We start from the raw sequence: 226119 nt of genomic DNA on the forward strand, positions 1-226119 counted from the left end.
GTCCGACGTCCGGCTCCTCGCGGGCGTCACCGCGCTCGTCCGGACCGCGGTGGACCGCGCCGTCGACGCCGCCCGGTACCTGGAACCACCCAAGGCCGTGGAGCCGGCCACTCCCGTGGACGCCGCGCGCACCCAGGGCATGTTCTTCGATCACGCGCCCGAGCACGGCGACGACGTGACCCTGCAGAACGCCACCGTCTGGGGCTCGGAGCGCATGAACGCCGGTTGGTGGGGAAGGGGGAGCCGATGGACCGCGATCCGGCAGATCCTCGCCGTCAACCACGTCCTCGGCGGTAAGCCGGCGTTCGGCCCGCCCGTGTACTCCAAGGTCCCGTCCACCCCCGTGGACGGCTGGCAGCGGGACGAGTACACCGTTCCCGGGCATTCCCCGGACTGGACCTCCCTGCTCGACAAGCTGCCCGAACTGGCTTACCGGGCCGCCTCGGCGACCACCTCGCCCGAGCACCGCGCCGGCCTCGTGGTCCTGCTCGACACTCTCGGTCAGGGCCCGCTGGCGGACCCGGCGGGCACGGTCCGGCAGGTGGAACTCATCGAGCCGTACGTCGGCGGGACACCCGGGCAGGGGCGGCAGCACGACGCCGTGCACCGCCTCGGCCACGTGCTACGCAAGGGCGCCCGCACCGTCGTGGTCATCGCCGAGCGCGGCCGCAACGCCCGGAACGACGCGGCACGCTGGCTGGCCCTGGACCACGACCCCACCGGTGCCTTCGGCCCCGTCCCCGGCTTCACCCTGGACCACGAGCACGTCCACCGGCAGGGCATCGCCCTCGACCGGCTCACCCGGCTCACCGCCCTGGTACGGGAGCATGGCCCGGCACCCTGGCATCCCGAGGCCGCCGAGGCCTTCCACACGGCCACCGGGATCGGTCCCCTCCAGTCCGCCGCCCTCGTGTCGGCCGCCGTCGACGAGCCGGGCGCCGAGGCGCTCGCGCTGCTCGGAGCGAAGACCCGTGCCTTCGAGGCCGCCCAGGCCAGGGTGAACGCCCTGCCCCGCGCCGACCGCCAGGCCCTGCTCCACGCGCTGCTGCCCGCCGACCCGGCCGAGCTGTGGTCCACGGGCCCGGACGTCCGGGCCGCCGCCCACGTCTGGCAGGCCCGCCTCGCCTCCCTCGTCCGCGTCCCCGAGGAACTGGACCTCGATCTGTCGGGCACCACCTCCCGCGCCGTCGACCTGATCCTCAACTCGGACTCCCGGACATGGCTGGGCCAGGGCTCCCCCGTCGAGGACGGCACGGGCCGGGCCGGCCTGCGCCGGGTGAGTGCGTACGGCTCGCTCTCCTCCGCCCTGACCGCGCTGCGGACCCTCGCCTACACGCTGCCGTACGGACACCCTCTGCGGGCGCACCTCCCCGTCGGGCTCGCGGCCCTGCGCCGTACCCTCGCCGACCCGGACCTGGTGCTGGAGCTCGGGCTGGACTGGACCGAGGCGGGCGACTCCATCGGCTCCGTCGTCCGGGCCGCCCACCAGCTTCCCGAGTCCGGCGGTGCGGGGCCCGACGGCCTGGTCCGGGTCGGTGCGGCGCTGCTCCTCGCAGCCGGCCACGGCAGCCAGGAGAAGCTACTGATCCGCCCGGCCTTCCTGGAAGGCCCCGAGGACCCGGCGTTCGGCCTGGTCGAGGGCATCGTCGCGCCGTACCGGGTGGGTGAACTCCTCGCCCTGCGCGCCCTGCTGAGCAAGGAGACCGACGCCCTGGTCTCGGCGGGCGCCCCCGACGGCACCCCGCACCACCCGGCCCAGGACCCGACGCGCGCGGTGCCGGACCTGGTGGCCGAGGCCGCCGCGGCCCTCGGGCTGAGCGCCGACGCCGCCGGCGTGTACCTGATGCTGCTCGCCCTGCCCGACCCGACGGACCGCAACTGCGCCCGCTGGAGCGAGTGGAAGCCCGCACGGATCAAGAAGGCCCGGGCGGAGCTCGCCGCCACCGACCTCGTGGTGGAGGCCAAGCGCTCCCGTGCCGGCCGCACCCTGTTCCTCCCCTGCGGCTGGCTCGAACGCGGCACCCCAGGCCTGCCGCTGGAGACCTGGAAGGAACAGCTGTACCCCGTGGCAGGGTCCGCCCGGACCCTGCCGGGCATCCCCGTGCCCGAGCTGTTCGCCGCAGCCTGGGCACGGGTCAGGGGCGGCGACGCCCCCGCCTTCGAAGAACTGGACACCCGCGCACCCCGGAAGGGCCGCCGCCGATGACGAGCGACATCACGACCACAAACGGGAGCACCGCCACGGGCGGCGTCCCGGCACCGCGCCCCGTCGGCGCCTCCGGCCTGGAGAACCGCCAGGTCACCTTGCCCGAGGACCGGTACGCCACCGAGCTGGCCTTCCTCGCCGCCCACGACTCGGGGCTGCGTCCGCCCGGCTGGCTGCTCACCCCGCGCGCCGTCGTCACCTTCGTGATGGGCAGCGCGGGCGAGGCTCTCGGCCTGCCGAAGTCCGCGCGGGCCGGCGAGGGGGTGCCGCACCGCCTGGTGATCGAGCAGAAGTTCGTCGGCGAACGCGCTTTGGTCGAACGGTGCGTGGTCACCCTTGCCGGGGAGCGCGGACTGCTGCTGGTGGGCGAACCCGGCACCGCCAAGTCCATGCTCTCCGAGCTGCTGTCGGCGGCCGTCTGCGGGACCAGCGCGCTCACCGTCCAGGGCACCGCGGGCACCACCGAGGACCAGCTCAAGTACGGCTGGAACTACGCGCTGCTGCTTGCCCAGGGCCCCACCGAGCAGGCCCTGGTGCCCTCCCCGGTACTCACCGCCATGACCCGGGGCGCCGTCGCCCGTGTCGAGGAGGTGACCCGTTGCCTGCCCGAGGTCCAGGACGCGCTCGTGTCACTGCTCTCCGAACGGCGGATCTCCGTGCCCGAACTCGCGGGCGGCGAGGGTGCCCAGGTGCACGCGGCTCCCGGGTTCACCCTCATCGCCACCGCCAACCTGCGGGACAGGGGCGTCTCGGAGATGTCCGCGGCGCTGAAGCGGCGCTTCAACTTCGAGACCGTCGGCCCGATCGGGGACGTGGACGCCGAGACGGCGCTCGTCAGGCGCCAGTCGCGCGCGGCCGTCGAACGGTCGGGCGCCTCCTACCAGGTGGACGACGCCGTCCTCGAAGCCCTCGTCACCGCTTTTCGAGATTTGCGCGAGGGCCGTTCCGTGGAGGGCTGGGAGGTCGAGCGTCCCTCCACGGTGATGAGCACGGCGGAAGCGGTCTCCGTCGCGGGATCCCTGGGCCTGGCCACCGCCTACTTCCCCGGCGACCGGGACGTGCTCTCCCTCCTGCCCGGCCATCTGCTCGGCGTCGTGCGCAAGGACGACCCCGCCGACGCGGCACGGCTGCTGGGGTACTGGGACGGGCCCGTGCGCCGGCGTGCGGAGCAGGGGTCGGCCACCTGGCGTGCCCTGTGGGAGCTTCGCGCGGTGCTGGAGAGCTGACGGATGAGCCAGTCGACCACCCCGGACACGCGGACCACGACCGAGGCGCCGCCCACCGCCGCCTCGGTGCCCCGGGCCACCGCCGAGACGCCGACCCCCCCGAACACGCGGACCACCACCTCGGTGCCGACCACCCCGAACACGCAGCCCGGCACCGAGGTGTCGCACGCCGGTGCACCGCGGGGCCCGGCGGCCGGGCCCACCACCCCGGAGGCCGCGGTGGCAGCCCTCGCCGCGGCCGGGCCCGGGCTGCCCTTCCTGATCGGGGTGCGCCACCACGCGCCCTCGCTCGCGGCCGCCCTCCCCGCTCTCCTGGACGAGGCGGCCCCCGACATCCTCCTCGTCGAACTGCCCGCCGAGTTCCAGCCCTGGCTGGGCTGGCTCGCCCACGAGGAGACCGAGGCTCCGGTGGCGCTGGCCGCCGTGCCTGCCGACGTGGCGGGAGCGGCGGGCGAACGAGGGCCTGCCTTCTATCCGTTCGCGGACTTCTCTCCCGAACTGGTCGCCCTGCGCTGGGCGGCACGGAACGGGGTCCCGGCCGTGGCCTGCGATCTGCCGCTGGCCGACCGGGCCTGGGCGCGGGGCGGGCCGGGCACCCCCGCTCCCGCACCCTTCCCGGGCGCCGCTTCCGCACCTGTGCGGGGGGAGGGACTCGGGCTGTCCGACGCCCTCCGGTCACGGCTCACCGGCCGCGACGGCGACGACCTGTGGGACCGGCTGGTGGAGGCCCCCGCACCCGGATCGACACCCGAGTCACTCCGCCGTGCCGCCCTCCTCACCGGCTGGGCGCTGCGGTACGAGACCGAGGCGCGGGGTGGCGTGGACGGCACGGACCTGGTGCGCGAGGCCTGTATGCGCGGACATGTCGCCGAGGCCCTGGCGAACGGGCGGCGGCCCGCCGTGGTGGTGGGAGCCTTCCACACCCCGGCGCTGCTGCCGTCCGCTCCCGGGGCCGTCGGGGCACCTGCCCCGCGCAACCGGGACGCATCGGAGGTCCCGCGCGAGCCGGAAGCATTCGAGGTCTTGCGCGACCCGGACGCATCCGCCGCCCCGGCTGGCCCGGGCGCGGGAGGCCGCGTGACCGCCGCTGCCTCGACGGAGTCGTGCACGGTCTCCCTGATCCCGTACACGTACCCACTCCTGGACTCACGGTCCGGGTACCCGGCCGGCATCCGGGACCCGGAGTGGCAGCACATCGTCCTGGACGCGGCCGGGCACCCGGCCGCGCTCCACGAGGCACTGATCCGCACCGCGGTCCGTATCTGCGCGGCCCTGCGCGAACAGGGCCATCCTTACGGCCCGGCGGACGGCCGGGAGGTCGTCCGGGTCGCCGGGGACCTGGCGCGCCTGCGCGGGCTGCCCGCCCCCGGTCGCGGCGAACTCCTCGAGGCCGTGCAGACGGTGCTCGGGCGCGGTGAGACCTACGGCACGGGCCGCGCCGTCGCCCAGGCCCTCGAACGTGTACTCGTCGGAGCCCGCACCGGACGGCCCGCCCCCACCGCTCCGCGCAGCGGCCTGGGCCCGGCCACGGAGGCCGAGACCGCGGCGCTCTCGCTCCCCGGCCCGGGGGACGCGCACGAGAGGACACCGCGCGACCTCCGGCTCGATCCGGCCCGCTCCACACTCGACGGGCGGCGCGAACTGCTGCTGCGCAGGCTGACGGCGTGCGGCATCCCGTACGCGCAGGAACAAGGGGTGACGGGTGCTGCCGGCTCGGAAGGACTGACGACCCGCTGGCAGGTGCGGTGGACGCCGGCGACGGCCGCGATGCTCACCGCGGCCGGGGCCCGCGGTGTCACTCCGGCCCAGGCGGCCGAGGGGGTGCTGCGGCAGCGGCACGCGGCCGAGCGCGCGGAAGGCGGCCCCACGGCCGCCCAGGTCGTGCGGGGTCTCACCGAGGCCGCCGAGTGCGGACTCCCCGCCCTGGCCGACGAACGGCTCACCGAGCTGGCGGCCGTGCTCCCCTCCAGCGGCACCCTTCCCGAGATCCTCACCGGGCTCGACCTCCTGGAACGCATCGGCGCGGGCCACCTGCCCGGCCTGGCCGCCCCCGACGACCCGTCGGCTTCCGAGGCAACCGAAGGCCCGGACGCCACCGCCTCCCTCACCGCCACCGCTTCCGCCCGTGCCGCCCGCATCGCGCACGCAGCGGAAATCCTGACCTCGGCGGCGGTCCGTCAGGTCGACGGCCTGACCGGATCCGAGGAACCCGAGGACGCCCGCGCCCTGCTCGAACTGGCCCAGCGCGCCGACCGGCTGGGCGGCATCCGGCTCACCGACGCCCTCGTCCGGCTGGCCGCCGAGGGCACCCCGCTGATCGCCGCGGCCGCCGGGGCCGTCCGGGTGCTCACGGGCCACGAGGACGCCGAGGCCTTCGGGACGCGCGTCGCCTCCTGGGTGGACGGAGCTGTGGACGGGGCTTCCCGGGCCGCGCTCACCGCCCGCCTCACCGGCGTCCTGACGGCGGCGGGCCCGCTCCTGACCGTCGCAGCCGGCGCCCTGGACCCGCTGCTGCACCGTGTGGTCGAGCTGGACGACGCTGCGTTCCTGACCCGGCTGCCCGCCCTGCGCGGCGGGTTCGACACCCTCAGCCCGGCCGCCCGGGACCGGCTGCTGGACACCGTCGAGGAAAGGCTCGGCGAACGCGTGGACGGCCTCGACGCCGACGACCCCGCCGCGCTGGCGGCCCGCGCGGCCGCCGACCTCGCGGCCCGCGAGCTGCTGACCGGCCTCGGCCTGCCCGTACCGTCCCCCGCCCACGACGACCGGTTCCCGCCGCAGCCGGACAGCCTCACCGCACTCCCGCCGCCCGCCACCCCTACGTCCTTCACCGATACACCCCCCACCGGGGCGGGCACGCCCGCCGTCCCCGTGCCGGCGCAACCCCGCCTCACCGGAGCCGCCCCCGCGCGGACTCTCGCGCCCACCGACCGGTGGCGGCTCGTACTCGGCCGACGTCCCGATCGACTGCCGTCCGGTGCCGCCCGGCTGGCGACCGCTCTGGACGAGCTGTACGGCGAGGGACGTGGCGAGGGATCACGCGGAGGTATGCCCGGTCCCGGTCAGGGGGGCGGCCGGCGCGGCGGCCGCGAGGCATCGTTTCCCGGCGTCCGCGAGTGGTCCGAGGAACTGGCCGCGCTGTTCGGCCCGGGCATCCGCGAGGAGGTCCTCGCCGCCGCTGCCGCGACCGGCCGGCCGGACGTCCTCGCCGAGATCGACCCGGCGGCCGCCACGCCCTCCGTGGAACTCCTCCGTACGGTCCTGCGGTACGCCGGCGGCCTCCCGGAGGCGCGTCTGGCGGCGCTCCGGCCCCTGGTCCGCCGCCTGGTCGAGGAACTGACCCGGCAGCTCGCCACCCGGTTGCGGCCCGCCCTCACCGGCACCATGCTGGCCCGGCCCACCCGCCGCCCCGGCGGCCGGCTGGACCTGCCACGTACGCTGCGCGCCAATCTGGCCACCGCCCGCCGGACGGCGGACGGTACGGTCCAGGTGATCCCCGAGAAGCCGGTGTTCCGCAGCCGCGCCCGCCGGTCGGCCGACTGGCGCCTCATCCTGGTCACCGACGTCTCCGGATCCATGGAGGCGTCCACGATCTGGTCCGCACTGACCGCCTCCGTGCTGGCCGGGGTGCCGACCCTGAGTACCCACTTCCTCGCCTTCTCCACGGAGGTCGTCGACCTCACCGGCCATGTGCACGATCCCCTCTCCCTCCTGCTGGAGGTGAGCGTCGGCGGGGGCACCCACATCGCTGCCGGGCTGCGGCACGCGCGCAGCCTGATCACCGTGCCCACCCGCACCCTCGTCGTCGTCATCAGCGACTTCGAGGAGGGTGCTCCGCTAGGCGGACTGCTGGCCGAGGTGCGGGCCCTGGTGGCCACCGGTTGCCACGTCCTGGGGTGCGCGAGTCTCGACGACGCGGGCCGGCCCCGCTACTCGACGGGTGTCGCGGGCCAGGTCGTGGCCGCCGGTATGCCCGTGGCAGCACTCAGCCCACTCGAACTGGCCCGCTGGATAGGGGAGAAGACCGCATGACCGCCGCCCAGTTGCCGCCCGTCGCGCCGGAGATCACGGCCACCCTGGTGGAGAACCTCTCGCCCCGGCTGCGCAAGCGGCTGGACGCGGCGGTCACCAAGCTCGGAGCGCGCCCGGCGTACCGCGACGGGGATACCGTGACGATCGCGGTCGACGACGAGAGCGATCTGCGCCTGCACGCCCCGGGCGGCGTGGTCACGACGGCGGACGACATCATCTGTGGCTGCCTCCTCGCCCCGGCATGCGTCCACCGCGCGGCCGCCGCCTGCGCCGCCCCCACGGCGGACCCGGCACCCGAGCCCGCCGGGCCACCGGCCCCGGCGGCAGCCGAATCCGCACCGCACCCGGACGACACGGCCACAGACACCGGCACCCCCGCCGCACCCGCCGCCCCCTCACCCGACGTGGCGGGCCCGGCCCAACGCGCCGCGGCCGACGCCCTGTGGTCGGCTGCCGCCGCCGTGCTGGAGGCCGGCGTCGACGGGGCGGGCGCCGTCGCCCAGGCGGCACTCCTCCGCGCGGCGCACACCGCCCGGCTCGAGCACCTGCCGCGCGCCGCGGGCGCCGCTCTGTCTGTCGTCACGCTGCTGCGTGCGGCCCGCGCCGGGGACCCGTCCTACCGCACCGCCGAGCTCGTCACGGCCCTGGCCGAACTCCTGGGGACCGCGCACCGGGTGGGGACCGCGTCCGGGGCGGAGCTGGACATCGTCCGGGGCCGGGCACGCCGCCCCTACAGCCCCGACGGCTCGCTGCGCCTGTACGGCCTGTTCACCGAACCCGTGGTCACCGCCTCGGGGCACGGCGGCGTCCGCACCTGGGTCGCCGGACCCGACGGCCGGCTATGCACGGTCGGCGACGTGGCCCCCGGCGGAGTCGGCCGCGCCCTGGGCGTGGCCGACCGGGCCGTGCGGCTCGGGGAGAGCGCGCTCACCCACCGGGAGCTGGGCCGGGCCGGTTTGGCGGTCTCGGGGGCGACGGTCTCGCCGGACGGACGGCTGGGTGCCGGGAAGGGCGTCAAGGCCGTCACCGCCCGGGGCGCGGCGTGGACGGAACCGCCGCTCACCGCCCTGTGGGGGACGCCGCCGTCCCAGCAGGCCGTCCGGGCCCTGCGGTCCACCTCCCGCTACGCGGACCCGGAGGGCGGCGGCAGCGACCTGCTCTTCATCGACGTCGAACTTCGCGGCGCCGTAAGGGAGCCGGGCGGCACCTGTCTGCTCGCGTGGTGCGACGACGGTGTCCTTGTCCGGCTCACGGTCGCCGACGACGACCCCGCGCTGGCCCACCGGGACAACCTGATGCTGCTGGCCACCGCTGCGGGGACACGGCTGCGGATCATCGGCCGCCTGGTACCCGCGCTCCACCCCAGGCTTGCCCTCCTCGCCTGCTCGCACCCCACCGGTGAGGGCACGATCGACCTCGGCTTCGACCGTCTGCGCCGCGCCGACCTTCCCGTGCCGGACGCCCCCACGCGCCCTGCCCCGCCGGAGCCCGGCAGCGGCGCGCACTCGCCCCTGCACCTGCTGGAGCGCCGCGTCGAACAGGCTGTTCCGGCGGGCCGGGCCGCCCTCGGCATGCTCGGTGATGTCTCGGCCGAGGCCCGCCGCCTCCGCCGGGCGGGCCTTCCCACGGCCGCCGGCCTTCTCGCCTCCCTGTGCGCTTCGGCTGCCCGACGCGAACGCGACCCCTTCGGCCGCCTTCTCCCGGCCGACACCGACGGTTTCGCCGCCCACTGGCTCTCCGCCGCCCGCTACACGTCCGCCGTGTCCGAGTCCCTGTGCGCGGCAGCCTGGGAACCGACGCAGGTGGGCCCGGCAGCGGTACCGTCGAAGACTTGATCACTCTGCCGGCGATCCTGGAGTCTCTCGGTGCGGAGCATGGTCAACGGGCATTGCCGGGCGGTCTCGACGACCGGTGCACGTGTCGAGGTGCCCGTCGTCCCCCGGCTCCCGCACACGCAGAGCCGGTATCCGAGCTCCTGACGCCATTCCGTTCCGCCACGGCCCGTCGGACGGCGGCAGCGGGCACCATGAGGCGATGAAGCCGCTGCTGCTGATCGACATCGACGGCCCGCTGAATCCTTACATGGCGCTGTCCCGCCCCGGGGCGCCGGAGGGCTACCGGCGGCACACCATGCGGCCGACGGGGTGGACGGCGGGGCCGGGGCTGCCGGTCCTGCTCAGCCCCGAGCACGGCGACGAGCTGCTGGCCCTCGCCGACCGGTACGAGCTCGTCTGGGCGACCACGTGGAAGGACGAGGCCAACGAGTGGGTCGGCCCGCACCTCGGGCTGCCCCCGCTGCCGTACATCGACTGGCCCGCGATGCACGGCGCCACCGGGGACGGGACGTACTGGAAGACGCGGTACGTCGTCGAGTTCGCGGCCGGTAGGCCGTTCGCCTGGGTCGACGACGAGATCACGGACCTCGACACGGACTGGGTGGCGGGGCACCACCCGGGGCGGGCGCTGCTGCGTCCGGTCGACCCCCGGGTGGGGCTGGTGCGGGCGGACTTCGACGCACTCGCCGCGTGGGCCTGATGCCGGTTCAGCTCCAGGGCAGCGAGGAACGGTGCCGCCAGTACGCCTCCGGCTCCTCCACCAGGGCGTCGAGCCGGTCCAGCCGGTCCGCGTCCAGGTCGAGGAGGGGGGCGTGCAGATTGCCGGCGAGCTGGGTGACGGTGGCCGCTCCCGACAGGACGACGCCCGCCCACGGCCGGTGGAGCACGAAGGCCAGGGCGGCGGCGTCCGCGCCGAGTTCCGCCTCGGCGGCGATCTCCTGGACGACGGCGGGGGCTTCGGTCCCGGCGAGCCTGCCGTTGGCCATGGCCTCCTTGACGATGACGGTGAGCCCGGCGTCGTGCGCCTCGGCGAGCGCCGGTCCCGCCGAGGTCTCCAGCGCGTTGTACGTGGCCTGGACGGTACGGAAGAGGGGCTCGCCGTCCACCGTGACGGCAAGGGCGGCCCGGATGGCGTCGGCCTGGGCGGGGCCGCTGGTGGAGAAGCCGATGGTGGTGCCCTCCACGGCCAGCGCGGCCAGGCGTGCGTGGAGGTCCTTGTCGCTCAGTGCCGGGCTGTCGGCGGTCATCGAGTGGATCTGGTAGAGGTCGAGCCGTTCGCCGAGCAGTCCGGCTGTCTCGGCGCGCTGGCGTTCGAACGTGGCGAGGCTGTGGTCCTTGACCTCGTGTGCCTCGGCGTCGACGCGCCAGTCGGCGGTGTAGGTGTAGCCCCACTTGCTGCCGATGACCACGTCCGTCACCTCGGGCCGGGTGGTGAGCCAGTCGGCGAGGAACTCCTCGGAACGGCCGTAGGAGCGGGCCGCGTCGAAGTACCGGACGCCCTGTGCGTAGGCGGCGTCCAGGAGGTCGTGGGTGCGGGAGCGCAGCGCGTCCGCACTGCGGTCGGCGGGCAGGTCCCGGTCCCGGTGCAGATTGATATAACCGGGCCTGCCGACGGCTGCCAGGCCCAGCCCGATGTGGGCGGTCGGGGTGGTCGCTCGGTTCAGGCGGGCGAAGGGCATCGCGGACTCCTCCTGGTCGGTTTCATGTACCTGCCCGACCAACGTAGCCCGCGATGCCGCCGGATCAGCCGCGCGCGGTCGCCCAGGCGTGCTGCGTCGCCAGGTCGGCCTTCACCTCGGCGAGCTGGACGGCGACGGCCGACGGGGCCGTGCCGCCGCGGCCGTTGCGGGAGGCGAGCGCGCCGGGCACGTCGAGTACCGTGCGCACCTCGGGAGTGAGGTGCTCGGAGATCTTGGCGAACTGCTCGTCCGTCAGTTCGTCGAGCTCGATGCCCTGCTGCTCGCACACCTTGACGCACTCGCCCGCGACCTCGTGCGCGACCCGGAACGGGACACCCTGCTTGACCAGCCACTCGGCGATGTCCGTGGCGAGCGAGAATCCGGCCGGGGCCAGCTCCTCCATGCGCTCACGGTTGACGGTGAGGGTGGCCATCATGCCGGTGAAGGCGGGGAGCAGTACCTCCAGCTGGTCGCACGAGTCGAAGACGGGCTCCTTGTCCTCCTGAAGGTCGCGGTTGTACGCGAGCGGGAGGGCCTTGAGGGTTGCCATCAGGCCGGTCAGATTGCCGATGAGGCGGCCGGACTTGCCGCGGGCCAGCTCGGCGATGTCCGGGTTCTTCTTCTGCGGCATGATCGAGGACCCGGTGGAGAAGGCGTCGTGGAGGGTGACGAAGGAGAACTCCTTCGTGTTCCAGATGATGACCTCCTCCGCGATCCGGGAGAGGTTGATGCCGATCATCGCGGTGATGAAAGCGAACTCGGCGACGAAGTCCCGGGACGCGGTGCCGTCGATGGAGTTGGCGACGGATCCGTGCTCGAAGCCGAGGTCGGCGGCGACGGCCTCCGGGTCGAGCCCGAGGGACGATCCGGCCAGCGCGCCGGAGCCGTACGGGGACACCGCGGTGCGCTCGTCCCACTGCCGCAGCCGCTCGGCGTCCCGGATGAGGGGCTGCACATGGGCCAGGACGTGGTGCGCGAACAGGACGGGCTGGGCGTGCTGGAGGTGCGTACGGCCGGGCATGGCCACGCCGGCGTGGGCCACGGCCAGCCCGACGAGCGCGTCCTGGAGTTCGGCGATCAGCCCGCCGATGATCCGGGCGTGGTCGCGCAGGTACATCCGGAAGAGCGTGGCCACCTGGTCGTTGCGTGACCGGCCGGCGCGCAGCTTGCCGCCGAGGTCAGGACCGAGGCGCTCCAGGAGGCCGCGCTCCAGCGCCGTGTGGACGTCCTCGTCGGCGATGGTGCCGGTGAACGAGCCGTCGGCGACGGCGGCTTCGAGCGAGTCGAGGCCGCCGATCATGCGGTCGAGCTCGTCCTCGGTGAGCAGACCCGCCTTGTTGAGCACCCGCGCGTGGGCGCGGGAGCCGGCGATGTCGTACGGGGCGAGCCGCCAGTCGAAGTGGACGGAGGCGGACAGCTTGGCCAGCGCCTCGGCGGGTCCGTCGGCGAAACGGCCGCCCCAGAGGCGTACGTCGCTGTTGCCGGTGCCGTTGCTCACTTCGTGCTCCTCGGGAGTGCAAGGGTGGGATGTGCGGCCGCCTGCCCGCACGCGTGCGGAGGGAAGGCGGCGGGTGGCGCGGGGATCGGACGAGGTCGCACGTGGCCGCGATCTTCGGGAAGGGGCCGAGGATCTCGAGTGAGCCCTGTGCGGTGCAGCCATGGGTAGGCATAACTATGCAGTCCACCGTATGCTTTGTCAAAGCTGCTGGTGGGAGGTGCGTGCGATCCCTAGGCTGGGCTCATGCGGAAAGTGATCCCCCTGTCCCCCACGCTGTACCTCTCCCCCCAGGACCGGCTCCTGGTGGGCAAGCCCCTGGCCGCGGCACTGGACGCGGCCGATCCGCAGGCGTGGGTCGACCTCGACCGGCGGATACGGTCGGAGACCGCTGGGCGCAACGGGGTCCTGCCCCTGGTGTCCCTGCTCCGGGAGAGCCGTACAGGCGGACGCGGTTCGGTCGACTGGTCGAGCGCACCCCACTGGGACGAGGAGGCGGAGGACGTCACCTGGTCGCAGTTCCCGCCCCGTGAAGCGGAGACCGCGATCGCCCTCTGCCACTGCCGGTGGGAGGTCCGCGAGGCCGCGCTGGCGTTCACTCCCGGGCAGCCTGCTCTCCTGCCCCTGCTGCTGATCCGGTGCGCCGACCGTCACATACGGGTACGCGAGCGGGCCCGCCGGATGACGCGTGCGGCCCTGCAGGGGCCGGAGGCAGAGCCTGCGGACCTGGTGCCCCTGGCCCTGCGCCTGACCCTCTTCCCGCATGGCGACTGGGCCCTGGACCGGGTCCTGGACGCCACGGGGCCCCTGCCGGGACTGCCGGAACTGCTCTGCGCGAGCCATGCGCCGGAGGTCCGGATCTTCGGGGCCCGACGGGCCCTGGAGCGGGACCTGCTCACGCCCGCCGGACTGACGGAGCTCGTCCTCACGGCCCCGGACCGGGCCGTCCGCCACCGGTGCACCGGCGAGCTGCTCGCGCAGGTCACCGCAGGTGATCCGGAGCGGCTCCTGGACCCCTTGCTCGCCGCTTCCTCGGCCGTGACCCGGTCCTCCGCGGTGATGGCCCTGCACCGGGCGGGCCGCGGCCCGGAGGCCGAGCCGCGCCTGGTCGATCAGTCGGCCCGCGTGCGTTCCGCCGCCCGCCTGGTCCTGCGGCTGGAGGGCCGCGACCCGAGGGAGCTCTACCGCGAGAGGTGCGCCGATCCCGCCGCCTCCGGTCCCCCGCCGGGAGCCCTGCTCGGCCTGGCCGAGTCCGGAGCGCCCGGCGCGACGGCCCTCCTGCGGCCGTTGACGGCACATCCGGAGGGCCGGGTGCGCGCCGCGGCACTCGCCGCCCTGCGCATGCTGGACGCGGTCTCCCCCGACGAGCTGATGGCCGCCATGGACGACCCGCATCCGCCGACGGTGCGCACCGCCTACAAGGCGCTCGTCCCGTACGTCCTGCTCGTTCCGGAGGAGTGGCTGGCGGCCCTGGTCGCCCCCGGCCGCCCCCAGCACGTGCGGCGGTTCGCCCTCCGTCTGCTCTGCGCCCACAGCCTCGCTCTGCGCAAACGCGTACTGGCCGCGATGGAGGACGACGAGGACCCCGAGGTCGCCCACGAGGCGCAGCGTGCCCGCTACGAGCCGCCGCCCGCCGGTTCCGGTGGGTGAGAAACCCCTACGGGCCACGGCATTCGGCGACAGATACTTCACCTCATGGGAAAAACGTACGAACGTATCGACGGACGGCTGCGGACCTTCATCGAGGAGCAGCACATCTTCTTCACCGCCACTTCCCCGCTGGACGCGGACGGGACGGTGAACCTCTCGCCCAAGGGTGTCAGCGGTTCGTTCGCGGTAGTCGACGAACGGACCGTGGCCTACCTCGACTTCGCGGGGAGCACCGCCGAGACCGTCGCCCACCTGCGCGAGAACGGACGCATCACGCTGATGTGGTGCGCCTTCCAGGGACCGCCGAACATCGTCCGCGTGCACGGCCGCGGTGAACCGGTCTTCCGCGACGATCCACGGTTCCCTGCCCTGCTCGGCCACTTCCCCTCGGTCGACCCGACCGCTCACGGGCTGCGCGCCATCATCGTGGTGACGGCCGAACTGATCCGGGACAGCTGCGGATACGGGGTTCCCTTCATGGCGTACGACGAGGACCGCTCCCTGCACGCCGACCGCTTCCGGCGCGAGGACGACGCCAGTCTGAGCGCGTACTTCGGGAAGAAGGAGCACATCGCGACCAGCATCGACGGGCTGCCGGGTCTCCCCCTGCCGTTGCCCGCCCTGCCGGCGCCGCCCGCGGGGTGAGGCGCTGGGCCGTACGGAGCAGGCGCGGTGGGGCCGTGCCGCCGCGGACCGTACCGTCCGGAACATGCGCAGATCTTTGGTGGCCCTGTCGGTTCTGCTGGCGCTGGCGTCCCTCGCGGCCCGGCCGGCAGAACCGGCGCCCCTTCCTGAACGGCTGGCCGACACGGGCGGCGGCAGCCAGCTGATCACCGCCGAGGCCCCGGGCACGGACTCCACCACGGGCACGGTCACGTGGTGGGACCTGCGGTCGGGGACGTGGGTCCGCGCCGGTTCCGCACCCGCGCGCTTCGGCGCGAACGGACTGGCCGAGGGCGCCGCCCGTACGCAGGGCACGAACACCACGCCCACCGGCCTGTACGACCTGCCGTACGCCTTCGGCGTCGCTGCCGCCCCGGACGGGACCCGCTATCCGTACCGCCGGGTCAACGCGCACTCGTGGTGGTGCCAGGACAACGCGTCGCGCGCGTACAACCGCTGGGTGGAACCGCTGTCCGCGGACTGCCTGCCGGAGGAGGCCGAGCACCTGGTGACGTACGGGACGCAGTACGCGCGTGCGCTCGTGATCGGCTTCAACTACCACCGGCCGGTACGGGGCCGGGGTGCCGGGATCTTCCTCCACGTCAACGGCAAGGGTGCGACAGCCGGTTGCGTCTCCGTACCGGCCGCCGACATGGACCGGATCCTGGCCTGGGCGGACCCGGCCCGGCGGCCGCACATCGCGGTCGGGACCGAGTCCGGCCCGACCGCGATCACGCGCTACTGACGGGCAGCCGCTCAGCGCTCGTTCTGGGCGAGCCGCAGCAGGTGGTCCGCCAGCGCCTGGCCGCCGTTCGGGTCACGGCTGATCAGCATCAGCGTGTCGTCACCCGCGATCGTGCCGAGGATCGCCTGGAGTTCGGCCTGGTCGATGGCCGAGGCCAGGAACTGGGCGGCGCCCGGCGGCGTGCGCAGCACCACGAGGTTGGCCGAGGCCTCCGCCGAGATGAGCAGTTCGGAGGAGAGCCTGCGCATCCGCTCCTCCTTCGCGGACCCGCCGAGCGGTGCCTGCGGGGTACGGAAGCCGCCCTCGCTGGGCACCGCGTAGATCAGCTCGCCGCCCGTGTTGCGGATCTTCACCGCGCCGAGCTCGTCCAGGTCCCGGGAGAGCGTCGCCTGGGTGACGCTCAGCCCGTCGTCGGCCAGCAGCCGGGCCAGCTGGCTCTGTGAGCGCACCGGCTGCCGGTTCAGGATGTCCACGATCCGCCGGTGGCGGGCGGTGCGGGTCTGCGGCACCGACGGCCCGCCGTGCTCGGATTCCTGCGCATCGGTCATCGTCGTCGCCTCATTCTCCGGATCGTCCGTCCTCATGGGCCGCGTCGAGAGCTCCGGGCAGGATCCGCAGGAACGCGTCCACCTCGGCGTCGCCGATGATCAGCGGCGGCATGAGCCGTACGACATCGGGGGCGGGCGCGTTCACCAGGAGTCCGGCTTCCTGGGCCGCCTTCTGCACCTGCGGGGCGAGGGGCCCGGTGAGCACGATGCCCAGCAGCAGTCCGGAACCGCGGACGTGCGAGACCAACGGGTGACCCAGCCCCTCGACACCGTCCCTGATCTTCTCACCGAGCCGCTTCACGTCGTCCAGGGCACCGTCGGCGGCGAGGGTGTCCAGAACGGCGAGACCGGCGGCGCAGGCGACCGGGTTGCCGCCGAACGTCGTGCCGTGGTGGCCGGGCTTCAGCAGGTCGGCCGCCGCGCCGAACGCGACGGTCGCCCCGATCGGCAGTCCCCCGCCGAGGCCCTTGGCGAGCGTGACGAGGTCGGGCTCGACGCCCTGGTGGGCCTGGTACTCGAACCAGTGGCCGCAGCGGCCGATCCCGGTCTGCACCTCGTCGAGGACCAGCAGTGTGCCGGTGGCCCGGGTGATCTCCCGGGCGGCCTCCAGATAGCCCTTGGGCGGTACGACGACACCGATCTCGCCCTGGATGGGCTCGATGATCAGGAGGGCCGTGTCCGTCGTCACCGCCGCCCGGAGCGCCTCGACGTCGCCGTACGGCACGTGGGTGACGTCGCCGGGCAGCGGCACGAAGGGCTCGCGCTTCTTGGACTGGCCGGTCAGGGCGAGCGCGCCCATGGTCCGGCCGTGGAAGCCGCCGTCGGTCGCGACCATGTGGCTGCGCCCGGTGAGCCGGCCGATCTTGAAGGCCGCCTCGTTGGCTTCCGCGCCGGAGTTCGAGAAGTAGACCTTGCCCGTCCTGCCGGAGAGCTGCAGCAGGCGCTCCGCGAGCGCGATGGGCGGTTCGGCGATGAAGAGGTTGGAGACGTGGCCGAGCGAGGCGATCTGGGCGGAGACGGCCTCGACGACGGCCGGGTGCGCGTGGCCGAGCGCGTTCACGGCGATGCCGCCGACGAAGTCGAGGTACTCGGTGCCGTCGGCGTCCCACACGCGGGCGCCCGCGCCGCGGACCAGGGACAGCTGCGGTGTTCCGTAGTTGTCCATCAGCGCACCCTGCCAGCGCTGCGCGAACTGCTCGTTGCTCATGACTCCCCCTGCGCGTGCGACTGCGGCTCGGCGTGTACGTCGTTCTCCGGGACGGCCGTGGCGTCGGCCTGCGTGTCGGGCACCACCATCGTGCCGATTCCCTCGTCGGTGAAGATCTCCAGCAGGATCGAGTGCTGGACCCGGCCGTCGATGACGCGGGCGGTCTCGACGCCGTTGCGTACGGCGTGCAGGCAGCCCTGCATCTTCGGCACCATGCCGCTGGAGAGATCGGGCAGCAGCTTCTCCAGCTCGGTGGCGGTGAGCCGGCTGATCACGTCGTCGCTGTTGGGCCAGTCCTCGTAGAGGCCCTCGACGTCGGTGAGGACCATCAGCGTCTCGGCGCCCAGCGCGGCCGCGAGGGCCGCGGCGGCGGTGTCGGCGTTGACGTTGTAGACGTGGTTGTCCTCCGCGGAGCGCGCGATGGAGGAGATGACCGGGATCCGGCCGTCGTCCAGCAGCGCCTGGATGGCTCCGGTGTCGATGGCGGTGATCTCGCCGACCCTGCCGATGTCGACGGACTCGCCGTCGATCATCGGGCGGTGCTGGGTGGCGGTGATGGTGTGGGCGTCCTCGCCGGTCATACCGACGGCGAGCGGGCCGTGCTGGTTGAGGAGGCCGACGAGCTCGCGCTGGACCTGGCCGGCCAGCACCATGCGCACGACGTCCATGGCCTCGGGCGTGGTGACGCGGAGGCCGGCCTTGAACTCACTGACCAGACCCTGCTTGTCGAGCTGGGCGCTGATCTGCGGACCGCCGCCGTGCACGACGACGGGCTTGAGGCCGGCGTGCCGCAGGAAGACGACGTCCTGGGCGAACGCGGCCTTCAGCTCCTCGTCGATCATGGCGTTGCCGCCGAACTTGATGACGACGGTCTTGCCGTTGTGCCGGGTCAGCCAGGGCAGCGCCTCGATGAGGATCTGTGCCTTCGGCAGCGCCGTGTGCTTCCTCGCGGCACTCATGAGCTGTACGCGCTGTTCTCGTGGACGTACTCGGCGGTGAGGTCGTTGGCCCAGATGACGGCCGTCTCGGTGCCGGCGGCGAGGTCCGCGGTGATCTTGACTTCCCGGTAGCGCATGTCGACGAGGTCGCGGTCCTCGCCGACACAGCCGTTCTTGCAGACCCACACGTCGTTGATGGCGACGTTCAGCTGATCGGGGTCGAAGGCGGCCTTCGTGGTGCCGATGGCGGACAGGACACGGCCCCAGTTGGGGTCCTCCCCGTGGATGGCGCACTTGAGGAGGTTGTTACGGGCGATGCTGCGGCCCACCTCGACGGCGTCGTCCTCGCTGGCGGCGTTGATGACCTCGATGCGGATGTCCTTGGAAGCGCCCTCGGCGTCACCGATCAGCTGGCGCGCCAGGTCGGCGCACACGGTCTGGACGGCAGCAGCGAACTCGGCCTGTTCGGGGGAGATTCCGCTGGCGCCGGAGGCGAGCAGCAGCACGGTGTCGTTGGTCGACATGCAGCCGTCGGAGTCGACCCGGTCGAAGGTGGTCCGGGTCGCGTCGCGCAGCGCGGAGTCGAGACCCGCGGCGTCCACGTCGGCGTCGGTGGTCAGCACGACCAGCATGGTGGCGAGGCCGGGGGCGAGCATGCCGGCGCCCTTGGCCATTCCGCCGACGGTCCAGCCCGCGCCGCCCGCGACCGCGGTCTTGTGCACGGTGTCGGTCGTCTTGATGGCGATGGCGGCCTTCTCACCGCCGTGCTCGCTCAGGGCCGCTGCGGCCTTCTCGATGCCGGGCAGCAGCTTGTCCATGGGGAGCAGCAGGCCGATCAGTCCGGTCGACGCGACCGCGATCTCGCCCGCGCTGTGACCGGTGAGGACCTCGGCGGCCTTCTCGGCGGTCGCGTGGGTGTCCTGGAAGCCCTGGGGGCCCGTACAGGCGTTGGCACCGCCGGAGTTGAGGACGACGGCGGTCACTTCGCCGCCCTTGAGGACCTGCTCCGACCAGAGGACGGGTGCGGCCCTGACCCGGTTGGAGGTGAAGACGCCCGCGGCGGCGCGACCGGGCCCGTTGTTGACCACGAGGGCCAGGTCCGGACCGCCGCTCTCCTTGATTCCGGCGGCGATGCCCGCCGCCGTGAATCCCTTGGCTGCCGTGACGCTCACTGCATCTCCTCGTTCGCTTCTCCGCCCGCGCTGCGCGGCGGCACGGTCCTCGTCGTCTCCCGCAGCCCGGCGGCTGCGCGTGCGTCGCTCACGGTGCGACTCCGATGGTGGAAAGACCTGTGTCCTCGGGCAGCCCGAGTGCGATGTTCATGCTCTGCAGGGCTCCGGAGGCGGTGCCCTTGGCGAGGTTGTCGATGGCGCTGATCACGATGATGCGGCCGGCCGCCTCGTCGTGGGCGACCTGGATCTGGACGGCGTTGGATCCGTACACGGCCGCGGTGGCGGGCCACTGCCCTTCGGGCAGCAGGTCGACGAACGGCTCGTCCGCGAAGGCCTTCTCGTAGGCGGCGCGGAGGGATTCCGCGCTCACGCCCGGCTTCGCTTTCGCGCTGCACGTGGCGAGGATGCCGCGGGGCATGGGCGCGAGGGTCGGCGTGAAGGACACGGTGACCGGCTCACCGGCCGCGGCGCTGAGGTTCTGGATCATCTCGGGCGTGTGCCGGTGGACGCCGCCGACGCCGTACGGGGACATGTTGCCCATGACCTCGGAGCCCAGGAGGTGCGGCTTGGCGGCCTTCCCGGCCCCCGAGGTGCCGGAGGCGGCGACGATGACGGCCTCCGGTTCGGCGAGCTGGGCCGCGTACGCGGGGAAGAGGGCGAGGGAGACGGCGGTCGGGTAGCAGCCGGGCACCGCGATGCGCTTGGTCCCCTCCAGGGCGCTGCGGGCTCCGGGCAGCTCGGGCAGGCCGTACGGCCAGGTGCCCGCGTGCGGGGAGGCGTAGAATTTCTCCCAGTCGGCGGAGTCCTTCAGCCGGAAGTCGGCGCCCATGTCGACGACGAGCACCTCGTCACCCAGCTGCTCGGCGACGGCGGCCGACTGGCCGTGCGGCAGGGCCAGGAAGACGACCTCGTGCCCGGCGAGCACCTCGGCCGTGGTCGGCTGGAGCACCCGGTCGGCCAGGGGCCTCAGGTGCGGCTGCAGGGCGCCGAGCTTCTGTCCGGCGTTGGAGTGGCCGGTGAGGGCGCCGATCTCGACCTGTGGGTGGGTGAGGAGCAGGCGGAGCAGTTCTCCGCCGGCATATCCGCTCGCCCCTGCCACTGCCGCACGTACCACCATCGAAATGCCTCCTCGTCGATGGCATGACTATACGCAGTCCTGCACTTTTATGCAAAGATCTTTACTGCTCAAGCCTTGGCCCATTGTGACCGAGCGTTTCGGTCGGCCCCTGAGCGTCGTACTTGGCCCGGTTGAGAATGACGGTTGGCCGGGCCGTTCACGGGTGGCGCTCCGCCGACCTGATCGGCTGCAGGGTCATGGGTTTTCTCGTTACTCCGCAGCGCGGTCGATGAGTTTGTTGGTCCCGCCCGGTCCAAGCTCGTGACACCCAAGGAAAGGACAGTGCCATGTCGGAGCTTCTCGTCGACTTCATCACCTCCCTCGACGGCCACGCATCGGGAGAGGGATGGCCCGGGTTCTGGGGCCTCGAGGGCCCGGAGTACCTCGCATGGCTCGGCGAGCAGCCCAAGGTCACCTACCTCATGGGAGCGAACACCTACCGCCTCATGTCGGGCTTCGCCGCAGGCGACGTCCCGAATGGCCAAGACGACTTCAGGCCCGAAGAAGAGGCGTCCGTCGATGAGCTCACGCAAGCGTCCAAGGTGGTGTTCTCCTCCTCACTCGAGAAGCCACTGACGTGGGCCCACTCCACGCTCGTCCGCGACGACGCCGTCGAGGCGGTACGCGCCATGAAGTCGAGTGGCTCCGGGCTCCTCAGCACGATCGGCAGCCTCAGCCTGTGCCGGTCCCTGCTACGTGCCGGACTCGTCGACCGCTTCCGGGTCGTGATGTTTCCGGTGATCACCGGGGCCACGGGCGAGGAACGCATCTACGACGGCTATCCGGACGTTGCCCTCGAGATGATCGAGCACCGCACCTTCGACGGCCGCATCCAGCTGGTCGAGTACAAGCCCCGCGTGCTCGAACACCCGCCGCTCGGCGTCCCTGCGTGACGTCGCCCCGTCCGCCGGTCCCCGAGTGAGCCGTCACGCCCTGGTGGGAACCCAGCGACGCAGGGGGAACCCGGGCGATATCCGCGCCCGTATCGCCCCGGTTCCCGGCTTACCTGCCCAGCTTCGGGAACCGGGCCGGTGCACCCCGCACCCCACGTACCCTCTTCCCGTGCCAGCCTCACCCCCGCATCACGTCGCCGTCCTCGTGCTCGAAGGTGCGAAGCCTCTCGATGTCGGTATTCCCGCGCAGGTGTTCACGACCCGCGCGAGCATGCCGTACGAGGTGCGGATGTGCGGCGCGGCACCCGGTCTCGTGGCCGGCGGCGACGGTCTGTCGTACTACGTCGCCCACGGCCTCGAAGCACTTGCGTGGGCCGACATCGTCTTCGTTCCCGGCTACCGGCACCCCGACCGCGACGACCCGCCGCAGGCTGTCGTCGATGCGCTGATCGCCGCCCACGAGCGGGGCGCGCGGCTCGCCGCCATCTCCACGGGCGCCTTCGCGCTCGCTGCCACGGGCCTGCTCGACGGCAGGCGCGCCACGACGCACTGGCATTACACGCGGGCACTCGCGGCGAAGTGGCCTCTCGTATCGGTCGACGCGAACGTCCTGTTCGTCGACGAGGGCAGCGTGCTGACGTCGGCCGGCGCCGCCTCGGGCATCGACCTGTGCCTGCACATCCTGCGCGGCGATCTGGGGGTGTCGGCGTCGAACCACGCGGCGCGGCGCCTGGTGGCGGCCCCCTACCGCAGCGGCGGCCAGGCACAGTACGTGCCGCGCAGCGTGCCCGAGTCGCTCGGTGAGCGGTTCGCCGCCACCCGGGAGTGGGCGCTGCACCGGCTCGGCGAGCCCCTCTCCCTCGAAGCGCTCGCCCGGCATGCGGCGGTGTCGCCCCGCACGTTCTCGCGGCGCTTCGTCGAGGACACGGGGTACACGCCGATGCAGTGGGTCATGCGAGCCCGCATCGACGTGGCCCGTGAGCTGCTCGAGCGTTCGCAGCGGGGCATCGAGCAGATCGCCGCCGATGTCGGTCTCGGCACCGGTGCGAATCTGCGGCTGCACTTCCAGCGCATCCTCGACACCACGCCGAGCGAGTACCGGCGCACCTTCGCCCAGGGGCAGTAGCAGCGTCACCGCCACGTGGCGTGATCCTTGCGGACCGTGGCGATCACGCCGCTGTCACCGGCGGATACCGCGCGAGAACCTGGTGGGGAACCGAAGGGACACCACTCAATGACTCGCATCGCCATCAACGGATTCGGCCGCATCGGACGCAATGTGCTGCGCGCGCTGCTCGAACGCGACAGCGACCTGGAGATCGTCGCCGTCAACGACCTCACGGAGCCCGCCACCCTCGCGCGGCTGCTCGCCTACGATTCGACGGCGGGCCGGCTCGGCCGGCCGGTGACGGTCGACGGGGACACCCTCGTCGTCGACGGCCGTCGCATCACCGTGCTCGCCGAGCGCGAACCGGCGAAGCTGCCGTGGGCCGAGCTCGGCGTCGACATCGTGCTCGAGGCGACCGGCCGCTTCACGTCGGCCGAGGCCGCCCGCGCCCACATCGACGCGGGCGCGACAAGGGTACTGATCAGCGCGCCGGCGGACGGCGCCGATGTCACACTCGCGTTCGGGGTCAACACCGACGCGTACGACCCGGCCGCTCACACGATCGTCTCGAACGCCTCGTGCACGACCAACGCGCTCGCGCCGCTGGCCGCGGTGCTCGACGGTCTCGCCGGCATCGAGCACGCCTTCATGACGACGGTGCACGCCTACACGCAGGAGCAGAACCTGCAGGACGGTCCGCACCGCGACGCCCGCCGCGCCCGCGCGGCCGCTGTCAACATCGTGCCGACCACGACGGGTGCCGCCAAGGCGATCGGCCTGGTGCTGCCGAACCTCGACGGCAAGCTGTCGGGCGACTCGATCCGCGTACCGGTTCCGGTGGGTTCGATCGTCGAGCTCAACGCGACCGTCGCTCGCGACGTGACGCGCGAGGACGTGCTGGAGGCGTACCGCGCCGCCGCGCAGGGGCCGCTCGCGGGCGTACTCGAGTACTCGGAGGACGCGCTCGTGTCGTCCGACATCACGGGAAATCCGGCCTCGTCGATCTTCGACTCGGCCCTCACCCGTGTCGACGGCCGCCACGTCAAGGTCGTCGCCTGGTACGACAACGAGTGGGGCTTCTCGAACCGCGTGATCGATACGCTCGAACTCCTCGCGGGCAGCTGACCTGGAGACGCTCGACGAACTCGGACGCGGTGAGGCCGCCCGTCGCTTCCGGTCGGCCTCGAAGTGCACCGACGACCCGAAGCGACTGCCAGGCCGGCCCGGGCCATGTCACGCACCTCGTTCCGCCCCGGGACGGTGTACGAGGGCACCCCGTCGCCGTACGCCGCCCCGACCGCGTTCCGGGCCGTCAGCGGGGCCCGTCCTGGGCGGGGGCGCGGAGCAGCGGGCCCCCGCCGTGCGGAGACCTCACCGTCCGGCGGCCGTCACCGCCCCGGCACGCGTCAGGAACGCGCGTCGCCGGACTCCTCGGACCGCGCCGCGTTCTTCTCCTTGATGCGGACCGCTTCCTTGCGGACCTCGGCCTGGGTGGCGCGCTCCTTCTGCAGCCACTCGGGGCTCTCGTCCTTGAGCGCGTCGATCTGCTCGGTGGTGAGCGGCTCCGTGACTCCGCCCCGCGCGAGGCCGGCGATGGAGATGCCCAGCTTCGACGCGACCACGGGCCGGGGGTGCGGACCGTTGCGCCGCAGCTCCTGCAGCCACTCGGGCGGATCGGCCTGGAGCGCGTTCAGCTCGCCGCGCGAGACGACGCCCTCCTGGAACTCGGCGGGGGTGGCTTCGAGGTACACACCCAGCTTCTTCGCCGCGGTGGCGGGCTTCATTGTCTGGGTGGTCTGGTGCGACGTCATGGTGTCCAGGGTATCGAGCATGTGCGCCACCTCCGACCACGGCCGGTAACCTGGCGGGGTGACAGGCTCGGAAACCCCCTCTTCGTTCCGGCTCGCCTACGTCCCGGGCGTGACCCCGACCAAATGGGTGCGGATCTGGAACGAGCGGCTGCCCGGCGTCCCGCTGACCCTCGTGGGCGTACCCGCGGCCGAGGCGGCCGGTGTGCTGCGCGGCGGCGACGCCGACGCCGGTTTCGTACGCCTGCCGGTCGACCGTACGGATCTCAGCGCGATCCCCCTCTATACCGAGACGACCGTGGTCGTGGTCCCCAAGGATCATCTCGTGGCGGCCGTCGACGAGGTGTCGGCCGCGGATCTCGCCGACGAGATCGTGCTGCACCCCCTCGACGACACCCTGGAGTGGGACCGTCCGCCGGGCCGGCCCGCGCTCGAGCGCCCGGCGACGACGGAGGACGCCGTCGAACTGGTGGCGGCAGGGGTGGGGCTGCTCGTCGTCCCGCAGTCGCTGGCCCGTCTGCACCACCGCAAGGACCTCACCTACCGGCCGCTCTCGGACGTTCCCGAGTCGCGCATCGCCCTGTCGTGGCCGGAGGAGAAGACCACCGACCTGGTGGAGGAGTTCATCGGGATCGTCCGCGGGCGGACGGTGAACAGCACCCGGGGCCGCCCCCCGACACCCCCGCAGCCGAAGGCCGAGCGCCCGGAGAAGAAGGGCGGCGCACCGCGCAAACCCGCAGCCGGCAAGGCGACGGGCAAGAGCCCCCGGGGCGCGTCCGGCGGCGGCAAGCGCGGCAAGCCCGGACGCCGCCCGTAGCGGGCATCGGGAGGCGGGGCACCCCCTACCCGTAGTACTCCAGAGCTACGTGACAGGTGCGCTCCTGAGCGGGACGCGGACCACACGGGGCGGTCCATAGCTTCGGTACCGGATTCATCAGGCACATCCGGTACGGAAGGACCACCCATGGCGTCCCGCCCACGCAGCAGCCGTTTGCGTCGCGCGTTCCTCACCGCTCTCGTCACCGCGGCCGTGGCACTACCGGTGTCGGGGGCGGCCCGCCCCGCCGCTGTTCCGGCGCCCGTCCCGGCGGCGCTCGGCCCGCTGGACACCGCGGCCCCGGGCGCGCTGGCGGCGCGGTACGCGGCGAACCGGGGCGGAATCCGGGCGGCCGAACGCATGGCCGCCCGGAACGGGGACCGGCAACGCGCCGCATCGCTGCGGGACATGGCCGGGACCGCCCGGCAGTTCCTCGCGTTCGACGGGCGCGACGGCGGCCGCACCGCCGAGGTGTTCGGGGATCTGTCCCGGGCCGGCCGGATCGCCGTGCTCGTACCGGGCGCCGGCGTCGACCTCGACCACTACTGGCGCTTACGGCGCGATGCCCAGGCGCTCCTCGGGGAGCTCGGCAGCGGGTCGGCCGTCATCGCCTGGCTCGGGTACCGGACACCGGTCACGGTGAGCCCCGGGGCGCTGACATCGGGACGGGCCGTCGAAGCGGCACCGCAACTGACGTCCTTCGTACGGGAGCTGAGTGCGGCACAGCCCGCCGCCCGGGTCTCCGTGCTCTGCCACTCCTACGGTTCCGTCGTCTGCGCCCGGGCGGCGTCCGGGCTCGATGTCGCGGAGATCGTGCTGTACGGCAGCCCCGGCACCGGCGCCGACACCGCCGCCGCGCTGCGCACCCGGGCAACCGTCCGGGCAGGCCGGGGCGGTGACGACTGGATCGCGGACGTACCGCACCTGCGGGTGCGACTGCCGTTCGTGACGCTCGGGTTCGGTACCGACCCGGTCTCGCCGGAGTTCGGCGCCGAGGTCTTCGACGCGGGCGACGGCGGCCACAGCGACTATCTGAAGCCCGGATCCGTCTCGCTGCGCAGCATCGGCCGGATCGTCGCGGGGACGGTGGGCCGTCATGCGTGAGCTCGTGCGGCGGATCGAGTCCGCGACGCCACCGGACCGCGACCGTGCGCTCGACGCCCTGCGCGGCCTCGCCATCCTGGGCGTGGTGTGCGGCCACTGGCTGGTGACGGCTCTGGTCGCCGACAGCGGCACGGTGCACGGTGCGAGTCCGCTCCAGTACATGCCGCAGTTCACCCCGGTCTCCTGGGTGTTCCAGACGCTCGCGGTCTTCTTCCTGGTGGGCGGGCATGTGGGAGCGAAGGGCTACGCCTCCGCCCGGGCGAGGGGCGAGTCCTACGGGCGGTGGCTGCGGGCCCGGATGGGGCGGCTGTTCCGGCCGGTCGCCGTCGTCCTGGTGGTGTGGGCCGTGGCGGCGTGCGTGATGCTGGCCTCCGGGGTGGACCAGGACACCGTGCGCGCGCTGGGCAAGCTGGTGTGGTCGCCGCTGTGGTTCCTGCTGGTCTTCGCGGCACTGACGGCGGCGACCCCGCTCGTGGCGCGGCTGCATCCGCTGTGGCCGCTCGCCGTGGTCCTCCACGTCGACCTGATCCGCCTGGGCCTCGACGGCCCGGCCGCCCTCGGCCGGGTCAACGTGGCGGCGGGATGGCTGGTCCCGTACTGCCTGGGCGCCGCCTGGGCGCGGGGCGGGCTGCGCAGCCGCCGGACCGGTTGGGCGTTGCTGCTCGGGGGCGCTGCGGCCACCGCGGGGCTCGTCCTGTTCGCCGGCTATCCGGCGTCCATGGTCGGGGTGCCCGGCGGCGGGATGTCCAACCTCGATCCTCCGACGCTCGCGGTCGTCACCTTCGGCCTCGCCCAGTGCGGGGCGGCGCTGCTCCTGCTCGGACCGCTGCGCCGGGTCCTGGCGCGTCCCGCCGTCTGGGCGGCCGTGGCGCTGGTGAACCTGTCCGCGATGACGGTGTTCCTGTGGCACCAGACCGCGATGATCGTGGTGACGTCGACCGTTCTCTTCCTCGGTGGCCCGTTGCCCGGTCTGCACACCGTGCCCGACGGCCCGGTCTGGGTCCTGGCACGGCTGGCCTGGCTGCCGGTCTTCGCCCTGGTGCTGCTGGTGCTCCGGCACGCCTTCGGTGCGTACGAGCAGGGGCGGAGCGGCAGGTCGACGGTCGTACGGAAGTACTCCCCTGCCCGGCTCAAGGAGTCACGACGTGCTTAAGGTGAAGAACATGACGGGGTGGGCGGGGGCCGTTTCGGCCGGGCGGCGGCCGGCGGCTGCCCTGAGGAGGCTGCCGCGTACGCTGCGCGAGGACCTGTGGACCTCGCCCGTCGATCCGGTACCGCCACCGGGCCGACCGGACGCACCGATATGGCGGCCGGTGTTCGGCATGCTGCTGGCGACCGCAGCCTCGGCGATCACGCTGTTCCATGTGTACGACCTGATACCGCACGGCTCCGGCATCCCCGTGTACGCGGTTCTTCTCGCCGTGCTCCAGTCGGCGGCACTGATCACCGGTATGTCCCGGCCGCTGTACGCCTGGTGGGCGTCGCTGGGGCTCATGGTCGTCAGCGTGCGGCTCGCGGAGCCCGCGATGGCTCCCGACGAGCTGTTCCCGTGGACCATGCCCGAAATCGCCCTGCAGAGCGGCGCGTTGTTCCTGCTGGCGCTCCGGGTCCAGCCACGCCGGGCGGTCACCGCGCTCGTGGTCAGTCTCCTGACGGGGCTGGCCACCAGCGCATTCACCACGCAGGCCCACAACTACGCCCTCGACCGCGCCGCCCTCGTCGTCGTCGCGGCCGTAGTGATCGGCGCCGCGCTGCGCGCCCTGCGGGTGGCCCGCACCCAGTTGGTGGAGCAGTCGGAGCTGACGGAGGAGGAACGGGCCCGGCGCACACTCCTGGAGGAGCGCAACCGGATCGCGCGCGAACTGCACGACGTGGTCGCCCATCACATGTCGGTGATCTCCATCCAGGCCCAGGTCGCCCCGTACCTGGTGGAGAACCCGTCGGACGAGCTCAAGGAGAACCTCGCGGGCATCCGGGAGAGCGCCGTGGAGGCGCTCGCCGAACTGCGCCGCGTGCTCGGCGTACTGCGCTCGGAGGACGCTCTGGCGGACGGCGTACGGCACGCCCCGCAGCCCACCCTCGACATGCTGCACGAACTGATCGGGAAGGTACGGGGGGCCGGCATCACCGTCACCACGGAAACGGCGGGCACCCGGCGGCCGTTGCCGCCCGGCGTCGAGCTGTCGGCGTTCCGCATCGTGCAGGAGGCGCTCAGCAACGTGATGCGGCACGCCCCGGGGGCACGCGCCCGGGTCGAGGTCGGCTACCACACCACGGCCGTCACGGTCCGGGTCACCAACTCCGCCCCGGACTCCCCGCCCGCACGGTCCGCGGGCGTCGGGCACGGGCTGCTCGGAATGAACGAACGCACCGCCATGCTGGGCGGCGAACTCACCCACGGCCCCACCCCGGGCGGGGGCTACGAAGTCGTGGCGACACTTCCCCTGGAGGAACCCGCATGACCATCCGCGTGCTGATCGCCGACGACCAGATGATGGTCCGTCAGGGCTTCACGGTGCTGCTGAACGCCGAGCCCGGCATCGAGGTAGTCGGCCAGGCGGTGGATGGTCTCGACGCGGTGGAGAAGGTCGCCCAACTGGCCCCCGACGTCGTCCTGATGGACATACGGATGCCTCGTCTCGGCGGGATCGACGCCACCCGCCGCATCACCGAAGCGCCGGGCGCCACCGTCAAGGTCCTCGTCCTGACCACCTTCGACCTCGACGAGTACGTGTACGAGGCGCTGCGCGCGGGCGCCTCCGGATTCCTGTTGAAGGACGCGTCCGCTGCCGAACTCGCGCAGGCGGTACGGGTGGTGGCGGCCGGGGACGCGCTGCTCGCCCCGAACATCACCAAGCGTCTGATCGCCGAGTTCTCCCGGGTGAGTACCGCGCCGCGCGCCCCGGGCAGGGACCGCGTCGGTGATCTCACGGAACGTGAGACCGAGGTCCTGTTCCTCGTCGCGCAGGGGCTGTCCAACGCGGAGGTCGCCGGGCGGCTGGTCGTGGCGGAGCAGACCGTGAAGACCCATGTGAGCCGGATCCTGGTCAAACTGGGCCTGCGCGACCGGACGCAGGCCGCGGTGTTCGCGTACGAGTCGGGGCTGGTGCGCCCGGCCGGCTACTGACCGGACGCCTCCGCGACAGGGACGGAGGCGCGTCGTTCGCCCCGTTCTCCGGTCAGAGGGCTTGGGCCACGTCGTTCGCCCCGTCCCCGGTCAGAGGGACGTGTACACCGCGTCGATCAGCGCCATCTTGCGTGGGTCGTCGGCGATGTTCGCGCCCATGCGGTTCATGACGTAGCCGAGCGCGATGCCGGCCTCCGGGTCGGCGAGCCCGCAGGAACCGCCCGCCCCGTCGTGCCCGACGGCGCGCGGGTTGGGACCGTAGGAGGCGTTGTCGCCGCTCAGCCAGAGACCGAGACCCAGCTCGGTGTCGTGGGCGAAGCCTGCGCCGAGCACCAGGTCCCGGCAGCTGCCCTGCCCCTCACGGACCCTTTCCGAGGCCTTCTCGGAGAGGATCCGGCGGCCGTCGACGCTGCCCCGTCCGGCGAGGATGCCGTAGAGCGCGGCGACCGCGCGTGCTGTTCCGTGGCCGTTCGCGGCGGGGATCTCGGCGGCCCGCCACTCGGGGGTGTTGGCGGCGGCCGTGCCCGTACCGGGGTTGAGGAGGGAGGCGATGGCGACCGGCTCCATCCGGGCGAAGAGCGCGGCCTGTTCACGCGAGACGGTCTTCGGCTGCACGAGCTCGGCGACCCTGTGGGCGTCCTTCTCCGGGAGACCGATGGTGAAGTCGATGTCGAGCGGGCCGGTGATCTCCTGCCGCAGGAACTCCCCGGGCAGCAGGCCGGTGATCCGGCGGACGACCTCGCCGATGAGGAATCCGTACGAGATGGCGTGGTACCCGGAGCGGGTGCCCGGCTCCCACCACGGTTCGGTCGCGGCGAGGCGGGCGGTGGTCAGCTCCCAGTCGTACAGCTCGGCCAGGGTGTGCGGATCCCGCAGGCCCGCGACGCCCGACCGGTGCGAGAGCAGATGGCGTACGGGGACGGACTCCTTGCCGGCCGCGGCGAATTCGGGCCAGTACGTGGCCACGGGAGTGTCCAGGTCGAGGAGGCCGCGGTCCACGAGGATGTGGGCGCAGAGCGCGGTCGGGCCCTTCGTCGTGGACCACACGTTGACCACGGTGTCCCGCTCCCACGGACGGGTCCGGCCCTTGTCGGCCCAGCCGCCCCAGAGGTCCACCACAGGGGAACCGCCGACCATGACGGTGACGGCCGCACCCAGTTCGTCGCGCTCCTCGAAGTTCGCCTCGAACGCGTCGCGCACCGCCGCGAACCGGTCGTCGCAGTGGCCATGGAAGTGCGGCACGGATCACTCCTCGTCTCGGGAGCCCTCACCGTACCGACTGGTCGGACTGGCGGGAAGAAGCCGTGCTCCGGGTTCCTCCGACCGGAGGGAACCGTCAGCGCGGAAGCGCTTCGAGGCTTAGGCTCCAGCGGCCGGGCAGGCCGATGAGCGTGACGGTGGAGAGCGGCCTGACGTCGACGTTCCAGTACGTCGACGGCGGGGCCTTGAGCGCGTAGACGAGGGCGGCCCGGACGACGGCGGGTTCGGCGACGGCGACGATGGAGCCGTCGCACGCCGGACGGGTGTCGAGCCAGCCGCCTATCCGGGAGATGAAGGCGAGCAGCGGCTCGCCGCCGTGCGGGGCGGACCGGGGGTCGGCGAGCCAGGCGTCGACGGCGGCGGGCTCCCTGGCGGCCACGTCCGCGAAGGTCAGGCCGCGCCAACGGCCCATGTCGCAGTCGCGGAGCGCGGGCTGGGCCATGGGGGCGAAGCCGAGGGCGTCACCGGTGGCGCGGCTGCGCGGTGTGGGCGAGCAGTAGCGCAGCTCGGCCGCACCGAGCGGCACCAGGGCGTGCGCGGCGAGCTGCACCTCGTGCCAGCCCGTGTGGTCGAGCGGCCGGTCGTCGTCGAAACGCTCGGCGAGCAGGGCGGAGCTGCGCGCTGCTGCGACCAGGGAGACACGAACACTCATGGGCGCGATCGTGGAGCCGAACGCCGCGCCGGTCAAGAGGGCGGCGCGGCGGACACAAGCGCTTCCGGTCAGCCCACCTGGAGGCACATCCACTTTCCCGGTGCTTCGAGCGGCGCGAAGCCGACCTTCGCGTAGACCCCGTGGGCGTCGTCCGTGGCCAGGAGGAACCTGCGCACGCCCTCCGGCGCCAGTCGGTCCCGGATCTCGGTGACGAGCCGGGTACCGATTCCGTGGCCGCGGGCCGCCCGGTCGACGTAGACGTCGCAGATCCAGGCGAACGAGGCGTGGTCGGTCACCACGCGTGCGAAGGCGACCTGTTCACCCGAGGTGACGTCGTAGACGCCGAAGTTGAGGGATCCGGCCATCGCACGGTCCTGCTGCTCGCGACTGCGGCCCAGGGCCCAGTAGGCGTCCGTGGAGAGCCAGTGGTGAATGCGGGCGGGGTCCAGCCGGGAGGGGTCGCTGGAGATCTCGTAACGCTGCCCTGAGGCCGCGGCGGAGGAGTCCACGGCGGAGGGGGCGTCGCCCGAAGAGGCAGCGGTCGCAACAGTGGCGGAAGCGTCTGTGTCGGTCATGCGCGCAGGCTATCCGTCGGCCTCCGTCGGGCTTCGGCGGTCGAACAGCTCGTCGCAGGCGGTGCGCAGTCTCCGTACACCCTCGGCGATCTCCACGGGGCCGGCGACCGCGGCGAAGCTCAGCCGGATGTGACCGGCCGGGGGTTCGGCGCAGTGGTACGGGCGGCCGGGGGCGACGGCGACGCCCGCCCGCAGGGCGGCGGAGACCAGGGCGGGCTCCTCGGCCCCGGGCCCGGGGAGCCTGAGCCAGAGGCTGCCGCCACCCGACGGTACGTGCGGCAGCGCGAGTTCGGGCAGCCGGCTCCTGACCGCGACGGTGATCGCGGTGCGGCGGCTGCCGAGCTCGGCGGCCACCGCGCGCAGATGGCGTCCCCAGGCCGGTGAGCCGACGAGTTCGAGTGCGGCCTCCTGGAGCGGGCGGGGCACGAAGAAGCTGTCGACGACCTGGATGGCCCGCAGGCGCTCCAGGACGGGACCACGGGCCGCCAGCGCGCCGACGCGCAGGCTCGGCGAGGTGACCTTGGTGAGGGAGCGGACGTGGACGACGACACCGTCCTGGTCGTGCGCGACCAGAGGTTCGGGCAGCGGGCCGGCGTCCGCGTGGGCGAGGCGGCGGGCGAAGTCGTCCTCGACGACGAACGCGCCCGCCTCCCGGGCGATCCGTACGATCTGCGCACGCCGGTCCGGTCCGAGTACCGCGCCGGTCGGGTTCTGGAAGAGCGGCTGGCAGACGAAGAGGCGCGCCCCGGTGGCACGGAAGGCGGCGGCGAGCAGGTCGGGGCGTACGCCCTCGGTGTCCACCGGTACGGGCACCGGCCGCAGCCCGGTGGCACGGGCGGCGGCCAGCATGCCGGGGTAGGTGGGGGATTCGACGAGAACGGGGGCACCGGGCGGGGCGAGGGCCCGCAGTGCGGTGGCCAGCGCGCTCTGGCCGCCGGCGGTGATCAGGACGTCGGCGCCGGTGAGCGTGCCGCCGATCTCGCGGGCGAACCAGGCGCGGAGTTCGCTCAGGCCGTCGGTGGGCGGTCTCCCCCACGCTCCGGGGCGACGGCCGGCCCGGGCCAGCGCGTCGGACATGGCCCGCTCGGGCTGGAGCGAGGGGTGGAGGTAGCCGCCGTTGAACTCGATGACTCCGGGCCGCGGCGCTGCGAGCGTGACCAGCACTCCGGAGGCGTCGACGGTGCGCGGTACGACCTCCGGTCCGCTGTCGCCGCTGAGCGAGACCTCCTGCCACGACGTGTCGCCCGGTGCGGGGACGTCGGTACGGGCCTGGGCCCGGAAGGCGCCGGAGCCGGGCCGGGTGACGACCAGGCCTTCGGCGGCGAGCTGCGCGACGGCCCGGGAGACGGTCACGGGGCTCACCCGAAAGCGCTCGACGAGGGCTCGGCTCGGCGGGAGCTTTCCACCAGGAGAGTAGCGGTTGAGCTCCTCACGCAGGGAACTCACCAGCTCTGCCACACTGCTACGCTCATGCATGACAGCACAGGATAGCGCTATTGCGCCCATGACGATAGCGGTCGGCCGGCGAACCGGCCCCGGCGGCGTCCTGCGCGCCGGGCTCGGCGTCCTCGCCTTCTCGCTGACCTTTCCGTCCACGGTGTGGGGCCTGGAGAGCTTCGGCCCCTGGTCGCTGGTCGCGCTGCGCAGCGTGCTCGCCGCGCTGATCGCCGGCGGCTTCCTGCTCGCGGGCCGCGTTCCGTTGCCGGACCGCCGCCACTGGGGCGGCCTGGTGGTCGTCGCGGGCGGTGTCGTGGTCGGGTTCCCCCTGCTGACGACACTCGCCCTGCAGACCTCCACGACCTCGCACGCGGCCGTGGTCGTCGGGCTGCTCCCGCTGACGACCGCGCTCTTCGCGTCGCTGCGCACCGGCTCCCGTCCGCCCCGCGCCTTCTGGATCGCCGCGTGCGCGGGTGCCGCCGTGGTGATCGTCTTCACGGTCCAGCAGAGCGGCGGGGTCCTCTCCCGTGGCGATCTGTACCTGTTCGGCGCGCTGCTGGTCTGCGCGGCCGGGTACACCGAGGGCGGCAGGCTCGCGGGGGTCATGCCGGGCTGGCAGGTCGTCGGCTGGGCCCTGGTGCTCTGCCTGCCGCTCGCCGTTGCGGGCGCGGCCGTGGCGCTGCCCTTCGAACCGGTGCGGATCACCGCGCACGGGGTGGTCGGACTGGTCTGGGTCGCGGCGGGTTCCACCTTCCTCGGGCTGTACGTCTGGTACCGCGGCATGGCGGAGATCGGGGTCGCACGGGCGAGCCAGCTCCAGCTGGCGCAGCCGCTGCTCACCTTGGTCTGGTCGCTCCTCGCGCTCGGCGAGGAGGTGCCCGCAGCCGCTCCGGTGGCCGCGGTGGCCGTGCTGGTGTGCATCGCCGTCACGCAGCGCGCGGGCGGGCCCGCGGGCCCGCCCGGAGCCCGTGGAACGGTGCGTACGAGAGGCGGCGCCCGCGTCCGGTCATAGACTTGTCGACATGGATCGCCACCCCTGAGGAGGTCACTCCCGATGGAGGCACATGCGGGCGACCGGCTGCTGATGCACGGCAGGACCGTGGGACAGCACGACCGTGTCGCAGACATCATCGAGGTGCTCGGCGACGGGGGCAGTCCCCCGTTCCGCCTGCGCTTCAAGGACGGGCATGAGTCGATCATGTCCCCGGGCCCCGACAGCGTCGTCCAGCACACCGCCCCCGAGGACCGGGAGCGGTAACCGAGCCGCGCGCGTGCAGCCGGGAACCCTTGCGGGTCCCCGGCACACGCGTCCCCCTCAGCACGGCGTGCGGGCCCGCACCTGGTAGTGGTCGGCGACCACACGGGCCATGGCTCCGATCTTGTCTGCCTCCACCTGCCGCGCGGAGAAGAAGACGTGGCCCCCCACCTCGGGGTGGGTGGCCGCGAGGTCGAGGTGGCGGGAGAGTTCCGCCGGGTCCTGCCAGGCGGCGGGCTGGGCGGGATCACCGGCCTTGTAGAGCGCCTCCCCCACGTACAGATCGACTCCCGTGCCCCGGACCGTCTCGGCCCACCAGGGCAGCAGCTTCGCGTAGTCGGCGGCGGCGAAGCCGATGTTCCAGTAGATCTGCGGGCAGATGTAGTCGATCCAGCCCTCCTTCACCCACGCGCGTGTGTCGGCGTGCAGGTCGTCGTACGTCTGTACACCGGCCCTGGTGTCCGAGCCCAGCGGATCGGTCGCGGCGTTGCGCCACACCCCGAAGGGGCTGATCCCGAAGCGGACGGCGGGCTTGATCTCCTTGATCCGTTCGGCCGTCCCGCTGACGAGCCGGTCGGTGTTGTCCCGGCGCCAGGCGGCCTTGTCCGGGAAGTCCGCGCCGTACTCCTCGTACGCGGCGTCGTCGGCGAAGACCTGACCCGCCACCGGGTAGGGGTAGAAGTAGTCGTCCCAGTGGACCCCGTCGATGTCGTACCGGCTGACCGCGTCGAGCATCGCGTCCTGGACGAACGCCCTGACCTCGGGGAGCCCCGGGTTGTAGTAGAGCTTCCCGCCGTAGGGCAGTACCCAGTCCGGATGAAGTCTGGCCGGGTGGGTGGCGACGAGCCGCGAAGGGTCCGTGTGGTTCGCGACCCGGTACGGGTTGAACCATGCGTGCAGCTCCAGACCGCGGGCGTGGGCCTCGCGCACCGCGGTCCCCAGCGGGTCCCAGCCCGGGTCCTGGCCCTGCACCCCGGTCAGGCACTGCGCCCACGGCTCGAACGGCGAGGGCCACAGGGCGTCGGCGGTCGGCCGCACCTGCAGGAACACCGCGTTCAGCCGCAGCTCGACCGCCCGGTCCAGATGGGCGGCCAGTTCCGCCTGCTGGGCCGCGGCGGTCAGCCCGGGGGCGGAGGGCCAGTCCAGATTGGCCACCGTCGCGATCCACACACCCCGCAGCTCACCCGGAGCCGCCCTGCGGCGCCGCCGTGCTGCGCCCGGCCGGGGCCCGGCGACCGCGTCGCCCGCCGTCATCAGCGCGGCCACCATCCCGGCCGCGCCCATCGCAAAGGATCTCCGGCCCATATGCCGCATTCCTCACACCTCTCATGTGTCTGTCCCCTGTACCGTTCCGGTCCTGGCCGGTGACGCAGATCATGCCCACGCCGGGACCTCCCGACCCGCAGGTCACCACGGCCGGATCGCGGAGTAACGTCGTGGGGTCGAGGCGGGCACCGGAATCAGACGGGAACTGCCGCACGAGGATCAGCGAAAGGCACGAGGTGACGGACTCTATGGCCGACATTGCACGCGTCGGAGTGGTGGGCTGTGGCCAGATGGGCGCAGGCATCGCGGAGGTGTGCGCCCGCAGCGGCCTCGATGTCATGGTGGCCGAGACCACCGGCGAGGCCCTGGAAATAGGGCGCACCCGGCTGCACAACTCCCTCTCGAAGGCCGCCGAACGCGGCAAGATCACTGCGGAGGAGCGCGACGAGACACTCGGCCGCCTCAGCTTCACCACCGACCTCGGTGAGTTCGCGGACCGCGATCTCGTCATCGAGGCCGTCGTGGAGAACGAGCAGGTCAAGACCGAGATCTTCCAGGTGCTCGACCAGGTGGTGACCAGGCCGGACGCGATCCTCGCCTCGAACACCTCCTCCATCCCGCTGGTGAAGCTCGCCGTGGCGACGTCCCGGCCGGACCAGGTCATCGGCATCCACTTCTTCAACCCGGCCCCGGTGCAGAAGCTCGTCGAGCTGATCCCCGCTCTGACGACGTCGGACGAGACGATAAAGCGTGCCGAAGCCGTCGTGCAGAACGTGCTCGAGAAGCACGCGATCCGCGCCCAGGACCGTTCCGGTTTCGTCGTCAACGCGCTGCTGATCCCGTATCTGCTCTCGGCGATCCGGATGTTCGAGTCGGGCATCGCCAGCCGCGAGGACATCGACAACGGCATGGAGATGGGCTGCGCCCACCCGATGGGTCCGCTCAAGCTCGCCGACCTGATCGGTCTGGACACCGTGGCCTCGGTCGCCGACTCGATGTACGCCGAGTACAAGGAGCCCCTGTACGCCGCTCCCCCGCTGCTCCAGCGCATGGTCGACGCGGGCCGCCTCGGCCGCAAGACGGGGTCTGGGTTCTACCCGTACGACTGAATTCCCGCGGCGGCGTAACCACGCGTCAGGCGCCGCAGGTGTACGTGAAGGGGTCGGCCGGGACATCCCCGGCCGGCCCTTTCGCACGTCCGTATGCGCTCAGCCCAGCTGCATGTGATGGAGCATCAGCAGGCCGGCCGCCATGTTGGCCGCCGGGATCTCGCCGCGCGCGATCATGTCGGGCACGAGTTTGAGCGGTATCCACTCACGGCGCGACGACTCGAAGCCGTCCGCAGGGGGGCCGGTGTACGTCGCCTCCCGCGTCCAGAAGAGGTGGTGCCGGGCGTCGATGAGGCCGTTGGCCGGCTCCACCGTCATCAGCGGGAGCAATGCGCCCGGGCGCCAGCCGGTCTCCTCCTCCATCTCCCGGGCGGCCCCGGCCGCGATGTCCTCGCCGTCCTCGACGACACCCGCGGCGAGCTCCCAGCCCCAGCTGTCGGTGATGAACCGGTGCCGCCACAGCAGGAGTACCTCGTTCGCCTCGTTGACGACGGTCGCCGCGGCCACCGGCCGCAGCCGGATGAGGAAGTGCTCGAGATGACGGCCGTCAGGCAGAACGACATCTGCCAGATTGACCCGGAACCAGCGGTTCTCGTAAACAGTTTGTTCGCCTAAGTTCATCCACTGCACGGTTTTGCCACCTTCCGACTGGTCGATGGCAACATCGGAGCAGGGTCAGCCCCGCAAGGGAACGTGCGGCGGCACCTCGGGCGGAGCTCACAGAGGCACGCGCAGCGCCCCGTCGATGAGGCCGGCCGCCGCTTCGGCGTCCGCGGAGCCGCTCGCGGCCAGGTGTTCCCGCACCGAGCACAGCCGGTCACGCAGCCGCCGCGACTCCATGCCCCGGGCGCGTTCTGCCATTTCCGCGGCGGTGCGGGCCGCCTTGTCCGGCTCTCCCTGGAGCAGTTCGAGATGGGTGAGCATCGCCAGCCTGTGCACGGTGCCGCGGTCGTGCGCCGGGGAGCGTACGGCCGCTGCGGCGTGCTCCCTGGCGCCGGGGAGATCCCCGAGCTTGAGCAGCGCCTCCGCCACCTGGACGTTGACGAGTCCCGGCTGCACGTACCCCGTTTCGTCCGGTTCGTGGCCCGGGTGGATGCGGCCGTCCTGGGACTCGGCGCGGCGGATGCACTCCAGGGCGCTCCGGTGGTCGCCGAGCTGTGCGTAGGCCTTGGCCTGCATCGCGTACAGATCGGCTGCCAGGGCCGGGGTGATGTGGGAGCCCGCGGCCCGCAGTGCCGCCTCGGCGAACGCGACGGACCGGCGGTAGTCGGCCAGGAACAGCGACTGGTTGACCAGCAGCGCGATCACATAACCGCCGAGCCCCCGGTCTCCGCTGGCCTTGGCGAGTCGCAGCGCCTGGTGGAAGTAGCGCTGCGCGAGTCCATGGGCGTCCGAGTCGTAGGCGCAGATACCCGCGACGGCCACCAGCCCGCCCGTCGCACGGTGGAGTTGACGGCCCGTGGCGTCGCTGTACCCGCTGCGCAGCAGCGGTGCGGTCTCGGCGTTGAGGAAGCCGACGACACGGGCCCTGGTCGCGATGCCGCCCGCCTTCCGGTACATCTGTTCGTAGTGGGCGCGGGCCGCGCGGAGCATCGCTATGTCGGCCATGCTCACGCGGGACGGCCCGGGCCGGGACACGTCTGCGTCCTCGGGCGGGTTCTCCCACTCCCAGACGGGCATCACCGCTGTCGTACCCGTGACAGCGGGGGCGGTGACGAGGTTCGGGCGCTGCTGTTCGTCGGAACGCCACAGCGCGGTCGCGTGCTCGACGAAGCCCGGGAGGGTCGAGCCGTGCGCGACCGTGTGCACCCCTGAGGTCCCCATGCCGATGTCGTCGAGCGTGACGGGCCGGTCCAGCCGGCTGCCGAGGACCTCGCAGATCAGGTCCGGCACCTGACCGCGCGGGCGCTGGCCCTTGAGCCAGCGGGAGACCGCGGTGTGTTCGTACTTCAGGCACAGGCCGCGCGTGCGGCCTGCCTGGTTGACGTGGCCGGCGAGCCCTGCGCGGGACACACCCGCCTCGTCGATCAGGGATTCGAGCAGGACGTTGGGCTCCATTGCCCCCCCATGTGCGCGTCGCAATGACCCTAGTGGAGCACGATTCACACGGGGTGTGAACGGAATGCCCGAACCATCCTGCTGTGCGCTCTGCCGCGCCGGGGCACCGGTCGCTTGAATGAGTGCCTCGCAAGAGGCGGCCGGGTCGTCGGCTCCCCCTCGTAAAGTTCGACGACCCGCACCCGCGCCGTCCGTTCTGCCGACCTGCCCGACACTCCGTGGCAGGGCGGACGGCGCAGGATCGCACGACCTACTGCCCCGATGACAGGAGGGTGGCTGCGGGTCCGGCCGGACCGGGGTTCCCCCCGGCGCCGTTCCGGGGCCCGCGTGCGGTCCACGCGCCCGGCGAGACAGAGGAAGGGGCGTATCCGGTGGCCGGATACGCCCCTCCTTACTGTGCGCGAACCGGGCGCGAGCCACTGCGCGAGCCCTGCGCCGGCCCTCGTCCCGGCGAGGGCCGGGTGCGCCGGGTGCACCAGGTGCTACGCGCCGCGCAGCACCGCGCCCGTGCGCTCGGCGGCCAGAGCGACCGCGGTGTCGCGGGCCGCGGAGGCCTCGTCGACGGTGAGCGTGCGGTCGGTGGCGCGGAAGCGCAGCGCGTACGCCAGGGACTTCTTTCCCTCGCCGATCTGGTCGCCGGTGAAGACGTCGAACAGCCGCAGCGACTCGAGGAGGTCGCCGGCGCCTTCGCGCAGCGCCTTCTCGACCGCGTCGGCGGACACGTCCTGCCCGACGACGAGCGCGACGTCCTGGGTCGCCACCGGGAAGGTGGAGATCCGCGGCGCCTGGAGCGCACCGTCGACGGCCCGCTCCAGGACGTCGAGCTCGACCTCCATGGCGCAGGTCCGCTCCGGCAGGTGGAGCTCCTTGATGACGCGCGGGTGCAGTTCGCCCGCGTGTCCGAAGAGGGTCTCCTCGCCGTTCACCGTGACGTACAGCGCGGCGCACCGGCCGGGGTGCCACGGGGCGTGCTGATCGCCGCGGACGGTCAGCTCGACACCCGCCTCACGGGCGATCGTGCGCGCCGCCTCGACGGAGTCCGCCCAGTCGGCGGGACGGCCCTTGCCCCACCAGCCGGCCTGCTCGCGTGCGCCCGTGAGGACGACGGCGGCGCGGCGCGGCTGGCGCGGGAGCGCCGCGTCGAGACCGGCGATCTCCTCGTCGGTGGGACGGCGGTCGACGGGCAGCCGTACGGCCTTCGTCTCCTCGCCGGACGGCCGGAAGACCAGGCCCGTCTCGAAGAGCGCGAGGTCGTGGCTGCCGCGCCCGTCGTTGCGCCGCAGTGCCCCGAGCAGACCCGGCAGCAGCGTCGTGCGCAGCGCGGGCTCCTCGTCGGACAGCGGGTTGACGAGCGTGACCGTGCGGCGGCGGGCGTCGTCCTCGTCCAGGCCGAGCTGGTCGAGGGCGGCTTCGCCGATGAACGGGTAGCTGAGCGCCTCGACGTAACCGGCGCCCGCGAGTGCCCGGCCGATGCGCCGGTGCAGCCGCTGGCGGTCGGTGAGCCCTCGGCCGGAGGGCGGCGTCGGCAGCGTGGACGGCAGGTTCTCGTAGCCCTCGAGCCGGATGACCTCTTCGGCCAGGTCGTTCGGCGCGGCGAGGTCGGGGCGCCAGGACGGCACCGTGACGATCAGCTCGTCCTGACCGTAGACGTCGCAGCCGACCTCCTGGAGGCGGCGTACGACGATCTCGCGGCCGTAGGCGACACCGGCCACCCTGTCGGGGTGATCGGCCGGCATGGCGATGGTGTGGGGGGCGGACGGGGCGCTGATCTCGGTGACGCCCGACTCCGCGGTGCCTCCCGCGAGGAGGACCAGCAGGTCGACGGTGCGCTGCGCGGCAGCGGCGGCGGCCTGCGGGTCGACGCCGCGCTCGAAGCGCTTGGACGCCTCCGAGGCCAGCTTGTGACGGCGCGCGGTCCGGGCGATGGAGATCGCGTCGAAGTGCGCGGCCTCGATGACGACCTCGGTGGTGCCGGCCTCCTCGGCCTTCACGTCGGCGATCTCGGTGTCGGCACCGCCCATGACGCCCGCGAGGCCGATCGGCCCGCGGTCGTCGGTGATGACCAGGTCCTGGGCGTCCAGGACGCGCACGGTGCCGTCGAGCGTGGTGAGCTTCTCGCCCTGCTGGGCGCGGCGCACCCCGATCGCCCCTTCGATGCGGGTCCGGTCGTAGGCGTGCAGCGGCTGGCCGAGCTCGAGCATCACGTAGTTGGTGATGTCGACCGCGAGCGAGATCGGGCGCATCCCGGCCTTCTGCAGCCTGCGCTGCATCCAGATCGGGGAGCGGGCCTCGGGCTGCAGACCGACCACGGTGCGCGCGGTGAAGCGGGAGCAGCCGATGGGGTCGGCGACCTTCACCGGGTAGCCGTACGCGTTCGGCGCGGGCACGTCCAGCAGCGCCGGGTCGCGCAGCGGCAGGCCGTAGGCGATCGCGGTCTCGCGGGCGACGCCGCGCATCGACAGGCAGTAGCCCCGGTCGGGGGTGACGGCGATGTCGAGGACCTCGTCGATGAGCTCGAGGAGCTCGATCGCGTCGGTGCCGACCTCGTGCTCGGGGGGCAGCACGATGATGCCGTGCGTGCCGTCGTCGCCCATGCCGAGTTCGTCGGTGGAGCAGATCATGCCGTGCGAGGTCCTGCCGTACGTCTTGCGCGCGGCGATCGCGAAGTCGCCGGGCAGGACGGCACCCGGGAGGACCACGACGACCTTGTCGCCGACGGCGAAGTTGCGGGCGCCGCAGACGATCTCCTGCGGTTCGCCGGTGCCGTTGGCGGTGCCGACGTCGACGGTGCAGAAGCGGATGGGCTTCTTGAAGCCCTCCAGCTCCTCGATGGTCAGTACCTGACCGACGACGAGGGGGCCCTTGAGGCCCGCGCCGATCTGCTCGACGGTCTCTACCTCGAGGCCCACGGCGACGAGCTCGGCCTGGACGTCACGGCCGGTCTCGGTCGCCGGCAGGTCGACGTACTCCCGCAGCCAGGAAAGCGGGACGCGCATCAGATCTCCATCCCGAACGGCCGGGTGAACCGGACGTCACCCTCGACCATGTCTCGCATGTCTTCGACGTTGTGGCGGAACATCAGCATCCGCTCGATGCCGAACCCGAAGGCGAATCCGCTGTACTTCTGGGGGTCGACACCGCAGGCGACGAGCACCTTCGGGTTGACCATTCCGCAGCCGCCGAGCTCGATCCAGCCCTCGCTGCCACAGGTGCGGCAGGGGCGGTCCGGGTTGCCGACGGACTCGCCGCGGCAGACGTAGCAGACCATGTCCATCTCGGCGGACGGCTCGGTGAACGGGAAGAAGTTCGGCCGCAGCCGGGTCTTCATGTCCGGGCCGAAGAGCGCCTGGACCATGTGGTCGAGGGTGCCCTTGAGGTCGGCCATGGTAAGGCCCTCGTCGACGGCGAGCAGCTCGATCTGGTGGAAGACCGGGGTGTGCGTCGCGTCGAGCTCGTCGGTGCGGTAGACCCTGCCGGGGCAGACCACGTAGACGGGGGGCTTGCGGCTGAGCAGCGAGCGGGCCTGGACCGGCGAGGTGTGCGTACGCAGCACGACACCGGACTCGTCGCTCTTGGCGCCGTCGGCGCCCTGGACGAAGAAGGTGTCCTGCATCTGCCGGGCCGGGTGGTCGGGCACGAAGTTCAGGGCGTCGAAGTTGAACCACTCCGCCTCGACCTCGGGGCCTTCCGCGATCTCGTAGCCCATGGCGACGAAGACGTCGGCGACGCGCTCCATGATCGTCGTGAGGGGGTGGCGCGCACCGGCCGGGGTGCGGTCGTAGGGCAGTGTGACGTCCACGGCCTCCTCGACGAGCACACGGGCGTCACGCTCGGCCTCCAGCTCCGTCTGGCGGGCGGCGAGGGCCTTGGAGACGGCGCCGCGGGCCTGGCCCACGCGCTTGCCCGCCTCGGCCTTGGCCTGCGGCGGGAGGGCGCCGATCTCGCGGTTGGCGAGCGACAGGGGCGAGGTGCCACCGGTGTGCGCGGTCTTCGCCTGGGCGAGCGCGTCGAGGTCGCCTGCAGCGGCGAAGGCGGCGAACGCCTCGTCCCGCATGCGCTCGATCTCTTCCGGTTTCAGTGCCTCGACCTCGACTGGGTCGTACGACTTGTTCGGTGCCGACATCTCTTCCCGTGCTTCCGATTGGCTGGTGGCGACCTGGCTCGACGACTGAGGACGCAAAGGTGCCAAAAGTCGAGTCTACGGGCCGCCGGGAGGCTAAGAAGCCCGTGGGCGGCTCAGGCCAGGTAGGCCGGGGCGCTCACGGGCAGGATAAATCGGAACTCGGCGCCGCCGCCGGGTCCCCGGTCGACCGTGATCGTGCCGCCGTGCGCCTCGACGATGCCCTTGACGATGTAGAGGCCCAGGCCGGTCCCGCCGCGCTTGCTCCCCCGCCAGAAGCGGGTGAAGACGCGGCCCATCGACTCCTCGGGGATGCCGGGACCTTCGTCGCTCACGGTGACTGCCGTTCCGCTCTCGTCGCTCTTCCCCGGTGCGGGTGCAGGGGCGATCTCAATAGTGACGGTTCCTTCGCCGTGGCGCACCGCGTTTTCCAGGAGGTTGCCCAGGACCTGGTCGACCTTGTCGGGGTCGGCCCAGAGGTCGGGCAGCGGCTGCCGGGTGCGTACGAGGAAACGGTCCGGTGCCTGGCCGTTCGCGGTGAGGGCCTGGACGTGACGTTCGACGGCGGCGGAGATGTCCACGGGCTGGCGGCGCAGCTCCAGCCGGCCGGAGTCGATACGGGAGATGTCGAGCAGCTCCGCGATGAGCCGGTTGACGCGGTTGGCGTCGGCGTCGACGGTCTCCAGCATGAGCCGCTTCTGGTCGTCGGTGAATCGTTCCCACTTGGCCAGGAGCGTCGCGGTGAACCCCTTGACCGAGGTCAGCGGGGAGCGCAGTTCGTGGGCGACGGTGGCGATCAGCTCTGCGTGGCTGCGCTCGGTGCGGCGGCGGGCCTCGGTGCCGCGGAGCGAGACGACCAGCCGGCGGACCGGTCCGGTCGGGGCTTCGCGTACGTACCGTGCGGAGACCAGGACCTCACGGCCGCCGGGGAGCAGCAGGTTCCGCTCGGGCTGTCCGACCCTGGTGGCGAGGCCCCCGTACGGGTCGGTCAGGGCCCACCAGCGACGGCCCTTGAGGTCTTCGAGGGGCAGCGCGTGTTCGAGGGGACGGCCCAGGGCCGCGGCCCGCGGTGTGGCGGTGATCCGCGCCGCGGCCGAGTTGAAGCAGATGATCCGGCCGCTCTCGTCGGCGACGACGAGACCGTCGGGCAGGTCGTCCGGGTCGATGCCCGTTGCCGCGTCCCCGATGATGCCGCTCGTGTCGTCCCCGTCGGTGATGGCGCGCACGGCGGCCGTGTGTGTCTGACGCGGCCTGCTCATGCCGACAGCCATATTCCCGTACCCCACCTCTCGAACCGGTGCAGTGGGCCCCCGAGTTCGTCACCCTACTAGGCGCCGGACGGCGAGCGACACCCCGAGGCGGCGCACCGGCGGGTGTGGCTTGGATCGATCGGTGGTGCTCCGGTGCCGGTCGGGCTCAGCCGGTGTGCCGCGGGCGCTGGGCCCGTGCGGAGGCGTAGAGGCACACAGCGGCGGCAGTGGCGAGATTGAGGCTCTCCGCCCTGCCGTGGATCGGGACCCGGACGACGGCGTCGGCCAGCGCCCTGGTCTCCTCCGGCAGTCCCCACGCCTCGTTGCCGAACACCCAGGCGGTGGGCCCGCCCATGGTGCCCGCGTCGAGCTCGTCGTCGAGGTCGTCCGTGCCCGCTCCGTCGGCGGCCAGGATGCGCACGCCGGCGTCCCGCAGCCCTTGTACGGCCTGCTCGACGGGCACGCCGACGGCGACGGGCAGATGGAAGAGCGAGCCTGCGGAGGCACGGACCGACTTGGGGTTGTACAGGTCCACGGACGCGTCGGTGAGCACGACGGCGTCGGCGCCCGCGGCGTCGGCGCAGCGCAGCACGGTACCGGCGTTGCCGGGGTCCCGTACGTGGGCGAGTACGGCGACCAGGGTGGGCTTCGCCGCGAGGATCTCCTCGAAGGGCGAGTCCAGGAAGCGGCAGACACCGATCAGGCCCTGCGGGGTGACGGTCTGCGAGACGTCGGCCAGCACGTCGCTGTCCGCGAGATGCACCCGGGCGCCCGCCGCGTGTGCGGCGTCGATGATGTCGGCGTACCGGTCGGCGGCTTCGACGGTGGCGAAGAGCTCGGTCAGCGTGGGTTCACCGTCGCTGCCCCGGTGCGCCGCGGCCTCCCGCACGGCCTGCGGCCCCTCGGCGATGAACCTGCGCTCCTTGCCGCGGAAGTTGCGCCTGGCCAGCCGTCGTGCGGCGGCGACGCGCGGCGACCGCGCGGAGATCAGTTCGGGGGTGCCCATGGTCGGCGGCGAGCCTCTCTGCGTATCTCTGCTTCTCTGCGTACGTTTCTCTGCGTACGGATGACCACGTACGCACAGCGTCCTGCAACGCACCGGACCCGCAGACGGCTTGCGCCTGCGGGTCCGGCTGACACACCTGGAAGAGCTGCCTGGGTCAGGCGGCCTTCGGGGCGTTGACGTCGCTCGGAAGGGCCTTCTGAGCGACCTCGACGAGAGCGGCGAACGCGTTGGCGTCGTTGACCGCGAGCTCGGCCAGGATCTTGCGGTCCACCTCGATGTTGGCGGCGTTCAGACCCTGGATGAGGCGGTTGTACGTCATGCCGTTCTGGCGGGCAGCGGCGTTGATGCGCTGGATCCAGAGCCGACGGAAGTCGCCCTTGCGCTTCTTGCGGTCGTTGTAGTTGTAGACCAGGGAGTGGGTGACCTGCTCCTTGGCCTTGCGGTACAGGCGCGAACGCTGACCGCGGTAACCCTTGGCGGCCTCGAGGATCGCCCGGCGCTTCTTGTGGGCGTTTACTGCCCGCTTGACGCGTGCCACTTTTGACTCCTTACAGCGGGGCCGTGGTTGGACTCACACGGCCCGGAAACGAATTGGTCCCGGTCGGATCGAGGTCGCGCCTCCGGGTTCACCGGAGGCAGCGGCCTCACTTGCCGAGAAGCTTCTTGACCTTCTTGACGTCGGCCGGAGCCACGACGACCGTGCCGGTCAGCGAGCGGGTCTTCTTGGACGACTTGTGCTCGAGCAGGTGGCGCTTGCCGGCCTTCTCACGGAGCACCTTGCCGGAGCCGGTGATCTTGAAGCGCTTGCTGGCACCGCTGTGCGTCTTGTTCTTCGGCATCGCGCCGTTCTCTCCTCGTCAGTGGCGCCCCTCTCGGTGCGGAGCACCGGACTGCAGGGGCGTCAGATCTTTGGGTGGTTCCCGAGGGACCCGGGGGCGCCTGGATGGCAGCCCCCAGAGGTCACGCCTCGGAAGGTGTTTCTGCAGGTGTCTCGGCCGGAGCCTCGGCAGCTGCGGCCGGAGCCTCAGCGGCTTCACCCTCGGACTCGGCGTCGTGGGCGTAACCCTGACGCTCCGCCTTACGGGCGGCCTGAGCCTCGCGGGCCTCGGCCATGGCTTCGGTCTTCTTCTTGTGCGGGCCCAGAACCATGATCATGTTCCGGCCGTCCTGCTTCGGGTTGGACTCGATGAAGCCGAGGTCCTCGACATCCGAAGCGAGACGCTGGAGCAGTCGGAAACCCAGCTCGGGGCGGGACTGCTCACGACCACGGAACATGATCGTGATCTTGACCTTGTCCCCCTGCTTGAGGAACCGGACGACGTGACCCTTCTTGGTGTCATAGTCGTGCGGGTCGATCTTCGGCCGGAGCTTCATTTCCTTGATGACCGTGTGCGCCTGGTTCTTGCGCGCCTCACGGGCCTTCATGGCCGACTCGTACTTGAACTTTCCGTAGTCCATGAGCTTGCACACGGGGGGACGGGCTGTCGCCGCCACCTCGACCAGGTCGAGGTCGTACTCCTGTGCGAGCTCCAGGGCCTTGGCAAGCGGAACAATCCCGACCTGCTCGCCGCTGGGACCGACAAGTCGCACCTCGGGAACGCGAATCCGGTCGTTGATGCGGGGCTCGGCGCTGATGGATCCTCCTCGGTAGCGCCACGCGACCGCCTGGCGGACAGCCGCGTAGCGTCTGTTTCGTAAGACCAACCGAGCCGGGGAAAGCAAAAATGCCCCGGACAGTACACAGGCGGGGCTCCAGGGAATACCGGAACACCGCGCGGTGAACCGCGGGGCGCATCGAGCAGCCCCATCGTCCGTACGGAACGATGGTCGCTACCTGACCGGTGACCCGCCGTCCGTGAGGACGGTCAGGTGGGAGATCGGAGCCTCCACTTGTGGGCCGAGCACATAGGTGTCCGGCCGGTCGTTACACAAGGTTAGCAGCTTCACGGGGCGGCGGCGAACGCGCTGCCCCGTGGTGCCGCGCACGTGCTCCCGCAGACAGAGCCGTGCCGGCGTGGCCTTATCGTGTGGGGCATGAGTGACGCGACCCCCAGCACCGAGAACCCCGGCTTCGACGACATGGCCCGCGACATCGCGGAGGTCCCCGCGGTCGAGGTGATCGTGACCGTCGCCGTCAATCTGATGAGCGCGGCCGCCGTGAAGCTCGGTCTGACCGAGGAGGGCGAGCAGCACAAGGACCTGGACGAGGCCCGCAAGCTGGTCCAGGCACTGGCCGGTCTGCTCGACGCGAGCACCACCGAGATCAGCACCTTCCACGCCTCCCCGCTGCGCGACGGCCTGAAGTCGCTCCAGCTGGCCTTCCGCGAGGCCTCGCTCGTACCGGACGAGCCGGGCCAGGGCCCCGGCGAGAAGTACACGGGCCCCGTCTACGGCTGATCCCTCCGCACCGCACACCCGAGCCCGCTGCCTGCGACAGGCGGCGGGCTCCCGCGTGTGTCAGCGGGTGAAGAGTGGCTCGCCCGGTGCCTCGGCCCCGGCCGGCAGGAGTGCGAGGTCGATACCGCGCACCAGCCTGGCGCGCAGGACCTCGCTGGCCGACAGCGCGTCGGCGACCCGCCGGGCGGCTTCGGCCACCACCGCGTCCGGGCCGAGGACCAGGGCGAGGGTGCCGTCGGCCTGCCCCGGGCCGAGGTGGGCCCGGATCACCGCAGGCTCGGCGGCGACCACGTCCCGTACCGCGGCGACCACGGCCGGGTCGTCGAGCGGGTCCGTGCTGCTGCGGTTCTCGGCCAGCGCGAGCAGCGCCGGGCCGGTCAGTTCGAAGGCGACGGGCCCCGCGAGGTCCAGGACCACCGTGTCCGCGTTCTCATGGGCGGCCGCCTGCAGGGCCTGGTGCAGGGGTACGGCGACGGGGCGGGCCTGCGGGTCCCAGCGGGCCAGCGAGGCGGTGGAGGTGAAGGCGGGCAGGGCGCGCCGGTCACCGGCCTGCAGGGTCGGCACGGCCATGTCGCTGGACTTCTCGCGACGCAGCCCGTTCTCGTCCTCCTCGACCTCGCCGAGGACGGCGACGACCGGGACGAGCAGCCTGGCGCCGCGGAGCGCCGCCAGGACCGGGCCGACGGCTGTCCGGTCCTCCGCCCACACGGCGAGCGCCGCCGTCAGTTCGGGGTCGGCCGTGCCGTCGTCGTCGGAGAAACCGGGGTCCGGAATGTTCTTGAGCGCCACACGACGAGCGTAGTGGACCGGTTCTCTCATCCGGGCGACAGGTCGGGCACAGGCTGCTGCCAGCTGCGGTTCCTAGCGTCCGGAGCATGTCCCGCCACAGAATCCACAGGTCCGCGCTGTCCGCGTCCGTGACGGCCGTCGTGCTGCTGGCGGGTTCCGCCGCAGGGGGCGCGTACCTGGTGGGTCGCCCGCCGGATCGTGCGCCCGCCGCCGTGGCATCCGTATCGTCCGCATCGAGCCCGTCGGCCGCGGCGAGCACGGACGAGGAGCCCGAGGTGGATCTCGATGCGGAACTGGCAGACGCGCTGGAGCCCGTGACCGGCGGCGCCGACGTGTCGGTGGCGGTGCTGGACACGGCGGACGGGGCGCACGGGGTGTACGGGGACGGGGTGTACGACACCGCGAGCATCGTCAAGGTCGACATCCTGGCCGCCCTGCTGCTCCTCGCGCAGGACGAGGGGCGGGAGCTGAACGGCGCCGAGCACGCGTGGGCGGAGGCCATGATCCGGCGCAGCGACAACACGTCGGCCACCGAGCTCCTGAAGTCGGTCGGCGGCGCCGGGGGGCTGGACGCGGCGAACGTGCGGCTCGGGCTGTCCGGGACGACGGCCGCTCATGCGTGGGGGCTGACACAGACCACGGCCACCGACCAGGTGCGTCTGCTGGAGGCGGTGTTCGGTACGGATTCGGAGCTGTCGGAGAGCTCGCGCGCGTATCTGACGGAACTGATGGGCGAGGTCCAGGCGGACCAGCGGTGGGGGGTCTCGGCGGCGGGCAGCGGCGCGGCGCTGAAGAACGGCTGGATGCCCCGCACGACGACCGGGCTGTGGGACATCAACAGCATCGGGCGGGTGGAGAGCGGCGGGAGCACCTACCTGGTGGCCGTGCTGTCGCGCGGGCACGCGACGAAGGAGGCCGGTGTCGCCCTCGTCGAGTCGGTGGCGAAGGCCGTTGTCGGCGTGGCCGGAGGGGTCAGCGCCACCGGCTGATGCCGGCGACCGTGCTGCTTCCGCTCGGGTGGGCTCCCCTGCCGCGCCACAGGACCACGGCCAGGGCCAGCAGCACGGCGCCGACTGCCCCGGCGGACGGGGCCAGCCAGCCGGCCGGGCCGTCGTCCTCGGCCTTCGGGTCGGGGCCGGATCCGAAGTACTGCTTGCGGTATCCGGCCGGGGCCGACTTGGCAACCGGATGGTCGGGGCGGAGCTTCTCCCCGGCCTCGATCGCGGCGGCGGGGTCGACCAGGCCGTAGCCCCGGGCGTCGTCGCGGCCGCCTGCCGGGGAGTTGCGGGCGGTGTCCGCGAGCAGCGTCTTGAGCTGGGCGGGCGACAGGCCGGGGTGGGCGGCACGTACGAGGGCGACGGCGCCGGAGACGAACGCCGAGGCGGCCGAGGTGCCCCACTCGATGTAGTAGTGGCGGTCGGGGTTGGCGACGACGATGTCGACACCCGGTGCGCTGACGGTGGCGTACCAGCGGCTGGTGGAGAACGCGGCGTGGGTGCCGTACTTGTCGACGGCGGCGACAGCGATCACCCCGGGGTAGGCGGCGGGGTAGGAGACACCGTTGCCCTTCTCCCCGCTGTTCCCGGCCGAGGCGACGACGGAGACGCCCTTGCTCAGGGCGTACTGGACGGCCGCGTCCTCACCGGGCTCGGGGTGCGCGGACTTGCTGTCGTCGCCGAGGGAGAGGTTGATGACGTCGGCACCGTGGTCGGTGGCCCAGCGGATGCCGTCGGCGAGGGCGGTACCGCGCGACTGACGGGCCTTGGCGCGGGACGCGTCGTTGGACTCGAGGATGACCCGCACGGGCAGGATCCTCACCTCGGGCGCGACCCCGAGGACGCCGTCGCTCCGTCCGGGCCCGTTGCCGTGGCCTGCGATGATGCCGGCCATCGCGGTGCCGTGGACGGCCCAGGCCCGGTCGCCCTGTCCGGCGCCGAACCCGATGAGGTCCTTGCCCGGGAGCACTTGGCCCTGGAGGTCGGGGTGGCTGCCGTCGACTCCGGTGTCCAGGACGGCGACGGTGACGCCCTTGCCCTTCGTGGTCTGCCAGGCCCGGTCGGTGTGGAGGGCCTCCAATGCCCACTGCTGGTCCCGGAGGGCGTCGGCCTGCGCGGGGACTGCGGGCAGTACCGCGAACGCGGTGGCGAGGGCCACCACGGCGAACGCGCGGAGCCGGCGGGGGCGGGTCATTCCGGCTTCTCCGTGAGGTCGGTGACGGTCCTGCGCAGCGAGCGCTCCACCCGGTCGGCGATGCCCTTCGCCTCGTGGCCGAGCCCGGCCTGGGCGACTGCCGTCGTCGCGCCCGCCACCATGGCGACGGCTGCGGGCTGCGGCTCGGCGACCGTACGGCCGTCGGCGAAACCGGAGACGGCGAACACGACGACGGGCACCTCGGTCAGCACGCTGACGGTCCAGCTGGCACGCTGCCGGTCGCCGAACTCCGCTGCGGCGGTGCCCTTGGCGGGGTAGGTACGGGGCATCAGGTCGGCCCGCACGTCGAGGTGCTGGCCGGTGAACCGGGTGCTGAGCGCGCGCATCCCTTCGCTGTCCGCCTCGGTGAAGACCATGCCCACCGTGGTGACACTGCTGCGCGTCGCGTCGGTGTAGGTGGCCCGCACCATGCGTTCGCAGCCGACCGGGCGGAGCGTCTTGAGGAGCAGGGGATCCAGGCCCGCCGCGCAGCCGCTGTCGGTGGCGACGGCGACGCGGGTCCAGACACGGTCGGTGGCCCCCGGTCCCGCGCCGTCGCCCTTGAGGGTGCGGGGGAAGAGGGTGTCGACGGGGACGCTGTGCCAGGCGGAGCGGCCGACGGAGTACGCGGTACCGGCTCCGGGCTCGGCCGCGGAGTCCCCCGTGAGCCAGGTGCCGGTGACGGCGCCGCCGATCAGCCCGAGGCCGAGCACGACACAGGCGACGGCGGCGGCGGCCCTGGCCGGGTTCCGGGCCTTTATGGGCCGCAGGCGGGTGGTGGTTTCGACGGGCGTCTCGGCGTACGCGTAGTACGCGCCCGGCGGGGCGGGGGCCGCTCCGGGGCGCGGGGTGAGATCCACCGCGCCGACGGGCCTGCGCCTGGTCGCGGGCGGCGGCTGAGGAGGCGCAGCGGGAGGTGCCGGCGGCGGCTGAGGAGGCGCAGCGGGAGGTGCGGGCGGCACGATACGCAGCCGGGTGGTCGTCTCCACGGGCGGGGGCGCGTCGCCCGCGGGACGGGGCGCGGGGGCCTGCGGGCGCGGTGCGGGAGTCTGCGTGGGCTGCGCGCCCGTGCGCGGTACGGGGGGAGATGCGGGAGTCTGCGTGGGCTGTGCGCCCGTGCGCGGCGTGGGGGCTGCGGGTGGAGCCGGGGGCTGGGGCGTGGGCGGCGCCGGGGGCTGCGCGGGGACGGGCGGTGGGGTGGTCGGGCGGGGCGGCACAGGAGCGCGCTGCGCTTCGGTACTCATCCGGCCCCCTGGTTCACGTCCCCGTACCGCCTGCGGATCAACGTCCCGGACCGGCCGTCGGTCATCCGCGTGACCGTCACTCTACGGGGTGAAGAGCACCCCGTGGGCACAGGACGGAGGGGTGCGGGGGATCTGCACCGAACGTCCCCCTACCCAGTGGTACGACCGTCTGGCAAGCTGCGGCCATGACTGCCCGCGCCGCTGACCGGACCCGTTACAACCGGGCCACCGCCCATCTCGACGCCCCCGTGGCCGTGGTGGACCTGGAGGCTTTCGACGCCAACGCCGACGACCTCGTGCGCCGGGCGGGCGGGAAGCCCGTCCGGGTGGCGAGCAAGTCGGTGCGCTGCCGAGCCCTTCTGGAGCGGGTGCTCGCGCGTCCGGGATTCGCCGGGATCATGTCGTTCACCCTCGCGGAATCGCTGTGGCTGGCCAGGGCCGGCTTCGACGACGTACTGCTGGCCTATCCGTCGGCCGACCGGGCCGCGTACGCCGAGCTGGCCGCCGATCCCAAGCTGTCCGCTGCCGTGACCGTGATGGTGGACGACCACGCACAGCTGGAGCTGATCGACGCGGCACGGGCCGGCGGAACCGAGGAGATCCGGATCTGTCTGGAGCTGGACACCTCGCTGCAGATGCTCGGCGGCCGGGTCAGGATCGGCGCCCTGCGCTCACCCCTGCGCTCGCCCGCCCAACTGGCCGAGCTGGCCCGCTCGGTGGCCCGTAGGCCGGGCTTCCGGCTGGTGGGGCTGATGGCGTACGAGGGCCACATCGCGGGAGTCGGGGACTCGGTTGCCGGCAGGCCGCTGCGGTCGCGTGCGGTCCGCCTGATGCAGGCCACGGCCCGCAAGGAGCTGGCGGCGCGGCGGGCGGAGGTCGTGCGGGCCGTCCGGGCGGTGACGCCTGACCTGGAGTTCGTGAACGGGGGCGGCACCGGCAGTGTGCAGCACACCGCGGCCGAGTCGGCGGTGACCGAGATCGCTGCCGGTTCGGGGCTGTACCTGCCGCGGCTGTTCGACAACTACACCTCGTTCACGGGCCGTCCGGCCGCCCTGTTCGCACAGCCCGTGGTGCGGCGGCCGGGGGTGGGTGTGGTGACGGTGCTGGGTGGCGGTTATCCGGCGTCCGGGGCCGCGGGCCCGGACCGGCTGCCGGTCCCGTACCTGCCCGAAGGGCTGCGCTACGACCCGCAGGAGGGTCCGGGAGAGGTGCAGACGCCGTTGCTCGGCTCGCCCGCCGATGATCTGCTGATCGGGGACAAGGTGTGGTTCCGGCACGCCAAGGCCGGTGAGCTGTGCGAGCGCTTCGACGAACTGCAGCTGATCGAGGGCGACCGGATCACGGCGACCGTGCCGACGTACCGGGGCGAGGGCCGAACGTTCCTCTAGGGTCTTTCGCTCGGACGGGGCCGGAGCGGGGTCAGGGTCCGATCGAGCTGCCGACGCCTCCGTTGGTGGCGCTGTCGCCGAGCGGGCGGATGCCCCGGGTGATGGTGTCCATGAGCGAGACCGGCAGCTTGTCCTGGCCGGCGTCGAACGCGAAGCGGACGATGACCGGCGTCTCGCTGCCCACGGCCGAGGGGAAGACGAGCGACTGCACGAATCCGCCGGGGCCCCTTCCCGTGGTGACCTGCCGGCGCACCAGATATCCGGTCCGCCCGGCCACGCTCACGGACTTGGACGCGAGTTCCTTCTGCGACGTGATGCCGCCGTGGATCGGGTCCCCGACGAAGTTCTCCCCGTAGGCCTTGTCCGCGGCGGTCTTGATGTCCTCCTCGGCCAGAGCCTCGACGGAGGTGACGTCGGTGCCGCTCGCGGTGCGGACGGTGACCGTGCCGTGGTAGCAGTAACTGCCGGAATCGCCGGGGCAGGTGTAGGACTGGACCGTGCGCATCGTGGTCGCGTCGTCGAGCGTGCTCTCCGGCTTCTCCCAGCCGTCGGGGACCGGCAGGGTGATCCCGTTGAGCTGGTCGACGAGCAGCTTCGGGTCGTCCGCGGGGGCGTCGTCGGCCGACGGGGTGTCCGTGCTCGGGGTGCCGGTGGTGCCGGTCGCCGGTGCGGAGCCGCTGGGTCCGGGGCCCGCCTGCGTGCCTGTGCCGCCGTCCTCGCCCAGCACCAGGATTCCGGTGACGGCCGCGCCGGCGATCACGAGGACCGCCAGCGCGATCGCGACGACCCGGGTGGTCCGGCCGCCTCCTGGGGCGGGGGCCGGTGGGACCTGCGGTGCGAACTGCTGCTGGAACGCGACGGGCTGCGCGACGGCGGGCGGCCTGGTGTGCCCGGTCCAGGCCGTACCGTCCCACCAGCGCTCGATGCCGGGCGTACTCGCGTCCGGGTACCAGCCGGGAGGGGTCGCGTTGCTCATGCCCCCACTCTAGATTCCGGTGCGGGAAGCCCTAGAGAGGAGTCACGTACGCCCCTGAGATCCCGCCGTCGACGAGGAAGTCGGTGGCGTTGACGAACGAGGAGTCGTCGCTGGCCAGGAAGGCGACGGCCGCCGCGATCTCCGTCGCCTCGGCGAACCGGCCGACGGGAATGTGCACCAGCCTGCGGGCGGCCCGCTCCGGGTCATTGGCGAACAGCTCCTGGAGCAGTGGGGTGTTGACCGGCCCCGGGCACAGTGCGTTGACGCGGATCCCCTCCCGGGCGAACTGCACACCGAGTTCGCGGGACATCGCGAGCACTCCGCCCTTGGACGCGGTGTACGAGATCTGGGAGGTCGCCGCGCCCATCCGGGCCACGAAGGACGCGGTGTTGATGATCGAGCCGCGCCCCTGGCGCCGCATGTAGGGAAGGGCCGCCTTGCAGCAGAGGTAGACGGAGGTGAGGTTGACGTCCTGGACGCGCTTCCACGCCTCCAGCCCGGTGGTGAGGATGGAGTCGTCGTCGGGGGGCGAGATACCGGCGTTGTTGAAGGCGATGTCCACGGATCCGTAGGTGTCGTACGCGGCCTTGAACAGCGCCTCGACCTGCTCGGGGTCGGTCACGTCGACCTGTACGAAGGTGCCCCCGGCTTCCTTGGCGGCCGCTCTGCCCGCGGTTGCGTCGATGTCGCCGCAGACGACATCGGCCCCTTCGGACGCCAGCCTGCGGGCGGTGGCGAGACCGATTCCGCTGCCCGCTCCGGTGATGACGGCGGTGCGGCCGACGAGGCGGCGGCAGATGTTCCCGGTGTCGGTGGTCATGTGTGTTCAGGCCTCCGTGCCGATGAAGACGTTCTTGGTTTCGGTGAATGCCGCGAGGGCGTCGGGCCCCAGTTCACGGCCGAGTCCGGACTGCTTGTAGCCGCCGAACGGTGTCCAGTAGCGGACGGCGGAGTGGGAGTTGACGGACAGGTTCCCGGCCCGCACCGCCCGGGAGACCCGCAGGGCACGGCCCACGTCGCGGGTCCAGATGGACCCGGCCAGGCCGTACTCGGTGGCGTTCGCCAGCCGGACCGCGTCCGCCTCGTCCTCGAAGGGCAGCACGACGGCGACCGGCCCGAAGACCTCCTCGGTGGCGACGCGCGCGTCCGCGGGGACGTCGGTGAGGACGGTGGGCGGGAACCAGAACCCGGGCCCTTCGGGGGCGCTGCCCCGGATGCCGGCCGCGCCCTCGGGGACGTAGGAGCGGACCCGCTCCAGCTGGGTGCGGGAGATCAGCGGGCCCATCTGGGTCTTCTCGTCCGAGGGATCGCCCACGACCACCGCGGCGAGGGCAGGGGCGAGGAGTTCCAGGAAGCGTTCGTGGACGGAGCGTTGGACGAGGATGCGGCTGCGGGCGCAACAGTCCTGGCCGGCGTTGTCCAGGAAGGACAGGGGCGCGGTGGCTGCGGCGGTCTCGATGTCGGCGTCCGCGAAGACGATGTTGGGGCTCTTGCCGCCGAGTTCGAGGGTGAGCCGCTTCACGCGGTCGGCGCACGCGGCCATGATCTGCTTGCCGACGCCGGTCGAGCCCGTGAAGACGATCTTGGCCACTCCGGGGTGTTCCACCAGTGCCCTGCCGGCGACCTCACCCGCGCCGGGCAGCACCTGGAAGAGGTGCTCGGGCAGACCCGCTTCCCGGGCGAGCCCGGCCAGGTGCAGGGAGGTGAGCGGGGTCGTCTCCGCCGGTTTGAGGAGTACGGCGTTGCCGGCGGCGAGAGCCGGGGCGAGGCCCCAGGCGGCGATCGGCAGGGGGAAGTTCCAGGGGGCGATCACCCCGATGACACCGAGGGGTTCGAGGAAGGTGACGTCGATGCCGCCGGGCACGGGGATCTGACGCCCGGTGAGGCGCTCCACTCCCCCGGCCGCGTAGTCCAGCAGATCGCGGACGTTGCCGGCCTCCCAGCGGGCGTTGCCCAGGGTGTGGCCCGCCTCGGTGACCTCCAGGCGCGCGAGCCGTTCGCCGTGTTCGTCGACGAGGACGGCGAAGCGGCGCAGCAGCCGGGCGCGGTCGGCGGGGGCGAGTGCGGCCCAGACCTGCTGCGCCGCCGCGGCCCGCGTGACGGCGGCGTCGACCTCGGCGACGGTGGTGGCGGGAACGGTGGCGACGAGCCCTTCGGTCGCCGGGTTCAGTACTCGGTGCTCGGTGATCACAGGTGCCTCACAGACGTTCGAAGGAGCGGCGGAGCTCCCAGTCGGTCACCGCGGCGTCGAAGGCCTCGAGTTCGACACGCGCCATGTTGCGGTAGTGCGCGACGATCTCCTCTCCGAAGGCCTCCCGGGCCACGTCGCTGTCCTCCCAGAGGGCCGCCGCTTCGCGGAGTGTGGTGGGGACCTGGTCGTACCCGGCGGTGTAGGCGTTGCCCTCGCACGCCTCGGGGAGTTCGAGTGCGTGCTCGATGCCGTGGAGTCCGGCGGCCACGAGGCCTGCGACGGCCAGGTACGGGTTGACGTCTCCGCCGGGGAGCCGGTTCTCGAAGCGCATCGAGCGGCCGTGTCCGACGACGCGCAGGGCGCAGGTGCGGTTGTCGTGGCCCCAGGCGACGGCCGTCGGGGCGAAGGACCCGGGCTGGAAGCGTTTGTAGGAGTTGATGTTCGGCGCGTAGAGCAGGGAGAAGTCGCGCAGGGCGGCGAGCTGGCCGGCGAGGAAGTGCCGCATCACGGGGGACATCGTGCCGTCCTCGCCCGCCATGACGCTCTGGCCGTCTTCGTTCCGGAGCGAGAGGTGGATGTGGCAGGAGTTGCCTTCGCGCTCGTTGAACTTGGCCATGAAGGTGAGCGCGACGCCCTCCTGGGCGGCGATCTCCTTGGAGCCCGTCTTGTAGACGGCGTGCTGGTCGCAGGTGACCAGTGCCTCGTCGTAGCGGAAGACGATCTCGTGCTGGCCGGGGTTGCACTCGCCCTTGGCCGACTCGACGGTGAGGCCGGCGGCGGCCATCTCGTTGCGGATGCGGCGCAGCAAGGGCTCGATGCGGCCGGTTCCGAGGACGGAGTAGTCGATGTTGTACTGGTTGGCCGGGGTGAGATCGCGGTAGTTGCGGTCCCATGCCTGCTCGTAGGTGTCCTTGAAGACGATGAATTCGAGCTCGGTGCCGACATGGGCGGTCAGGCCGTGCGCGGCGAGCCGCTCGAGCTGGCGGCGGAGGATCTGGCGGGGGGCGGCGACGACGGGGGAACCGTCCTCCCAGGCGAGGTCGGCGAGGACCATGGCCGTGCCCTCGTGCCAGGGAACCCTGCGCAGGGTGGCCAGATCGGGGTGCATGGCGAAGTCGCCGTAGCCGTTGGCCCAGGAGGACATCGCGAATCCGTCGACGGTGTTCATGTCCGTGTCGACGGCGAGCAGGTAGTTGCAGCCCTCCGCGCCGTGTTCCAGCACCTCGTCCACGAAGAAGGTCGCCGCGAACCGTTTGCCCTGCAGCCGGCCCTGCATGTCGGGGAAGGCAAGGACGACGGTGTCGATCTCGCCGCTCGCGACGAGCAGACGCAGCTCCTCGGGCCGGAGCGGGGGTGTTCGGTCTGCCACGGGGTACTCCTCGTTCGGTCAGCCGGAAGGCTTAAGGTATGGGACAGAACCATTGAGGGGAAGGGGATCGGGACGTGGCGCAGGAGACCGGGGAGACCGGGCCCTTCGACCGGCTGCTGCCCGTACTGAGGCCGGTCCGCGCGGGCAACGGCTTCGAGGAGGCGCTGGAGCAGGTCCTCCAGGTGGTCCGGCTCGGCCTGGTGCCCAGCGGCGGGCGGCTGCCCGCCGAGCGGGATCTGGCAGAGCTGCTGGGGATCAGCCGCGTCACACTGCGCGAGGTCCTGAAGGTGCTCCAGGAGCAGGGGCTGGTCGAGGCCAGGAGGGGCAGGTACGGCGGCACGTTCGTGCTCCCCCGCGCCGGCGGGGCCGGCGGTGGCGAGCTGCGCCGCCGGGTGGAGGGGGTCGACATCCAGGACGTTTTGCGCTTCCGCGAGGTGCTGGACGCCGGGGCGGCCGGGCTGTGCGCGGCCCACGGCCTCGACGACGAGGGCGTGGACCGGCTGCGCAAGGCACTGATCGCGACACACGAAGCACCCCTGCCCGACTACCGCAGGCTCGACACCCTGTTCCACCTGACGCTGGCCGAGCTCTCCGGCTCCCTGTCGCTCACCGCCCAGTACGCCGCCGTGCGGGCGACCCTGAACAATCTGCTGGACTGCATACCCCTGTTGGTGCGGAACCTCGAACATTCGCAGCACCAGCACACGGCGCTCGTCGACGCGGTGCTCGACGGGGACGAGGAGGCCGCGCGTGCGGTGATGCGCGAGCACTGCGCCGGAACGGCGGCGCTGCTCCGGGGTTTCCTGGCTTGAACCCGATCTTCCGGATCGCGTCTCTTGCGTACCGCCCCGGTACGCACAAAGGTATGACGCACCACCATTGCACCGGGCCTGGTCCGCGGACCGCCCGCCGGAAGGACCGCACCATGCACGAACCGCTCATCGGCGTCACCACCTACCTGGAGCCGGCGGCGCGCTGGGGTGTCTGGGAGCTCCCCGCAGCGGTGCTCCCCTCGGCGTATCCCCGACTGGTCCAGCGATCCGGCGGCCTCGCGGCCCTGCTGCCGCCGGACGCCCCGGAGCGCGCGTCGGACGTCGTGGCCAGGCTGGACGGGCTGGTGATCGCGGGCGGCGCCGACATCGACCCCGTGCTGTACGGCGCGGAGCGCGACTTCAGGACCGGGCCGCCCGCGCACGAGCGCGACGCCTGGGAGCTCGCGCTGCTCCGTGCGGCAATGGAGGCAGGCACCCCGGTGCTCGGTATCTGCCGCGGCATGCAGCTGCTCAACGTGGCACTGGGCGGCACACTGAGCCAGCATCTGGACGGGCACACCGGCCCGTTCGGCAAGGCGGGGGTGCTCGGCGAGCACGCGGTGTCGCCGGTGCCGGGGACGCTGTACGCCTCGCTCGTGCCCGAGGAGGCGTCCGTACCCACGTACCACCACCAGGCCGTGGACCGGCTCGCTCCTGGTCTCGTGGTGTCCGCGCACGCGGCGGACGGCACCGTCGAGGCGGTCGAACTGCCGGGCCCGCAGTGGGTGCTCGGGGTCCAGTGGCACCCCGAGATGGGCGAGGACCTCCGGATCATGCGGGCCCTGGTCGCGGCGGCCCTGGAACGGACGAGCCCGTCCGTCGTCTGAGGGCAGGGACGGAAGCGGTCCGGGTCGGGTCGGGTCGGTCCGGGTCGGTCGGTCGGTCCGGGGAAGCGGACAGGATCCTCGGGCCTACGCCTCGTCGGCGGTCAGTGAGAGCAGGTCGCGGGCGGGGCCCGTGGGGCGGTGGCCCGCGGGCCAGACCGCCCGCAGCTGACGTCTGAGCCGGACACCCGCCACGGGGACCTTGACCAGGCGCCGGGCGGACAGCTCCTCACCGAGGGCCAGTTCGCTCAGCACGCAGGGACCGGCCCCACTCTCCGCCGCCCCCTTGACCGCCGTGGTCGAGGAGAGTTCCAGCAGCGGCCGCGCGAGTCCGCCGTGCACGGCGAGTGCGGCGTCCAGGACCTGCCGGGTGCCCGAGCCGTGCTCCCGCAGGATGAGCGGGGTCGCCGCGAGCTCCTGCGGGGTCAGCTGACTGCGGCGGCGGGCCCACGGGTGGGTGGGCGCGACCACGACGACGAGGCGGTCGTGCGCGATGACCGTGCCGTCGAGCCCTTCCGGCACCGAAAGGCCCTCGACGAAACCGAGATCGGCCTCACCCGCGAGCAGCCGCAGGGCAACCACGGCCGAGTTGCCCGCGGTGAGGGACACGGCGGTTCCGGGGCGTGCGGCGCGCAGCGCGATCAGCCAGCCCGGCAGCAGGTATTCCGCGATGGTCATGCTCGCCGCGACCCGCAGCCGGGAGTCGCGCCGGTCCCGCAGCGCCTGCGCACCCGCGTCGAACGCCTCGGCGGCCTCGACGACCCTGCGCGCCCAGTCGGTGACGAGGGCGCCCGCGTCGGTCAGCCGGGAGCCCCGTGGTGAACGGTCCAGCAGCGCGACGCCGAGCTGCCGTTCCATCGACCGGATGCGGCTGGAGGCGGCGGGCTGGGTGATGCCGACGTCCCGCGCGGCCCGGCCCAGGCTGCCGTGCCGGGCGACGGCGAGCAGCAGCACCATCGCACCGAGGTCGGGGACCCGGTGGGACAGGGGGCCGTGTTCGTCAGCGGGGCCGGACGGCGGGGCGCTGGACATCGGTATGGACATAAGCCCAGCTTATGACGTCATAGGTCCGGGCTCCCTGGTGGGCGGGAACCCGCCCACCGAGAATCGTGGCATGGCCATCTTTCCGCAGATCCAGTCCCGGGTTCTCGCCCCCGCTCCCGCCCCTCTCCGGCTCCCGTCCCTGCGGTACATCGGCCCCAACTGGTACGCCACGGTCATGGGCACCGCGATCGTCGCCACGGCAGGGGCGGGGCTGCCCGTGCACGTGCCGGGGCTGCGCGGTGCCTGCCTCGCGGTCTGGGCCGTGTCCGCGACGCTGCTCGTCGTGGTCCTCGCGGCCCGCGCCGGGCACTGGATGCTGCACCGGGACCAGGCCCGTGCCCACGTCCTGGACCCTGCCGTGGCCCCGTTCTACGGCTGCCTCTCCATGGCGCTGCTCGCGGTCGGCGCGGGCACCCTGCTGGTGGGCCGGGACGTCATCGGGCATTCAGCCGCGGTCGCCGTTGACGCGGTGCTGTTCACGCTGGGCACGGTGGCCGGTCTCGCCGCGGCGGTCGCGATCCCGTACCTCATGGTCGTGCGGCACCGCCCGGAACCCGGCACCGCGTCGCCGGTCTGGCTGCTCCCCCTCGTGGCGCCGATGGTCTCCGCCGCTGTCGGTCCGCTGCTCGTGCCGGAACTGCCCGCGGGCCAGTGGCGCGAGGCGCTGCTGCTCGCCTGCTACGCGATGTTCGGGCTGTCGCTGCTGGCGACGCTGGTGATCGTTCCGCTGGTCTTCGGCCGGCTGGTGCACCAGGGCCCGCTGCCGCTCGCGCTGACACCGACCCTCTTCCTGGTGCTCGGCCCGCTGGGCCAGTCGACGACCGCGGTCAATCAACTGGCCGATGTGGCGCCGGGTGCGATCGGGGCGCCGTACGCCTCGGCGTTCGGCGCGTTCGCCGTGCTGTACGGGGTACCGGTGATGGGGTTCGCGCTGCTGTGGCTGGCGCTGTCCGTGGCGATGGTGGTGCGGGCCGCGCGGCACGGCATGGGGTTCACGATGACGTGGTGGGGTTTCACGTTCCCGGTCGGCACGTGTGTCACGGGCGCGGCGGGACTGGCCCGGCACACCGGGCTCACCGCCTTCGTCTGGCTGGCCGTCGCGCTCTACGTGCTGCTGGTGGCCGCCTGGGCGGTGGCGGGTGTGCGGACGCTGCGGGGACTGCTCAGCGGAGTGCTGCTCGCAGCGCCGCAGCCGCTTCGGTCAGCGACGGCCCGTACCACGTGAGGTGACGGCCGTCGACGAGCGCGGCGGGCAGTCCGGGGAAGGCCTCGGGGCCGTCGGTGGCGGTGAAGCGGTACGGCTCGTCGGGCAGGACGACCAGCTCGGCGCCTGCCGCGTTCAGTTCGCCCACGGGGATGCGGGGATAGCGCTCCGGGTGGTCCGCGTAGACGTTGCGTACGCCGAACCGTGCCAGCAGGTCGCCGGCGAACGTGTCGCGGCCCAGCACCATCCAGGGCCTGCGCCAGACCGGAATGACCGCGGGGCGCGGGGTGGCGGGAGGCGGCAGTGCGGCCCAGGCGGCCTCGGCCTCGTCCAGCCAGCGTGGCCGGCCCAGGCCGCATCCGGCGACCAGGACCCGTTCCAGTTCTGTGAAGGCCTGGCCGAGGGTGCGGACCTCGGTGACCAGGACGTTCAGCCCGGCCTCCCGCAGGGCGGCCAGGTCGGGTTCCCGGTTCTCCTCCTCGTTGGCGACGACGAGGTCGGGGCGCAACGCCACCACGGCCGTCACATCGGGATTCTTGGTACCGCCGATCCGGGCGGCGGAGAGCTCCGGCGGGTGGGTGCACCAGTCGGTGGCACCGACCAGCAGGCCGGGGGCGGTGACGGCCACCGCCTCGGTCAGGGAGGGGACCAGGGACACGACACGCACGGCGGAACCCCTTCCAGTGACGCAGCGGCTCAGCGACGCGAGTCGTACGTCGCGTCGATGTGCTCGGCGACCGCGACGACGAGCAGCCGGGTGCCGGGTACCGTCGCGCGCCACCGGTGCCGGACCCCGCCGGAGAGGAAGAGGGTGTCGCCGCGGCCCAGCCGGTAGGCCTGGCCCTCCGCCTCGACCTCGGCGGCACCCTCCACGACGTACATCACCTCGTCGTTGCGGTGCTGGAACTCGCGTCCCAGGTCGTGCTCGCCCACGAATTCCAGGACGCTGAGCTGGTGGCGGCCGCGCACCAGTCTGCGTACGCCGTCGTCGTCACCCGCCCGCACGACGTCCACGGAGCGCGCCGAGTCCGCCGCTGCCCGCAGCCGCTCGGTCGTGGTCTCCAGTGCTTCGGCCACCCGGTCCAGGGAACGGGCGCTGGGTCTGGCACGCTCGTTCTCGATCTGGCTGAGGAACGGCACGGACAGGCCGCTGCGCCCGGCCACCGCGGCCAGTGTGAGACCCAGGGTCCTGCGCCGTCGGCGAACCGCGGCACCCACTCGAAGGGCTTCCTTGTCGTCCATGTCCGGCTCCCTCCCCGGATCGCCATCCTCCCGGTTGCCAGCACCCTACGCATGTCGTTTGCGGGATGGAGCCGAAGTGAATGGCCGGGAAACGTTCCGGGAGGGCTCCGACCAGCACGAAGGGGGCGGCCCCGGCGCACTGCCGGGGCCGCCCCCTTCAGGGTGTTGACTGCTGACGCGGACCGATTTCAGCTGCCGACGGGGGCCAGCTGGTCCACCACGTCCGGGTTGGCGTCCATCCAGTGGCGGGCGGATTCCTTCTCCTTGCCCGCCCCGCCCTTCTGGATCTCCACCTCGAGCGAGGCCAGCTGCGCCTCACTGAGCTTGAAGTCCTTCAGCCAGCCGGTGAACTCCGGGAAGTCCTTGGCGAAGTCCTTCTTGGCGACCGTGTGGATCTGCTCGCCCTCGCCCCAGGCACCCTTGGGGTCCTGGAGCTTCTTCAGGTCGTGCTTGCCGTAGGCCCAGTGCGGCGACCACAGGGTCACCACGACCGGCTCCTTCTTCTTGATCGACCGGTTCAGCTCGGCCAGCATCGAGGAGGTGCTGGAGGAGACGACCTCGTACTCGCCCTCCAGGCCGTACTCCTTGAGCACCTTCTTGTTCAGCGTGCCCATCATCCCGGCACTCGACTCGATGCCGATGATCTTGCCGTTGAACTTCTTGCCCTGGCCCTTGAGGTCCTCGAGCGAATCGATGCCCTCGACGTACGAGGGAACGCTCAGCTCCAGCGAGGTCGGCCCGTACCAGGAACCGAGATCGGTGAGGTTGTCCTTGTAGCGATCCCAGTAGTCCTTGTGCGTGGTCGGCAGCCAGGAGTCGAACTGGACGTCCAGCTGTCCCTGCGCGAGGCCGGTGTACAGCGGGCCCGGGTCGAGCTGCTTCACGGTGGTCCTGTAACCGCGGTCCTCCAGCATGTTCTGCCAGAGGTAGGTGGAGGCGATGGCCTCGTCCCACGGGAAGTACCCCATGTTGACGGTCTTGCCCGCGTCCTTGCCCTGCTTCGCACCGCCCGCACCGCCGGGCACCGGCGCCAGCTCGTCGAGGAGGCCGGGGTTCTTCTTCAGCCAGCTGCGTACGCCGTCCTGCTCCTTGCCCTGGCCGGCTCCCTGGATCTCGTTCTCCAGGCTCGTGAGCTGCTTCTCGGTGAGCTTGAACTTCTTCAGCCAGTCGGCGACGGCCGGCGCCTTCTCGGCGAAGCCCTTGTGGGCGACGGTGTGGATCTCTTCGCCCTTGCCCCAGGCCCCCTTGGGGTCCTTGAGCTTCTTCAGGTCGTGCTTGCCGTAGGCCCAGTGCGGCGACCACAGGGTCACCACGACCGGCTCCTTCTTCTTGATGGAGGCGTTCAGCTCGGCCAGCATCGAGGAGGTGCTGGAGGAGACGACCTCGTACTCGCCCTCCAGGCCGTACTCCTTGAGCACCTTCTTGTTCAGCGTGCCCATCATCCCGGCACTCGACTCGATGCCGATGATCTTGCCGTTGAACTTCTTGCCCTGGCCCTTGAGGTCCTCGAGCGAATCGATGCCCTTGACGTACGAGGGAACGCTCAGCTCCAGCGAGGTCGGCCCGTACCAGGAACCGAGATCGTCCAGCTGGTCGCTGTACTTGTCCCAGTAGTCCTTGTGCGTGGTCGGCAGCCAGGAGTCCGTCTGGAAGTCGACGTCGCCGCGGGCGACGCCGGAGTAGAGCGGGCCGGCGTCGAGCTGGGTGATGCCCGTGGTGTAGCCGCGCTGCTCCAGGAGCTCCTTCCAGAGGAAGGTGGAGGCGATGCCCTCGTCCCAGGGGATGTAGCCCAGGTTGATCTTCTGGCCCTTGCCGACGTTTCCGCTGTCGGCCGTGGCGGTCCCGGAGTCGTTCGAGCCCGAGCCGGCGATGTTCAGACCGCCCGCGACGAGCGCGAGCACGACGACACCGGTCATCGCGACAGCGGTTCCCGGCTTGTAGTGCGTGAACTTCAGACGACGCGCACCGGCGGCGACCTTGGCAGCCGCTCGGCGGCCGAGCGGCGAGACCCGCTCGTTGAGCGCTCCGGTCATCCGGTCGAGGTACATGGCGAGGATGACGACGGCGATCCCGCTCTCGGCGGCGAGGCCGACCTGGAGCTGGGTGATCGCGGCGTACACCTTCTCGCCGAGGCCGCCGGCGCCGGCCATGCCGCCGATGACGACCATCGACAGGGCCAGCATGATGACCTGGTTGATTCCGGCCATGATCGTCGGAAGCGCGAGCGGGAGCTGCACCCGGGTCAGGGTGTCCTTGGGCGTGGTGCCGAACGCCGCGGCCGCCTCGACCAGCTCGCTGTCGACCTGGCGGATGCCGAGCTCGGTCATCCGGACGCCCGGGGGCATCGCGAAGACGATGGTGGCGATGACACCCGGGGTGACGCCGACGCCGAAGAACATGACGCCGGGGATCAGGTAGACGAAGGCCGGCATCGTCTGCATGACGTCGAGCACCGGCCGCAGCGCGGCGCTGACCCGGTTGTTGCGCGCGGCCCAGATACCCATCGGCACCGCGATCACGATGGTGATGACGGCTGCCACCACGACCAGCGAGAGCGTCGCCATCGCCTCGTCCCACAGGGCGAGGGAGTCGATCAGCGCGAAGCCCGCGAAGGTGAGCACGGCGGGGACGATGCCGCGCAGCCAGAAGGCGATCACGGCGAAGATCGCGGCCATGAGCAGCGGCTCGCCGCCGCCGAGGACCGCGTTGACACCGTCGTACATGCCGCCGAGGACGGTCTTGATGGCGTCGAAGATCCAGGTGAGGTTCGACTGGAGCCAGTCGACGGCGTTCTCGACCCACTCGCCGAAGGAGACCCTAGGCACCGGCGTTCACCTTCTTGATGTCACGCTGGGCCGGCAGCACGTTCTCGACCTTCGGTTCCTCGCCGAGCGCGGCGAGCAGACGGTTGCGCGGCACGACGCCGATGACGCCGCCTTCCGCGTCGGTGACGGCGACGGCGACCCCGCTGGTGGAACAGGGCGTGAAGAGCTCCGCGATGGGCGTCTCGGCGGACACCGTCGCGGGGGCCTCGGCCATCAGGTCCTCGTCGGAGCGGCCCGCTTCGGGCTGCTCCATGATCGAACCGGCGGTGAGCACGCGGGAGCGGTCGACGTCCTGGATGAAGGAGGCCACGTAGTCGTTGGCCGGCCGGACGAGGATGTCCTCGGCGGTGCCCTGCTGGACGATCTCGCCGTCCCGCATCACGGCGATGCGGTCACCGAGGCGCATGGCCTCGTTGAGGTCGTGGGTGATGAAGACGATGGTCTTCTTCAGGCGCTTCTGCAGTTCGAGCAGCTGGTCCTGCATGTCGCGGCGGATCAGCGGGTCGAGCGCGCTGAAGGACTCGTCCATCAGCAGGAGATCGGCGTCGGTGGCAAGCGCGCGGGCCAGGCCGACACGCTGCTGCATGCCGCCGGACAGCTCGTCGGGCCAGGACTTCTCCCAGCCGGCGAGGCCGGTCATCTCCAGGGCGTCGGCGGCGCGCTTCTCGCGCTCGGCACGCGGTACCCCCTGGACCTCCAGCCCGTACGCGGCGTTCTCGAGCACGCTCCTGTGGGGGAAGAGCGCAAAGTGCTGGAAGACCATGCTGATCTTGGAGGAGCGGACGCCGCGCAGCTCACGCGGGCTCAGGGCGGTGAGGTCCTGCCCGTCGAACAGCACACGTCCGGCGGTGGGCTCCAGGAGGCCGTTGAGCATCCGCAGCAAGGTGGACTTCCCGGATCCGGAGAGCCCCATGACGACGAAGATCTGACCCGGTTCCACGGTGAACGAGGCGTCGATCACCGCTGCGGTCGTTCCGTCGGCGCGCAACTCGTCGCGGTGGGTTCCGCTCTCGAGCTTCTGCACGGCTTGATCGGGTCGTCTGCCGAACACCTTGTACAGGTGCTCCGCTTGCAGCCTTGACACATACACCTCACGCGTTGAACCAAAAACGGTCTGCCACCCCCTCCGGCAGACCGTGGAGCAGTGCGGATTCGGTCCGCACAGCACGCGCATCAGTGGAGAAATGGGCGTGGTCCGCTCCGGTGCCGCGCCTGCCCTCACTTACGCAACCCAAACACGTGTGTGACCCGGCTCACTTCCCGGGGGCGGTGCCGGCGGGACGGCAGGCGTCGGCGGCGGGCGGTGTCGGTGCGGTGCGGCATCATCGGGGTGTGACGCGACGCCTGATGCTCCTCGACACCGCTTCCCTCTACTTCCGCGCCTACTTCGGCGTCCCGGACTCGGTGCGCGCACCGGACGGCACTCCGGTCAACGCCGTGCGCGGGCTCCTCGACTTCATCGCCCGGCTGGTCCAGGACCACCGGCCCGACGACCTGGTCGCCTGCATGGACGCGGACTGGCGGCCGCACTGGCGGGTCGAGCTGATCCCGACCTACAAGGCGCACCGGGTGGCGTCCGAGACACCCGCCGGGGTCCCGGACGAGGAGGAGACCCCCGACACCCTCTCCCCGCAGGTCCCGATCATCGAGGACGTCCTGGACGCCCTCGGCATCGCCAGGGTGGGCGTCGCTCCGTACGAGGCGGACGACGTGATCGGCACGCTCGCCGGCCGGGCCACCGGCCCGGTGGACATCGTGACCGGCGACCGCGACCTGTACCAGCTGGTCGACGACGCCCGCGGGGTGCGGGTGCTGTACCCGCTGAAGGGTGTGGGCACGCTCCAGATGACCGACGAGGCGTGGCTGCGCGAGAAGTACGGTGTCGACGGCGCCGGCTATGTCGATCTCGCTCTGCTGCGCGGAGATCCGAGCGACGGCCTGCCGGGAGTCCCCGGCATCGGCGAGAAGACGGCGGCGAAACTGCTGGACGCCTTCGGTGATCTGGCCGGGATCATGGCCGCGGTCGATGATCCGGCCTCGAAGCTGACCCCGTCGCAGCGCAAGCGCCTCGACGAGGCGCGGGACTACGTGGCGGTCGCACCGAAGGTGGTCCGTGTCGCCGGCGACGTACCGCTGCCCGAATTCGACGCCGCACTCCCGGACGAGCCGCGGGACCCCGCGGCCCTCGAGGCCCTCGCGGCCCAGTGGGGTCTGGGCGGCGCACTGCAGCGTCTGCTCGTCACACTCCAGGCGTGAAAGACACTCCGGGCGTGAAAGTGCTAACTTAGGCAAACCTAAGTACGCAAAGAGGTTCATCACCCCGGAGCAGGGAGTCCCTTGTGGCAGAGCGACAGGCACGCCAGGCACCGACGGCGCAGGGGGCGCAGGTCGTGCGCACCGAGCAGATCACCCCGCACATGGTGCGGGTGGTCCTCGGCGGCGACGGTCTGGCAGGTTTCGAGCTCGCAGGGTTCGCCGACCACTACGTCAAGCTGTGCTTCGCGCCCGAGGGCGCGGACTACGCACACCCCTTCAACATGGCCAGGATCCGCGAGGAGTACCCGCGCGAGCAGTGGCCCACCACCCGTACGTACACCGTGCGTTCCTGGGACCCGGCCGCCCGTGAGCTCGCCATCGACTTCGTGGTGCACGGCGATGCGGGGCTCGCGGGGCCGTGGGCGAGCCGGGCTCGGCCCGGCGACCAGGTGACCTTCCTGGGCCCCGGAGGCGGGTACGGGCCGCAGGCCTCGGCCGACTGGCACCTGCTCGTCGGTGACGAGAGCGCGCTGCCGGCGATCGCCGTGGCCCTGGAGCAGATGCCGGCGGGCGCGCTGGTGCACGCCTTCGTCGAGGTCCCGGACGCCGCGGAGGAGCAGAAGATCGTCACGCCCGACGGAGTGGTGGTCACCTGGCTGCACCGGGGCGACCGTCCGGTCGGAGAGGCTCTCACCGCCGCGGTGACAGGTCTTGAGTTCCCCGAGGGCGAGGTACAGGCCTTCGTCCACGGCGAGGCAGGCTTCGTGAAGGAGATCCGCCGTCACCTTCGGCTGGAGCGCGGGATCCCGCTCAACCAGCTGTCGATCTCCGGTTACTGGCGCCTCGGCCAGAACGACGACGCCTGGCGCGCGGTCAAGCGCGAGTGGAACGAGCAGGTCGAGCGCGAGCAGGAGAACGCCGCGTAGCGAACCCGGCGCACCCCTGCGGCCCGGTCCCCGTCATCGACGGCGGCCGGGCCGTGCGAGGATTCCGGCCCACCGACCAATCCGCACGGCCGCCGGCTTCGAATCACCCAGGAAACCGATGCGCGCCCTGGGAGGAACATCCGCGTGAAAGAGGCCGTATACATCAGCGGGGCACCCGCGCCGGGGCCCGATCTGCAGGCGCTGCTCGTCCTGGTCGCCCGTGGGGACCAGGACGCCTTCACCGAGGTGTACGACATGGTCAGCGGGTCGGTACTCGGCCTGGTCCGCAGTGTCCTGCGCGATCCCGCCCAGTCCGAGGAAGTCGCCCAGGAGGTGCTGGTCGAGGTGTGGCGCACCGCCGCCCGCTTCCAGCCGTCCCGGGGCAGCGCCATGAACTGGGTGCTCACCCTCGCCCACCATCGCGCCGTCGACCGGGTCCGTTCGGCCGAGGCGAGCGCGGCGCGGGAGCACAAGGCGGCGCTGCTGGACCGCACGCCCGACTTCGACGAGGTCTCCGAACAGGTCGAGACCCGGCTCGAGAGGGAGCAGGTCCGGCGCTGTCTGCGGACGCTCTCCGAACTCCAGCGGCAGTCCGTGACACTGGCGTACTACCGGGGGCTGACCTATCGCGAGGTCGGTGAGCTGCTCTCCGTACCACTGGGAACCATCAAGACACGGTTGCGCGACGGGCTGATCCGGCTGCGCGACTGCCTGGGGGTGAACGCATGAGCACCGCCGAGCTGCACACACTGACCGGGGCCTACGCCCTGCACGCTCTGCCGGAGGACGAACGCCTCGCGTTCGAGCGGCACCTGGACGCCTGCGAGGCGTGCGCCCAGGAGGTACGGGAGCTGTCCGCCACCGCGGCCCGGCTCGGGCTCGCGGCGTCCACCACCCCGCCGCCCGCGTTGCGCGACCGGGTGCTGCGGGAGATCACGACGGTACGGCAGGAGCCGCCGGCCCAGGGCCGGAGCGGCCGCACCGGCGCTTCCCCGGGCCGGGCAGGACGCTGGTCGAACTACGCGCTCGCCGCGTGTGTCGCCGCTGCTGCCGCGTTCGGCGGGGTCGCCGTGTGGCAGAACCAGGTCGCGCAGGACGCCCGCCAGGAGGCGGACCGCACGCAGCAGCAGAACGAGCAGCTGGCCCGGGTGCTGGCGGCGCCGGATGCCCGGATGGACTCGGGAGCCCTGGCGGGCGGCGCCCGCGGCGCGGTCGTCGTCTCGCAGAGCGAGAACAAGGCGGTCTTCCTGGCCTCCGGCCTTGCCCGGCCGCCCGGCGGCAAGGTCTACCAGCTGTGGTTCGACGACGAAGGGACCATGCGGTCCGCGGGCCTGATGGACCCGTCGGCGTCGAACGACGCCGTGCTGCTGGACGGGCCCGTCGACCGGGCGTCCGGCATGGGCGTCACGGTCGAGCCGACGGGCGGATCCGATCAGCCGACCTCACCGCCACTGGCCCTGATGGATTTCCCGGGCGCCTGAGTCGGGGCGGGGAGCCTCCGGGCGCGTTCCCCGCCCAGGGGCTGTTCAGCGCTTCCCCGGCGGCCACGGGAGGAATCCGCTCGTACGGGCCCGGTAGGCGTCGTAGCCGGGCCGTCCCGCCATGTGCCGCTCCAACAACGCCTTGCCGCTGCCGTTGATCAGCAGGAAGCTCATCACCACGGGCGACACGAGGGTCGCCGCCGCGACCGCGGGGTCGGAACACACCACGAGGAACAGTCCCCACCAGACGCAGAAGTCGCCGAAGTAGTTCGGGTGCCGGGTCCAGGACCACAGCCCCCGGTCCATGATCCGGCCCTTGTACGCCGGATCGCCCTTGAACCGGGCCAGTTGCGCGTCCCCCACCGCCTCGAAGCCGAGCCCCACCGCCCACAGCGCGGCACCGGCCCAGGCCCACCCGTCCAGCGGCCCCGGCAGGTAGTAACCGGCCTGTACCGGCGCGGAGATGAGCCAGACCAACGCCCCCTGCAACAGGTACACCTTGCGCAGGGCGTACAGCTCGGGGCTCCCCGGCGCCTTGGCCAGCATGGCCTCGTACCGCGGATCCTCCCCGTGGCCCCGGCCCCGCCGTCCGATGTGCACGGCGAGCCGCAGCCCCCAGACGACGGTGAGCGCGGTCACCAGGAGCCGGCGGGCGTGGTCCCCGTCCTGTGCCGACATGGCGTACGAGACGACGGCGACGGCCGCGAAGCTGACGCCCCACGCCACGTCGACGATCCGGTGCAGGCGCCTGCGCAGGGCGATCAGGAACGTCACGAGCATGACGGCGAGCGCGGCACCCGCCGCCGCGGCCAGGTTCTGCGCGAACGCCGCCCAGGCGAAGCCGCTCACCGGCAGGACCCCGGGCGGGGCCCCGCGACGACCGGTTCGGCCGGGGCGTGACCGTCCTGTCCGGCCGCGGCGCCGAGGCCCGGGTACCGGTTCTGGCGGGTGGCGGGCATGCCCGCGAAGCGGGTGAGGGTGTTCACGCGGTGTCCTCTCGGGTCAGGAGAATCTGCTGCACGTCGAGATAGCCGGACCGGAATCCGGCCTCGGAGTAGGCGAGGTAGAAGGTCCACATCCGCCGGAAGGTCGCGTCGAAGCCGAGGGCGTCGACCTGGGCGGCGCGTTCCTCGAAGCGCTCACGCCACAGCCTGAGGGTCTCGGCGTAGTGCAGGCCGTAGGTGCTGCGCTGCCTCGTCCGCAGGGTGGTGTGTGCGCCGGTGACGCGCTCGATCGACTCGGTGGAGGGGAGGAGCCCGCCGGGAAAGATGTACTTCTGGATCCAGGTGTAGGTGCTGCTGCTTGCGAGCATCCGGTCGTCCGGCATGGTGATCGCCTGGAGCGCGATACGCCCGCCGGGGGCGAGGCAGCGGTCCAGTGTGCGGAAGTACACCGGCCAGAACTCCTCGCCGACGGCCTCGATCATCTCGACGCTCACGACCGCGTCGTACTCGCCGGTGACGTCGCGGTAGTCGCAGAGCCGCACGTCCACGCGGTCCTCGTGGCCGGCCTCGCGGATCCTGTCCCGGGCCAGTTCCTGCTGTTCCCGGGAGAGCGTCAGAGTGGTGACGCGGGCGCCGCGCTCGGCGGCCCGGAGGGCGAGTTCGCCCCAGCCGGTGCCGATCTCCAGCAGCTCGGTGCCCCGCCTCACGCCGGCCGTGTCGAGCAGCCGGTCGATCTTGCGGTGCTGTCCGGCGGCCAGCAGGTCGTACTCGGCCGGGAATCCGCGGAAGACGGCCGAGGAGTACGTCATCGTGTCGTCGAGGAAGAGGGCGAAGAGGTCGTTCGACAGGTCGTAGTGGTGGCTGATGTTGTCGCGTGAACCCTCGGGGGTGTTGGTCTGCGCGGCGGGCTGCCGCAGCGCCCACAGTCTCCGCAGCTTCTGCAACGGCGCGGGGACGACGTCGGCCGCGTTGCCGGCGAGGACCGTCAGGACGCCGACGAGTTCCGGCGAGTCCCATTCGCCGGCCATGTACGACTCGCCGAAGCCGATCAGCCCGCTCGCGCCGATCCGCCGGAAGAACGCGTCGGGCCGCCGGATCTCCATGAGCGGCCCGCCCAGCCCGATGCTGTCGCGGCCGGCGAGCCGGGCACGCAGCGGGAGGCGTGAGAGGGCGTGCCGGACGAGCCGTTCGGCGACGGCGGTCCTGGCTCCGGACGCCCGCGGCTGGGCCGCGACATCGGGCCATCTGTCCGGGTCGATGCCCGTGAGGGGGGTCCTGGCGCCTCTGGCCTGGGTCGGAACGGTGCCACGGCGGGCGGGGGTCACGGGCGGGGCGGTGGGAGTGGGAGGGGTGGGGGTGGGTGAGGTGGGAGTGGGAGAGGTGGGCACCTTCACTGCATGCCTTCCTGGGCGCGGTGGCGGGGACGTGGCTGAACCGGCAGTCGGCGCAGGAACAGCCGGATGCCGTGCAGCCGGATGGCGGCGGATACGACAACGGTGGAGAAGGGGTGGCGCAGGAACAGCCGGAGCAGTTGGGCGGGCGTGCCGGGACGCCGCGTTCCTCGTACGGTCGCTGTGAACGGACGTGCGTCCACGCGCTCCAGATGGATCGTCAGGTTCAGCTCGGCGCCGGGCTCGGGCAGCCGCATGCGGTAGTCGCCGTCCACGGGGAAGAACGGCGACACGTAGAACTCCTTGCCGGTCACCGCCCGGCCCGTGGCGTCCGGGCGCAGCAGGTAGCCGTGGCGTTCCCCGTAGGTGTTGTGCACCTCGGCGACCACGCAGAGCGGCGTGCCGTCGGGGCGGTGGCACCAGTAGACGGTCAGCGGGTTGAAGACATGGCCGAACACCCGGGCCTGGGTGAGCATCGTGACGGTGCCGTCGCCGAGGTCGGTGCCCCGGGCGGCGAGGAACCGCTCCAGCCCGGCCCGGATCGTGGGGGCCGTGCCGCCGAAGTGGTCGCGCGCGTCGAAGCGGGCCAACGGGCGCAGGGCGGCCGGGAGCCGCGGCGGCCTGTCCGGGTCGATGAGCCACAGATAGCTGCGGTGCCGCAGGCCGTACCGGCGGGGCGCGGTGCGTACATGGGTGATCGCGCACGGATAGAGGGCGGTCACCAGGTCACCCCCAGGGCGGCGGCCGCCTCGGCTCCGGAACGGCAGCCGTCCTCGTGGAACCCCCAGCCGTGGTACGCCCCGGCGTAGGCGGTGACGGGTCCTGAAAGGGCCGGCAGCCTGGCCTGGGCGGCGACCGATTCCGGGGTGAAGACGGGGTGTTCGTAGACCATGCGGGCCCGGACGAGGTCCGGGTCGACCCGCTCCGCGCCGTTCAGCGTGACGACGAACCGCTCGGGAGCGTCCAGCCGCTGGAGCCGGTTCATGTCGTAGCTGACGGTGACCCGGTCCGCGTCGGCCGCGCAGGAGGGCATCAGGTAGTTCCAGGAGGCCGCGGCGCCCCGGCTGCGCGGAAGGAGCGTGGTGTCGGTGTGCAGCAGCGTGGGGTTGTGGGAGTAGCGGAACGCGCCGAGGGTCCGCTGCTCCTCGTCGGTGGGATCGGCCAGCAGCCGCAGGGCCTGGTCCGGATGGGTGGCGACGACCACCGCGTCGAACTCCTCGGTGGTGCCGTCCTCCGTGACGATCTCCACGCCGTCGCTGTGCCGCCGGATGACCCTGACCGGGGCGGCCGTCCGCAGGGTGTGCACCTGCTTGGTGATGCGGTCGACGTATTCGCCCGATCCGCCGGTGACGGTGCGCCAGACCGGCGAGTCGCCGATCGAGAGCATCCCGTGGTGCTCCAGGAACCTGAAGAGGTACCGGGCCGGGTAGCGCAGGGCGGTCACCGGGTCGCAGGACCAGACCGCGGAGACCATGGGTGTCAGGAAGTGCGCGCAGAAGTAGGGGGAGAAGCGGCCGCGTGCGGCGAACTCGCCCAGTGTCATGGCCCCGGTGCCGTCCGGTATCGCGAGCAGCGCCCTTGCCGCCCGGTGGAACCGCGGCACCTCGGTGAGCATCCTCAGGTAGCGGCCCCGGAGCACGGCCCCGGGCCGGGCGAACAGTCCGGCGGCACCCCGGGCACCCGCGTACTCCAGGCCGCACCCCTCGCAGCGCACGGACATGCTCATCTCCGACTCCTTTGTGGACACACCCAGTTCGTCGAAGAGCCTGAGCAGGTTCGGGTACGTCCGCCTGTTGTGCACGATGAACCCCGAGTCGACGCGGTGTGTCCGCCCGTCCGACGAGGTCAGGTCGTGGGTGTGCGCATGCCCGCCGACGCGGTGGTCCGCCTCGACGAGCGTCACGTCGTGCTCCCTCCCCAGGACGTGCGCGGCGGTCAGCCCCGCCGCTCCACTGCCCACCACGGCTGTGCGCCGCCGCTCCCCTGCCATTCGGGTTCCTTCCCGTGCTGCGTACCTGGCCGGGGCCTGCTGGAGCACCCCTCAGAGGTCATTCGGTGCAGGTGGGCCCGCGGATTGGCCGCTGCGTGACATTCCTTCGACCGGGTGAACGACCAATCCGCGGGCCCACCGGTGCCGAACTCCTGGTGTGAGCACAGACCGAGACGTTTCGCAGGAGCACGGGGCCTCCGGGTCCCGGGGATCCCGCTGGGCACGCGCCGCGTTCACCGCGCTCAGCGGTCTCATCGCCGGGTTCTCGGCCCTGTGCGTGGCCGAATTCGTCGCGGCTGCCGTACGTCCCGAGGCGGGGCCGGTCACGGCGGTGGGCGGAGCGGTCATCGACCGCACTCCCCCGGCCGTCAAGGACTTCGCCGTACGGAACTTCGGCACCGGCGACAAGCTGGTGCTGCAGGTCGGGATCCTCGTTCTCCTGGCGCTCTTCGCCATGGCGGTCGGAATCCTCGCGCTGCGGCACCGGCGCAGCGGCGCTGCGGCCGTACTGGTCTTCGGTGTGGTCGGCGCAGTCGCGGCGGCCGGGCGGCCGGAGGGCCGCCCGGGCGACGCGCTGCCGTCGGTCGTGGGCGCCGTGGTGGCCGCGGGGGTCCTGTACCTCCTGGCCGGACGGCTCGCGCCGGCAGCCGGACCGTCTCCCGCGGCTGGGGAGACGGACGGCGGGACGCAGGGTGCCTTCGACCGCCGCGGATTCGTGATCGCGGCGACCGCTGCGGCGGCGGCCTCGGCCGGTGCCGGGCTCCTGGGCCGTCGGCTCCAGGCATCCGAACTGGCCGGGGTCTCCGCCTCACGCGGCAGGATCGCACTCCCGGCACCTGCCTCACCGGCTCCCGCGGTACCCGGGGGCGCCGATCTGGGAATCCGGGGGCTGAGTTCCTTCGTGACGCCGAACAAGGATTTCTACCGGGTGGACACCGCCCTGGTGGTCCCGCGCGTCGACGCGGACCGGTGGCGGCTGCGGATCCGCGGTAAGGGGGTGGCGCGACCCGTCACCCTCGGCTTCCAGGACCTCCTGCGGCGCGAGCTCGTCGAGCGGGACATCACGCTGACCTGCGTGTCCAACCAGGTGGGCGGGCCTTACGTGGGCACGGCCCGGTGGATCGGCGTGCGACTGGCCGACCTGCTGGGCGAGGCCGGGGTGAAGCCCCCGTCGAAGGGCGGGCCCGCGGACCAGATCGTGGCGCGTTCCGTCGACGGGATGACGATCGGCACTCCGGTCGAGGCGGTCATGGACGGCCGTGACGCACTGCTCGCGGTCGGGATGAACGGCGAACCCCTGCCGTTCGACCACGGCTTCCCCGTCCGGATGGTCGTTCCCGGTCTGTACGGCTACGTCTCGGCCTGCAAGTGGATCCGGGACATCGAACTCACGACGTTCGACGCGTACGACGCGTACTGGGTCGAGCGCGACTGGTCGCGCGAGGCTCCGGTCAAGACGCAGTCACGCATCGACACGCCCCGCCCCTTCGCCTCCCCGCGCGCGGGCACCGTGCCCGTGGCCGGCGTCGCGTGGGCACAGCACCGGGGCATCGCCCGGGTGGAGGTCCGGGTGGACGGCGGCACCTGGCACACCGCACGGCTGGCCGCCGAGGCCGGTCGTGACACCTGGCGCCCATGGGTGTGGGAATGGCCGGCCACGACCGGCCACCACACCCTCGAGGTCCGCGCGACGGACCGTACCGGCGCCACCCAGACCGACGAACGGGTCGGCACCGTGCCCGACGGTGCCACCGGATGGCACTCGGTGGTGGTCGACGTGTCCTGACCTCCGGGCCCCTTCCGCCGATCCCTCTTCTTTCTCCCTTCCCTTCGCTGATCAACGACCCTCACAGGAGCACACCATGAACAGCCGTCACCTTCGCCGCGTCGCCGTCGCAGTCTCCGCCGCCGCCCTGCTGCCGCTGGCGCTGACCGCCTGCTCCAGCGACTCCGACCCTGCGGCGTCGGGCTCCGACTCCGGCGCGGACAAGGCCGCATCGAGCGCTCCGGCCAAGGAGACCCAGCCCATGGACGAGCCGTTCGGCCCGGCCTGTGCCACGGTCCCGAAGGACGGCGCCGGCTCCTTCGCGGGGATGGCGCAGGACCCCGTCGCCACGGCGGCGTCGAACAACCCGGCGCTGTCCACCCTGGTCACGGCAGTCAAGCAGGCCGGCCTCGTCGACACCCTGAACAGCGCCGAGAACGTCACGGTGTTCGCCCCGACCGACGACGCCTTCGCGAAGATCCCGAAGGCCGACCTGGACAAGCTGCTCGCCGACAAGGCCGCACTCACCAAGGTGCTCACCTCGCACGTCGTGGGCGAGAAGCTGACGCCCTCGCAGCTGGACAAGGGCTCCTTCGACACCTTGGCCAAGACGCAGCTGGCGACGTCCGGTTCGGACATGACGTACACCGTGAACGACTCCTCGAAGGTCGTCTGCGGCAACGTCCCGACCGCCAACGCCACGGTCTACATCATCGACACCGTCCTGATGCCGGCCGCCTGACGTCCCCTTCTGCTCGTACGCTGACCGTATGAGCAGAACGGGACCCCAGGGCCGCACTCCTGGAACGAACGAACCGGCACCGGCGGCCCGGAGGGACCGGGCCGCCGGTGCCGTGGTCGGTTCCGCGGCCGGCGACGCACTGGGCGCCCCCTTCGAGTTCGGGGCGCCGGGTGTGTTCGGCGCCCGCTTCCCGGACGGCGTGGGGACGCTGTGCGGGGGCGGGGGCTGGGATCCGGGCGAGGCCACGGACGACACACAGATGGCCGTCCTGGTCGGCGAGTCGCTGCTGGAGAACGGCGGCCTCGAACTCCCCGACATTTTCGAACGGTTCAGGCGCTGGGCGGCCGGCGAACCCAAGGACATCGGCCTGCAGACCGAGGACGTCCTGACGAGCGGGGATCCCTGGGACACGGCCGCCGCCCTGCACTTCCAGATCAACGCGCACGCGGCGGGCAACGGTTCGCTGATGCGGGCGACCACCTCCGCCGTGTATTTCGCACGGCAGGGACGGGCGGCGACCATGTACGCGGCCCGCCGCATCGCGGCCCTGACCCATGGCGACCGGGCCGCGTGGGAAGGCACCGCCGTCTTTCACGAGCTGGTGCGCGTCGCCCTGGACGGCGACGATCCTCTCGCCGCCGTCCCCGGCGCTCTCGCCGAGGTGCATGACGACCACCGGGACCGTTGGGCGGCCGTGCTCGCGCCGGACTGGCATCCGGACGACGCGACCGAGTTCAACGGCGCGGTATGGCCCTGCCTCGGCACCGCGCTCTGGGCTCTGCGCACCACCTCCGGCTTCGAGGGCGCTCTCGCCGCCGCGGTCGACGTGGGCGGGGACACCGACACGGTCGCGGCGGTCACCGGCGGACTGGCAGGAGCGGTGTACGGGCTCGGCGCCGTCCCGGAACGCTGGACGCGAACCCTGCACGTTCCGCTGCCGGGGTACGGGGACCGGGTGCTGCAGGCCGCGGACCTGGTGTCACTGGCCGAGCGGCTCGACGGAAACGCAGGATTCCACCGCCCGAAAACCTACACATAAGAGACATATAAGAGCACACTGGCTGGAGAGACGATGACCGCGCCATCCGTACCGCGGTCGCCCTTCCAAGGGACGAAGGAGACGATCTCATGAGTAACGTCTCGCACAGGAGTGACCTGTCGGGCCATCCCGATGCCGATGAGATGCGGGAGCGCCACGACCGCGTGATGAGCGGCGGCGGCCGTAGTACCGCTCTCGCCGACGCACCCGTGTTCCTCCTCGGTCTGTACTGCGCCGTCTCGCCCTGGGTGCTGCACTTCACGGCGAGCCAGCCGGCCCTGGTGACACACAACCTCGTCATCGGCATCGCGATCGCCGTTCTGGCACTGTGCTTCACCGCCATGCCGGAGCGGATGACCGGCATGAGCATTGCCATCTGCGCCCTGGGCGCCTGGCTCATCGTGTCGCCCTGGATCGTGGGCTCGAGCCCCGATATGGGCGTCATCCTCAACAACGTGATCGTCGGAGGCCTGGCTGTCGTGCTGGGGGCGGTCTGCGCGGGCCTCGCGGTGATGAACAAGAAGACATAGCGGAGAGGACCGCGAACGGCGAACGCACAGCAGTGGCCACAGGCACGAACCCGCCTGCGGCCACTTCGCTGTTCCGACCCGGCGGGATCACCCCGCCGGGATCACCCCACGGAGCTGTACGCCACCACGCCCCGCAGCACTCCGTCCACGGCCTTGTGCGCGTTCTTCGCCACCGAACTCCCGTCCCTGGGTGCGGCGGCCGCGATCTGGCCGAGCACGTCGATGACCTGCTTGCACCAGCGCACGAAGTCGCCGGCAGGCATCTCCGCCTCCCGCAGCACCTCGTCCAGCGTCCGCCCCGAGGCCCACATGTAGACGGCCCAGGCGAAGCCGAGGTCGGGTTCGCGCTGGCCGACCCCCTCCGTCTGGCTGATCTTGAAGTCCTCCTCCAGGGCGTCGAGCCTGCCCCAGATGCGGACCATCTCGCCCATCGCCGTCTTCGCCGGACCGGACGGCAGCTTGGGTGCCACCGCGTCGTCCGCCTGACGCGACTCGTAGACCAGCGCCGATACGCACGCGGCGAGCTCGGCGGGGTTCAGCCCCTCCCAGACGCCTTCGCGCAGGCACTCGCTCGCCAGCAGGTCCAGCTCGCCGTAGAGCCGTGCCAGCCGCCTGCCGTTGTCCGTGACCTCGCTGGCCCGCAGGTAGTCGAGCTCGGTGAGGAGGGCGACGATCCGGTCGAAGGTACGGGCGATCGTGTTCGTCCGCCCCTCGATCCGGTGCTCCAGCTGCCGGGTGTCGCGCTGCAGCCGGTGGTACCGCTCCGCCCACCGGGCGTGGTCCTCACGCTCGTCGCACCCGTGGCACGGGTGCGCGCGCAGCTCGGTACGCAGCCGGGCGATCTCCCGGTCGTCGGCCGCCGCGGCCCGCTCCTTGCGGTGGCGTCCCGGATCGATGTGCCCTGCCTTGCTGCGCAGCGCGGACGCCAGATCGCGGCGCGACTGCGGGGAACGCGGGTTGAACGACTTGGGGACCCGCATCCGCTCCAGAGCCTCCACCGGCACCGGGAAGTCGATGTGGGCCAGCCGCTTGACCTGGCGCTCGACGGTCAGCACCAGCGGACGCGGCCCGTCGTGGTACTCCAGCCCGCGGTGCCCGTTGGTGCGTCCGCCCGGCAGCCCCGGATCCAGCACCAGCGCCAGTCCCGCGAACTTGCCGGTCGGCACATGGATGACGTCACCGGGCTTGAGCTTCTCCAGCGACGACGCGGCAGCGGCCCGCCGCTGCGCCGCACCCTGCTTGGCGAGGTCCGTCTCCCGGTCCTTGAGGTCGCGGCGCAGCCGCGCGTACTCCTCGAAGTCCCCGAGATGGCAGGTCATGCCCTCGCGGTAGCCCTCCAGTCCTTCCTCGTTGCGCTGGACCTGCCGGGAGATGCCGACGACCGAACGGTCCGCCTGGAACTGTGCGAAGGAGGTCTCCAGCAGCTCACGCGACCGGTGCCGCCCGAACTGCTGCACGAGGTTCACGGCCATGTTGTACGAGGGCCGGAAGCTGGAACGCAGCGGATACGTACGGGTACCCGCGAGTCCGGCGAGCGCGCCCGGGTCCATGCCCCGCTGCCACAGGACCACCGCATGGCCCTCGACATCGATGCCTCGGCGCCCGGCCCGCCCGGTCAGCTGGGTGTACTCGCCGGGGGTGATGTCGGCATGCTGCTCGCCGTTCCACTTGACGAGCTTCTCCAGCACCACGGAGCGCGCCGGCATGTTGATGCCGAGCGCCAGTGTCTCCGTCGCGAAGACCGCCTTGACCAGGCCGCGGACGAAGAGCTCCTCGACGACCTCCTTGAAGGTCGGCAGCATGCCTGCGTGGTGCGCGGCGATGCCCCGCTCCAGGCCTTCGAGCCACTCGTAGTACCCGAGGACATGGAGGTCCTCGGGGGGAATGGACGCCGTCCGCTCCTCGACGATCTCCCGCACCAGCCGGCGCTTGTCCTCGTCGTTGAGCCGCAGCCCCGCCTGCAGGCACTGCTGGACGGCCCCTTCGCAGCCGGCCCGGCTGAAGATGAACGTGATGGCGGGCAGCAGCCCCTCGGCATCGAGCCGGTCGATGACCTCGGGCCTGGCCGGGGTCCAGATCCGGCTGCGCTGACGCCGCTCGCGCTCGCGGTCGGCCTCGCGGACCATCTTGCCCTTGCGGCGCTCACGCGGGTTGTACCCGCGCTGGTTCTCCATGCGGGCGAGCCTGACGAGGTCGGGGTTGACCTCGCGCCGGCCGGTGCCCCTGCCGCCGTGGTCGGTCTCCTCCTCGAAGAGGTCGTACATCCGGCGTCCGGCCATGACGTGCTGCCACAGCGGAACCGGCCGGTGCTCGGAGACGATCACCTGGGTGTCGCCCCGGACGGTGTCCAACCAGTCGCCGAACTCCTCGGCATTGGACACGGTGGCCGACAGCGACACCAGAGTCACCGACTCCGGCAGGTGGATGATCACTTCCTCCCACACGGCGCCGCGGAAGCGGTCGGAGAGGTAGTGCACCTCGTCCATCACCACGTAGCCGAGGCCGGTGAGCGACTGGGAGCCCGCGTACAGCATGTTGCGCAGCACCTCGGTGGTCATGACGACCACGGGTGCGTCCGCGTTGACGCTGTTGTCCCCGGTGAGCAGTCCGACCTTGTCCGCGCCGTAGCGCCTGACCAGGTCGGTGAACTTCTGGTTGGACAGCGCCTTGATCGGCGTCGTGTAGAAGCACTTGCGGCCCTGCTCCAGGGCCAGGTGTACGGCGAATTCGCCGACGATCGTCTTGCCCGACCCCGTGGGGGCCGCGACCAGCACCCCCTTGCCCGCCTCAAGGGCCTGGCAGGCCTCGATCTGGAACGGGTCCAGTCCGAACTCGTACATCTCGCGGAAGGGCCCGAGGGCGGTGGCCTGCTCGGCCGCACGGACCCGGGAAGCCTGGTATCGCTCAGCTGGTGAGAGGTCCTCTGTCATCTTGATACGAGCCTACCCGCCAGGTATGACAGTCAGCCCGATCTTTAAATTCACCGTGAAAGGACCCGGACGGCGCCGGCTACGCACGTCGCCGTGAGGGGCAGGGCCCCCAGCGGCTCGCCGTCGGCGTACGCGGTCACACCGGCCGCGGCCAGCTCGATCGAGGCCACCCGGTGCACGGTCACGTCGGGGTGGCCGAGATGCGTCCCCTTGTACACCTTCGGGAACACCTTGAGCAGGGTGGACCGGCTGCAGTCCCCGACCACGGTGACGTCGAAGAGCCCGTCGTCCATGACCGCGTCCGCGCAGATCCGCATGCCCCCGCCGTACGTGGACCCGTTGCCGACGGCGATCAGCGTCGCCTCGATCTCGCGCACCGGACCTCCGTCCAGCCGGATCCGGTACGGAATCGGCCGGAAGGCCGCCAGTTCGGCGAGGATCGCCAGGTCGTACTTGAAACGCCCGCCGACCCAGCGCATCCGGTTGCCGCGGTCGTTGACCCGCGAGTCGAACCCGGAGGCGAGCACGGAGCCGAACCAGCGCTCGCCGACCCGGCCGAGGTCGATCTCGCGCTCGGTCCCCGCCTTGAGCGCCTCGGCGGCCAGCCGTCCCGCCGCCGCCGGGTCACGGATCGGCAGTCCGAGGGCGCGGGCGAAGTCGTTGCCGGTACCGACGGCGACGACGCCCAGCGGTGTCCCGGTGCCGGCGACAGCCTGCAGGGCGAGGGACATCATGCCGTCCCCGCCCACGGCTATCAGTGCGCCGGTCCCGGCGGCCACGGCCTCGCGGGCCCGCCTCAGGGCGTCGTCGGCATCCTCGCCGAGCACGGTCCGCACGGAGAATCCGGCGTCCCGCAACGCGGAAGCGGCCGGCTGCGCGGCACGCGCGCCCCGGCCGCGTCCTGCGGTGGGATTGACGAAGAGGGTGATCTCGCTGGTCACTGGGGTCCCTTGGACGGAGTCTGGGGGAGGACCCTACAAGATCAGGTGATGTCGTCGTAACCGTTCAGGCGGTGAGATCGGGCACCGTCCGAATCACCACTGGCCTGCTCGGGCAGGGCTGCCCGTGAGGCGGAGACGCCCTCGACCGCACCGACGTCCTCGGGCGTGAGGTCCAGCTGTGACGCCTCGTCGTCGTCGAGTTCGGCGTCGGGGTTGCGGCGCCGCCTGCGTTTGTCGTTGAGGAGGGAGAAACCGACCGCGATGAAGTAGAGCACCGCGAGCGGGCCCGCCAGCAGAAGCATCGAGATGGGCTCGCCGCCCGGCGTCGCGATGGCTGCGAACGCCGTGAGTCCGACGAGCATCCCGCGCCACCAGCGCAGCATGCGGGCTCCGGACAGGACCCCCGTCATGTTGAGCAGGATGAGGAGCAGGGGCAGCTCGAAGGCCAGCCCGAAGACGAGCACCATCCGCGTGATGAGGTCGAGGAAGTCGTCCAGGGGCAGCAGGTTCTTCACGTTGTCCGGCGTGAAGCCGAGCATGATCTCCGCGGTCTGCGGAAGGATCATGTACGCGAGGTAGGCGCCGGCGAGGAAGAGCGGGACCCCGGCCGCCACGAAGGCCATCGAGTAGCGCTTCTCCTGCTTGTGCAGGCCCGGGGCGACGAACGCCCACAGCTGGTAGAGCCATACAGGCGTGGCCACCAGCACGCCCGCCATCAGGGACACCTTCAGCGCGATGGTGAAGGGCGAGAGCAGACCGTTGGTGGTCATCTCCGCACACGGCCGACCGTTGACCATGGTCACGGCGCCGTTCTTGCAGCCGACCGAGTCCAGGATCGGCTTCATCAGGAACTCGAAGATTTCCTTCTGGAAGAACGCTGCCGCGATCACGGCGATCACGATGGCAAGTACCGACTTCAGCAGTCGGTTGCGCAGCTCACGCAGGTGATCGAGGAGGGGCATCCGCCCCTCGTCGTCCTTCTCCTGCTTGCGGGCAGACTTGAGCAACCCACTTCCCTCGTCTCGTGCGGCAGCTGTCGGTGAAGCGCGTCGGCTGTCAGCTCTGGGTGGTGGGCTTGGCCTCGCTGACCGGGCGGGAGCTGGTGACGTCTCCCGGGGCGGCCTGGATCGTCTTGGCGGGGGCCGGCTGCGGGGTGGTGTCCGCGACGGTCTCCGTGGTGGGCGCCGCGGGATCCGCGTCGTCCTTCTTCATGGCCTTGGCCTCGCTCTTGAGGATGCGGGCCGACTTGCCGAGCGAACGCGCCATGTCAGGAAGCTTCTTGGCACCGAAGAGCAGCAGGATGACAGCGATGATCAGAACGATCTCGAGGGGCTTCAGATTGCCGATCATGTGCGACTTCCTTCTCACTGAGGCGACTGGAGGGTGGGCTCGCTACCCGTTCGACCGGACGTACGTCCGACCTGCGCGCTGGCAGCGATCGTAACCCGCAGGGGTAAACGCGAGGCAATGCCCGTGCATACTCCCGCTTGCGGCCCGCACCTCCCTAGCCTGGGCCGACTCCAGCAGAGTACCCCCCGAACCGGTGAATCCTTAAGGCCGCTCCCCTGCTATCGCAGGGCCTCTCCGGTGTCCGCGAGACCGGTGGCCGCTCGTTCGAGATCCTCCGCCGCTCGGTTGATCCGCTTCGTGGTGGCCGAAACCTGTCGGCCGAGCCGTTGCGCCTCGATGAAGACCTTGACGGCCAGGATTCCGAGCACGGCCAGGCCGAGGAATCCCAGAGCGATGGCGAGCATGGGCCAGAACATGGACGGAGCCTCGATGTTTTCTCGTTACTGCGGGGCGGTCACCGCAGGGCGGTGTGGAGGCGAAGGGTCCGCACTCCGCCGCCGGTGAGGAGTTCGATGATGCGCTCCCCGGCGGGCTTGCGGACGGCCGAGCCGCACTCGGGGCAGGTGAAGGAGTAGAAGGTCGTGCGACGGCTCGCGCCTATCGCGAGGCGCAGGGCACCCGCCGCCAGCTCGAATCTCCCGCGGCAGTCCGGGCAGGCCGCCCGGAACCGGACGGTGGCGGGCACCGGTACCGCTACCGGCCCGGTCTGCCTACTCGATATCGCAGTCATACGGCCTCTGTCTCCTCCGTGTTCCGGTAGCCGCTCAAAGGGCGCCGTCATAGGCGGCGAGTGCTTCCCGGGCCGCCAGCCGCGCACTCTGCGCGAGGTCCTCCGGCGCCGTGATGCGCCCTTCTCCGCCCAGCCTCAGGGCCAGCCTGCGCAGCGAGGCGGGGTCGGGGGTGCGGAGAGTGATCCGCAGGCCCCCGTCGGGCAGTTCCTCCGCGCTGTCGTGCGGGTAGTACTCGGCGACCCACCGGCCCCCGGGCCCCACCTCGACGACGACCTCCGGGTCCTCGGCCGCCGGCTGCACCAGGCCCTCCGAAAGATCACGGAGTTCGAGCTCCGGCGGTGCGGCCGGGGCGTCGAGCAGCCGGATCTCGGCGACCCTGTCGAGCCGGAACGTACGCCGCGCCTCGGAGAGCCGGCACCAGCCCTCCATGTAGGTGTGGCCGACGGCGAACAGGCGGATCGGGTCCACCTCGCGCTCGGTGAGCTCGTCGCGCGCGGGAGAGTAGTACCGCAGCCAGAGGCGTCGGCGCTCGGAGATCGCCCGGTCGACCTCGGCGAAGACCCCGCCCTCGGACTCGAAGGTGACCGAGAGCCGCGAACTCGCGGCCCCGACCTCTCCGGCCGCCGTCTCCAGCTTCGCGGTCGCACGCACCAGCGCCTGCCGGTCGCTCTCGCGCAGTCCGGGCAGCGTGGCCACCGCGCGGGCCGCGACCAGCAGCGCCGTGGCCTCGTCCGCGGCCAGCCTGAGCGGCTCCGCCACGTCGTCCGGGTTGTGCCACCAGATCCGGTCGCCGTCGGTGTCGATGTCGAGCAGGTCACCGCCGCGGAAGCTGGTCCCGCACATGGGGAGCACGTCGAGGTCGGAGATCAGCTCGTCCTCGGTGATCCCGAAGGCCCGGGCGACGTCCTGGACGTGGGCGCCGGGGCGCTCGCGCAGGTACGTCACCAGGGAGAGCATCCGCCTGGTCTGGTCGATCGCGTTCGTGGCCACGAGTACGGGTCCCCTCAGTCCTTGGCCACGGCACGCAGCCGGTCCATCACGTCGGCCCGCAGATCGGCGGGCTCCCTCACGACCACGTCGGGTCCGAACTCGACGAGCCAGGCGTCCAGTCCGTGTCCGTACGGAATCTCCAACTCGTCCCAGCCGTCCCCGAGTTCCCGTACGGATATCGCGCGGGAGCGCAGCGGGTAGCCGGACCCGGCGCGCAGCCTGATCCGGGCGGTCCTGGTCGCGGTCTCCCCCGCCCAGCTCTCCACGGTCTCGCGCACGGTCACCACATCGGGCACCGGGGCAGTGAAGGCCCCGGCCCGGGAGCGGACGCGGCCGGCGATCCTGGACAGCCGGAAGACCCTCTCGGCGCCCCTGTCGCGGTCCCAGCCGGCCAGGTACCAGTGGCCGCGCCAGCACTCGAGCGTCCAGGGCTCCACCTGGCGCTGCTCGGGACGGGCCGCGTTGGCCTTGCGGTAGTCGAAGGTGACGGGGCGGCGGTCCCTGCAGGCGAGCATCAGCGGCTCGAAGGCGGCCTCGTGGACCGGAATGCGGGGTTCGAGGGCGCTGTGCACCTCGTACGCGTCCTCGGCCTCCGGCATGCCCGCTGCCCGTAGCTTCTGCAGGGCGCCGCTGGCGGCCCCGGCCAGCCTCGCCTGCTGCCAGACCTTGGCGGCGAGCCCGAGGGCCGCGGCCTCCTCGGCGTCCAGCGTGATGGGGGGCAGCCGGTTGCTGTCGCGGCGCGCGAGGTACCCGGTGTCGCCGTCCAGGTTCTCCACGGTCTCGATGACCAGACCGAGTTCGCGCAGATCGTCCTTGTCGCGCTCGAACATCCGGTTGAAGGATTCGTCCGAGCCCGCTTCCATATAGGCCTCGATGGACCCGCGGAGCTCACGTTTGCTGAGCGGGCGCCGGGTACCCAGCAGACACAGTGCCAGGTTCATCAGCCGTTCGGCCTTGGCAATCGCCATCGACGCCCTTTCTCTACATGGTACGACCGTCGACCGTACCGCCCCGGGGTGTCCGGACCAAAGCGAGGGCCCGCGCCTTGCGGCGCGGGCCCTCGCTCCTGAGTCCGGACGGATCAGACGCCGACCAGGTCACAGACGAAGATGAGCGTCTCGCCGGGCGCGATGGAACCGCCACCCGCGCCGCGGTCGCCGTAGGCGAGGTTCGCGGGGATGGTCAGCTGGCGACGCCCGCCGACCTTCATGCCCTGGACGCCCTGGTCCCAGCCGGCGATGACCTGACCGGCACCGAGCTGGAACTGCAGCGGGGTGCCGCGGTTCCACGAAGCGTCGAACTCCTCGCCGGTGGAGAACGCCACACCCACGTAGTGCACGGAGACGGTCTGGCCCGCCTGGGCCACCGGTCCGTCGCCCTCCCAGATGTCCTTGATCTCCAGGTCGGCCGGCGGCTCGCCACCCGGGAAGTCGATCTCGGGCTTCTCGATGCTCACTGAACTGCTCCTCTAAATGATGAACTGGGCAACCGGGACAGTCTTACATCTTTGTCAGGATGTCCACGGACCATACGAGCGTCGAGTTGGCAGGAATGGTCTGCTGCGCCTCCTTGCCGAAGGCCTGGTCCGGCGGGATGACGAGCAGCACGCGGCTGCCGACCTTCTTGCCGACCAGCCCGTTCTTCAGACCCTTGACGGTGATCTGGGCCAGCGGGAAGGTCGCGGTCTTGCCCGTGTCGTAGGTGCTGTCGAACTTCTTGGCGCCCTTCCACAGGTAGGCCTCGTAGTTCACGACGATGCTGTCGCTCTCCTTGATGACGTCCCCGTCGGACTCCAGGACGTAGTTGGAGACCAGCTTCTTGGGCGGGTTGCCCTTGGGGAACGTGATCTTCGGTGCCTTGCCGTCGGTGTTCGTGCCGACCTTCGGCAGGTCGATGTTGTCCTGGGCGACCGGGGTGCCCTCGGCGGACTTCGGAACCTGCGTCGCCTTCACCACGTCGACGACGAAGACGAGGGTGGAGTTGGGCTTGATGTCTCCCTGCCCCTGCTCGCCGTAGGCGAGGTCCGGCGGGATGACGAGCTGGACGCGGCTGCCGACCTTCTGGCCGACCAGACCCTTGTCCCAGCCCTGGATGACCATGCCGGCACCGAGCGTCAGATCGAAGGGCTGGCCCTTGTCGAAGCTGTTGTCGAACGGCTTGGTGGAGTTCCACGCCTGCCCGAGGTAGTTGACCTGGATCGCGTCGCCGTTCTTGAGCTTCGCGCCGTCACCCTCACTGATGACGTCGGTCTTCAGCTCCTTGGGCGGATCGCCCTCACCCTTCGCCAGGGTGGGCTTCTCGCCGAATTTCGCTCCCGCGGTGATCGCGGGATTGCCCTCGGAGGCGGAGTCGGAGGCCTTGTCGTCGCCGCATGCCGCTGTGGACAGCAGCAGAAGGGGGACGACGAGAAGGCCGGCAAGTCGGCGCACTGGTTCCTCAGATCTCAGACGGCACGTGAACGGTCCCGGACACTCTAGGCCGAGCGAAGGGCCCCGCACGAGGAACGTACGGGGCCCTGTCGCTTGCGGGGCGGGGAGATGTCCCGTCCGGATCACATACCCGCGATCAGTTTCTCCACCCGTTCGTCGACGGAGCGGAACGGGTCCTTGCACAACACGGTGCGCTGCGCCTGGTCGTTGAGCTTGAGGTGGACCCAGTCGACGGTGAAGTCCCGCCGCTGCTCCTGGGCCCTGCGGATGAAGTCGCCGCGCAGCCGTGCCCTGGTCGTCTGCGGGGGCACCGACTTGCCCTCGAAGATCTTCAGGTCGTTGCAGATGCGGGCGGTCTGGCCCTTGCGCTCCAGGAGGTAGTACAGCCCGCGCCGCCGGTGGATGTCGTGGTAGGCGAGGTCTATCTGCGCGACTCTCGGGTTCGACATGGTCATGTTGTGCTTGGCCCGGTACCGCTCGATGAGCTTGTACTTCATGACCCAGTCGATCTCGGTGCCGATCCGGTCGAGGTCCTCCGCCTCGATGGCGTCCAGCGTGCGGCCCCACAGTTCGAGGACCTGGTCGACGGTGCCGGTGCGGATGCCCCGGCGTTCGACGAAGTCGACGGCCTTCTCGTAGTACTCGCGCTGGACCTCGATGGCCGATGCCTCCCGGCCACTGGCCAGGCGCACCTTGCGCTGCCCGGTGATGTCGTGGCTGACCTCGCGGATGGCCCGGATCGGGTTCTCCAGGGTCAGGTCGCGCATCACCGTGCCCGCCTCGATCATGCGGAGCACCAGGTCGGTCGCGCCGACCTTGAGCAGCATGGTCGTCTCGGACATGTTGGAGTCACCGACGATGACGTGGAGGCGGCGGTACCGCTCCGCGTCGGCGTGCGGTTCGTCCCTGGTGTTGATGATCGGCCGGGAACGCGTCGTGGCGGAACTGACGCCCTCCCAGATGTGCTCGGCACGCTGGCTGACGCAGTAGACCGCGCCGCGCGGGGTCTGCAGCACCTTGCCGGCACCACAGATCAGCTGCCGGGTGACGAGGAACGGAATGAGGATGTCCGCGAGCCGGGAGAATTCTCCGTGCCGGGCCACGAGATAGTTCTCGTGGCACCCGTAGGAGTTTCCCGCCGAGTCGGTGTTGTTCTTGAAGAGATAGACGTCGCCCGCGATTCCCTCCTCGTGCAGGCGGCGTTCGGCGTCGACGAGCAGGCCTTCGAGAATGCGTTCGCCTGCCTTGTCGTGCGTGACCAGTTCGGTCAGGTTGTCGCATTCGGGTGTGGCGTATTCCGGATGCGATCCCACGTCGAGGTAGAGGCGGGCGCCGTTCCGCAGAAAGACATTGCTGCTGCGGCCCCATGACACAACACGGCGGAAGAGGTAGCGCGCCACTTCGTCAGGTGACAGTCGGCGCTGTCCCCTGAACGTGCACGTGACGCCGTACTCGTTCTCCAGCCCGAAAATGCGGCGGTCCATGACTGAACATTACGCCTTACGGCCTGAGCTGAAACCGGGTTCGGCAGCACCGTTTCGATCATTTTCCGATCCGGTCACAACAGCGGGCCCACGCCCGGGAACTGCGAGGACCCTTCCGGTGGCCAGCAGAACCAGCAGCGCAGCCACTCCCCCGGCCCCCGCGACGGCGAAACCCGACGCCGTTCCGCCGAGCTCGACGGCCGGGCCCGCCACGGCCGTTCCGGCCGCGGCGCCCACACCGAAGGTCGTCACGAGCCAGGAGAACGCCTCGGTCACCGTGCCCCGCGGGGCGTGCCGGTCGACCACGATGAACGAGCAGGCGATGGCCGGCGCGAGGAAGACTCCCGCGAGCGCGGACAGCGCGGTCATGGCGGGCACCCCGGGGGTCAGCATCAGGGGCAGGTAGCACAGGGCCAGCAGCGCGACGATGCCCCGCAGCCGCCGCTCGGGTGCCCCCGCCCACTGGCGCGCCCCGTACGCGACACCGCCGATCAGCGCGCCCAGTCCGAGCGCGGCCATCAGCCAGCCGTACACGGACTCCTGGCCGTGGTCGTCGGCGTACGCGACGCCCGCCACCGTGATCGAGCCGAGCGCGAGCCCGACGAAGAAGAACGACCCCAGCAGGGCCAGCAGCCCGCGCGAGCGCAGCGCCCCCAGCCAGTGCGCCTCGCGGGGAGCGGAGCGCCAGGTGCGGGAAGGCTCGGACAGCACCACGGAAAGCGCTCCGAGGACGCCCAGGGCGTTGATGGCCAGCAGCGCGGCGGCCGGTGACCAGAGCGACACCAGGACCGTGACGAGGAGCGGGCCCAGGGTGAACATCACTTCCTGGGCCACCGCGTCCATGGCGTACGCCCGGTGGACCCGGTCCTCACGGCCCAGCACCGTCGGCCACAGGGCCCGCAGGCCGCCCTCCAGCGGCGGTGTGAAGACCCCTGCCACGATCACCGCCGCGCAGGCCAGCGGGAGCGAGCCGAGGCCCACCAGGGCCAGCGCGGCCATGCCGAGCGCGGAGAGCACGGCGGCGGGGAGCTGGACGCGCGGCTGTCCGTAGAGGTCCACGGCTCTGCCCAGGAGGGGCTGCCCCACGGCCGTGGCCAGGCCGTATGCGGCGGCGAGGCCACCGGCCAGGGTGTAGCTGCCGCCCTCGGCCCGGGTGAACAGGACGATCGCGATAGGGGCGGTGCCGTTGGGCAGCCGCCCCACCAGGGTCCCTGCCAGCAGTCGGGCGGCATGCCGCGCTCGGAGGATGTCCAGATATCCCGCGGCCATGTCCGCCTCTCTCCCCCGGTGCGCTGCGCGCTCCACTGAAGTTTTACGTATAACGTCGAGGTTCATACGTACCATGTGCGCAGTCCGCGAGTCCATCCCACGGCGGCTGGCCGGTCCAGCACGGAGGCACGAGTGAGCAGCGCGCAGCGGCCCGCCCCACCCCGGCCCACCAGCCGCGACGTGGCCCGGGCCGCGGGCGTCTCGCAGGCCACCGTCTCGCTCGTACTCGGCGGCAAATGGCAGGGACGGGTGTCCGAGGCGACCGCCGGGCGAGTCCGCGACAGCGCCCGGGACCTCGGCTACCGGCCCAACCTCGCCGCTCGCAGTCTCCGGCTCGGCCGCACCCGCACCGCGCTCCTCGTGGTGCCCGCGCTCACCAACGAGTTCTTCGCCCGGGTCTACACGGGCGCCGCCGCCGTCGCGGCCGAGCACGACTTCGGCGTCGTGCTCTACCCCTCGCCCGATGGCACAGGACCGGCCAAGGACCCGTTCGCGTCGGCCCGTGCGGCGCTCGACGGTGTCATCGCCTCGTCCATGGCCGCCGACGCACTGGGTGCCCTCCGCGGCGCGGATCTGCCCCTGGTGATGCTGGACAGCGACCCCGATGAGCACGGCACGGCGGCACAGGTGAACCTCGACATCGCGGACGGAATGCGCCAGGTGGCGGAACATCTGCTGGCCCTCGGCCACCGCCGCTTCGTCCACCTCGCCTCCGGCGTGGACACCTGGACCTTCGCGGAGCGTGCCCGCGCCCTGGCGGACGCCGTGCGGGACGTCCCCGGCGCCGCCGTCCGCCGTGTGGCGTCCCCGCTGGACGTACGGGCCGGGCGCGAGGCCACGGAGGCGGTCCTGGCCGCCCCCGGACCGCTGCCGACGGCGATCGTCTGCGACGACGACATTCTGGCCGCCGGAGCCTGCAAGGCGGTACGCAGGCACGGGCTGCGGGTGCCCGACGACATCTCCGTGACCGGCTTCGACGACCTCGCCCTCGCCACAGCGGTGGAACCGGAGCTCACCACGGTGCAGCTGCCGGCCGAACAGGTGGGCGAGCGCGGCATGGCGGCCCTGCTCGCCGTCCTGGACGGCCGGCCCGCGGAACCGGGCAGCCTCCCCGTGCGCCTGGTGGTCCGCGGTTCCACAGCGCCGCCGCCCGCCGACGGCATCCGGACGTGACGGTGCCCCCGGCAGCCGGGTACGGCTGCCGGGGGCACCGGACGGATACCTGCCCGGGGCGGCTACTCCTGCGTCGACTCGTCGGTCGTCTCGCCTGTCGTCTCGGCCGGGGCGTCGGCTTCCTCGGTGTCCGACGGGGCGTCCGTCGGGGTCGCTCCCGCACCGTCCGCGTCCAGCAGCCGCGTCAGCTGCCGGCCGACGATCCGCTTGAACTTGCGCTGCTGCGGCCTCGTACGGTCCAGGACCGCGACTTCGAGCCGCTCGGCGGGAATCTCCCGCTCATTTCCGTTGGCCTCTCGCGACAGCGCCTGCACAGCCAGCTTCAGCGCCTCCGCGAGCGACATCCCGTCACGGTGGCGCTGATCGAGGAACGTGCTGATCTGCTCGGCGTTGCCGCCGACCGCGACCGAGCCGTGCTCGTCCACGATCGAACCGTCGTGCGGAAGCCGGTAGATCTGGTCGCCCTCCGGCCCGGCACCGACCTCGGCGACCACCAGCTCCACCTCGTACGGCTTCTCGGCGGCGCTGGAGAAGATGGTGCCGAGGGTCTGCGCGTAGACGTTGGCCAGCCCACGGGCCGTCACATCGTCGCGGTCGTAGGTGTATCCGCGCAGATCCGCATAGCGCACACCGCCGATCCGGAGGTTCTCGTACTCGTTGTACTTGCCGGCGGCGGCGAAGCCGATCCGGTCGTAGATCTCGCTGAACTTGTGCAGCGCACGGGACGGGTTCTCGCCGACGAACACAATGCCGTCGGCGAACTGCAGCACAACCAGGCTGCGACCACGAGCAATGCCCTTACGGGCGTATTCCGCCCGGTCGGCCATGGCCTGCTGAGGTGAGACATAGAACGGCGTCGACACCGGCTATCCGTCCCTTTCTGTCAGTGACGAGTGCATCGGAGGAGCATCAGGACCGGTCAGAGCAGCGCGGCACGCGGGCCGTCGGGCTGCTCGAGCCGACGCTCCAGGATCGCGCGCGCGATCTCCGCGGACTCCGTGTCGTCCAGCTTGCGGAAGCCCTCGTCGGTGATGACGGTGACGATCGGGTAGATCCGGCGCGCGACGTCCGGGCCACCGGTCGCCGAGTCGTCGTCGGCGGCGTCGTACAGCGCCTGCACGACCAGGGTGAGCGTCTGCTCCTCCGTCAGGTCGTTGCGGTACAGCTTCTTCATCGAGCCCCGGGCGAAGACGGAGCCGGACCCGGTGGCCGCGTAACCGTGTTCCTCGGAACGCCCGCCGGTGACGTCGTACGAGAAGATCCGGCCCTTCTCGCGGTCGATGTCGTAGCCGGCGAACAGCGGGACGACCGCCAGGCCCTGCATGGCCATCGCCAGATTGCTGCGGATCATCGTGGAGAGCCGGTTCGCCTTGCCCTCCAGGGAGAGTGTGGCTCCCTCGACCTTCTCGAAGTGCTCCAGTTCGAGCTGGAACAGCTTGACCATCTCCACGGCGAGACCGGCCGTGCCGGCGATCCCCACCGCCGAGTACTCGTCCGCCGGGAACACCTTCTCGATGTCCCGTTGCGCGATCATGTTCCCCATGGTCGCGCGCCGGTCACCGGCGAGCACCACGCCGCCGGGGAAGGAGGCCGCGACGATCGTCGTACCGTGCGGGGCCTCGATGGCTCCCTTCAGCGGCGGCAGGGTCCGGTTGCCCGGAAGCATCGAGGGCGACTGGTCGGACAGGAAGTCCATGAACGAGGACGAACCCGGCGTCAGGAAGGCAGCTGGTAGACGCCCGGTGCTACGAGTGTTGGCTTCCACGCGTTTCCCTCCACGTATGCGGCTGCACGCCTTATGGCATCCGGCCGATCCTTGAACTGCCCCAGGGCTGCGTTGCAGCTGAAGCACAGTACGCCACGGACCCTACCCGTCTCATGACAGTGATCCACATGCTCAGCCTGAGCAGTTAGACAAATGCAGCAGACACCCTGCTGAGCGGCGATCAGCCCGTCCAACTCCGCTGGACTGAGGCCGTACTTGCACTGGAAGTAGCTGATTCGGTTTCGCTCGGCCCGGCAGGGGCGGCAGTAGCTCGACAAGCCATCGGAAGACGCCCTGTTGCGCTCCCACTGATCGTGCGGTTTCACCTCGCCGCACTGCGGGCAGCGCTTATATCCCCGCGGCACGGGCACCTTGACTCGAACGGACTTGCCCCTGGCCTCCTGGCGCTGCCGGTAGTACTCGGCAGAGCATTCCCGGCAGTACGCCTGGAGGCCGTCCCGCATCGCCCTGTTACTGGCGAAGGACTCTGTCGGCAGAGTTTCTCGACAGCGAGAGCACTTTCTCCCGGCAGGAATATCGGACATTAAGTCCTATTCCCCACCTTTCTGAACAAATGACCTCACGAAGTCCTCAGCGTTGGCCTCGAGCACATCGTCGATCTCGTCGAGGACGTCGTCGACGTCCTCGCCCAGCTTCTCCTGCCGGTCCTTGAGGTCCTCGGATGCCTGCGCTTCCTGCGCCTGCTCCTCGGTCTCCTCGGTGGAACGTGTCGCCTTCTGCTGTCCGCCGCCGGTGTCCTTGGTCGCCATGTAGCTCACCCCGCTCGGTTCGAAGCACTTGATCAGACCCTACCTACGGAGTCCGACATTGGCCCGGTACTTGTCTCAACGTCCGGAGGTCATCTGATTGATTCCCAGCCGAGGGGCCTTTCAGCCGCCCGAGAGCGTCCGGACCAGCTCTTCCGCCGTGCGGCAGCGGTCCAGGAGCTCCTTCACGTGATCACGTGTACCGCGCAGCGGCTCCATCGTGGGGACCCGTTGCAGTGAGTCACGATCGGGCAGATCGAAGATGACCGAATCCCAGGAGGCCGCGGCCACGTCGTCCGCGTACTGCTCCAGGCAGCGGCCCCGGAAATAGGCCCGGGTGTCCTCGGGAGGCTTCGTACGGGCCCGCTCGACGTCGTTCTCGTCGAGCAGGCGCTTCATCTTCCCGCGGGCCGCCAGACGGTTGTAGAGGCCCTTGTCGGCCCGTACGTCGGCGTACTGGAGGTCCACCAGGTGCAGGCGGGGAGCGTCCCAGTCCAGGCTGTCGCGCCGCCTGTACGCCTCCATGAGCTCCCGTTTGGCGATCCAGTCCAGTTCGCCCGACAGACTCATCGGATCGGTCTCCAGGCGGTTCAGGGTGTCCTCCCAGCGGACCAGGACGTCCTTGGTCTGCTCGTCGGCGTCCGCCCCGTAGCGCTCCTCGACGTATTTGCGGCCCAGCTCGAAGTACTCCATCTGAAGTTGCACCGCGGTGAGTGTCCGGCCGCTGCGGAGCGTGATCAGCTGCTGCAGGGTCGGGTCGTGCGAGACCTGGTGCAGGGTGCGCACCGGCTGGTCGACGGCCAGGTCGACATTGATGAAGCCGTCCTCGATCATGGACAGCACCAGTGCCGTGGTGCCGAGTTTCAGGTAGGTGGAGATCTCGGAAAGGTTGGCATCGCCGATGATCACGTGCAGCCTGCGGTACTTCTCGGCGTCCGAGTGCGGTTCGTCGCGGGTGTTGATGATGGGGCGCTTGAGCGTGGTCTCGAGACCGACCTCGACCTCGAAGTAGTCGGCGCGCTGACTGATCTGGAAACCGTGCTCGTGACCGTCCTGGCCGATGCCGACCCGGCCCGCACCCGTGACGACCTGCCGGGACACGAAGAACGGCGTCAGATGGCGCACGATGTCCGAGAAGGGGGTCTCCCGCTTCATCAGGTAGTTCTCGTGCGTGCCGTAGGACGCGCCCTTGTTGTCGGTGTTGTTCTTGTAGAGGTGGATCGGCTGGGCCCCGGGGATGGCGGCGGCCCGCTCGGCGGCTTCGGCCATGACGCGCTCGCCGGCCTTGTCCCAGAGCACCGCGTCCAGCGGATTGGTGATCTCCGGTGAGCTGTATTCGGGGTGCGCGTGGTCGACGTACAGCCGCGCACCGTTGGTGAGGATGACATTGGCGAGGCCGATGTCCTCGTCGGTGAGCTGACTGGAATCGGCGGTCTCGCGGGCGAGGTCGAAGCCTCGCGCGTCGCGCAGCGGATTCTCCTCCTCGAAGTCCCAGCGGGCGCGGCGCGCCCGGTGCATCGCCGCCGCGTAGGCGTTGACGATCTGGGACGAGGTGAGCATGGCATTGGCGTTGGGGTGACCGGGGACGGAGATCCCGTATTCCGTCTCGATGCCCATTACTCGCCGTACGGTCATGCGGCCCTCCTTGCCCGGCGGTGCCCCCCTCCGGGAGCGCCGCTCAAGTACCGCTGCTGGTCCGGTACGCGTGCGGTGCCCGTCCCCGCACTGCGCGACTCGGCGGTACAGCAGAGCCTAGAGCGCCTCTGCGCCCGTGGGGAGATCAATTACGTCATTGTTCGGGTATGGCCGGAGCTGCCGGGAAAACGGCCGGCTGCGGATGCCCTGCCGGGCATCCGCAGCCGGTCTGCGTTTTACAGGTACTGTCCGGTATTTGCCACCGTGTCGATGGAGCGACCGGTGTCCGCGCCCTGCTTTCCGGTGACGAGTGTGCGGATGAAGACGATCCGCTCGCCCTTCTTTCCGGAAATCCTGGCCCAGTCGTCCGGGTTCGTCGTGTTGGGCAGGTCCTCGTTCTCCTTGAACTCGTCCACGCACGCCTGGAGGAGGTGGGAGACGCGCAGGCCCTTTTGGCGCTGCTCGAGGAATGCCTTGATGGCCATTTTCTTTGCCCGGTCCACGATGTTCTGAATCATCGCTCCGGAGTTGAAGTCCTTGAAGTACAGGACTTCCTTGTCGCCGTTGGCGTAGGTGACCTCGAGGAAGCGGTTTTCCTCGGACTCCGTGTACATCCGCTCCACGACCGACTGGATCATCGCGTGGGCGGCGGCCTCCTTCGAGCCGGAGTGCTCGGCGAGGTCGTCCGCGTGCAGCGGCAGCGAAGGAGTGAGGTACTTCGCGAAGATGTCCTTCGCGGCCTCCGCGTCCGGGCGCTCGATCTTGATTTTCACATCGAGACGGCCGGGCCGCAGGATGGCGGGGTCGATCATGTCCTCGCGGTTGGAGGCACCGATGACGATGACGTTCTCCAGGCCCTCCACACCGTCGATCTCGGCGAGCAGCTGGGGGACGATGGTGTTCTCCACGTCCGAGCTGACACCGGAACCACGGGTGCGGAAGAGGGATTCCATCTCGTCGAAGAAGACGATGACGGGGGTGCCCTCGCTCGCCTTCTCCCGGGCACGCTGGAAGACCAGGCGGATGTGCCGCTCGGTCTCACCGACGTACTTGTTGAGGAGCTCGGGGCCCTTGATATTGAGGAAGTAGCTCTTCCCCGTGGGCTGTCCGGTGACCTCGGCGACCTTCTTGGCCAGCGAGTTGGCTACGGCCTTGGCAATGAGTGTCTTGCCGCAGCCGGGGGGACCGTAGAGCAGGATGCCCTTCGGCGGGCGCAGTTCGTGCTCCTTGAAGAGGTCCGGGTGGAGGTAGGGGAGCTCGACCGCGTCGCGGATCAGCTCGATCTGGTCGCCCAGGCCGCCGATCTTCTCGTAGTCGATGTCCGGAACCTCTTCGAGGACGAGCTCCTCGACCTCGCTCTTGGGAACCACTTCGTAGACGTAGCCGGACCTGGGTTCGAGCAGGAGGGCGTCGCCGGGGCGGATGGTGATGTCCAGCAGAGGCTCGGCGAGCCTCACCACCCGCTCCTCGTCGGTGTGCCCGACGACCAGGGCGCGTTCGCCGTCCTCAAGGATCTCCTTGAGGGTGACGATGTCCCCGGCCCGCTCGAATTCCATGGCCTCGACCACGTTGAGCGCCTCGTTGAGCATGACTTCCTGGCCCCGCCGAAGGCCTTCGATCTCGACGCTGGGGCTCACATTCACCCGGAGCTTGCGGCCCCCGGTGAAGATGTCGCAGGTGCCGTCCTCGTTGACCTGCAGGAAGACACCGAAGCCGGCCGGTGGCTGGGCAAGCCGGTCGACTTCCTCCTTGAGGGCCACGATCTGGTCGCGGGCCTCTCGGAGCGTATTGGCGAGCCGCTCGTTCTGCGCGGACACGCCTGCCAGGTTGGTCTGCAACTCGACGATCCGCTCTTCGAGAATCCTCGTATGACGCGGAGAGTCGGCGAGCTTACGTCGCAGGACGGCGATTTCCTGCTCGAGATAGGCAACCTGGCCGGCTGGGTCTTCTGACCCCCGCCCGGGCCGGATGCCGCGGTTGATGTCGTCGTCGTGGGCTGCCACGGTCCTCACCTCCTCCAAGGGGAGCTGGACGCTTCCTGACCCTACCTGGGTGGGTGATGATTGAAACCCCTAGATCACAAAGACCCGGTGGTGTGTCCGATCTTCACCCTTGCGCTCTCCCTCACGCCAAAGGAATACCCACCCTTCGGCACCGGGAAGCTGCCGGTTGTATCGTCGAACCGTTCAACACCCGTCAGGGCTGGCTTCAATTGGTGCAGATACGCAGGGAACGGCAGGACACATGACCGCGCAGCAGGACGCTCCGGGCAGCAGTGACACGCAGGACCTGGAGGTCTGGATCGACCAGGACCTCTGTACGGGGGACGGAATCTGCGTGCAGTACGCACCCGAGGTGTTCGAGCTGGACATCGACGGTCTGGCCTACGTCAAGAGCGCCGAGGACGAGCTGCTCCAGGACAAGGGGGCGACCACCCCGGTGCCGCTGCCGCTGCTCCAGGACGTCGTGGACTCGGCCAAGGAATGCCCGGGCGACTGCATTCATGTACGTCGCGTTTCGGACAACGTGGAAGTCTTCGGCCCGGACGCGGCGTGACGGCTCAGGCGTTCAGCGCGGTGTCTCCGGCCGGCCCGGCGGACTTGATGAACGCGTTGCCCTTCCACTGCCAGGTGGCGCTCTCCCGCTCGTCGGGGCAGCAGCGCGGCACATCGGCCGAGGAGTAGCCGAGGAGCGTCGCCGCGACGAGGCCGTCACCGACGGCGAGGTCCGTGACCGTGATCTTGTGGGCGGGGTCCACCAGGGTTGCCACGACCCGCGGTGCGGCCCCGCTCGCCTGTGTCAGGACGTAGACCCCGCTGGGCGGTGTGCCGGAACCCGCGGCGCAGTGCACGACGGCGACGGTCTCGGGCCTGTTGTCGCCGTCGAGGTCGCCGGCGGCCTGTTCGGCCACGGTGTACCCGGCTGTGCCGCAGTCCAGCGGGAAGTCGGCTTCGGCCGGGTCGGGTGCTGCGGCGGCGGGCGCGGCACCGTGCTGGGCGTCGGTGCGGTGCTCGGACGCGGAGGCGGTTGCCGTGGCCGCGTCCGGCTGGAGCAGGCCCGCCGCGGCGACGACCGCGGCCATGGCCGCGGCCGTGGCGAGCCAGTGCACCGGCTTGGTGTCGGTGTGCGCGAGATCCGGGAGCGCGGAGGACTGCACGCGGTTTCTCTCCTGATGGTTCCTGGAGGCCTGGACAGGCTGCGGCCGACCGGACATCGGCGGGTGGGGGGTGGCCAGCATCGTGCCACACCTCACACCGCAGGGGAACGGCGGGGTCACCGCCCGATGGCCGCGGACGACGAAAAGGCGCCGCCGTCCGGCTCCCCGGGTCGGTCCGGGGAACTCGGCGGCGGCGCCTGAGCGTTGTGCGGGTCAGTCGCGGGTGTCGGATCCGCTCCGGCTGCCGGGACCCTTGTAGTCCTCGCCGTAGGCGCCCTTGGAGGGGCGTCGGCGGCGGACCGGCGGCTCGACGCCGTCCGCGAGGCGGCGGGCGGTGACCAGGAAGCCGGTGTGGCCGATCATCCTGTGGTCGGGGCGGACGGCCAGGCCTTCGACGTGCCAGTTGCGGATCATCGATTCCCAGGGCTGCGGCTCGGCGAAGCAGCCGATCTCCCGGATGGATTCGACGGTCCGCGACAGCTGCGTGGTGGTCGCGACGTACGCGCAGAGGATGCCGCCGGGCACGAGTGCCTTGGAGACGGCCTCGAGGCACTCCCACGGGGCGAGCATGTCCAGGACGACGCGGTCGACGTCGGTGTCCGAGAGGTTGTCCTGGAGGTCGCCGACGGTGAGCTGCCAGGCGGGGTGCGGAGAGCCGAAGTAGCGCTCCACGTTCTGCTGGGCGATCTCGGCGAAGTCCTCGCGGCGCTCGTAGGAGTGCAGCATGCCCTGCTCGCCGATGGCGCGCAGGAGGAAGGTACTGAGCGCTCCGGAGCCGACACCGGCTTCCACGACGCGGGCGCCGGGGAAGATGTCGCCGAAGGCCAGGATCTGCCCCGCGTCCTTGGGGTAGACCACGGCGGCGCCGCGGGGCATGGACAGGACGTAGTCGGGGAGCAGGGGGCGCAGCGCGAGATAGGCGACGTTTCCCGTGGTACGGACAACACTGCCCTCGGGAGCACCGATCAGCTCGTCGTGCGGGAAAGAACCCTTGTGGGTGTGGAAGTTCTTTCCGGCTTCGAGCGTGAAGGTGTAGTGGCGTCCCTTGGGGTCGGTGAGCTGGACCTGGTCCCCGACTTTGAATGGGCCGCGACGGCGGGCGGCACCGGTCGGTTCGGACATGCGGCCAGCCTACCGGTATTTCGGGGTCCCCCATTTCGGGGGCCTTTCCGGGGGCTTTCGACCGCCCGCGTGCCGGGTGGCGGAGGGTCAGGCCGCGGGCCGGGCCATCGCCGCGACGAAGGCGCGTTCGACGTCGGCGGTGGAGAGGACTCCGTAGATCTCGCCAGTGTCCTCGACGACCAGGTACTCGGTGGCCGGGGATGCCTTGAGCCGGTCCAGCAGGGCCTCGCCCGCGAGCTCCGCAGGGACCTTCATGCCCTCGGTGATGTCCTGGGCGAGGCCGCTCACGGCCACCCAGGGGCGGCGGTGTTCGGGGACTCCGACGATGGCCGCCTCGCGGACGACGCCCTTGGGGTTGCCCTGTCCGTCGACGACCACGAGGGCGCGGGCGCCCGCTTCGTTGGCACGGCGGAGCGCCTCGGAGAGCGGAGTGGCGGACTCGACGGGGACCGCGCGCCGGGTCAGGGTGCGGGCGCGCAGGTCCGGGAGGTGCTCGCGCAGCCTGGCCATGCGCAGGCTGTTGCCCGCGCCGGTCCAGATGATTCCGGCGAGGATCGCGGCGAGCAGGGCGTCGGTGACGGTCTCGAAGCCGCTGATCTCGCTGGTGGCGTTGCCGAGGGCGCCGGTGTGGGTGAGGAGGGGCAGGCCGACGAGAACGGCGACGGCAAGGCCCCGGCCGACCCATGCGGCGGCGATGGTGCCGCTCATCGGCTTGCCGGTGATCTTCCAGACGACGGCCCGGAGCATGCGTCCGCCGTCGAGGGGGAGGCCGGGCAGCAGGTTGAAGGCGGCGACGATGAGGTTGGAGATCATCAGTCCGGCGAGGAGCACCCCGGGTACGGTGCCGGCTTCGACGAACTGCAGGGGGATGTAGAAGAGGCCGCCGAGCACCAGGGAGAGCAGAGGGCCCACGAAGGCGAGGACGAACTCGCGGCCGGGGGTCTCGGACTCCTTCTCGATCTCGGAGACGCCGCCGAAGAACTGGAGCTGGATGCGGCGGACCGGCAGCTTGTAGCGGAGGGCGGCGACGGTGTGCGCGAGCTCGTGGACGAGCACGGAGGCGTAGAAGGCGATCGCGAAGAACAGTGCGACCAGGTAGCGGGCGGCGCCGAGTTCCGGCAGCACGCGGTCGAGCTGACCGCCGAAGACCCACGTGATCAGTGCGGCGACGACGAACCAGCTGGGTGCCACGTAGACGGGCACGCCGAAGGGGCGGCCCATGAGGAGGCCGCCGCCCGGATCTGCGGGGCGGCGCGGTTTGCCTTTCTCCGGCCCGGTGCCGGGGTCGGAACCCCCTGCGCCGGGCTTCGGGCGCCCGCTGTCGCCGCTCTCGTCCACGGGGTCCTCTCGGTCGGTGGCGTCCTGCCACGATCATGCAGTCTGCGAGCTCTGTGGTCGATGGTATGCCGCTCGGTGTCGGTGGCGGGTCGTAGGGTCTGCGACATGACCTCCGTACCGCGCCCGCCTCGGCCACCCTCGTCCCTGTCGCCGTCGCGCGCGAGCGATTTCATGCAGTGCCCCTTGTTGTACCGCTTCCGGGTCATCGACAAGCTGCCCGAGAAGCCCAGTGAGGCAGCTACCCGGGGCACGCTGGTGCATGCGGTGCTGGAGCGCCTGTTCGACTCCCCGGCGGGCGACCGTACGGCGCCGAGGGCCAAGGCGCTGATCCCCGGCCAGTGGGACCGGCTGCTCGAGTCGAAGCCCGAGCTGACCGAGCTGTTCGACGGGGATGCCGGGGGTGAGCGCCTCGCGGGCTGGCTGAGCGAGGCGGAGCAGCTGGTGGAGCGGTGGTTCTCGCTGGAGGATCCGACCCGGCTGGAGCCGGCCGAGCGTGAGCTCTTCGTCGAGACGGAGCTGGATTCCGGGCTGCGGCTGCGCGGTGTGATCGACCGGATCGATGTGGCTCCCACCGGCGAGGTCCGGATCGTGGACTACAAGACGGGCAAGGCCCCGCGTCCGGAGTACGCGGAGGGCGCGCTGTTCCAGATGAAGTTCTACGCCCTGGTGATCTGGCGTCTGAGGAACGTGCTGCCCAGGCGGCTCCAGCTCGTCTATCTGGGCAGCGGTGACGTCCTGACGTACGACCCGGTTCCGGCCGACCTGGAGCGGGTGGAGCGCAAACTGCTGGCCCTGTGGGAAGCCATCCGGCTGGCCACGGAGACGGGCGAGTGGCGGCCGCGGCCGACGAAGCTCTGCGGCTGGTGCGATCACCGTGCGGTCTGTCCCGAGTTCGGTGGGACTCCCCCGGTGTATCCCCTGTCGGTACGCCCTGCGGAGTCGGAGGAAGGTGTCCAGGGCAGAATGGAGCCGGTCCGAACAGAGGCCGGCCAACCGGTGGCCCTCGAAGGCCCTTAAGGAGATTCCGTGGCTATCCGCGTCCTGCTGGTCGATGACCAGCCACTGCTGCGCACCGGTTTCCGGATGATCCTGGAGGCCGAGGGCGATCTGGCGGTGGTCGGTGAGGCCGGTGACGGTCTGCAGGCGATCGACCAGGTGCGGGCGCTGCAGCCCGATGTCGTGCTCATGGACATCCGGATGCCGCGGATGGACGGTGTCGAGGCGACCCGTCAGATCACCGGCCCGGGCCGGGACGGGCCGGCGAAGGTTCTCGTGCTGACGACGTTCGATCTCGACGAGTACGTGGTGGAGGCGCTGCGCGCCGGAGCCAGCGGCTTCCTGCTGAAGGACGCACCGGCCAATGAGCTGGTGCAGGCCATCCGCGTGGTGGCGGCGGGCGAGGCGATGCTGGCGCCGAGCATCACGCGCCGGCTGCTCGACAAGTACGCGGACCATCTGCCGTCGGGCGAGGAGGCCGTCCCGGACGCGCTGCACACGCTCACGGAGCGCGAGGTGGAAGTGCTGAAGCTCGTGGCGCGCGGTCTGTCCAACGCGGAGATCGCCGCCGACCTGTTCGTGAGCGAGACGACGGTCAAGACGCATGTGGGCCACGTGCTGACGAAGCTGGGCCTGCGCGACCGGGTGCAGGCGGCTGTCTACGCCTACGAGAGCGGTCTGGTGCGTCCCGGCGCCCAGTGAGCCGGAGCGGTACAGGCGGTACGTACGGCGATGCGGTCCGGGGCAGTGGCCCCGGACCGCATCGCTGTTCCGGACGGTGCCGCGTCAGCTGCGGGCGAGCTCCCAGAGCTGCAGGTCGGCCGAGGCGTTGACCGCCCACTCCACACCGTTCAGGCCGACACGCGAGGCGACGTACTGCTTCCCCTGCCAGACCGGGAGGACGGGGACGTCGTCGGCCACGATGTCCTGGATCTTCGTGAAGGTCCCGGAGGCGGCGCTGCGGTCGGCAGCGCGGCGGGACTGGGGAATGAGCGTGTCCTGGGCGAGCACCGACTCGTAGGGCGAGTTGAGGAAGTTGTTCTTGTCGAGGAACGGCGCCGTGTAGTTGTCCGGGTCCGGGAAGTCCGGGAACCAGCCCATGCCGTAGACCGCGTAGTCACCGTTCTTCTGGGCCGGGCGGTACTTGGACCACGGAGTGCCCTTGACGTCGACCTCGAAGAGCTTCGAGCCGTTGAGCTGCTTCGCCAGCAGTTCGAACTCGGAGGCGGTGGCGGGACCGTAGTGGTCGGTCGTGTAGTTCAGCGTGAACTTCACCGGAGTGTCGATACCGGCCTTGTCCAGGGTTTCCGCGGCCCCGGTGACGCTCGGCTCCCCGTACTTGTTGAAGAACGAGTTGGTGTGTCCGGTCACTCCGGACGGGATCAGCGAGTAGAGCGGCTCGGCGGTGCTGCCGTACACCCTGGTCGCGATGGATCCCCGGTCGATGACCTGGGCCATCGCCTGGCGCACGGCCTTGTCCTTCACCGCCGGGTCCTCGGTGTTGAAGGCGAGGTAGCTGATGGCGAGGCCGGGCATCTCGGTGAGCTCGAGGCCTTCTTTCGGCTCCTCGAGCATCTGCTGGGCCTGCTCGGGCGACATGGTGCGCGTCATCATGTCGATCTCGTCGTCCTCGAGCGCCTTGCCCATCGCCGCCGCGTCGGGGAAGAGATTCAGCTCGACCTTGTCGTTGAGGACCTTCAGGTCGCCCTTGTACTTGGGGTTCTTGGTGAAGACGACCTTGACGACCTGGTCGTCCTCGACTTCGGGCTCCATGGTGTACGGACCCGATCCGTCGACCTGGAAGCCGTCGCGGGCGGCCTTCGCGGGGTACTTGTCCTTCTGGACGATCCCGGCGGGCGGCGTGGCGAGCTTGTAGGGGAAGGTCGCGTCCGAGGTGCGGAGGTGGAAGACGATCTGATCCTGCCCCTTGGTCTCGATCGTGTCGATGTTCGCGAGCAGGCCCACCGGGCCGCTTTCGTCCTTGATGTCCAGGACGCGCTGGATCGAGTACTTCACATCCTCCGGCGTGACGGGCGTGCCGTCGGAGAAGGTGAGGCCGTCGCGCAGCGTGCAGCGGTAGCTCTGGCTCGCCGTGTCGGTGAACTCGCAGCTCCGGGCCGCCTCGGGGACGGGCTCACCGCCGCCGCGCGGGATGTGGGTCAGGGTCTGCACGGTCTGGCGCAGGACGTTCCAGACACCCGCTTCGTAGCCTATCGCCGGGTCGAGCGGCGCGGTGTTGTCCTTGGAGGCGACGAACTGGTCCGTTGTCCCGACAACGATGGCATCGCCCCCGTCGTCCGACCCGCCACAGGCGGCGAGAACGGGCGCGAGCAGGCCGATCACGGCCGGCAGCACCAGCGTCTTGCGGTTCATCTGGACGTTCTCCCTCATTCCGGCATGTGAGATGACCGAGGTTAGTGGGAGCCGCGGAAGGGCTTGACCGGGGCGAGCTCGCCACGTATGCACTCGGTGATGACAGATGACCGCGCGTTCACGTCACGCTCGGGAATGATTCGTACACCGCTTGATGAACCGGGACAGATGGGCTGACGAAACGGACACCCGAGGCGATCCCGACAGGGCCCGGCCGTCACGGCGAGTGACCAAGCTCACGCTCGCACTGTTGACGACACCTTGACATGAACCTGCACTACCCGTGCTGGTCCGTGATCAGCCCGCGCAGGAAAGCGAGATCCACGTGCTCGAGGGAGGGCACCACCACACGTCCGGGCGCGGCGGCGATCGGAGCGACGGACGGCACGGCGACCACACGGCAGCCCGCGGCCTCCGCCGCGGCGACGCCCGTCGCGGTGTCCTCGATGACCGCGCAGCGCCGGGGGTCGGCCGCGAATCCGGCGGCCGCCGCGAGGTACGGCTCCGGGTGGGGCTTCGTGCGGGTGACCTCGTCACCGGCGACCGTGAGGGCGAAGTGGTGGTGTCCCACCGAGTCCAGCACCCGGTCGATGATGCGCCGGTGCGAGGCGGACACGAGGGCGGTGGGCACTCTGTGCGCGGCGAGCTCGGCGAGCAGCCGTGCGGCGCCCGGCATCAGCGGCACGCCTCGGGCGATGCGCTTCTCGAAGCGGTCGTTGAGGAGCACCGTGAGCTCTTCGATGGCGATGTCGGCACCGGTGACCTCGATGAGGTATCCGGCGCTGCGGGTCATCGGACCTCCGACGACGACGTCGCGCCAGGATTCGTCCAGGCGGTGTCCGAGGTCGGCGAAGACCTCGACCTCCACGTCCCACCAGAATCCCTCGGTATCGACCAGGGTGCCGTCCATGTCGAGAAGGACGGCCTGCAGGGCGGAACCTTCGGCCGTGCGGGTCAAGGACGCGGGGACCGTACTGGTCATCCGGTACACCTCCATGAGGGACGAGAAGGCCGGCCGCCTTCCCGGTGGGAACGGCGACCGGCCTGCACTGGACCGACCAGTCTACGACTCGTGCGGGGACGGCGCATGGAGCGGCGCCCGCCGCGCGTTGAACAGCTGACTACCGTGCGTTGAAGTACTTGGCCTCGGGGTGATGGATGACGATCGCGTCGGTGGACTGCTCGGGGTGCAGCTGGAACTCCTCGGAGAGCTTCACACCGATGCGCTCGGGCTCCAGGAGCGCCGCGATCTTCGCCCGGTCCTCCAGGTCCGGGCAGGCACCGTAGCCGAGGGAGAAGCGCGCTCCGCGGTACTTCAGCGCGAACATGTCCTCGACCTCCGACGGGTCCTCCCCGGCGAAGCCCAGTTCGCTGCGGACCCGTGCGTGCCAGTACTCGGCGAGTGCCTCGGCCAGCTGTACGGACAGCCCGTGCAGCTCCAGGTAGTCGCGGTAGGAGTTCGCCTCGAAGAGCTCGGCGGTGGCCCCGCCGATCTTCGAGCCGACCGTGACGACCTGGAGTCCGATCACGTCCGTCTCACCCGACTCCTCGGGGCGGAAGAAGTCCGCGAGGCACAGGCGGCGGCCGCGGCGCTGGCGCGGGAAGGTGAAGCGGGTGCGCTCCGAGCCGTCCTCGTGCAGCAGGATCAGGTCGTCGCCCTTGGACACGCACGGGAAGTAGCCGTACACGACGGCTGCCTCCAGCAGGTTCTCGGTGTGGAGCTTGTCGAGCCAGCCGCGCAGGTGCGGGCGGCCCTCGGTCTCCACGAGCTCCTCGTACGTCGGCCCGTCGCCCGCACGGGCCTGCTTGAGGCCCCACTGGCCCTTGAAGAGGGCTCCCTCGTCCAGCCAGGAGGCGTACTCCTTGAGCTGGATGCCCTTGACCACGCGAGTGCCCCAGAACGGCGGCTCGGGGACCGGGTTGGTGACGGAGACGTCGGAACGCACGCCTTCCTCCGGCTCCTCGACCTCCGGTACGGCGGCGTCCCGCTTGGGCACCCTGCGCTGCTTCAGCTCGGGGAGCGTGGCACCCGGGACGCCGCGCTTGACCGCGATGAGGGCGTCCATGAGCCGCAGCCCTTCGAACGCGTCGCGGGCGTAGCGGACCTCGCCCTCGTAGATCTCGTGCAGGTCCTGCTCGACGTAGGCCCGGGTGAGGGCGGCTCCGCCCAGGATGACCGGGTAGTCGGCCGCCATCCTGCGCTGGTTCAGCTCCTCCAGGTTCTCCTTCATGATCACGGTCGACTTCACCAGGAGACCGGACATGCCGATGACATCGGCCCGGTGCTCCTCCGCGGCCTCCAGGATCGCGGCGACGGGCTGCTTGATGCCCAGGTTGACGACGTTGTAGCCGTTGTTCGACAGGATGATGTCGACGAGGTTCTTGCCGATGTCATGGACGTCGCCGCGGACGGTGGCCAGCACGATGGTGCCCTTGCCCTCGGCGTCCGACTTCTCCATGTGCGGTTCGAGGTGGGCCACGGCCGTCTTCATGACCTCGGCGGACTGCAGCACGAACGGCAGCTGCATCTGCCCGGAGCCGAAGAGCTCGCCGACGACCTTCATGCCCGCGAGCAGGGTGTCGTTGACGATGTCGAGCGCGGGGCGGGTCTGCAGGGCTTCGTCGAGGTCCGTCCCCAGACCGTTCTTCTCACCGTCGATGATGCGGCGCTGCAGCCGCTCGTCCAGCGGCAGGGCCAGGAGCTCCTCGGCCTTGCCCTCCTTCATCGACTTCATGTTGACGCCCTCGAACAGCTCCATGAGCCGCTGGAGGGGGTCGTAGCCCTCGGCGCGCCGGTCGTAGACGAGATCGAGTGCGACCTTGACCTGCTCCTCCTCCAGCCGCGCGATGGGCAGGATCTTGGAGGCGTGCACGATCGCGGAGTCCAGGCCGGCCTTGACGCACTCGTCGAGGAACACGGAGTTCAGGACGACGCGGGCGGCCGGGTTGAGGCCGAAGGAGATGTTGGACAGGCCGAGCGTGGTCTGGACGTCGGGGTGGCGCTTCTTCAGCTCCCGGATCGCTCCGATCGTGGCGACGCCGTCCTTGCGGGACTCCTCCTGACCGGTGCAGATGGTGAAGGTCAGGGTGTCGATGAGGATGTCGGACTCGTGGATGCCCCAGTTCCCGGTCAGGTCCTCGATCAGGCGCTCGGCGATGGCGACCTTGTGCTCGACGGTGCGGGCCTGGCCCTCCTCGTCGATGGTCAGCGCGATCAGCGCGGCGCCGTGCTCGGAGGCCAGCGCGCTGACCTGGGCGAAGCGGGACTCGGGCCCGTCACCGTCCTCGTAGTTGACGGAGTTGAGCACCGCTCGTCCGCCGAGCTTCTCCAGACCGGCTCGCAGGACGGGCAGTTCCGTGGAGTCCAGGACGATGGGCAGCGTGGAGGCCGTGGCGAAGCGTCCCGCCAGCTCCTCCATGTCGGCCACGCCGTCGCGGCCGACGTAGTCGACGCAGAGGTCGAGCATGTGGGCGCCCTCGCGGATCTGGTCGCGGGCCATCTCCACACAGTCGTCCCAGCGCGCCTCGAGCATCGCCTCACGGAACTTCTTCGACCCGTTGGCGTTCGTACGCTCGCCGATCGCCAGGTAGGAGGTGTCCTGACGGAACGGGACGGTCTGGTAGAGGGAGGCGGCGCCCGGCTCGGGGCGCGGCTCGCGGGCGGTGGGGGCAACCCCCCGTACGCGCTCGACGACCTGGCGCAGGTGCTCGGGCGTCGTCCCGCAACAGCCGCCGATCAGGGAGAGGCCGTACTCGCGTACGAAGGTCTCCTGGGCGTCGGCGAGCTCGGACGGGGACAGCGGGTAGTGCGCGCCGTTCTTGCCGAGCACCGGCAGGCCGGCGTTCGGCATGCAGGAGAGCGGGATGCGGGAGTGCCGGGCGAGGTAGCGCAGGTGCTCGCTCATCTCGGCCGGTCCGGTGGCGCAGTTCAGGCCGATCATGTCGATGCCGAGCGGCTCGAGCGCGGTCAGTGCGGCGCCGATCTCGGAGCCGAGCAGCATCGTGCCGGTCGTCTCGACGGTGACGGAGCAGATGACCGGCAGGTCGGCGCCGGTGGCTTCGAGGGCGCGCCGGGCGCCGATGACGGAGGCCTTGGTCTGCAGCAGGTCCTGGGTGGTCTCGATCAGGAGCGCGTCGGCGCCGCCGGCGATCATGCCTTCGGCGTTCTGCTGGTAGGCGTCGCGGAGCTTGCCGTACGGGGCGTGGCCGAGGGTCGGCAGTTTGGTACCGGGCCCCATGGAGCCGAGCACCCAGCGCTGCTGTCCGGTGGACGCGGTGAACTCGTCGGCCACCTCACGGGCGATGCGGGCTCCCGACTCGGAGAGCTCGAAGACGCGCTCGGGAATGTCGTACTCACCCAGGGCCGCGAGGTTTGCGCCGAACGTGTTCGTCTCGACGCAGTCCACGCCGACGGCGAAGTACTCCTCGTGCACCGACCGGACGATGTCGGGCCGGGTGACGTTGAGGATCTCGTTGCAACCCTCCAGGTCCTCGAAGTCCTCGAGGGTGGGGTCCTGGGCCTGCAGCATCGTGCCCATGGCGCCGTCGGCCACCACCACACGGGTGGCGAGCGCCTCGCGGAGGGCTGCGGCTCGGGTGCGGCTGTCAGCGGCGGGGGTCGGCAACGAGGCCATGGATGTTCTCCCTGGGATGCGACGGCTGTCGGCTTTGCGCCCTTCTGTGGAGGAGGGCACGCCGCCAGCGTAGCCGGGCGGGGCCCGGCCCGGTCATCGCGTCCCACGGGGCGGACTGCATGCTGTGCGAGGAACGGGCCCGGTCGCGCGGTGACGCAGAATCTTCGACCGACCGGACATAGGTCGGCATCGACCGATAGTGTTCAGCATTGTCGAACCGAGGTGGAGGAGTACGGCGCGATGGCCAAGAACATCCAGTCGCTCGAGCGGGCAGCAGCGATGCTGCGCCTGCTGGCGGGCGGCGAGCGTCGGCTCGGGCTGTCCGACATCTCCTCCTCGCTGGGGCTGGCCAAGGGCACCGCGCACGGCATCCTTCGCACCCTGCAGCACGAGGGCTTCGTCGAGCAGGACGCCGCCTCCGGCCGCTATCAGCTCGGCGCCGAACTGCTGCGCCTGGGCAACAGCTATCTCGACGTGCACGAGCTGCGGGCCCGCGCCCTCGTCTGGACCGACGACCTGGCCCGTTCCAGCGGCGAGAGCGTCCACCTGGGCGTGCTCCACCAGCACGGCGTCCTGATCGTCCACCACGTCTTCCGGCCCGACGACAGCCGCCAGGTACTGGAGGTCGGGGCCATGCAGCCGCTGCACTCCACCGCCCTCGGCAAGGTGCTCTCCGCTTACGACCCCGTGGCACACAGCGAGGTCGTCGAGGTGGAGCGCCGGCCCTTCACGCCGCGCACGGTCACCGGCGAGCAGGAGTTCGAGTCATTGCTCGACCTGATCCGGGCGCAGGGCTGGGCCTCCGACGTGGAGGAGACCTGGGAGGGGGTGGCCGCGGTGGCCGCCCCCATTCACGACCGGCGGCGGATGCCCGTGGGCGCCGTGGCCGTGACGGGTGCCGTGGAGCGGGTCAGCCCCGGTGGCGACCTGCGGCCCGAGCTCATCGCCGCCGTACGGGACTGTGCCCGCGCCGTCTCCCGGGATCTGGGCGCCGGGCGCTTCTGACCCCGCCGCGCCGTCGGTAACGATCGAGTCCCGCACCGGGTCCCGAGCCACAGAACTCTTGACGCGTCGTTCATTGGGGAGAAACATTGCCGTTCACCGGTCGGCATTGCCGAACACCTAACGGCAATACACGTTAGGGTGTGACAGTGCCGAGGGCCGGTCAAGCCCTTACAGGTGACGTGCCCTTACTGATGGGTACCCACCTGGGGCGCGATCCACCGGAGCGAACCGGTGTTTCGCCTTCCCCTGGACGAAGGACAAAGGAGTCGCGGGTGTCCAGCTCCGACATCTTCATCGGCGAGACCATCGGTACCGCCATACTCATCCTGCTCGGCGGCGGTGTCTGTGCCGCCGTCACGCTCAAGCGCTCGAAGGCGCGGAACGCGGGCTGGCTGGCCATCACCTTCGGGTGGGGCTTCGCCGTACTGACCGGCGCCTATCTCTCGGCCGGCGTGTCCGGCGCCCACCTCAATCCGGCGGTCACCATCGGCCTCGCGATCCAGGGCGGCACCCCATGGAGCGAGGTACCCCTGTACCTCGCGTCCCAGCTGCTCGGCGCGATGATCGGCGCGGTGCTGGTCTGGGCCGTGTACTACGGGCAGTTCCACGCACACCTCACCGACCCGGAGATCGTGCAGGGCGGCCCCGCCGAGGAGGGCATGGTCGACCAGTCGGCCGCTCCGAAGGCAGGCCCCGTACTCGGGATCTTCTCCACGGGCCCGGAGATCCGCAACGCCGTACAGAACCTGGTCACGGAGATCATCGCCACCGCCGTACTGATCCTGGCGATCCTCACCCAGGGCCTCAACAACGAGGGCAAGGGCCTCGGGACGCTCGGTGTCCTGATCACCGCTCTGGTGGTTGTCGGAATCGGTCTCTCGCTCGGTGGCCCGACCGGCTACGCGATCAACCCGGTTCGCGACCTCGGTCCGCGTATCGTGCACGCGCTGCTGCCGCTGCCGAACAAGGGCGGTTCCGACTGGGGCTACGCCTGGGTACCGGTAGTAGGACCCCTCGTAGGCGCCGCCCTCGCCGGCGGGCTCTACAACCTCGCCTTCGCCTGAGCCGTCACCCCGACACCACAGACCTCCGGGAGCACACCGTGACCGACGCACACACCACCGGGCCGTTCATCGCAGCCATCGACCAGGGCACCACATCCAGTCGCTGCATCGTCTTCGACAAGGACGGCCGGATCGTCTCCGTCGACCAGAAGGAACACGAGCAGATCCTCCCCAAGCCGGGCTGGGTCGAGCACGACGCGACAGAGATCTGGGAGAACGTCCAGGAGGTCGTCGCCGGCGCCATCGTCAAGGCCGGCATCACCTCCGCCGACGTCAAGGCGATCGGCATCACCAACCAGCGCGAGACCACCCTGCTCTGGGACAAGAACACCGGTGAGCCCGTCCACAACGCCCTCGTCTGGCAGGACACCCGCACCGACGTGCTCTGCAAGGAACTCGGCCGCAACGTCGGCCAGGACCGCTTCCGCCGCCAGACCGGACTGCCGCTCGCCTCGTACTTCGCCGGCCCCAAGGTCCGCTGGCTGCTCGACAACGTCGAGGGACTGCGCGAGCGCGCCGACCGGGGCGACATCCTCTTCGGCACCATGGACTCCTGGGTCATCTGGAACCTGACCGGCGGCACGGACGGCGGCGTCCACGTCACCGACGTCACCAACGCCTCGCGCACCCTCCTGATGAACCTGCACACGATGGAGTGGGACAACGAGATCGTCCGGTCGATGGACATCCCCCCGTCCGTACTCCCCGAGATCCGCTCCTCCGCCGAGGTCTACGGCCACGCCAAGGGCGGCGTCCTCGACGGCATCCCGGTGGCCTCCGCGCTCGGCGACCAGCAGGCCGCACTGTTCGGCCAGACGTGTTTCGCCGAGGGCGAGGCCAAGTCCACGTACGGCACCGGCACCTTCATGCTGCTGAACACAGGCGAAACGCCCGTGAACTCGTACAACGGACTGCTGACCACCGTCGGTTACCGGATCGGCGACCAGAAGGCGGTGTACGCCCTGGAGGGGTCCATCGCCGTCACCGGTTCGCTGGTGCAGTGGATGCGCGACCAGATGGGTCTGATCAAGTCTGCGGCCGAGATCGAGACGCTCGCGTCCTCGGTCGAGGACAACGGAGGCGCGTACTTCGTGCCGGCGTTCTCCGGTCTGTTCGCCCCGTACTGGCGTCCCGACGCCCGCGGTGTCATCGCCGGCCTCACCCGGTACGTGACCAAGGCGCACATCGCCCGTGCCGTGCTCGAGGCCACCGCCTGGCAGACCCGCGAGATCAGCGACGCCATGACCAAGGACTCCGGCGTCGAGCTGACCGCTCTCAAGGTCGACGGCGGAATGACCTCCAACAACCTGCTGATGCAGACGCTCTCCGACTTCCTGGACGCGCCGGTGGTGCGCCCCATGGTCGCCGAGACCACCTGCCTCGGCGCTGCCTACGCCGCCGGTCTGGCCGTCGGCTTCTGGCCGGACACCGACGCGCTGCGCGCCAACTGGCGCCGGGCTGCCGAGTGGACACCCCGTATGGACGCGGCCACCCGCGACCGCGAGTACAAGAGCTGGCTCAAGGCCGTGGAACGTTCCATGGGCTGGCTCGACGAGAACACTGGCGAGGAGTAACCAACCATGACCACCCTGCAGAGCGTCCCCGCCCTCGGGACGCATCCGGCCTCCGGCTCCCTTCCGAGCCGCGCCGAGACCCGGGAGCAGCTTTCCAAGGCGACGTACGACCTCCTGGTGATCGGCGGCGGCATCCTGGGCATCTCCACCGCCTGGCACGCCGCGCAGTCCGGACTGCGGGTGGCCCTGGTGGACGCCGGCGACTTCGCCGGCGCCACCTCCTCCGCCTCCTCCAAGCTCCTCCACGGCGGTCTGCGCTACCTGCAGACGGGCGCGGTGAAGCTGGTCGCGGAGAACCACTTCGAGCGGCGCGCGGTGTCCCGTCAGGTCGCACCGCACCTGGCCAATCCGCTCACCTTCTACCTCCCCGTCTACAAGGGCGGGCCGCACGGCGCGGCCAAGCTCGGGGCGGGCGTCTTCGCCTACTCGGCGCTGTCCGGGTTCGGTGACGGCGTCGGCCATGTGATCAGCCCGGCGAGGGCACAGCGTGATGTGCCCGAGCTGCGTACGGACAATCTGAAGGCCGTCGCGGTCTACGGCGACGACCAGATGAACGACGCCAGGATGGCGTTGATGACGGTCCGCGCGGCCGTCGACGCCGGCGCCGTCGTCCTCAACCACGCCGCGGTGACCGGGCTGCGCTTCACCCGCGGCCGGGTCACCGGGGCGGAGCTGGAGGACCGTCAGGACGGCACGGAGTTCGGTGTGGACGCCCGCCTCGTCCTGAACGCCACCGGCCCGTGGGTCGACCACCTGCGGAAGATGGAGAACCCGGACGCGGCTCCTTCCATACGGTTGTCCAAGGGCGCGCACCTGGTCCTCAAGCGCACCCGCCCCTGGAAGGCCGCGCTGGCCACCCCGATCGACAAGTACAGGATCACGTTCGCGCTGCCGTGGGAGGACATGCTGCTCCTCGGCACGACCGACGAGGAGTACGAGGGCGACCCGGCCGATGTCGCGGTCACCGAGAAGGACACCGCGCAGATACTGGACGAGGCGGCGTTCTCCGTCCGCGACCAGCAGCTGTCACGCGACCTGATCACGTACTCCTTCGCCGGCCTGCGCGTCCTGCCGGGCGGTCCCGGCGGCACGTCCAAGGCGAAGCGGGAGACCGTCGTGACGGAGGGCCGCGGCGGCATGCTGTCGGTCGCGGGCGGCAAGTGGACGACGTTCCGCCACATCGGCCGTACGGTGATGAACAAGCTGGCCGCTCTGCCCGGGCACCCCCTCGCCGAGGACATGGAGCCGATGTCGCGGCTGCCGCGGAAGCTTCCGCTCCCCGGCATCGCGAACCCCGACGCGGTCGCGCACCGGCTGATGGTCGACGGCGGCACGCCCGGTCCGCGGATGCCGGCCGACACGGCCCGGCACCTCGCCACCCACTACGGTTCGCTCGCCTTCGACATCGCGCGGCTGGCGAACGAGAACCCGGCACTGGCGGCCCGTATCCATCCGGACGCGCCGGAGATCTGGGCGCAGGTCGCGTACGCGCGTGACCGCGAGTGGGCCGAGACGGCGGACGATGTGCTGCGCCGCCGGACGACGCTCACGATCCGGGGTCTGGCGACGGACGAGATCCGGGCCGGGGTGGAGGACGTACTGGCCGACAGGCGCTGACGGCCGGCACGGCGCACCGCAGGGGCGGCTCCGGGGGGAGCCGCCCCTGCGGTGTGCCTCCGTGGGACGTGCCACACAGCCGCCACACGGGTGCAACGTGACGCGGCGACAGTGGAGGGATGACGGCACACGAGGGATTTCATCTGTCGGCGGCACTGAACGGTGCCGGGTCCCATCCCGCCGCGCCCGCACGGCCGTTCACGCCCCAGGCGTACGCCTCGCTGGTGCGCGGTGCGGAGGCGGGGCTGCTGGACTTCATCACCGTGGAGGACGGCCCCGGGCGACTCGACTCCGCCCTGCTGCTGGCACTGGCGGCCACCGTCACCGACCGGATCGGTCTCGTCCCGCTGGGTCCCACCGCGGGTGACCCCGAGGCGTGGGCCGCGCGGATCGCGACGCTCGACCACCTCAGCGCGGGACGGGCGGGAGTACGGCCGCGCGCGGTGACGAGCATCGCCGAGCGTGCGCGACTGGGAGCGCTGCTCGGGACTCCCGAGGGTGACCGGGAGTTGGCCGAACTGTTCGGACAGGCAGGCGAGTTCCTGGACGCCGCGACACAGGCGTGGGGCACCGCCGTGCGCCCCGTGCAGGGCCGGCCGCCGCTGGCGGTGCTCGCGCACGCCACGGTCCCCTACCGGCTTGCGGCCACCCGCGCCGATGTGGTGTTCGTGACCCCGAAGGACACCGCCGGTCTCGTCGCCATCCGCAAGGAGGTCGAGGCCCTGCGGGAGGAAGCGGGACGCCCCGTGGGGGCACTGCGGGTCTTCGCCGACCTCGAGGTCGTCCTGGGCGACGCCCAGGAGGCGGCCGACGAGCGCAGGGCCCGGCTGGACGAGGCCGCGGGTTCGCCGTTCGTCTCGGACGCGACGGTCTTCACGGGCACTCCGGAAGGTCTGGCCGACCTCCTGGAGGAGTGGTTCCGCGAAGGGGGCGCCGACGGATTCCGGCTGCGGCCCGCCGTACTCCCCGACGACCTCGAAGCGATCACCGCCGGCCTGGTGCCCGTCCTGCAGCGGCGCGGGCTCTTCCGCACCGAGTACACCGCCCTGACCCTGCGCGGCCACCTCGGTCTGGCCGGCGTCTGACGCCCCGTCTCTGCACGCAACGGAAGGAACGGTCCCCTTGAAGTTCTCCGTACTCTCCCTCATCGGGCACGCCCCGCACCCCTTGACGGGCGAACTCCCTTCGGCCGCCGACCGGTTCCACGAGGTTCTGGACACCGCGGCAGCGGCGGAGCGCCTCGGTTTCGACGCCTACTCGGTCGGGGAGCGGCACGCCGGGCCGTTCCTCTCCTCCAGTCCCGGCGTGGTGCTGGGCGCGCTGGCCGCACGTACGAGCACCATCAGGCTGCTGACCGGGGTCACGGTCGTCGCGATCCTCGACCCGGTGCGGGTGGCGGAGGACTTCGCGACCCTCGACCAGATATCACGCGGCCGGATCGAGCTCGTCGTGGGCAAGGGTGCGGAGGCCGGGCACTTCGATCTGTTCGGGCTCGACGAGGAGCGGCAGTGGGATCTGCAGAAGGAGAAGTACGAGCTGCTGCGGCGGCTGTGGTCCGAGGAAGGGGTCGACTGGGAGGGCGAGTTCCGTCCGTCCCTGAAGAACGTGACGACCGTGCCGCGTCCGTACGCAGGGCCGCCGCGCGTCTGGCACGGCTCGGCGACCAGCCTCAACTCCCCCGAGCTCGCGGCGAAGCACGGCGATCCGCTCTTCACGGCCAACGCGATCCAGCCCCGTGAGGCGTACGCCCGGCTCATCGCCCACTACCGGGAACGGTTCGAGGCGTACGGACACGACCCGGCCGATGCGCGGGTGGCGGCGGGCTCGGGCGGGCTGTTGATCGCGGACAGCTCGCAGCGGGCCGTCGAACGCTACAAGGAGCTCTACGAGGCCAGGGTCGCCCAGTCGTTCAGACCGCACCTGGAAGGCAGGGCCGGCTACAACACGCCGTTCCGCACGATCGAGGACGCGATCGCGAACGGGCCGCAGCTCATCGGGTCCCCGCAGCAGATCATCGACAAGGTCCTCGGCTACCACTCGGTGTACCGGCACGACCTGCAGTCGATCACCGTGGACGGTTTCGGCCTGTCGCACGGCGAACAGCTGGAGACCCTGCAGCGGTTCGCCGAGGAGGTCGCCCCGGTCCTGCGACGCGAGGCGCCCTCCACGCTCTGGGAGTGACCCCGGGCCCGCGGCGGGGGCCCGGGGCGGCCGCGGCGGGCCGGGCCCGCGGCGAGAGCCCGGGGCGCCGCGGCCCTGGGTGTCAGGCCCTTGCCGGGGCCTCTTCCGGGGTCTTCGCGAAGGGGACCTGGGCGGTCCCCGGGCCGGCCGGACCGTCCGGGTGGCCCCACAGGCCCCGGGCCGCCAGCCGGGGAAGGACGCCCTCGCCGAACCAGTACGCCTCCTCCAGGTGCGGGTACCCGGACAGGATGAACTCGTCGATGCCCAGCCGGTGGTACTCCTCGATGCGCTCGGCGATCTCCTCATGGCTGCCGACGAGCGCGGTGCCCGCACCGCCCCGGACCAGGCCGATGCCCGCCCACAGGTTGGGGTGGATCTCCAGGCCGTCGCGGCCGCCGCCGTGCAGGGCCAGCATCCGCTTCTGACCGTCGGACTCGCTGCGGGCCAGGCCCTCCTGGACGGAGCGCACGGTGGCCGGGTCGAAGCCCGCCAGGAGGCGGTCCGCCACGGCCCAGGCCCGCTCGGAGGTGTCCCGGGCGATGACGTGGAGGCGGATGCCGAAGCGCAGGGCACGGCCCTCCCGCTCGGCGAGCCCGCGTATCCAGGCGATCTTCTCCGCTACCTGGGCGGGTGGTTCGCCCCAGGTGAGGTAGACGTCCGCGTGGCGGGCGGCGACCACACCGGCGGCGGGCGAAGAGCCGCCGAAGTACACCTCGGGCACCGGGTCGGGAACCCGGGTGAGCCGGGCGTCCTCGACGGTGAGGTGCTCGCCCTTGGAGTTCACGGTCCTGCCGTCCCACAGGTCCCGGACGATCTCCAGGAACTCCCCGGTCCGGGCGTAGCGCGCGTCCTTGTCGAGGAAGTCCCCGTACGCACGCTGCTCGTGGCTCTCCCCGCCCGTCACCACGTTGAGTAGCAGCCGCCCTCCGGTCTGGCGCTGGTAGGTGGAGGCCATCTGCGCGGCGAGGGTGGGCGAGATGAAACCGGGCCTGAACGCGACCAGGAACTTCAGCCGTTCGGTGTGCTGGCTGACCATGGCGGTGGTCAGCCAGGCGTCCTCGCACCAGGCACCGGTGGGGGTCAGCACACCTTCGAAGCCGAGGTCCTCGGCGGCACGGGCGATCTGGGCGAGGTAGCGGACGGTGGGTGGACGGTCGCCGCCCGCCGCGGTGACGGGGGTGCCGTGCCCGCCTCCGACGACGTGGCGGCTGTCGCCGTTGGTGGGCAGGAACCAGTGGAAGGTGAGAGTCACCGGTGGTCTCCGTTCGGGGTGTCACAGCAGGCCGTGGCGGGGCGGTCGGGTGCCGCTGGGGGCATGGCGGCCGAGGTGCTGGATCCTCCAGCGGGCCGGGCCGTGGAGGGTGGCCGGGTGCGGGCGTCGCGCAAGTGCCGGTGCAGGTCGGGCGGGTCGAGGCCCGAGCGGGTGCCGGCCACCTCGAACAGGGCTCCCGCGACCTCGACTCGGCGGCGGCGCTCGATGCGTAGGACGTGCCGACGGCCTGCGCGAACAGTTCGATGGCGCCCTCGGTCAGGAGGGCATGGGACAGCGCGCGAAGGAGGGGTCCCTCAGACTTCGCGACAACAGAAGGAACTGGCAACACGTGCGAGGTCGATGTGACGTCGCTGTGTGAGATTCCGTCGGTCCTTCATGCCCGTCAGACTAGCCAGCCGCGGCGCAGGCGGTCGAGTGGGCGTCCATGGGGCGGGACACCGCCGGTCCGGCTCCGTCTCACCCGGCGAGGGATCTCCCCCGGCCCTCGTGGGGCGCGTCCGGCTTCTCCCGGAGCGCATCCGGAGCCGTGGGGGCCGGCGGGTGGCCTTACCACCGGTCGAGGGTCACATAATGGGGGCATACATCGGACGTCTCGAGCGCGAGGAGGCTCACCATGGCCGTCACCGACGAAGCGATCGAGAAGATCAAGGAAATGATCGTCTCGGGCGCCCTGCGGCCCGGCGACCGGCTCCCCAAGGAGAGCGAACTCGCGGCCGAGCTGGGCCTGTCACGCAACTCGCTGCGCGAGGCGGTGCGGGCGCTGTCCCTGATCCGGATCCTCGACGTGCGCCAGGGCGACGGCACCTATGTGACCAGCCTGGATCCTCAGCTGCTGCTGGAGGCCCTGAGTTTCGTGGTGGACTTCCACCGGGACGACACCGTGCTGGAGTTCCTCGCGGTCCGCAGGATCCTGGAGCCGGCAGCCACGGCTATGGCGGCCCTGCTGATCGAGGATTCCCAACTGGACGCGCTGGACGCCCAGCTGGACGCGTTGGGCGCCGATCCCTCGGTGGAGGAGCTGGTCGCCGGCGATCTGGAGTTCCATCGCGGGATCGTGCAGGCGTCCGGGAACTCCGTCCTGTGCTCCTTGCTGGACGGGCTCTCCGGTCCGACCACCCGGGCCAGGGTCTGGCGGGGGCTGACCCAGGAGGACGCGGTCAGCCGCACCCTGCACGAGCACCGGGCGATTCTCGCGGCGCTGCGGGACCGGGACGCCGAGGCGGCCCGCTCCTGGGCGACGGTGCATGTGGCGAGTGTGGAGCAGTGGCTGCGCTCGACGCTGTGACGGGCGGGCCGCCGGCCGGCCGCGTTCGACCCGGTGCGTGTGGTGTTCGCCTGTGGCGCCCTTGGCCGGCTGCCCGGCGCGCCGCGGTGCGGCCGAGAACGTCGCAGGGACGCGTCGATTCGGATTCATGGGGTACTCGTCTCATTTTCCCCGGTACAGCTCGGATGAATCCAGGGGCCAGCACGGTTCGCCCGCCCATGCAAACGGACTGCAAGGGGAGGGGGTGGAAGCCGTAAGGTTGGTCTGTACGCAAGGAAACTTCGGAAGGAGGCCTGGGTGATCGAGCTCGAGGGGGTACCCGAGCTGATCGACCCGGTCATGGTGGCCGCGTTCGAAGGCTGGAACGACGCCGGTGACGCCGCCTCCACAGCGGTCGGACATCTGGACCGGGAATGGAAGGGCGAGGTGTTCGCGGCGCTCGACGCCGAGGACTACTACGACTTCCAGGTCAACCGGCCCACGGTGTGGCTGGACGGTGGGGTACGCAAGATCACCTGGCCCACCACACGGCTCTCCGTGGTCCGTATCGGCGGGGAGAAGCCCCGCGATCTGGTGCTGGTCCGCGGCATCGAACCCTCGATGCGCTGGCGCTCGTTCTGCAACGAGATCCTGGGTTTCGCCCATGAGCTGGGCGTCGAGATGGTCGTCATCCTGGGGGCGCTGCTCGGCGACACCCCGCACACCAGGCCGGTGCCGGTCAGCGGGGTCACGTCGGACCCGGATCTGGCCAGGACGATGGATCTGGAGGAGACCAGGTACGAGGGGCCGACCGGCATCGTCGGCATCCTCCAGGAGGCGTGTACGCATGCCGGAGTGCCTGCGGTGAGCCTGTGGGCGGCGGTGCCGCACTACGTGTCGCAGCCGCCGAACCCGAAGGCGACGCTCGCCCTGCTGAACCGTCTGGAGGACCTGCTCGGGCTGCGGATCCCGCTGGGCGAGCTGGCCGAGGACGCCCGCGCGTGGCAGCTCGGCGTCGATCAACTGGCCGCAGAGGACAGCGAGGTGGCCGAGTACGTGCAGACGCTGGAGGAGGCGCGGGACACCGCGGAGCTGCCCGAGGCTTCCGGCGAGGCCATCGCCAGGGAGTTCGAGCGGTATCTCAGACGCCGGGATGTCGGAGGTCCCGGCCAGGGGCCGGGCGGCCATGCCACGGAGAGCGGTGACGTGTCCTATCTGCGGGACACCTCGAGCGGTCGCACCAGGCCGCCGAAGCCGCAGCGTCCGGAGAGCGGGCCGGAGAGCGATCCCGGGGCCGTACGTCCGCCGTCGCCCGGCACGGGAGAGAGCGGAGCGGCAGGCGCCGGGAAGGCGTCCGAGGACTCCCCCGAGGCCGACGCCCCGGACACGTCCGGGGACAACGGGGACGACGGGGACACGAGGGACTGACCGGCCGGGAGCCGGCAGCAGCCGAACGCACAGGGGCGCCGGGCGGGAACGAATCCCGCCCGGCGCCCCTGCGTCCGTACGGGACCGGTATCCGGTCCCGGTGTCCGGTCAGGCGCAGCTGAACTTCGCAGCCGCCCAGTCGCCGTGGTCACCGGTCTTGGAGCCGTTGGTGTCCGTGACCTTCAGACGCACGTGCCGCGCACCGTCGAGGCTCACGTCGACGGGCACCGTGTCCGAGGCGCCGGTCAGCTTCGGAGAGGTCCACAGCACCTTGCCGTCGGCCTCCACGGAGAACGCCACCTCGCCGTAGCCGTTGATCTCGTCGTCGATGCCCACGTCCGCGGTGAACGCGGTGCACCGGCCACCGAGATAGACCTCGATGTCGGAGTCGGCGTGGGTACCGATCCCCTTCTCGTACGTCTTCCCCGCGAGGGTCAGCGTGTGCCCGTCGGTCGCCCCGGACTCACCGTTGGAGCGGTCACGCTCCGCGGGCCCGTAACCGTTGGCCGACGTGAGCCAGACCAGGTCGCTCGCCCAGGCCGCGCCGGCCGGGGGCGGTGGCATCACTCCGACGGCAAGGCGCTGCACGGCCGTTCGGGCCTCGCCCGCCGACCGGTAGCGGGCGAGCGCGGTGATCCGTGCCTCGCCCGCCGTGGCGTCCCGCGCCGGGGTGACCTCCACCTCGACCCGCCGGGTGGTGCCCGCCGGTATCCGCACCCCCGACGAGGCCGGGGTGACCTGCCAGCCGTCCGGGACGTCGAGGGTGACGGTGGTGTCCGTCAGGTCGGCGGAGCCCGCGGTGACGTCGACGGACACGGTGCCGGCCACGCCTGCGCCCACCTCCTGTGCCTCCGGTGCGGAGACGGCGGCCGTCGCGCGGGGCTTCTTCCCGCCGACGGCGCTGGCGTCCTTCAGCGCGAGCGTGAACGACTGGTCGGTGCTCAGCGGCAGGGTCTTGATCTTCACCACACCGCCGCGGTCGTCCTGGTCGTACCACCAGCCCTGCTTCGCGGCCGCGAAAGCCGCCGCCGAACGCACCTGCGGCAGCTTGCCCGCGAGCTTCACCGACGTCGGTGCGGACCCGGTGTGCACGGTGAACTCGTAGGGGCGGCTGCTCTGTTTGCCCGCGAATTTCCCCCTGCTCTCCCCGATGCGCACGGTGACATCGCCCGCACCGCTCTTCGGGGCATCGACGACGGCCCGCTGCGTGGCGTACCTGCCCTCGCGGTGCTGCCGGGTCACACCGTCGTCCTCGTACAGCGTGAACGACGAAGTCCCCTGCGGATACACGTCCCAGGCCAGCGGTGAGTCCGCGGTGCGGTCCTTGTACGAGCGGATGCCGGGCCACATCGGCACGGCGGCGCCCGCCTTCACGAAGAGCGGGAGGGTGTCGAGCGGGGCGCTGTAGTGGTCGACGGTGGTCGGCCCCTGGTACGTCCTGCCGCTCCAGTAGTCGGTCCAGGTGCCCTTCGGCAGGTAGATGCCGCTGCGCTCGGTGGCGTCCTGGTAGACGGGGGCGACCAGGAAGTGCTCACCTGACATGAAGGTGTACTTCGCCGCGTCCGACGCCGCCTTCGGGTCGTCCGGGTACTCCAGGGCGAGCGGGCGGACCATGCCGACCCCGGTCTTCGTCGCCTCGTGGGCGTACGAGTACTGGTAAGGCAGCAGCGACTCCTTCAGCTTCAGGTAGTCGCGGTTGACGGAGGTGTACGGCTCGCCGTACCGGAAGGGCTGCTTGTCGTTCGCGGCCCAGCCGTCCATGGTCATCGTCGTACCCAGGAACATCTTCCACTGGAGGTCCCGGGTGTACGTCTTGGCGCTGCCGCCGAAGATGCCGTCGACGTCACCCGTCGTGTACGCGAGTCCGGACATCGTGGCGCCCGCGTAGGTCGGGATCTGCCAGCGGATGTACTCCCAGCTGCCCGATTGGTCGCCGGACCACTGGACTCCGCAGCGCTGGGCGCCCGACCAGCTCTCCGGCGCCCAGGTGAAGCCGCGGGCGTCGCTGTTGTCCTCGATGCCCTTGTACGCGTCCTTGCAGCCGTCCAGGGCGAACTTGTAGCCCTCGCCGATCCAGGCGACATCGAGCTTGGCAACCCGCTGTCCCGCCTTCACCTGGTCGGCGAGCTTGTCGATGCCGTCCTCGGTCCACAGACCGAGCTCCATCCGGCGGTCCTGGAGGCCCTTCGCGGTCTCGGCGAGGTCCTCGTGGCCACAGCCGTAACCGTCGTTGACGAGCATCCAGCCGTTCGGCATGTCGTTCTCGACATAGCCGTCGGCAACCTTCAGCGCGTCCAGGGTGTGCCGCTCGCCGCGATTGGCGTTGTGCAGGTAGCAGTCGGCGTCGCCGATCTCCAGGCCGTACACAGGCGGCAGGAAGGGCTTGCCGGTGAGCTTCGTGTACTGGCCGATGACGTTCTTGGCGTCACCGGCGAAGTAGTAGGCGTCGAAGCGCTGTTCCTGTGCGCTCGTCGTCACCGGGTCGGTGAAGGCGTAGGTGTTGGGCGCGTAGGTGTTGCGGTAGACGCCGTATCCGGCGGAGGAGAGGTAGAACGGGACCGAGTTGGGGTGGCCTCCGTCGTCCCAGTTGTAGTCGACGCCGACCTCGACGGTCTTGCCGCGGTGCGAGGTGTTGCCGCGGCCGTTCTGCATCCCGGCCCCGTAGAACTGCTCGTCGGCACCGCGGGCGAGGGTCTGGGTGGTCTTCTCCCCGTCCCAGCTCAGCCCCTCGGCCTCGGACCAGACCTGGCTGCCGTCCGCCCGGTGCAGCGCGAACCGCAGGGGCGACTTGTAGGCCCGCAGGGTGACGCCGCCGCTCGCGGAGAGCTCGTAGCGGTCGCCCCGGTCCTTCCAGCTGGTTCGTGGCGGAGCGCCCTGGGGCAGCACGATGTCGTCACCGGTCGGGTCGGCGAACGTGCCGTCCGGGGCGAGTTCGATACGGAAGGTCTCGGCGGAGACGAAGCTGACGCGGGCCTCGGCCTTGCCGGCCGTCAGGTGGTAGACGGGTCCTTCGGCGGAGAACCCGGTGACGTCGCCGACGGTCGTGCTCGCTGGTTCGGACGGCTCGGCCTGGGCGCTGCCCGGCCCCGCGAGTGCCACGAGCAGTCCGAGCAGGCCGGCAACTGCCGCCACTCTGATGCGCGTTGATGATTGCATGGAGCACTTTTAGCGCAACTTCAAGCAATTGACCACGGACAAAAGGGAACCGGCCCCGAACTTCGTGAAGAAGTCAGGGGCCGGTCCTTGGGATCGGGTCACGCGGCGCGGTCACACCACCCGGCGGTTACAGGGCGACACCCAGCAGGGCGTCGACGGTGCGCGACACGAGACCGGGTGCGCCCTCGTCCGTACCGCCGTCGGAGTTCTGCCGGGCTGCCCAGCGGTCCACGGCGGCGAGTGCTGCCGGGGCGTCCAGGTCGTCGGCCAGGGCCTCCCGGACCTCCTCGACGAGTGCGTCCGCGGAGAGCCCGTCGGGCCGGGAGACGGCGGCGCGCCAGGCCGCGAGACGCGCGACGGCGTCGGCGAGCACCTGGTCGGTCCACTCCCAGTCGGACCGGTAGTGGTGCGAGAGCAGCGCCAGCCTGATCGCCGCAGGGTCCACGTCGTCACGGCGCAGCGCCGAGACGAAGACGAGGTTGCCCTTGGACTTGGACATCTTCTCGCCGTTCAGGGCGACCATGCCGGCGTGCACGTAGGCACGGGCGAACGGATGCTCGCCGGTCAGTGCCTGCGCGTGCGAGGCACCCATCTCGTGGTGCGGGAAGGCGAGGTCGGACCCGCCCCCCTGGATGTCGAAGCCCATGCCGAGGTGGTCCAGCGCGATGGCGACGCACTCGATGTGCCAGCCGGGCCGGCCGAGGCCGAGGCTCGCGCCGTCCCAGCTCGGCTCGCCCTCGCGAGCGGCCATCCAGAGCATCGGGTCGAGCGGGTTCTTCTTGCCCGGCCGGTCCGGGTCACCGCCGCGCTCGGCGGAGAGCAGGCGCATCGCGTCGGCGTCGAGCCCCGAGACCTCACCGAAGTGCGGGTCGCAGTCGACGGAGAAGTACACGTCGCCGTCGAGCTCGTAGGCGGCACCCGCGTCCCTGAGGCGTTCGACCAGCGGGACGATGCCGGGTATCGCCTCCACCGCCCCGATGTAGTGCTTCGGGGGAAGCATGCGCAGGGCGGTCATGTCCTCCCTGAAGAGTGCCGTCTCGCGCTCCGCGAGCTCGGTCCAGTCCTGACCGTCGCGCACGGCCCGCTCCAGCAGCGGATCATCCACGTCGGTCACATTCTGGACGTAGTGAACCTGCCGCTTGGTGTCGAGCCACACGCGCTGAACGAGGTCGAACGCGTTGTAGGTCGCCGCATGACCCATGTGGGTCGCGTCGTACGGCGTGATGCCGCAGACGTAGATGCGGGCGACGGGACCGGGGTCAAGGGTGATCCGTCCGCCGGTCGCGGTGTCGTGGATCCGAAGGTCGCGGCCCTTGCCAGGCAGGGCGGGGACCTCAGAAGCGGGCCAGGCATGCATGTCATGAGCGTAACCGGACGATGCTTCCGGATACGAACCGGATCGAGGATCCTGGCCGAAGAGGCGGTCTTGTACGTGCGGAACTTTTCCGCTAGCGGCCGGGAGCGAACTGCCGGCGGCCCGCTCCCGCACCGGTCGATCCGCCCTCCGGACCCGCTGTCCGGCCCTCTGCCACCCGCTCCCGGGAGAGCGCAGCTCTCAGACCGGTGGCCACGGAATCGCCGGCCACTCCCCGCTCGGCTGCGGGTGCCTCCCGGACTTCCGCAGACCGGAAACCCGCTCCCGCAGCGCGTCGAGCTCCACCACGGTGATGAGTTCCCCCAACCGGGTGGCCAGTGCCGCACCTGGTTCCAGTGCGGCGGACAGCGCGTCGAGCACCTCGACCGCCTCGGCCGTCAGCGGCTCGCCCGCCCAGCCCCACAGCAGCGTCCGCAGCTTGTCATCGGCGTTGAAGGTGACGCCGTGATCGATGCCGAACAGCCGGCCTCCGGGGGCGGGCAGCAGATGCCCGCCCTTGCGGTCGCCGTTGTTGATCACCGCGTCCAGGACCGCGAGCCTGCGAAGCCGGGGGTCGTCCGCGTGCACCAGCAGCGCGGTCTTCCCCTCCCCCACCTCGGCGAAGCCCACGGCCTTCCAGCCGTCCCCCGGCTCCTCGTCCTCGACGAGCCCGAGCAGCGGTGGCAGTCCGTGGACGCCGCCGCCGTCGGCCGCGGACTCCTCGGCGGTCTCGTCCGCCTCGATCCACAGCTGGCACATGCCCTCGCCGTAGGGGCCCTCGCGCAGCACCGTAGGCGGCACGAGCCCCCACCCGGTCGCCTCGGAGAGCTCGTAGGCCGCCACCTCGCGCTGGGCGAGCGTGCCGTCCGGGAAGTCCCACAGCGGCTGCTCCCCGGCCACCGGCTTGTACACGCAGGGGCGTTCCTCGCCCTCGTACGCGACCGTGCAGTAGAGCACGGCGTTGGACGCGCCGCGGACCTGTCCGAGGACCGTGAGCTCCCCCTGGGCGAGCAGGGTCTTCAGTCCGGCCTCCGTCAGGCCCCGCGACGGTATCCGTTCTGGCGCGGGCATACGTGTCCTTCCGGGTCGAGCGGCAGGCTGCAGAGCGGGCACGGCGGGCGGCCGGCGTTCACGACGTCCAGGGCGCGCTTGGCGAACGCCCGGGCCTGCGCGCCGCTCAGCCGGACCCGGAGCATCGGCGGGCCGTTCTCCTCGTCCTGCAGGAGCCTTTCCTCGGCCTCCGCGAGGTCGTCCTCGGAGTCCGCGTCCAGCTCGACCAGGGCCTGCGCCTCCACGATCATGCGCTGTTCCTCGCCGTCCCAGGCGAGCGCCATCGTGCCGACCCTGAACTCCTCCTCGACGGGGGCGTCGAGCGGAGCGGTGTCGGTGACGTCCATGGGCGCCACCGCCGGCACCGGTGAATTGCCGCCGGTCCGCCGGACGACCTCGTCGAGGAGTTCGTCGATCCGTTCGGCCAACGCGGCAACCTGGGTCTTCTCCAGGGCCACGCTGGTGACCCGTCCCGTCGAGGATGCCTGCAGGAAAAACGTACGGCGGCCAGGCAGCCCGACCGTACCGGCCACGAAACGGTCCGGGGGGTCGTAGAGGAACACCTGACGGGACACGTCCTGTCTCCCTTGAAATATGAAGGCGAATGGGGGCCGCCCGGGCCCCGGGGGGATGCCCCCCGCAAGGCCGCTACGGCGCGTCCACCCTACTGCGCGGAGAGATCACGGCGCCCCCGCGCCGCCCCCGACCGCCGCATCCGTTGCCTCCTCCGCCGCCGCGTCGGCCCCCAGGGGCTGTTCGCGCGGTGCCAGGGACGCGAAGTCGCCGGTGTCACCGAGGCGGAGGAGGAAGGGCCGGAGCCGGGTGTAACGGATCGCGGTGACCGAGCAGGGGTCGGCGTGAATGCGCTGGAAGAGGTCGAGATGCATGCCGAGCGCGTCGGCCACGAGGGCCTTGATGATGTCGCCGTGCGAGCACATCACGTACGTGGCGCCGTCGCCGTGTTCCGTCTCGATGCGGCTGTTCCAGTCCCGTACGGCCTCCACGGCCCTGGCCTGCATGGCCCGCATGGACTCGCCGCCGGGGAACGCGGCGGCCGAGGGGTGCTGCTGCACGACGGACATCAGCGGTTCGTCGGAGAGTTCGGCGAGCTTGCGCCCCGACCAGTCCCCGTAGTCGCATTCGCTGATCCGGTCCTCGGTCCGCAGGACGAGGCCGGGCCGGGCGTCGAGCAGGGGCTGGAGGGTCTCGCGACAGCGCTGCAGAGGGCTGCTGACGGCCGCGACGAGGCTGAGTGCGGCCAGTCGTCCAGGCAGCGCGGCCGCCTGTTCGGCGCCGCGTTCGTCGAGGGAGACGCCGGGGGTCCGCCCCGCGAGCACTCCGGCGGTGTTGGCGGTCGAGCGTCCGTGACGTACAAGGATGAGCGTGGGCATACGTGCCAGCGTAGAGGGCACGTCGAAGGTGCGAGGAGGCACGATGCAGGGAAGAATGCGCGCGTGATCGTGGACTGTGGCATTTACCGGGACGGGCGCCGGACCGACGGCCCCGCCGATTTCTCCGACGCCTTGGGCGAAGCCCGGGAGGCGGGGGACGCCTTTGTCTGGATCGGGCTGCACGAGCCCACGGAGAGGGAGTTCGACCTCGTCAGCAGCGAGTTCGGGCTGCACCCCCTGGCGGTGGAGGACGCCCTCCGCGCACATCAGCGCCCCAAGCTCGAGATCTACGACGACTCCCTGTTCGCCGTCATCAAGCCCGTGGTCTACGAGCCGGAGAGCGACACGGTCAGCACCGATGAGCTGATGATCTTCATAGGTGACTCCTTCGTGGTGACCGTCCGCCACGGCGAGGGGGCGCCCCTCGCCGCGGTACGCCGTCGGCTCGAGGCCGAGCCCGAGGTGCTCAAGCACGGACCCACGGCAGTGCTGTACGCCGTCAGCGACGCGGCGGTCGACCATTACATCGAGGTCGCCGCCGAGCTCCAGGCGGACCTGTCGGAGCTGGAGGCGCAGGTGTTCGCCCCGAGCGGCACCGGGGACGCCAAGAACACCGCGGCCCGCATCTACACCTTCAAGCGGCAGGTACTGGAGTTCCGCCGGGCGACCGGCCCGCTGAGCGCGCCGATGACCCGGCTCGCGGGCGCGGGGGTGCCGTTCGTCGACAAGCACTCACAGCCGTTCTTCCGGGACGTCAGCGACCACCTGACGCGTGCCAACGAGCATGTGGAGGGGCTCGACCGGCTGCTCTCGGACATTCTGTCGGCGCATCTGGCACAGATGGGGGTGCGGCAGAACGACGACATGCGGAAGATCTCGGCATGGGCGGCCATGGCCGCCGTACCGACCATGGTGGCCGGCATCTACGGTATGAACTTCGACCACATGCCGGAGCTGCACTGGGTGTGGACGTACCCGGCGGTGATCGGGCTGATGGGCTGCGCGGTTTTCGGCCTGTACCGCCTGTTCAAGCACCGCGGCTGGATGTAGCTACCGCCTGTTCAAGCACCGCGGCTGGATGTGGCGGCACGCGTCCGGACCGGACCGGGCCCGTCCGTCAGGCGTACTCGGCTTCCGGCGTCGCCGGGCCGCCCAGCGCGTCGCGCCGTGCGGGAGGCTCCAGGCTCACCATGCGCCGCCAGCCGGCCAGCCGCTCGTACGCGTACATCCCGTGGATCCCCGCGGCCAGGACGGCCGCCTTGGCGCGGGGCCAGCGCAGCACGGTGCCCATGTGGCTCATCACGGCGAGGCTGACGTCCCGGTAGACCCGGATCTCGGCAAGGGCGCACTCCCGCAGGACGGCCTGGATCGTCCGCCCGTGCCCGGCCCTGGCGAAGCGGAGCAGTTCCTCGTGGCAGTAGGCGAGATGGTTGTCCTCGTCCCGCGAGATCATCTTCACCGCGCGTCCGAGTGCCGGATGGTCGGCGAAGTACCTGCGCAGCAGCTGCATCTGCTCGGAGGCGCGCTGTTCCGTGACCCTGCTGTGGGCGAGGTAGACGATGATGTCCCGCTCCGACAGCGGTTCGTCACGGTTGAGCTGGTCGTGGGCGAGGCCGATGCCGTGCCTCTCCAGGAGCAGCGTGTAGTCGGTCTCGTACGGCACGACCACGGGTTCGAGCCCGCGCTGCTTCAGCAGGGCGTTGAAGATCCGGCCGTGCTTGTCCTCGTCGGCCCCGTGCCGGGTGATCTTGGGGGCGAGATCCCGCAGGCTCCCCGGGACGAGGGCGGCGATGCGGCCGTTCTCCCAGCCTCCCTGGGACTCCCCGCTGGCTGCGATCGAGCAGAACAGCCGGAAGGCGTCGTCGTCGTCGAGGATCTCCTGAAAAAGACTCTTTGCCGAGAGCATCACTGCCACCCTTCGCACCGTGTCCGCAGAAACAAAGTCAATGGCGGAACCGGGCGGCAGGCAACACGAGGGGGGCCAGGCAGGGCCGAACGGGCCCCGGCTCCTGCCCGGGCGGCCGGGTCAGGGGCGTAACCGTCGGGCGCGGTACGCGTTGTTCCCTGTGACGGCCGTGGCGGGGAGGACCCCCGAGCCCCCACCACGGCCGTAGTGCTGTCCCGGGGGCGTGACAGCTACGCGGCGAGGCCGGAGTGCTCCAGGGCGTCCGTGCCTGCGCGCAGGGCCGCGAGCCGCTCCTCGAGCGTGAAGCCGGCCGGGGCGAGCGTCAGCGTGGTGACTCCGGCGGCGGCGTACGCCTGCATGCGCTCGGCGATCCGCTCCACCGAGCCGAGGAGCGTGGTCTGGTCGATGAGCTGGTGCGGCACGGCGGCGGCGGCGCCCGCCTTGTCACCGGCCAGGTACTTGTCCTGGATCTCGGCGGCTTCCTTCTCGTACCCCATGCGCTGGGCCAGCTGGTTGTAGAAGTTCTGCTTGCGGCTGCCCATGCCGCCGACGTACAGCGCGGTGTACGGGCGGAACATGTCGGCGAGACCGTTGATGTCGTCGCCGATGGCGAGCGGCAGCGTCGGACAGACGTCGAAGCCCTCCATGGTCTTCCCGGCCTTCTCACGGCCGGCCCGCAGGTGCTTCACCGCGGTGTCCTCGAGGTGCTCGGCGGAGGGGAAGATGAGCAGGGCTCCGTCGGCGATCTCGCCGGTCTGCTCCAGGTTCTTCGGGCCGATCGCGGCGATGTAGAGCGGAATGTGCTCGCGCTGGGGGTGGATGGTGAGCTTGATGGGCTTGCCCGGGCCGTCGGGGAGCGGCAGCGTCCAGTGCTCCCCCTCGTAGGAGAGGCGCTCGCGGGACATGGCCTTGCGCACGATGTCGACGTACTCGCGGGTGCGGGCCAGCGGCTTGTCGAACTTGACGCCGTACCAGCCCTCGGAGACCTGCGGTCCCGACACACCGAGGCCGAGGCGGAACCGGCCCCCGGAGAGCGAGTCGAGAGTGGCCGCGGTCATGGCCGTCATGGCGGGCTGACGGGCCGGGATCTGCATGATGGCGGACCCGACGTCGATGGACTCGGTCTGGGCGGCGACCCAGGCCAGCACGGTCGGTACGTCGGAGCCGTAGGCCTCGGCCGCCCAGCAGACGTCGTAACCGAGGCGGTCGGCCTCCTGGGCGACGGCGAGGTTGTCGCCGTCCATGCCCGCGCCCCAGTAACCGAGATTGATGCCGAGCCGCATGCCGCGCTCCCTCTACTGATGAGTAACGTCCCTGTGTCCCGGACTCTAGCGCGCATGCCGGGGATCCGGCAGGCTCGACGGCCCTCAGTTCGGTTGTCCACAGGCTTCCACCCCGTGGGGCCTTGGCCAGTAATCTCAGCGCCCATGGAGCAGAGGCATCTCGGCCGTACCGGCCTTCGCGTGTCCCGGGTCGGCCTCGGCACCCTCACCTGGGGCCGGGACACCGACGAGCACGATGCTGCCGACCAGCTGAAAACCTTCTGGGACGCCGGCGGCACGCTGATCGACACAGCCGATGTGTACGGCGGCGGGGAGTCCGAGTACCTCCTCGGACGGCTCGTCGACAACCTGGTGCCCCGGCAGGATCTGGTCATCGCGACCAAGGCCGGCAGCGTGCCCGATCCGTACCGCCGCTTCGACGGATCGCGCGGACATCTGCTGGCCGCGCTCGACGCCTCCCTGGAGCGGCTCGGGACGGACTACGTCGACCTGTGGCAGGTCCACGCCTTCGACCCCGTGACACCGCTGGAGGAGACCCTGCAGGCACTTGACCTGGCGGTGTCCTCCGGACGGGTCCGCTATGCGGGTGTGTCGAACTTCAGCGGCTGGCAGCTGGCCAAGGCGGCCACCTGGCAGCTCGCGGCGCCAGGTCTGCGTACCCGCCTGGCCAGCACGCAGATGGAGTACTCACTGCTGCAGCGGGGCATCGAGCGGGAGGTGCTGCCCGCGGCACTGGATCTCGGAGTGGGGCTGCTGCCTTCGTCCCCGCTCGGCCGCGGGGTACTGACCGGCAAGTACCGCACCGGCACGCCGTCCGGTTCACGGGGTGCCTCGGAGCACCTCGCCCCCTTCGTCGAGCCGTATCTCGACGACCCGGCGGGCCGGATCGTGGACGCGGTGGCCATCGCCGCGGACGGCCTCGCCACGACGCCTCTCATGGTCGCGCTCGCCTGGGTGAGGGACCGCCCGGGAGTGGTGGCCCCGATCATCGGCGCGCGCAACGCGCAGCAGCTCTCCCAGGCCTTGTCAGTGGAGGCGCTTAGTCTTCCTGACGAGATCTGCCAGGCGCTCGACGATGTGTCGGCGCCCGTGCACCGCTATCCCGACCAGGACTGGAGCACGCTGTGACTGCCCTTCCCCGGGGGGAAACCCCGGACCTCGCGGCCGAGAACCACGAGGACCGCGAGGACGCGGGCTCGGACGACGCCGTGGGCGCCGCCGGTACGCCCGGCGACGACGCGTCCGCGGAGGGCGGTGCGGAGCCGGTTCCCGAGAGCCCTGAGAGCCCCGAGGCCTCCGCGGAGTCCGAGACGGCCGCAGACCCCGAGGCTGCCGCGGACTCCGCAGACGCTGAGGTCTCCGGCGGCACCGGGGCCGACGGCACGCCCGGGACCGACGCGGCTCCCGCGCTCTCCGAGGCCGAGATCGAGCTGGCGGCTCAGCGCGAGCTCCGGGAGCGGATCGAGAAGCGCAAGGCGGAGAAGGAAGGGCCCATCGCCGCCGGTACGAAGCTGAGCGGCCCGGCTGCCGACCTGCTCGCGGCCGTGCGCGCCGTCGAGAGCGGCGAGAAGGCTGCCACCGCGTTCTTCGAGCCGCGCGCGTCGGCGCCCGCGCCCCGACCGGCCGCCGACGGACCCGCGCCCGTACCCAGCGCCGCCCGGCCCCGGCCCGCCGAACAACGGCCCACGCAACCCGCCTCGCCCGAGGCGGCCGACGCCGTCGCGGCGGTGCTCGCCGAGGGCGGCGCGCCCGAGGCCCTGGCACGCCCGGCGGCCGTGACACTCGGCGAACAGGCCGCCGGCCTCCTGCGCGAGGATCCCTGGCAGCTGCTGTCCGTGCCGGGGGTCCGTCCCGAGCAGGCTGACGGCTTCGCCAGGGCCCTGCTAGGCACGGAGTGCGGTCCGGACGACGAGCGGCGCACGGCGGCGCTCGTGGGCTGGCTGCTGGAGCGTGCCGCCCTCCAGGGCCATACCGCGCTGGACGCGTCGCAGGTACGTGCAGCGCTGGCCGAGCGCGCGGTCACCGACCCCGGAGCCGCCGTCGAGCACGCCGTCGCCGAGGGTGTCGTGCTCGTCTTCCAGGACGGCCTCGACGCCGTGGAGGCCGCGGAGCCCGGGGAGACGGAGGGGGACGACGTGGACGGCGCACAGGACGCCCACGACGAGCAGGAGCCGGTACAGGTCCTGCTGGGCCTCGACCGGTACGCGCTGGCCGAGGAGAGCCTCGCCGACGGCCTCGCACGGCTGGTCAACGCCTGCGAGAAGGGCGCCGACTGGACGGACGCGGCTTCCGCCGCCCCGTCGCCCTCGGCGGCCGAGCTGATCAGGACGGTGGCGACCGCCGGACTCGTCGCCCACAGCGGTGGCGAGAGTGCCCGGGCGGAACCCGCCGCTCTCGTCTCTGCCGCGCAGGGCCTTGGGCTGCGCGCTTTCGGCGCGGCCCACAGTGTGGACGGCCGGCACAGACTGGCCACCGCGGTCGGTGATCCGCAGGCCGCTGTCACCCTCCGGGATCTGCTCTCCGGTGCGGCGGGCCCCGGCCGGGACACGGACGGTGCCCTCGCCCTGGACCTGCTGGTCGTACTGGACGCGCCGCAGCTCGATGTGGAGACGGCCGCGATGCTGGTGGAGTCCCTCGCCGACGGGACCCGGCTGGTGCTGAGCGGCGACCCGGGTGTGCTGGGTTCCGCCGGTGCGGGCCGGGTGTTCGCGGATGTGCTGGCGGCACGCGCCTGCCCGCAGGTGGTGTCGCGCACACCGGACCCCGGACCGATCGGCGAGCTCGTCTCGGGCATCGGAATCGGTGAGCTCACCCAGGTCGACGCGCCCGGCCGGGAAGTCGTGATCGTCCCCGTCCGCGACGCGGGTGAGGCGGTCCACCGCACCGTGCAGCTCGTCGCCGACTCGGTGCCGCGTGCCATCGGTGTGCCTTCGTCCGACACCCAGGTGATCACCGTCGGACACGGTGGCTCCGCCGGCACCAAGGCGCTCAACGCGGCGCTCAAGGAGCGGCTCAATCCGGGCCCCGGCAGGTTCGGCGGCTTCGACCCGGGCGACCGTGTCGTCCATGTACCGGCTCCTGGCAGGGCCGTGCCGGGTTCGGTCGTCTCGGCCGATGCCGAGGGACTGCACCTGGACTGTGCGGGCACTCCCGTCGTCGTACCCCCGGACGCGGTGGAGTCGTCGGTGCGGCACAGCTGGGCCCTCAGCGCCCATCAGGCGGCCGGGATGCGCTGGCCCGCCGTGGTCGTCGTCCTGCCGGGCGATGCGGCTCAGGGCCTGAGCCGCCCTTGGGTGTACACCGCGTTCAGCCGCGGCGAGCGCCACCTGTCCGTGGTGCACGGCGTGGACCAGGCACTGCCGCGCTCGGTCGCCGAGATCCCCGCCCAGGAGCGGACGACGCGGCTGCGCCCCCTGCTGGAGGCTCTGCCGACCCCGGACGCTTCCTAGGGAACCCCGGCGCGCCCCGGACAGCCCGACGAAGGCCCCGGTGCGCGCCGGGGCCTTCCGTCCACGGGGTCAGGAGCCGCCGACCACCGATACGTCCGCGTCACCGTCCAGCTCGTCCTCGTCGAAGACGGAGCTGACGTCGAAGCGGCAGACCACCTGCGCCGGATCGGCGTCGTCGAACGGTGCCCCGAGCCACTCCCCCGGCTCGGGAAGCTCGTCCACGGCGGAGACCCACAGCGTGGAGTCACCCTCTTCCAGTCCGAACTCCTTGTGCCGGGACGCGATCTCGTCCGCCTCGTACTCGCCGAACAGCACGCCCAGCGCGGCATGCACGCTCGTACCGACCACCGGCACGGTGTCGCTGTCGTGCTGGTCCGGGTCCAGGTCGGCGAGCCGCTGGGCCTGGGCCAGCAGTCGCGGGGGTTCCACCACCGCGTAGTCGCGCCTGATCAGCACACTGAGGGCGTGCGGCTCCTCCGGACCGGCGTACGGCGGCAGTGAGTCCTCCGCGCCGGGGATCTCGAAGGGGGTGACCTCGTCGTAACGGTCGTAGAGGAATTCGTCGTAGACCTCGGCCGCAGCGGCCAGTGCGTTGAACGCGTCGAAAACAGCGGGGTCGTCGTCCCCGGTACGGCGCTCGACCGCCTCGAGGTGGCGGTCGAGCGCGGTTTTGACTGCATCGGCGGCGGCGCGTACCTCGGCAGCGGTGGGCTGCGCAGCATCAGACATAGTGCAGACGCTATCCGTACCGGGGCTCTGCACGCACAATAGATGCGATGCCGGAATACGAATTTGTCGACGTGTACGTGCCGCGCGGGGTCTCCCGCAAGGAAGCGACCCGCCTGCTGACCGACCATGCCGAGTACGGGCACTGGGAGTTGGACCGCCTGACCCTGCGCCTGGACGGCAGCCGCCGCGTCCGGTTGCGCCGCCGGATCATCCGCCAGCTCCGGGCCACCTGGTAGCGCGGAGCGGGTCCCGCGCCTGCGGAACCCGCTCCCTGAACGACGCCGTACGCCGAAGTCCCGGTGGCGTTATGCGGCGCTGCGCGAGCGCCGGTACAGGACCGTCCCCGCACCCGCGAGCATCAGGCCGGCGCTCGCCGGGACCAGCAGGTCGAGCCCGCCCGCACCGGTCTGTGCGAGCTGCGGGCCGGGCACGAGCTGGGCCTCGGGAGCGGGCGGAACCTTCGCGGGCGGTTGTGCCGGCTCCTCGGGGGTGTGAGGCGTCTGCGGTACGACCGGCGGAGGGCTGACCTCCGAGTCGTTTTCGCAGCTGTTGCCGAAGACCGGGTTGAGCAGGCCACCGATGGTGACGCTGTTGCCGCAGAGGTTCACGGGAATCTCGACCGGCACCTGCACCTGGTTGCCGGAGCCGATACCGGGGGACCCCTTCGCCTCCCCCTGAGCGGAAGCGCCGGGGGCGCGGTGCCTGCCGGTCCCCTCTCCGCCTCCCCGGCCCTCGTGCCCGGAGGCATGGCTGCCGGAGCCGGAGCTGCCGTGTCCGTGTCCGTGTCCGGACGGGGCCCCGTCGTCCCTGGTGTGGCCGGGACCGGCATCCGCCGATCCGTTTCCGCAGTCGTTGCCGATCGTGGGATTGAGCAGGCCGACGACGTTCACGGAGTTTCCGCAGACGTTGACCGGTACGTCGATCGGGACCTGGATCGAGTTCCCCGACAGCACCCCCGGTGAGTTCGACGCGCCGCCTGCGGCTCCCGAGTCGGCGTGCGCGTAGCCACCACTGAGCGCGAGCACGCCGCCCGCCGCTGCCATGGTGATCAGGCCTTTACGTGTGACCTGTCGCATAGGTTTGTTTCCTGCCTTCTGCCTTCCGAATGCCCTCGGACACAACCGTGCGAGGGCCGAATGCCCAGCGGCCCCGGAGTGCATGGCGCGCACTCCGGGGCCGACCGGACTCACACCCTTACGGGTTGGTGTTCAACGTCAGTCGTTGACGCAGGCGTTGCCGAAGGCCGGGTTCAGCAGCCCGATCACGGAAATGGTGTTGCCGCACACGTTCACCGGAACGTGGACCGGGACCTGGATGACGTTGCCCGAGAGCACGCCGGGGCTGCCGATGGCAGCACCCTGGGCGCCGGCGTCGGCAGAAGCCATACCCGCACCCGCGAGCACGAGACCACCGGTAGCAGCCGCGATTGCGACGACCTTCTTGATCATTATTCCTCCTGGTTGACAAGTGCGGTCCCAGCCGCGGACCGCATCACCTGTAACGAGGAGGGAGTTGGGGGGCTACGAGTGCGCGACCCCTTTCACCCTTTCTGGTGAGGTGCGTACACGCTGGCGAATTCGGCTGCCGGCGGCGTGCTCCCTGCTCAAGACCTCAGGAATGGTCGATGAAGCGGTCGAGCACCCGGGTGCCGAACTTCAGGCCGTCCACCGGCACCCGCTCGTCCACACCGTGGAACATGCCCGCGAAGTCCAGCTCCGGCGGCAGCTTCAGCGGGGCGAAGCCGAAGCAGCGGATGCCGAGGTCGTCGAAGGACTTCGCGTCGGTACCGCCGGAGAGCATGTAGGGCACCGCTCGGGCGATCGGGTCCTCGGCCTTGAGCGCGAGCTGGATCGCGTCCACCAGGGAGCCGTCGAAGCTGGTCTCCAGTGCCTTGTCGCCGTGCACGTCCTCGCGCTTCACCCGCGGGCCGAGGATCCGGTCGAGGTCGGCCAGGAACTCGTCCTCGTAACCGGGCAGGAAGCGCCCGTCCACGTGCGCGGTGGCCTGTCCGGGGATCACGTTCACCTTGTACCCGGCGCCGAGCATGGTGGGAGCGGCGGAGTTCCGCAGGGTGGCGCCGACCATCTTGGCGATCCCGCCGAGCTTGGCGAGCGTCGCCTCCATGTCCTCCGGGTCGAGCGGGGTGCCCAGCGCGTCGGACAGTTCGTCGAGGAAGGACCGCACGGTCTTGGTCACCCGGACCGGCCACTTGTGCCGGCCGAGTCGGCCGACTGCCTCGCAGAGCTCGGTGATCGCATTGTCGTTGTTGGTCATGGAGCCGTGGCCGGCCGTGCCGTCCACGGTGAGCCGCATCCAGTGCATGCCCTTCTGCGCGGTCTCCACCAGGTAGAGCCGCAGGTTCTCGTTGACGGTGAACGAGAAGCCGCCGACCTCGCCGATCGCCTCGGTGACGCCGTCGAAGAGTTCACGGTGGTTGTCGACGAGGTGCCGCGCCCCGTACGTGCCGCCCGCCTCCTCGTCCGCGAGGAAGGCCAGCACGATGTCGCGCGGGGGCTTGCGCCCGCTGCGCATGCGGTCGCGGACGACCGCGAGGGTCATCGCGTCCATGTCCTTCATGTCGACCGCACCCCGGCCCCACACGCAGCCGTCCGCGATCTCGCCGGAGAACGGGTCGTGCGTCCAGTCGGCCGCGTTGGCGGGCACCACGTCGGTGTGCCCGTGGATCAGCAGCGCGGGCTTGGAGGGGTCCTCGCCCTCGATCCGGGCCACGGTGGAGGCCCGGCCCTTGTGGGACTCGATGATCTGCGGCTCCAGCCCGACCTCGGCGAGCTTCTCGGCGATGTACTCGGCGGCGAGCCGCTCCCCGGGGCCCGAGTGGTCGCCGTAGTTGCTGGTGTCGATCCTGATCAGGTCACGACAGAGGTCCACGACCTCATCCTCACCGGAGACGGTCCGAGCCGTGTTGGTCTCGCTCACGCTGCTTCCTTCCACTGTCGCGGTGGTGCTCCCCCTCATCCTCGCGCGCCTGCCCCGCACACCCAAGACCGCCCGCTCCTCGTTACGTGCCTTTCACACGTCCTGGGGCGTGATCGAGCACCCCCGAATGTTTGCTATGGTTTTCCACGTCGGAACGGGCCCTGCCCGGTCGGCACACACCCGGTCCGGGTGGCGGAATGGCAGACGCGCTAGCTTGAGGTGCTAGTGCCCTTTATCGGGCGTGGGGGTTCAAGTCCCCCCTCGGACACCAGCAGAAAACCCCCAGGCCACCCTGGGGGTTTTCGCTGTTCCGGCCCTGTTCCTCGATGCGCAGGAGGGTCACGGAGTGCGCCGGGAACGTGCGGGTGGGTACGCGTCCGTCGACCCGAAGGTCGATTTCCGTGGCACCACCTTCCGGTCGCCGGCGGTGTTCACCGCGTCCGAAAACTCTTGTCCGATGTGTCGGCGTCAGCCGGTGGTCCACCGAGGTTTCCGAGCCCGTGATCGCTGCGTGGGTGTCGCCATTCAGCGCCGGACCACGGCCGGCGGGGTGGCGGTGCCGTTCAGGCAGTGGTCGAGGAGTGCGTGCATGCGGTGAACGGGGAGGGCCGGATTGGCCGCGGCGCCCTCGGCGGTACGGGGGTCGGCGAGGAGGGTCTCCAGGGCTTCCGGTGACAGGCTCGGGTTGGCGGCCGCTGCCTGGCGCACCGACGCGTCGGGGTCCTCGACCGGGGGGTCGGGCAGGGCGGGATCGGCTGCGGCCAGGGCCCGTACGTCAGGATCCGGGTGGCCGATGAGGTGGGCCCGGCCGGTGCGGGGGAACGCGGGCAGGGTCAGCAGGTGCGGACGGTGGGCCGGGCGGGTGGCGAAGACGTCCAGGAGGAGGTGTGGCGGAGCCAACGGGTGGTGGCAGGCCAGCCGGATCCTCACCTCCTCGTCGTCGTCCTGCGCGAGAGTCCCGACGAGTTCCGCGAGCAGGCCGGGCCAGCTCGCCGCAACCCGGCGGAGCACCGGTTCCTCGGACGCCGCGCAGGCGGCGAACCAGTCGGGCGACGGCCCGACGGCCGGCTCGGTGATCGGGCATGTGCAGTCAGGACCGTGCCCGATGACCCCCTGGATCGCCCCGTACTCGGCCCAGGTGCGGGGAAAGGGGTGGATGCGTGCGTGCATCCGTACGTCCTCGTCCGGGTCCTCCCTCAGCTCCGCCACCAGGTCCGGTCCCAGGTCGGGCCGCGCGGCGACCATCGCGCGGATCTTCGCCTCGGGGTGGCGGGTGAGCCGGGCGACGGCGTCGGCCGGGGTGTGCTGGTTCCGGGTCAGGGGTTCCAGCGTGCCGTCCTCGAAGCACTGCTCGACGAGCGCGGGGGACAGAGCACACGTGCCGAACACCCACCCGTTGCGCGAACCGAAGGACGGCAGCATGGCCTCCACCCGTTCCGGGTCGAGCGCCCAGTTCCTGCCCTGCGCCACTTCACGGACCGCGGGGTCCGGATCGTCGAGCAGCGCCGCCCGGTGCGCCGGAGTGAGCGACTCCCACCTCCAGGTGGCCCGTATCCGGAGTTCGGGGTGTTCGTGCCCGGCCATGGAGTTGAAGAAGGACAGCGGGATCTGCCGGGAGGAATCGAGTTCCGCCATGATCTCGCGTTCGGTGACCTTGCCGTCCTCGCCCCCGTCCTGGGCGGTCAGGAGGGTCTTGAGGATGTCGTCCGACAGCGGTCGTACCCGGCGGCGGTAGGCACGGGGACCGCCGGCGAGCCGTGCGCGGACGATTCCCGAGGGGTCCGTCGCCAAGGGGGCGAGACGCGAGGGCGCGACGTGCCGGTTGACCGCGAGCGCGCGACGGATCTCCTCGAGCGGATGGTGGAGGGCTGTGTCGATGGCGGCGTCGGGCAGGTCACGGCCCTCGCACATCAGCAGGCCGGCCTCACCGGCCGCTCGGCTCATCAGGCGTATCAGTACCTCGGAGGGCGCGGCCGGATTGAAGGCGATGCCGCGCAGCCACAGTTCATGCAGAGAGTCGGACACCGGTGCATCCTGCCACCTCGCCTCCTGACCGGGCCGCCCGGCGGCTGCCCCGGCAGCGCTTGACCGTCGCTCCGGCTGCTCGGCTCCCGACGGCCGGGCGGTGCCATGATGGGCAGTCCTCCAGGCCCCCACCCATGACAAGGACCGACGCGATGAGAGGACGGGCCAAGCCCCCCGCCGCCCCGCTGCCCCAGCGGGACGGGATCGATCCGGTGCGGGTGAGGCTGCCGGAGGACCCCGACGGGGTCTGGGGATGTGTCCGGGACCATCTGCAGGAACGGTTCGCGGGGGCGGTCGGGGTGCGGCGGGTGGACACGATGCTCGCCGAGGGGCTGTTCGTCGGGGCCGACGGCGGTGCGGTGCGTGGCGACGAGCCGTACACCGCGGGCCGGTACCTCTGGTTCCACCGCGATTTCGCACCGGAGGAGCCGGTGCCGTTCCCCGTCGGTGTGGTGTACCGCGACGAGCACCTCGTCATCGCGGACAAGCCGCACTTCCTCGCCACCACTCCGCGCGGCCGGCACATCACCGAGACGGCGGTGGCCCGGCTGCGCAGGGAGCTGGATCTGCCGGAGCTGCAGCCCGCCCACCGGCTCGACCGGCTGACGGCGGGTCTCGTCCTGTTCGTCGTACGGCCCGGGGAGCGGGGGGCGTACCAGACGCTGTTCCGGGACCGGCTGGTGCGCAAGGAGTACGAGGCGGTGGCACCGTACGACCCGGGTGTGGCTCTCCCCCGCACCGTGCGCAGCCGGATCGTCAAGGAGCGCGGGGTCATCGCCGCGCGCGAGGAGCCGGGCGAGGCGAACAGCGAGAGCCGGGTCGAGCTCCTGGAGCACCGGGGCGGGTTCGGCCGCTACCGGCTGCTGCCCGCCACGGGGCGCACCCATCAGCTCCGGGTCCATATGAACGCGCTGGGGCTGCCCCTCGTCCACGATCCCGTCTATCCGGTGGTGGAGCCGGAGCAGGACCGCGACGACTACACGCGGCCCATGCAACTGCTGGCCAGGGTGCTGGAGTTCACCGACCCGGTCACGGGCGGGCCGCACCGCTTCGAGAGCGGTCTGCGGCTCACCGCGTGGCCGGACCGGTGAACCCGGGCCGGGTCAGTGGCCGCGGGCGATCCATTCGTCCAGGTGCGGGGCTTCGCCGCCGATCGTGGTGGAGTCTCCGTGTCCGGTTCGCACGACGGTCTCGGGCGGTAGTCCGAGCAGCCGGTCCCTGATCGAGTCGACGATCGTCGGGAAGTGGGAGAAGGACCGTCCGGTGGCCCCGGGCCCGCCGTTGAACAGGGTGTCACCGGTGAAGACGGTGGCCAGGTCCGGGGCGTAGAGGCAGACCGCGCCGGGCGCGTGGCCCGGGGTGTGCAGGACCGACAGACGTGTTCCGGCGATCTCCAGCTCCTGGCCGTCGGCCAGTTCGGCGTCGGGCGTGCGGTCCGGGTGGGTCTGCTTCCACAGTGGCAGGTCGTCGGGGTGCAGGAGGATCGGTGCGCCGGTCGCGTCGGCGAGGGCGGGGGCCGCGTCGATGTGGTCGTTGTGCGCGTGGGTGCAGATGATGGCGCGCAGCGTACGGCCGCCGAGTGCGGCCTCGATCGCGAGAGCGTCGTGGGCGGCGTCGATGACGACCGCCTCATTGTCGTCGCCGATGATCCAGACGTTGTTGTCGACGTCCCACTCTCCGCCGTCGAGGGCGAAGGTGCCGGAGGTGACCAGGTGGTCGATGCGGGCGGACATCAGAACACCACCACCGAACGCAGGACGTCACCGTCGTGCATGCGGGCGAAGGCCTGCTCGATGTCGCCGAGTCCGATCGTCTCGGTGACGAACGCGCCGAGGTCGATGCGTCCCTGCTGGTGGAGGTCGATGAGCATCGGGAAGTCGCGCGAGGGCAGACAGTCGCCGTACCAGGAGGACTTGAGGGAGCCGCCGCGGCCGAACACGTCGAGCAGCGGGAGTTCGAGCTGCATCTCCGGCGTGGGGACGCCGACGAGGACGACGGTGCCGGCCAGGTCGCGGGCGTAGAAGGCCTGCTTGTACGTCTCGGGGCGGCCGACGGCCTCGATGACGACGTCCGCGCCGTTGCCGCCGGTCAGCCCGCGGATCGCTTCGACCGGGTCGTCGGAGCGTGAGTTGACGGTGTGGGTGGCGCCCATCTTCTTCGCCGTCTCCAGCTTGCGGTCGTCGATGTCGACCGCGATGATCTTCGCCGCGCCCGCGAGCCGGGCGCCGGCGATCGCCGCGTCGCCGACACCACCGCATCCGATGACGGCGACGGAGTCGCCGCGGCCGACCTGACCGGTGTTGATGGCGGCGCCGATGCCCGCCATGACGCCGCAGCCGAGCAGTCCGGCGACGGCCGGGGAGACCTCGGGGTCGACCTTCGTGCACTGGCCGGCCGCGACGAGGGTCTTCTCGGCGAAGGCACCGATCCCGAGTGCCGGGGAGAGTTCGGTACCGTCCAGCAGGGTCATCCTCTGCTTGGCGTTGTGGGTGTTGAAGCAGTACCAGGGGCGGCCGCGCAGACAGGCGCGGCACTGTCCGCACACCGCACGCCAGTTGAGGACGACGAAATCGCCGGGCTCGACGTCGGTGACGCCCTCGCCGACGGACTCCACGACGCCCGAGGCCTCGTGGCCGAGGAGGAACGGGAAGTCGTCGTTGATGCCGCCCTGCTTGTAGTGCAGGTCGGTGTGGCAGACGCCGCACGCCTGGATCTTCACGACTGCCTCGCCGGGCCCGGGGTCCGGAATCACGATGGTCTCGACCCGCACCGGCTCGTCCTTCCCCGGTGCGATGACCCCTTGCACCTGCTGCGCCATACCGTGGTCTCCCTGCTTCCGAGTGGGGCTCCTGCGAAGGTTGATCACGGACAACCGTACGCCCCGGAGAGTGCCGCGACGGCACCCTCCGGGGCGCTGCGTTCCACGGAGGACTTTGGGTGTCAGGCCTCGGAGTCGTGGACCTTCCGGCCGCCGACGTAGGTCCGCAGCACACGTGTCCGTCCGATCTCGTCGGACGGGTGCGCGTACGGATCCCGGTCCAGGACCACCAGGTCGGCGAGGGCCCCGGCGCGGAGTGAGCCGGTGTCGTGCGTGTCGTCGAGGTGGTTCACGTGACTCCTCCCCCTCCTGCAGGAGGGGGCTTCTCTCTATGCCTGGTCGGCGTAGAGACGGACCAGCCCGGCCCGTAGAACGTTGGTGGCGCCCACTGTGTCAGCGTGCGCGGTGTGGCCGCACGCGACGCAGTGGAACTTTGCCTGTGTGGGCCGGTTCTCCTTGGCGGTGTGCCCGCATTCGGGGCACCGCCGGGAGGTGTTGCGGGGGTCCCCGGCGATCACTTCCCGGCCGGCGCTTTCAGCCTTGCTCGTGAGGATCGTGAGGAACACCCCCCATCCGGCATCGGAGATCGAGCGGTTGAGTCCGGTCTTCGCGGCGGCTCCGTTGGGCAGGAAGCTGCCCGGTCGCTCGGGGTCGGGTTTCGGTGCGGCGGACTTGACCATGCTTCGGATCGTCAGGTTCTCGTGCGCGATGAGGTCGTGTTCGCGGACCAGGGCCAGGGCGGTCTTGTGGAAGTGGTCGAGGCGTTGACGGCGGACCTTGCCGTGCAGCGTCGCGACCTTCTCCACGGCCCGCCGGTGGTTGGCGGTTCGCTTGTCGCGGCGGACGCGGCCGAACGTGGCGAGGGCCTGCTGCGCGGCCTCGAGCCGGTCGGCGTTGCGGCGGCCGTGGCGCGGGTTGGGCACGAAGCCGCCGTTGGACTCTGCGAGGAAGTTCGCGATGCCCAGGTCGATGCCGACGACCGAGCCGGTCTTGGGGAGCGGTTCGGGCTGGTCCTGCTCGGCGGTCAGCACGACGAACCACTTCGCGCCTTCGCGCTTGACGCTGACCGTCCTCACCTTGCCGACGACCGGGCGGTGCTGGTGGACCTTGACGTGCCCTACGCCCTGGAGGCGGACGCGGGTGACGGGGTCGTGGGGGGTGGCGTCCCAGCCGCAGCCGTCGCCGTCCTTCGGGAAATCGACCGTGTCGAACCAGTTGACGCCCCGGAAGCGGGGGTATCCGGGGGTGTCCCCGGACTTGACCCGGCGAAAGAACGCGGTGAACGCCTTGTCGAGACGGCGCAGCGTGGCCTGCTGTGAGGAGAACGACCAACGTCCGTGCCGTTCCGGGTCGAACGCCCGGATCTCCTTGAGCTGAGCGGACTGCTGCCCGTACTTCACGGACGTCTTCGAGACGTGCCGGTAGGCGTCGCGGTGTTCCTGCAACGCACCGTTGTAGAGCGAGCAGTGATCACGCAGTATCTCGCCGAGCGCGATCGTCTGGCCCACGGTGGGCCGCATGAGGAACTTGTACGCACGGATCATCCGGCCCACCCCCTTCCGGTCTGGCTCCACCGATCCTACGAAATTTGGTGTATGTCACCACACTGGGAACCAAACCCCGATATTCGCACAGGTCGTCACGTCGCCTACAGCCTGCACGCCCATTTGGTGTTCGTGACCAAGTATCGGCGTGACGTCTTCGATGACGCCATGCTCGAACGCTGCGAAGAGATCATGCGCGAGGTCTGCGCCGGCTTCGAGACGGAACTGCACGAGTTCAACGGCGAGACCGACCACGTGCATCTGCTGGTGCACTACCCGCCGAAGATCGCACTGTCCAAACTGATCAACAGCCTCAAGAGCGTCAGCTCTCGCTATCTGCGAGCCGAGTACACCGGCCGGATCAACCGGATCGGTATAGGTTCCGTCTTCTGGTCCCGTTCCTACTTCGCGGGTTCCTGCGGCGGCGCACCGCTGACTGTGATCCGCCAGTACATCGAAGGACAGAAGCGCCCCCCTGACCGTCACGACAGGGGGCAGAGAGTTCTGCGCGCTTCCGGCCTCGGGGTGCCGTTTCCCTCCCCGGCTGAAGCCGGGGATACCCACGCAAGATCAGGGATGGTCCTGGCGGCGGCCGCGGGGCGGTTGGCGCACGTGCTCGAAGGATCGGGCCCGCCCCGCGCCTGAGGGCAGGGCTCAGGGCGCGAGTACGTCCAGTTCGTGGAGGGCGCCCACCGCGATCTCCTTCGTCAGGCGTTCCGCGGCCGCCGCGTCCCCCTCGCGGACCGCCTCGGCCAGGCGTACGTGGAGGGTGACGGCGGCGGGGTCGGGGTCCTCGAACATCACCTGGTGGTGGGTACGTCCGGCGAGGACCTCGGCGACGACGTCGCCGAGCCGCGCGAACATCTCGTTGCCGGAGGCGTTGAGCACGATGCGGTGGAAGGCGATGTCGTGCCGCAGATAGCCCTCCAGTTGCTGGCCGCGCGAGGTGGCGACCATGCCGAGGGCGCATTCGGTGAGGGCGGCGCACTGTGCGGGGGTGGCGTTCCGGGCGGCGAGTCCGGCGGCGACGGGTTCGACGGCGGACCTCAGCACGGTGAGGGAGCGCAGCTGCCGTGGGCGGTCGGAGCCGGCCAGCCGCCAGCGGATGACCTGCGGGTCGTAGACGTTCCATGCCTCGGTGGGCCGCACGGTCACGCCGACCCGGCGGCGGGACTCGACCAGGTGCATGGACTCCAGGACCCGGATGACTTCGCGTACGACGGTGCGGGACACCTCGAAGCGCTGCGCCAGCTCGTCGGTGCGCAGGACCCGGCCGGGCGGGAAGTCCCCGGCGGCGATCTCCAGACCCAGGGCGTCCAGCACATGTGTATGCAGCCCCTGGCCCTGTGTGGTCATGTCCACAAGCCTACGGGGCGGCCCCCGGGAAGAATAAGTACGACGTTTATGTCACAGCTACTTGAATAAGTCGTATGTAATGAGTTTCAGTAGCGCGACGGACCGATGTCGAAGAAGACAGCGAGGCACCAATGAGCACCCCCCACGTCGTCGTGGTGATGGGCGTAGCAGGGACCGGCAAGACCACGATCGGCCCCCTGCTCGCCGCCGGACTCGGCGTTCCCTACGCCGAGGGCGACGACTTCCACCCGCCGGCCAACATCGCCAAGATGTCGGCGGGTACCCCGCTGGACGACGACGACCGCTGGCCCTGGCTGGACGCGATCGGCCGGTGGGCGCACGGCCGGGCTGGGCTCGGCGGCGTCGTCAGCAGCTCGGCGCTCAAGCGCGTCTACCGTGACCGGCTGCGCGCCGAAGCCCCTGGTGCCGTCTTCCTGCATCTGACCGGCGACCGGGCTCTCATCGAGCGCCGGATGGCGGACCGCAAGGGCCACTTCATGCCGACCGCACTGCTCGACTCCCAGTTCGCGACCCTGCAGGAGCTGCAGGAGGACGAGGCGGGCGTGGCAGTGGACGTGTCCGGCACCCCCGAAGAAATAACCGACCGGGCCGTCGCCGCGCTGCGCCGGCTCGACTTCTAAGGATCACCGTGAGCAGTCTCAGCGTCGAGATGCTGGCAGCGGATGCCGTCGAGCCGATCACCTCGGCCGGCAACGCGCAGTTGGGCATCGCAGTCCTGGCGGGCATCGCCGTCATCGTCGTACTCATCACCAAGTTCAAGGTGCACGCCTTCCTGGCGCTGACCATCGGAACGCTGGCGCTCGGCGTCTTCGCCGGTGCCCCGCTGGACAAGACGATCACCAGCTTCTCCACCGGCCTCGGCTCCACCGTCGCCAGTGTCGGTGTCCTGATCGCGCTCGGCGCGATCCTGGGCAAGCTGCTCGCCGACTCGGGCGGCGCCGACCAGATCGTCGACACGATTCTCGCGAAGGCGAGCAGGCGCGCCATGCCCTGGGCGATGGTGCTGATCGCCTCGATCATCGGTCTGCCGCTGTTCTTCGAGGTCGGCATCGTGCTGATGATCCCGGTGGTGCTGCTGGTCGCCAAGCGCGGCAACTACTCCCTGATGCGGATCGGTATCCCCGCGCTCGCCGGGCTCTCGGTGATGCACGGCCTGATTCCGCCGCACCCCGGCCCGCTGGTCGCCATCGACGCGCTCGACGCCAACCTCGGCGTCACGCTGGCGCTGGGTGTCCTCGTCGCCATCCCGACCGTGATCATCGCGGGTCCGGTCTTCTCCCGGTACGCCGCCCGCTGGGTGGACATCCAGGCGCCGGAGAAGATGATCCCCGAGCGCCCCTCGGAGGACCTGGACCGTCGCCCCGGCTTCGGCGCCACTCTGGCGACCGTGCTGCTGCCCGTCGTCCTGATGCTGGCCAAGGCCCTCGTCGACATCGTGGTGGACGACCCGGAGAACAACGTCCAGCGGGTCACCGATGTGGTCGGTTCGCCGCTGATCGCCCTGCTGGCGGCTGTGATCGTCGGTATGTTCACGCTGGGCCGGGCCGCCGGATTCACCAAGGCGCGGCTCTCCACGACCGTCGAGAAGTCGCTCGCCCCGATCGCCGGCGTGCTGATGATCGTCGGGGCCGGCGGCGGTTTCAAGACGACCCTCATCGACGCCGGTGTGGGTCAGATGATCCTCGAGTTCTCCGAGAACTGGTCGATACCCGCCCTGCTGCTCGGCTGGCTGATCGCCGTCGCGATCCGGCTGGCGACGGGTTCGGCGACCGTGGCCACCATCTCGGCGGCCGGCCTCGTCGCTCCGCTGGCGGCCGGCATGTCCACGCCGGAGGCGGCCCTGCTCGTCCTCGCCGTCGGTGCGGGCTCGCTCTTCTTCAGCCACGTCAACGACGCGGGGTTCTGGCTGGTGAAGGAGTACTTCGGCATGGACGTCGGCCAGACGATCAAGACGTGGTCGGTGATGGAGACCATCATCTCCGTCGTCTCGCTCGGCTTCATCCTGCTGCTGTCGCTGGTCCTGTAGCTACTCCTGCGGATCCCGCCACAGCGGGTGCTCGGAGCGGGCCCAAGGGCGCTCGACCGACCCGGTGCGCATGCCACGGCGTGCCTCCGGGTCGGCGAGCGCCATTGCCGTGTGCCCGGCCAGGACGATGCCGATCGCGAGTGCCAGCCAGTCGTGCACGAAGGTCGCACCCGTGCGCCACACCAGCGGGGCGAGGTCCGTGAACCACATCAGCAGGCCCGTGCCGAGCATCACGAGCACGGCGCCGGCGATCCAGGCGGCGTAGAGCTTCTGGCCCGCGTTGAACTTCCCGGCCGGCCGGGCTCCGGGCGTTCGGTCGCGGCGCAGAGCGGCTTTCAGCCACTGCCGGTCGTGCGGCCCGAACCGGTTGAGCCGGGAGAGATCGGCGCGCAGGGCCCGGGAGACCAGCCCGGCGAGCAACGGTACGGGGATGAGCAGCCCTGACCATTCGTGGACGGTGACCACGAGGTGGCGGCGGCCGACGAGTTCGGCGAGCTGGGGGACGTACAGACAGGCCGCGGTGGCCACGCAGAGCAGCGTCAGCCAGGCGGTGGTGCGGTGCACCCAGCGCTCGGTACGGGTGAAGCGGCGGATCCTCGTGGGGTGTTCAGACGGTGGGGGCGTCGTCGCGGCCGTTGGACCGGCCGACCCAGGCGTCGACGTCATAGCCGAGCTCCTCCCAGTAGCCGGGGCGGACGGAGTCGGTGACGGTGATCCCGGAGAGCCATTTCGCCGACTTGTAGAAGTACATCGGGGCCACGTAGAGCCGGACCGGGCCACCGTGCGCGTGGGCCAGCGGCTTGTCCTGCATGCGCAGCGCGACCAGGACGTCTGCGCGGCGGGCCTGTTCCAGCGTGAGGCTCTCGCTGTAGGCACCGTCGAAGCAGGTGAAGCGGACCGCCTTCGCGCCGGGGCGTACTCCTGCCGCGTCCAGCAGCGCGGACAGCCTGACCCCCTCGAACGGGGTCTCGGGGACCCGCCAGCCGGTGACGCACTGGACATCGCGCACCAGGCGGGTCTGCGGGAGCGCCTTCAGGGAGTCCAGCGTGTGGGTGGCGGGGCGGTCGACCAGGCCGTCCACGGTGAGGCGGTAGTCGGCGGCGGTCTTCTCCGGTACGGACGTGGCGACGGAGTAGTAGCGGAAGCCGCCGCCGTTGGGCAGGAGCCCGGTCAGGCCGGTGGGGTCCTTGTCGGCGACCGCTCCGAGCCCGGTCTCCAGGCCCCGCTGGAGCACGGGGGCGGCGACCACCCCGGCGGCGCCCAGGCCGAGCATGGCCAGGACGAGGCGGCGGCCGACGGGCGTGCCTTCGGCACGGCTGTCAGGTGGATCTTCGCTGTCGGGAGGGCGACTGTTCACCCGCCCATTCGAACACCCGCGGCCGTCCGTCACCAGGGGCCGCGGGTGTCCGTCACCACCGGGTAAGAATTACCGGGGGGCGGTCGTGCTCTCCGCGGCCTTCTCCAGCTGGAACGCCTCGTTGCCGAGGCCGATCCTGGCGTGCACCTCGGGCTTCGTGGAGCGCAGCACCGCCCCGTACACCAGGCCGCCGACGAGGGCGACGCCGATGACGCCGGGCAGCAGCCAGTTGAGTGCGGAGCCGGGGCCCGAGCCGACCAGGACGTCGAAGTCCCGGACGGTGAACACCGCGATGGCCAGCAGTGCCACGCCGGCGAGGCCGGAGGCCACGAGCCGGGGTGCCTGGGCGCGGCCCGCTCCGCGGCGTACGAAGAAGGCGATCACGGCGAAGGAGGCCGCCGCCATCAGCAGGATCACTCCGAGCGCGCCGACGTTGCCCATCCACGTGAACAGCTGGAGGACGGGCGCCGTGGGGTCGCCGATGGGGTTGTCGTCCGTGAGGGCGAAGGCCAGCACGATCACGACGGAGATCACGGACTGGAGCAGCGAGCCGGTGGCGGGCGCGCCGCTGGTCTTGCTGGTCCGGCCGAAGCCCGCCGGGAGCAGGCCCTCACGGCCCATGGCGAAGGCATAGCGGGCGACCACGTTGTGGAAGCTGAGGAGTGCGGCGAACATGCCCGTGACGAAGAGGACGTGCAGCACGTCCGTGAACGTGGCGCCGAGCCTCTCCTCGGTGAGGCCGAAGAGCATGCCCGGGCCCTCCTCCAGGGAGGTCTCCGAGATGGAGCCGGGGCCCGCGGCGACGGTCAGCGCCCAGGAGCTCACCGCGAGGAACAGGGCGGCGTAGCCGACGGCCAGGAACATGACCCGGGACACGACGACCTGCGGGCGGCTGGTCTCCTCCGCGTAGACGGGGGCCTGCTCGAAGCCGACGAACGCGGCGATGCAGAAGCAGAGGGCGGTGCCGAGGCCCGCGCCGGTGAGGGTGTCGGGGTTGAACGCATGCACGGACAGGCCTTCGGGGCCGGGCTTGCTGACGGCGGCGATGTCGAAGATCACGACCAGGGCGCACTCGATGACCAGCAGGACGCCGAGCACCTTGGCGTTGAGGTCGATCTTCAGCCAGCCGAGGACACCGACGACGGCGACCGAGACGAGGGCGGGAAGCCACCAGGGCATGTCGATGTCGAGATAGGTGGCGAAGAGGCCGGAGACCTCGAAGCCGAGGATGCCGTAGATGCCGACCTGCATGGCGCTGTACGCGACCAGCGCGACGAGTGAGGCGCCCGCGCCGGCCGTCGGGCCGAGACCGCGGGCGATGTAGGCATAGAACGCACCGGCGTTGTGGACGTGCCGGCTCATCTCCGCGTAACCGACGCTGAACAGCATGAGGACGATGCCGAGGACGACGTAGAGCAGCGGCTGCCCGACGATGCCCATCACGCCGAAGACCGTGGGCATCACCCCGGCGACGACCATCAGCGGGGCGCTGGCCGCAAGGACCGAGAGCAGCAGGCCGGGGGTGCCGAGCCGGTTCGCGCGCAGGGCGCGTTCCTCCCCCTTGTAGGTGTTGATCCCGCCGGTGGCGCCGGTTGTCGTGGCCGTTCCGGTCCCGGTCGAATCTGTTCTGCCCGTCGACATGGCGGGGTTGGTCCCTTCGTTGAGAGCAACGTGCATCACGGGGTGCCGAGCGCGTAGGTGCGCGCGGCAAGAAATGCGGGGTAGGGATCGCGGCCGGAGTACGACCAGGGGGCCGCGGTCGCGTGGGCGCCGATGCGGTGGAAGAGCGCGGCGGCCTCGGCGGGGCGGCCCTCGCAGATCTTGGCGTGGGCGAGGAAGTTGAGGTCGACGTGGTGGCGGGGGTGATCCTCGCGCTCCCATTCCAGCCACCAGTCGAAGGCGGCCTTCATCACCTGCCTGGCCCGGCGGCCGGTCCAGTGCCCCGAGCCCGCCGGATCGTCGGACACGCTGCCGGCCGCGGCCAGGACGCGGTAGCGCTCGGCGTGCGCGACGACGGGGAGTACGGCGAGCGGCGAGTCGGCCGGGGCCTGTTCGGCCGCCCATGCGGCGAAGTCGTAGACCTCGTGGAGCGGATCGCCGCCCTCGGGGTCGGTCTCGGCCAGCAGGGCCGTCATCAGGTGGTGCGCCTGGTGGTGTTCGGGGTGGCGGGACCGGATCGCCTCGAACTGCCCGGCGGTCTCCTCCCGGGTCCCGTACGTGCGGTCGAGCAGCATCAGGCCCAGCCACGGGGTCGGGTCCGCGGGGTCGAGCCGGGCGGCGCCCAGGCAGGCTTCGCGGGCCTTCTCCCGTTCACCGGCACCGGACTTGGGGCTCAGGGCCCTGGTGACGGTGGCGCAGGCGAGGAGGGTGGCCGCGTCGGGGCTGTCCGGTTCGGCGAGCAGCCACTCGCGTGCCCAGCCGGCCGCGGACGGAGTGGCGGCGAGTGCGAGGACACGGTGGCCGCGACGGTCCCAGTCGGTGTCGGTGGCGACGAGGAGGGCGCGGGCCCTGGCCCACCGGCCCTGGGCGAACTGACCTCGTACGTCGATCAGTTCGCTGTCGTCGAGAGCCGGGTCGAAGGCGTGGTCCGAGCGACCGCCCTTGCGGCGGGCGCGGCCCAGGGGCGGCGGAGGCGGGGACATCCGCAGGCTTCCTTTTTTCGACGCTGTGTACGAGTTGGTTCGACGCTGTGTGCGAGCAAACGATCGCGCACAGCAAAGCGGTAGGTAATGCTCCACGTCAAGGGCGACCCTTCCGCAACTGCATGCGTGAGCCACGCAGTTGACGGTCCGGGGGCGTGGTCTGAACCATTCGCGCAGCTCGCCGCGGGAGTGGCGGAGCCACGGAACGGCTGGGGTGACGCGTGCCACACTGCCGTCATGGAGAACCGTGAACCGCTGAAACCCTTCCTCCTCGCCTTCCCCGGACCGCTGCGGGACCGGCTGGTGGCGGCCGTGCTCTCCGGCGAGAAGGTGTCGACGTCGGGGCTGCTCGCGGAATACGAGGTGGAGAAGGAGGACCTTCCTCCGGTGGGCGAGCGGTCCGCGCTGATCGACTCCCGGGGGCGGGAGGTCGCCGCCGTGGAACTGACGGACGTGCGGGTGGTGGCCCTGGGCTCGATCGGCCTTCAACACGCACTCGACGAGGGCGAGGGGTACACCTCGGTCGCCCAGTGGCGTGCGGGACACGAGGCGTTCTGGCACAGCGAGGAGATGCGGGAGGCCCTGGGGGACCCGGCGTTCACCGTGGACGACGACACGAAGATCGTCGTGGAGAGGTTCCGGGTGGTGGAGCGGTGGGAGTGACGGTGCGGGGGGCGGGAGTGACGGTGCGGCGGCGGGAATGACGGTGCCCGGCCCGCGTCGGCGAGCCGGCCCGGGCCCGCGCGCCGACGCGGCGGGAACCCGGCCCGGGAGCCCGGATCACACGGCGGGGAGCGCGTACAACTTCTTGCCGTGCATCACGGCCAGCCGCTTGCCCGCCGCCACCACGTACCACTGCTGGATGTCACCGGTCCTGTCGTTGTAGGTCCAGCGCAGCTTCCCGGTCGTGGCGTCGAAGGAGTGCACGCCCCCGTCCTTGTCGAACTCGGTGGCGCCGTACAGGGTGTTGTTCACCTTGGCGAACTGGCGAGCCTGCGTGGCCGTGTCCCGCAGATCCTCGTTGTGCCAGATCTGCTTGCCCGTCGCGGGATCCACCGCCCACAGGCTGCGGGCGGTGTCGGAGGCGTAGAGCACTCCGTCCAGGACGTGCGGGTCGCTGAACGTGCTGAATTCGCCGGATTTCAGGGTCCAGCGCTCCTTGCCGTCGGCCAGCTCGAACGCCCGCAGACGTTGTCCGTCCGCCACGATCACCAGTTCCCCGTGCACGGCGAAACGACGGTGGTTGGACCGGCTGATCTTCTTGGTCCACACCTGTCGGCCCGTCGTCGTGTCGCGGACGGTCACGTTCTCCCGGTAGTCCGTGTAGACGAGGCGGTTGCCCACGGTCGCCGCGGTGATGCCGTACTCCTCGGTGCCCGAGTCACGCTGCTCACGCCAGACGATCCTGCCGGAGGTGGTGTCGATCGCGGCAATCACGTTGTCCGGCGAGGTGAAGTCCTTCTCCAGGATGCCGGCGAGGACGTACACATGGCGGTCGTCCGCCGCGATCGGGCGCGGCTGCTCGTACGCCTTGCCCAGCCGGCTCCGCCAGGTCTCCTTGCCGGTGGCCGGATCCAGGCCCACGACGTCACCGTCGTACTGGGCGCTCGCGAGGTACAGCGTCCCGCCGCCGAGGACGAGTTCGGCACCGGGTGTGGTGACGCCGGCGCGGGACCACTTCTGCTCGCCGGTGACCGCATCGCGTCCGACCAGCGGGTCGCCCGACACCAGGACCACTCCCCCGGCCACCGCGAGCGCGCCGTCGCCGGCCAGGTTGCTGTTCGCCGCGTTCTGCTGCCACAGCGGCTCGGGTGCGGTGCCCGGCGGCGGGGTCGTGAAGCGGTCCCCGTTCCCGGCCCCGCCCGGCGTCGGGCTGCCGCCCTGCTCGACCGCCTCCCCCTCGGGACCGCACCCGACCACCCCGGCGCCGGCCAGGGCCAGGCCCAGTCCCGTCCCCGCCAGCCTGAGTATGCGCCTGCGCGACACCGCGTATCCGCCACGTTCGACCACGTCTGTTCCCGCTTCCGTCCGCTGTTCCGACGCCCCCCGGGGACGCTCGAGCGCCGCAAGGCTAGTCGTCGGATTTCGGCCGACCGCCGGACGGTACGGAATCGGGACAGGGCCGTGAAGCTCCCGTCGCTCCGTCACAGAACGCCCGGCGGGCCGTCCGCCCAGCCGATCGCCCCAGCCGTCCGCCCAGCCGGTCGCTGCGGGCGGTCGCTGGAGCCGGTCGCCTCAGCCGGTCGCCTCGGCCGCAGCCCGGCCCGCTGCGCGGCCCGAGAAGATGCAGCCGCCGAGGAACGTGCCCTCCAGCGAGCGGTAGCCGTGGACTCCCCCACCACCGAAGCCTGCCGCCTCTCCCGCCGCGTACACACCGGGCAGCGGGGTGCCGTCCGCCGTCAGCACGCGCGAGGACAGGTCCGTCTCCAGGCCCCCCAGCGACTTGCGGGTGAGGATGTTGAGCCGGACGGCGATCAGCGGCCCCGCCTCGGGGTCGAGGATGCGGTGCGGCTTGGCCGTACGGATCAGCCTGTCGCCCAGGTAGGCGCGGGCGCCGTTGATCGCCGTGACCTGGAGGTCCTTGGTGAAGGGGTTGGCGACCTCCCGGTCGCGGGCGGTGATCTCGCGGCGCAGGTCGTCCTCGTCGATCAGCGGCTCGTCGGTCAGTGCGTTCATCCCGCGGACCAGCGCGCCGAGGTCCTTCTCGACGACGAAGTCCACGCCCTTGTCCATGAACGCCCTGACCGGCGCCGGGACGTCGGCGCGCGCCCTGCCGATCACGTCGCGGATCGACTTTCCGGTCAGGTCGGGGTTCTGCTCGGAGCCGGAGAGCGCGAACTCCTTCCCGATGATCTTCTGGTCGAGGACGAACCAGGTGTATCCGTACCCGGACTTCATGATGTGTTCGAGGGTGCCCAGCGTGTCGAAGCCCGGAAAGAGCGGGACCGGCAGCCGCTTCCCGCGGGCGTCCAGCCAGAGCGAGGACGGGCCGGGCAGGATCCGGATGCCGTGCTTGGCCCAGATCGGGTTCCAGTTCTCGATGCCCTCGGTGTAGTGCCACATCCGGTCGCGGTTGATGTGGTGGGCGCCCGCTTCCTCGGTGATGCCCAGCATCAGCCCGTCGACGTGGGCGGGCACCCCGGAGAGCAGCTTGTCGGGCGGGGTGCCGAGCCGCTCGGGCCACTGGGCGCGTACGAGGTCGTGGTTGCCGCCGATGCCGCCCGAGGTGACGATCACGGCCTGCGCCTTCAGCTCGAAGGCGCCGGTGACCTCGCGGCTGCTGGCCGTGCCCCGCTCGGCGCCGCTCGCGTCGAGGAGTTCGCCGGTGACCGTGTCGATGGCCCCGGCCGAGCGGCCGAGGCCGGTGACCCGGTGGCGGAACCGCAGCTGGACGAGGCCCTTCGCGACGCCTTCGCGCACCCGCCGTTCGAAGGGGGCGACGACACCGGGCCCGGTGCCCCAGGTGATGTGGAAGCGCGGGACGGAGTTGCCGTGGCCGTTCGCGTCGTAACCGCCCCGTTCGGCCCAGCCGACGACGGGGAAGAACCGCACCCCCTGGTCGTGCAGCCAGGACCGCTTCTCACCGGCCGCGAAGTCGACGTACGCCTCGGCCCACTTGCGCGGCCAGTGGTCCTCCTTGCGGTCGAAGCCCGCCGTGCCGTACCAGTCCTGGAGGGCCAGCTCGCGGCTGTCCTTGATCCGCAGCCGGCGCTGCTCGGGCGAGTCGACGAGGAAGAGGCCGCCGAACGACCAGTGCGCCTGGCCGCCGATGGACTGTTCGGGCTCCTGGTCCAGCAGGATCACCGTCCGGCCCGCGTCGACGAGTTCGGCGGTGGCCACCAGACCCGCGAGTCCGGCCCCGATCACGATCACATCAGCGTCGTACGCCATGGTTCCATCCTTCGGGGCGATGCCGTGCGGTGCACGAAGTTACTTGTGCGTCAGATCTTCGGTACCGGCCGCTCCCGCGTCAACCGCCCGGTCGGCGCCGCCCTCACGGCTCCCGCGGGTCCGCGGGGCTATCGTCGGATCCGTGTCGGTGCTGGTACTCCTGCTCTCCGTGGGCGCCGCGTGCTGTCTGGGCTTCGGGTTCGTCCTCCAGCAGGACGCCGCCCGACGTGCGCCCCTGAGCGACTTCCTGTCGCCCCGGCTGCTGCTCGACCTGATGCGGGTGCCGAGCTGGCTCGCCGGGATCGGCCTGATGGTCTGCGGCATGGTCCTCGGGGCGCTCGCGCTCGGGCAGGGCGAGGTGTCGCTCGTCGAGCCACTGCTGGCGACCAATCTGGTCTTCGCGATGGCCCTGTCGCGCCACCGCACCGGGCAGCCGCTGGGCCGGCAGGGCTGGGGCGGCCTCTGCCTGCTGGCGGGCGGCGTGACCGCCTTCCTGCTGGCCGGCCAGCCGGAAGGCGGGGAGACGACCGCGAATCCGCTGCGGCAGTGGCTGGTGATCGGCACGGTCGCGGGGCTCGCCGTGGTCCTGACCGCCTCCGCCAGGCACCCGCGGACCCCCGGAGCGCCCGTGCTGCTCGGGCTGGCGGCCGGGCTGCTGTACGGACTGCAGGACGCCCTGACCAGGCTCTGCGGGGAGCGGCTGGACGAGGGCGGCTGGGCGACGCTGATGACGGGCTGGCATCCGTACGCGGTCGTCGTGATCGGGGTGACCGGTCTGCTCCTGGTCCAGAGCGCGTTCGAGGCGGGGCCGCTGCGGATGTCGCTGCCCGCGCTGACGGCCGCGCAGCCGCTGGCCGGGATCGCGTGCGGAATCGGGTTCCTGGGCGACCGGGTGCGCACCGACACGGGCGCCCTGGCCTGGCAGGCGGCCGGACTCGCGGCGATCGTGGCCGGGATCGTGGTGCTCGGACTCCATCCGGCGATGCCGGAGGGGAAGGGCAGGCACGGGTCCACTGCTGCCGACCGGGTGATGTTGGATGAGCAGCATGACTCCGGATGACGAGATCCTGGACATCGTCGACGAGAACGACGAGGTCGTCGGGCAGGCGCCGCGTGGCGAGGCGACCGCGCGGGGCCTGCGCCACCGCTGCGTCTTCATCGAGGCCAGAGACGCCGGGGGGCGGCTCTTCGTGCACCGCAGGACGGCGACGAAGCTGGTCTTCCCCTCGCACTACGACATGTTCGTCGGCGGGGTCGTGGGCGCGGGCGAGTCCTACGACGAGGCGGCGCTGCGGGAGGCCGGGGAGGAGCTGGGGGTGCCGGATCTGCCCCGCCCCGAGCCCCTGTTCAAGTACCTCTACACGAGCGCCGAGCACAGCTGGTGGTCGTACGTGTACCAGGTGCGGTGCGAGCTGCCGGTGAATCCGCAGGTGGAAGAGGTCGCCTGGCACACGTTCCTGACCGATGCGGAACTGGAGCGGCGGCTGGGCGACCGGCTGTGGGTTCCGGACGGACTGGAGACCTACCACCGCCTGCGGGAGTTCAGGGCCGGGGAAGCGGGGTTCACCCCGTGAGCCGGCGCAGCGACGTCGTGCAGGGCCTGCGGCTCTGGTTCGCGCCGCAGCGGATCCGCGCGGAGGGCGAGACCCCCGACTACCGCTTCTCGCTCGCCAACGAGCGCACGTTCCTTGCGTGGCTCCGGACGGCCCTTGCGCTGATCGGCGGTGGGTTCGCCGTCGACCAGTTCCTGCCCGGTCTGAGCTGGGGCCTCCGGGCGGGCCTGGCCCTCGGGCTGCTCGTGGCCGGTGTCCTGTGTGCCCTGCGCGCGGTGAATCACTGGGTGCGGTGCGAGCGGGCGATGCGGCACGGTGAGGATCTGCCGGTGTCCCGCTTCCCGGCGCTCCTGAGCATGGTCGTCGCCGTGGTCGCCCTGGCGATGGTGGTGGTGGTCCTGTTCGGCTGGGAGGGCCGGTGACCACGGCGGGGCGCGATCCGGGTCTGCAGCCGGAACGGACGAGGCTGGCCTGGCGGCGTACGACGCTGTCCTGCACGGTGGTGGCCCTGCTCGCGGTCAGGCAGGCCCTGCACGGCGGTGTCGATGCGGCGGGGGTGATCGCCGTGGCGCTGAGCCTGCTGGCCTGGCTGGGGTTCCTGCGGGTGGCGCACCGCCGGGTGGCGGGCCTGGGATCCACCGCGCCGCCCGCACTGTCGCCGCGCGACGCACTGACGGCGGCGGCGTGCACGGTCGCGATCGCGGCGTTCGCCGCCGCCATGCTGTTCTGAGCCGACGCCCGGTCTCAGTTCTCCCAGTCCACGGTGACGACGATCTTGCCGCGCGTGCGCCCCTGCTCGTTGAGCCGGTAGGCGTCCGCGGCCTGTTCCAGGGTGAAGACCTGGTCGACGTGGACGGTGATGATGCCCTGCTCGGCCAGCTCCGCGATCTGCGTGAGGTCCTGGGCGTCGGGGCGCACGAAGGCGTAGCGGCCGCCGTAGGAGAAGACCTCCGCGTCCGCGATGGAGGCGAGCCTGCCGTCGTGGGCGAGCGTCTCGGCGGACACCCGCAGGGCTTCCCCGCCGACGGTGTCGAACGCGGCGTCGATGCCGTCGGGGGCCAGGGCCCGCAGCCGGTCGGCGAGCCCGTCGCCGTACTCCACGGGCTCGGCGCCCAGCTGACGCACGTACTCGTGGTTGTGGGGGCCTGCCGTGCCGATGACCCGGCAGCCCGCGTGCCGGGCGAGCTGGACGGCGAACGAGCCGACCCCTCCGGCGGCGGCGTGGACGAGGACCGTCTCACCGTCCTGGACCTTCAGGGTGCGGTGGAGCACCTGGTAGGCGGTGAGTCCGCACAGCGGGAGGCCCGCGGCTTCCTCGAAGCTCAGGTTCAGGGGCTTGCGGGCGAGGGTCCGCACGGGCGCGGCGACGTATTCGGCGAGGGTCCCGCGTGAGAGGAAGTCCTCGCGCACGTAGCCGATGACCTCGTCGCCCACGGAGAACTCGTCGACGGCGGCACCGGGTTGGACGACGACCCCGGAAACGTCCCACCCGGGAATGACCGGGAAGACGGCTTCCAGCGCCGACTGGAGGTAGCCCTGGCGTGCCTTCCAGTCGACCGGGTTGACGGCTGCGGCCCGCACCTTCACCAGGACCGAGTCCGGGCCCACCTTGGGGTCGGGCCGGTCGCCGTACTCCAGGACATCGGCCGGGCCGTAGCTGCTGTAGCTGATCGCCTTCATCCTCCGACGATCGGCGCAGGTCAGGGTCCCCGCAACTCAGGCTGTGGCGGCATGGAGGGACGGCAGCAGGGCGCGCGGGTCAGGACCGGAGTGCCGGAGCCCGACGAGAAGGGCGGTCGTCGTCTCGAGGTACCCCACCCGGTCGAGCCCGCCCACAGTCAGCGGGACGCATCCCAGGGGCCCCGCACAAGGACCCGTACCGCCTCCGGGGCGTGCTCGTCGTCCCCGCACAGCGGGACGGCGACCGGCCCGTCGGCGAAGGCGGGCGGGGTGAGCCGCCACACGGAGTCCGGGAGATGGTTGAACACCTTGACGACCCGGGGCCCGGTGAAGTCGGCGATCGTACGGGCGGCGGGCGCCCCGGCACGGTACGGGGACGCGTTCGTGGCGGCCCAGGGCTGGGAGGACTGGGTGTCCGTGGGACCTCAGCAAGCGGACACTGAAGACGCATGCATCCGCGTACACGCACGACACTCGACACACGGCTCCGCACGATCCACCTCAGGCCGGCACAGCCTGCCGTCGCCCCAGGACACCGTTCCGTCTCACTGGATCGTGCAGGGATGGGACAGTCAGGCCGGATGCAGCACGGCCATGGCGATCTCCCGCACGCGGTCCTGCGTGATTCCGGTGCGCTGTTCGACGGCGAGGGGATGGTCGGTGGGTTCCAGCTCGATGAAGGGGCGCTCGCCGACTGGTCGCGTGTGTGCGTTGGTCTTCAGGTTGGTGGTGCCCTCGGCATAGAGCGCAAGCTCGGTGCTGAGCCAGCCGAAGTACGGCTTCTCGGCCTCACGGCCCTCCGTGTTCCACACCTCAAGGGCACGAGCGAAATTGTCCCTGTTCAGAGAAACCCAGACGCCCCAGGAGAAGACGTCCTCGCTGCCGATCATAGGTATCTCGATCAGACCCCTGATGAAGAAGTGCTGGCCCTTGATCACACACTGGTCGGAGGACAGCATGCTGTCCGGATCACTCTCGAAGCTCGGATCCCAGACGTCAGGGGCCATGGTCGAGTAGCTCATGGGAAGCTCTGCGTGGTGGTCGCCGCAGCACGAGCACGTAAAACCGAGATCGTTGGACATGGTGCGAGCCTAGCGAGCACCTGCGCAAGGGTTGACCCGGGCCGTCCGGCAGCCGCTTGTGGCACGCGGCCACCATCGTCCAGGCCCGACTTGCGGGCCCCGTCCGGTGCATCCTCGATGAGACGAACAGGCCGGCCTTCGATTTCAGTGAGACCGGTGCAACTTCGCTCAGTGAGGTCAGACGACGACTCGGTTGCCAAGCGGGAACCTGCAGCACCCCCAAAGCATGACGACGTAATAATCGGCCCGTTGGTGGCGGCGAGGCCTGTCCCTTCCCAGCTGATCTGGTCCGAAGCCGAGGGTGTGACCCAGCGAGACCGTCATGAACCGGATCCGTTTCCCTCGGACCGGCATAGGCCGACCTCCACCCAGCGGTTGATCGTTCTTGCAGACCGAGCTCAGCTCTCCTGCGCGATCCGCAATCACCTGCGGCGGCGCGGGATCCGCACAGCCATCCCCCAGCCGGCCGATCAGATCGGCAACCGCCCACGGCGCGGCCTATCGGCGGGCGCCCATCAGGCTTCGGCCCGAAGCTCAAACAGCAAAACACGGTCGGACGCCGCATCAACCGCTCCCGCCGTGGTGCGGACTCGCCACCCGTGCGAAAAGACCGCCACCGTCTGGCTCGAGGGACTCCGCATCACCTCGGCGGCCTCTTCATCTGGCCCGCCCTTGACGAGAAGTCAGTCGGCAACTCTGGCCGCCAGTCCGCGGTCATCCGTTCCGAGAGCCGCGGCGAGATAGCGCATGTGCTCAGGAGCGCAGGCGATCACGAAACTGGCGTTTCCGTCGTGGCACTCGGCGATGCTCCAGAAGGGACGGATGATCCGGGAGTCCGATCGAGCCCGTCTGCGGATCTGGCGTATCTCGATATGTTCGGTCGGTAGAGCGCGTCGCTTGAGCATCTTCACCTCGGTGGGCGCTACGTGCAGAGCGGTCCTGGAAGCCGCGAGGAAGGCTATGGCCGGTCTGCAGAACGGGCGGTCGCCGAGGATGCACGCCTCGAAGAGGACCTCACCGCCGTCAGCGAAGGCACGGGCCAGAGCCCTCGCCCGCCGTCTCCCACCGAACCCGGGGACCAAGAGGCCCCCCAAAACGTCGATCAGGAACGCAATCACTTGGGCACCCACTCCTGGTTACCGGTGCACATCTCCGCACGCTGCTTGCTGAACGAAGAGGCACATAGCCCTCGCGCAGTGGAGCCGCCGCCCACGTCTGGCCGAAAGGCTCGCGCCTGACCGTGCGTTCAGTCAAGTGACGGCCTGAGTCGAAGACCCTTAGGCAGTTCCTCCGGCTCCCAGCACTGCCACGGATGGCGACGCCGAGGCGAGTCGCACACCGGTCGTGAGCGGGCCCGACCTCCGATCGATCAAGGCAGAGAATCTACCGAGGCACATCCAACTCGGGTCACCGGCGGTACGCGTCGCGGTACCTGCTCAGTCGGGGACCACGTACGGCGGGCAGCCTGACCAGCGTGTAGTCGAAAGCGTCGCGGTGGGGCTTCAGCGAGCACCAGGGGCGTGGCGGCAGGGGGTAGTCGTCGCGCAGGACACCCTCCGGGAGCACTCCGGTCGCGGGCATCGGCGAAGTCTCGCCCGGGTGGGCAAGGTACGCCCAGACCCCGCTGTCCAGCGGCACCACAGCCACCTCGTCGCAGGGCGGACGCCAGGGCGCGCCCGTGAGGGGGTGGCGGGGGACGAGGAAAATGTCGGGGTAGGGCCGGGGCGTGCCGATCCCGGGGCCTGCCAGTCCCACAGTCCGGGTGTCGGGTCCGGCGCGGAGGTACCGGCCGACGGCGTTGCCGAGCAGGTCGGCGACGGGGCCGGCAGGGAGGGTCACCGGGCGGTCCTCGGTGGCGGCCACGAGGTGGGCCAGCGTGACTCCGACAGCCGCCTCCCACCGGCGGCTCCACGACCCGTCGGGTTCGACGGGTGGTACGCGGTGCTCGGCGCGCTCCAGATCGTTCCAGTCGGGAGGCGGACCGGCTGGGAGCTCCGCGGGACGGGTGACGACGGCGTCGGGCTCCAGCCACACCGTCTGCCACATCCCGCAGTCGTCCATGCGGGTCGCCACGGCTCGCCCGCACCCCCCGCATGCCAAGTTGGGACCGGCTCGGCCGTCCACGCCCCGGCAGTAACCCTCGCACTTGTCGGGGATCAGGGTCATGGACCGGGAGTCGCCGGGGGCGATGACGATCCTGTTTCGCGCGCCGAAGGAGACGGAGTACACCGGGGCGTACACGCCCTGCCGAGCAGCCGCATCCTCTCCGACCTCCTCCCACAACTGCCAGGGTGGCCCGGTGGGCAGGGTGTCGACTGCGTACGTGGCGGGCTCCATCAGCGGCGGATGGAGTTCCTCCCACGCTCCGTGGTGGGTATGGACGGGGAGGGCTACCCGGAACACCGGCGCCGTCAGGTCCGTGCCGCACCCGGCACACGCGAACACGTCCAATCAAGCTCCCCTTCGCCACGGATCCCCGCCGGATTGTGCCTCGCCCTCCGCGCGGAATCCACCGGATTCCGGAACGGCTCCAGAAACCCGAACCGGAGGTTCCTCGGCAGTCTCGGCCGCGTTGGATCTTTGACTCAGGTCACCAGCGGCCGCTCGTCCGGATCACCCCGCGAGCCCGGAATGATTCGGACGAGGGGCCCCGGAGCCTCACCAGCGCGGGATCGGCGGGGTCACCCACTCCGGGTCGGCCTTGCGCATCGCCGCCGCGTCGTCGCGTGCGCGCATCGTGCCGTCGTCGTCGAGCCAGCGCCGGTGGAGCGCGGCCAGCCGGTCGCGGTCCAGTTCGACGCCGAGTCCGGGGGCGTCGGAGACGGCGAGGTGTCCGCCCTCGAAGGTGTGGCGGGTCGTGATGACGTCCTCGGTCTGCCAGGGGTAGTGGCTGTCGCAGGCGTAGTCGAGGTTGGGCACGGTGGCGGCGACGTGGGTCATCGCGGCGAGGCTGATGCCGAGGTGGGTGTTGGAGTGCATGGAGAGTCCGACGCCGAAGGTGCGGCAGATCCCGGCCAGTTCACGGGTGCGGTGCAGTCCGCCCCAGTAGTGGTGGTCGGAGAGGATCACCTGGACCGCGTCGCGGGCGAGGGCCTCGGGGACTTCCGCGAGGGTGGTGACACACATGTTCGTGGCGAGCCGGAGGCCCGTCCCTGCGGAGACCTCCGCCATCGCCGCCGTACCGCTCGCCGGGTCCTCCAGGTATTCGAGTACGCCCTTGAGCTGATCGGCGACGTACAGCGAGGTCTGCACGGACCAGGCCCCGTTGGGGTCCAGCCTCAGCGGCTGCCCCGGGAATGCCTCGGCGAGCGCGCGGACGGCGGCGATCTCCTGGTCGGGCTCGAAGACTCCGCCCTTGAGCTTGAAGGAGGTGAACCCGTGCTCGCGGGAGAAGCGCTGTGCCTGGGCGACGACTCCGGCGGGGTCCAGGGCCGCGCCCCAGTCGTCCTGTTCGCCGCCTGCGGGGTGGGCGGCCCAGCGGTAGAAGAGGTACGCGCTGTACTCGACGCTGTCGCGGACCTTGCCGCCGAGCAGTGCGTGCACGGGCAGGCCGAGGGTCTTGCCGAGCGCGTCCAGGCAGGCGACCTCGAACCCGGAGACGACGGAGAGCCGCAGCTTGTCGGCGGTCTGCACGCCACGCAGCCCACCCGCGTCGACCCGCCCGTCGGCGGCGCGTGAGTCGCCGCACACCTCGTCGGCCAGGGCGAAGAGGCCGTTCAGGTCGCTGACCGAGCGGCCGGGGAGGGCGCGGGCGAGCGGTTCGGCCAGTTCGAGGTAGGTGCCGTCGCCGTAGGTCTCCCCGATTCCGGTCACACCGCCGCGTGTGACGACCTCCACGATGAGCCGGGGGGTATAGGGCTGGTGGACGCCCTGGGTGTTCAGCAGCGGCGGATCGGCGATGAGGATCGGGGTCAGCCGGACGTCGTCGATCAACAATGCTGTATCCATACGTGAACCCTATTCAGGGATACGACTGAATGCCAGACCGGGAGCCAAGATCGTCCACTTGATTCCGGGAGTTCACTGGACGACATACCGACTGGTCGGCATCATGGTCCCGATCGTTCAACCGTCCCGGAGGTGCGCACCATGAGCCCAGTCCATCCGCCAGGTCTCGACCTCGACCTGCTGCGTGGGTTCCTCGACCGCGAGCGGCCTGGGCTGGTGAACGGACCGCTCGAAGGCCGGCTGATCGAAGGCGGACGCTCCAACCTGACCTACATCGTCACCGACGGCACGGGGCAGTGGGTCGTCCGCAGACCACCGCTGGGCCACGTGCTGGCCACCGCGCACGACATGAAGCGCGAGCACCGGGTGATCAGCGCCCTGCACCCGACCGCCGTACCGGTGCCCGAGCCGGTGCTGCTGTGCGAGGACGAGTCCGTCATCGGCGCGTCGTTCTACGTCATGGAGTACGTCGCGGGAACCCCGTACCGCACGGCCGAGCAGCTCGCCCCCCTCGGTCCCGAGCGCACCCGGGCCGCCGTCCTCGGACTCGTCGACACCCTCGTCGATCTGCACGCCGTGGATCCCGAGGCCGTCGGACTCGGCGACTTCGGGCGCCCCGAGGGCTTCCTGGACCGCCAGCTGCGTCGCTGGGGCAAGCAGCTGGACGCCTCCCGCAACCGTGAGCTGGCCGGCATCGACGAACTGCACGCAGCGCTCGGCCGGGCGCTGCCCGCCTCCCCCGCACCCACCGTCGTGCACGGCGACTACCGCCTGGACAACGTGCTGATCGGGGAGGACGACCGGATCAAGGCCGTCCTGGACTGGGAGATGTCCACGCTCGGCGATCCGCTGACCGACCTCGGCCTGCTCGTGATGTACAGCTCCGACCTCGACCTGCCGGCCTCCCCGGTGTCCACCACCAGCGGCGCGGCCGGTCACCCCACTCCCGCCGAGCTGATCGAGCGCTACGCCGCCCGCTCCGGCCGGGACACCTCAGGCATCTCCTGGTACACGGCCTTCGCGTGGTTCAAGCTCGCCGTGATCCTCGAGGGCATCCACTACCGCTACACCCTCGGCCAGACCGTCGGCGCCGGCTTCGACCGCATCGGCGACCTGGTCCCCGTCTTCATCGCGCACGGCCTCACCACCCTCCAGGAAGGCTGATCCCCTATGGACTTCGCATTCGACGCCCGTACCGAAGAGCTGCGCACGAAGCTGCTCACGTTCATGGACGAGCACGTCTACCCGGCCGAGAAGGTCGCCGAGGAGCAGCGCGCGGCACTGGCGTCGCCGTGGGACACCCCGCAGATCATGGAGGACCTCAAGGCCGAGGCGCGCAGGCAGGGCCTGTGGAACGTCTTCCTCCCGGACGCGGAGTACGGCGCCGGTCTGACGAACCTCCAGTACGCCCCCCTCGCCGAGATCACCGGCCGCAGCCCGCACCTGGCGCCGACCGCGCTGAACTGCGCGGCCCCGGACACCGGGAACATGGAGGTGCTCTTCCAGTTCGGGTCGGACGAGCAGAAGAAGCAGTGGCTGGAGCCGCTGCTCGCCGGGGAGATCCGCTCGGCGTTCGCGATGACGGAGCCCGAGGTGGCCTCGTCGGACGCGACGAACATCGAGACGCGGATCGTGCGGGAGGGCGACGACTACGTCGTCAACGGGCGCAAGTGGTACATCTCCGGGGCGATGAACCCGGACTGCGCGGTGTTCATCGTGATGGGCAAGACCGACCCGGACAGCGAGGACATCCGCCGCCAGCAGTCCATGATCCTCGTCCCGAGGGACACCCCCGGCCTCGAAGTACGCCGCGCGATGCAGGTGTACGGCTACGAGGACCACTCCCACGGCGGCCACGCCGAGGTCGTGTTCACCGATGTGCGGGTGCCCGCCACGAATCTGATCGGCGAGGAGGGCGGCGGCTTCGCCATCGCCCAGGCACGGCTGGGCCCGGGCCGCATCCACCACTGCATGCGGCTGATCGGGATGGCCGAGCGCGCGATCGAGCTGATGTGCAGGCGGGCCGTGTCCCGTACGGCCTTCGGCAAGCCGCTCGCCCAGCAGGGCGTCGTGCAGAACTGGATCGCGGACGCCCGGGTGACCGTGGAGCAGCTGCGGCTGCTCGTCCTGAAGACGGCCTGGCTGATGGACACCGTGGGCAACCGCGGGGCGCACACCGAGATCCAGTCGATCAAGATCGCCACGCCGCGCGCGGTCGTCGGCATTCTCGACCAGGCGGTGCAGCTGTACGGCGCCGGCGGTGTGAGCCAGGACTTCCCGCTGGCCGAACTGTGGGCCTCGGCACGGACCCTGCGGCTGGCGGACGGGCCGGACGAGGTGCACCAGCGGTCGCTCGCCCGGCGCGAGATCAAGAAGTACCTCTGACCGACGGCGGTGCGGCCCGTTCCTACTGACCGCACCGCCGAAGGAGTTCAGAAGGTGAGCTTCCAGCTGTCGATGTAGCCGGTGTCCTGCGAGGCCGTGTCCCGTACCTGGAGCTTCCAGGTGCCGTTCGCGGTCTCGCTCGACGCGTTGACGGTGTAGGTCGCGATCACGTTGTCGGCCGAGTCGTTGCCGCTGGCGCTCTTCAGCCGGTACGCGGTGCCGTCCGGCGCGAGCAGATCGACGACGAGGTCACCGCGCCAGGTGTGCTTGATGTCCACGCCCACCTGAAGTGCGGTGGGAGCGTTGCCGGTTCGGCCGGTGACCGCGATGGGGGAGGTCACGGCCGCCCCTGCGTCCGGCACGGCGACATCGGTGGTGCTGCTGAACACGTTGTCGCCCGTGGGCGGTTCGACGGTGCCTGCGGACAGGGTCCAGATGGCGTGGGCCACCGCGTCGCTGTTGCGGTCCAGGGCCGTGTCGTTGATGTTGGCCGTGGTGTCGCAGGACGAGTGGTAGCAGCGGTCGAAGGACTGCCCCGCGGTGCCGCCCCACTTCTGGGCCTGGGCGCTGCTCTTCGTGTTGCTCGCCCCGGTGAACAGGCCGCCGACGGGCACGCCCGCACTCTTGAACGGGGCGTGGTCGGAGCGGCCGTCGCCCTCGGTCTCTATCTCGGTGGGCACCGACAGGCCGGCGAAGTAGCTCTTGAAGGTCTGCTCGATGACCGGGTCGTCGTCGTAGACGAAGTAGCCGGCGTTGGGCGAGCCGATCATGTCGAAATTGAGGTATCCGTCGAGCTTGGCACGCTCGGTGGCGGCGAGGTTGTTGACGTAGTACTTCGAGCCGACAAGTCCCAGCTCCTCGGCTCCCCACCAGGCGAAGCGGAGGTGCTTGTCGGGTGCGAGCTGCGCCCGGGAGACGGCGAGGGCGGTTTCGAGTACGGCCGCCGAGCCGGAGCCGTTGTCGTTGATGCCTGCGCCGGAGGTCACCGAGTCGAGGTGGGAGCCGGCCATGAGGACCTGGTTCGGATCCCCTCCCGGCCAGTCGGCGACGAGGTTGTACCCGGTGGCTCCGCCGGAGGTGAACTGCTGCAGTGCCGTGGTGTATCCGGCCGCGTCCAGCTTGGCCTTCACGTAGTCGATGGACGCCTTGTAGCCGGTCCGGCCGTGGGCGCGGTTGCCGCCGTTGGCGGTGGCGATCGACTGGAGCTGGGTGAGGTGCGCCTTGACGTTGGCGAGGGGTATGTCGGGGGCCGCGGCCACCGCCGGCGAGGCGGCCGACGCGGAGGAGGCGGGCGCCGCCTGTACCGCGGGGGCGGCCGTCGCGAGCAGGGCCGCGACGACGAGGGCGGATGCGGACGCGGATCTGTATCTGGCTGGGCTCATCGAGGGCTCCGGATTCCGTTCGGGGACTGACGGAACGTGCGGGGGTACCCGGCCGTGCACGGCCGGGTCCAGGAGCTGGTGGTGCGATGTGCGTGACCGATGGTCAGCGAGATGGCCGCGTACCGTCAAGAGCTGAATCCGGACAGTACCGTTCGCTCAGCGGACAGATGCCGTGGGTGGGCCGCCGCACGGGAGCGGGAGAACACCGTCGCACCGCGCGACGGGTGTCGATCACCCTGTGCAGGGCCGGAGTTGGCGCCGGGGTCAGGGCAATCCCGCTTGCCCGCCCGATGATCACGGGATAAGGTCCCCGGGCACATATGGGGTGATCATGACAGGCGGGGGACATGGCAGACGTAACAGGCGCGCCCACGAAGGGCTCGGGCGCATGGGGGCAGGCCGTCATGGCCGTGGCGCTGGTCGGGGCTCTGTCGGCCGGACTGTGGACGATCCAGGAGACGTCGTCCGCGGACAGCGTCCCGCCGCCTGTCACCTGCTCGGGCGGGGAGCATGGGAAGGCGACGGGAAAGCCCGGGAAGGCACCCTGGCGTGTCTCCGGGGCGCAGCTGTGCGAAGCGCTGAACCGTCCCGGCCTGGCTGAAGTGCTGGGTACCCCCGGGGAGACCGTGAAGTCGGCGAGCGGCAACGGTGGCTCCATCGACTTCTCCGGCGCCAAGGAGATCGACACCCCCTCGGCCCAGGTCGAGTTCGGGACCTACACCGTGACGTTGTCGGCCACCTACGACGGGCTCCCGGTGGACGGGTCCTCCACGCTCCTGGGGGCAGATGCCCGGCAGCAGACGTTCCTGGGCCGCCCGGCGGTCATCTACTCGCAGCGCACCATCAGCATCAGCTTCCGCCTCGACGGCAGCGACTCCGAGAGCGGTCCCGGCGCTCCGGCCCGCGTCCTCAGCGTCGCCCAGGACGCGAAGGACAGCGGCGGGTCCTTCGAGGTGGCCGTGTGGCGCACGGACGGCATGACACCGGACGACGCGGTGCTGCTCGGCGTCGCCGAGAGGGTCCTGCCGACGGTCCCGAGGTGGGCCGCCACCGGCTGACGGCCTCCGGCGGCGCCCCGGCGTCCGGCGTCCGGCGGTCTGCGTCCGGCGGCTCCGGCCGTCAGGGGCGCAGGGCCCTCAGCAGCAGGTCGGCCAGGTGGTCGGCGACCTCCTGCTGGCTGAGGGGGCCGTCCGGGCTGTACCACGTGGACAGGTGGTGGACGGAGCCGAAGTGGTAGTCGACCACCAGGTCGGCCGGGGTCGCCGAGGAGAAGACCCCGCTGCGCTGCCCCTCCTCGATGAGCGCCCGGAAGCCCTCGTGGTACCGGCGGCGCTCCATCCGTACCTGCTTGTTCTTCTCCGGGCTCAGGTGGTGCATCGAGCGGAAGAAGATGGAGGCGTCGTCGAGGTTCTCGATGGTCGTCACGACCACGTCCGCCGCCGCGTCGCGCAGCCGCTGCTCGATCGGCGCCTCGGCGTTCGCGTAGGCGTCGAGCCGCTCCTGCTGGAGCCGCAGCACCCGGGCGTAGACCTCCTGGAGGAGGTCCTCCTTGGAGCCGAAGTAGTGGTAGAGGGCGCCTTTGGTGACGCCCGCCGCCTCGACGATCTCCTGGACCGAGGTGCGGTCGTAGCCACGCTCGGCGAAAAGCCGGGTGGCGGCGGCCAGCAGCCGTTGAGGAACGGGCGTACCGTCCCCGTCCGTCGCCTTGGCCATGGCCGCCACCTGCCCTTTCGTCTGTGCGTGAAGTGCTCTACCGGGGGGAACGCAGTTCCCGCCTGAGGATCTTCCCACTTGCGGTCTTCGGGAGTTCCGCCAGGATCTCCACTTCGCGCGGGTACTTGTACGCGGCGAGCCGTTCCTTGCAGTACGCGCTCAGCTCGCCGGGCTCCGTCCCGGCCCCGGGACGCAGGCTGACGTAGGCCCGGACGGTCTCCCCGCGGTAGGTGTCGGGGACGCCCACGACGGCCGCCTCGCGAACCGCGGGGTGGGTGTAGAGGACGTCCTCGACCTCACGGGGCCAGACCTTGAAGCCGGAGGCGTTGATCATGTCCTTCTTGCGGTCGACGACGTAGAGCCAGCCTGCCGCGTCCATGAAGCCGATGTCGCCGGTGCGCAGTTCTCCGTCGGGGAAAGCGGCCTCGGTCGCCTCGGGGAGGTTCCAGTAGCCGGAGACCACCTGGGGCCCCCGCACGGCTATCTCACCCTGTTCGCCGAACGGGACGTCGGCGCCGTTCTCGTCGATGATCCTGACCAGCGTGTCGGGTCCGGGAACGCCGACGGACAGGGTCCCGGACACCGGGTCGACGGGTGCCTCGTGCTCCGGCGGTACGGCGGCGCAGGGCGCCGTGCACTCGGTGAGGCCGTAACCGTTGCGGATGTACGGGCCGAAGCCGTCGCGGAACTTCTCCACGAGCGCGGGCGGCAGCGGCGCACCGCCCGAGGAGATCACCTGGAAGGAGGCGAAGTGCTCGCGGGTGACCCCGGGGTGCGCGGCGAGCGCCATGAAGGCGGTCGAGGGGCCGACGGTGTAGGCGGGGCGGTGCTCGGCGAAGGCCTCCAGGACGACGCTCGCCTCGAAGCGGTAGGCGAGGACCAGGGTGCCCGCGTTGGCGATGCAGGCGGCGAGCTGGCACACCATGCCGGTGATGTGGAAGAGCGGGGCGAGCGCGAAGTAGGCGGCTCCCTCGGCGATGGGGTGGCCGGTCCGCTGCCGCTCCGCGTTGACCATGATGTTGCCGTGGGAGTTCATGGCGCCCTTGGGGGTGCCGCTCGTCCCGGAGGTGTAGCTGATCAGCGCCACGTCGGCGGCGGTGAGCTCAGTGCCCTCGGGGGCGGCGAGGCCCCGGCGGGACACGGCCACCAGGTCCGCCGCCCAGTCGTCGGGGCCGGGGGCGGGGAGCCGCTCGAAGCCGAGCACCCGGGGGTCGTCGGTCGTCTGGAGGTCGCGCTCGCAGGCGGTGACGGCGATCTTCACGCTGGGCGCGGCTTCCGCGGCGTCCCGCAGGTAGGACTCCCAGGCCCGGTCGGAGCAGATCAGCGCGGTCACCGCCGCGTCCTTCAGTACGTGGCCGACCTCGCCGGACTTGTACATCGGGTTCAGCGGGACGACGGTCGCGCCGGCCTTCCAGGCGCCGAGCAGCGCGAGGACGAAGTGCGGGGTGTTCTGCAGCATGATCGCCACACGGTCGCCGCGCCGCAGCCCTTCGGCGGCGAGGTGTCCGGCCACGGAGTCGGAGAGCTCATCGGTCTCGCGGTAGCCGAGGCGGCCGTCGAAGTAGGCGAGGGCCGGGTGCTCGGGGGCCCGCCCCACGGCGGCGCGGAAGGCGTGCACCAGGGTCTCGGCGGGGTGGACGGGGGCGCGCTGGGCCTCGCTGAGGAGGGCGGTCCAGGGTTTTGCCGCGTAGATCGACTCTGTCATGCGCCGGCCTCCTCCCACTTCTGCTGCAGGTGGTTCATGTTGCCGATCCAGTGGTCGGGGTCCTTGGCGCGGGCCCGGTAGTACCCGGCCACCTCCGGGTGCGGCAGGACCAGGAAGCGGTCCTGCTCCATGGCGTCGAACAGGGCGTCGGCGACGGCCTCCGGCTCGATCGCGGTGGGGGCGAGTACAAGATCCCCGGCGGAGCCCGCTGCGGTGAGCATGTCCGTACGCACGCCCTGCGGGCAGATCGAGTGGACCTTGACGCCGCGGTGGCGGTAGGTGAGGGCGAGCCACTCGGCGAAGGCCACCGCGCCGTGCTTGGTGACGCTGTACGGGGCCGCGCCGATCATCGTCAGCAGACCGGCCGCGGACGCGGTGGAGACGAAACGGCCGCTGCCACGCTCCAGCCAGTCCGGCAGCAGTGCCCTGGCCGCACGGACGTGCGACATCACGTTGACGTCCCAGGCCGCTGCCCAGACGTCCTCGTCGGCGAAGGCGTCCCCGCCGGATGCCAGGCCCGCGTTGGCGCAGTAGATGTCCACCGTGCCGTCGAGTGCGTCCCGGGCCGCGTCCACGATCCCCGAGGCGTCACCCGCGACGGCGGTCCCGCCGATCTCCTCGGCGAGCGCTTTGATCCGGTCGATGTCGAGATCGTTGACGACGACCCGCGCGCCCTCCGCGGCGAATCTGCGGGCCAGTGCGGCTCCGATGCCGCCTCCGGCCCCGGTCACCACTACGCCAGCGCCCTGCACCGTACTCATCGGTCCCGCCTCTCTCAGCCGTCTTCCCCGGCAGACTAACCAGTCGGTATGTGATCAGGGAAGGGGTCCCGGGCAGGACTGGGAAGTTGCCCAGTCAGGGCCGTTCCGTGCGGCCCGCGCCCGCGCTAGCGTGCGTGGCCATGACAGTCGGCGCGATCATGGAGGTAGCGGAATGACCCTGTCCAGGCGTGGTTTGCTCGCCGTCGGCGGAGCGGTGGGCGCCGTCGCGGCCACCGCGGCCGGGCCCGGTGCGGCCTCGGCCGCAGGCCGGGGGCACGGTGCCGGGCGCACCGGTGTCCGCACGGGCTTCGAACGGCTGGCCGCCGACGGGTACCGGCTGCTGGCGGGGGAGAAGGTCGGTGTCGTCACCAATCCGACCGGGATCACAGGGGACGTACGGCACATCGTCGATGTGATGCACCCGGACGAGCGGGTGAATCTGACCGCCGTCTTCGGACCGGAGCACGGCTTCCGCGGGACCGCGCAGGCGGGCGGCTCGGAGGGACGCTACGACGACCCGGCGACGGGGCTGCCGGTCTACGACACCTATCTGAAGAGCGGGCAGCCGCTCGCGGACATCTTCACGGCATCCGGCGTGGACACGGTCGTCTTCGACATCCAGGACGCGGGCGCCCGCTTCTACACGTACATCTGGACCTTGTACGACTGCATGGAGGCGGCGGCCCTCGCCGGCAAGCGGTTCGTGGTCCTCGACCGTCCGAACCCGGTGACCGGGCGGGCGGCGCTGGGGCCCGTGCTCGACCCGGCCTTCGCCACGTTCGTGGGGCGCAGGGAGATCTCGCAGGCCCATGGGATGACGGTCGCCGAACTGGCACTGTTCTTCAACGCGGAGTTCCTGGCGGCGCGGCCGGTGGAGCTGGACATCGTGAGGATGTCGGGGTGGCGGCGTTCCGACTTCTTCGACGTGACAGGGCTTCCGTGGGTGCCGCCGAGCCCCAACATGCCGACGCCGGAGACGGCGGTGGTCTACTCGGGGACGTGCCTGTTCGAGGGAACGAACCTCTCCGAGGGCCGGGGCACGACCCGGCCGTTCGAGCTGCTCGGGGCGGAGGGGATCGACCATCGGTGGGCGGCGGCCGCGAACGCGCTGGAACTGCCCGGGGTGGCCTTCCGTGAGGCGTACTTCGCGCCGACGTTCTCCAAGTTCCAGGGGAAGACGGTGGGCGGGGTCCAGGTGCACGTCCAGGACCGGGAGGTCTTCGACCCGGTACGCACCGGCATCGCGCTGCTGGTGACGGCGAAGCGGACGTGGAACGGGTTCGCGTGGCGTGCGGACAACTGGATCGACAAGCTCACGGGCAACACCCGGGTCCGCACGATGATCGACGCCGGTGCGGACACCGATGAGGTGGTGGGGGCGTGGGCGGCCGACTTGGCGGCGTTCCGGGACAGGCGAAAGAGGTATCTCCAGTACCGGTGAGCGCCGAAGGCACCTACCTCGTCCTCGATCGCCGGACGGGCCCGACAGGCCCGTCCGGCGCTCGAGGAGTCCGGGTCAGCGGTGGGAGGGGAACTCCACGACCTGCTGGTACGTCGGCCGGTTCTGCCAGTGGATCGTCTTGTGCGTGATCCCGCCGAGCGCGCGGTGGACGATCGCGTCGGTGCACCACTGCTCACCCGCCCCGCAGCTGTCGTCGCCGGGGTAGACCGCCGTCGCTGGCTCGGCAGCCGCCTGCTTCAACGTGGCGAGCAGCGCGTCGCGGCAGGTGCTCAGGTCGCCGTTGCCGCAGTACGTCTTCGCCAGCGGCCCCTTGACGGGCTGTCCGAGAACCTGTCGCAGGTCCTTGTCGGCGAAGCCCCACCAGCCGTACTGGAACGCGGAACCGCTGTGCGCCCCGCTCGGCCCGTGGCTCGCGGCCGGTGACTCGTCCGTGGCCAGGTTCGCTGTCAGCGCCGTGTAGAGGCTGTCACCCAGACCGGGCCGGAATTCGGCCTCGACGAGTCTCGGCCACCAGGCGTCCATGATCCGTACCGCGTCCGCATGCGTGTAGGTGTGCGATCCCGGGCCGGTCTCCTTGCGCTGCGAACCCGCCACGCGCCATGAGTCCAGCTGCTGCACCACCGCGTTGAGCGCGGGATCGGTGACCGGCTGGGAACGCAGTACCTTCAGGAGCTCGGGCAGCAGCTGCTCGCCCCGCAGGTCCGTGACGGCGGCCTCCGCCATGGCGCGGGTGAGGGAGGCGCGGGTCACTCCGCCGTCCTCGACCAGTTCGGCCACCCTGTCGTCGAGCAGGTCGCCCCGGTGCACCGCGCCGAAGCCGAACGCGGCGGTGGCGTAGTCCTTGGCCTGTCGGTTGTTCCAGGAGATGTAGTAGTCCTGGCCGCTGGACTGCGGGTGCTGGGCGAACGGCGTGTAGTCGGTGGTGTTGGCGGCGGGGTCGTAGCCCTGCCACTCGTACGCCTTCTCGGCCTTGACCGGCAGCGCCGGGTCGACTCCGGCCGCGCGCACGGGGTTCATGCCGCTGTTGTAGAAGGCCGCGGTGCGCGAGTCGGCGTAGAACCAGTTGAAGGCGTAGTCGATGTGACCGGCCGCCTGCTGGAACGAGGCCGCGTCGGTGACGTACGCCGGGTCGTTGAAGAGCTGGAAGCCTATGATCGAGTCGGCTTCGTGGCGGTAGGTGGTCCGAAGCGAGGTGTAGGCGACCGGCTTGCCGCCCACCGTGGCGCGGTGGGTGACGATGCCGTAGTCGGTGCGCCACACCTGCATCCGGTAGGAGCCCTTGGCGGTGGAGTCGGCGACCGTGGGCTTCCAGGAGTTGGTGCGCTCCATCTTCTCCATCGGGGCGCAGGCGCCGTCGTTGCGGTAGTGGGTGGAGGCCTTGGAGGGCGTGGAGCCGTTAGGCTCGCAGAGCTCGACGGCGTACGTGTCGGTGATGTCCTGGGCGGCCGATGTGGCGCTCCAGGCGTAGTCCTGGCCGCGGCCCATCTGGATGTACATGCCGACGCCGGCGAAGGAGACGCCGCGGGCGCTGATGCCGGGGCCCTGGAGCTCCTGGAGCATCATCAGCTGCGGGGCGAAGTAGCCGGTCTGGGGACCCATGACGGCGATCGGGTTGCCGCTGGCGGTGTGCTTGCCGGAGACCAGGAGGGCGTTGGACATGCCGCGCTTCTGGGCGTCGCTGCCGCTTCCGGGCAGCGATCCTTCCGGGATGACGCCGTCGTCGTACATGCCCTGCAGCGGCTTGAGGGCGGCCGGTGCCTTGACCGGTGCCTTTGCGTTGGTGCCTGCCGAGCCCGTGCGGTCGTGGATCAGGGGTTCGGGTGTGACGGAGCCCGCGTCGGGAAGGGCGGTGCCGCGCGCCTGGTCGGGCTTGCCCGCGTACGGGAACGAGGTGCCGTCGTGGACGGTGAGGACGGCCTCTGGGTCGTTGCGTTGGCGGAACGACTCCCAGACCCTGGTCCCCTCCTCGACGCCGTACTTCTGCTGGGCGGCGAGCAGCGAGAGCGCGGCCTGCACCTCACCGCCGCCTCCCCCGCCGAACTGTCCGCCGACGACCGAGGCGATCGAGATCAGGTCGGTCAGTTTGAACGGCTGGATCTCGCCTATGTTGGTGATCGAGTCGATCTTTCCGGTGAGGACGTACTCGCCCGGGAAGTAGCGGCCGTTCTTCGACTTCACCCGGTAGGCGTTGATGCCGTCGATGTAGGCCTGGGCATCGGCCATCGCCTGCTCACCGCGTGCGCCTTCGTTCGTCCTGATCCAGGTGACCTGGGCTTCGAGGTCCGCCTCGGTGTACGGGGCCTGCGGCCAGAACTGCTGCTCCAGGCCCTGGTTGGCGAGTGCTCCCCCGGCGAACGAGGTCAGCTCGCCCCGCCCGATGTGCCGGAAGAGGTCCATCAGCCAGAGCCGGTCCTGCCCCGCGGCGAACCCGGCGCCGAACTCGGTGCCGTAGCGGGTGGTGCCCTTGATGTGCGGAACGCCGCTCTTCTTGTCGCGGGTGATGGTGACGTCCTCGCGCGGCTTCGTGACGGACTCGACCTGGTCCGCGGCGACCCCGAAGGAGGCGTCGTTGAAGAAGTCGGTCAGCTTCTGGTCCGTGAGGCTCGTATGCCCCGCCACCAGGCCGTTGTAGCGGTCGAGCTGGTCGTCGCTGTGAGCCGGGTGGGTGCCGAACGCCTTGTTGCCGAGGATCTCGACGAGGGTGGCGTTGCCGTTCTCGCCGGGTGGCAGGATGTCGGCGCACTGCCCCTGGCAGTGATCGGTGACAGCGACGGGTTCCGGCTGGGCCGCGCCGGCCTGGGGGGCCGATGCGAGCAGGGACGTACCGAGGGCGATGACGGCCGCGACTGTGGCGGCTCTGAGCGTGCGGGTGCGTGGGGGCATGCGTGCTCCTCCGGATGGCCGATGCGCCGGAGGTTACTGGCGGTACACCCCGTCAGTAAGATGAACATCAGTCACTTTTTCCGAATCGCCACACCCGTCGCCACGCCGCCCCACATGGGCCATCTCAGGTAGTGGACACATTTCACCTTTCGATGGAGCCGAAACGGGCAGTCGTACGTCCATCCCTTGACGCCGAAGTACGACCGACGGAGGTGGCAGTGCCATGGCCGGTTTCCGGAGTCTTGCGAGACAGGTCCGCGATCCGCGGGGCGATCTGGCTTTGCGGCGGTACTCGCTGCGCAAATGCCTGGAGCGATTCGCCCCTTATGGCCACCGGGCCACCTGGGATCACCTGTGTGCCCGGCACGGGATCGAACCCGAGGACCGGGATCCCGACCCGGTGCGCCTGCTCGGGGCACTGGAGGAGCTGGAGGAGGCGCGGGACGTCTGGCTCGCGTACGAGACGGGGTTCGCCGAACGGCGGCGACGCGAGAAGCACGACGGACTGCGCCGGCCGGGCGCGTTCGACGACTGGCACCGGCGGACCTGGGGCGGCAACGGCATCGCCCTGTGCGACAACCCCGGGGTCCATCCCGCCGCACCGCTCGCCGACGTGCTGGGGCGCCTGATCGCCGCCCTGGGCGCGGAGCCGGGCGTGGCCTGCCCGGTCTGCACGGGGACCGGCATCGTCTGGCGGCAGGACCTGGACCGCGAACCCTGGTCGGGCCCGGTCTGCACGGGGTGCGGCATCGTCGTCCCCCGCCCCGTACTGACCCCGGGAGCACTGGCCAGGGCCAGGGGGATGCGGCCGAGGGATCTGGCCTCGGTGGCCTGAAGCGCGCGGGGGGCGCTCGCCTGCGCGCACCCCGCGTCGTCCGTGTCCGGAGCCGGCAGGGCTAGGAGTTGTCCGCCGCCTTGCGTTCGGGCATCAGGCGCGACCCCGTGATCCGTTCGCCGGACACATCGTCGGGGTTGGACAGCACACACGTCTCCAGCGACAGGCATCCGCAGCCGATGCAGTCGGTGAGATGGTCGCGCAGCCGCCCCAGCTGCTTGATGCGCTCATCCAGCTCCGAGCGCCACGCCTCGGACAGCCGCGCCCAGTCCTCCCGGTTCGGCGTGCGCTCCTCCGGAAGCTCGGCGAGCGCCTGCCTGATGGTGGCGAGCGGGATGCCGACCCGCTGCGCCGCGCGCACGAACGCGACCCGGCGCAGGGCGTCCCTCGTGTAGCGACGCTGGTTGCCGCTGGTGCGACTGCTGGTGATCAGGCCCTTGGACTCGTAGAAGTGCAGGGCCGATACGGCTGCGCCGCTGCGTGCGGAAAGCTGGCCGACCGTGAGTTCGTGAAGTGTCTGCGGGATCTGTGGCACTCCCCGAACCCTACTGGTCCCGCCTCGAACCCTGCCGCCCGCTTCGAAAACCTGGCCGGTCCGTCGTTGACAGGGGCGCACCGCCCAACCATGCTGAGCAAGCGCTTAGACATTCGTTCGGGGACGACGGCAGACAGCCGGAAGGCAGGGACCAGGAACATGGCAGAGCCGAAGATCTTCACGTCCGCACAGGAGCTGCGGGACGGGGTGGGCGAGGAGCTCGGTCACAGCGAGTGGCTGGAGATCGAGCAGAAGAGGATCGACCAGTTCGCCGAGGCCACCGGCGACCACCAGTGGATCCACGTGGATCCGGAGCGTGCCGCCGCCGGCCCCTTCGGCACGACGATCGCCCACGGCTATCTGACGCTCTCGCTGCTCCCCGCATTCGTCCCGCAGATCATGCGGGTCGAGGGAGTGAAGATGGGCATCAACTACGGATCCAACAAGGTCCGCTTCCCCTCGACCGTGCCGGTGGGCTCGCGGCTGCGCGCCACAGGGGTGCTCAAGAGCGTCGAGGAGGTGGGCGGCGGTGTGCAGGTGACCACCCTCGTCACCATCGAGCGCGAGGGTGGCGACAAGCCGGCCTGTGTCGCCGAGGCGGTATCGCGCTTCTACTTCTGAGCCGTGTGCGGGCGCGGGCGGGCCCTCGGGTCCGCCCGCGGCGCTACTTCTGCGCCCCGACCATGCGCAGGACGAGGTCGGCGTAGAGCGTGCCGACCTCGTCGGGCGTCCGGCTCCCCTGGGCGTTGAACCAGCGGGCCACGTCGATGCAGAGCGAGAGCACGGCCAGCGTGGTGCCCGGGACGTCGGGGACGTCGAACTCCCCCGCCCGCACGCCCTCGCTGATGATCCGGCGCACCGCGGCGTCGCTCTTCCTGCGCAGCTCGACGATCTCCACGCGGTGTTCGTCACCGAGGGCCTCGAGTTCGTACTGGACGACCCGGGCCGTGGTGTGCCGCTCGGCGTGCCAGCGGACGAAGGCCTGTACGGCGCCGGCGAGCCTCTCGGTCGCCGTGCCGTCCCTGTCGGCGGCCGTCTCCAGGAGGAGCAGGGCCCGGTCGTGACCGATCCTGCTGATCCGGTGGAGCAGCTCTTCCTTCGTCTTGTAGTGGATGTACAGCGCGGCCGGGCTCATCCCGGCCCGCCCCGCGATGTCCCGGGTGGTGGTCGCGTGATACCCGCGTTCGGCGAAGGCCTCGACGGCGGCGACGAGCAGTCGCCGGGCCGCCTCGGGCGTGACCTCACTCCACGGCGTCTCGTCGCCGTCGGTCTGCTCCGCCGTGCTCATGATCACGTGCCCCTTTCCCTCTGCAGGACGAACACCATACCGCGAACCTGAGCAAGCGCTTAGGGGTCGTCCGTGACCGGGACCGTCAGAGCTTCTGGAAGGGGTCGTGCTCGGCGAGGATCTTCTCCAGCCTTGCCTGGTCGACGCGGCTGATGATCTGCCCCGCCTCCTGACGGTCCCTGATGACCTTGGCCAGAGTGAAGCACGAAGTGACGAGGTAGAGGACGCCGATGGCGAGGAAGGCGCGCACCCAGGCGTCGGCGTCGAGGAAGAAGATGCCGAGGGCCACTGCGCCCATGGCCACTCCGAAGGAGAGGACGGCCTGGCCGTAGAAGGCGGCGGTGCTCTGCTGCTTGACCGATGTTGTCTCACTCATGTCGCACAGCATCCGGCGCGGTGGCGTCCGGCACATCCGTCGAAGTACTCAGTCCCGGCACTCAGAAGGCGGAGACACCCGTCAGCGCGCGGCCGATGATCAGCTTCTGGATCTGGCTGGTGCCCTCGTAGAGGGTCATCACGCGGGCGTCCCTGACCAGTTTGCCGACCGGGTACTCGTCGATGTACCCGTAGCCGCCGAACACCTGGAGGGCGTTGTTGGCGGCGCGGACGGCTGCTTCGGAGGCGAAGAGCTTCGCCGTGGACGCGGCCGTGGCGAAGTCCTGGCCGCGGTCGATGAGGTCGGCCACGCGCCAGGTCAGCATGCGCGCCGCGTCGACGTCCACGGAGATGTCGCTGATCAGCTCCTGGACGAGCTGGTAGCTCGCGATGGACTTGCCGAACTGCTCGCGCTCGCCCGCGTACCGTACGGCGGCGTCGAGGGCGGCCTGCGCGATGCCGACGCAGCCGGCCGCGACCGACATCCGGCCCTTCGCGAGGGCGGACATGGCGATGGAGAAGCCCTTGCCCTCCGGCCCCAGGAGCGTGGCGGCGGGAACGCGGACGTCCTCCAGCACGATCTCGGCGGTCGCCTGGCCGCGCAGCCCGAGCTTGCCGTGGACGGTGCGCCGGGTCAGGCCGGGGCTGTCGGCCGGCACCAGGAAGGCGGAGATGCCCCGGTGGCCGGGGGTGTCGCCGGTGCGGGCGAAGAGCAGCACCACATCGGCCCAGGTGCCGTTGGTGATGAACATCTTGGAGCCGTTGATGACGTAGTCGTCCCCGTCGCGCACGGCCCTGGTGGTCAGGTTTCCGGCGTCGGAGCCGGTGCCCGGCTCGGTGAGGCCGAAGCATCCGACGGCCTCGCCCGCGGTGAGCCTGGGCAGCCACTGCCGCTTCTGCTCCTCGCTGCCCCAGGAAGCAATGGTCTTGGCCACCAGGCCGAGCGAGACGGACACGATGCCGCGCACGGACGAGTCGCCGCGCCCGAGCTCCTCGGTCACCAGGCAGTACGCGAGGTGGTCGCCGCCCGAGCCGCCGTACTCCTCGGGAACGGTCAGCCCGAGGAAGCCGAGGGAGCCCAGCTTCTTCACGATCGACTTGTCGACACTCTCGGCACGGTCCCACTCGACGACATGCGGGGCGATCTCCCGTGCGACGAAGTTCTCGGCGAGCTCCCGGACGGCTGCCTGCTCCTCGCTCAGCTCCAGGTTCATCCTGCGACACCCCACTTTTAATTAGCACTGCTAGTTTTATGCTTGCAGGCCCTACTATGTGCCGCATGGCCCGACCGCGCAAGCCCCTCCTCAGCAGAGACCGCATCGTCGAGGCGGCGGGCGCGCTCGTGGACGCCGAGGGGCTCGACGCCGTCTCGACCCGCCGCCTCGCGGCCGAACTGGGGGTCAGCGGGCCCTCGCTCTACAACCACTTCCGCAACAAGGACGAGATCCTCGACGCGGTGGCCGACGCCGTGTCCGCGAAGGTCGACCTGTCGATGTTCGAGGAGGCCGACCCCCGGGACTGGCCGGCCGCCCTGCACGACTGGGCCGTCTCCTACCGCGCGGCACTCGCCGCACACCCGCACATCGTCCCCGTGCTGGCCCAGGGACCCGGCCGCAGACCTGCCGGCCTGCGGGTCGCCGACGCCGTGTTCGGCGCGATGGTCCGGGCCGGCTGGCCGCCCGCCCAGGCGACCTACATCGGCGCGCTGATGCGCTACTTCATCACCGGCTCGGCGCTCGGCTCCTTCGCCCGCGGATTCGTCGACGACGAGACGGCGTACGACCCCGCCGACTACCCCCACCTCGGTCAGGCCCACCTGCTGGCCGACCGCCGCCAGCAGGTCGACGAGGGCGCCTTCGAGACAGGGCTGCGGGCCCTGCTGGACGGCCTCGCGCTGCAGTACGAGCAGACCGCGCCGAGCGGCACTCTTCGGCCCGCGCCGAACGGTCGCTGACGCATCCTGGACCGTATGGCTCGCATGACACCGCGCGGTCCGGCCGCGTACCGCCTCGCCGCCCTGGCCTCGCTGCTCGCCGACGAGACCCGCGCCGCCTTCTGCCTCGCCCTGCTCGACGGCCGCGCCTGGACGGCGGGCGAGCTCGCCCGGCATGCCGGAGTGGCCCCTTCGACGGCGAGCGAGCACCTGGGGAAGCTGGTCGCGGGCGGCCTGCTGACGCAGGAACGCCAGGGCCGCCACCGCTACGTGCGGATCGCCGACGGCCGCACCGCCCGCCTCGTCGAGGAGCTGGCCGCCCACACCCTTCCCGACCGCGACGAGGAGCGTCCACGGACCCTGCGCGCGGCGGGCATCAGCAGTGCGCTCGCCAGGGGACGCACCTGCTACGACCATCTCGCCGGGCGGCTCGGCATCACGGTCACGGACGCGATGACCGCCCGGGGGCTGCTCCGCCAGGACACCGGATTCGCCCTCACGGACGAGGGGCTCGACTGGTTCGCGGCGCTGGGAATCGTCCTGGAACCCGACGGACGACGGCCGCTCGTACGGGAGTGCCTGGACTGGACCGAGCGCCGCCCGCACCTGGCGGGGGCCGCCGGGGCCGCGCTGTGCGCTCACGCCCTGGAGGCGCGATGGTGCGTACGCATCGGATCCGGCCGCGCGGTGAAGGCGACGCCGGACGGGGAACGTGCCCTGTCGGAGCTGCTCGGAATCGAAGCGGCAACTATTCGGTAGGTGCCGAAGCGTCCCGGGCTTACTGTCGGGGCCATGACGACGACACCGACATCGCCACGTGCTGCGGCGACCGCTCCGGAGCGCGACTGGCGGGCCCTCGCCGCCGCCTGCACCACGGTGGTCCTGTGGGCCTCCGCCTTCGTCTCCATCCGCAGCGCGGGAGAGGCCTACTCACCGGGAGCGCTGGCGCTGGGCCGGCTGCTCGCGGGGACGCTGACGCTCGGGGCGATCCTGCTCGTACGCCGGGAGGGACTGCCGTCCCGGGCGGCGTGGCCGGGCATCGTGGGATCGGGGCTGCTGTGGTTCGGGCTGTACATGGTGGCGCTCAACTGGGGTGAGCAGCAGGTCGATGCGGGCACCGCCGCGATGGTGGTGAACATCGGCCCTATCCTCATCGCGCTGCTGGGCGCCGGGCTGCTCGGCGAGGGGCTGCCGCGCCGGCTGCTCGCGGGCATGGCCGTGTCGTTCGCGGGGGCCGCGGTGGTCGGTCTCTCCATGTCCGGGCACGGGAGCTCCTCGGTGCTCGGCGTGGTGCTCTGCCTCGTGGCCGCGGTGGCGTACGCGGGCGGTGTGGTCAGCCAGAAGCCCGCCCTGCGGCACGGATCCGCGCTGCAGATCACCACGTTCGGCTGCCTGATCGGTACGGTCGCCTGCCTGCCGTTCAGCGGGGTGCTGGTCTCCGAGGTGGCCGACGCGCCGGTCTCCGCCACGCTGAACATGGTCTATCTGGGCGTCTTCCCGACGGCGCTGGCCTTCACCACCTGGGCCTACGCGCTGGCACGCACCACCGCGGGCCGGATGGGCGCGACGACGTACGCGGTGCCCGCCCTGGTGGTGCTGATGTCGTGGCTGCTGCTCGACGAGGTGCCCGCGCTGCTCACCGTGGCGGGCGGGCTGCTCTGTCTGGCCGGGGTGGCGGTCTCCCGTACCCGCGCGCGCCGGGCGGAACCCCGGGAGGAGCCGGCGGCCCGGGTTCCCTGACCCGGGCCGCGGTGAGGGGGGTCTAGAACACGACCAGTGCGCGACCGCCCTTGCCCGCGATCATGTTCTCGAAGGCAGCCGGAATACCGTCCAGCGCGATCCGCTCCGTCACCAGCATGGAGAGGTCGAACCGTCCGGCGCGGATGTGTTCGGCGAGCACCGGCAGGTCGCGGGCCGGGTCACTGTTCCCGTAGACACAGCCGGTCAGCGAGCGGCCCCAGTGGAAGATCTCCAGGGCGTTGAAGGACACCACCTGGTCCTTGCCGCCGATGCCGACGACCGTGGTGCGGCCGCCGCGACGGGTGGACTCCCACGCCCCGCGGATCGTGGCGGGCCGTCCCACGCACTCCACGGCGACGTCCGCGCCCTGGCCGCCGGTGAGCTTGCGGATCGCGCGCGGGGTGGTGTCGGAGGCGATGACGTAGTCGGTGGCACCCGCCTTGCGGGCGAGCTCCTCCTTCTCCGCTGAGACATCGACCGCGATGATCTTCGACGCCTCGGCGATACGTGCGGCCTGCAGGACGGCGAGGCCGACCCCGCCGACGCCGAACACCACGACGCTCTCGCCCTCGCGGACCCGGGCGGAGTGGTGCACGGCCCCGTAACCGGTCAGGACCGCGCAGCCGAGCAGCGCGGCGTCGGTGAGCGGGATGCCGGCCGGGGCGGGCAGCACGCAGTTCGCGGCGACTACGGTCTCCTGCGCGAACGCCGCGACGTTCAGGCCCGGATGGAGCTCCGTGCCGTCGGCCGTGCGGGCGTGGATGTTGGCCGCACCCTTCAGCGCGTCGGCGCAGAGCCAGACCTCACCGATGCCGCAGTGGAAGCAGTTCCCGCAGGACGGCGCCCAGTTGAGGACGACCTCGTCGCCGGGGGCGACATGGGTCACCCCTTCACCGACGGACAGCACGGTACCGGCGCCCTCGTGGCCGAGGACGGCGGGGACGGGCAGCCGCATGGTGCCGTTCGTCAGGGACAGGTCCGAGTGGCAGACGCCGGCGGCGGCGAGACGAATGCTCACCTGGCCGGGGCCCGGCTCGGGGAGTTCGATGTCGGTGATCTCCAGGGGAGCTCCGACGGCGGGCAGTACAGCGGCGCGGACCACGAACAGACTCCTTGACGGTCGGTGGGGCAGAGCGTGTCTCGAACGTAGCGCCGTCCGCCCCGGCGGGCAGGGCGGACGGGACGTGCGGGCGCGCCCTAGAACTGGAGGGACTTGGTCTGCAGGTACTCGGCGAGGCCGTGCGGGCCGAGCTCGCGCCCCACTCCCGACTGCTTGTAACCGCCGAACGGCGCCAGCGGGTTGAACCGGCCGCCGTTGATGTCCACCTGACCGGTGTCCATGCGGCGGGCGAAGGCCACGGCCTCCGCGTCGTCGGCGGCCCAGACCGCCCCGGCCAGCCCGTACACGGTGTCATTGGCGATCCGCAGGGCGTCGTCCACGTCCTCGTACCGCAGGATCGAGAGCACCGGGCCGAAGATCTCCTCGCGCGCGATGGTCATGACGGGCGTGACGTCGGCGAACACGGTGGGGCTGACGTAGTACCCCTGCTCCTTGGGTGACTCGGGGCCCCCTGCGACGAGGCGGGCGCCCTCCTCGATGCCCTTCTCGATGTATCCGCGCACCCGGGCCTGCTGCTTGGCGTTGACGACGGGGCCGACCCGCTCCCCGGGTACGTACTTCGCGACGGCCGCCGCGGCGAGAGCCACAGCCTCCTCGTACCGCTCGCCGTCGACCAGCATCCGGGTCCACGCGCTGCACGTCTGGCCCGAGTTGGACATCACGTTGGCGACGCCGACGTTGACCGCCTTGGCGAGATCGGCACCGGGAAGGATGACGTTGGCGGACTTGCCGCCGAGCTCCAGGGCGACGCGCTTGACCGCCGCGCCCGCCGTGGCGCCGATCCGCCTGCCGACGGCCGTGGACCCGGTGAAGGAGACGAGGTCGACGTCCGCGTGCTCGGCGAGCGCCTGTCCGGCGACCGGGCCGAGGCCGGTGACCAGGTTGAAGACGCCTGCGGGCAGACCCGCCTCCTGGGTGACCTCGGCGAAGAGCTGGGCGGTGAGCGGGGTGTCCTCGGCGGGCTTGAGCACGACGGTGCAGCCGGCGGCGAGCGCGGGGGCCACCTTGGCGACGATCTGGTGCAGCGGGTAGTTCCAGGGGGTGATCGCCCCGACGACGCCGACGGGCTCCAGCAGGACGGTGGAGTTGCCGAGCTTCTCCTCGAAGGAGTAGGAGGCGGCCAGCTCGGCGTACGAGCCGGCGACCAGCACCGGTACGCCCGCGTGCACCATCTGGGACAGCGGCAGCGGCGAGCCCAGTTCCGCGGTGACGGTCTCGGCGATCTCGTCCTTGCGGGCGGCCAGCACGTCGCGCAGGGCGGCGATCCGTGCGGCGCGCTCGGCGGGCGGGGTGGCCGCCCAGCCGGGGAACGCGGCGCGTGCGGCGCGTACCGCGGCGTCGACGTCCTCGGCGGTGCCCGCCGGGACGTGGCCGATGACCTGCTCGTCCGCCGGATTCACGACCGCGATCGTGTCCCGGCCCGCGGCGGGCCGCCATTCCCCGCCGATGTACATCCCGTCATGCGCCTTCATGGCTGTTCCTCCCGGGCTTGCTGTGCCTGCCGCCGTAGCCGTGCGTACGGACGGATGCCGTCCCGGCCCCAAACTAGCGCTGTTAGTTTTTCGGCGCCAGGGAAAGGCTGGAGACACAGGTCACGCACGGCCGTGGCCGGCAGTCACACGTCGAGCCCCGGAATGACTTCGGGCAGGGGGCAGATCCGGCGCCCCGAGTGGTCGAAGACGTACAGGTGCGCCAGGTCGACGAGGAGCGGCACCTGCCCGCCGGTCCGCAGCCGCATGTCGGGCCCGGTGCGCACCACGAGGTCGCTCGCCGTGACGGCGGGACGGTCGGGGCTGCGTACGGCGTACGGTTCCGCGTCCGGCTTGTCGAGTACGGCGACGGAGCCGGTGGCACGCTGCTTCAGGCGCTCCAGCACGCCGATCCCGCCGCCGGGTGCGCGGCGGCGGCGCTGGGGCGCCTGCTGGCGGGCCGACTCCAGGTCGGGCACCACCGCGGGCTGTGAACCCGTGTTGAGGTGGACGAGCGCCTCGTGCCCCTGGTACTCGACGTGCTCGACGATGCCGCTGAGCGCGACCTCGCCGCGGCGGGCATGGCTGGGCGGGGCGATCCGGACCGCCTCGGAGCGCAGGCCCACGATGATCCGGCGGCCCTGCTGGATGCGGAGCAACTGGTGGTCGGGACTGAGCGGTTCGGGCAGGGGAAGACGCTGCCGGCCGAGGTCGATGGACATGCGCCCCTCGAGCGGGGCGTGGACGACGGCCTGGAGCAGATTGATCCTGGGGGTGCCGATGAACGCGGCGACGAACACGTTCTCGGGTGTCGCGTAGACCTCGCGCGGTGTGCTGACCTGCTGGAGCACCCCGCCGCGCATCACGGCCACCCGGTCGCCGAGCGACATCGCCTCGGCCTGGTCGTGCGTGACGTACACGGTGGTGACGCCCAGCTCCCGGGTGAGCTGGGAGATTTCGGCGCGCAGGTGGTTGCGCAGCTTCGCGTCCAGGTTGGACAGGGGTTCGTCCATCAGGAAGGCGGAGGGATGGCGCGAGATGGCCCGGCCCATCGCGACCCGCTGGCGTTCGCCGCCGGAGAGCTGGCCCGGGTAACGGTCGAGCACGCTTTCGATGCCGAGCATCCTGGCCGTGGCCTCGACGCGCTCGCTGTTGTCCCTGCGCGGGTTCTCCAGCTTGAGTGGGAAGCCGATGTTGGCGCGATTGGTCATGTTCGGGTAGAGCGCGAAGTTCTGGAAGACCATGGCCATGCCGCGTTCCCGCGGCGACACGTGGTTCGCAGGCTCGCCGTCGAGCAGCAGCTCCCCCTCGGAGATCTCCTCCAGGCCCGCGATCATGCGGAGCACGGTCGACTTGCCGCAGCCCGACGGCCCCAGCAGCACGACGAACTCGCCCGGATCGACGGACAGCGAGAAGTTGTCGACGGCACGCGGAGCCCGTCCGTACGTCTTGCTGACGCTGCGCAGGGAGATGGCACGAGTCATGGTTCCGCCCGGGGAGGTGGGTGGGCTGCACGTGGGGAGCGGCTGCGTGGCCGAAGTTAGCCCACTGGGCGGGGCGTGGGAATGACTCGTGCGCAGATTAAAAGGTTACGTCGGCACAGTGGCGGAGCAGGCCGGATGTGTCAGGTGGGGTTCCGGTTTGCGCAGGGGTGTTCGGTCGCTGGGCCGGGAGGAACAGCCGGTGCGAGAGGGACAGCCGGGGCGGGAGGAACAGCCGGTGTGAGAGGGACAGCCGGGGCGGGAGGGACAGTCGGGGCGGGAGGGACAGGCAGAACAGGTGGGACGTCCGAGGCCTGCGGCCGTCCGCCGCGCAGACCGAGCCCCGCTGCCCCGACGAGCAGCGCGCCCAGCATGAGGAACGGGGCGGCGCTGCCCGCGATTCCGGCGGTCAGCCCCGCCGTCGCGGGGGCGGCCACCTGGCCGAGGCGGTTCCCGGTCAGCCGGAGGGCCAGCGCCGTGGAGCGCGCCTTCGCGGGGGCGGCGCGGACGACAGTGGTCATCGACAAGGGCTGGCCCACGCCCAGGCAGAAGCCGAGCAGGGCGAGCATCACGGCGAGCACGGCGACGGGTACGGGCAGCGCGATGCCCGCGCAGATCAGGCCGCCGAGCAGGCAGGTCGTGGTGAGCAGCGCGTTCCGGCCGAGGATCCGCAGCATCGGTGTCATCGCCAGCCGGCAGGCGATGGTCGCGGCGGCCCGGAGGCTCAGCAGCAGTCCGACCGTGGCGGGTGCGATGCCGCGTTGCTCGCCCACGACCGGCAGGTAGGCGGTGAGGATGTCGGTGGCGGAGAGTACGGCGAGGCTGATGAAGATGCCGGCCGGGACGCCACGGGTGCGCAGGATCCGGCCGACCGGCACCTTCTGCGCCTCCTCCGAGGCGGAGCCGGCGGCACTCCGGTGCTCGATGCGCCACAGCGCGGTGAAGGAGACGACCGCGACGGCTGCCGAGACGAGGAGGGCGACGGCGCTGGTACGGGCCATGGCGCCGTCCCGTTCCGAGATGAGGTAGCCGGCGGCGATCGGGCCGATGAGCTGGCCGAGGGAGGCCCCGATCGTGAAGTGCCCGAAATTGCGGTCCTGTTCGGCGGGCGCCGACTGCCGTGCGACGAGTGACTGCGCGCCGATCACGAAGCAGAGGTGGCCGAGGCCCATGAGTCCGCTCCAGGCCGCCAGGGCCGGGAGGGAACCGGCCGTCCCGCTGAGTGCGCAGCCCCCGCCGATCAGTACGACCCCGAGCGGCAGCAGCGGGGCGCAGCGGCCGTGGTCGGTCCTGCGGCCCAGCGGTACGGCGGCGAAGAGCGGCAGGAGCGCGTACACACCGGCGATGATGCCGATCGCGCTCTCGTCCGCGCCGAGCGAGAGGGCCCGGTAGGAGACGGCGGGCCGCGCCATCGACACCGCTCCCTGGGCGAAGGCGAAGGCGATGACGAGGCGCAGCAGCCAGCCCCTGCCGGGCCGTGGTTCCGCGGGCATCAGATGATGCCGAAGAGGATTCCGGCGCCGAGGACCACCAGCGAGGTGAGCACGGCCCACTTCACGGTGAACCGGGTGTGGTCGCCGAACTCGACCTTCGCCATGCCGACCAGGACGTAGACCGCGGGCACGAGCGGGGACGACATGTGCAGGGGCTGGCCGACCAGGGAGGCCCGGGCGATCTCCAGCGAGGAGACGCCGTGGGCGGCACCGGCCTCGGCGAGCACGGGCAGGACGCCGAAGTAGAAGCCGTCGTTGGACATGAAGTAGGTGAGGGGGAGGCTCAGTACGCCGGTGACGACGGCCATGTGCGGCCCCATCGCGTCGGGGATGGCCCCGACCAGCCAGTCGGCCATGTGGTCGACCATGCCGGTGCCGGTGAGCACACCGGTGAAGACGGCCGCCGCGAAGACCATGCCGGAGACGTTGAGGACGTTGTCGGCGTGGGCTGCGATGCGGGCCCGCTGGTCGGGCATGTGGGGGAAGTTGACCGTGAGGGCGAGGGCCGCGCCGAGCAGGAAGAGCACCGGGATCGGCATCAGTTCCATGATCATCGACGCCAGCAGGGCGACGGTGAGGCCGGCGTTGAACCAGTAGAGCTTGGGGCGCAGGGTCGGCCTGTCGGGGTCGAGCCCCTTGAAGTCCTGGTCACCGTCACCGTCCGTGTGGTCCCCGGCGGCGTCTCCGCCGCCCGTGGACGCGGTGCCCTTCACCAGCCGGTCATCGCCGCCGCCCGCGCCGACGAGAACGGTCTCTGGCTCCCGCACGAGCACCTCGTCGAGAGTGAGTGTGCCGAGGCGCTTGCGTTCGCGACGGCCCAGGACGCACGCCAGGAGGATGACGGCGAGCAGTCCGACGCCGAGCGCCGGGATCATCGGGACGAAGATGTCGGCCGCGTCCAGCTTGAGCGCGGTGGCCGCGCGGGCGGTGGGACCGCCCCAGGGCAGGGTGTTCATGACACCGTTCGCCGTGGCGGCGACACCGGTCATCACGACCAGGCTCATCTTCAGCCGCTTGTAGAGCGGATACATGGCCGAGACGGTGATCATGAAGGTGGTGGAGCCGTCGCCGTCCAGCGAGACGATCGCGGCGAGCACCGCCGTGCCGATGACGATCCGCATCGGGTCGGCCTTGCAGAAGCGCAGGATCCCCCGGACGACGGGGTCGAAGAGGCCGACGTCGATCATCACGCCGAAGTAGACGATGGCGAACATCAGCATCGCCGCGGTCGGCGCGAGGGTGCCGACGCCTTCGATGACGTAGTCGCCGAGGTTCGCACCCTGCCCGACGGCTACGCAGAAGAGTGCGGGGATCAGGACCAGCGCCGCGATCGGCGACATCTTCTTCATCATGATCAGGACCAGGAAGGTCGCGATCATGGCAAATCCGAGGATTGTCAGCATGTGGGATACCTAACGTTCACCTTTGAACTCCCACCGGTCTCGGCGGTTCGGATGACGTTAGGTGTCCCGTCGGGCGGTAACAAGATGTTGACGTGTGAGCAATAAGAGCAAAACCCCAGGTCAGAGAGTTGGCGCTACGGAGACCGGGACGGCGTTGAGCACAGCGGTGCCGGACAGCGGGTCCAGGAGGGTGCCGTCGAGCAGCTGGTTCACATTGACTCCCGGTCCGGTCTCGGCGACGGACATGCGCGTGCCCGGACGGCTGTGTCCCCAGCCGTGCGGGAGGCTCACGACTCCGGTCCGTACCGCGTCGGTGATCTCGGCGGGCGCCTCGACCTCGCCGCCCGCCGACGTGATGCGTGCCGTGGCACCGTCGGCGAGCCCGATGCGGGCGGCGTCGTCGGGGTGGATCTGCAGCGTGCAGACGTTCGAGCCGCCGCGGAGGGAGGAGACGTTGTGCATCCAGCTGTTGTTGGAGCGCAGATGGCGGCGGCCGACGAGGACGAGGCCCGTGGGCCGTTCGTCCAGTGCCCCACGGAGCCGTGGCAGATCGGCGGCGATGGGGGCGGGGAACAGCTCGATGCGGCCGCTGCGGGTCCTGAGCAGCTGCGGGACGCGGGGCTTCAGCGGACCGAGGTCGATGCCGTGCGGATGCGCGAGGAGCCCTTCCAGCGTGAGGTCGTAGGGGCCGAGGCGCAGCATCAGGTCGAGGCGCCGCTCGGCGCCGGTGCGGCCCGTCAGCTCGGCGGCGAACTCCTCCGGGAGGCCTGCCTTGCCGAGGGTGGTGGCGATGACCATGTCGTCGACCGTTCCGGGCGGCGCCCCGTGCATACCGCCGACGGCGAGGACGAGCCGGGCGAGGATCTCGCTCTCGGCCATGCGGTCGTCCTCCAGTGGGACGGCCGCGCGGGTGTAGCGGACCTGGTTGTGCACGGCGAGGGAGTTGAGGGCGAAGTCGAAGTGGGCGCTCTGCGAGGGCGGCGGCGGGGGCAGCACGACGTCGGCGTGGCGTGAGGTCTCGTTGAGGTACGGGTCGACGCTGACCATGAAGTCGAGGCCCTCGGCGAGCGCCCGGTCGAGCCGGTCGCCGTCGGGTGCGGAGAGCACCGGGTTGCCCGCGACGACGATGAGGGCACGGATGCGCCCCTCACCCGGGGTCTCGATCTCCTCGGCGAGCGCGACGACGGGGAGCTCGCCCTTGGCCTCCGGGTGCCCGGAGACACGGCTCGCCCAGCGGCCCAGTGCGAAGCCCTTGCCGGGGGCGGCGGCACGGGGTGCGCGGGCGGTGGCGGAGAGCGGGAAGAGTGCGCCGCCGGGGCGGTCGAGGTTGCCGGTGAGGATGTTGAGTACGTCGACCAGCCAGCTGGCCAGGGTGCCGTGTTCGACGGTGCAGCTGCCGATGCGCCCGTAGACGGCCGCGGCGGGGGCCGCGGCCAGTTCGCGGGCGATCGTACGAATGGTGCCGGCGTCGATGTCGCAGGCGGCGGCCACCGCTTCGGGCGTGAAGTCCTCGATGGCCTCGGCCAGTTCGTCGTAGCCGTCGAGGTGCTCGGTCAGCGCGCCGGGGTCCGCGAGCTTCTCCTCGATGAGGACCTGGGTGAGCGCGGCGAGCAGGAGGGCGTCGACCCCGGGGCGGATCGCGACGTGCCGGTCCGCGAGGCGGGCGGTGCGGGTGCGGCGCGGGTCGATGACGGTGAGGGTGCCACCGCGTTTGCGCAGCGCCTTGAGCTTGCCCGGGAAGTCGGGGGCGGTGCACAGGCTTCCGTTGGACTCGAGCGGATTGGCGCCGATCAGGAGCAGATGGGCGGTGCGGTCCAGGTCGGGTACGGCGATGGCGTTGGCATCGCCGAAGAGGAGGCCGCTGGAGACGTGCTTGGGCATCTGGTCGAGGGTGCTCGCGGTGAAGACGTTGCGGGTGCCGAGCGTGGAGAGCAGTAGCTGGGGATAGAGCCCGCCGGCCATCGTGTGCACATTGGGGTTGCCGAGGACGACACCGACCGACTGCGTGCCGTGCTCCTCGGTCAGGGCCGGGATCCTCGCGGCGATCAGGTCGAAGGCCTCGTTCCAGGTCGCCTCCCGCAGGACGCCGTCCGTGCGCACGAGTGGGGTGCGCAGCCGGTCGGGGTCCGCGTCCAGACCTCCGAAGGAGGCGCCCTTGGGGCAGATGAAGCCCTGGCTCAGGACGTCGTCACGGTCGCCGCGGGCGCCGGTGACCGTCGTTCCCTCGATGGTGAGGGTGAGTCCGCAGGTGGCTTCGCAGAGCGGGCAGATACGCAGGGCGGTGCGGGAATCGTGGGACATGGGCCCTCCCCGGGGCGGCTGCAGCGGTGGCGCACGGGCATGCACCGTCGGGCCGCGGACCGCACAGCGGGTGCGAGCTCCCGGCCGGATCGAGCATACCGACCGGTACGGATGCTGGCGAGGTGTTGACGCCACCTGTCATTCGAGGACCCGCGCGAGATAGGCCTGGATCAGCACGCGGGTCTCCCCTATCAGAGCCGGGTCGCCGGACGGGTCGGCGTGGAAGGCGAGTTGGAGCACCGCGTCGGCGGCTTCGACGCAGACCAGCACCGTCCGGAGCAGATCGGTGTCGGGGTCGCGGCCGAGATGACCGGAGAGCAGGGAGGCCAGGCGGCCCGCGACCCTGCGGTTCGACTCGTCGAGCGGGTCGCCGGCCGGCGCGGGAGGGCCGAAGTCGACGAGGGCGAAGCCGGGGACCGAACGCTTCATCGCCAGGTACTCGTCGAGTACGGCGTCGATGGCGCTCCGCCAGTCCTCGGTGGGGATGTTCGCGAGGCGGGCCACGATGCGCTCGGCGTAGAGGTCCAGATTGCGCTCGGCGAGTGCGTCGACCAGCCCTCGCTTGTTGGAGAAGAAACGGTAGACGGATCCGATGGGCACACCGGCACGGTCGGCCACCGCCCGGGTGGAGAGCTGTTCGTAGCCGGTCTCGTCGAGGAGCTCGGCGCAGGAGTCGAGGATCCGGGCGAGGCGTTCGGCACTGCGCTGCTGCACGGGGGCGCGCCGGAGGTTCGTGTTCGCTTGGGGCACGGTTCCATGATGCCGTGGGTCCGGACGGGGTGAGTCACCCGTGCGCGGGCCCGGAGGCCCGGTGCGCCGGTCCCGCCCAGCCCGCATCCCCCGTAATCCGCACCTGTTTCCACCGCGTTTCCGCACCGGCCGTCACGGACACGGCACAGCGGTGCCCGTATGCCGTTGACGGGCGGCGTTTCCATTCCTACGGTTGCCCATAGGATTCTTCGTCAGGGGATCCATGGGATTCCTTCCGACGGGAGCGCATGATGAGTGGGACCGAACAGGCCAGGAAGACGGCGGAGACTCTCACCTACAGCGCCGGTTTCGGCAACGAGCACGGCTCGGAGGCCATCCCGGGAGCGCTACCGCACGGCCGGAACTCACCGCAGCGCGCACCGCTCGGGCTGTACGCGGAGCAGCTGAGCGGCTCGGCCTTCACCGAACCCCGCGCGCACAACCGCCGCTCCTGGCTCTACCGGATCCGCCCCTCGGCGGCCCATCCCCCGTTCGTCCGCGTCGACAACGGCGCGCTGCGCACAGCTCCCTTCGCCGAAGCGGTTGCCGATCCCAACCGGCTGCGCTGGGACCCGCTCCCCGAGCCCGCGCCGGGTACGGACTTCCTGGCCGGTCTTTGGACGCTGGGCGGCAACGGCGACGCGACGCAGCGCACCGGCATGGCCATCCACCTCTACAGCGCGAACTCCTCCATGACGGACCGGGTGTTCAGCGACTCCGACGGTGAGCTCCTGATCGTGCCCGAGCGCGGCGGTCTCCTGATCCGTACCGAACTGGGGCTGCTGCGCGCCGAACCCGGCCATGTGGCGCTCGTCCCGCGCGGTGTCCGCTTCCGTGTCGAGCTCCTGGACGCCACCGCCCGCGGGTACGTCTGCGAGAACTACGGGCAGCCGTTCGTCCTGCCCGACCTGGGCCCGATCGGCGCCAACGGCCTGGCAGCCGCGCGGGACTTCCTGGCGCCCGTCGCGGCGTTCGAGGACCGTGAGGGACCGGTCGAGGTCGTCAACAAGTTCTGCGGGAACCTCTGGTCGGCGACGTACGACCACTCCCCGCTCGACGTCGTCGCCTGGCACGGCAACCACACCCCGTACGTCTACGACCTGCGCCGCTTCAACGTCCTCGGCACCATCAGCTTCGACCACCCGGATCCGTCGATCTTCACCGTCCTGACCTCGCCGTCCGACACCCCGGGGCTGGCCGGAGTCGACTTCGTCGTCTTCGCCCCGCGCTGGCTGGTCGGCGAGGACACCTTCCGCCCGCCGTACTTCCACCGCAACGTGATGAGCGAGTACATGGGACTCATCGAGGGCGCGTACGACGCGAAGGCGGGCGGTTTCGTGCCCGGCGGCGGCTCGCTCCACAACATGATGTCGGCGCACGGACCGGACCGTGAGACCTTCGACCGGGCGAGCTCCGCGGAGCTGAAGCCGCAGAAGATCGATGACGGGCTGGCGTTCATGTTCGAGACCCGCTGGCCGGTCACGGCGACCGCGCAGGCCGCTGCCGCGGACCATCTGCAGCACGGGTACGACGACGTGTGGCAGGGTCTGAGCCGCAACTTCCGGCCGTGAACCCCCGAAGCCGGCCACTGTCCAGAGAGTCCAGGTGAACCGGATGAACCAGGTGAACGAGGTGAATCCCACCCCGGCCTTCGCCCCCGACTCCCTCGTGCTGAACCGGAAGCTGCCCTTGTGGTACCAGGTCTCGCAGTCGCTGCGGGCCTCGATACTGGGCCGGCCCCAGGACGCCTCGCCGCGCCTGCCCACCGAGGAGCAGCTCGCCGCGCACTACGGCGTCAGCGTCCTGACCATGCGCCAGGCGCTCAAGGAGCTGGAGACGGAGGGCCTGATCAGCAGGCACCGCAGGCGCGGCACGTTCATCGAGCCGCGCGCCCGGCGGGTGTCGCCGGTCCGGCTGCTGGGTTCGATCGACGCCATCGTCGCCCAGCAGTCGGGTGAGCGGACCACCGTCCTCGGCCATGGGACCACCCCCGTGCCGGGCGATCTCGCCGAGTTCTTCCCCGACTGCTCCGAGCTGGTCGACTACCGGCGGCTGCGCTGCGACGACGGGACGGGCGAGCCCACCAACTGGGCGGAGAACGCGGTGCGTCCCGACATCGCGGCCAGGATCGACGTGGCCGATCTCGAGCGGTGGCCGATGACGAAGGTGCTGCGCGACGCCGTCGGCGTGCGGATCTCCCGGATCACGGACACGGTCGAGGCCCGTCTCGCCGACCCGGCGACGGCGGAGCTGCTGCAGGTCCCGCTGCTCAGCCCGATCCTGCACTACACGGGCGTGACGTACGACGACGACGGGCGGGTGGTGGACGTGGCGCGGATCCGGTACCGGGGGGACCGCTTCTCCTTCTCCGTGACGGTGGAAGCGCACTGACCGCCCCGGCCGGCCGCCGTTACGATGCCCTGGGCGGCGGACGTGGCGACGGGGAGGACGACACGGTGGCAGCACGGGTGGCGGCCGGAGCCGGCGGGGCCGAGGGGATCCCGTTTCTCGACGACCTCATGCCCTGGTCGGTGCGGCCCCTGAGAACGGGGCGCCCCTGGGTGACCGCGCCGGACGCGGCCTCCCTCAGGGCCCGTTGGGATCTGCTGGTGCGGGCCGAGGGCGCCGAGCAGGAACGGCTGTTCCGGTCCAGCCGCTCGCGCAGCCCCCTGGCCCCGGCCGCGGCGCTGCCGGGCCGCACCACCGCGACGGGCCGGTTCGCCCGGGACCCGGGCCCGTATCCCGCACCGGTACGGATCCTGCACGGCCCCTTCGACGAGCAGTGGCTGATCCCCGACCAGCGGCTGCTCGACGCGGCACGCCCCGAGCTGTGGCGGGTCGCCGACGCGCACCAGGTCTTCGCCGTCGAGCACGGATACGTACCGCAGGACACCGGGCCCGCCCTGTCCGTGACGGCGCTGCTGCCCGACGGACACTCCCCCGCAGGCCGCCCGGGCCGGATACGGCCGCTCTACCGGCGCCCCGGCGGCCGGGAGCCCAATCTCGCGCCGGGGCTGCCCGGTCTGCTGGGCGCCCGGTACGGGGCCCCGGTCGACCCGGAGTCCGTCCTTGCCTGGACCCTTGCCGCCGCCCGCCCCTCACCTGCCGGATGTCTCGTGCCGCTGCCCGCCGACGGCACCCTGTGGGCCGAGGGTGTGGAGCTCGGCCGGGAGCTGCTGCGCCTGCAGCTGCGCGGGGCGCGCGGCGGGCAGCGTCCCCGACTGCCGGGCGGGCGCCGGCCCTATGTGCGGGCCGCGATACCGCCCCGGCCGTCCGTGCTGCGCTACGACCCCGAGGACGAGGTGCTCACGCTCGGCGAGGGGCCCGACGAAGGGCGTGTCTCCCCCGTTCCGGCCGGGGCGTGGGAGTACCGGGTGTGTGGCGCCCGGATGCTGGAACTCTGGTTCGAGCGCCGCACGGCCCGGGACGGGCGGGAGGGCCTGGAGGCGCTGCGGCCGCGCCACTGGCCGCAGGAGTGGACGTCCGAGCTGCTCGAACTGATCACCCTCCTCGCTCTGCTGGGTGAACTGCGGTCCGCTCAGGAGGAGTTGTGGAAACGGCTGGCTACCGAGCCCGCGGTCACCCGCGACGCGCTGCGGGCGGCCGGGGTGGTACCGGCTCCCGCGACGGCTCGGCGGCCCGCCTCGGTCCTCGACCACCACGAGGAGGGCCCGGACGGGCAGTTCGCGCTGCTGTGACCGCCTGCGGCCGTCCATTACTGCTCGAACGAGTCCAGGCGGTCCACTACCGCTCGAACGAGTCCAGCACCCGGCCCAGCGCCCGGTCGAAGACGCCCTCCAGATCGATCGGCCCGGAGTCCTCGGCGAACCCTGCTGCCAGGCGCGGGTACTTGCCGGTCGCGATCTGGCTGATCAGGTAGTTGGTGCGGGCCGCGTGCTCCTGCTCCTCGGTCCAGGGCAGCGAGCGGCTGCGTTCGGCCGTGGCGATCTCGTTGGCCGTGTAGGTGGTGACCACCCCGTTGACCATGGCGATGAGTTCCATCTTCTCGCCGAACCGGGCATCGAGCCCGTCCAGGATGCTCAGCGCGTACTCCATGTAGGCCAGCACGTTCGGGCTGAATCCGTAGACCGGTGACATGAGACGCGGCACCCAGGTGTGGCGGTGCATCATCGCGCGGGCCTGGCGTGCGAGCGCCATCATGTCGGCGCGCCAGTCGCCGGACGGTTTCTCCGGCAGGTCGTAGCCACCGCTGACCACGTCGAGCATCAGCTCGTACAGGTCCTCCTTGCGCGGCACGTAGTTGTAGAGCGACATCGTGCCGCAGCCCAGCTCCGCGGCCACCTTGCGCATCGACACCGCGTCCAGGCCCTCGGCGTCGGCGATGCGCACGGCGGCTGCCGCGATGTCCGCACGACTGAAAGCGGGCTTGGGCCCGCGGCCCGCCCGCTCGGGGCGCGCCCAGATCACTTCGGGTACAGGGGGTCGCCCCGCCATCGGTCATCACCTCGCTCACCATCGTAGTTACGTACACCGTACGTAGTGCGCTACGGTAGGCCTATGACAACTACGTACGGTGTACTTAGTGAAGGTCTGGAGAAGCACTACGGAGACGTCCACGCCCTGCGCGGGCTCGACCTCGCCGTCGCCGAGGGCTCCGTCTGCGGTGTGCTGGGGCCGAACGGCGCGGGTAAGAGCACCGCCGTCCGGCTGCTCACCACGCTGACGAGCCCGGACGGCGGCAGCGCGCGGGTCGCGGGCCACGACGTGGTCCGCGAGGCCGCCGCCGTACGCGCGGCCATCGGGGTCACCGGGCAGAGCACCTCGATCGACGGCGAGCTCTCCGGGCGGCAGAACCTCCGCCTCTTCGCGCGGCTGCTCCGCCTCCGGGGCCCCGCGGGCCGCTCGCGCGCCGACGAGCTCCTCGAACGCTTCGGGCTGACCGAGGCCGCCGACCGCCCCGCCCGCACCTACTCGGGCGGCATGCGCCGCCGCCTCGACCTCGCCGCCGGCCTCCTCACCCGCCCGCAGGTGCTCTTCCTCGACGAGCCGACGACCGGACTCGACCCGCACAGCCGCAACCAGATCTGGGAGGCGGTACGCGAACTGGCAGGGCGCGGCACCACCGTGCTGCTGACCACGCAGTACCTGGAGGAGGCCGACCGGCTCGCCGACGACATCGTGCTGATCGACCGGGGCCGGGCCGCCCACCGGGGCACCCCGGCCGAGCTCAAATCCCTCATCGGCAGCTACGCGCAGGTCGTCGTCGCACACGAGTCGGCGCTCGGGGCCGCGGCAGCCGTGCTCGACCAGCTGACCGGCGCCGAACCGACGCTCGACCACGAGCACCGCACCATCGGCGTCGTCGCATCCGACGCCACCCTCACGCTGCCGCGCATCGTCCGCGAACTCGACGCCGCGGGCGTCCCGGTGATCGATGCGAGCCTGCGCCCGCCCACCCTCGACGAGGCCTTCCTCCGACTGACCGACCGCGGCGACGTCCGCGCACCGAAGGAGACGGCAGCATGAGCACCACGACCCCGGTCCGCGAGCGGACCCCGGCGCCCGCCCTCACGGGCTCCCTGGCGGCCGACGGCCTGGCGATGGTGGGCCGCCATCTGCAGAAGATCAGAGCCGCGCCCGGTGTACTGATCCTGACCCAGACCATGCCGATCACGATGCTGCTGTTCTTCGGCTACGTGTTCGGCAGCGCGCTGGCGGTCCCGGGGCAGGAGTACCGCTCCTTCCTGGTACCCGGCCTCCTCGCCGCGACAGCGGCCAACGGCCTCATGACGGGAATGTTCCAGGCGGCCCAGGACTGCGACCGCGGGGTGATGGACCGCTTCCGTACGCTGCCGATGAGCCGGGCCGCCGTACCGCTCGGCTCCACCGGCGCCGAGGTGCTGACCACGGCCGTCGGCATGATCCCGCTGATGCTCGTCGGACTCGCGGCGGGCTGGCGGATCGAGGGCGGCCCGGCCGCCGCGCTCGGGGCGTACGGGCTGCTGCTGCTGTTCCGGTTCGCCACGTCCTGGGTGGGCTACTGGCTGGGCCTGCTCATCCGCGACGAGGAGGCGGCGGGGCAGCTGGGCAGTGCCACCTTCATCCTGCCGCTGCTCTCCAGCGCGTACATCCCGACGGACGACATGCCGGGCTGGCTGCGCACCGTCGCCGAGTGGAACCCGATCAGCGCCCTCGCCTCGGCCACCCGCGAACTCTTCGGCAACTCCGCCCCGGCCGAAGGCGCCGCCTGGCCGGTCGCGCACCCGGTGGCGGGCACGCTGGCCTGGGCGGCCGTCCTGCTCGCCGTGTTCGTCCCGCTGACCGTGCGCCGGTACGCACGCGGCACGGACTGAACCACGAACGCCCGCGGGCGGGGGCGGACGGGATGACGGAAGTGCTGCGTACAGGGTGGGTACGGTTGCCCATGAGCACTCAGCCACTCCCCCTGGACGGCATCACCGTGGTCGCGGTCGAGCAGGCCGTCGCCGCCCCCTTCGCCACCCGCCAGCTCACCGACCTCGGTGCCAGGGTCATCAAGATCGAGCGCCCCGACGGAGGGGACTTCGCCCGCGGCTACGACACCGCGGCGCGCGGACTCTCCTCCCACTTCGTCTGGTGCAACCGCGGCAAGGAGTCCGTCGCGATCGATCTCAAGGACCCCCGCGGGCTGGCCGTGGTGCGCCGCCTCATGGCGGACGCCGATGTGTTCGTCCAGAACCTGGCGCAGGGAGCGGCCGCACGGCTCGGGCTGGACGCCGCCGCCCTCTGTGCCGCCCACCCGCGCCTGGTGGCCGTGGACATCTCCGGCTACGGCGCCGAGGGGCCGTACGCGCACAAGCGCGCCTACGACATGCTCGTCCAGTGCGAGGCCGGCCTCGTGTCCGTCACGGGAACCCCGGGGCAGCAGGTGAAGGCGGGCATTCCCGCCGCCGATATCGCGGCCGGGATGTACGCCTTCTCCGGTGTGCTCGCGGCACTGCTGCGACGCGCCACCACAGGACGCGGCGGTCCGGTGGAGATCTCGATGCTGGACTCGCTGGCCGAGTGGATGGGGCATCCGCTGCACTACGGGATGCACGGGGGTGAGACCCCGGCGCGTACGGGGCTCGCGCACGCGGCCATCACCCCGTACGACGCGTACCGCACCGCGGACGGGGAACAGGTGCTGCTCTCCGTCCAGAACGACCGGGAGTGGCGCCGCCTCGCCGAACAGGTGCTGCACCGACCGGAGCTCGCGGACGATCCGGCCTTCGCGACGAACACCGCCCGGACGGCGAACCGGGAGCGGACCGACGCGGTGGTGGGACAGGCACTCGCGCGGCTGACCGGCACGGAGGCGCTCGCCGGGCTGGACACGGCGGGCATCGCCTGCGCACGGCTGAACACCGTCGCGGACGTGGCGGCCCATCCTCAGCTGGCCGCACGGGACCGGTGGCGGGAAGTGGCCTCACCGGTCGGCGCGTTGCGCACGCTGCTGCCGCCGATCACACTGCCGGGCGGGGCGGGGACGCCGATGGGTGCCGTACCGGCGCTGGGTGAACACACCGACGCAACGCTGCGGGCCCTGGGGATGACGGACGAGCAGACAGCAGCACTGCGCCGGGACGGAGTGATCGTGGGCACGGCCCTGAGCGGTGGGCCGGACCGGTCGTGACAGGCCGTCGGGTCAGCGGCGGCTGCCGAAGAGCGAGCGGCGCAGTCGCCGCAGCGGCGCGAAGAGCGAGACACGCGCGCTCCTGCTCCTGCGGGTGTGCGCGGCGTCGCGCGAGGTGAGCTCGAGCATCAGCAGCGTCGCTTCCGCGGACTCACGCTGCGGAACGGCGGGGCCGCCCAGCACTGCGAGATGGCGGTCGAGGCGCGAACTGGTCGCACTGCTCCCACATGTAATGGCAGGCACACGCGCCCTGCTGCGTACCGTTATCTGTTCCATGTCACTCCCCACCCGTACGAGGGCACCCGGCCCGGGCAGGTTAACCCTATCGTCCCGCGATGACACTCGCGTATCCCGGTTACAGGATTACGTACATGTATACGGAGGTTGACGGGGGGTCACCGAATTCCGCGGAGGGAGGAGACCCGCAGGTCGGGGCCTCCTCCTCCGGCGGTCGGCCGGGCCGGCCGCGCTGCGCGGCTACGGGCGGTGTCAGGCCGCCGAGTTGAAGACCGGCAGGTAGCCGCCCGACTGCCCGGCGGCGGTGGGGTGGTAGGACTCGCCGATGTTGAGCCAGTTCACACTGTGCAGCCAGGCACTGCCCGAGCAGATCTCGTGGTTGGTGAAGGTGGACGTGACGTCACCGAAGGTGAAGCCGTGGTCGGCGGCCCGCTTGGCGGTGGCCGCGTTGAGGTAGTCGGCCGCACTGTTGATGGCGGTGCGTTCCTTCTCGCTGAGACCTGCGAGGCAGCTGCCGCCGAGCTTGTAGAAGCGGGGATAGCCGAGGACGACGACACGGGCGGCGGGCGCCTTGGCACTGATCGCCGAGTACACCGAGTCGAGCCGGCCCGGCAGGGTCGAGTCGACGAAGGAACGGGCGGTGGCGATCCGGCTCAGGCAGGTGGACTCGGACTGCAGGACGCAGGTGGTCATGACGTCGGCGAAGCCCGCGTCGTTGCCCCCGATGGAGATCGAGACGAGGTCGGTCGAGGAGTTGACGGGGCCGAGCTGACCGGCCGTGACATCGGCCGTACGCGCTCCCGAGCACGCGGTGAAGGAGAACGAGGCGGGCGCGTTGGCGGCGGCCCAGAGAGCAGGGTAGGCCCGGGTGCTGCGCTTACAGTTGCCGCTCGCGCTGTCGTAACTGCCGGCGCCCACGCCGGAGGAGTACGAGTCGCCGAGAGCCACGTAGTCGACCGCGGCTGCGGATTCTTCGGCGTTGGCGACACCGGCCCCTGTCAGAGCGAGAACGGTGCCGAGCAGGAGAGAGGACGAGAACGCCACGAGTCTGGACATTTTCATGGAACCTCCTTGGGCAGGATCTCTGCCTACTCCGTGGTAGCAGTCATGGCCGCAATTCCGGAAGTGTCCATGCCAAGACCATTCAGCAAGTGCTTCTTGACGCCCTCCTGGCGTTACGTCACATTGAAGTCCGGCATCCGGCGCGCTGGGGGGCAAAGTCGCCAATGCGGATCATCAGTGGTGAGACAGGGTCAGTTCGGACAGATGTGCTGCCTCTGGCGGCAGGTGTCGCTGTGGCGGTCGCGGGGGCGGGCGCCGCGCTGGCACTCACCCACTTCGGCTCACCACTGCGCGCCCCTTTCGCGCTCTTTCACCTCTTCGCAACCCCGGCCGCCGCGCTCTCCGCGTGGCTGCCCGGCATGGACCGCACGGGCCGGCTGGTCTTCTCGGTCTCGGGGTCCCTCGCCGTCAATCTGCTGACGGCGCAGGCGCTGACCGCGCTGGACAGCAGGTCAGCGCGGAATTCCGTTCTGATCATTTCCGTAGCGGCGCTGATCATTTTCCTGTCCGCCCGGATTCCGAGGACGCGGAAAGATCCGAGGACGCGGAAAGACCGGAGCAATAGGAAGTCCCAATTCCGCACGCGGGCGTGACAGTCAGGCAATAATCCGGAAAAAGCGAGACCTCGGGGGAGATCCTGCCATATAGTTCCACTCGTTAATACCGTCGTACATCCACCCGCAACGGTCCATCACGCAAGGCGGCTCCAGGGGAGGGCTCAGGCAGCCGCGATGGATACCGGGCGGGACGCGGTAGGGGGGTGCCGCGCCCAGCGGCCGTACTCAGTCGAGGCGGCCGCCGTGCGGCCAGTTGTGCCAGCTCATCCAGCCAGCTCGGAGTGCCATGCCGTCATGGCCGGGGTGAGAACCCCCCTTTCGAACCGGACCTCAGACCGGACTGCCCGGGGGCGGGCCGTCCACCGGACGAGAGGGAAAAGACTCATGAGTTCAGTTCTGCCTGCCTCGATCAGATCGGCCACCGAAGAGACCGAAGTCGCTCGAATGGAGAGCGAATACAGACCGATCTCTTCCCATCTCGCGATAGCGCCGCCGGTAAGTGTCGTGATCCCCGCCATGAACGAGGCGGAAAATCTTCCCTATGTGTTCAAGACCCTGCCCGACTGGATTCATGAAGTCGTGCTCGTCGACGGGAATTCCACCGACGACACGATCAGGGTGGCCCGTGAACTGCGCCCTGACGTCGTGGTCGTCAAGCAGGTCGGCAAGGGCAAGGGCGACGCCCTGATCAGCGGCTTCGCCGCCTGCACCGGTGAGATCATCGTGATGGTCGACGCAGACGGTTCCGCGGACGGCGAAGAGATCGTCAGCTACGTCTCGGCCCTGGTCGGTGGCGCCGACTTCGCCAAGGGCTCCCGCTTCGCCAACGGGGGCGGCACGGACGACATGACGCCGGTTCGCAAGTTCGGCAACCGGGCGCTGTGCACCGTCGTCAACCGCAAGTTCGGGGCCCGCTACACCGACCTCTGCTACGGCTACAACGCCTTCTGGAAGCACTGCCTGGACAGGATCACCCTGGACTGCACGGGCTTCGAGATCGAGACGCTGATGAACATCCGGGTGGTCAAGGCCGGACTCAGGGTCCAGGAGGTCCCGAGTCACGAGTACAACCGGATCCACGGCGTCAGCAACCTCAGTGCCGTGCGCGACGGGATCCGGGTGCTCAAGGTGATCCTCAGGGAGAAGCGCGTGCGCCGAGGCGGGCGCCGTGCGGCCGCCGTGCCCGCGGTCATCGGCCGGGGACAGGTGCTGTGAACCTGCGCGACTTCTCCGTGGTCGTCTGTGTGTACACCGAGGACCGCTGGGAGGACATCCTCGCGGCCGTCGACTCGGTACGCGCACAGTCCCTGCCGGCCCGGGAGGTCCTGCTGGTGGTGGACCACAACCCGGCGCTGCTGGAGCGGCTGGGCAAGGAGTACGGGCGGCCGGGGCGGTCCGGGGCGGTGCGGGTGCTCGCGAACGCGGGCCCCCGCGGCCTCTCGGCCGGCCGCAACACCGGCATCGCCGCGGCCCGCGGGGAGATCGTCGCGTTCCTCGACGACGACGCCGTGGCCGAGGAGGACTGGCTGCGCCACTTCGACAAGGGGTACGACGATCCGCGGGTGATGGCCGTCGGCGGGCGGACCGTGCCCGCCTGGTCGTCGGGCCGCAGACCTGCCTGGTTTCCCGAGGAGTTCGACTGGGTCGTCGGGTGTACGTACAGAGGGCTGCCGCCCGGCACGGTCCGGGTCCGCAACGTCCTCGGGGGCAACGCGTCGTTCCGGCGCACCGCGTTCGACGCCGCGGGCGGCTTCGCCACCGGCATCGGGCGGGACGGCGACAAGCGTCCGCTGGGCGGCGAGGAGACGGAGCTCTGCATCCGGCTGGCCCGCGCGCTGCCCCGCGCGGTCCTGCTGATCGACGACCGCGCGGTGATCCACCACAAGGTCCCCGCGGTACGGGAGCGGTTCCGCTACTTCCGTACCCGCTGCTACGCCGAGGGACTCTCCAAGGCACTCGTGTCCCGGAGCGTCGGTGCGGGCAAGGGGCTCGAGTCCGAGCGCCGCTACACCACCCGGGTGCTTCCCGCCGGGGTGGTGCGGGGTGTGCGGGACGCGTTGCTCGGCCGGTCCGGAGGCGCCGGCCGAGCGGGCGCCGTCGTGGCCGGGGTGCTGGCCGCCGCGGGTGGCTACGCCGTGGGCATCGTCCGGTCCCGGGGCAACGGGGCGGCGTTCTCCGTACCGGCCGTCGACCGGCGGCGCCCGGACGCGGAGGACGCCGGGGCACCGGGCCCGGACGAGCGGGGTGAGCCGTCGTGACCGTCGCCGTACCGATCCTCATGTACCACGCGGTGGGGCACCGTCCGGCCGCCGCCGCGTACGGACTCTCCGTGTCGCCCGGCGCGTTCCGGGCGCAGATGGAGATCCTCGCCGGGCGCGGCTTCACCCCGCTCACCACGGCGGCACTCGGCGAGGGCTGGCGCTGCGGGCGGCCCCTGCCGTCCCGGCCCGTGCTGATCACCTTCGACGACGGCTACGAGGGGGTGCACCGGCATGCCCTGCCGGTGCTCGCCGAACACGGTTTCGCCGCCACCGTCTTCGTCTCCACCGGCTGGCTGCGCGGTGCGTACGACGAGGGCGGCGCCCCGGACACCATGCTCGACTGGGGCCAGGTACGGGAACTCGCGGCGGCGGGTGTGGAGATCGGGGGCCACAGTCACACCCATCCCCAGCTCGACCAGCTCGACGACGCGCGGCTGCGGGCCGAGACCGTGCGCTGCCGGGAGATCATCGCCGGTGAACTGGGCGGGCGCCCGGCCTCCTTCGCCTATCCCTACGGCTACTCCAGCCGCCGGGTGCGGCAGGCGGTGAGGGCGGCGGGCTTCGCCCAGTCACTCGCCGTGGGAAACGCCCTGGCACACCGCCGTCAGGGGCCTTACGCCCTGGAACGGATGACGGTCCGCCGCAGCACCGGTACCGCCGAGTTCGCACGACTGGTCGAGGGCAGGGCGGTCGCCCGCACCTTCGCCGTGGACCGGACGCTCACGAAGGGCTTCGCGGTCGTACGCGGCGTGCGCCGGGCGCGCCGCCGGTTCGGCGGCTCCGTGGCTTCCTCGGGAGGTGCTTCGGGAGCTTCTTCGGGAGGTGCTTCGGGAGCTTCTTCGGGAGGTGCTTCGGGACCGGCCTGATCCAAGGGCAGCCGGACTCACCGGACGGGCGCCGTTGCCCGTCCGGTGAGTCCGGCTGTCCGCTCCTGGCACGGCCCACGGGCACCCGTCGCCGCTCTCCGGCACCGTCGGCACAGGCGCGCGCCGCGCTGACCTCGGGGGAAGGCCACGCGGGAATGCCGTGCTCCCCGGCCGGGAGCAGCTCATGAAACCTGGGTGCACGGGGTGCCGCCGTGCCGGATCATGGGCGCCATGTCTGCCAACCCTGAGTCCGCTCTGCCGATCCGGCTCACCGTCGACGACAGCGATTCGCCGTCCGACGTCGTCGATGCGCTGTTCCTCGGGCGCTTCGCGACGGGCGAACAGCCGTACTCGCACAGTTCCTCCCTCGATCGTGTGAAGTCGGGGGCGACCCTGCTGCCTCCGGCGGCCAAGGTCCTGCGGGCCGCCCGGGACGCCGACCGCAGTGCCACGCTCGCCGAGGGCGACGGGTGGACCCTGCTGATCTCGCGGTGGAACCGGGGCGCCGACGTGACGGTCACGGCCACCAGCCCCGAGCTGGCGGAGAAGGTGCTGGAGCAGGCGACGGACGGTGCGAAGGACGAACCGGAACCTCAGCCCGAGAACGTGACGATGGGGTTCTGGTACGTGTCCCCGCGTCGCGGCCCGCACCGCACCACCCGGCAGATCGCCGCCGGGACGTGGGACGAGGTCCGCACCAACTACACCGCTCCGGTGGCCGATGCCATGGACCGGCTGATGAAGATCACTCCGGACGACATCTCCGGCCGGCTGCTCCTGCTGCACGGGCCCCCGGGCACCGGCAAGACCTCGGCGCTGCGCACACTGGCCCGGTCGTGGCGCGACTGGTGCCAGGTCGACTGCGTGCTGGATCCGGAGCGCCTCTTCAACGACGTCGGCTATCTGATGGACATCGCGATCGGTGAGGACGACGGCTCGGCGAAGGGCCGGTGGCGCCTGCTGCTCCTGGAGGACTGCGACGAGCTGATCCGCGGCGAGGCCAAGCACACGGCGGGCCAGGCGCTCTCCCGGCTGCTGAACCTGACGGACGGTCTGCTGGGCCAGGGACGCAACGTCCTGGTGGGGGTGACGACCAACGAGGACCTGGAGCGGCTGCACCCCGCGGTCGTCAGGCCGGGCCGCTGCCTGGCCCGGATCGAGGTGGGCTCCCTGACCCGGGCCGAGTCGGTGTCCTGGCTGGGTACGGAGGAGGGCCTGGGCCGGGAGGGTGCCACGCTCGCCGAGCTGTACTCGCTGCGGCGCGGCAGCGTTCCCCCCTCCGTGCCGAAGCAGGACGCGAGGGCGGACGAGGGCCTGTACCTCTGAACGCCGCCGCGTCTCCGGGTCCTCGGGTTCACTGCCCGTAGGCAGCCCGCACGGCGTCCTCGGCCAGCGAGAGTGCCTCGGCCCGCGACAGGCCGAGGCGCCGGGCCCGGTCGGCGTACTCCTGAGCCGCCGTCGCAGCCTTCTGAGCGGCCGCGTCACCCGCGGCGGCGATGAACGTGCCGTTACGGCCGCGGGTCTCGATCACTCCGTCGGTCTCCAGCGCCCGGTAGGCCTTGGCGACGGTGTTGGCGGCGAGGCCCAGTTCCTCGGCGAGGCCGCGTACGGTCGGCAGCCGGTAGCCGACGGGAAGGGCGCCGGACCTGGCCTGCTCGGACAGCTGGGTGCGCAGCTGCTCGTACGGGGCGGTGGCGGAGTCCGGATCAATGGCGATCGTCAGGGTCACGGGCCGATTCTCCCGCACCGGCCGCCCGCCGCCGGCAACCAGGTGATCCGGTCCGGGCTGCCGCCGGAAATTCGGAGGCGGGGTGCCCCGGTCTCCGCGTACCGTCCGGCCCATGACGGTGATCGTTCGTGACTTCCGGCCCGCCGACGCGGAGGCCTGGGTGCAGGTGCGGCGTGCGGCCCTGCCCTACATGGTGACGACTCCGGAGCAGGTCCTGCGTGACCTGGCCGACGCCCATCCCGACAAGCACTTCCGGCTGCTGGTCGCCGAGGAGGACGGCGAGCTGATCGGGACCGCGCAGGTGGGTATCGCCTATGAGACCCCCGAACCGGGGCAGGGGTTCTGCAATCCGTACACCCGTCCGGACAGGGTGGGGCGCGGGGCGGGTTCGCTCCTGGTGCGGACCGCCGAGGAGTATCTGGCCGGCGTCGGTGCGGTCGCCGTCCACACGTGGGTGCTCGACACCCCGGCCGACCGCGCGTTCGCCGAGAAGCGCGGCTATGTGGCGAGCCGTCCGGCCCACTTCCTCCATCTCGATCTGGCGAACAGCGCACTGCCGCCGCTCCGGAAGGCCCCGGCAGGCGTGGAGTTGCTCACCGCCGCGGACTTCGAGGACGATCCACGCCCGCTGTTCGAGGCGGACGCCGAGACGACCGCGGACGAGCCGAGCGATACCCCGTCCGAACTCACCGACTACGAGGGCTGGCTGACGACGACCTGGCGCCGGCCCGGCTTCGACCACGGGCTCACTTCGGTCGTGGTGGCGGACGGCGAGGTCGCGGCCTTCAGCGTGGCGGAGACCGACGGTCTGACGCGCTACTGGTCGGGCATGACCGGCACCCGGCGCGCCTTCCGCGGCCGGGGTCTGGCGAAGCTCGCGAAGAACGACTCGCTGCACCGGGCGCGGGCCGCCGGGTACACGGACGCGTACACCGGCAACGACGCCGGGAACGGCCCGATGCTGGCGATCAACACATGGTTCGGCTACGAGATCTGCGCCACGGAGGTACGGCATGTCCACCGTCTCACCTGAGAACGCCCTGTTCGTCACCCTGGTCAAGGCGGGCAGCACCAAGATCCGGTACCCGGCGGACCTCGTCCGTGACGACAGCACCCGCATCACGGTCCGGGCCCCCTGGGCGGCGCCGCACACCCGGGACTTCGGCTTCGTACGGTTCGAGCCGGGCGACGTCTTCACCGAGCACTACTGGCGCGACCGGTGGTTCGCGGTGAAGGAGGTCCGCACCGGCGGCGGGGAGCTCAAGGGCTGGTACTGCGACATCACGAGGCCCGCCGTCCTGCGGGACGCCGAACTCCTGGTCGAGGACCTGGATCTCGACCTGTGGGTGTCGGCGGACGGCTCGTCCGTGCTGCGGCTGGACGAGGACGAGTTCGAGGAGAGCGGCCTGGCCGACCGGGACCCGGTGGCGGCCGAGGCGGCCGTACGGGCACTGGACGAGCTGGAACAGCTGGCCCGGGCGGGGGGCCTGACCGGGCTGCTGGCCTGATTCCGGTTCAGGACCTCGGGCCGACGCCACCGCGCTGCTCACCTCGCGCTCCTCCTGGGTGCCGCCCGCCCCGCTGGTCCAAGGGGCGGTTGTAGAGGCGTTGTTCACCATGAGCGTGTGTCGCCGCCACTACCGGGTCCCACGGCATCCACCGCGGGTGTGCACGTTCAGCCCCGTTGTACGCGACCGGTCCGGTCCAGGAAATGGATCGTCCTGCGCCGGGCTTCCCCCGCCCTCAGCAGTCGTCCCGTGAGTCCCTCAGCCGACGACCAGTTCGACCTCGTACCCCGCGGCGTTCTCCAGATACGCCGCGTAGTGCCCGCTGCCGCCCGCATACGGATGACGGTCCGGGAAAAGGAGCCGCCAGCCGTGCCCGGGTGCGCGTGCCACCATCGCGTCGAGCGTGGCACGGTCCCGGACGTGGAAGGCCAGGTGGTTCAGGCCGGGGCGCAGCCTGTCGTGCGTGTCGCCGGCCAGGTCGGGTGACTGCGCGACCACCACGTAGCTCCCGCCGCGCCGCCAGCTGAGGCCCTGCGCCCAGCGCTGGTACGGGACATGGCCCAGCTCGCCCAGCAGCCAGCCCCACTCCGCCTCGGCCGCCGCCAGGTCGGGCACCCACAGCTCGATGTGGTGGACGCGGCCGGTGGGGGCGGCGGAGACCGGCAGGGGAACCGCGCGCCGCACCGCGTCCGGCGCGTACGCGATCGGGTCGCCGTCCTCGTGCCAGTGGACCAGGAAGCGCTCCTCGGCCAGGTACCCGTCGAGGCCGGCACGGCAGTACGCCACCATGTCGTCCGGCAGCGAGTCCAGCGGGTACCAGCCGAGCTCCGAGCACTTCTCCGGCTCGGCGTTGCGAGGCGGCCTGGACGGGTCGTACTCCGCCTCGAAGAACCAGCCCATCCTGGGACTGCCGCCGGGCCCCCGGTGCTGCATGACCAGGGCCACCCGCAGCTCGTCCGGATCCAGTACGACGCCGATCTCCTCGGCCGTCTCCCTGATCACCGCCTCCCGGACGTCCTCGCCGTCCTCCGCGTGGCCGGAGGGGGCGTGGAGCAGTCCGTCGGCGTAGCCCGTGCCGGCCCGCCGGGCGAGCAGTACATCGGGTCCGCGGCGCAGGATCAGATGGACGTCGACGACCTCCGTGTGCCGGTGTGCCGGTTCGGCGCGGGCCACCACGGCGTACCGTTCGTCGTCGACCTCCCTGCCCCAGAGCCGGGCATCGCCGGAGAGGGGCTCGTGGTGGATGCGCTCCGTGTGCGGGGCGAGCAGTCCGGTGAGGCGGGCCGCGGAGAGTCCCACGCCGCCCCACACCCCTTCGATCAGCACCAGCCGCCCGCCCGGCTTCAGCAGCGTGAACCAGTGGTGCAGGGCGGCTGCGGGGTCGGGCAGCAGCCACACCATGTGCCGGGCCAGGATCACGTCGAACCGCTGCTTGCCGACGGGAGGTTGCCCCGCGTCGCCGACGAGCACCCCGGTGCCGGTCCCGGCGAGCTTGGCCCGTGCCTGCTCGGCCATCCGCGGCGAGCGGTCGACGGCGGTGACCCGATGCCCCTGCCCTGCGACGAGGAGCGCCAGGCTTCCGGTGCCGCATCCGAGATCGAGCACCTCGGAGCGCGCCGTGGGCAGCCAGCTCTCGAGCCGCTGCGCCCAGGCGTGGCGTATCGCGGGATCGAGGAGCCCGTGGTCGGGCTCCTCGTCGAACGAGTCGGCGGCGGCGTCCCAGTCGATCGTGGTCATACCCGCAATCCTCTCAGCCGCCTCCGCCGGCACCCGCTACTTCCGCGCCGCCCGGCGCCTCGTCAGCAGCCCCGTCACCGGCTTCCCCACCAGCGGCCACACCAGGATGAGCAGGACGATCGCGTACACCGTCACGGAGAACGGGGTGTTGACCAGACCGGTGGCGCTGCCGTCGCTGATCTGCAGTGCGCGGCGCAACTGCTGTTCGGCGGCCGGGCCGAGGATGACGGCGAGGATCGCGGGGAGCACCGGCAGTCCGTACCTCCGCATTCCGAAGCCGATCAGCCCGATCGCCAGCAGGATCACCAGGTCGGCCGCCTCGCCGCCGACCGCGTAGGCGCCGACGGCGGCGAAGAACAGGATGCCCGCGTAGAGGTAGGGACGCGGGATCCGCAGCAGCTTGGCCCACAGGGGTGCCAGCGGCAGGTTGAGTGCGAGCAGCAGCACCATGCCGACGAAGAGCGAGGCGATCAGGCCCCAGACCAGGTCGGGTTCACGCTCGAACAGCAGCGGTCCCGGCTGGATTCCGTACTGCTGGAAGGCGGCCAGCATCACCGCTGCGACCGCGGTGGTGGGCAGACCGAGGGTGAGCATGGAGACGAGAGTCCCGGCGGCGGAGGCGGATGCCGCCGACTCCGGGCCGGCGACGCCCTCGATGGCGCCCTTGCCGAACTGGTCGCGGTGCTTGGAGAGCCGCTTCTCCGTGACGTACGAGAGGAAGGTGGGTATCTCCGCACCGCCCGCAGGGATCGCGCCGAACGGGAACCCGATGAGGGGCCCGCGCAGCCAGGACTTCCAGGTGCGCCGGACGTCCTCCTTCCCGAGCCAGGGGCGTCCGACGGGGATCGGCTTCCCGGTGGAGCGGCGCAGATGGGCGGCGACCCAGAGGGCCTCGCCGATGGCGAAGAGCCCGACCGCGACGATCACCACGTCGATGCCGTCGGCCAGTTGGAGCGAGCCGAAGGTGAGCCGCTGCTGGCCGGTCATCTGGTCCAGGCCGACGAGGCCGATGGTGAGACCGATGAGGAGGGAGGCCAGGCCGCGGATCCGGGAGGAGCCGAGGACGGAGGTGACGGCGATGAAGGCCAGCACCATGATGGCGAAGTAGTCCGGGGCACCGATGTCGACGGCGAGCGAGGCGACGGTCGGGGCGAGGAGGACCAGCAGGATCGTGCCGATCATGCCGCCGCTGAAGTGGCCGATGGCGGCGGCTGCGAGTGCCTGTGCGCCGCGTCCGGCCTTGGCCATGGGGTTGCCTTCGATCGCGGCGACGACCGCCGCGCTCTCCCCGGGGGTGTTGAGGAGGATCGAGGTGGTGGAGCCGCCGAACATCGCGCCGTAGTAGATCCCGGCGAACATGATGAACGCGCCGGTCGGTTCGAGTCCGTACGTGACCGGCAGCAGCAGCGCCACGGCCATGGCGGGACCGATGCCGGGGAGCACACCGATCGCCGTGCCGAGCAGGACGCCGACGGCGGCCCAGAGCAGGTTGACCGGCGTGAGCGCCGTGCCGAAGCCGTCGATGAGGGAGTTGAGGGAATCCATCGGTCAGAGCACCCCCATCAGCGGGCCGCCCGGAAGGGGTACCCCGAGCAGGTTGTCGAAGACGAAGTAGGTCACGAGCGAGAGCCCCGCCGCGATCAGCGGATCGCGGTCGTAGTGGCGGCTGCCGAGCGCGTATGCGGAGCCCCAGAAGAGCAGGGCGCCGGAGATGGGGAACCCGAGCGGGTCGATGAGGACGGCGAAGGCGAGGAAGACGCCGGTGAGCAGGGCGACGGTGCGCCGGTCGGCCGGTTCGGCGAGATCGACGTCCTCACCGCCTTCGGCTTCACCGCGACCGCCGCGAAGGACGTCGACGGCGAGGAGCACGGCGACCACGAGCAGGCCGGTCCCGACGACGACCGGGACGGTCCTGGGGCCGACGGGCCCGCGCTGGGTGATGTCCACGTCCATGGTGAGGGCGTCGGTGAGGACGAGGACGCCCAGCACGAGCAGCAGGACGCAGACACCGAGCTCGGAGTGCTCGCGCAGCCAGGAGCGTGCGGTGGTGGGAGAGGGGGTCGTCACAGTCCCAGCTCCTTCAGCACGGTGGCGACGCGGTCGTCCTGGGCCTCCAGGAATTCACCGAAGGCGTCTCCGGTGAGGAACGCGTCGTCCCAGCCGTTCTTCTTCATGGAGTCCTGCCACTGCTTCGAGTCGTGCAGTTCCCGCAGGAGTGCGACGAGCTTGTCGCGTTCGGCGTCGGAGAGGCCCGGCGGGGCGACGATGCCGCGCCAGTTGGTGAAGTCGGTGTCCAGCCCCGCCTCGCGGAGGGTGGGCGCGTCGAGTCCCGGTACCCGCTTCGGGCCGGTCACGGCGAGCAGCCGCAGTTCGCCGGCCTTGATCTGGTCGAGGTACTCGCCGACCCCGGAGACGCCGAAGCCGACCTTGTTGCCGAGGATCGAGGCGAGCAGTTCGCCTCCGCCGTCGAAGGGGATGTAGTTGACCTGCTTGGGTGCTATCCCGGCGGCCTTCGCCATCAGCATGGGCGCCAGATGGTCGGGCCCGCCGGGCGAGGAGCCGCCGCCGACGGGGATCTTCCCCGGGTCCTTCTTCCAGGCGGTGATCAGCTGGTCGATGGTCTTGTACGGGGAGTCCTTGGCGACGACGACGATGTCCTGCTCCTCGGTGAGCCGGGCGATCGGGGTGGTGTCGGCCAGGGTCTTGGGCGACTTGTTGGTGTGGACGGCGCCCACGACGCCGAGACCCATGGACATGGCGAGCTTGCCGTTGCCGTGTTCGCCGGCCAGCCGGGTCACCCCGACGGTGCCGCCCGCGCCGGGCAGGTTGAACACCTCGATGCCGTGGGTGAGGCCGGCGTCCTCGGCGTTCTTGGCGGCGGTGCGCGCCGTGATGTCGTAACCGCCGCCGGGAGTGTTGGGAACCATGAAGCGCAGTCCGGGAATCTGCGTACCGGTGTCGGAGCCGCTGCCCGTGGAGAGCAGCGGTGGCCCCACGACCACCAGCAGGGCCGCCCCGAACAGGGCGAGTGGAGTGCGCAATCGCACCGGGTGCCGCCTTTCGAGCCATGCGTGGACGAGTGTGAAGTGGCCCACATGCTGCCCGGGCGTCGACCAGCTGTCGCCGTTCCGGAACCAATGGACGTTGTGGTCGTTGTGGTCGCGACCTACGGTGTCGGGCGTGACGAGAGTGCTGGTGGTGGACGACGACTTCATGGTCGCGAAGCTGCACAGCCGCTATGTGTCCGCGATGGACGGTTTTACGGTCGTCGGCGTGGCCCACAGCGGCGCCGAGGCCCTGCGCGCGGCCCGTCGGCTGCGGCCCGACCTGGTCCTGCTCGATATTTATCTGCCCGATATGGACGGGATCAACGTGCTGCGGGAGCTGCGCGCGGCGGAGGAGCGGACCGCGGACGTCCACAGCGCGGACGCGCTGTTCATCACGGCGGCCCGCGATGCGGGAGTGGTCAGGGCGGCTCTGAGGGCGGGTGCACTGCATTACTTGATCAAGCCGTTCCACCGCTCGGCGCTGCAGGAGCAGTTGCAGCACGTGGCGGCGCTGCGCAATCGCCTGAACGCACTCGACGCGTCCCGTCAGGAAGCCCGCCAGGAGGACGTGGACCGCATCTTCGGCACCCGCCCCCCGGGTTCGCGCGAACTCCCCAAAGGCCTCGCGGGGCACACGGCGGACCTGGTGGAGCGCATTCTGCGGGACCACCCGGCGGGCCTGTCGGCCTCCGAGTGCGCGGAGGCGGGCGCCCTGTCCCGCGTCAGCGCGCGCCGGTACCTCGAGTACTTCGCGGAGACGGGGCGGGCCGAGGTGTCGTTGCGGTACGGGGGTACGGGGCGGCCGGAGCGGCGCTACCGGGCGGTGTCCTGAGCCGCTCGACGTATAGGTGTCCTGTTCACGTATCGCTCGGCCCCCGGCCATACGTTGCGCGTGAGCATGACATCAACTCCCGGCAGCGTGTCCGAGGTTGGCGCAGATCAACCGAGGAGGACCCGTGGTCGCGATGTCCGTGTCCCGTAGGCAGATGTTCGGATTCGGCGGGGCCGCAGCCGCCGCGCTGATGCTCGGGACGGGGGCGTGGGACGCGCAGTCCGCGTTCGCCGCGCCCGCCCTGAAGGGTGACCCGTTCACCCTGGGTGTCGCCTCGGGCGACCCCACGTCGGACGGGGTCGTGCTCTGGACGCGCCTCGCTCCCGACCCGTTCGCCCAGGACGGCCTGGGCGGTATGCCGACGACTCCCGTCCGCGTCGGGTACGAGGTGGCGCTCGACGAGCGGTTCCGCCGGGTCGTACGCCGCGGCAGCGTGGTCGCGACTCCGGAACTGGCGCACTCCGTCCACCCCGAGGTGAACGGCCTCGCCCCCGACCGCGTGTACTGGTTCCGCTTCCGGGCCGGCACCGCCGTCTCCCCCGTCGGACGTACGCGCACCGCCCCCGCGCCCCGGGACTCCCCGCGCAGCCTGAAGTTCGCCTTCGCGTCCTGCCAGGCGTGGCAGGACGGCTACTTCACGGCGTACCACCACATGGCGCAGGAGGACCTGGACCTGGTGGTGCACCTCGGTGACTACCTGTACGAGTCCGGCGTCAGGACGAACAAGCGCGGCGTGACCACCGACCCCAGGTTCCACACGGAGACCCTCGACCTGGCGCGCTACCGGCTGCAGTACGGCCTCTACAAGTCCGAGGCTCCGCTGCGCGAGGCGCACGCCAACTTCCCGTGGATCATGACCTTCGACGACCACGAGGTGGAGAACAACTGGGCGGACGAGGTCTCCGAGAACAACGAGAACCCCGAGACCTTCCTGAAGCGCCGGGCCGACGCGTTCCAGGCCCTGTACGAACACGCGCCGCTGCGCTCGACCCAGCTGCCGAACGGCCCCGACGTACAGATGTACCGCAGGCTCTCCTACGGGCGGCTCGCCGACTTCACCATGCTCGACACCCGCCAGTACCGTGACGACCAGCCGTGCGGCGACGGCACGTCCGCGGACTGCGCCGAGCGCTTCGACCCGGCCCGGACCCTGCTCGGTGCCCGGCAGCGGGACTGGGTCCTCAAGGGCTTCAGCCGCTCGTCCGCCCGCTGGCAGATCCTCGGCAACCAGGCCCCGATGGGCCAGACCGACCAGGACCCGGGTCCCGGCACGACGGTCTGGATGGACCCGTGGGACGGCTATGTCACCGAGCGCAACCGGCTGCTGGCCGAGGCCGGCACCCGCGGGGTGCGCAATCTGGTCGTCATCACGGGCGACCGGCACCAGAACTACGCGTGGGACCTGAAGCGCGACTACGCCGATCCGGCCTCGGCGACCGTCGGTTCGGAGTTCGTGGGCACCTCGGTCACGAGCGGCGGCGACGGCGCGGACATGACCGCTCAGGGCGAGACGTTCCTGGCGGCGAACCCGCACATGAAGTTCTTCAACAGCCAACGCGGCTACGTCCGGGTCACGGTGGACCGTGAGCGCTGGACGAGCGACTTCCGCGTCCTGCCCTTCGTGACGAAGCCGGACGCGCCGATCAGTACGCGTGCGAGCGTGGTCGTGGAGGACAAGGTGCCCGGCGTCCAGATCTGACGGTCAGTCATGCCTGTTGATGCACAGTCCCGTTACGGCACCTTTGGGGCCCGGCCGGCCCGTCCGACGCGACAGGACGGACCGGCCGGGAGTCGGTTACGGCGTCACGGACTCTCCGCCGAAGGTCACGGCGAGGCTGCCGTCCGTGGCGAACGACCAGTCCAGGGCGCCCGCGTAGCCGGAGCACCGGGACCCGTTCGTGCCGGTCCAGAACTGGTTCGAACCGTCCACGTCGCCGATGGTCCTGTCGTTGGTCCCGCTGCCGCTGCGGCAGGACACGTTGTCCCGGAACACCGAAGTGCCGCCGTCGAACTGGAAGTTGCGCTCGGCGTTGTCGATGCTGACGTTGCCCGACACCGACATGTGCCCGGGGTTGCTGTTGTAGGTGAACCCGTGCTTGCCGTTGTCGTAGGCGATGCTGCGCCGGACGACATGGTCGACCTCGATGTCGTCGCCGCCGAGCTTGTAGCCGTTCCGGTCACCGTTCGAGTCCTGGCTGCCGTCGCTGAGGGTGCCGTTGCTGTAGGCGAGGGAGTCCTCGATGGTCACCACGCCGATCGGCCCCGTCTCCGACTTGGTGTAGAGGTCCCAGCCGTCGTCGATGTTGTTGTGGGACACGGCGTAGCGGAAGACGTTTCCGGGACCGACCGTGAGCTTCGCGGCGAAGCCGTCGGCGTCCTCACCGTCGGAGTCCGCGTTGTCGTGCGACTCCGCGCTCAGGATGAGGTTGTTGGACGGCCACTCGTCACTGGGGGTGGTGGACAGGATCCGTGAGAGCTGCAGCCCGGTGTCGCGGTTGAACCGCGTCACGGTGCGTTCGATGATGTTGTTGCTGCCTCCGACGAAGATCCCGTTGTCACCGGCATGCTCGACGACGATTCCGTTGACGTGCCAGAACGACCCGTTCACAGCGAGCCCGCGGTTCGTCGTCTCCTCACTCATGGCCGAGAAGTTCAGCACCGGGGTCTCGCCCGGGTAGGCGGACAGTTCCGTGCGATCGCTCGAGGTGCCGTCGTTGCCCTGCGGGATGGTGACGGTCTGCGCGTAGTTGTAGGTCCCACCGCGCAGGTGGACCGTCCCGCCGGGAGTGACGCGGCTGATGGCGGAGGCGAGCGTCGTGGGGTCCGACTCGGTTCCGGCAGCACTTTCGGTGCCGTCGGGCGACACGTACAGCTCGGTGCCCGCGGCGTGCACCGCGTTGCCGGACAGCGCGACAAGCATGCCGGCCAGCAGGCTGACGCATGCGATGACTGGTCTCAGTTGCATCGTGTCTCCAGGTTGGGTCGACTCGTCCGACCATGGGGGGAGGGAGGAGAGCGCCTGACGAAAGCGCTTTCTACTGACGCTAGAGTGTTTGCCGTGAACGCGTCAACGGTCTCGTCCTTGATTATTATTCATGAACGTGAACACCGATTTCGATCCGGGCAACGTGGCGCCCTCACCGCTCCCCCACCCCGAACCACCTCGCCCGCCCGCTTCCTGAGGCCTCGCTTAGCGGTCCCTTAAGCCCGCCATAACGATGGCCACCTGCGGCTTTCCACGGCTCGATCCGCCCTGAACGGCGGCTAGTTTGCTGATCACCGGTACGGGGTCCGTTCCGTCGGTGCGGCATTCGTACGGGGGGCCGCACCGGCGTTCGGCCCTGTGCCGTCCCCTCACAGACGCGCCCGTCGAAGGAGAACCGCCACCATGGCCGCCATCAAGACCGCTCGCCGCAGGCTCGCCCCGATCGTCGCGCTCGGCATCGCTCCGCTCGCGCTGACCGGACTCTCCGCCGCCCCGGCGGCCGCCCACGGTTCGCTGACCGACCCGGTGAGCCGGGTCTCGGCCTGTTTCGCGGAGGGGCCGGAGAGCCCGAAGTCCGCCGCATGCCAGGCGGCGGTCGCGGCAGGTGGCACCCAGGCCCTGTACGACTGGAACGGGGTGAACATCGCCAACGCGGCGGGCAAGCACCGTGAGCTGATCCCGGACGGCAAGCTGTGCAGCGCGGGCAACGACAAGTTCAAGGGGCTCGACCTGCCGCGCGCGGACTGGCCGTCCACCCCGATGAAGGCGGGCAGCCACACCTTCCGGTTCCGGGCGACCGCGCCGCACAAGGGTTCCTTCGAGCTGTACCTCACCAAGGCCGGCTACGACCCCTCGCAGCCGCTGAAGTGGTCGGACCTCCAGGAGAAGCCGTTCGCCGAGGCGACCGACCCGAAGCTGGAGAACGGGTCGTACGTCTTCGACGGCACCGTGCCGCAGGCCTCGGGGCGGCAGTTGGTCTACACCGTCTGGCAGCGTTCGGACTCCCCCGAGGCGTTCTACGCCTGCTCCGACGTGGTCTTCGGCGGTGAGGGAACCGGCAGCGGTTCCGTTGCCGCCGTCCCGGCCCCGGCCGCCTCCGCACCGTCCGACGCGGACATCGACAAGGGCGCCGACAAGTCGTCCGTGGAGCACAACGGGCACGGTGACAGCGACGCCGCGACGGGCGCGAAGGTCACCGAGGCGGCCCCGGCCGACGGGGGCGAGGGCGGGGACGAGGCCAACGCTCCTGAGCCGAACAGTGCCGCCGCCGCTCCGGCCGGCACCGCGGACGAAGCTCTCGCCGAGACCGGTGGCAGCAGCAGCACCACGTACCTGGCGATCGGCGGAGCCGCCGCGCTGGCGATCGGCGCGAGCGCCCTGTTCGCCTCGGTCCGCCGCCGGGCAGCCACCGGCTCCCACCGCGCCTGACCACTCACGACCGGGTCCCCACGCGGCCGCACCGCGTGGGGACCCGGCCCGCTCAGCCGATCACGGACAGACAGTCCGTCGGGGTGGCGTGCGCCGGGTCCAGCGCGTTCTCCACCTCGTGGAAGGCGATGCGGTCGATGGTCCCGATCGCGACGTGTTCGGACAGGTCGAGGGCGCACAGGTTCTGGAGCAGGACATTGCGTACGTTCGGACCGCTCAGGTACTGCGTGCGGTACGGGGTCACGACCTCGTCGTACCGGGTCGCGATGACGGTGTAGCGGACACCGGGCACGGTGTCGCCGCCCGCGTTGAGCTTGGTGATGAAGGCGGATCCGGCGACCTGGTCGGCGAGGCCGGGGGTGTTCATGGTGAGCAGGTCCTCGATGCCGGGGAAGTACGGCAGGAGCTTGGTCAGGCCGAGGAGTGTGGTGCCGTGGTTGTCGGGGGCGATCCCCACCAGGGCGTTCACCTTGGCGGCGCCGCCGAGGAACTTCAGGTAGTAGTTGGGCATCATGCCGCCCTGGGAGTGGCCGACGATGTCGGCCTTGGGTGCGCGGGTGGCGCCGAGCACCTTGTCGACGAACACCTTGAGCTGCTCGGCCGACTTGTCGATGGGGCCGAGGCCGTTGAAGAACGGCACTCCGGGGAGCTGCCCGTAGTCGAGGGAGAAGACGCAGTAGCCCCGGTTGACGAGGTACGGCGCGAGGACGAGCCAGTTGTCGATCGAGTTCCCGAAGGTCCCGTGGACCAGGACGACCGGGCGGGGATGGGCTGCGGAGGGCTTGCAGGAGTAGTCGTTCCAGCCACGGGAGGACGCGGCGGAGGTGGAGGCGGCTTCCGTGGGGGTGGCTGCGGTCGCGGTCGCCATGGGGGTGGCGAGTACGGCGACGGCGAGGAGGAGTGCGGTCAGGGGTCGGCGTGCGCGTGGGGTACGCGGGGCACGGGTCCAGGGCAGCATCGAGTGGTCTCCTTGCGGCTCAAGGGAGTTGCGATGTCTGTGCGCCCTGTGGTCCGGACCACAAGCTGAATGTGCTGGCGTTTCTGTGTGCTCATGCCAAATTACGCGCGAGTAAGGTAGCGGGGGAAGTTACGCGTCAGTAAAGAAATACCGGAAGTCCTTGCGGTAGCCGGCCGGAGCGGCCGGCCGCACGCCCCCGGTGCGGCTCGGTACTGCCGGCGCGGGGCTGGACCGGGTCAACCCCTGGTCAAGGTGCGACTGTCGACCGGTCGGACATGAGCGAGGGCGGCGGGATACACGGCTCCCGGCCCGAAGCGCCGCCGCGCCCTGTCCGCCGCCTTCTCCGCGGCCCGGGCACGGTCGTCACCGGGATCCAGGGAGAGCTGACGGTAGGCGTCATCAGCCGGCAACAGACCGTCGGCACGGAGCACGAAGGCCCGGACCCTGGCGCGCTGCAGCCCCAGACCGGCCAGCAGGCCCAGAGCGTCCGCGGCGATGGCCGATGAATGGCTGGTGGGTTCCGCCGACGTGCGCGTACGGGTGGTGGAGCCGCGGTCGGCGTACCGCACGGTGAGTGCCAGACGGCTGGTGACCTGGCCTTCTCCACGCAGTCTCTGCCCGATCCGCTCGGCAAGTTCGAGGACGGCCCGATGATGCTGCGCCGGATCCAGGCAGTCCCTTTCGAGGACAAGATCCGCGCTCAGATGCGCTGCCGGTTCCCTGGGAGTGACCGGGCGGGGATCGCGGCCGTGGGCGCGTTCGGCCAACAGCCTCGCCTGGCCGGTACCGAGAAGGCGCTGCAGGGTCACCGCGGGTGTGTCGGCGACTTGGCCGATGGTGTGCAGGCCGTACTTGTTGAGCGTGTCCGCCGTGGTACGGCCGATGCCCGGCAGTGCGGCGACCGGGCGGGGGCGCAGCCAAGCGGCGGCCCGTTCCGCCGGAACCCAGGTGGTGTCCCCCGGCGCGGACACGTCGGCCGCCATGGCGGCCAGCATGCGGTTGCCCGCGAGGCCGGCGCTGCTGTCGACGCCGTAGAGGGCCTTCAACCGGAGCTTCGCCAACTGGACGACGTCGTAGGGCGACAGGTCGAAGTATCTGAGGGCCGAGGTCAGGTCGAGCTGGACGGCGTCGGGCGGGACCGCCTGGACGTGGGGCGTGATACCGGACGCCAGTTCGATCATGTCGTCGTACTGAGCCTCGCTCAGCGCTGCGTGCAGATGGAGATGGGCGATGTGCCGCTGACGTGGGGTCATCCCGCACTCCCCGGGCTGGTGTAGCCGAACTTCTTCAGGTCGGCCGTGCGGCTGCCGGCGGGCTGCAGGTCGGCGTACGGGTGCAGCCGGGCGCCCGTGGTGCCGTTGACCAGGGTGCGCTGCGGCTGTGCGGGGGTCGGGTGCGGGTGGTCGGCGCCGAGGAGGGCAAGCGCGGCCTCGGGGCCGTGGTCTCGTCGGGCGGCGGCAATCCGCTCGAGGTCCCAGGCCATGGTGCCGACGACGGTGCGGCGGGTGCCGCGCACCTGGACCGTGCCGCGGACCAGCAGCAGACCGCTGTGGAAGACGGTGTGCGCGCAGGCCGGGTGGGAGTCCTCGAAGAACGCCAGGTCCACCAGTCCCGCGCCGTCCTCCAGGGTGACGAAGATGACGCGCTTGCCGCTGGCGATGGGCGGGGTCTGGGTGGAGGCCCGTACACCGGCGACGAGGACCTGCCGGCCGGCGCGCAGTCCGGCCAGGTGGGCCGCGTCGGTCGCGCCGATCTCGCGCAGCAGGCGGTGGTGGTGCTCCATCAGGTGCCTGGAGACATCGATGCCGAGTGTGCCCAGCTCCGCGCTCAGGGTTTCGCGCCCGGTCATCTCCGGAAGACCGCTCGGCTCCGCTCCGCCGGCCACGTCCGCGTCGAAGGGCAGCTGGCCCTTGCCCGCGGAACGGGTGCGGGAGGCCCGGTGGAGTTCGGCGATCTGCAGCAGCAGGTCGCGCCGCGTGAGGCGGCCGTCGTGGAGGCAGGTCAGGGCACCGATCTCCGCGAGGCGTTCGGCGACCGGCCGGCCGGGGCGTGCCCGCTGCCAGAAGTCCGACAGTGATCCGTACGGCTGCCCTTCCTCGATCCGTACGCACTCCTCCTTGCTGATGCCGTGCACCGCGGACAGTGCGAGACGTACCCCCCACTGCTCCGTGTCGGTCCGCTCCACGGTGTGCTCCACCTTGGAGTGGTTGATGTCGACGGACAGGACCGGCACCCCGCGGCGGCGGGCGTCCGAGACCAGGACGCGCTTGGGCCACATCCCGGGATCGTGTTCGAGGAGGCCCGCCAGCAGGAACGCCGGGTAGTGCGCCTTGAGCCAGGCGCTCTGCAGGGCCGGTACGGCGAAGGCGACCGCATGGGCCCGGCAGAAGCCGTAGGCACCGAAAGCCTCGACGGTCCCCCACACCTCGTCGAGAACCTCCGCCCGGTAACCGCGAGCGCGTGCCTGGCGATGGAACCAGTCCTTGATCCCGGGCAGCCGGTTCTTGTCGCCGAGTGCCCGCCGGGCGATCTCGGCCAGTGCGCGGTCGCAGCCCGTCAGCACGGACAGCGTCTCGATGATCTGCTCGTGCCAGATGGTCACGCCGTAGGTGTCGGCGAGTACGGGTTCGAGGTCCGGGTGGGCGTAGTGCGGTGTGCCGCCGTGGCGTGCGGCGATGTACCGCTCGGGCATGCCGCCGGCGACCGGTCCGGGACGGAAGAGGCTGATGTCGGCGATGACGTCCTGCGGGTCGCGGGGCTGCAGCCGGGACAGCAGGTCCTGCTGGCCGGGTGACTCGAGCTGGAACAGGCCCAGGGTCTGGCTCTCCTGGATGAGCTTGAACGCGAAGACGTCGTCGAGCGGCACCTGCTGCGGGTCGTCCAGGTCGATGTGGTTGCCGGTCGCCCCTTCGATCTGTGTGACGGCGTGGGCCATCGCGGACTGCATCCGCACGCCCAGGACGTCGAGCTTGATGTTGCCCAGCGCCTCGATCTCCTCCTTCGCCGCCATCGCCATCGGGTAGTCGCCCTGCGGGGTCGGCTGCACCGGCAGCCGGTCCAGGAGTGTCGCGTTGCTGATGACCACGCCGCAGGGGTGCATGGCCATGCCGTGGATCAGGGAGTCGAGGCCCTCGGCGAGCTCCCACAGCGGTCCGTACCGGTCCGCCTCGGCCGCCAGCTGCCGCAGTTCGGGCAGCTCGGCGAGCGCGCCGGTGATGTCACAGGCCCGCAGGTGCGGGAAGCTCTTGGCGATCCGGTCGACTTCCGCGGGCGCGATCCCCAGGGCCAGGCCGGTGTCGCGCAGGGCGCGGCGGGCCCGGTAGGTCTCGGGCATGGCGGTGACCGCCACCCGTTCCTTGCCGAACCGTTCGAAGATCGCGTCGTAGCACTCCAGTCTCCTGGCGGACTCCACGTCGATGTCGATGTCCGGCAGAGAAGCCCGTCGCACGCTGAGGAAGCGTTCGAACAGCAGGTGGTGGTCGAGCGGGTTGGCGGTGGCGATGCCGAGCGCGTGGCAGACCATCGACCCGGCGCCCGAGCCGCGGGCCGCGACTCGGATGCCCTTGGCCCGGATGTCGGTGACGACCTGGCCGACGGCGAGGAAGTACGAGTCGTACTTCAGCTCCGCGATCACGCCGAGTTCTTCGTCCAGCCGGTCGAGCGCCGCCCGGTCCCGGTCCAGGCCGTGTCGGGCCAGACCCGTCTCGCACTGCCGGCGCAGCAACTGCGACGCTCCGCCCGTCCGGGTCCCGGCGCCGAGCACCTCCGGTTCAGGGAAGTGCGGCGTTCCCAGCCCGAGGTCCGCCACGGGGTCGACGGCACAGGAGACCGCGGTGACGGCGGTGTCCGCCAGCAGGCGGCCTGCCCGCCGGGGGTCGGCTCCGGCGCACTCGGCGATCATCCGTGCGATGCCCGCCATCGCGCCCTCGTCCTTGAGCCAGCGCTGCCCGCTGTCCAGGCGGCGCCGGTCGATCGGCCGCAGCAGTCGCGCGGCGTCCAGGACGTCGGCGAGCCGGTGCTGGTCCGGGTCGGCGTAGCGGACGGCGTTCGACAGCACGGCGGTGGTGCGGGTGCGGTCGGCCAGCGCCAGGGTGCGGGCGGCCAGGCGAAGCGATCCGGGGCCGAGGCCGGAACGTTTCTGTGCGACGGCCTCCAGCCGGACCCCGTCCCCGAAGATCTCCTGCCACGGCGCCAGCAGCTTCACGGCGACGTCCTCCCGGCCTGCCGCCAGTGCCCGTACCGGCTCCGAGAGCGGCCCGAGCAGCACGATGAGGCCGGGGCCGCCGTGCTCGCGCAGCGCCTCCCACGGCACCACTACCGGTGCCGCGCCGGACGCGGTGCCTGCGTGCGCGGCCGACGTGATGCGGCACAGCCGTGCCCATCCGGCCCGGTTCTGCGCGAGCAGCACGAACCGCAGCGGCGGCTCGACGACGTGCGCGCCACCGCGTGCCGGGGTGCGACGCCGCTGTGCCGGAGGCGGCGGCGCGATGGCCTCGACCGCCAGATCGACACCGAAGACCGGCCGGACACCGGATTCCGCGCAGGCCCGCGCGAACCGTACGGCTCCGGTGACCGTGTCACGGTCGGTGAGCGCGACCGCCGCCATACCGCGCTCGGCGGCCCGCCGGACGAGGTGCTCGGGATGGGCTGCGCCGTAGCGGACGGAGTAACCGGACGCGACGTGCAGATGGGCGAAGCCCGCCATGTCGCACCTCCATCACTTCACCCCATTTAACCCATTCACCCGATAACGTCTATCGTACGCTCGTTCGATTACCTTAGCTCCATCAACCCAGGTCGGCGACATGATTCGAACGTGTGAACGGATTGCGGGATGCCGTTGGCATGCCCGGAACAGCTGTCTCACCGTCACCTCCGCGGCCCGGCAGGAGGGTTGGCGCAGATCGGTCTCCGAGCCGCACACATCCCTCCGCGGCGAGAGCTTCGTCACCTCCGGCGCCCGCGTCCGCCCCTGCGTCTCCCTGGGCCATTCAGCCCCGCCCCGCCTGCGTGGACGACGGACCGCCCGGACCGTAGGGACATGACTTTCGCCGGTGAAGTGAAGAACGCCGTCACCACACGGGCCGCACTGCTCGTCATCGGCGTGCTCGGGCTGCAGCTGCTGTTCATCGCCTCGTACGTCGGGGCGCTGCACAAGCCCGACCCGACGGACGTCCCCTTCGGTGTCGTCGCCCCGCAGAAGGTGTCCGGGCAGCTCGTCACCCAGCTGGACGACCTCCCGGGCGGCCCGCTGGACCCACGCGCGGTCAGCGACGCGGCCGAGGCCCGCAGGCAGATCATGAACCGCGACATCGACGGCGCCCTGCTCGTCAGCCCCACCGGGAGGACGGACACCGTCCTCGTCGCCTCAGGCGGCGGCACCGTACTGGCGGACAGCCTGGTCAGGATCATCGCCAGGGCGGAGGAGCCACGGCAGCGCACGGTGCGAGCCGTGGACGTGGCCCCGGCCTCCCCGGAGGACTTCGACGGCCTGTCGTCCTTCTACCTGGTCGTGGGCTGGTGCGTCGGCGGCTACCTCTGCGCGTCGATCCTGGCGATCAGCGCGGGCACCAGGCCCGCCAACCGGCAGCGCGCACTCATTCGCACCGGAGTCATGGCGCTGTACTCGATCGCGGGCGGGATCGGCGGCGCGGTCATCGTCGGACCGGTGCTCGGCGCACTCCCGGGCAGCGTGTGG

General features: G+C 71.1%; 205 protein-coding genes, 1 tRNA gene and 3 pseudogenes (2 of these 209 only partly in view). 86 read left to right on the forward strand and 123 right to left on the reverse strand.

The genetic code is table 11. From position 1 onward, the window contains the following. From ABZS61_RS03910 to ABZS61_RS03930, 5 genes are all read left to right on the forward strand, one after another. Positions 1 to 2206: the 3' end of a hypothetical protein gene (locus ABZS61_RS03910; protein ID WP_356415649.1), read on the forward strand. It extends 2993 nt beyond the left edge of the window; 2206 of the gene's 5199 nt are visible here — the last part of the coding sequence; its start codon lies off the left edge, out of view; it ends in the stop codon at positions 2204 to 2206. Beyond that, positions 2203 to 3432, forward strand: coding sequence for an AAA family ATPase (locus tag ABZS61_RS03915; protein WP_356415652.1), 1230 nt, complete (start codon positions 2203 to 2205; stop codon positions 3430 to 3432). The genes ABZS61_RS03910 and ABZS61_RS03915 overlap by 4 nt, the downstream gene beginning before the upstream one ends. A 3-nt stretch (positions 3433 to 3435) precedes the next feature. Next, positions 3436 to 7464: a DUF5682 family protein gene (locus tag ABZS61_RS03920; RefSeq protein WP_356415656.1), complete on the forward strand. Its 4029-nt coding sequence runs from the start codon at positions 3436 to 3438 to the stop codon at positions 7462 to 7464. Then, positions 7461 to 9299 (forward strand): hypothetical protein, encoded by a 1839-nt coding sequence (locus ABZS61_RS03925; RefSeq protein ID WP_356415659.1) that lies wholly within the window; start codon positions 7461 to 7463, stop codon positions 9297 to 9299. Before ABZS61_RS03920 ends, ABZS61_RS03925 begins: the two co-directional genes overlap by 4 nt. A gap of 199 nt (positions 9300 to 9498) precedes the next feature. Further along, positions 9499 to 9999: a hypothetical protein gene (locus ABZS61_RS03930; protein WP_356415662.1), complete on the forward strand. Its 501-nt coding sequence runs from the start codon at positions 9499 to 9501 to the stop codon at positions 9997 to 9999. Positions 10000 to 10006: 7 nt separating this feature from the next. Here ABZS61_RS03930 and ABZS61_RS03935 read toward each other — a convergent pair whose 3' ends face one another. Together ABZS61_RS03935 and argH are read right to left on the reverse strand one after the other, a co-directional pair. Further along, positions 10007 to 10978 (reverse strand): aldo/keto reductase, encoded by a 972-nt coding sequence (locus ABZS61_RS03935; protein ID WP_356415665.1) that lies wholly within the window; start codon positions 10976 to 10978, stop codon positions 10007 to 10009. A gap of 64 nt (positions 10979 to 11042) precedes the next feature. Next, positions 11043 to 12476: an argininosuccinate lyase gene (gene argH / locus ABZS61_RS03940; RefSeq protein ID WP_356415668.1), complete on the reverse strand. Its 1434-nt coding sequence runs from the start codon at positions 12474 to 12476 to the stop codon at positions 11043 to 11045. Positions 12477 to 12719: 243 nt separating this feature from the next. Here argH and ABZS61_RS03945 point away from each other — a divergent pair, with 243 nt between their 5' ends. The 3 genes from ABZS61_RS03945 (at position 12720) to ABZS61_RS03955 (ending at position 15531) form a co-directional block, all read left to right on the forward strand. After that, complete coding sequence (locus tag ABZS61_RS03945; RefSeq protein ID WP_356415671.1) at positions 12720 to 14123, forward strand: hypothetical protein; 1404 nt, start codon at positions 12720 to 12722, stop codon at positions 14121 to 14123. 45 nt (positions 14124 to 14168) lie between these two features. After that, the gene (locus ABZS61_RS03950) at positions 14169 to 14768 is read left to right on the forward strand and encodes a pyridoxamine 5'-phosphate oxidase family protein (protein ID WP_356415674.1); all 600 of its coding nucleotides are present in this window, start codon (positions 14169 to 14171) and stop codon (positions 14766 to 14768) included. A 64-nt stretch (positions 14769 to 14832) separates the two neighbouring features. Beyond that, the gene (locus tag ABZS61_RS03955) at positions 14833 to 15531 is read left to right on the forward strand and encodes a L,D-transpeptidase family protein (RefSeq protein ID WP_356415677.1); all 699 of its coding nucleotides are present in this window, start codon (positions 14833 to 14835) and stop codon (positions 15529 to 15531) included. A gap of 11 nt (positions 15532 to 15542) precedes the next feature. On the opposite strand, the gene ABZS61_RS03960 is transcribed toward ABZS61_RS03955, so the two are convergent. The 5 genes from ABZS61_RS03960 to argC form a co-directional block, all read right to left on the reverse strand. Further along, on the reverse strand, positions 15543 to 16079 hold the full coding sequence (locus ABZS61_RS03960) for an arginine repressor (RefSeq protein WP_356415679.1): 537 nt from the start codon (positions 16077 to 16079) through the stop codon (positions 15543 to 15545). A gap of 10 nt (positions 16080 to 16089) precedes the next feature. Continuing rightward, positions 16090 to 17286 carry an acetylornithine transaminase gene (locus ABZS61_RS03965; RefSeq protein WP_356415682.1) on the reverse strand — a complete coding sequence of 399 codons (1197 nt, stop codon included), beginning with the start codon at positions 17284 to 17286 and terminating at the stop codon, positions 16090 to 16092. Continuing rightward, complete coding sequence (gene argB / locus ABZS61_RS03970) at positions 17283 to 18245, reverse strand: acetylglutamate kinase (protein WP_356415685.1); 963 nt, start codon at positions 18243 to 18245, stop codon at positions 17283 to 17285. The genes ABZS61_RS03965 and argB overlap by 4 nt, the downstream gene beginning before the upstream one ends. Continuing rightward, the gene (argJ, locus tag ABZS61_RS03975; protein ID WP_356415687.1) at positions 18242 to 19396 is read right to left on the reverse strand and encodes a bifunctional glutamate N-acetyltransferase/amino-acid acetyltransferase ArgJ; all 1155 of its coding nucleotides are present in this window, start codon (positions 19394 to 19396) and stop codon (positions 18242 to 18244) included. Before argJ ends, argB begins: the two co-directional genes overlap by 4 nt. Positions 19397 to 19484: 88 nt before the next feature. After that, positions 19485 to 20513, reverse strand: coding sequence for an N-acetyl-gamma-glutamyl-phosphate reductase (gene argC / locus ABZS61_RS03980; RefSeq protein ID WP_356415690.1), 1029 nt, complete (start codon positions 20511 to 20513; stop codon positions 19485 to 19487). Between the two features lie 287 nt (positions 20514 to 20800). Between argC and ABZS61_RS03985 the strand changes: the two genes are divergently transcribed. The 3 genes from ABZS61_RS03985 (at position 20801) to gap (ending at position 23639) form a co-directional block, all read left to right on the forward strand. Beyond that, positions 20801 to 21406 (forward strand): dihydrofolate reductase family protein, encoded by a 606-nt coding sequence (locus ABZS61_RS03985; RefSeq protein ID WP_356415693.1) that lies wholly within the window; start codon positions 20801 to 20803, stop codon positions 21404 to 21406. A 169-nt stretch (positions 21407 to 21575) separates the two neighbouring features. After that, a complete protein-coding gene (locus ABZS61_RS03990; protein WP_356415696.1) occupies positions 21576 to 22532 on the forward strand; it encodes a helix-turn-helix domain-containing protein in 957 nt (318 codons plus the stop codon). Positions 22533 to 22640: 108 nt separating this feature from the next. Beyond that, positions 22641 to 23639, forward strand: coding sequence for a type I glyceraldehyde-3-phosphate dehydrogenase (gene gap, locus ABZS61_RS03995; RefSeq protein WP_356415699.1), 999 nt, complete (start codon positions 22641 to 22643; stop codon positions 23637 to 23639). A 281-nt stretch (positions 23640 to 23920) separates the two neighbouring features. Here gap and ABZS61_RS04000 read toward each other — a convergent pair whose 3' ends face one another. Further along, positions 23921 to 24325, reverse strand: coding sequence for a DUF5997 family protein (locus ABZS61_RS04000; protein ID WP_356416400.1), 405 nt, complete (start codon positions 24323 to 24325; stop codon positions 23921 to 23923). A 58-nt stretch (positions 24326 to 24383) separates the two neighbouring features. Between ABZS61_RS04000 and ABZS61_RS04005 the strand changes: the two genes are divergently transcribed. The 5 genes from ABZS61_RS04005 (at position 24384) to ABZS61_RS04025 (ending at position 29370) form a co-directional block, all read left to right on the forward strand. Continuing rightward, on the forward strand, positions 24384 to 25139 hold the full coding sequence (locus tag ABZS61_RS04005; protein WP_356415702.1) for a LysR family substrate-binding domain-containing protein: 756 nt from the start codon (positions 24384 to 24386) through the stop codon (positions 25137 to 25139). Between the two features lie 147 nt (positions 25140 to 25286). Continuing rightward, positions 25287 to 26243 (forward strand): alpha/beta hydrolase, encoded by a 957-nt coding sequence (locus ABZS61_RS04010; protein WP_356415704.1) that lies wholly within the window; start codon positions 25287 to 25289, stop codon positions 26241 to 26243. After that, positions 26236 to 27396: an acyltransferase gene (locus tag ABZS61_RS04015; protein ID WP_356415707.1), complete on the forward strand. Its 1161-nt coding sequence runs from the start codon at positions 26236 to 26238 to the stop codon at positions 27394 to 27396. Before ABZS61_RS04010 ends, ABZS61_RS04015 begins: the two co-directional genes overlap by 8 nt. Then, positions 27389 to 28705, forward strand: a complete 1317-nt coding sequence (locus tag ABZS61_RS04020; protein WP_356415710.1) for a sensor histidine kinase — start codon at positions 27389 to 27391, stop codon at positions 28703 to 28705. Before ABZS61_RS04015 ends, ABZS61_RS04020 begins: the two co-directional genes overlap by 8 nt. Continuing rightward, the gene (locus ABZS61_RS04025) at positions 28702 to 29370 is read left to right on the forward strand and encodes a response regulator transcription factor (RefSeq protein ID WP_356415713.1); all 669 of its coding nucleotides are present in this window, start codon (positions 28702 to 28704) and stop codon (positions 29368 to 29370) included. Before ABZS61_RS04020 ends, ABZS61_RS04025 begins: the two co-directional genes overlap by 4 nt. A gap of 90 nt (positions 29371 to 29460) precedes the next feature. On the opposite strand, the gene ABZS61_RS04030 is transcribed toward ABZS61_RS04025, so the two are convergent. From ABZS61_RS04030 to ABZS61_RS04045, 4 genes are all read right to left on the reverse strand, one after another. Next, the gene (locus ABZS61_RS04030; RefSeq protein WP_356415716.1) at positions 29461 to 30612 is read right to left on the reverse strand and encodes a serine hydrolase domain-containing protein; all 1152 of its coding nucleotides are present in this window, start codon (positions 30610 to 30612) and stop codon (positions 29461 to 29463) included. A 94-nt stretch (positions 30613 to 30706) separates the two neighbouring features. Beyond that, on the reverse strand, positions 30707 to 31282 hold the full coding sequence (locus ABZS61_RS04035) for a histidine phosphatase family protein (RefSeq protein WP_356415718.1): 576 nt from the start codon (positions 31280 to 31282) through the stop codon (positions 30707 to 30709). A 68-nt stretch (positions 31283 to 31350) separates the two neighbouring features. Continuing rightward, on the reverse strand, positions 31351 to 31857 hold the full coding sequence (locus ABZS61_RS04040; protein ID WP_356415721.1) for a GNAT family N-acetyltransferase: 507 nt from the start codon (positions 31855 to 31857) through the stop codon (positions 31351 to 31353). A 9-nt stretch (positions 31858 to 31866) separates the two neighbouring features. After that, positions 31867 to 33333: a PLP-dependent aminotransferase family protein gene (locus ABZS61_RS04045; protein ID WP_356415724.1), complete on the reverse strand. Its 1467-nt coding sequence runs from the start codon at positions 33331 to 33333 to the stop codon at positions 31867 to 31869. On the opposite strand from ABZS61_RS04045, the gene ABZS61_RS04050 reads away from it, so the two are divergent. Continuing rightward, a complete protein-coding gene (locus ABZS61_RS04050; RefSeq protein ID WP_356415727.1) occupies positions 33332 to 34306 on the forward strand; it encodes a DMT family transporter in 975 nt (324 codons plus the stop codon). The genes ABZS61_RS04045 and ABZS61_RS04050 overlap by 2 nt on opposite strands. A gap of 42 nt (positions 34307 to 34348) precedes the next feature. Further along, positions 34349 to 34552, forward strand: a complete 204-nt coding sequence (locus ABZS61_RS04055) for a DUF1918 domain-containing protein (RefSeq protein WP_356415730.1) — start codon at positions 34349 to 34351, stop codon at positions 34550 to 34552. A gap of 57 nt (positions 34553 to 34609) precedes the next feature. Here the strand turns inward: ABZS61_RS04055 and ABZS61_RS04060 are convergent, their stop codons facing one another. Further along, positions 34610 to 35863, reverse strand: a complete 1254-nt coding sequence (locus ABZS61_RS04060; RefSeq protein ID WP_356415733.1) for a family 10 glycosylhydrolase — start codon at positions 35861 to 35863, stop codon at positions 34610 to 34612. A gap of 200 nt (positions 35864 to 36063) precedes the next feature. On the opposite strand from ABZS61_RS04060, the gene ABZS61_RS04065 reads away from it, so the two are divergent. Beyond that, a complete protein-coding gene (locus tag ABZS61_RS04065) occupies positions 36064 to 36924 on the forward strand; it encodes a 3-hydroxybutyryl-CoA dehydrogenase (protein ID WP_356415736.1) in 861 nt (286 codons plus the stop codon). A gap of 99 nt (positions 36925 to 37023) precedes the next feature. On the opposite strand, the gene ABZS61_RS04070 is transcribed toward ABZS61_RS04065, so the two are convergent. The 9 genes from ABZS61_RS04070 to infC form a co-directional block, all read right to left on the reverse strand. Then, positions 37024 to 37554, reverse strand: coding sequence for an NUDIX hydrolase (locus ABZS61_RS04070; RefSeq protein ID WP_356415739.1), 531 nt, complete (start codon positions 37552 to 37554; stop codon positions 37024 to 37026). A gap of 87 nt (positions 37555 to 37641) precedes the next feature. Then, a complete protein-coding gene (locus ABZS61_RS04075) occupies positions 37642 to 38982 on the reverse strand; it encodes a transcriptional regulator (protein WP_356415742.1) in 1341 nt (446 codons plus the stop codon). Positions 38983 to 39464: 482 nt separating this feature from the next. Next, positions 39465 to 41978, reverse strand: coding sequence for a phenylalanine--tRNA ligase subunit beta (pheT, locus tag ABZS61_RS04080; protein WP_356415745.1), 2514 nt, complete (start codon positions 41976 to 41978; stop codon positions 39465 to 39467). Further along, entirely contained in the window at positions 41978 to 43105 is a 1128-nt protein-coding gene (pheS, locus tag ABZS61_RS04085; protein WP_356415748.1) for a phenylalanine--tRNA ligase subunit alpha, read from the reverse strand. The genes pheT and pheS overlap by 1 nt, the downstream gene beginning before the upstream one ends. 113 nt (positions 43106 to 43218) lie before the next feature. Beyond that, positions 43219 to 44373, reverse strand: coding sequence for an ATP-binding protein (locus tag ABZS61_RS04090; RefSeq protein WP_356415751.1), 1155 nt, complete (start codon positions 44371 to 44373; stop codon positions 43219 to 43221). Positions 44374 to 44518: 145 nt separating this feature from the next. Continuing rightward, a complete protein-coding gene (locus ABZS61_RS04095; protein WP_356415754.1) occupies positions 44519 to 45358 on the reverse strand; it encodes an RNA methyltransferase in 840 nt (279 codons plus the stop codon). 154 nt (positions 45359 to 45512) lie between these two features. Then, complete coding sequence (rplT, locus tag ABZS61_RS04100) at positions 45513 to 45896, reverse strand: 50S ribosomal protein L20 (protein ID WP_329212826.1); 384 nt, start codon at positions 45894 to 45896, stop codon at positions 45513 to 45515. 106 nt (positions 45897 to 46002) lie between these two features. Next, on the reverse strand, positions 46003 to 46197 hold the full coding sequence (rpmI, locus tag ABZS61_RS04105) for a 50S ribosomal protein L35 (RefSeq protein ID WP_031097481.1): 195 nt from the start codon (positions 46195 to 46197) through the stop codon (positions 46003 to 46005). A gap of 121 nt (positions 46198 to 46318) precedes the next feature. Beyond that, positions 46319 to 47062: a translation initiation factor IF-3 gene (gene infC, locus ABZS61_RS04110; RefSeq protein WP_351172811.1), complete on the reverse strand. Its 744-nt coding sequence runs from the start codon at positions 47060 to 47062 to the stop codon at positions 46319 to 46321. 330 nt (positions 47063 to 47392) lie between these two features. Between infC and ABZS61_RS04115 the strand changes: the two genes are divergently transcribed. Then, entirely contained in the window at positions 47393 to 47755 is a 363-nt protein-coding gene (locus ABZS61_RS04115) for a DUF1844 domain-containing protein (protein WP_329212824.1), read from the forward strand. 60 nt (positions 47756 to 47815) lie between these two features. Here the strand turns inward: ABZS61_RS04115 and ABZS61_RS04120 are convergent, their stop codons facing one another. Then, positions 47816 to 48544, reverse strand: a complete 729-nt coding sequence (locus ABZS61_RS04120; protein ID WP_356415760.1) for an SseB family protein — start codon at positions 48542 to 48544, stop codon at positions 47816 to 47818. 86 nt (positions 48545 to 48630) lie between these two features. Between ABZS61_RS04120 and ABZS61_RS04125 the strand changes: the two genes are divergently transcribed. Further along, positions 48631 to 49533 (forward strand): serine hydrolase, encoded by a 903-nt coding sequence (locus tag ABZS61_RS04125; RefSeq protein WP_356415763.1) that lies wholly within the window; start codon positions 48631 to 48633, stop codon positions 49531 to 49533. Here ABZS61_RS04125 and mycP read toward each other — a convergent pair. Together mycP and ABZS61_RS04135 are read right to left on the reverse strand one after the other, a co-directional pair. Beyond that, positions 49517 to 50734: a type VII secretion-associated serine protease mycosin gene (mycP, locus tag ABZS61_RS04130; protein WP_356415766.1), complete on the reverse strand. Its 1218-nt coding sequence runs from the start codon at positions 50732 to 50734 to the stop codon at positions 49517 to 49519. The genes ABZS61_RS04125 and mycP overlap by 17 nt on opposite strands. Then, positions 50731 to 51594, reverse strand: coding sequence for a hypothetical protein (locus ABZS61_RS04135; protein WP_356415769.1), 864 nt, complete (start codon positions 51592 to 51594; stop codon positions 50731 to 50733). The genes mycP and ABZS61_RS04135 overlap by 4 nt, the downstream gene beginning before the upstream one ends. Before the next feature lie 569 nt (positions 51595 to 52163). Between ABZS61_RS04135 and ABZS61_RS04140 the strand changes: the two genes are divergently transcribed. After that, a complete protein-coding gene (locus ABZS61_RS04140; RefSeq protein WP_356415772.1) occupies positions 52164 to 53366 on the forward strand; it encodes an amino acid deaminase/aldolase in 1203 nt (400 codons plus the stop codon). 31 nt (positions 53367 to 53397) lie between these two features. Here ABZS61_RS04140 and ABZS61_RS04145 read toward each other — a convergent pair whose 3' ends face one another. From ABZS61_RS04145 to ABZS61_RS04160, 4 genes are read right to left on the reverse strand one after another with little or no spacing between them, the layout of a single operon-like run. After that, a complete protein-coding gene (locus tag ABZS61_RS04145; RefSeq protein WP_356415775.1) occupies positions 53398 to 54342 on the reverse strand; it encodes a DUF2510 domain-containing protein in 945 nt (314 codons plus the stop codon). A 31-nt stretch (positions 54343 to 54373) separates the two neighbouring features. Then, positions 54374 to 55162, reverse strand: a complete 789-nt coding sequence (locus ABZS61_RS04150; protein ID WP_356415777.1) for a 3-oxoacyl-ACP reductase — start codon at positions 55160 to 55162, stop codon at positions 54374 to 54376. Positions 55163 to 55168: 6 nt separating this feature from the next. Beyond that, entirely contained in the window at positions 55169 to 56533 is a 1365-nt protein-coding gene (locus tag ABZS61_RS04155; RefSeq protein ID WP_356415780.1) for an aldehyde dehydrogenase family protein, read from the reverse strand. 7 nt (positions 56534 to 56540) lie between these two features. Then, positions 56541 to 57902, reverse strand: coding sequence for a glutamine synthetase family protein (locus ABZS61_RS04160; protein ID WP_356415783.1), 1362 nt, complete (start codon positions 57900 to 57902; stop codon positions 56541 to 56543). Between the two features lie 74 nt (positions 57903 to 57976). Between ABZS61_RS04160 and ABZS61_RS04165 the strand changes: the two genes are divergently transcribed. Beyond that, positions 57977 to 58714, forward strand: a complete 738-nt coding sequence (locus ABZS61_RS04165) for an FCD domain-containing protein (protein WP_356415786.1) — start codon at positions 57977 to 57979, stop codon at positions 58712 to 58714. A gap of 113 nt (positions 58715 to 58827) precedes the next feature. Beyond that, a complete protein-coding gene (locus tag ABZS61_RS04170; RefSeq protein ID WP_356415789.1) occupies positions 58828 to 59541 on the forward strand; it encodes a gamma-glutamyl-gamma-aminobutyrate hydrolase family protein in 714 nt (237 codons plus the stop codon). Between the two features lie 84 nt (positions 59542 to 59625). Here the strand turns inward: ABZS61_RS04170 and ABZS61_RS04175 are convergent, their stop codons facing one another. Further along, the gene (locus tag ABZS61_RS04175) at positions 59626 to 60582 is read right to left on the reverse strand and encodes a LysR family transcriptional regulator (RefSeq protein ID WP_356415792.1); all 957 of its coding nucleotides are present in this window, start codon (positions 60580 to 60582) and stop codon (positions 59626 to 59628) included. Positions 60583 to 60652: 70 nt separating this feature from the next. Here ABZS61_RS04175 and ABZS61_RS04180 point away from each other — a divergent pair, with 70 nt between their 5' ends. Beyond that, positions 60653 to 61807 carry a TDT family transporter gene (locus ABZS61_RS04180; RefSeq protein WP_356415795.1) on the forward strand — a complete coding sequence of 385 codons (1155 nt, stop codon included), beginning with the start codon at positions 60653 to 60655 and terminating at the stop codon, positions 61805 to 61807. Here the strand turns inward: ABZS61_RS04180 and ABZS61_RS04185 are convergent. From ABZS61_RS04185 to ABZS61_RS04200, 4 genes are all read right to left on the reverse strand, one after another. Beyond that, positions 61746 to 62453, reverse strand: a complete 708-nt coding sequence (locus ABZS61_RS04185; RefSeq protein ID WP_356415798.1) for a helical backbone metal receptor — start codon at positions 62451 to 62453, stop codon at positions 61746 to 61748. The genes ABZS61_RS04180 and ABZS61_RS04185 overlap by 62 nt on opposite strands. Positions 62454 to 62482: 29 nt before the next feature. Beyond that, positions 62483 to 63028: a cupin domain-containing protein gene (locus tag ABZS61_RS04190; protein WP_356415801.1), complete on the reverse strand. Its 546-nt coding sequence runs from the start codon at positions 63026 to 63028 to the stop codon at positions 62483 to 62485. A gap of 188 nt (positions 63029 to 63216) precedes the next feature. Beyond that, positions 63217 to 65853 (reverse strand): ABC transporter permease/substrate binding protein, encoded by a 2637-nt coding sequence (locus ABZS61_RS04195; protein WP_356415805.1) that lies wholly within the window; start codon positions 65851 to 65853, stop codon positions 63217 to 63219. Continuing rightward, positions 65846 to 66937 carry a glycine betaine/L-proline ABC transporter ATP-binding protein gene (locus tag ABZS61_RS04200; RefSeq protein ID WP_356415808.1) on the reverse strand — a complete coding sequence of 364 codons (1092 nt, stop codon included), beginning with the start codon at positions 66935 to 66937 and terminating at the stop codon, positions 65846 to 65848. The genes ABZS61_RS04195 and ABZS61_RS04200 overlap by 8 nt, the downstream gene beginning before the upstream one ends. A 263-nt stretch (positions 66938 to 67200) precedes the next feature. Here ABZS61_RS04200 and ABZS61_RS04205 point away from each other — a divergent pair, with 263 nt between their 5' ends. The 4 genes from ABZS61_RS04205 to ABZS61_RS04220 all read left to right on the forward strand — a co-directional run bounded on the left by ABZS61_RS04205 (position 67201) and on the right by ABZS61_RS04220 (position 70516). Next, positions 67201 to 68109: a 5'-3' exonuclease gene (locus tag ABZS61_RS04205; RefSeq protein ID WP_356416403.1), complete on the forward strand. Its 909-nt coding sequence runs from the start codon at positions 67201 to 67203 to the stop codon at positions 68107 to 68109. 83 nt (positions 68110 to 68192) lie between these two features. After that, positions 68193 to 69035 (forward strand): siderophore-interacting protein, encoded by an 843-nt coding sequence (locus tag ABZS61_RS04210; RefSeq protein ID WP_356415811.1) that lies wholly within the window; start codon positions 68193 to 68195, stop codon positions 69033 to 69035. A 144-nt stretch (positions 69036 to 69179) separates the two neighbouring features. Next, entirely contained in the window at positions 69180 to 69764 is a 585-nt protein-coding gene (locus ABZS61_RS04215; protein WP_356415814.1) for a sigma-70 family RNA polymerase sigma factor, read from the forward strand. Beyond that, entirely contained in the window at positions 69761 to 70516 is a 756-nt protein-coding gene (locus ABZS61_RS04220; protein ID WP_356415817.1) for an anti-sigma factor, read from the forward strand. The genes ABZS61_RS04215 and ABZS61_RS04220 overlap by 4 nt, the downstream gene beginning before the upstream one ends. A gap of 45 nt (positions 70517 to 70561) precedes the next feature. Here ABZS61_RS04220 and ABZS61_RS04225 read toward each other — a convergent pair whose 3' ends face one another. The 5 genes from ABZS61_RS04225 to ABZS61_RS04245 all read right to left on the reverse strand — a co-directional run bounded on the left by ABZS61_RS04225 (position 70562) and on the right by ABZS61_RS04245 (position 74841). Beyond that, complete coding sequence (locus ABZS61_RS04225) at positions 70562 to 71365, reverse strand: DUF1295 domain-containing protein (RefSeq protein ID WP_356415819.1); 804 nt, start codon at positions 71363 to 71365, stop codon at positions 70562 to 70564. Further along, positions 71362 to 71502 carry a hypothetical protein gene (locus tag ABZS61_RS04230; RefSeq protein WP_356415822.1) on the reverse strand — a complete coding sequence of 47 codons (141 nt, stop codon included), beginning with the start codon at positions 71500 to 71502 and terminating at the stop codon, positions 71362 to 71364. Before ABZS61_RS04230 ends, ABZS61_RS04225 begins: the two co-directional genes overlap by 4 nt. Next, positions 71499 to 72719 (reverse strand): cyclopropane-fatty-acyl-phospholipid synthase family protein, encoded by a 1221-nt coding sequence (locus tag ABZS61_RS04235; protein WP_356416406.1) that lies wholly within the window; start codon positions 72717 to 72719, stop codon positions 71499 to 71501. Before ABZS61_RS04235 ends, ABZS61_RS04230 begins: the two co-directional genes overlap by 4 nt. Positions 72720 to 72850: 131 nt before the next feature. Further along, complete coding sequence (locus ABZS61_RS04240) at positions 72851 to 73576, reverse strand: DUF1365 domain-containing protein (protein ID WP_356416409.1); 726 nt, start codon at positions 73574 to 73576, stop codon at positions 72851 to 72853. Continuing rightward, positions 73570 to 74841 carry an FAD-dependent oxidoreductase gene (locus ABZS61_RS04245; protein ID WP_356415825.1) on the reverse strand — a complete coding sequence of 424 codons (1272 nt, stop codon included), beginning with the start codon at positions 74839 to 74841 and terminating at the stop codon, positions 73570 to 73572. Before ABZS61_RS04245 ends, ABZS61_RS04240 begins: the two co-directional genes overlap by 7 nt. 157 nt (positions 74842 to 74998) lie before the next feature. On the opposite strand from ABZS61_RS04245, the gene ABZS61_RS04250 reads away from it, so the two are divergent. The 4 genes from ABZS61_RS04250 (at position 74999) to ABZS61_RS04265 (ending at position 78917) form a co-directional block, all read left to right on the forward strand. Then, positions 74999 to 76627 carry a molybdopterin-dependent oxidoreductase gene (locus tag ABZS61_RS04250; protein WP_356415828.1) on the forward strand — a complete coding sequence of 543 codons (1629 nt, stop codon included), beginning with the start codon at positions 74999 to 75001 and terminating at the stop codon, positions 76625 to 76627. A 76-nt stretch (positions 76628 to 76703) separates the two neighbouring features. Beyond that, on the forward strand, positions 76704 to 77348 hold the full coding sequence (locus ABZS61_RS04255; protein WP_356415831.1) for a fasciclin domain-containing protein: 645 nt from the start codon (positions 76704 to 76706) through the stop codon (positions 77346 to 77348). Positions 77349 to 77376: 28 nt separating this feature from the next. Beyond that, positions 77377 to 78387, forward strand: coding sequence for an ADP-ribosylglycohydrolase family protein (locus ABZS61_RS04260; RefSeq protein WP_356415834.1), 1011 nt, complete (start codon positions 77377 to 77379; stop codon positions 78385 to 78387). An 89-nt stretch (positions 78388 to 78476) separates the two neighbouring features. Next, entirely contained in the window at positions 78477 to 78917 is a 441-nt protein-coding gene (locus tag ABZS61_RS04265; RefSeq protein ID WP_356415837.1) for an SPW repeat protein, read from the forward strand. 101 nt (positions 78918 to 79018) lie between these two features. On the opposite strand, the gene ABZS61_RS04270 is transcribed toward ABZS61_RS04265, so the two are convergent. The 12 genes from ABZS61_RS04270 to ABZS61_RS04325 all read right to left on the reverse strand — a co-directional run bounded on the left by ABZS61_RS04270 (position 79019) and on the right by ABZS61_RS04325 (position 91041). After that, positions 79019 to 81847, reverse strand: coding sequence for a DEAD/DEAH box helicase (locus tag ABZS61_RS04270; protein ID WP_356415843.1), 2829 nt, complete (start codon positions 81845 to 81847; stop codon positions 79019 to 79021). A 50-nt stretch (positions 81848 to 81897) separates the two neighbouring features. Continuing rightward, positions 81898 to 82788, reverse strand: a complete 891-nt coding sequence (locus ABZS61_RS04275; protein ID WP_356415846.1) for a diacylglycerol kinase — start codon at positions 82786 to 82788, stop codon at positions 81898 to 81900. Positions 82789 to 82829: 41 nt separating this feature from the next. After that, positions 82830 to 83795 carry a twin-arginine translocase subunit TatC gene (tatC, locus tag ABZS61_RS04280; RefSeq protein ID WP_356415849.1) on the reverse strand — a complete coding sequence of 322 codons (966 nt, stop codon included), beginning with the start codon at positions 83793 to 83795 and terminating at the stop codon, positions 82830 to 82832. A 49-nt stretch (positions 83796 to 83844) separates the two neighbouring features. Beyond that, positions 83845 to 84138: a Sec-independent protein translocase subunit TatA gene (tatA, locus tag ABZS61_RS04285; RefSeq protein ID WP_356415852.1), complete on the reverse strand. Its 294-nt coding sequence runs from the start codon at positions 84136 to 84138 to the stop codon at positions 83845 to 83847. Positions 84139 to 84356: 218 nt separating this feature from the next. Next, complete coding sequence (locus ABZS61_RS04290) at positions 84357 to 84554, reverse strand: hypothetical protein (RefSeq protein ID WP_356415855.1); 198 nt, start codon at positions 84552 to 84554, stop codon at positions 84357 to 84359. A 38-nt stretch (positions 84555 to 84592) separates the two neighbouring features. Further along, positions 84593 to 84868 (reverse strand): hypothetical protein, encoded by a 276-nt coding sequence (locus ABZS61_RS04295; RefSeq protein ID WP_356415858.1) that lies wholly within the window; start codon positions 84866 to 84868, stop codon positions 84593 to 84595. A gap of 34 nt (positions 84869 to 84902) precedes the next feature. After that, complete coding sequence (locus tag ABZS61_RS04300; protein ID WP_356415861.1) at positions 84903 to 85859, reverse strand: WYL domain-containing protein; 957 nt, start codon at positions 85857 to 85859, stop codon at positions 84903 to 84905. Between the two features lie 14 nt (positions 85860 to 85873). Further along, positions 85874 to 86827: a WYL domain-containing protein gene (locus ABZS61_RS04305; RefSeq protein ID WP_351180466.1), complete on the reverse strand. Its 954-nt coding sequence runs from the start codon at positions 86825 to 86827 to the stop codon at positions 85874 to 85876. Between the two features lie 113 nt (positions 86828 to 86940). Continuing rightward, positions 86941 to 87315 carry an FKBP-type peptidyl-prolyl cis-trans isomerase gene (locus ABZS61_RS04310; protein ID WP_356415866.1) on the reverse strand — a complete coding sequence of 125 codons (375 nt, stop codon included), beginning with the start codon at positions 87313 to 87315 and terminating at the stop codon, positions 86941 to 86943. 43 nt (positions 87316 to 87358) lie between these two features. Further along, a complete protein-coding gene (locus tag ABZS61_RS04315) occupies positions 87359 to 88288 on the reverse strand; it encodes an FKBP-type peptidyl-prolyl cis-trans isomerase (RefSeq protein WP_356415869.1) in 930 nt (309 codons plus the stop codon). A gap of 122 nt (positions 88289 to 88410) precedes the next feature. Then, on the reverse strand, positions 88411 to 89772 hold the full coding sequence (gene pafA, locus ABZS61_RS04320; RefSeq protein ID WP_356415872.1) for a Pup--protein ligase: 1362 nt from the start codon (positions 89770 to 89772) through the stop codon (positions 88411 to 88413). 9 nt (positions 89773 to 89781) lie between these two features. After that, a complete protein-coding gene (locus ABZS61_RS04325) occupies positions 89782 to 91041 on the reverse strand; it encodes an MFS transporter (RefSeq protein ID WP_356415874.1) in 1260 nt (419 codons plus the stop codon). 132 nt (positions 91042 to 91173) lie between these two features. Here ABZS61_RS04325 and ABZS61_RS04330 point away from each other — a divergent pair, with 132 nt between their 5' ends. Continuing rightward, positions 91174 to 92214: a LacI family DNA-binding transcriptional regulator gene (locus ABZS61_RS04330; protein ID WP_356415877.1), complete on the forward strand. Its 1041-nt coding sequence runs from the start codon at positions 91174 to 91176 to the stop codon at positions 92212 to 92214. A 62-nt stretch (positions 92215 to 92276) separates the two neighbouring features. Here ABZS61_RS04330 and prcA read toward each other — a convergent pair whose 3' ends face one another. From prcA to arc, 6 genes are all read right to left on the reverse strand, one after another. Then, positions 92277 to 93077, reverse strand: a complete 801-nt coding sequence (prcA, locus tag ABZS61_RS04335) for a proteasome subunit alpha (protein ID WP_356415881.1) — start codon at positions 93075 to 93077, stop codon at positions 92277 to 92279. Between the two features lie 56 nt (positions 93078 to 93133). Continuing rightward, positions 93134 to 93979, reverse strand: coding sequence for a proteasome subunit beta (prcB, locus tag ABZS61_RS04340; RefSeq protein ID WP_356415884.1), 846 nt, complete (start codon positions 93977 to 93979; stop codon positions 93134 to 93136). Then, positions 93931 to 94524: an endonuclease VII domain-containing protein gene (locus tag ABZS61_RS04345; RefSeq protein ID WP_356415887.1), complete on the reverse strand. Its 594-nt coding sequence runs from the start codon at positions 94522 to 94524 to the stop codon at positions 93931 to 93933. The genes prcB and ABZS61_RS04345 overlap by 49 nt, the downstream gene beginning before the upstream one ends. A 6-nt stretch (positions 94525 to 94530) precedes the next feature. Then, entirely contained in the window at positions 94531 to 94749 is a 219-nt protein-coding gene (locus ABZS61_RS04350; RefSeq protein WP_356415890.1) for a ubiquitin-like protein Pup, read from the reverse strand. A gap of 120 nt (positions 94750 to 94869) precedes the next feature. Continuing rightward, positions 94870 to 96381 carry a depupylase/deamidase Dop gene (gene dop, locus ABZS61_RS04355; RefSeq protein WP_329212781.1) on the reverse strand — a complete coding sequence of 504 codons (1512 nt, stop codon included), beginning with the start codon at positions 96379 to 96381 and terminating at the stop codon, positions 94870 to 94872. 236 nt (positions 96382 to 96617) lie between these two features. Further along, entirely contained in the window at positions 96618 to 98384 is a 1767-nt protein-coding gene (gene arc / locus ABZS61_RS04360; protein WP_351175722.1) for a proteasome ATPase, read from the reverse strand. A gap of 241 nt (positions 98385 to 98625) precedes the next feature. On the opposite strand from arc, the gene ABZS61_RS04365 reads away from it, so the two are divergent. Beyond that, entirely contained in the window at positions 98626 to 98937 is a 312-nt protein-coding gene (locus ABZS61_RS04365) for a ferredoxin (RefSeq protein WP_351175720.1), read from the forward strand. 4 nt (positions 98938 to 98941) lie between these two features. On the opposite strand, the gene ABZS61_RS04370 is transcribed toward ABZS61_RS04365, so the two are convergent. The 3 genes from ABZS61_RS04370 to ABZS61_RS04380 form a co-directional block, all read right to left on the reverse strand. Further along, positions 98942 to 99538 (reverse strand): hypothetical protein, encoded by a 597-nt coding sequence (locus tag ABZS61_RS04370; RefSeq protein WP_356415896.1) that lies wholly within the window; start codon positions 99536 to 99538, stop codon positions 98942 to 98944. A gap of 213 nt (positions 99539 to 99751) precedes the next feature. Further along, positions 99752 to 100660, reverse strand: a complete 909-nt coding sequence (locus ABZS61_RS04375; protein ID WP_356415899.1) for a tRNA (adenine-N1)-methyltransferase — start codon at positions 100658 to 100660, stop codon at positions 99752 to 99754. An 87-nt stretch (positions 100661 to 100747) separates the two neighbouring features. Continuing rightward, positions 100748 to 101998, reverse strand: coding sequence for a site-2 protease family protein (locus ABZS61_RS04380; protein WP_356415902.1), 1251 nt, complete (start codon positions 101996 to 101998; stop codon positions 100748 to 100750). A 171-nt stretch (positions 101999 to 102169) separates the two neighbouring features. Between ABZS61_RS04380 and ABZS61_RS04385 the strand changes: the two genes are divergently transcribed. Both ABZS61_RS04385 and ABZS61_RS04390 read left to right on the forward strand, forming a co-directional pair. Continuing rightward, the gene (locus ABZS61_RS04385; RefSeq protein WP_356416412.1) at positions 102170 to 103015 is read left to right on the forward strand and encodes a PD-(D/E)XK nuclease family protein; all 846 of its coding nucleotides are present in this window, start codon (positions 102170 to 102172) and stop codon (positions 103013 to 103015) included. Between the two features lie 9 nt (positions 103016 to 103024). Then, entirely contained in the window at positions 103025 to 103696 is a 672-nt protein-coding gene (locus tag ABZS61_RS04390) for a response regulator transcription factor (protein WP_356415905.1), read from the forward strand. Between the two features lie 84 nt (positions 103697 to 103780). Here the strand turns inward: ABZS61_RS04390 and ABZS61_RS04395 are convergent, their stop codons facing one another. From ABZS61_RS04395 to metH, 3 genes are all read right to left on the reverse strand, one after another. Next, a complete protein-coding gene (locus ABZS61_RS04395; protein ID WP_356415908.1) occupies positions 103781 to 105367 on the reverse strand; it encodes an ABC transporter substrate-binding protein in 1587 nt (528 codons plus the stop codon). Positions 105368 to 105644: 277 nt separating this feature from the next. Continuing rightward, complete coding sequence (locus ABZS61_RS04400) at positions 105645 to 106349, reverse strand: HAD family phosphatase (protein WP_356415910.1); 705 nt, start codon at positions 106347 to 106349, stop codon at positions 105645 to 105647. Positions 106350 to 106488: 139 nt separating this feature from the next. Then, a complete protein-coding gene (metH, locus tag ABZS61_RS04405; RefSeq protein WP_356415913.1) occupies positions 106489 to 110001 on the reverse strand; it encodes a methionine synthase in 3513 nt (1170 codons plus the stop codon). Between the two features lie 240 nt (positions 110002 to 110241). On the opposite strand from metH, the gene ABZS61_RS04410 reads away from it, so the two are divergent. The 6 genes from ABZS61_RS04410 (at position 110242) to ABZS61_RS04435 (ending at position 117442) form a co-directional block, all read left to right on the forward strand. Further along, complete coding sequence (locus ABZS61_RS04410) at positions 110242 to 111006, forward strand: IclR family transcriptional regulator (protein ID WP_356415916.1); 765 nt, start codon at positions 110242 to 110244, stop codon at positions 111004 to 111006. A gap of 272 nt (positions 111007 to 111278) precedes the next feature. After that, complete coding sequence (locus tag ABZS61_RS04415) at positions 111279 to 112070, forward strand: MIP/aquaporin family protein (RefSeq protein ID WP_356415919.1); 792 nt, start codon at positions 111279 to 111281, stop codon at positions 112068 to 112070. Positions 112071 to 112108: 38 nt separating this feature from the next. Then, positions 112109 to 113644: a glycerol kinase GlpK gene (gene glpK / locus ABZS61_RS04420; RefSeq protein ID WP_356415922.1), complete on the forward strand. Its 1536-nt coding sequence runs from the start codon at positions 112109 to 112111 to the stop codon at positions 113642 to 113644. Between the two features lie 6 nt (positions 113645 to 113650). Then, positions 113651 to 115261, forward strand: a complete 1611-nt coding sequence (locus tag ABZS61_RS04425) for a glycerol-3-phosphate dehydrogenase/oxidase (protein ID WP_356415924.1) — start codon at positions 113651 to 113653, stop codon at positions 115259 to 115261. A gap of 119 nt (positions 115262 to 115380) precedes the next feature. Next, positions 115381 to 116346 (forward strand): LLM class flavin-dependent oxidoreductase, encoded by a 966-nt coding sequence (locus ABZS61_RS04430; RefSeq protein WP_356415927.1) that lies wholly within the window; start codon positions 115381 to 115383, stop codon positions 116344 to 116346. A gap of 37 nt (positions 116347 to 116383) precedes the next feature. After that, positions 116384 to 117442 carry an LLM class flavin-dependent oxidoreductase gene (locus tag ABZS61_RS04435; RefSeq protein WP_356415930.1) on the forward strand — a complete coding sequence of 353 codons (1059 nt, stop codon included), beginning with the start codon at positions 116384 to 116386 and terminating at the stop codon, positions 117440 to 117442. 82 nt (positions 117443 to 117524) lie between these two features. Here ABZS61_RS04435 and ABZS61_RS04440 read toward each other — a convergent pair whose 3' ends face one another. The 3 genes and pseudogenes from ABZS61_RS04440 to ABZS61_RS04450 all read right to left on the reverse strand — a co-directional run bounded on the left by ABZS61_RS04440 (position 117525) and on the right by ABZS61_RS04450 (position 119233). Then, on the reverse strand, positions 117525 to 118694 hold the full coding sequence (locus ABZS61_RS04440; RefSeq protein ID WP_356415933.1) for an LLM class flavin-dependent oxidoreductase: 1170 nt from the start codon (positions 118692 to 118694) through the stop codon (positions 117525 to 117527). 21 nt (positions 118695 to 118715) lie between these two features. Further along, positions 118716 to 118920 (reverse strand): annotated as a pseudogene (locus tag ABZS61_RS04445) (SfnB family sulfur acquisition oxidoreductase); the annotation flags it as partial. Positions 118921 to 119008: 88 nt separating this feature from the next. Then, positions 119009 to 119233, reverse strand: coding sequence for a putative leader peptide (locus ABZS61_RS04450; protein ID WP_356415936.1), 225 nt, complete (start codon positions 119231 to 119233; stop codon positions 119009 to 119011). Positions 119234 to 119328: 95 nt separating this feature from the next. On the opposite strand from ABZS61_RS04450, the gene ABZS61_RS04455 reads away from it, so the two are divergent. Continuing rightward, positions 119329 to 120000: a FadR/GntR family transcriptional regulator gene (locus tag ABZS61_RS04455; RefSeq protein WP_356415939.1), complete on the forward strand. Its 672-nt coding sequence runs from the start codon at positions 119329 to 119331 to the stop codon at positions 119998 to 120000. Between the two features lie 276 nt (positions 120001 to 120276). Then, a complete protein-coding gene (locus ABZS61_RS04460) occupies positions 120277 to 121386 on the forward strand; it encodes a PAC2 family protein (RefSeq protein ID WP_356415942.1) in 1110 nt (369 codons plus the stop codon). Positions 121387 to 121494: 108 nt separating this feature from the next. Here the strand turns inward: ABZS61_RS04460 and ABZS61_RS04465 are convergent, their stop codons facing one another. The 5 genes from ABZS61_RS04465 to ABZS61_RS04485 all read right to left on the reverse strand — a co-directional run bounded on the left by ABZS61_RS04465 (position 121495) and on the right by ABZS61_RS04485 (position 128337). Continuing rightward, positions 121495 to 124542, reverse strand: a complete 3048-nt coding sequence (locus tag ABZS61_RS04465) for an NPCBM/NEW2 domain-containing protein (RefSeq protein ID WP_356415945.1) — start codon at positions 124540 to 124542, stop codon at positions 121495 to 121497. A 127-nt stretch (positions 124543 to 124669) separates the two neighbouring features. Then, positions 124670 to 125899, reverse strand: coding sequence for a cysteine--1-D-myo-inosityl 2-amino-2-deoxy-alpha-D-glucopyranoside ligase (gene mshC, locus ABZS61_RS04470; RefSeq protein WP_356415948.1), 1230 nt, complete (start codon positions 125897 to 125899; stop codon positions 124670 to 124672). 198 nt (positions 125900 to 126097) lie between these two features. Continuing rightward, on the reverse strand, positions 126098 to 126967 hold the full coding sequence (locus ABZS61_RS04475) for an SCO1664 family protein (protein WP_356415951.1): 870 nt from the start codon (positions 126965 to 126967) through the stop codon (positions 126098 to 126100). Continuing rightward, a complete protein-coding gene (locus ABZS61_RS04480; protein ID WP_329212756.1) occupies positions 126931 to 127521 on the reverse strand; it encodes a DUF3090 domain-containing protein in 591 nt (196 codons plus the stop codon). The genes ABZS61_RS04475 and ABZS61_RS04480 overlap by 37 nt, the downstream gene beginning before the upstream one ends. 105 nt (positions 127522 to 127626) lie before the next feature. After that, complete coding sequence (locus ABZS61_RS04485) at positions 127627 to 128337, reverse strand: histidine phosphatase family protein (RefSeq protein WP_356415955.1); 711 nt, start codon at positions 128335 to 128337, stop codon at positions 127627 to 127629. A gap of 63 nt (positions 128338 to 128400) precedes the next feature. On the opposite strand from ABZS61_RS04485, the gene corA reads away from it, so the two are divergent. Further along, complete coding sequence (gene corA, locus ABZS61_RS04490) at positions 128401 to 129387, forward strand: magnesium/cobalt transporter CorA (RefSeq protein ID WP_356415958.1); 987 nt, start codon at positions 128401 to 128403, stop codon at positions 129385 to 129387. 67 nt (positions 129388 to 129454) lie between these two features. Here the strand turns inward: corA and ABZS61_RS04495 are convergent, their stop codons facing one another. Continuing rightward, positions 129455 to 130243, reverse strand: coding sequence for a ferritin-like domain-containing protein (locus ABZS61_RS04495; RefSeq protein ID WP_356415961.1), 789 nt, complete (start codon positions 130241 to 130243; stop codon positions 129455 to 129457). A 230-nt stretch (positions 130244 to 130473) separates the two neighbouring features. Next, on the reverse strand, positions 130474 to 131526 hold the full coding sequence (locus ABZS61_RS04500; protein ID WP_356415964.1) for an LLM class F420-dependent oxidoreductase: 1053 nt from the start codon (positions 131524 to 131526) through the stop codon (positions 130474 to 130476). Positions 131527 to 131670: 144 nt separating this feature from the next. Here ABZS61_RS04500 and ABZS61_RS04505 point away from each other — a divergent pair, with 144 nt between their 5' ends. Further along, positions 131671 to 132654, forward strand: a complete 984-nt coding sequence (locus tag ABZS61_RS04505) for an aldo/keto reductase (RefSeq protein ID WP_356415967.1) — start codon at positions 131671 to 131673, stop codon at positions 132652 to 132654. Next, entirely contained in the window at positions 132651 to 134975 is a 2325-nt protein-coding gene (locus ABZS61_RS04510; RefSeq protein ID WP_356415970.1) for a helix-hairpin-helix domain-containing protein, read from the forward strand. Before ABZS61_RS04505 ends, ABZS61_RS04510 begins: the two co-directional genes overlap by 4 nt. 69 nt (positions 134976 to 135044) lie before the next feature. Here ABZS61_RS04510 and ABZS61_RS04515 read toward each other — a convergent pair whose 3' ends face one another. Beyond that, a complete protein-coding gene (locus tag ABZS61_RS04515; RefSeq protein ID WP_356415972.1) occupies positions 135045 to 135704 on the reverse strand; it encodes a hypothetical protein in 660 nt (219 codons plus the stop codon). Positions 135705 to 135751: 47 nt separating this feature from the next. Here ABZS61_RS04515 and ABZS61_RS04520 point away from each other — a divergent pair, with 47 nt between their 5' ends. Continuing rightward, positions 135752 to 135940, forward strand: coding sequence for a DUF5703 family protein (locus tag ABZS61_RS04520; protein WP_185301746.1), 189 nt, complete (start codon positions 135752 to 135754; stop codon positions 135938 to 135940). 69 nt (positions 135941 to 136009) lie between these two features. Here the strand turns inward: ABZS61_RS04520 and ABZS61_RS04525 are convergent, their stop codons facing one another. The 3 genes from ABZS61_RS04525 to ABZS61_RS04535 form a co-directional block, all read right to left on the reverse strand. Continuing rightward, positions 136010 to 136780 (reverse strand): chaplin family protein, encoded by a 771-nt coding sequence (locus ABZS61_RS04525; RefSeq protein WP_356415977.1) that lies wholly within the window; start codon positions 136778 to 136780, stop codon positions 136010 to 136012. Positions 136781 to 136918: 138 nt separating this feature from the next. Next, on the reverse strand, positions 136919 to 137152 hold the full coding sequence (chpH, locus tag ABZS61_RS04530) for a chaplin ChpH (RefSeq protein WP_329212748.1): 234 nt from the start codon (positions 137150 to 137152) through the stop codon (positions 136919 to 136921). Between the two features lie 163 nt (positions 137153 to 137315). Beyond that, positions 137316 to 138641: a M20/M25/M40 family metallo-hydrolase gene (locus ABZS61_RS04535; RefSeq protein ID WP_356415981.1), complete on the reverse strand. Its 1326-nt coding sequence runs from the start codon at positions 138639 to 138641 to the stop codon at positions 137316 to 137318. A 183-nt stretch (positions 138642 to 138824) separates the two neighbouring features. Between ABZS61_RS04535 and ABZS61_RS04540 the strand changes: the two genes are divergently transcribed. Further along, positions 138825 to 138912: transfer RNA gene (locus ABZS61_RS04540), tRNA-Leu, on the forward strand. 254 nt (positions 138913 to 139166) lie between these two features. On the opposite strand, the gene ABZS61_RS04545 is transcribed toward ABZS61_RS04540, so the two are convergent. Continuing rightward, on the reverse strand, positions 139167 to 140666 hold the full coding sequence (locus ABZS61_RS04545; RefSeq protein WP_356415984.1) for a hypothetical protein: 1500 nt from the start codon (positions 140664 to 140666) through the stop codon (positions 139167 to 139169). Positions 140667 to 140818: 152 nt separating this feature from the next. Here ABZS61_RS04545 and ABZS61_RS04550 point away from each other — a divergent pair, with 152 nt between their 5' ends. Then, positions 140819 to 141757: an RluA family pseudouridine synthase gene (locus ABZS61_RS04550; protein WP_356415987.1), complete on the forward strand. Its 939-nt coding sequence runs from the start codon at positions 140819 to 140821 to the stop codon at positions 141755 to 141757. 12 nt (positions 141758 to 141769) lie between these two features. On the opposite strand, the gene ABZS61_RS04555 is transcribed toward ABZS61_RS04550, so the two are convergent. The 4 genes from ABZS61_RS04555 to ABZS61_RS04570 all read right to left on the reverse strand — a co-directional run bounded on the left by ABZS61_RS04555 (position 141770) and on the right by ABZS61_RS04570 (position 145028). Further along, on the reverse strand, positions 141770 to 142399 hold the full coding sequence (locus ABZS61_RS04555) for an MBL fold metallo-hydrolase (RefSeq protein WP_356415990.1): 630 nt from the start codon (positions 142397 to 142399) through the stop codon (positions 141770 to 141772). Continuing rightward, on the reverse strand, positions 142399 to 143484 hold the full coding sequence (locus tag ABZS61_RS04560) for an S-(hydroxymethyl)mycothiol dehydrogenase (RefSeq protein ID WP_356415993.1): 1086 nt from the start codon (positions 143482 to 143484) through the stop codon (positions 142399 to 142401). Before ABZS61_RS04560 ends, ABZS61_RS04555 begins: the two co-directional genes overlap by 1 nt. A 122-nt stretch (positions 143485 to 143606) precedes the next feature. Further along, positions 143607 to 143777, reverse strand: coding sequence for an amidohydrolase family protein (locus ABZS61_RS04565; RefSeq protein WP_356415996.1), 171 nt, complete (start codon positions 143775 to 143777; stop codon positions 143607 to 143609). 36 nt (positions 143778 to 143813) lie between these two features. Continuing rightward, positions 143814 to 145028 (reverse strand): transposase, encoded by a 1215-nt coding sequence (locus tag ABZS61_RS04570; protein ID WP_356415999.1) that lies wholly within the window; start codon positions 145026 to 145028, stop codon positions 143814 to 143816. Positions 145029 to 145079: 51 nt separating this feature from the next. On the opposite strand from ABZS61_RS04570, the pseudogene tnpA reads away from it, so the two are divergent. After that, positions 145080 to 145502, forward strand: a pseudogene (gene tnpA / locus ABZS61_RS04575) (IS200/IS605 family transposase); the annotation flags it as partial. A 180-nt stretch (positions 145503 to 145682) separates the two neighbouring features. Here the strand turns inward: tnpA and ABZS61_RS04580 are convergent. Then, positions 145683 to 146384, reverse strand: a complete 702-nt coding sequence (locus tag ABZS61_RS04580; RefSeq protein WP_356416002.1) for a FadR/GntR family transcriptional regulator — start codon at positions 146382 to 146384, stop codon at positions 145683 to 145685. 131 nt (positions 146385 to 146515) lie between these two features. On the opposite strand from ABZS61_RS04580, the gene ABZS61_RS04585 reads away from it, so the two are divergent. Beyond that, positions 146516 to 147025, forward strand: a complete 510-nt coding sequence (locus ABZS61_RS04585; RefSeq protein WP_356416004.1) for a gluconokinase — start codon at positions 146516 to 146518, stop codon at positions 147023 to 147025. Positions 147026 to 147033: 8 nt separating this feature from the next. Then, a complete protein-coding gene (locus ABZS61_RS04590; RefSeq protein WP_356416007.1) occupies positions 147034 to 148431 on the forward strand; it encodes a gluconate:H+ symporter in 1398 nt (465 codons plus the stop codon). On the opposite strand, the gene ABZS61_RS04595 is transcribed toward ABZS61_RS04590, so the two are convergent. The 4 genes from ABZS61_RS04595 to ABZS61_RS04610 form a co-directional block, all read right to left on the reverse strand. Further along, on the reverse strand, positions 148432 to 149097 hold the full coding sequence (locus tag ABZS61_RS04595; protein ID WP_356416010.1) for a cytochrome b/b6 domain-containing protein: 666 nt from the start codon (positions 149095 to 149097) through the stop codon (positions 148432 to 148434). Next, on the reverse strand, positions 149039 to 149788 hold the full coding sequence (locus ABZS61_RS04600) for a molybdopterin-dependent oxidoreductase (RefSeq protein WP_356416013.1): 750 nt from the start codon (positions 149786 to 149788) through the stop codon (positions 149039 to 149041). Before ABZS61_RS04600 ends, ABZS61_RS04595 begins: the two co-directional genes overlap by 59 nt. Positions 149789 to 149857: 69 nt before the next feature. Further along, positions 149858 to 151429, reverse strand: a complete 1572-nt coding sequence (locus tag ABZS61_RS04605) for an APC family permease (RefSeq protein WP_356416016.1) — start codon at positions 151427 to 151429, stop codon at positions 149858 to 149860. Positions 151430 to 151464: 35 nt separating this feature from the next. Then, positions 151465 to 152430 (reverse strand): hypothetical protein, encoded by a 966-nt coding sequence (locus ABZS61_RS04610; RefSeq protein WP_356416019.1) that lies wholly within the window; start codon positions 152428 to 152430, stop codon positions 151465 to 151467. Between the two features lie 237 nt (positions 152431 to 152667). On the opposite strand from ABZS61_RS04610, the gene ABZS61_RS04615 reads away from it, so the two are divergent. Further along, positions 152668 to 153093 carry an ASCH domain-containing protein gene (locus ABZS61_RS04615; protein ID WP_356416022.1) on the forward strand — a complete coding sequence of 142 codons (426 nt, stop codon included), beginning with the start codon at positions 152668 to 152670 and terminating at the stop codon, positions 153091 to 153093. 117 nt (positions 153094 to 153210) lie between these two features. Here the strand turns inward: ABZS61_RS04615 and ABZS61_RS04620 are convergent, their stop codons facing one another. Together ABZS61_RS04620 and ABZS61_RS04625 are read right to left on the reverse strand one after the other, a co-directional pair. Then, a complete protein-coding gene (locus ABZS61_RS04620; RefSeq protein ID WP_356416025.1) occupies positions 153211 to 154440 on the reverse strand; it encodes a PQQ-binding-like beta-propeller repeat protein in 1230 nt (409 codons plus the stop codon). 225 nt (positions 154441 to 154665) lie between these two features. Beyond that, entirely contained in the window at positions 154666 to 156321 is a 1656-nt protein-coding gene (locus tag ABZS61_RS04625; protein WP_356416028.1) for an FAD-binding dehydrogenase, read from the reverse strand. 142 nt (positions 156322 to 156463) lie between these two features. Between ABZS61_RS04625 and ABZS61_RS04630 the strand changes: the two genes are divergently transcribed. Genes ABZS61_RS04630 through ABZS61_RS04645 form a run of 4 tightly spaced genes read left to right on the forward strand, consistent with a single transcriptional unit; the run spans position 156464 to position 158604 of the window. Continuing rightward, the gene (locus tag ABZS61_RS04630) at positions 156464 to 157381 is read left to right on the forward strand and encodes a DMT family transporter (RefSeq protein ID WP_356416031.1); all 918 of its coding nucleotides are present in this window, start codon (positions 156464 to 156466) and stop codon (positions 157379 to 157381) included. After that, a complete protein-coding gene (locus ABZS61_RS04635; protein ID WP_356416415.1) occupies positions 157368 to 157895 on the forward strand; it encodes an NUDIX domain-containing protein in 528 nt (175 codons plus the stop codon). Before ABZS61_RS04630 ends, ABZS61_RS04635 begins: the two co-directional genes overlap by 14 nt. Beyond that, positions 157892 to 158296, forward strand: a complete 405-nt coding sequence (locus ABZS61_RS04640; protein ID WP_356416034.1) for a DUF202 domain-containing protein — start codon at positions 157892 to 157894, stop codon at positions 158294 to 158296. Before ABZS61_RS04635 ends, ABZS61_RS04640 begins: the two co-directional genes overlap by 4 nt. Beyond that, positions 158293 to 158604, forward strand: a complete 312-nt coding sequence (locus tag ABZS61_RS04645) for a DUF202 domain-containing protein (protein WP_356416037.1) — start codon at positions 158293 to 158295, stop codon at positions 158602 to 158604. Before ABZS61_RS04640 ends, ABZS61_RS04645 begins: the two co-directional genes overlap by 4 nt. Positions 158605 to 158618: 14 nt before the next feature. Here the strand turns inward: ABZS61_RS04645 and ABZS61_RS04650 are convergent, their stop codons facing one another. The 3 genes from ABZS61_RS04650 to ABZS61_RS04660 all read right to left on the reverse strand — a co-directional run bounded on the left by ABZS61_RS04650 (position 158619) and on the right by ABZS61_RS04660 (position 160636). After that, the gene (locus ABZS61_RS04650; RefSeq protein WP_356416040.1) at positions 158619 to 159554 is read right to left on the reverse strand and encodes an NADP-dependent oxidoreductase; all 936 of its coding nucleotides are present in this window, start codon (positions 159552 to 159554) and stop codon (positions 158619 to 158621) included. Positions 159555 to 159712: 158 nt separating this feature from the next. Then, the gene (locus tag ABZS61_RS04655) at positions 159713 to 159862 is read right to left on the reverse strand and encodes a hypothetical protein (RefSeq protein WP_356416043.1); all 150 of its coding nucleotides are present in this window, start codon (positions 159860 to 159862) and stop codon (positions 159713 to 159715) included. A 264-nt stretch (positions 159863 to 160126) separates the two neighbouring features. Further along, positions 160127 to 160636 carry a DUF2199 domain-containing protein gene (locus ABZS61_RS04660; RefSeq protein ID WP_356416046.1) on the reverse strand — a complete coding sequence of 170 codons (510 nt, stop codon included), beginning with the start codon at positions 160634 to 160636 and terminating at the stop codon, positions 160127 to 160129. Between the two features lie 313 nt (positions 160637 to 160949). Between ABZS61_RS04660 and ABZS61_RS04665 the strand changes: the two are divergent. Beyond that, positions 160950 to 161214 (forward strand): annotated as a pseudogene (locus ABZS61_RS04665) (IS5/IS1182 family transposase); the annotation flags it as partial. A 105-nt stretch (positions 161215 to 161319) separates the two neighbouring features. On the opposite strand, the gene ABZS61_RS04670 reads toward ABZS61_RS04665, so the two are convergent. From ABZS61_RS04670 to ABZS61_RS04680, 3 genes are all read right to left on the reverse strand, one after another. Continuing rightward, positions 161320 to 161754: a hypothetical protein gene (locus tag ABZS61_RS04670; RefSeq protein WP_356416049.1), complete on the reverse strand. Its 435-nt coding sequence runs from the start codon at positions 161752 to 161754 to the stop codon at positions 161320 to 161322. A 289-nt stretch (positions 161755 to 162043) separates the two neighbouring features. After that, on the reverse strand, positions 162044 to 163087 hold the full coding sequence (locus ABZS61_RS04675; RefSeq protein ID WP_356416052.1) for a hypothetical protein: 1044 nt from the start codon (positions 163085 to 163087) through the stop codon (positions 162044 to 162046). A 207-nt stretch (positions 163088 to 163294) separates the two neighbouring features. After that, positions 163295 to 164584, reverse strand: coding sequence for a glucarate dehydratase family protein (locus tag ABZS61_RS04680; protein ID WP_356416055.1), 1290 nt, complete (start codon positions 164582 to 164584; stop codon positions 163295 to 163297). A gap of 141 nt (positions 164585 to 164725) precedes the next feature. Here ABZS61_RS04680 and ABZS61_RS04685 point away from each other — a divergent pair, with 141 nt between their 5' ends. Then, positions 164726 to 165748: a phosphotransferase family protein gene (locus ABZS61_RS04685; protein WP_356416058.1), complete on the forward strand. Its 1023-nt coding sequence runs from the start codon at positions 164726 to 164728 to the stop codon at positions 165746 to 165748. 6 nt (positions 165749 to 165754) lie between these two features. After that, positions 165755 to 166969: an acyl-CoA dehydrogenase family protein gene (locus ABZS61_RS04690; protein ID WP_356416061.1), complete on the forward strand. Its 1215-nt coding sequence runs from the start codon at positions 165755 to 165757 to the stop codon at positions 166967 to 166969. Positions 166970 to 167016: 47 nt separating this feature from the next. On the opposite strand, the gene ABZS61_RS04695 is transcribed toward ABZS61_RS04690, so the two are convergent. Then, positions 167017 to 168351, reverse strand: a complete 1335-nt coding sequence (locus tag ABZS61_RS04695; protein WP_356416064.1) for a M28 family metallopeptidase — start codon at positions 168349 to 168351, stop codon at positions 167017 to 167019. 347 nt (positions 168352 to 168698) lie between these two features. On the opposite strand from ABZS61_RS04695, the gene ABZS61_RS04700 reads away from it, so the two are divergent. Further along, the gene (locus tag ABZS61_RS04700) at positions 168699 to 169409 is read left to right on the forward strand and encodes a DUF6215 domain-containing protein (RefSeq protein WP_356416066.1); all 711 of its coding nucleotides are present in this window, start codon (positions 168699 to 168701) and stop codon (positions 169407 to 169409) included. A gap of 61 nt (positions 169410 to 169470) precedes the next feature. Here ABZS61_RS04700 and ABZS61_RS04705 read toward each other — a convergent pair whose 3' ends face one another. Genes ABZS61_RS04705 through ABZS61_RS04715 form a run of 3 tightly spaced genes read right to left on the reverse strand, consistent with a single transcriptional unit; the run spans position 169471 to position 172530 of the window. Next, positions 169471 to 170064 (reverse strand): TetR/AcrR family transcriptional regulator, encoded by a 594-nt coding sequence (locus ABZS61_RS04705; RefSeq protein WP_356416069.1) that lies wholly within the window; start codon positions 170062 to 170064, stop codon positions 169471 to 169473. A gap of 37 nt (positions 170065 to 170101) precedes the next feature. Beyond that, entirely contained in the window at positions 170102 to 171769 is a 1668-nt protein-coding gene (locus tag ABZS61_RS04710; RefSeq protein WP_356416072.1) for an AMP-binding protein, read from the reverse strand. Continuing rightward, entirely contained in the window at positions 171766 to 172530 is a 765-nt protein-coding gene (locus ABZS61_RS04715; RefSeq protein WP_356416075.1) for an SDR family oxidoreductase, read from the reverse strand. Before ABZS61_RS04715 ends, ABZS61_RS04710 begins: the two co-directional genes overlap by 4 nt. A 172-nt stretch (positions 172531 to 172702) precedes the next feature. Between ABZS61_RS04715 and ABZS61_RS04720 the strand changes: the two genes are divergently transcribed. After that, positions 172703 to 173971 (forward strand): DUF1343 domain-containing protein, encoded by a 1269-nt coding sequence (locus ABZS61_RS04720; protein ID WP_356416078.1) that lies wholly within the window; start codon positions 172703 to 172705, stop codon positions 173969 to 173971. Between the two features lie 75 nt (positions 173972 to 174046). Here ABZS61_RS04720 and ABZS61_RS04725 read toward each other — a convergent pair whose 3' ends face one another. Further along, positions 174047 to 176875: a penicillin acylase family protein gene (locus tag ABZS61_RS04725; RefSeq protein ID WP_356416081.1), complete on the reverse strand. Its 2829-nt coding sequence runs from the start codon at positions 176873 to 176875 to the stop codon at positions 174047 to 174049. Between the two features lie 223 nt (positions 176876 to 177098). Here ABZS61_RS04725 and ABZS61_RS04730 point away from each other — a divergent pair, with 223 nt between their 5' ends. Next, positions 177099 to 177710, forward strand: coding sequence for a hypothetical protein (locus tag ABZS61_RS04730; RefSeq protein ID WP_356416084.1), 612 nt, complete (start codon positions 177099 to 177101; stop codon positions 177708 to 177710). A gap of 61 nt (positions 177711 to 177771) precedes the next feature. Here ABZS61_RS04730 and soxR read toward each other — a convergent pair whose 3' ends face one another. Continuing rightward, positions 177772 to 178245, reverse strand: coding sequence for a redox-sensitive transcriptional activator SoxR (soxR, locus tag ABZS61_RS04735; protein ID WP_351168082.1), 474 nt, complete (start codon positions 178243 to 178245; stop codon positions 177772 to 177774). A gap of 159 nt (positions 178246 to 178404) precedes the next feature. On the opposite strand from soxR, the gene ABZS61_RS04740 reads away from it, so the two are divergent. Continuing rightward, positions 178405 to 178866, forward strand: coding sequence for a MaoC family dehydratase (locus ABZS61_RS04740; protein WP_356416088.1), 462 nt, complete (start codon positions 178405 to 178407; stop codon positions 178864 to 178866). A 43-nt stretch (positions 178867 to 178909) separates the two neighbouring features. Here ABZS61_RS04740 and ABZS61_RS04745 read toward each other — a convergent pair whose 3' ends face one another. The 3 genes from ABZS61_RS04745 to ABZS61_RS04755 all read right to left on the reverse strand — a co-directional run bounded on the left by ABZS61_RS04745 (position 178910) and on the right by ABZS61_RS04755 (position 181122). After that, entirely contained in the window at positions 178910 to 179533 is a 624-nt protein-coding gene (locus tag ABZS61_RS04745; RefSeq protein WP_356416091.1) for a TetR/AcrR family transcriptional regulator, read from the reverse strand. A gap of 85 nt (positions 179534 to 179618) precedes the next feature. Then, the gene (locus ABZS61_RS04750; protein WP_329212709.1) at positions 179619 to 179909 is read right to left on the reverse strand and encodes a YiaA/YiaB family inner membrane protein; all 291 of its coding nucleotides are present in this window, start codon (positions 179907 to 179909) and stop codon (positions 179619 to 179621) included. 61 nt (positions 179910 to 179970) lie between these two features. After that, positions 179971 to 181122, reverse strand: coding sequence for an acyl-CoA dehydrogenase family protein (locus tag ABZS61_RS04755; protein WP_356416096.1), 1152 nt, complete (start codon positions 181120 to 181122; stop codon positions 179971 to 179973). Between the two features lie 65 nt (positions 181123 to 181187). Between ABZS61_RS04755 and ABZS61_RS04760 the strand changes: the two genes are divergently transcribed. The 3 genes from ABZS61_RS04760 to ABZS61_RS04770 are packed head-to-tail and all read left to right on the forward strand — an operon-like array spanning position 181188 to position 183581. Continuing rightward, positions 181188 to 181862: a TetR/AcrR family transcriptional regulator C-terminal domain-containing protein gene (locus ABZS61_RS04760; RefSeq protein ID WP_356416099.1), complete on the forward strand. Its 675-nt coding sequence runs from the start codon at positions 181188 to 181190 to the stop codon at positions 181860 to 181862. Between the two features lie 15 nt (positions 181863 to 181877). Further along, entirely contained in the window at positions 181878 to 182600 is a 723-nt protein-coding gene (locus ABZS61_RS04765) for a winged helix-turn-helix domain-containing protein (protein ID WP_356416102.1), read from the forward strand. Between the two features lie 33 nt (positions 182601 to 182633). Further along, positions 182634 to 183581 carry a DMT family transporter gene (locus ABZS61_RS04770; protein ID WP_356416105.1) on the forward strand — a complete coding sequence of 316 codons (948 nt, stop codon included), beginning with the start codon at positions 182634 to 182636 and terminating at the stop codon, positions 183579 to 183581. Between the two features lie 22 nt (positions 183582 to 183603). On the opposite strand, the gene ABZS61_RS04775 is transcribed toward ABZS61_RS04770, so the two are convergent. The 7 genes from ABZS61_RS04775 to ABZS61_RS04805 form a co-directional block, all read right to left on the reverse strand. Then, positions 183604 to 184683 (reverse strand): Zn-dependent alcohol dehydrogenase, encoded by a 1080-nt coding sequence (locus ABZS61_RS04775; RefSeq protein ID WP_356416108.1) that lies wholly within the window; start codon positions 184681 to 184683, stop codon positions 183604 to 183606. Between the two features lie 95 nt (positions 184684 to 184778). After that, positions 184779 to 186173: an aldehyde dehydrogenase family protein gene (locus ABZS61_RS04780; RefSeq protein WP_356416110.1), complete on the reverse strand. Its 1395-nt coding sequence runs from the start codon at positions 186171 to 186173 to the stop codon at positions 184779 to 184781. 143 nt (positions 186174 to 186316) lie between these two features. Further along, positions 186317 to 187654 (reverse strand): ABC transporter ATP-binding protein, encoded by a 1338-nt coding sequence (locus ABZS61_RS04785; protein WP_356416113.1) that lies wholly within the window; start codon positions 187652 to 187654, stop codon positions 186317 to 186319. A 140-nt stretch (positions 187655 to 187794) separates the two neighbouring features. Further along, positions 187795 to 189144 carry an MFS transporter gene (locus ABZS61_RS04790; RefSeq protein ID WP_356416116.1) on the reverse strand — a complete coding sequence of 450 codons (1350 nt, stop codon included), beginning with the start codon at positions 189142 to 189144 and terminating at the stop codon, positions 187795 to 187797. Continuing rightward, the gene (locus tag ABZS61_RS04795; RefSeq protein WP_356416119.1) at positions 189144 to 190547 is read right to left on the reverse strand and encodes a citrate:proton symporter; all 1404 of its coding nucleotides are present in this window, start codon (positions 190545 to 190547) and stop codon (positions 189144 to 189146) included. Before ABZS61_RS04795 ends, ABZS61_RS04790 begins: the two co-directional genes overlap by 1 nt. 120 nt (positions 190548 to 190667) lie before the next feature. Beyond that, positions 190668 to 192848: a molybdopterin oxidoreductase family protein gene (locus ABZS61_RS04800; protein WP_356416121.1), complete on the reverse strand. Its 2181-nt coding sequence runs from the start codon at positions 192846 to 192848 to the stop codon at positions 190668 to 190670. 138 nt (positions 192849 to 192986) lie between these two features. After that, a complete protein-coding gene (locus ABZS61_RS04805) occupies positions 192987 to 193598 on the reverse strand; it encodes a TetR/AcrR family transcriptional regulator (protein WP_356416123.1) in 612 nt (203 codons plus the stop codon). Positions 193599 to 193849: 251 nt separating this feature from the next. On the opposite strand from ABZS61_RS04805, the gene hmgA reads away from it, so the two are divergent. The 3 genes from hmgA (at position 193850) to ABZS61_RS04820 (ending at position 197296) form a co-directional block, all read left to right on the forward strand. Beyond that, positions 193850 to 195169, forward strand: a complete 1320-nt coding sequence (gene hmgA, locus ABZS61_RS04810) for a homogentisate 1,2-dioxygenase (protein WP_356416127.1) — start codon at positions 193850 to 193852, stop codon at positions 195167 to 195169. A gap of 43 nt (positions 195170 to 195212) precedes the next feature. Then, positions 195213 to 195989, forward strand: a complete 777-nt coding sequence (locus ABZS61_RS04815) for a GntR family transcriptional regulator (RefSeq protein WP_356416130.1) — start codon at positions 195213 to 195215, stop codon at positions 195987 to 195989. Positions 195990 to 196054: 65 nt separating this feature from the next. Continuing rightward, positions 196055 to 197296 (forward strand): type ISP restriction/modification enzyme, encoded by a 1242-nt coding sequence (locus ABZS61_RS04820; protein ID WP_356416133.1) that lies wholly within the window; start codon positions 196055 to 196057, stop codon positions 197294 to 197296. Between the two features lie 46 nt (positions 197297 to 197342). Here the strand turns inward: ABZS61_RS04820 and ABZS61_RS04825 are convergent, their stop codons facing one another. Further along, on the reverse strand, positions 197343 to 198053 hold the full coding sequence (locus ABZS61_RS04825) for a TetR/AcrR family transcriptional regulator C-terminal domain-containing protein (RefSeq protein ID WP_356416136.1): 711 nt from the start codon (positions 198051 to 198053) through the stop codon (positions 197343 to 197345). A 63-nt stretch (positions 198054 to 198116) separates the two neighbouring features. Between ABZS61_RS04825 and ABZS61_RS04830 the strand changes: the two genes are divergently transcribed. From ABZS61_RS04830 to ABZS61_RS04840, 3 genes are all read left to right on the forward strand, one after another. Continuing rightward, positions 198117 to 199085 (forward strand): ATP-binding cassette domain-containing protein, encoded by a 969-nt coding sequence (locus ABZS61_RS04830; RefSeq protein WP_356416139.1) that lies wholly within the window; start codon positions 198117 to 198119, stop codon positions 199083 to 199085. After that, the gene (locus ABZS61_RS04835) at positions 199082 to 199912 is read left to right on the forward strand and encodes an ABC transporter permease (RefSeq protein WP_356416142.1); all 831 of its coding nucleotides are present in this window, start codon (positions 199082 to 199084) and stop codon (positions 199910 to 199912) included. The genes ABZS61_RS04830 and ABZS61_RS04835 overlap by 4 nt, the downstream gene beginning before the upstream one ends. A gap of 71 nt (positions 199913 to 199983) precedes the next feature. Then, complete coding sequence (locus ABZS61_RS04840) at positions 199984 to 201213, forward strand: CaiB/BaiF CoA-transferase family protein (RefSeq protein ID WP_356416145.1); 1230 nt, start codon at positions 199984 to 199986, stop codon at positions 201211 to 201213. 12 nt (positions 201214 to 201225) lie between these two features. Here ABZS61_RS04840 and ABZS61_RS04845 read toward each other — a convergent pair whose 3' ends face one another. Beyond that, complete coding sequence (locus ABZS61_RS04845; RefSeq protein WP_329212691.1) at positions 201226 to 201489, reverse strand: hypothetical protein; 264 nt, start codon at positions 201487 to 201489, stop codon at positions 201226 to 201228. 213 nt (positions 201490 to 201702) lie between these two features. Next, positions 201703 to 202512 (reverse strand): SGNH/GDSL hydrolase family protein, encoded by an 810-nt coding sequence (locus ABZS61_RS04850; protein ID WP_356416149.1) that lies wholly within the window; start codon positions 202510 to 202512, stop codon positions 201703 to 201705. Between the two features lie 89 nt (positions 202513 to 202601). Here ABZS61_RS04850 and ABZS61_RS04855 point away from each other — a divergent pair, with 89 nt between their 5' ends. From ABZS61_RS04855 to ABZS61_RS04875, 5 genes are all read left to right on the forward strand, one after another. Next, positions 202602 to 203105, forward strand: coding sequence for a hypothetical protein (locus ABZS61_RS04855; RefSeq protein ID WP_356416152.1), 504 nt, complete (start codon positions 202602 to 202604; stop codon positions 203103 to 203105). 408 nt (positions 203106 to 203513) lie between these two features. Further along, on the forward strand, positions 203514 to 204284 hold the full coding sequence (locus ABZS61_RS04860; protein WP_356416417.1) for a glycosyltransferase family 2 protein: 771 nt from the start codon (positions 203514 to 203516) through the stop codon (positions 204282 to 204284). Beyond that, entirely contained in the window at positions 204281 to 205327 is a 1047-nt protein-coding gene (locus tag ABZS61_RS04865) for a glycosyltransferase family 2 protein (protein WP_356416155.1), read from the forward strand. Before ABZS61_RS04860 ends, ABZS61_RS04865 begins: the two co-directional genes overlap by 4 nt. 20 nt (positions 205328 to 205347) lie before the next feature. After that, the gene (locus ABZS61_RS04870; protein ID WP_356416420.1) at positions 205348 to 206196 is read left to right on the forward strand and encodes a polysaccharide deacetylase family protein; all 849 of its coding nucleotides are present in this window, start codon (positions 205348 to 205350) and stop codon (positions 206194 to 206196) included. 222 nt (positions 206197 to 206418) lie between these two features. After that, complete coding sequence (locus ABZS61_RS04875) at positions 206419 to 207522, forward strand: DUF5925 domain-containing protein (protein WP_356416157.1); 1104 nt, start codon at positions 206419 to 206421, stop codon at positions 207520 to 207522. A gap of 28 nt (positions 207523 to 207550) precedes the next feature. Here the strand turns inward: ABZS61_RS04875 and ABZS61_RS04880 are convergent, their stop codons facing one another. Next, positions 207551 to 207925, reverse strand: coding sequence for a GntR family transcriptional regulator (locus ABZS61_RS04880; protein ID WP_356416159.1), 375 nt, complete (start codon positions 207923 to 207925; stop codon positions 207551 to 207553). A gap of 112 nt (positions 207926 to 208037) precedes the next feature. Between ABZS61_RS04880 and ABZS61_RS04885 the strand changes: the two genes are divergently transcribed. After that, on the forward strand, positions 208038 to 208958 hold the full coding sequence (locus ABZS61_RS04885; RefSeq protein WP_356416161.1) for a GNAT family N-acetyltransferase: 921 nt from the start codon (positions 208038 to 208040) through the stop codon (positions 208956 to 208958). Continuing rightward, complete coding sequence (locus tag ABZS61_RS04890) at positions 208939 to 209433, forward strand: DUF402 domain-containing protein (RefSeq protein ID WP_356416164.1); 495 nt, start codon at positions 208939 to 208941, stop codon at positions 209431 to 209433. The genes ABZS61_RS04885 and ABZS61_RS04890 overlap by 20 nt, the downstream gene beginning before the upstream one ends. A 258-nt stretch (positions 209434 to 209691) precedes the next feature. Here the strand turns inward: ABZS61_RS04890 and ABZS61_RS04895 are convergent, their stop codons facing one another. The 4 genes from ABZS61_RS04895 to ABZS61_RS04910 are packed head-to-tail and all read right to left on the reverse strand — an operon-like array spanning position 209692 to position 214217. Then, positions 209692 to 211170 (reverse strand): trifunctional class I SAM-dependent methyltransferase/NUDIX hydrolase/VOC family protein, encoded by a 1479-nt coding sequence (locus tag ABZS61_RS04895; protein WP_356416167.1) that lies wholly within the window; start codon positions 211168 to 211170, stop codon positions 209692 to 209694. Between the two features lie 36 nt (positions 211171 to 211206). Further along, complete coding sequence (locus ABZS61_RS04900; protein WP_356416170.1) at positions 211207 to 212715, reverse strand: tripartite tricarboxylate transporter permease; 1509 nt, start codon at positions 212713 to 212715, stop codon at positions 211207 to 211209. A 3-nt stretch (positions 212716 to 212718) separates the two neighbouring features. Then, positions 212719 to 213237 (reverse strand): tripartite tricarboxylate transporter TctB family protein, encoded by a 519-nt coding sequence (locus ABZS61_RS04905; RefSeq protein ID WP_356416172.1) that lies wholly within the window; start codon positions 213235 to 213237, stop codon positions 212719 to 212721. Beyond that, entirely contained in the window at positions 213234 to 214217 is a 984-nt protein-coding gene (locus tag ABZS61_RS04910) for a tripartite tricarboxylate transporter substrate-binding protein (protein WP_356416423.1), read from the reverse strand. Before ABZS61_RS04910 ends, ABZS61_RS04905 begins: the two co-directional genes overlap by 4 nt. Positions 214218 to 214350: 133 nt before the next feature. On the opposite strand from ABZS61_RS04910, the gene ABZS61_RS04915 reads away from it, so the two are divergent. Continuing rightward, on the forward strand, positions 214351 to 215049 hold the full coding sequence (locus ABZS61_RS04915; RefSeq protein WP_356416175.1) for a response regulator: 699 nt from the start codon (positions 214351 to 214353) through the stop codon (positions 215047 to 215049). A 124-nt stretch (positions 215050 to 215173) separates the two neighbouring features. Then, complete coding sequence (locus ABZS61_RS04920) at positions 215174 to 216748, forward strand: alkaline phosphatase D family protein (protein WP_356416178.1); 1575 nt, start codon at positions 215174 to 215176, stop codon at positions 216746 to 216748. Between the two features lie 96 nt (positions 216749 to 216844). On the opposite strand, the gene ABZS61_RS04925 is transcribed toward ABZS61_RS04920, so the two are convergent. After that, on the reverse strand, positions 216845 to 218014 hold the full coding sequence (locus ABZS61_RS04925) for a right-handed parallel beta-helix repeat-containing protein (RefSeq protein WP_356416180.1): 1170 nt from the start codon (positions 218012 to 218014) through the stop codon (positions 216845 to 216847). 423 nt (positions 218015 to 218437) lie between these two features. Here ABZS61_RS04925 and ABZS61_RS04930 point away from each other — a divergent pair, with 423 nt between their 5' ends. Next, entirely contained in the window at positions 218438 to 219463 is a 1026-nt protein-coding gene (locus ABZS61_RS04930) for a lytic polysaccharide monooxygenase (protein ID WP_356416182.1), read from the forward strand. Positions 219464 to 219515: 52 nt separating this feature from the next. Here ABZS61_RS04930 and ABZS61_RS04935 read toward each other — a convergent pair whose 3' ends face one another. The 3 genes from ABZS61_RS04935 to dnaE all read right to left on the reverse strand — a co-directional run bounded on the left by ABZS61_RS04935 (position 219516) and on the right by dnaE (position 225126). Then, positions 219516 to 220421, reverse strand: a complete 906-nt coding sequence (locus ABZS61_RS04935) for an alpha/beta fold hydrolase (RefSeq protein ID WP_356416185.1) — start codon at positions 220419 to 220421, stop codon at positions 219516 to 219518. Positions 220422 to 220657: 236 nt separating this feature from the next. Further along, entirely contained in the window at positions 220658 to 221674 is a 1017-nt protein-coding gene (locus tag ABZS61_RS04940) for an ImpB/MucB/SamB family protein (protein WP_356416187.1), read from the reverse strand. Beyond that, positions 221671 to 225126 (reverse strand): DNA polymerase III subunit alpha, encoded by a 3456-nt coding sequence (gene dnaE, locus ABZS61_RS04945; protein WP_356416190.1) that lies wholly within the window; start codon positions 225124 to 225126, stop codon positions 221671 to 221673. Before dnaE ends, ABZS61_RS04940 begins: the two co-directional genes overlap by 4 nt. A gap of 336 nt (positions 225127 to 225462) precedes the next feature. Between dnaE and ABZS61_RS04950 the strand changes: the two genes are divergently transcribed. After that, on the forward strand, positions 225463 to 226119 hold the 5' portion of the coding sequence (locus ABZS61_RS04950; RefSeq protein WP_356416193.1) for a DUF3533 domain-containing protein. 384 nt of this gene lie beyond the right edge of the window; the window shows 657 of its 1041 coding nt (coding positions 1–657); it begins with the start codon at positions 225463 to 225465; the stop codon falls past the right edge of the window.

It is taken from the genome of Streptomyces sp. NPDC005566, from assembly GCF_040605575.1.
Classification (GTDB): domain Bacteria; phylum Actinomycetota; class Actinomycetes; order Streptomycetales; family Streptomycetaceae; genus Streptomyces.

Coding starts and splice junctions, on each gene's coding strand:
- ABZS61_RS04410 (WP_356415916.1), top strand. CDS start 110,242: ATGGCCAAGAACATCCAGTCGCTCGAGCGGGCAGCAGCGATGCTGCGC.
- ABZS61_RS04760 (WP_356416099.1), top strand. CDS start 181,188: ATGGCCCGACCGCGCAAGCCCCTCCTCAGCAGAGACCGCATCGTCGAG.
- ABZS61_RS04690 (WP_356416061.1), top strand. CDS start 165,755: ATGGACTTCGCATTCGACGCCCGTACCGAAGAGCTGCGCACGAAGCTG.
- ABZS61_RS04190 (WP_356415801.1), bottom strand. CDS start 63,028: ATGGACGACAAGGAAGCCCTTCGAGTGGGTGCCGCGGTTCGCCGACGG.
- ABZS61_RS04730 (WP_356416084.1), top strand. CDS start 177,099: ATGGCCGGTTTCCGGAGTCTTGCGAGACAGGTCCGCGATCCGCGGGGC.
- ABZS61_RS04785 (WP_356416113.1), bottom strand. CDS start 187,654: ATGACTCGTGCCATCTCCCTGCGCAGCGTCAGCAAGACGTACGGACGG.
- ABZS61_RS04270 (WP_356415843.1), bottom strand. CDS start 81,847: ATGACAGAGGACCTCTCACCAGCTGAGCGATACCAGGCTTCCCGGGTC.
- ABZS61_RS04835 (WP_356416142.1), top strand. CDS start 199,082: ATGAGCACCACGACCCCGGTCCGCGAGCGGACCCCGGCGCCCGCCCTC.
- ABZS61_RS04065 (WP_356415736.1), top strand. CDS start 36,064: ATGGCCGACATTGCACGCGTCGGAGTGGTGGGCTGTGGCCAGATGGGC.
- ABZS61_RS04930 (WP_356416182.1), top strand. CDS start 218,438: ATGGCCGCCATCAAGACCGCTCGCCGCAGGCTCGCCCCGATCGTCGCG.
- ABZS61_RS04345 (WP_356415887.1), bottom strand. CDS start 94,524: ATGTCCGATATTCCTGCCGGGAGAAAGTGCTCTCGCTGTCGAGAAACT.
- ABZS61_RS04780 (WP_356416110.1), bottom strand. CDS start 186,173: ATGAAGGCGCATGACGGGATGTACATCGGCGGGGAATGGCGGCCCGCC.
- ABZS61_RS04035 (WP_356415718.1), bottom strand. CDS start 31,282: ATGAGTGTTCGTGTCTCCCTGGTCGCAGCAGCGCGCAGCTCCGCCCTG.
- ABZS61_RS04740 (WP_356416088.1), top strand. CDS start 178,405: ATGGCAGAGCCGAAGATCTTCACGTCCGCACAGGAGCTGCGGGACGGG.
- ABZS61_RS04485 (WP_356415955.1), bottom strand. CDS start 128,337: ATGCCCACGCTCATCCTTGTACGTCACGGACGCTCGACCGCCAACACC.
- ABZS61_RS04650 (WP_356416040.1), bottom strand. CDS start 159,554: ATGAAGGCGATCAGCTACAGCAGCTACGGCCCGGCCGATGTCCTGGAG.
- mycP (WP_356415766.1), bottom strand. CDS start 50,734: ATGACCCGCCCCCGCCGGCTCCGCGCGTTCGCCGTGGTGGCCCTCGCC.
- dop (WP_329212781.1), bottom strand. CDS start 96,381: ATGACCGTACGGCGAGTAATGGGCATCGAGACGGAATACGGGATCTCC.
- ABZS61_RS04505 (WP_356415967.1), top strand. CDS start 131,671: ATGGAGCAGAGGCATCTCGGCCGTACCGGCCTTCGCGTGTCCCGGGTC.
- ABZS61_RS04350 (WP_356415890.1), bottom strand. CDS start 94,749: ATGGCGACCAAGGACACCGGCGGCGGACAGCAGAAGGCGACACGTTCC.
- ABZS61_RS04260 (WP_356415834.1), top strand. CDS start 77,377: ATGAGCAGAACGGGACCCCAGGGCCGCACTCCTGGAACGAACGAACCG.
- ABZS61_RS04450 (WP_356415936.1), bottom strand. CDS start 119,233: ATGCGCTCCGGGAGAAGCCGGACGCGCCCCACGAGGGCCGGGGGAGAT.
- ABZS61_RS04635 (WP_356416415.1), top strand. CDS start 157,368: ATGACTCCGGATGACGAGATCCTGGACATCGTCGACGAGAACGACGAG.
- ABZS61_RS04015 (WP_356415707.1), top strand. CDS start 26,236: ATGCGTGAGCTCGTGCGGCGGATCGAGTCCGCGACGCCACCGGACCGC.
- ABZS61_RS04625 (WP_356416028.1), bottom strand. CDS start 156,321: ATGGCGTACGACGCTGATGTGATCGTGATCGGGGCCGGACTCGCGGGT.
- ABZS61_RS04830 (WP_356416139.1), top strand. CDS start 198,117: ATGACAACTACGTACGGTGTACTTAGTGAAGGTCTGGAGAAGCACTAC.
- ABZS61_RS04425 (WP_356415924.1), top strand. CDS start 113,651: ATGACCACCCTGCAGAGCGTCCCCGCCCTCGGGACGCATCCGGCCTCC.
- ABZS61_RS04550 (WP_356415987.1), top strand. CDS start 140,819: ATGAGAGGACGGGCCAAGCCCCCCGCCGCCCCGCTGCCCCAGCGGGAC.
- ABZS61_RS04895 (WP_356416167.1), bottom strand. CDS start 211,170: ATGACCACGATCGACTGGGACGCCGCCGCCGACTCGTTCGACGAGGAG.
- hmgA (WP_356416127.1), top strand. CDS start 193,850: ATGAGTGGGACCGAACAGGCCAGGAAGACGGCGGAGACTCTCACCTAC.
- ABZS61_RS04145 (WP_356415775.1), bottom strand. CDS start 54,342: ATGAGCAACGCGACCCCTCCCGGCTGGTACCCGGACGCGAGTACGCCC.
- ABZS61_RS04365 (WP_351175720.1), top strand. CDS start 98,626: ATGACCGCGCAGCAGGACGCTCCGGGCAGCAGTGACACGCAGGACCTG.
- ABZS61_RS04055 (WP_356415730.1), top strand. CDS start 34,349: ATGGAGGCACATGCGGGCGACCGGCTGCTGATGCACGGCAGGACCGTG.
- ABZS61_RS04900 (WP_356416170.1), bottom strand. CDS start 212,715: ATGGATTCCCTCAACTCCCTCATCGACGGCTTCGGCACGGCGCTCACG.
- ABZS61_RS04875 (WP_356416157.1), top strand. CDS start 206,419: ATGGGCGCCATGTCTGCCAACCCTGAGTCCGCTCTGCCGATCCGGCTC.
- argB (WP_356415685.1), bottom strand. CDS start 18,245: ATGAGTGCCGCGAGGAAGCACACGGCGCTGCCGAAGGCACAGATCCTC.
- ABZS61_RS04010 (WP_356415704.1), top strand. CDS start 25,287: ATGGCGTCCCGCCCACGCAGCAGCCGTTTGCGTCGCGCGTTCCTCACC.
- ABZS61_RS03915 (WP_356415652.1), top strand. CDS start 2,203: ATGACGAGCGACATCACGACCACAAACGGGAGCACCGCCACGGGCGGC.
- ABZS61_RS04465 (WP_356415945.1), bottom strand. CDS start 124,542: ATGCAATCATCAACGCGCATCAGAGTGGCGGCAGTTGCCGGCCTGCTC.
- ABZS61_RS04255 (WP_356415831.1), top strand. CDS start 76,704: ATGAACAGCCGTCACCTTCGCCGCGTCGCCGTCGCAGTCTCCGCCGCC.
- ABZS61_RS04755 (WP_356416096.1), bottom strand. CDS start 181,122: ATGAACCTGGAGCTGAGCGAGGAGCAGGCAGCCGTCCGGGAGCTCGCC.
- ABZS61_RS04000 (WP_356416400.1), bottom strand. CDS start 24,325: ATGACGTCGCACCAGACCACCCAGACAATGAAGCCCGCCACCGCGGCG.
- ABZS61_RS04800 (WP_356416121.1), bottom strand. CDS start 192,848: ATGTCCCACGATTCCCGCACCGCCCTGCGTATCTGCCCGCTCTGCGAA.
- ABZS61_RS04375 (WP_356415899.1), bottom strand. CDS start 100,660: ATGTCCGAACCGACCGGTGCCGCCCGCCGTCGCGGCCCATTCAAAGTC.
- ABZS61_RS04475 (WP_356415951.1), bottom strand. CDS start 126,967: ATGCCCGCGCCAGAACGGATACCGTCGCGGGGCCTGACGGAGGCCGGA.
- rpmI (WP_031097481.1), bottom strand. CDS start 46,197: ATGCCGAAGAACAAGACGCACAGCGGTGCCAGCAAGCGCTTCAAGATC.
- ABZS61_RS04325 (WP_356415874.1), bottom strand. CDS start 91,041: ATGGCCGCGGGATATCTGGACATCCTCCGAGCGCGGCATGCCGCCCGA.
- ABZS61_RS04295 (WP_356415858.1), bottom strand. CDS start 84,868: ATGACTGCGATATCGAGTAGGCAGACCGGGCCGGTAGCGGTACCGGTG.
- ABZS61_RS04940 (WP_356416187.1), bottom strand. CDS start 221,674: ATGACCCCACGTCAGCGGCACATCGCCCATCTCCATCTGCACGCAGCG.
- ABZS61_RS04795 (WP_356416119.1), bottom strand. CDS start 190,547: ATGCTGACAATCCTCGGATTTGCCATGATCGCGACCTTCCTGGTCCTG.
- ABZS61_RS04750 (WP_329212709.1), bottom strand. CDS start 179,909: ATGAGTGAGACAACATCGGTCAAGCAGCAGAGCACCGCCGCCTTCTAC.
- ABZS61_RS03960 (WP_356415679.1), bottom strand. CDS start 16,079: ATGACCGATGCGCAGGAATCCGAGCACGGCGGGCCGTCGGTGCCGCAG.
- ABZS61_RS03920 (WP_356415656.1), top strand. CDS start 3,436: ATGAGCCAGTCGACCACCCCGGACACGCGGACCACGACCGAGGCGCCG.
- ABZS61_RS04660 (WP_356416046.1), bottom strand. CDS start 160,636: ATGTCCAACGATCTCGGTTTTACGTGCTCGTGCTGCGGCGACCACCAC.
- ABZS61_RS03955 (WP_356415677.1), top strand. CDS start 14,833: ATGCGCAGATCTTTGGTGGCCCTGTCGGTTCTGCTGGCGCTGGCGTCC.
- ABZS61_RS04170 (WP_356415789.1), top strand. CDS start 58,828: ATGCACGAACCGCTCATCGGCGTCACCACCTACCTGGAGCCGGCGGCG.
- ABZS61_RS04050 (WP_356415727.1), top strand. CDS start 33,332: ATGACAGCACAGGATAGCGCTATTGCGCCCATGACGATAGCGGTCGGC.
- ABZS61_RS04525 (WP_356415977.1), bottom strand. CDS start 136,780: ATGCGACAGGTCACACGTAAAGGCCTGATCACCATGGCAGCGGCGGGC.
- ABZS61_RS04715 (WP_356416075.1), bottom strand. CDS start 172,530: ATGAGTACGGTGCAGGGCGCTGGCGTAGTGGTGACCGGGGCCGGAGGC.
- ABZS61_RS04090 (WP_356415751.1), bottom strand. CDS start 44,373: ATGGCTGTCGGCATGAGCAGGCCGCGTCAGACACACACGGCCGCCGTG.
- ABZS61_RS04815 (WP_356416130.1), top strand. CDS start 195,213: ATGAACCAGGTGAACGAGGTGAATCCCACCCCGGCCTTCGCCCCCGAC.
- ABZS61_RS04580 (WP_356416002.1), bottom strand. CDS start 146,384: ATGACCACACAGGGCCAGGGGCTGCATACACATGTGCTGGACGCCCTG.
- ABZS61_RS04040 (WP_356415721.1), bottom strand. CDS start 31,857: ATGACCGACACAGACGCTTCCGCCACTGTTGCGACCGCTGCCTCTTCG.
- tatA (WP_356415852.1), bottom strand. CDS start 84,138: ATGATCGGCAATCTGAAGCCCCTCGAGATCGTTCTGATCATCGCTGTC.
- ABZS61_RS03925 (WP_356415659.1), top strand. CDS start 7,461: ATGACCGCCGCCCAGTTGCCGCCCGTCGCGCCGGAGATCACGGCCACC.
- ABZS61_RS04220 (WP_356415817.1), top strand. CDS start 69,761: ATGAGCACCGCCGAGCTGCACACACTGACCGGGGCCTACGCCCTGCAC.
- ABZS61_RS03950 (WP_356415674.1), top strand. CDS start 14,169: ATGGGAAAAACGTACGAACGTATCGACGGACGGCTGCGGACCTTCATC.
- ABZS61_RS04860 (WP_356416417.1), top strand. CDS start 203,514: ATGGAGAGCGAATACAGACCGATCTCTTCCCATCTCGCGATAGCGCCG.
- ABZS61_RS04560 (WP_356415993.1), bottom strand. CDS start 143,484: ATGGCGCAGCAGGTGCAAGGGGTCATCGCACCGGGGAAGGACGAGCCG.
- ABZS61_RS04115 (WP_329212824.1), top strand. CDS start 47,393: ATGAGTGACGCGACCCCCAGCACCGAGAACCCCGGCTTCGACGACATG.
- ABZS61_RS04710 (WP_356416072.1), bottom strand. CDS start 171,769: ATGACAGAGTCGATCTACGCGGCAAAACCCTGGACCGCCCTCCTCAGC.
- pheT (WP_356415745.1), bottom strand. CDS start 41,978: ATGCGCGTCCCGCTTTCCTGGCTGCGGGAGTACGTCGACCTGCCGGCG.
- ABZS61_RS04890 (WP_356416164.1), top strand. CDS start 208,939: ATGTCCACCGTCTCACCTGAGAACGCCCTGTTCGTCACCCTGGTCAAG.
- ABZS61_RS04500 (WP_356415964.1), bottom strand. CDS start 131,526: ATGCGGCTCGGCATCAATCTCGGTTACTGGGGCGCGGGCATGGACGGC.
- ABZS61_RS04430 (WP_356415927.1), top strand. CDS start 115,381: ATGACGGCACACGAGGGATTTCATCTGTCGGCGGCACTGAACGGTGCC.
- ABZS61_RS03930 (WP_356415662.1), top strand. CDS start 9,499: ATGAAGCCGCTGCTGCTGATCGACATCGACGGCCCGCTGAATCCTTAC.
- ABZS61_RS04935 (WP_356416185.1), bottom strand. CDS start 220,421: ATGCTGCCCTGGACCCGTGCCCCGCGTACCCCACGCGCACGCCGACCC.
- pafA (WP_356415872.1), bottom strand. CDS start 89,772: ATGGACCGCCGCATTTTCGGGCTGGAGAACGAGTACGGCGTCACGTGC.
- ABZS61_RS04520 (WP_185301746.1), top strand. CDS start 135,752: ATGCCGGAATACGAATTTGTCGACGTGTACGTGCCGCGCGGGGTCTCC.
- argC (WP_356415690.1), bottom strand. CDS start 20,513: ATGGTGGTACGTGCGGCAGTGGCAGGGGCGAGCGGATATGCCGGCGGA.
- ABZS61_RS04605 (WP_356416016.1), bottom strand. CDS start 151,429: ATGTCGACGGGCAGAACAGATTCGACCGGGACCGGAACGGCCACGACA.
- ABZS61_RS04305 (WP_351180466.1), bottom strand. CDS start 86,827: ATGGCGATTGCCAAGGCCGAACGGCTGATGAACCTGGCACTGTGTCTG.
- ABZS61_RS04680 (WP_356416055.1), bottom strand. CDS start 164,584: ATGGATACAGCATTGTTGATCGACGACGTCCGGCTGACCCCGATCCTC.
- gap (WP_356415699.1), top strand. CDS start 22,641: ATGACTCGCATCGCCATCAACGGATTCGGCCGCATCGGACGCAATGTG.
- ABZS61_RS03985 (WP_356415693.1), top strand. CDS start 20,801: ATGTCGGAGCTTCTCGTCGACTTCATCACCTCCCTCGACGGCCACGCA.
- ABZS61_RS04400 (WP_356415910.1), bottom strand. CDS start 106,349: ATGACCAGTACGGTCCCCGCGTCCTTGACCCGCACGGCCGAAGGTTCC.
- ABZS61_RS04125 (WP_356415763.1), top strand. CDS start 48,631: ATGTCCCGCCACAGAATCCACAGGTCCGCGCTGTCCGCGTCCGTGACG.
- ABZS61_RS04825 (WP_356416136.1), bottom strand. CDS start 198,053: ATGGCGGGGCGACCCCCTGTACCCGAAGTGATCTGGGCGCGCCCCGAG.
- ABZS61_RS04245 (WP_356415825.1), bottom strand. CDS start 74,841: ATGGCAGGGGAGCGGCGGCGCACAGCCGTGGTGGGCAGTGGAGCGGCG.
- ABZS61_RS04150 (WP_356415777.1), bottom strand. CDS start 55,162: ATGACCACCGACACCGGGAACATCTGCCGCCGCCTCGTCGGCCGCACC.
- ABZS61_RS04025 (WP_356415713.1), top strand. CDS start 28,702: ATGACCATCCGCGTGCTGATCGCCGACGACCAGATGATGGTCCGTCAG.
- ABZS61_RS04385 (WP_356416412.1), top strand. CDS start 102,170: ATGCAGTGCCCCTTGTTGTACCGCTTCCGGGTCATCGACAAGCTGCCC.
- ABZS61_RS04570 (WP_356415999.1), bottom strand. CDS start 145,028: ATGATCCGTGCGTACAAGTTCCTCATGCGGCCCACCGTGGGCCAGACG.
- ABZS61_RS04770 (WP_356416105.1), top strand. CDS start 182,634: ATGACGACGACACCGACATCGCCACGTGCTGCGGCGACCGCTCCGGAG.
- ABZS61_RS04765 (WP_356416102.1), top strand. CDS start 181,878: ATGGCTCGCATGACACCGCGCGGTCCGGCCGCGTACCGCCTCGCCGCC.
- pheS (WP_356415748.1), bottom strand. CDS start 43,105: ATGTCGGCACCGAACAAGTCGTACGACCCAGTCGAGGTCGAGGCACTG.
- ABZS61_RS03965 (WP_356415682.1), bottom strand. CDS start 17,286: ATGAGCAACGAGCAGTTCGCGCAGCGCTGGCAGGGTGCGCTGATGGAC.
- ABZS61_RS04585 (WP_356416004.1), top strand. CDS start 146,516: ATGAGCACCCCCCACGTCGTCGTGGTGATGGGCGTAGCAGGGACCGGC.
- mshC (WP_356415948.1), bottom strand. CDS start 125,899: ATGCATGCCTGGCCCGCTTCTGAGGTCCCCGCCCTGCCTGGCAAGGGC.
- ABZS61_RS04045 (WP_356415724.1), bottom strand. CDS start 33,333: ATGCATGAGCGTAGCAGTGTGGCAGAGCTGGTGAGTTCCCTGCGTGAG.
- ABZS61_RS04925 (WP_356416180.1), bottom strand. CDS start 218,014: ATGCAACTGAGACCAGTCATCGCATGCGTCAGCCTGCTGGCCGGCATG.
- ABZS61_RS03935 (WP_356415665.1), bottom strand. CDS start 10,978: ATGCCCTTCGCCCGCCTGAACCGAGCGACCACCCCGACCGCCCACATC.
- ABZS61_RS04720 (WP_356416078.1), top strand. CDS start 172,703: ATGACCCTGTCCAGGCGTGGTTTGCTCGCCGTCGGCGGAGCGGTGGGC.
- ABZS61_RS04840 (WP_356416145.1), top strand. CDS start 199,984: ATGAGCACTCAGCCACTCCCCCTGGACGGCATCACCGTGGTCGCGGTC.
- ABZS61_RS04395 (WP_356415908.1), bottom strand. CDS start 105,367: ATGAACCGCAAGACGCTGGTGCTGCCGGCCGTGATCGGCCTGCTCGCG.
- ABZS61_RS04515 (WP_356415972.1), bottom strand. CDS start 135,704: ATGTCTGATGCTGCGCAGCCCACCGCTGCCGAGGTACGCGCCGCCGCC.
- chpH (WP_329212748.1), bottom strand. CDS start 137,152: ATGATCAAGAAGGTCGTCGCAATCGCGGCTGCTACCGGTGGTCTCGTG.
- ABZS61_RS04870 (WP_356416420.1), top strand. CDS start 205,348: ATGTACCACGCGGTGGGGCACCGTCCGGCCGCCGCCGCGTACGGACTC.
- ABZS61_RS04555 (WP_356415990.1), bottom strand. CDS start 142,399: ATGTCCGCCCGCATCGACCACCTGGTCACCTCCGGCACCTTCGCCCTC.
- ABZS61_RS04290 (WP_356415855.1), bottom strand. CDS start 84,554: ATGTTCTGGCCCATGCTCGCCATCGCTCTGGGATTCCTCGGCCTGGCC.
- ABZS61_RS03945 (WP_356415671.1), top strand. CDS start 12,720: ATGCGGAAAGTGATCCCCCTGTCCCCCACGCTGTACCTCTCCCCCCAG.
- metH (WP_356415913.1), bottom strand. CDS start 110,001: ATGGCCTCGTTGCCGACCCCCGCCGCTGACAGCCGCACCCGAGCCGCA.
- ABZS61_RS04455 (WP_356415939.1), top strand. CDS start 119,329: ATGGCCGTCACCGACGAAGCGATCGAGAAGATCAAGGAAATGATCGTC.
- ABZS61_RS04885 (WP_356416161.1), top strand. CDS start 208,038: ATGACGGTGATCGTTCGTGACTTCCGGCCCGCCGACGCGGAGGCCTGG.
- ABZS61_RS04705 (WP_356416069.1), bottom strand. CDS start 170,064: ATGGCCAAGGCGACGGACGGGGACGGTACGCCCGTTCCTCAACGGCTG.
- ABZS61_RS04615 (WP_356416022.1), top strand. CDS start 152,668: ATGGAGAACCGTGAACCGCTGAAACCCTTCCTCCTCGCCTTCCCCGGA.
- ABZS61_RS04725 (WP_356416081.1), bottom strand. CDS start 176,875: ATGCCCCCACGCACCCGCACGCTCAGAGCCGCCACAGTCGCGGCCGTC.
- ABZS61_RS04610 (WP_356416019.1), bottom strand. CDS start 152,430: ATGTCCCCGCCTCCGCCGCCCCTGGGCCGCGCCCGCCGCAAGGGCGGT.
- dnaE (WP_356416190.1), bottom strand. CDS start 225,126: ATGGCGGGCTTCGCCCATCTGCACGTCGCGTCCGGTTACTCCGTCCGC.
- ABZS61_RS04700 (WP_356416066.1), top strand. CDS start 168,699: ATGGCAGACGTAACAGGCGCGCCCACGAAGGGCTCGGGCGCATGGGGG.
- ABZS61_RS04850 (WP_356416149.1), bottom strand. CDS start 202,512: ATGAAAATGTCCAGACTCGTGGCGTTCTCGTCCTCTCTCCTGCTCGGC.
- ABZS61_RS04140 (WP_356415772.1), top strand. CDS start 52,164: ATGACTGCCCGCGCCGCTGACCGGACCCGTTACAACCGGGCCACCGCC.
- ABZS61_RS04745 (WP_356416091.1), bottom strand. CDS start 179,533: ATGAGCACGGCGGAGCAGACCGACGGCGACGAGACGCCGTGGAGTGAG.
- ABZS61_RS04790 (WP_356416116.1), bottom strand. CDS start 189,144: ATGCCCGCGGAACCACGGCCCGGCAGGGGCTGGCTGCTGCGCCTCGTC.
- ABZS61_RS04265 (WP_356415837.1), top strand. CDS start 78,477: ATGAGTAACGTCTCGCACAGGAGTGACCTGTCGGGCCATCCCGATGCC.
- ABZS61_RS04595 (WP_356416010.1), bottom strand. CDS start 149,097: ATGACGTCGACGCCTGGGTCGGCCGGTCCAACGGCCGCGACGACGCCC.
- ABZS61_RS04075 (WP_356415742.1), bottom strand. CDS start 38,982: ATGGAGCCCAACGTCCTGCTCGAATCCCTGATCGACGAGGCGGGTGTG.
- ABZS61_RS04095 (WP_356415754.1), bottom strand. CDS start 45,358: ATGGGCACCCCCGAACTGATCTCCGCGCGGTCGCCGCGCGTCGCCGCC.
- ABZS61_RS04175 (WP_356415792.1), bottom strand. CDS start 60,582: ATGTCCATACCGATGTCCAGCGCCCCGCCGTCCGGCCCCGCTGACGAA.
- ABZS61_RS04845 (WP_329212691.1), bottom strand. CDS start 201,489: ATGGAACAGATAACGGTACGCAGCAGGGCGCGTGTGCCTGCCATTACA.
- ABZS61_RS04695 (WP_356416064.1), bottom strand. CDS start 168,351: ATGAGCCCAGCCAGATACAGATCCGCGTCCGCATCCGCCCTCGTCGTC.
- ABZS61_RS04205 (WP_356416403.1), top strand. CDS start 67,201: ATGCTCCTCGACACCGCTTCCCTCTACTTCCGCGCCTACTTCGGCGTC.
- ABZS61_RS04685 (WP_356416058.1), top strand. CDS start 164,726: ATGAGCCCAGTCCATCCGCCAGGTCTCGACCTCGACCTGCTGCGTGGG.
- ABZS61_RS04180 (WP_356415795.1), top strand. CDS start 60,653: ATGGCCATCTTTCCGCAGATCCAGTCCCGGGTTCTCGCCCCCGCTCCC.
- ABZS61_RS04060 (WP_356415733.1), bottom strand. CDS start 35,863: ATGCGGCATATGGGCCGGAGATCCTTTGCGATGGGCGCGGCCGGGATG.
- ABZS61_RS04495 (WP_356415961.1), bottom strand. CDS start 130,243: ATGCTCTCGGCAAAGAGTCTTTTTCAGGAGATCCTCGACGACGACGAC.